This is a genomic window from Pseudoalteromonas sp. L23, assembly GCF_021728455.1.
Classification (GTDB): domain Bacteria; phylum Pseudomonadota; class Gammaproteobacteria; order Enterobacterales; family Alteromonadaceae; genus Pseudoalteromonas.
Genome location: NZ_JAKKCW010000003.1, coordinates 115,343 through 346,028, shown reverse-complemented (window position 1 = coordinate 346,028; position 230,686 = coordinate 115,343). Strand labels below are relative to the sequence as shown.

General features: G+C 42.4%; 194 protein-coding genes (2 of these 194 cut by a window edge). 94 read left to right on the top strand and 100 right to left on the bottom strand.

Annotation, left to right across the window (positions count from 1 at the left end):
- Positions 1-848, top strand: the 3' portion of a protein-coding gene (locus L3V43_RS08095; RefSeq protein ID WP_237116256.1) for a TonB-dependent receptor. Its footprint begins 1,840 nt before the window's first position; 848 of the gene's 2,688 nt are visible here — the last part of the coding sequence; its start codon lies beyond the left edge, outside the window; it ends in the stop codon at positions 846-848.
- Between the two features lie 443 nt (positions 849-1,291).
- Positions 1,292-2,407 carry an aspartate-semialdehyde dehydrogenase gene (gene asd / locus L3V43_RS08090; protein ID WP_235367208.1) on the top strand — a complete coding sequence of 372 codons (1,116 nt, stop codon included), beginning with the start codon at positions 1,292-1,294 and terminating at the stop codon, positions 2,405-2,407.
- Positions 2,408-2,440: 33 nt separating this feature from the next.
- Here the strand turns inward: asd and L3V43_RS08085 are convergent, their stop codons facing one another.
- Complete coding sequence (locus tag L3V43_RS08085; protein WP_235367210.1) at positions 2,441-2,785, bottom strand: hypothetical protein; 345 nt, start codon at positions 2,783-2,785, stop codon at positions 2,441-2,443.
- Between the two features lie 232 nt (positions 2,786-3,017).
- Here L3V43_RS08085 and L3V43_RS08080 point away from each other — a divergent pair, with 232 nt between their 5' ends.
- The gene (locus L3V43_RS08080) at positions 3,018-5,012 is read left to right on the top strand and encodes a methyl-accepting chemotaxis protein (protein WP_237116257.1); all 1,995 of its coding nucleotides are present in this window, start codon (positions 3,018-3,020) and stop codon (positions 5,010-5,012) included.
- A 6-nt stretch (positions 5,013-5,018) separates the two neighbouring features.
- Positions 5,019-5,474: a GNAT family N-acetyltransferase gene (locus tag L3V43_RS08075; protein ID WP_237116258.1), complete on the top strand. Its 456-nt coding sequence runs from the start codon at positions 5,019-5,021 to the stop codon at positions 5,472-5,474.
- A gap of 321 nt (positions 5,475-5,795) precedes the next feature.
- On the opposite strand, the gene L3V43_RS08070 is transcribed toward L3V43_RS08075, so the two are convergent.
- From L3V43_RS08070 to L3V43_RS08055, 4 genes are all read right to left on the bottom strand, one after another.
- The gene (locus L3V43_RS08070; RefSeq protein ID WP_237116259.1) at positions 5,796-7,022 is read right to left on the bottom strand and encodes an FG-GAP repeat protein; all 1,227 of its coding nucleotides are present in this window, start codon (positions 7,020-7,022) and stop codon (positions 5,796-5,798) included.
- Between the two features lie 203 nt (positions 7,023-7,225).
- Positions 7,226-7,726 carry a DUF4240 domain-containing protein gene (locus L3V43_RS08065; protein WP_010605492.1) on the bottom strand — a complete coding sequence of 167 codons (501 nt, stop codon included), beginning with the start codon at positions 7,724-7,726 and terminating at the stop codon, positions 7,226-7,228.
- A gap of 155 nt (positions 7,727-7,881) precedes the next feature.
- A complete protein-coding gene (gene ilvN / locus L3V43_RS08060; protein WP_010377111.1) occupies positions 7,882-8,379 on the bottom strand; it encodes an acetolactate synthase small subunit in 498 nt (165 codons plus the stop codon).
- Positions 8,379-10,100 (bottom strand): acetolactate synthase 3 large subunit, encoded by a 1,722-nt coding sequence (locus tag L3V43_RS08055; RefSeq protein ID WP_237116260.1) that lies wholly within the window; start codon positions 10,098-10,100, stop codon positions 8,379-8,381. The genes ilvN and L3V43_RS08055 overlap by 1 nt, the downstream gene beginning before the upstream one ends.
- A 366-nt stretch (positions 10,101-10,466) precedes the next feature.
- Between L3V43_RS08055 and L3V43_RS08050 the strand changes: the two genes are divergently transcribed.
- Positions 10,467-13,439, top strand: a complete 2,973-nt coding sequence (locus tag L3V43_RS08050; protein ID WP_237116261.1) for an immune inhibitor A domain-containing protein — start codon at positions 10,467-10,469, stop codon at positions 13,437-13,439.
- A gap of 34 nt (positions 13,440-13,473) precedes the next feature.
- Here the strand turns inward: L3V43_RS08050 and L3V43_RS08045 are convergent, their stop codons facing one another.
- The 6 genes from L3V43_RS08045 to L3V43_RS08020 all read right to left on the bottom strand — a co-directional run bounded on the left by L3V43_RS08045 (position 13,474) and on the right by L3V43_RS08020 (position 20,815).
- The gene (locus L3V43_RS08045) at positions 13,474-14,481 is read right to left on the bottom strand and encodes an isocitrate dehydrogenase (protein ID WP_010377116.1); all 1,008 of its coding nucleotides are present in this window, start codon (positions 14,479-14,481) and stop codon (positions 13,474-13,476) included.
- A 196-nt stretch (positions 14,482-14,677) separates the two neighbouring features.
- The gene (locus tag L3V43_RS08040; RefSeq protein ID WP_102058104.1) at positions 14,678-16,369 is read right to left on the bottom strand and encodes a hypothetical protein; all 1,692 of its coding nucleotides are present in this window, start codon (positions 16,367-16,369) and stop codon (positions 14,678-14,680) included.
- Positions 16,370-16,536: 167 nt separating this feature from the next.
- Positions 16,537-16,920 carry a DUF3192 domain-containing protein gene (locus L3V43_RS08035; RefSeq protein ID WP_010605488.1) on the bottom strand — a complete coding sequence of 128 codons (384 nt, stop codon included), beginning with the start codon at positions 16,918-16,920 and terminating at the stop codon, positions 16,537-16,539.
- Positions 16,921-17,059: 139 nt separating this feature from the next.
- Complete coding sequence (gene xni, locus L3V43_RS08030; RefSeq protein ID WP_211865513.1) at positions 17,060-17,830, bottom strand: flap endonuclease Xni; 771 nt, start codon at positions 17,828-17,830, stop codon at positions 17,060-17,062.
- Between the two features lie 5 nt (positions 17,831-17,835).
- Positions 17,836-19,179, bottom strand: coding sequence for a nucleotide 5'-monophosphate nucleosidase PpnN (ppnN, locus tag L3V43_RS08025; protein ID WP_010605486.1), 1,344 nt, complete (start codon positions 19,177-19,179; stop codon positions 17,836-17,838).
- Positions 19,180-19,282: 103 nt separating this feature from the next.
- Positions 19,283-20,815 (bottom strand): GGDEF domain-containing protein, encoded by a 1,533-nt coding sequence (locus L3V43_RS08020; RefSeq protein ID WP_235367241.1) that lies wholly within the window; start codon positions 20,813-20,815, stop codon positions 19,283-19,285.
- A gap of 178 nt (positions 20,816-20,993) precedes the next feature.
- On the opposite strand from L3V43_RS08020, the gene L3V43_RS08015 reads away from it, so the two are divergent.
- Entirely contained in the window at positions 20,994-22,772 is a 1,779-nt protein-coding gene (locus L3V43_RS08015) for a PDZ domain-containing protein (RefSeq protein WP_237116262.1), read from the top strand.
- A 91-nt stretch (positions 22,773-22,863) separates the two neighbouring features.
- Here the strand turns inward: L3V43_RS08015 and L3V43_RS08010 are convergent, their stop codons facing one another.
- The 12 genes from L3V43_RS08010 to hisG form a co-directional block, all read right to left on the bottom strand.
- Positions 22,864-23,412, bottom strand: coding sequence for a YkvA family protein (locus L3V43_RS08010; protein WP_237116263.1), 549 nt, complete (start codon positions 23,410-23,412; stop codon positions 22,864-22,866).
- A 195-nt stretch (positions 23,413-23,607) separates the two neighbouring features.
- On the bottom strand, positions 23,608-24,369 hold the full coding sequence (locus L3V43_RS08005; RefSeq protein ID WP_237116264.1) for a glycosyltransferase family 25 protein: 762 nt from the start codon (positions 24,367-24,369) through the stop codon (positions 23,608-23,610).
- 116 nt (positions 24,370-24,485) lie between these two features.
- On the bottom strand, positions 24,486-25,277 hold the full coding sequence (locus L3V43_RS08000; RefSeq protein ID WP_237116265.1) for a dermatopontin-like protein: 792 nt from the start codon (positions 25,275-25,277) through the stop codon (positions 24,486-24,488).
- Between the two features lie 393 nt (positions 25,278-25,670).
- Positions 25,671-26,171: a hypothetical protein gene (locus tag L3V43_RS07995; RefSeq protein WP_010605480.1), complete on the bottom strand. Its 501-nt coding sequence runs from the start codon at positions 26,169-26,171 to the stop codon at positions 25,671-25,673.
- Between the two features lie 219 nt (positions 26,172-26,390).
- On the bottom strand, positions 26,391-27,002 hold the full coding sequence (hisIE, locus tag L3V43_RS07990) for a bifunctional phosphoribosyl-AMP cyclohydrolase/phosphoribosyl-ATP diphosphatase HisIE (protein ID WP_102058098.1): 612 nt from the start codon (positions 27,000-27,002) through the stop codon (positions 26,391-26,393).
- Entirely contained in the window at positions 26,999-27,772 is a 774-nt protein-coding gene (gene hisF / locus L3V43_RS07985) for an imidazole glycerol phosphate synthase subunit HisF (protein ID WP_102058097.1), read from the bottom strand. The genes hisIE and hisF overlap by 4 nt, the downstream gene beginning before the upstream one ends.
- Positions 27,754-28,488, bottom strand: coding sequence for a 1-(5-phosphoribosyl)-5-[(5-phosphoribosylamino)methylideneamino] imidazole-4-carboxamide isomerase (locus tag L3V43_RS07980; RefSeq protein WP_237116266.1), 735 nt, complete (start codon positions 28,486-28,488; stop codon positions 27,754-27,756). The genes hisF and L3V43_RS07980 overlap by 19 nt, the downstream gene beginning before the upstream one ends.
- An 11-nt stretch (positions 28,489-28,499) precedes the next feature.
- Positions 28,500-29,090, bottom strand: coding sequence for an imidazole glycerol phosphate synthase subunit HisH (gene hisH, locus L3V43_RS07975; protein ID WP_237116267.1), 591 nt, complete (start codon positions 29,088-29,090; stop codon positions 28,500-28,502).
- Complete coding sequence (gene hisB / locus L3V43_RS07970; RefSeq protein WP_174169185.1) at positions 29,087-30,148, bottom strand: bifunctional histidinol-phosphatase/imidazoleglycerol-phosphate dehydratase HisB; 1,062 nt, start codon at positions 30,146-30,148, stop codon at positions 29,087-29,089. Before hisB ends, hisH begins: the two co-directional genes overlap by 4 nt.
- The gene (hisC, locus tag L3V43_RS07965) at positions 30,145-31,212 is read right to left on the bottom strand and encodes a histidinol-phosphate transaminase (RefSeq protein WP_237116268.1); all 1,068 of its coding nucleotides are present in this window, start codon (positions 31,210-31,212) and stop codon (positions 30,145-30,147) included. The genes hisB and hisC overlap by 4 nt, the downstream gene beginning before the upstream one ends.
- The gene (gene hisD / locus L3V43_RS07960; protein ID WP_237116269.1) at positions 31,205-32,500 is read right to left on the bottom strand and encodes a histidinol dehydrogenase; all 1,296 of its coding nucleotides are present in this window, start codon (positions 32,498-32,500) and stop codon (positions 31,205-31,207) included. Before hisD ends, hisC begins: the two co-directional genes overlap by 8 nt.
- A 4-nt stretch (positions 32,501-32,504) precedes the next feature.
- Positions 32,505-33,404 (bottom strand): ATP phosphoribosyltransferase, encoded by a 900-nt coding sequence (gene hisG / locus L3V43_RS07955; protein WP_237116270.1) that lies wholly within the window; start codon positions 33,402-33,404, stop codon positions 32,505-32,507.
- 336 nt (positions 33,405-33,740) lie between these two features.
- Between hisG and L3V43_RS07950 the strand changes: the two genes are divergently transcribed.
- The 5 genes from L3V43_RS07950 (at position 33,741) to L3V43_RS07930 (ending at position 38,328) form a co-directional block, all read left to right on the top strand.
- Positions 33,741-33,986: a hypothetical protein gene (locus L3V43_RS07950; protein WP_010605471.1), complete on the top strand. Its 246-nt coding sequence runs from the start codon at positions 33,741-33,743 to the stop codon at positions 33,984-33,986.
- 387 nt (positions 33,987-34,373) lie between these two features.
- Positions 34,374-34,925 carry an inclusion body family protein gene (locus L3V43_RS07945; RefSeq protein WP_102058090.1) on the top strand — a complete coding sequence of 184 codons (552 nt, stop codon included), beginning with the start codon at positions 34,374-34,376 and terminating at the stop codon, positions 34,923-34,925.
- Between the two features lie 547 nt (positions 34,926-35,472).
- Positions 35,473-37,311 carry an ATP-dependent DNA helicase gene (locus L3V43_RS07940; protein ID WP_237116271.1) on the top strand — a complete coding sequence of 613 codons (1,839 nt, stop codon included), beginning with the start codon at positions 35,473-35,475 and terminating at the stop codon, positions 37,309-37,311.
- Positions 37,301-37,987 carry a tRNA (adenosine(37)-N6)-threonylcarbamoyltransferase complex dimerization subunit type 1 TsaB gene (tsaB, locus tag L3V43_RS07935; protein WP_237116272.1) on the top strand — a complete coding sequence of 229 codons (687 nt, stop codon included), beginning with the start codon at positions 37,301-37,303 and terminating at the stop codon, positions 37,985-37,987. Before L3V43_RS07940 ends, tsaB begins: the two co-directional genes overlap by 11 nt.
- Before the next feature lie 44 nt (positions 37,988-38,031).
- The gene (locus L3V43_RS07930) at positions 38,032-38,328 is read left to right on the top strand and encodes a hypothetical protein (protein ID WP_237116273.1); all 297 of its coding nucleotides are present in this window, start codon (positions 38,032-38,034) and stop codon (positions 38,326-38,328) included.
- Positions 38,329-38,568: 240 nt separating this feature from the next.
- Here L3V43_RS07930 and L3V43_RS07925 read toward each other — a convergent pair whose 3' ends face one another.
- The gene (locus L3V43_RS07925; RefSeq protein ID WP_237116274.1) at positions 38,569-39,861 is read right to left on the bottom strand and encodes an alkaline phosphatase; all 1,293 of its coding nucleotides are present in this window, start codon (positions 39,859-39,861) and stop codon (positions 38,569-38,571) included.
- 187 nt (positions 39,862-40,048) lie between these two features.
- Here L3V43_RS07925 and L3V43_RS07920 point away from each other — a divergent pair, with 187 nt between their 5' ends.
- The 3 genes from L3V43_RS07920 (at position 40,049) to rnd (ending at position 43,974) form a co-directional block, all read left to right on the top strand.
- Positions 40,049-40,921 carry an alpha/beta hydrolase gene (locus L3V43_RS07920; protein ID WP_102058085.1) on the top strand — a complete coding sequence of 291 codons (873 nt, stop codon included), beginning with the start codon at positions 40,049-40,051 and terminating at the stop codon, positions 40,919-40,921.
- 192 nt (positions 40,922-41,113) lie between these two features.
- Positions 41,114-42,766: a long-chain-fatty-acid--CoA ligase FadD gene (gene fadD / locus L3V43_RS07915; RefSeq protein ID WP_010605463.1), complete on the top strand. Its 1,653-nt coding sequence runs from the start codon at positions 41,114-41,116 to the stop codon at positions 42,764-42,766.
- A gap of 77 nt (positions 42,767-42,843) precedes the next feature.
- A complete protein-coding gene (gene rnd / locus L3V43_RS07910; RefSeq protein WP_102058084.1) occupies positions 42,844-43,974 on the top strand; it encodes a ribonuclease D in 1,131 nt (376 codons plus the stop codon).
- Between the two features lie 83 nt (positions 43,975-44,057).
- Here rnd and L3V43_RS07905 read toward each other — a convergent pair whose 3' ends face one another.
- Both L3V43_RS07905 and L3V43_RS07900 read right to left on the bottom strand, forming a co-directional pair.
- Positions 44,058-47,123: an efflux RND transporter permease subunit gene (locus tag L3V43_RS07905; RefSeq protein WP_237116275.1), complete on the bottom strand. Its 3,066-nt coding sequence runs from the start codon at positions 47,121-47,123 to the stop codon at positions 44,058-44,060.
- 1 nt (position 47,124) lies between these two features.
- Positions 47,125-48,204, bottom strand: coding sequence for an efflux RND transporter periplasmic adaptor subunit (locus tag L3V43_RS07900; RefSeq protein ID WP_010605460.1), 1,080 nt, complete (start codon positions 48,202-48,204; stop codon positions 47,125-47,127).
- Between the two features lie 100 nt (positions 48,205-48,304).
- Here L3V43_RS07900 and L3V43_RS07895 point away from each other — a divergent pair, with 100 nt between their 5' ends.
- The 18 genes from L3V43_RS07895 (at position 48,305) to L3V43_RS07810 (ending at position 63,166) form a co-directional block, all read left to right on the top strand.
- The gene (locus tag L3V43_RS07895; protein ID WP_010605459.1) at positions 48,305-49,219 is read left to right on the top strand and encodes a LysR family transcriptional regulator; all 915 of its coding nucleotides are present in this window, start codon (positions 48,305-48,307) and stop codon (positions 49,217-49,219) included.
- Positions 49,185-49,505, top strand: a complete 321-nt coding sequence (locus L3V43_RS07890) for an MGMT family protein (protein WP_039495238.1) — start codon at positions 49,185-49,187, stop codon at positions 49,503-49,505. Before L3V43_RS07895 ends, L3V43_RS07890 begins: the two co-directional genes overlap by 35 nt.
- A gap of 80 nt (positions 49,506-49,585) precedes the next feature.
- Positions 49,586-50,158: an LON peptidase substrate-binding domain-containing protein gene (locus L3V43_RS07885; protein WP_069019219.1), complete on the top strand. Its 573-nt coding sequence runs from the start codon at positions 49,586-49,588 to the stop codon at positions 50,156-50,158.
- Positions 50,159-50,218: 60 nt separating this feature from the next.
- Entirely contained in the window at positions 50,219-50,839 is a 621-nt protein-coding gene (locus tag L3V43_RS07880; RefSeq protein WP_039495233.1) for a sigma-70 family RNA polymerase sigma factor, read from the top strand.
- On the top strand, positions 50,836-51,486 hold the full coding sequence (locus L3V43_RS07875; RefSeq protein ID WP_102058078.1) for a ChrR family anti-sigma-E factor: 651 nt from the start codon (positions 50,836-50,838) through the stop codon (positions 51,484-51,486). Before L3V43_RS07880 ends, L3V43_RS07875 begins: the two co-directional genes overlap by 4 nt.
- 15 nt (positions 51,487-51,501) lie before the next feature.
- Positions 51,502-52,461, top strand: coding sequence for a DUF523 and DUF1722 domain-containing protein (locus tag L3V43_RS07870; RefSeq protein ID WP_235367289.1), 960 nt, complete (start codon positions 51,502-51,504; stop codon positions 52,459-52,461).
- Between the two features lie 2 nt (positions 52,462-52,463).
- A complete protein-coding gene (gene phrB, locus L3V43_RS07865; RefSeq protein ID WP_237116276.1) occupies positions 52,464-53,843 on the top strand; it encodes a deoxyribodipyrimidine photo-lyase in 1,380 nt (459 codons plus the stop codon).
- A gap of 6 nt (positions 53,844-53,849) precedes the next feature.
- Positions 53,850-54,275, top strand: a complete 426-nt coding sequence (locus L3V43_RS07860; protein ID WP_237116277.1) for a nuclear transport factor 2 family protein — start codon at positions 53,850-53,852, stop codon at positions 54,273-54,275.
- Positions 54,272-54,988: an SDR family NAD(P)-dependent oxidoreductase gene (locus tag L3V43_RS07855; protein WP_237116278.1), complete on the top strand. Its 717-nt coding sequence runs from the start codon at positions 54,272-54,274 to the stop codon at positions 54,986-54,988. Before L3V43_RS07860 ends, L3V43_RS07855 begins: the two co-directional genes overlap by 4 nt.
- Positions 54,981-56,234 (top strand): FAD-dependent oxidoreductase, encoded by a 1,254-nt coding sequence (locus L3V43_RS07850; protein WP_237116279.1) that lies wholly within the window; start codon positions 54,981-54,983, stop codon positions 56,232-56,234. The genes L3V43_RS07855 and L3V43_RS07850 overlap by 8 nt, the downstream gene beginning before the upstream one ends.
- Before the next feature lie 14 nt (positions 56,235-56,248).
- The gene (locus tag L3V43_RS07845; RefSeq protein WP_237116280.1) at positions 56,249-56,962 is read left to right on the top strand and encodes a DUF1365 domain-containing protein; all 714 of its coding nucleotides are present in this window, start codon (positions 56,249-56,251) and stop codon (positions 56,960-56,962) included.
- 1 nt (position 56,963) lies between these two features.
- Positions 56,964-58,226: a cyclopropane-fatty-acyl-phospholipid synthase family protein gene (locus L3V43_RS07840; protein WP_235367312.1), complete on the top strand. Its 1,263-nt coding sequence runs from the start codon at positions 56,964-56,966 to the stop codon at positions 58,224-58,226.
- Positions 58,198-58,722, top strand: a complete 525-nt coding sequence (locus L3V43_RS07835) for a DUF2878 domain-containing protein (RefSeq protein WP_235367314.1) — start codon at positions 58,198-58,200, stop codon at positions 58,720-58,722. Before L3V43_RS07840 ends, L3V43_RS07835 begins: the two co-directional genes overlap by 29 nt.
- A gap of 154 nt (positions 58,723-58,876) precedes the next feature.
- Positions 58,877-59,152, top strand: coding sequence for an HU family DNA-binding protein (locus L3V43_RS07830; RefSeq protein WP_010377204.1), 276 nt, complete (start codon positions 58,877-58,879; stop codon positions 59,150-59,152).
- A gap of 144 nt (positions 59,153-59,296) precedes the next feature.
- Positions 59,297-59,773 (top strand): hypothetical protein, encoded by a 477-nt coding sequence (locus tag L3V43_RS07825; RefSeq protein WP_237116281.1) that lies wholly within the window; start codon positions 59,297-59,299, stop codon positions 59,771-59,773.
- A gap of 117 nt (positions 59,774-59,890) precedes the next feature.
- On the top strand, positions 59,891-61,723 hold the full coding sequence (gene secD, locus L3V43_RS07820; protein WP_237116282.1) for a protein translocase subunit SecD: 1,833 nt from the start codon (positions 59,891-59,893) through the stop codon (positions 61,721-61,723).
- A gap of 1 nt (position 61,724) precedes the next feature.
- Positions 61,725-62,636 carry a protein translocase subunit SecF gene (gene secF / locus L3V43_RS07815; protein ID WP_237116283.1) on the top strand — a complete coding sequence of 304 codons (912 nt, stop codon included), beginning with the start codon at positions 61,725-61,727 and terminating at the stop codon, positions 62,634-62,636.
- Positions 62,637-62,737: 101 nt separating this feature from the next.
- Positions 62,738-63,166 carry a hypothetical protein gene (locus L3V43_RS07810; protein ID WP_235367320.1) on the top strand — a complete coding sequence of 143 codons (429 nt, stop codon included), beginning with the start codon at positions 62,738-62,740 and terminating at the stop codon, positions 63,164-63,166.
- Between the two features lie 52 nt (positions 63,167-63,218).
- Here L3V43_RS07810 and L3V43_RS07805 read toward each other — a convergent pair whose 3' ends face one another.
- The 3 genes from L3V43_RS07805 to L3V43_RS07795 form a co-directional block, all read right to left on the bottom strand.
- Positions 63,219-63,587 carry an MliC family protein gene (locus L3V43_RS07805; RefSeq protein ID WP_237116284.1) on the bottom strand — a complete coding sequence of 123 codons (369 nt, stop codon included), beginning with the start codon at positions 63,585-63,587 and terminating at the stop codon, positions 63,219-63,221.
- A gap of 139 nt (positions 63,588-63,726) precedes the next feature.
- Positions 63,727-66,909, bottom strand: coding sequence for a multidrug efflux RND transporter permease subunit (locus tag L3V43_RS07800; protein ID WP_237116285.1), 3,183 nt, complete (start codon positions 66,907-66,909; stop codon positions 63,727-63,729).
- A gap of 2 nt (positions 66,910-66,911) precedes the next feature.
- A complete protein-coding gene (locus tag L3V43_RS07795; RefSeq protein WP_102058065.1) occupies positions 66,912-68,087 on the bottom strand; it encodes an efflux RND transporter periplasmic adaptor subunit in 1,176 nt (391 codons plus the stop codon).
- Positions 68,088-68,290: 203 nt separating this feature from the next.
- Here L3V43_RS07795 and L3V43_RS07790 point away from each other — a divergent pair, with 203 nt between their 5' ends.
- Together L3V43_RS07790 and L3V43_RS07785 are read left to right on the top strand one after the other, a co-directional pair.
- The gene (locus tag L3V43_RS07790; RefSeq protein ID WP_237116286.1) at positions 68,291-69,214 is read left to right on the top strand and encodes a sensor domain-containing diguanylate cyclase; all 924 of its coding nucleotides are present in this window, start codon (positions 68,291-68,293) and stop codon (positions 69,212-69,214) included.
- Positions 69,215-69,320: 106 nt separating this feature from the next.
- Positions 69,321-71,027 carry an alkaline phosphatase D family protein gene (locus tag L3V43_RS07785; RefSeq protein WP_237116287.1) on the top strand — a complete coding sequence of 569 codons (1,707 nt, stop codon included), beginning with the start codon at positions 69,321-69,323 and terminating at the stop codon, positions 71,025-71,027.
- Between the two features lie 61 nt (positions 71,028-71,088).
- Here the strand turns inward: L3V43_RS07785 and L3V43_RS07780 are convergent, their stop codons facing one another.
- The 4 genes from L3V43_RS07780 to L3V43_RS07765 form a co-directional block, all read right to left on the bottom strand.
- Positions 71,089-72,033 carry a hypothetical protein gene (locus L3V43_RS07780; protein WP_237116288.1) on the bottom strand — a complete coding sequence of 315 codons (945 nt, stop codon included), beginning with the start codon at positions 72,031-72,033 and terminating at the stop codon, positions 71,089-71,091.
- 296 nt (positions 72,034-72,329) lie between these two features.
- The gene (locus L3V43_RS07775) at positions 72,330-74,225 is read right to left on the bottom strand and encodes a S9 family peptidase (RefSeq protein WP_237116289.1); all 1,896 of its coding nucleotides are present in this window, start codon (positions 74,223-74,225) and stop codon (positions 72,330-72,332) included.
- Positions 74,226-74,446: 221 nt separating this feature from the next.
- Positions 74,447-75,556, bottom strand: a complete 1,110-nt coding sequence (locus L3V43_RS07770) for an alkene reductase (RefSeq protein ID WP_237116290.1) — start codon at positions 75,554-75,556, stop codon at positions 74,447-74,449.
- 102 nt (positions 75,557-75,658) lie between these two features.
- Positions 75,659-76,546: a LysR substrate-binding domain-containing protein gene (locus tag L3V43_RS07765; protein WP_237116291.1), complete on the bottom strand. Its 888-nt coding sequence runs from the start codon at positions 76,544-76,546 to the stop codon at positions 75,659-75,661.
- 114 nt (positions 76,547-76,660) lie between these two features.
- Between L3V43_RS07765 and L3V43_RS07760 the strand changes: the two genes are divergently transcribed.
- The gene (locus tag L3V43_RS07760; RefSeq protein WP_237116292.1) at positions 76,661-77,845 is read left to right on the top strand and encodes an MFS transporter; all 1,185 of its coding nucleotides are present in this window, start codon (positions 76,661-76,663) and stop codon (positions 77,843-77,845) included.
- Between the two features lie 487 nt (positions 77,846-78,332).
- Here L3V43_RS07760 and L3V43_RS07755 read toward each other — a convergent pair whose 3' ends face one another.
- Positions 78,333-80,681 (bottom strand): hypothetical protein, encoded by a 2,349-nt coding sequence (locus L3V43_RS07755; protein WP_235367336.1) that lies wholly within the window; start codon positions 80,679-80,681, stop codon positions 78,333-78,335.
- Between the two features lie 89 nt (positions 80,682-80,770).
- Entirely contained in the window at positions 80,771-81,994 is a 1,224-nt protein-coding gene (locus tag L3V43_RS07750) for an alpha-xenorhabdolysin family binary toxin subunit A (RefSeq protein WP_237116293.1), read from the bottom strand.
- 749 nt (positions 81,995-82,743) lie between these two features.
- Here L3V43_RS07750 and L3V43_RS07745 point away from each other — a divergent pair.
- The 7 genes from L3V43_RS07745 to L3V43_RS07715 all read left to right on the top strand — a co-directional run bounded on the left by L3V43_RS07745 (position 82,744) and on the right by L3V43_RS07715 (position 91,182).
- A complete protein-coding gene (locus tag L3V43_RS07745) occupies positions 82,744-83,631 on the top strand; it encodes a LysR family transcriptional regulator (protein ID WP_102058056.1) in 888 nt (295 codons plus the stop codon).
- Positions 83,632-83,721: 90 nt separating this feature from the next.
- Positions 83,722-84,744, top strand: a complete 1,023-nt coding sequence (locus L3V43_RS07740; RefSeq protein WP_235367339.1) for a substrate-binding domain-containing protein — start codon at positions 83,722-83,724, stop codon at positions 84,742-84,744.
- Between the two features lie 253 nt (positions 84,745-84,997).
- Positions 84,998-86,230: a DUF642 domain-containing protein gene (locus L3V43_RS07735; RefSeq protein ID WP_102058054.1), complete on the top strand. Its 1,233-nt coding sequence runs from the start codon at positions 84,998-85,000 to the stop codon at positions 86,228-86,230.
- 194 nt (positions 86,231-86,424) lie between these two features.
- Complete coding sequence (locus L3V43_RS07730) at positions 86,425-87,633, top strand: site-specific integrase (protein WP_237116294.1); 1,209 nt, start codon at positions 86,425-86,427, stop codon at positions 87,631-87,633.
- Positions 87,634-87,669: 36 nt separating this feature from the next.
- Positions 87,670-88,374 (top strand): response regulator transcription factor, encoded by a 705-nt coding sequence (locus L3V43_RS07725; protein WP_237116295.1) that lies wholly within the window; start codon positions 87,670-87,672, stop codon positions 88,372-88,374.
- Positions 88,371-89,630, top strand: coding sequence for an ATP-binding protein (locus L3V43_RS07720; protein ID WP_237116296.1), 1,260 nt, complete (start codon positions 88,371-88,373; stop codon positions 89,628-89,630). The genes L3V43_RS07725 and L3V43_RS07720 overlap by 4 nt, the downstream gene beginning before the upstream one ends.
- Positions 89,631-89,715: 85 nt before the next feature.
- Positions 89,716-91,182: a S41 family peptidase gene (locus tag L3V43_RS07715; RefSeq protein WP_237123929.1), complete on the top strand. Its 1,467-nt coding sequence runs from the start codon at positions 89,716-89,718 to the stop codon at positions 91,180-91,182.
- A 100-nt stretch (positions 91,183-91,282) separates the two neighbouring features.
- Here the strand turns inward: L3V43_RS07715 and L3V43_RS07710 are convergent, their stop codons facing one another.
- On the bottom strand, positions 91,283-92,836 hold the full coding sequence (locus L3V43_RS07710) for a PAS domain-containing methyl-accepting chemotaxis protein (RefSeq protein ID WP_174169224.1): 1,554 nt from the start codon (positions 92,834-92,836) through the stop codon (positions 91,283-91,285).
- A gap of 236 nt (positions 92,837-93,072) precedes the next feature.
- Between L3V43_RS07710 and hemH the strand changes: the two genes are divergently transcribed.
- Positions 93,073-94,092, top strand: coding sequence for a ferrochelatase (hemH, locus tag L3V43_RS07705; protein ID WP_235367340.1), 1,020 nt, complete (start codon positions 93,073-93,075; stop codon positions 94,090-94,092).
- A 55-nt stretch (positions 94,093-94,147) separates the two neighbouring features.
- Here the strand turns inward: hemH and L3V43_RS07700 are convergent, their stop codons facing one another.
- The 4 genes from L3V43_RS07700 to L3V43_RS07685 all read right to left on the bottom strand — a co-directional run bounded on the left by L3V43_RS07700 (position 94,148) and on the right by L3V43_RS07685 (position 101,615).
- On the bottom strand, positions 94,148-96,694 hold the full coding sequence (locus tag L3V43_RS07700; protein ID WP_237116298.1) for a GGDEF domain-containing phosphodiesterase: 2,547 nt from the start codon (positions 96,692-96,694) through the stop codon (positions 94,148-94,150).
- A 174-nt stretch (positions 96,695-96,868) separates the two neighbouring features.
- On the bottom strand, positions 96,869-98,272 hold the full coding sequence (locus L3V43_RS07695; RefSeq protein WP_237116299.1) for a TIGR00366 family protein: 1,404 nt from the start codon (positions 98,270-98,272) through the stop codon (positions 96,869-96,871).
- Positions 98,273-98,365: 93 nt separating this feature from the next.
- Positions 98,366-99,955: a sensor domain-containing diguanylate cyclase gene (locus L3V43_RS07690; RefSeq protein ID WP_102058046.1), complete on the bottom strand. Its 1,590-nt coding sequence runs from the start codon at positions 99,953-99,955 to the stop codon at positions 98,366-98,368.
- 475 nt (positions 99,956-100,430) lie between these two features.
- Positions 100,431-101,615, bottom strand: coding sequence for an ectonucleotide pyrophosphatase/phosphodiesterase (locus L3V43_RS07685; protein WP_010605405.1), 1,185 nt, complete (start codon positions 101,613-101,615; stop codon positions 100,431-100,433).
- A gap of 249 nt (positions 101,616-101,864) precedes the next feature.
- On the opposite strand from L3V43_RS07685, the gene L3V43_RS07680 reads away from it, so the two are divergent.
- From L3V43_RS07680 to L3V43_RS07670, 3 genes are read left to right on the top strand one after another with little or no spacing between them, the layout of a single operon-like run.
- Positions 101,865-102,410, top strand: coding sequence for a MarR family transcriptional regulator (locus tag L3V43_RS07680; protein ID WP_010605404.1), 546 nt, complete (start codon positions 101,865-101,867; stop codon positions 102,408-102,410).
- Positions 102,411-102,425: 15 nt separating this feature from the next.
- Positions 102,426-103,772: a cytochrome ubiquinol oxidase subunit I gene (locus L3V43_RS07675; protein ID WP_039495168.1), complete on the top strand. Its 1,347-nt coding sequence runs from the start codon at positions 102,426-102,428 to the stop codon at positions 103,770-103,772.
- Positions 103,765-104,763, top strand: a complete 999-nt coding sequence (locus L3V43_RS07670; protein WP_010372949.1) for a cytochrome d ubiquinol oxidase subunit II — start codon at positions 103,765-103,767, stop codon at positions 104,761-104,763. The genes L3V43_RS07675 and L3V43_RS07670 overlap by 8 nt, the downstream gene beginning before the upstream one ends.
- 195 nt (positions 104,764-104,958) lie before the next feature.
- Here the strand turns inward: L3V43_RS07670 and L3V43_RS07665 are convergent, their stop codons facing one another.
- Together L3V43_RS07665 and L3V43_RS07660 are read right to left on the bottom strand one after the other, a co-directional pair.
- Positions 104,959-105,975: a lytic murein transglycosylase gene (locus L3V43_RS07665; protein WP_237116300.1), complete on the bottom strand. Its 1,017-nt coding sequence runs from the start codon at positions 105,973-105,975 to the stop codon at positions 104,959-104,961.
- Positions 105,972-106,253 (bottom strand): YcgL domain-containing protein, encoded by a 282-nt coding sequence (locus tag L3V43_RS07660; RefSeq protein ID WP_010372955.1) that lies wholly within the window; start codon positions 106,251-106,253, stop codon positions 105,972-105,974. The genes L3V43_RS07665 and L3V43_RS07660 overlap by 4 nt, the downstream gene beginning before the upstream one ends.
- Positions 106,254-106,388: 135 nt before the next feature.
- Here L3V43_RS07660 and minC point away from each other — a divergent pair, with 135 nt between their 5' ends.
- From minC to minE, 3 genes are read left to right on the top strand one after another with little or no spacing between them, the layout of a single operon-like run.
- The gene (gene minC, locus L3V43_RS07655; RefSeq protein WP_010372958.1) at positions 106,389-107,093 is read left to right on the top strand and encodes a septum site-determining protein MinC; all 705 of its coding nucleotides are present in this window, start codon (positions 106,389-106,391) and stop codon (positions 107,091-107,093) included.
- A gap of 5 nt (positions 107,094-107,098) precedes the next feature.
- The gene (gene minD / locus L3V43_RS07650; RefSeq protein WP_237116301.1) at positions 107,099-107,908 is read left to right on the top strand and encodes a septum site-determining protein MinD; all 810 of its coding nucleotides are present in this window, start codon (positions 107,099-107,101) and stop codon (positions 107,906-107,908) included.
- A 1-nt stretch (position 107,909) separates the two neighbouring features.
- Positions 107,910-108,170, top strand: coding sequence for a cell division topological specificity factor MinE (gene minE, locus L3V43_RS07645; protein WP_010372964.1), 261 nt, complete (start codon positions 107,910-107,912; stop codon positions 108,168-108,170).
- Between the two features lie 124 nt (positions 108,171-108,294).
- Here the strand turns inward: minE and rluF are convergent, their stop codons facing one another.
- From rluF to L3V43_RS07590, 11 genes are all read right to left on the bottom strand, one after another.
- Positions 108,295-109,281: a 23S rRNA pseudouridine(2604) synthase RluF gene (gene rluF / locus L3V43_RS07640; protein WP_237116302.1), complete on the bottom strand. Its 987-nt coding sequence runs from the start codon at positions 109,279-109,281 to the stop codon at positions 108,295-108,297.
- 65 nt (positions 109,282-109,346) lie between these two features.
- Positions 109,347-110,420 carry an ABC transporter substrate-binding protein gene (locus tag L3V43_RS07635; protein ID WP_102058044.1) on the bottom strand — a complete coding sequence of 358 codons (1,074 nt, stop codon included), beginning with the start codon at positions 110,418-110,420 and terminating at the stop codon, positions 109,347-109,349.
- Positions 110,413-111,510, bottom strand: coding sequence for a DUF418 domain-containing protein (locus L3V43_RS07630; protein ID WP_235367344.1), 1,098 nt, complete (start codon positions 111,508-111,510; stop codon positions 110,413-110,415). The genes L3V43_RS07635 and L3V43_RS07630 overlap by 8 nt, the downstream gene beginning before the upstream one ends.
- Positions 111,510-112,727, bottom strand: a complete 1,218-nt coding sequence (locus L3V43_RS07625; RefSeq protein ID WP_237116303.1) for an HDOD domain-containing protein — start codon at positions 112,725-112,727, stop codon at positions 111,510-111,512. The genes L3V43_RS07630 and L3V43_RS07625 overlap by 1 nt, the downstream gene beginning before the upstream one ends.
- A 258-nt stretch (positions 112,728-112,985) precedes the next feature.
- Positions 112,986-114,521, bottom strand: a complete 1,536-nt coding sequence (locus tag L3V43_RS07620; protein WP_237116304.1) for a glycogen/starch synthase — start codon at positions 114,519-114,521, stop codon at positions 112,986-112,988.
- Between the two features lie 16 nt (positions 114,522-114,537).
- Positions 114,538-115,812: a glucose-1-phosphate adenylyltransferase gene (gene glgC, locus L3V43_RS07615; protein ID WP_010372983.1), complete on the bottom strand. Its 1,275-nt coding sequence runs from the start codon at positions 115,810-115,812 to the stop codon at positions 114,538-114,540.
- A 32-nt stretch (positions 115,813-115,844) separates the two neighbouring features.
- Complete coding sequence (locus tag L3V43_RS07610) at positions 115,845-118,328, bottom strand: glycogen/starch/alpha-glucan phosphorylase (RefSeq protein ID WP_102058041.1); 2,484 nt, start codon at positions 118,326-118,328, stop codon at positions 115,845-115,847.
- A complete protein-coding gene (gene glgX / locus L3V43_RS07605; RefSeq protein WP_235367346.1) occupies positions 118,321-120,372 on the bottom strand; it encodes a glycogen debranching protein GlgX in 2,052 nt (683 codons plus the stop codon). The genes L3V43_RS07610 and glgX overlap by 8 nt, the downstream gene beginning before the upstream one ends.
- Positions 120,366-122,606: a 1,4-alpha-glucan branching protein GlgB gene (glgB, locus tag L3V43_RS07600; RefSeq protein ID WP_237116305.1), complete on the bottom strand. Its 2,241-nt coding sequence runs from the start codon at positions 122,604-122,606 to the stop codon at positions 120,366-120,368. The genes glgX and glgB overlap by 7 nt, the downstream gene beginning before the upstream one ends.
- A complete protein-coding gene (gene malQ, locus L3V43_RS07595; protein ID WP_235367348.1) occupies positions 122,607-124,586 on the bottom strand; it encodes a 4-alpha-glucanotransferase in 1,980 nt (659 codons plus the stop codon).
- Positions 124,587-124,594: 8 nt separating this feature from the next.
- Positions 124,595-124,894, bottom strand: coding sequence for an isoamylase early set domain-containing protein (locus tag L3V43_RS07590; RefSeq protein WP_010372991.1), 300 nt, complete (start codon positions 124,892-124,894; stop codon positions 124,595-124,597).
- 580 nt (positions 124,895-125,474) lie between these two features.
- Here L3V43_RS07590 and L3V43_RS07585 point away from each other — a divergent pair.
- A complete protein-coding gene (locus tag L3V43_RS07585) occupies positions 125,475-127,376 on the top strand; it encodes an EAL domain-containing protein (RefSeq protein WP_237116306.1) in 1,902 nt (633 codons plus the stop codon).
- A gap of 136 nt (positions 127,377-127,512) precedes the next feature.
- On the opposite strand, the gene L3V43_RS07580 is transcribed toward L3V43_RS07585, so the two are convergent.
- Positions 127,513-127,941, bottom strand: a complete 429-nt coding sequence (locus L3V43_RS07580) for an Lrp/AsnC family transcriptional regulator (RefSeq protein ID WP_010372995.1) — start codon at positions 127,939-127,941, stop codon at positions 127,513-127,515.
- 184 nt (positions 127,942-128,125) lie between these two features.
- Here L3V43_RS07580 and L3V43_RS07575 point away from each other — a divergent pair, with 184 nt between their 5' ends.
- The 3 genes from L3V43_RS07575 to L3V43_RS07565 all read left to right on the top strand — a co-directional run bounded on the left by L3V43_RS07575 (position 128,126) and on the right by L3V43_RS07565 (position 131,267).
- Positions 128,126-129,331, top strand: coding sequence for an aspartate aminotransferase family protein (locus tag L3V43_RS07575; protein ID WP_102058036.1), 1,206 nt, complete (start codon positions 128,126-128,128; stop codon positions 129,329-129,331).
- Between the two features lie 30 nt (positions 129,332-129,361).
- Positions 129,362-130,387, top strand: coding sequence for an arginine N-succinyltransferase (gene astA / locus L3V43_RS07570; RefSeq protein ID WP_010605388.1), 1,026 nt, complete (start codon positions 129,362-129,364; stop codon positions 130,385-130,387).
- A 76-nt stretch (positions 130,388-130,463) separates the two neighbouring features.
- Positions 130,464-131,267, top strand: coding sequence for a DUF1338 domain-containing protein (locus tag L3V43_RS07565; RefSeq protein ID WP_237116307.1), 804 nt, complete (start codon positions 130,464-130,466; stop codon positions 131,265-131,267).
- Between the two features lie 242 nt (positions 131,268-131,509).
- Here the strand turns inward: L3V43_RS07565 and L3V43_RS07560 are convergent, their stop codons facing one another.
- On the bottom strand, positions 131,510-132,400 hold the full coding sequence (locus tag L3V43_RS07560) for a hypothetical protein (RefSeq protein ID WP_130127402.1): 891 nt from the start codon (positions 132,398-132,400) through the stop codon (positions 131,510-131,512).
- A gap of 226 nt (positions 132,401-132,626) precedes the next feature.
- Between L3V43_RS07560 and L3V43_RS07555 the strand changes: the two genes are divergently transcribed.
- Entirely contained in the window at positions 132,627-132,986 is a 360-nt protein-coding gene (locus tag L3V43_RS07555; protein WP_237116308.1) for a hypothetical protein, read from the top strand.
- A gap of 161 nt (positions 132,987-133,147) precedes the next feature.
- Here the strand turns inward: L3V43_RS07555 and L3V43_RS07550 are convergent, their stop codons facing one another.
- On the bottom strand, positions 133,148-133,690 hold the full coding sequence (locus tag L3V43_RS07550; protein ID WP_235367352.1) for a cysteine hydrolase family protein: 543 nt from the start codon (positions 133,688-133,690) through the stop codon (positions 133,148-133,150).
- A 228-nt stretch (positions 133,691-133,918) separates the two neighbouring features.
- Between L3V43_RS07550 and L3V43_RS07545 the strand changes: the two genes are divergently transcribed.
- Positions 133,919-134,806, top strand: coding sequence for an SUMF1/EgtB/PvdO family nonheme iron enzyme (locus L3V43_RS07545; RefSeq protein ID WP_237116309.1), 888 nt, complete (start codon positions 133,919-133,921; stop codon positions 134,804-134,806).
- A 145-nt stretch (positions 134,807-134,951) separates the two neighbouring features.
- On the top strand, positions 134,952-135,890 hold the full coding sequence (locus L3V43_RS07540) for an SUMF1/EgtB/PvdO family nonheme iron enzyme (RefSeq protein ID WP_237116310.1): 939 nt from the start codon (positions 134,952-134,954) through the stop codon (positions 135,888-135,890).
- 24 nt (positions 135,891-135,914) lie between these two features.
- Here the strand turns inward: L3V43_RS07540 and L3V43_RS07535 are convergent, their stop codons facing one another.
- A complete protein-coding gene (locus tag L3V43_RS07535) occupies positions 135,915-138,722 on the bottom strand; it encodes a hypothetical protein (RefSeq protein WP_237116311.1) in 2,808 nt (935 codons plus the stop codon).
- Positions 138,723-139,083: 361 nt separating this feature from the next.
- Here L3V43_RS07535 and L3V43_RS07530 point away from each other — a divergent pair, with 361 nt between their 5' ends.
- Positions 139,084-139,914: a polyphosphate kinase gene (locus tag L3V43_RS07530; RefSeq protein WP_237116312.1), complete on the top strand. Its 831-nt coding sequence runs from the start codon at positions 139,084-139,086 to the stop codon at positions 139,912-139,914.
- A 3-nt stretch (positions 139,915-139,917) separates the two neighbouring features.
- Positions 139,918-141,231, top strand: coding sequence for a DUF2252 family protein (locus tag L3V43_RS07525; RefSeq protein WP_237116313.1), 1,314 nt, complete (start codon positions 139,918-139,920; stop codon positions 141,229-141,231).
- Here the strand turns inward: L3V43_RS07525 and L3V43_RS07520 are convergent.
- Positions 141,228-142,181: a ribonuclease Z gene (locus tag L3V43_RS07520; protein WP_237116314.1), complete on the bottom strand. Its 954-nt coding sequence runs from the start codon at positions 142,179-142,181 to the stop codon at positions 141,228-141,230. The two genes, L3V43_RS07525 and L3V43_RS07520, sit on opposite strands and share 4 nt — an antisense overlap.
- A gap of 103 nt (positions 142,182-142,284) precedes the next feature.
- On the opposite strand from L3V43_RS07520, the gene L3V43_RS07515 reads away from it, so the two are divergent.
- The 6 genes from L3V43_RS07515 to L3V43_RS07490 all read left to right on the top strand — a co-directional run bounded on the left by L3V43_RS07515 (position 142,285) and on the right by L3V43_RS07490 (position 147,495).
- Complete coding sequence (locus L3V43_RS07515) at positions 142,285-142,824, top strand: isochorismatase family protein (protein WP_223193527.1); 540 nt, start codon at positions 142,285-142,287, stop codon at positions 142,822-142,824.
- Between the two features lie 44 nt (positions 142,825-142,868).
- Positions 142,869-143,132 (top strand): DUF3081 family protein, encoded by a 264-nt coding sequence (locus L3V43_RS07510; protein ID WP_010373027.1) that lies wholly within the window; start codon positions 142,869-142,871, stop codon positions 143,130-143,132.
- The gene (locus L3V43_RS07505) at positions 143,125-143,454 is read left to right on the top strand and encodes a hypothetical protein (protein ID WP_010605380.1); all 330 of its coding nucleotides are present in this window, start codon (positions 143,125-143,127) and stop codon (positions 143,452-143,454) included. The genes L3V43_RS07510 and L3V43_RS07505 overlap by 8 nt, the downstream gene beginning before the upstream one ends.
- Positions 143,447-144,925 carry a deoxyribodipyrimidine photo-lyase gene (locus tag L3V43_RS07500; protein WP_237116315.1) on the top strand — a complete coding sequence of 493 codons (1,479 nt, stop codon included), beginning with the start codon at positions 143,447-143,449 and terminating at the stop codon, positions 144,923-144,925. Before L3V43_RS07505 ends, L3V43_RS07500 begins: the two co-directional genes overlap by 8 nt.
- Before the next feature lie 125 nt (positions 144,926-145,050).
- Complete coding sequence (locus L3V43_RS07495) at positions 145,051-146,655, top strand: AbgT family transporter (protein ID WP_237116316.1); 1,605 nt, start codon at positions 145,051-145,053, stop codon at positions 146,653-146,655.
- A gap of 222 nt (positions 146,656-146,877) precedes the next feature.
- Positions 146,878-147,495 carry a glutathione S-transferase family protein gene (locus L3V43_RS07490; RefSeq protein ID WP_237116317.1) on the top strand — a complete coding sequence of 206 codons (618 nt, stop codon included), beginning with the start codon at positions 146,878-146,880 and terminating at the stop codon, positions 147,493-147,495.
- A gap of 2 nt (positions 147,496-147,497) precedes the next feature.
- Here the strand turns inward: L3V43_RS07490 and L3V43_RS07485 are convergent, their stop codons facing one another.
- The 3 genes from L3V43_RS07485 to L3V43_RS07475 form a co-directional block, all read right to left on the bottom strand.
- Complete coding sequence (locus L3V43_RS07485) at positions 147,498-147,941, bottom strand: DMT family transporter (protein WP_010605376.1); 444 nt, start codon at positions 147,939-147,941, stop codon at positions 147,498-147,500.
- 2 nt (positions 147,942-147,943) lie between these two features.
- Positions 147,944-148,579 carry a nitroreductase family protein gene (locus tag L3V43_RS07480; RefSeq protein WP_102058611.1) on the bottom strand — a complete coding sequence of 212 codons (636 nt, stop codon included), beginning with the start codon at positions 148,577-148,579 and terminating at the stop codon, positions 147,944-147,946.
- 61 nt (positions 148,580-148,640) lie between these two features.
- Positions 148,641-149,240, bottom strand: coding sequence for a Crp/Fnr family transcriptional regulator (locus L3V43_RS07475; protein WP_102058024.1), 600 nt, complete (start codon positions 149,238-149,240; stop codon positions 148,641-148,643).
- A 53-nt stretch (positions 149,241-149,293) separates the two neighbouring features.
- Here L3V43_RS07475 and zapE point away from each other — a divergent pair, with 53 nt between their 5' ends.
- From zapE to L3V43_RS07460, 3 genes are all read left to right on the top strand, one after another.
- A complete protein-coding gene (gene zapE / locus L3V43_RS07470; protein WP_235367360.1) occupies positions 149,294-150,376 on the top strand; it encodes a cell division protein ZapE in 1,083 nt (360 codons plus the stop codon).
- A gap of 107 nt (positions 150,377-150,483) precedes the next feature.
- Positions 150,484-150,978, top strand: a complete 495-nt coding sequence (locus L3V43_RS07465) for a hypothetical protein (protein ID WP_235367361.1) — start codon at positions 150,484-150,486, stop codon at positions 150,976-150,978.
- A 26-nt stretch (positions 150,979-151,004) separates the two neighbouring features.
- On the top strand, positions 151,005-151,436 hold the full coding sequence (locus L3V43_RS07460) for a nuclear transport factor 2 family protein (protein ID WP_235367362.1): 432 nt from the start codon (positions 151,005-151,007) through the stop codon (positions 151,434-151,436).
- 68 nt (positions 151,437-151,504) lie between these two features.
- On the opposite strand, the gene L3V43_RS07455 is transcribed toward L3V43_RS07460, so the two are convergent.
- The 5 genes from L3V43_RS07455 to L3V43_RS07435 form a co-directional block, all read right to left on the bottom strand.
- Positions 151,505-152,701: an alpha/beta hydrolase-fold protein gene (locus L3V43_RS07455; RefSeq protein WP_235367363.1), complete on the bottom strand. Its 1,197-nt coding sequence runs from the start codon at positions 152,699-152,701 to the stop codon at positions 151,505-151,507.
- A 238-nt stretch (positions 152,702-152,939) separates the two neighbouring features.
- Entirely contained in the window at positions 152,940-154,727 is a 1,788-nt protein-coding gene (locus L3V43_RS07450) for a CDC27 family protein (protein WP_237116318.1), read from the bottom strand.
- A gap of 131 nt (positions 154,728-154,858) precedes the next feature.
- Positions 154,859-155,755 (bottom strand): helix-turn-helix domain-containing protein, encoded by an 897-nt coding sequence (locus tag L3V43_RS07445; protein ID WP_237116319.1) that lies wholly within the window; start codon positions 155,753-155,755, stop codon positions 154,859-154,861.
- Positions 155,756-156,000: 245 nt separating this feature from the next.
- A complete protein-coding gene (locus tag L3V43_RS07440) occupies positions 156,001-157,284 on the bottom strand; it encodes a DEAD/DEAH box helicase (RefSeq protein ID WP_010605367.1) in 1,284 nt (427 codons plus the stop codon).
- 55 nt (positions 157,285-157,339) lie between these two features.
- Positions 157,340-158,254: a dihydrodipicolinate synthase family protein gene (locus L3V43_RS07435; RefSeq protein ID WP_237116320.1), complete on the bottom strand. Its 915-nt coding sequence runs from the start codon at positions 158,252-158,254 to the stop codon at positions 157,340-157,342.
- A gap of 174 nt (positions 158,255-158,428) precedes the next feature.
- Here L3V43_RS07435 and L3V43_RS07430 point away from each other — a divergent pair, with 174 nt between their 5' ends.
- The gene (locus tag L3V43_RS07430; protein ID WP_029215798.1) at positions 158,429-159,082 is read left to right on the top strand and encodes a DUF6058 family natural product biosynthesis protein; all 654 of its coding nucleotides are present in this window, start codon (positions 158,429-158,431) and stop codon (positions 159,080-159,082) included.
- A gap of 46 nt (positions 159,083-159,128) precedes the next feature.
- Here L3V43_RS07430 and L3V43_RS07425 read toward each other — a convergent pair whose 3' ends face one another.
- Positions 159,129-159,383 carry a hypothetical protein gene (locus L3V43_RS07425; RefSeq protein WP_010373062.1) on the bottom strand — a complete coding sequence of 85 codons (255 nt, stop codon included), beginning with the start codon at positions 159,381-159,383 and terminating at the stop codon, positions 159,129-159,131.
- Between the two features lie 457 nt (positions 159,384-159,840).
- Between L3V43_RS07425 and L3V43_RS07420 the strand changes: the two genes are divergently transcribed.
- Positions 159,841-160,098, top strand: a complete 258-nt coding sequence (locus L3V43_RS07420; RefSeq protein WP_010373063.1) for a type B 50S ribosomal protein L31 — start codon at positions 159,841-159,843, stop codon at positions 160,096-160,098.
- 5 nt (positions 160,099-160,103) lie between these two features.
- Positions 160,104-160,244 carry a type B 50S ribosomal protein L36 gene (ykgO, locus tag L3V43_RS07415; RefSeq protein ID WP_010373066.1) on the top strand — a complete coding sequence of 47 codons (141 nt, stop codon included), beginning with the start codon at positions 160,104-160,106 and terminating at the stop codon, positions 160,242-160,244.
- A 55-nt stretch (positions 160,245-160,299) separates the two neighbouring features.
- On the opposite strand, the gene L3V43_RS07410 is transcribed toward ykgO, so the two are convergent.
- The 4 genes from L3V43_RS07410 to L3V43_RS07395 all read right to left on the bottom strand — a co-directional run bounded on the left by L3V43_RS07410 (position 160,300) and on the right by L3V43_RS07395 (position 167,538).
- Positions 160,300-162,375: a basic secretory protein-like protein gene (locus L3V43_RS07410; protein ID WP_237116321.1), complete on the bottom strand. Its 2,076-nt coding sequence runs from the start codon at positions 162,373-162,375 to the stop codon at positions 160,300-160,302.
- 17 nt (positions 162,376-162,392) lie between these two features.
- On the bottom strand, positions 162,393-165,221 hold the full coding sequence (locus tag L3V43_RS07405) for a TonB-dependent receptor (protein ID WP_237116322.1): 2,829 nt from the start codon (positions 165,219-165,221) through the stop codon (positions 162,393-162,395).
- 194 nt (positions 165,222-165,415) lie between these two features.
- Complete coding sequence (locus L3V43_RS07400; protein WP_237116323.1) at positions 165,416-166,864, bottom strand: basic secretory protein-like protein; 1,449 nt, start codon at positions 166,862-166,864, stop codon at positions 165,416-165,418.
- 281 nt (positions 166,865-167,145) lie between these two features.
- Positions 167,146-167,538, bottom strand: coding sequence for a cytochrome b562 (locus L3V43_RS07395; RefSeq protein WP_235367371.1), 393 nt, complete (start codon positions 167,536-167,538; stop codon positions 167,146-167,148).
- A 189-nt stretch (positions 167,539-167,727) separates the two neighbouring features.
- Here L3V43_RS07395 and L3V43_RS07390 point away from each other — a divergent pair, with 189 nt between their 5' ends.
- Both L3V43_RS07390 and L3V43_RS07385 read left to right on the top strand, forming a co-directional pair.
- Complete coding sequence (locus tag L3V43_RS07390) at positions 167,728-168,789, top strand: ABC transporter substrate-binding protein (protein ID WP_102058012.1); 1,062 nt, start codon at positions 167,728-167,730, stop codon at positions 168,787-168,789.
- Between the two features lie 142 nt (positions 168,790-168,931).
- Complete coding sequence (locus L3V43_RS07385) at positions 168,932-170,575, top strand: S8 family serine peptidase (protein WP_235367373.1); 1,644 nt, start codon at positions 168,932-168,934, stop codon at positions 170,573-170,575.
- A 26-nt stretch (positions 170,576-170,601) separates the two neighbouring features.
- Here the strand turns inward: L3V43_RS07385 and L3V43_RS07380 are convergent, their stop codons facing one another.
- From L3V43_RS07380 to dnaK, 6 genes are all read right to left on the bottom strand, one after another.
- Positions 170,602-171,432 (bottom strand): EamA family transporter, encoded by an 831-nt coding sequence (locus L3V43_RS07380; protein WP_102058010.1) that lies wholly within the window; start codon positions 171,430-171,432, stop codon positions 170,602-170,604.
- Positions 171,433-171,435: 3 nt separating this feature from the next.
- Positions 171,436-172,374 carry a phosphotransferase gene (locus L3V43_RS07375; protein ID WP_174169263.1) on the bottom strand — a complete coding sequence of 313 codons (939 nt, stop codon included), beginning with the start codon at positions 172,372-172,374 and terminating at the stop codon, positions 171,436-171,438.
- Positions 172,375-172,823: 449 nt separating this feature from the next.
- Entirely contained in the window at positions 172,824-175,079 is a 2,256-nt protein-coding gene (locus tag L3V43_RS07370) for an acyl-CoA dehydrogenase (RefSeq protein ID WP_102058008.1), read from the bottom strand.
- Positions 175,080-175,356: 277 nt separating this feature from the next.
- Entirely contained in the window at positions 175,357-175,815 is a 459-nt protein-coding gene (gene ybaK / locus L3V43_RS07365; protein WP_102058007.1) for a Cys-tRNA(Pro) deacylase, read from the bottom strand.
- Positions 175,816-175,953: 138 nt separating this feature from the next.
- Positions 175,954-177,090 (bottom strand): molecular chaperone DnaJ, encoded by a 1,137-nt coding sequence (gene dnaJ / locus L3V43_RS07360; RefSeq protein WP_102058006.1) that lies wholly within the window; start codon positions 177,088-177,090, stop codon positions 175,954-175,956.
- Between the two features lie 153 nt (positions 177,091-177,243).
- Entirely contained in the window at positions 177,244-179,166 is a 1,923-nt protein-coding gene (gene dnaK / locus L3V43_RS07355; RefSeq protein WP_102058005.1) for a molecular chaperone DnaK, read from the bottom strand.
- Between the two features lie 262 nt (positions 179,167-179,428).
- Between dnaK and L3V43_RS07350 the strand changes: the two genes are divergently transcribed.
- The 4 genes from L3V43_RS07350 to L3V43_RS07335 are packed head-to-tail and all read left to right on the top strand — an operon-like array spanning position 179,429 to position 183,708.
- Positions 179,429-180,223 carry a thioesterase family protein gene (locus L3V43_RS07350; protein WP_237116324.1) on the top strand — a complete coding sequence of 265 codons (795 nt, stop codon included), beginning with the start codon at positions 179,429-179,431 and terminating at the stop codon, positions 180,221-180,223.
- A 60-nt stretch (positions 180,224-180,283) separates the two neighbouring features.
- Positions 180,284-181,477 carry a PqiA/YebS family transporter subunit gene (locus L3V43_RS07345; protein WP_237116325.1) on the top strand — a complete coding sequence of 398 codons (1,194 nt, stop codon included), beginning with the start codon at positions 180,284-180,286 and terminating at the stop codon, positions 181,475-181,477.
- Positions 181,474-183,129 carry an intermembrane transport protein PqiB gene (gene pqiB / locus L3V43_RS07340; protein WP_102058004.1) on the top strand — a complete coding sequence of 552 codons (1,656 nt, stop codon included), beginning with the start codon at positions 181,474-181,476 and terminating at the stop codon, positions 183,127-183,129. The genes L3V43_RS07345 and pqiB overlap by 4 nt, the downstream gene beginning before the upstream one ends.
- Positions 183,130-183,708 (top strand): ABC-type transport auxiliary lipoprotein family protein, encoded by a 579-nt coding sequence (locus L3V43_RS07335; protein WP_102058003.1) that lies wholly within the window; start codon positions 183,130-183,132, stop codon positions 183,706-183,708. It abuts the gene before it with no gap.
- Here the strand turns inward: L3V43_RS07335 and L3V43_RS07330 are convergent.
- Positions 183,703-184,212 carry a GNAT family N-acetyltransferase gene (locus L3V43_RS07330; protein WP_102058002.1) on the bottom strand — a complete coding sequence of 170 codons (510 nt, stop codon included), beginning with the start codon at positions 184,210-184,212 and terminating at the stop codon, positions 183,703-183,705. The two genes, L3V43_RS07335 and L3V43_RS07330, sit on opposite strands and share 6 nt — an antisense overlap.
- A 118-nt stretch (positions 184,213-184,330) precedes the next feature.
- On the bottom strand, positions 184,331-187,216 hold the full coding sequence (locus L3V43_RS07325) for an insulinase family protein (protein WP_010605347.1): 2,886 nt from the start codon (positions 187,214-187,216) through the stop codon (positions 184,331-184,333).
- A gap of 117 nt (positions 187,217-187,333) precedes the next feature.
- Between L3V43_RS07325 and L3V43_RS07320 the strand changes: the two genes are divergently transcribed.
- From L3V43_RS07320 to ushA, 3 genes are all read left to right on the top strand, one after another.
- A complete protein-coding gene (locus L3V43_RS07320; RefSeq protein ID WP_211865679.1) occupies positions 187,334-187,756 on the top strand; it encodes an MAPEG family protein in 423 nt (140 codons plus the stop codon).
- Between the two features lie 102 nt (positions 187,757-187,858).
- Complete coding sequence (locus tag L3V43_RS07315) at positions 187,859-188,050, top strand: hypothetical protein (RefSeq protein WP_010605345.1); 192 nt, start codon at positions 187,859-187,861, stop codon at positions 188,048-188,050.
- Between the two features lie 63 nt (positions 188,051-188,113).
- Positions 188,114-189,703 (top strand): bifunctional UDP-sugar hydrolase/5'-nucleotidase UshA, encoded by a 1,590-nt coding sequence (ushA, locus tag L3V43_RS07310; protein WP_227387892.1) that lies wholly within the window; start codon positions 188,114-188,116, stop codon positions 189,701-189,703.
- 50 nt (positions 189,704-189,753) lie between these two features.
- On the opposite strand, the gene L3V43_RS07305 is transcribed toward ushA, so the two are convergent.
- Both L3V43_RS07305 and L3V43_RS07300 read right to left on the bottom strand, forming a co-directional pair.
- The gene (locus tag L3V43_RS07305) at positions 189,754-190,680 is read right to left on the bottom strand and encodes a hypothetical protein (protein WP_237116326.1); all 927 of its coding nucleotides are present in this window, start codon (positions 190,678-190,680) and stop codon (positions 189,754-189,756) included.
- Positions 190,670-191,407, bottom strand: a complete 738-nt coding sequence (locus L3V43_RS07300) for a PhnD/SsuA/transferrin family substrate-binding protein (RefSeq protein WP_010605342.1) — start codon at positions 191,405-191,407, stop codon at positions 190,670-190,672. Before L3V43_RS07300 ends, L3V43_RS07305 begins: the two co-directional genes overlap by 11 nt.
- 378 nt (positions 191,408-191,785) lie before the next feature.
- On the opposite strand from L3V43_RS07300, the gene L3V43_RS07295 reads away from it, so the two are divergent.
- From L3V43_RS07295 to L3V43_RS07285, 3 genes are all read left to right on the top strand, one after another.
- Entirely contained in the window at positions 191,786-192,646 is an 861-nt protein-coding gene (locus L3V43_RS07295; protein WP_010605341.1) for a S1/P1 nuclease, read from the top strand.
- A 36-nt stretch (positions 192,647-192,682) separates the two neighbouring features.
- Positions 192,683-195,775: a TonB-dependent receptor gene (locus tag L3V43_RS07290; protein WP_010605340.1), complete on the top strand. Its 3,093-nt coding sequence runs from the start codon at positions 192,683-192,685 to the stop codon at positions 195,773-195,775.
- Positions 195,776-195,972: 197 nt separating this feature from the next.
- Positions 195,973-199,251: a TonB-dependent receptor gene (locus tag L3V43_RS07285; RefSeq protein ID WP_010605339.1), complete on the top strand. Its 3,279-nt coding sequence runs from the start codon at positions 195,973-195,975 to the stop codon at positions 199,249-199,251.
- Positions 199,252-199,308: 57 nt separating this feature from the next.
- Here the strand turns inward: L3V43_RS07285 and L3V43_RS07280 are convergent, their stop codons facing one another.
- On the bottom strand, positions 199,309-199,779 hold the full coding sequence (locus L3V43_RS07280; protein WP_235367378.1) for a MarR family transcriptional regulator: 471 nt from the start codon (positions 199,777-199,779) through the stop codon (positions 199,309-199,311).
- A 112-nt stretch (positions 199,780-199,891) separates the two neighbouring features.
- Between L3V43_RS07280 and hmgA the strand changes: the two genes are divergently transcribed.
- Complete coding sequence (gene hmgA / locus L3V43_RS07275) at positions 199,892-201,187, top strand: homogentisate 1,2-dioxygenase (protein ID WP_235367379.1); 1,296 nt, start codon at positions 199,892-199,894, stop codon at positions 201,185-201,187.
- 8 nt (positions 201,188-201,195) lie between these two features.
- Positions 201,196-201,822 carry a maleylacetoacetate isomerase gene (maiA, locus tag L3V43_RS07270; RefSeq protein ID WP_237116396.1) on the top strand — a complete coding sequence of 209 codons (627 nt, stop codon included), beginning with the start codon at positions 201,196-201,198 and terminating at the stop codon, positions 201,820-201,822.
- 74 nt (positions 201,823-201,896) lie between these two features.
- Here the strand turns inward: maiA and L3V43_RS07265 are convergent, their stop codons facing one another.
- The gene (locus tag L3V43_RS07265; RefSeq protein ID WP_010373121.1) at positions 201,897-202,127 is read right to left on the bottom strand and encodes a TIGR02647 family protein; all 231 of its coding nucleotides are present in this window, start codon (positions 202,125-202,127) and stop codon (positions 201,897-201,899) included.
- Positions 202,128-202,187: 60 nt separating this feature from the next.
- Between L3V43_RS07265 and L3V43_RS07260 the strand changes: the two genes are divergently transcribed.
- Both L3V43_RS07260 and L3V43_RS07255 read left to right on the top strand, forming a co-directional pair.
- Positions 202,188-202,469 carry a DUF1496 domain-containing protein gene (locus L3V43_RS07260; RefSeq protein ID WP_099028603.1) on the top strand — a complete coding sequence of 94 codons (282 nt, stop codon included), beginning with the start codon at positions 202,188-202,190 and terminating at the stop codon, positions 202,467-202,469.
- A gap of 32 nt (positions 202,470-202,501) precedes the next feature.
- Positions 202,502-202,744, top strand: coding sequence for a VF530 family protein (locus L3V43_RS07255; RefSeq protein ID WP_235367381.1), 243 nt, complete (start codon positions 202,502-202,504; stop codon positions 202,742-202,744).
- A gap of 16 nt (positions 202,745-202,760) precedes the next feature.
- Here L3V43_RS07255 and L3V43_RS07250 read toward each other — a convergent pair whose 3' ends face one another.
- From L3V43_RS07250 to L3V43_RS07240, 3 genes are all read right to left on the bottom strand, one after another.
- On the bottom strand, positions 202,761-203,471 hold the full coding sequence (locus L3V43_RS07250; protein ID WP_237116327.1) for a transporter substrate-binding domain-containing protein: 711 nt from the start codon (positions 203,469-203,471) through the stop codon (positions 202,761-202,763).
- Positions 203,472-203,645: 174 nt separating this feature from the next.
- Positions 203,646-204,758, bottom strand: coding sequence for an arginase family protein (locus L3V43_RS07245; RefSeq protein ID WP_010605332.1), 1,113 nt, complete (start codon positions 204,756-204,758; stop codon positions 203,646-203,648).
- A 296-nt stretch (positions 204,759-205,054) separates the two neighbouring features.
- Positions 205,055-205,834, bottom strand: a complete 780-nt coding sequence (locus L3V43_RS07240) for a DUF2189 domain-containing protein (protein ID WP_010605331.1) — start codon at positions 205,832-205,834, stop codon at positions 205,055-205,057.
- Positions 205,835-206,212: 378 nt separating this feature from the next.
- On the opposite strand from L3V43_RS07240, the gene udp reads away from it, so the two are divergent.
- Positions 206,213-206,971 (top strand): uridine phosphorylase, encoded by a 759-nt coding sequence (udp, locus tag L3V43_RS07235; RefSeq protein WP_010605330.1) that lies wholly within the window; start codon positions 206,213-206,215, stop codon positions 206,969-206,971.
- 26 nt (positions 206,972-206,997) lie between these two features.
- Here udp and cdd read toward each other — a convergent pair whose 3' ends face one another.
- The 3 genes from cdd to ppc form a co-directional block, all read right to left on the bottom strand.
- Complete coding sequence (cdd, locus tag L3V43_RS07230; protein WP_237116328.1) at positions 206,998-207,864, bottom strand: cytidine deaminase; 867 nt, start codon at positions 207,862-207,864, stop codon at positions 206,998-207,000.
- A gap of 43 nt (positions 207,865-207,907) precedes the next feature.
- Positions 207,908-208,276, bottom strand: coding sequence for a hypothetical protein (locus L3V43_RS07225; RefSeq protein ID WP_010605328.1), 369 nt, complete (start codon positions 208,274-208,276; stop codon positions 207,908-207,910).
- Between the two features lie 215 nt (positions 208,277-208,491).
- Entirely contained in the window at positions 208,492-211,125 is a 2,634-nt protein-coding gene (ppc, locus tag L3V43_RS07220) for a phosphoenolpyruvate carboxylase (protein ID WP_206471938.1), read from the bottom strand.
- A 125-nt stretch (positions 211,126-211,250) separates the two neighbouring features.
- Here ppc and L3V43_RS07215 point away from each other — a divergent pair, with 125 nt between their 5' ends.
- Genes L3V43_RS07215 through L3V43_RS07205 form a run of 3 tightly spaced genes read left to right on the top strand, consistent with a single transcriptional unit; the run spans position 211,251 to position 213,007 of the window.
- Positions 211,251-211,640: a DUF393 domain-containing protein gene (locus L3V43_RS07215; protein WP_010605326.1), complete on the top strand. Its 390-nt coding sequence runs from the start codon at positions 211,251-211,253 to the stop codon at positions 211,638-211,640.
- Positions 211,633-212,358: an SDR family NAD(P)-dependent oxidoreductase gene (locus tag L3V43_RS07210; protein ID WP_010605325.1), complete on the top strand. Its 726-nt coding sequence runs from the start codon at positions 211,633-211,635 to the stop codon at positions 212,356-212,358. Before L3V43_RS07215 ends, L3V43_RS07210 begins: the two co-directional genes overlap by 8 nt.
- A gap of 7 nt (positions 212,359-212,365) precedes the next feature.
- Positions 212,366-213,007 carry a flavin reductase gene (locus L3V43_RS07205; RefSeq protein WP_237116329.1) on the top strand — a complete coding sequence of 214 codons (642 nt, stop codon included), beginning with the start codon at positions 212,366-212,368 and terminating at the stop codon, positions 213,005-213,007.
- Positions 213,008-213,013: 6 nt separating this feature from the next.
- Here L3V43_RS07205 and L3V43_RS07200 read toward each other — a convergent pair whose 3' ends face one another.
- On the bottom strand, positions 213,014-213,799 hold the full coding sequence (locus L3V43_RS07200; RefSeq protein ID WP_237116330.1) for a DUF6279 family lipoprotein: 786 nt from the start codon (positions 213,797-213,799) through the stop codon (positions 213,014-213,016).
- Positions 213,800-213,939: 140 nt separating this feature from the next.
- Between L3V43_RS07200 and L3V43_RS07195 the strand changes: the two genes are divergently transcribed.
- Positions 213,940-214,665 carry a tetratricopeptide repeat protein gene (locus L3V43_RS07195; RefSeq protein WP_010605322.1) on the top strand — a complete coding sequence of 242 codons (726 nt, stop codon included), beginning with the start codon at positions 213,940-213,942 and terminating at the stop codon, positions 214,663-214,665.
- Positions 214,666-214,851: 186 nt separating this feature from the next.
- Positions 214,852-215,022, top strand: coding sequence for a DUF2986 domain-containing protein (locus tag L3V43_RS07190; protein WP_010605321.1), 171 nt, complete (start codon positions 214,852-214,854; stop codon positions 215,020-215,022).
- Positions 215,023-215,200: 178 nt separating this feature from the next.
- On the opposite strand, the gene L3V43_RS07185 is transcribed toward L3V43_RS07190, so the two are convergent.
- The 8 genes from L3V43_RS07185 to L3V43_RS07150 all read right to left on the bottom strand — a co-directional run bounded on the left by L3V43_RS07185 (position 215,201) and on the right by L3V43_RS07150 (position 227,423).
- Positions 215,201-215,575, bottom strand: coding sequence for a hypothetical protein (locus tag L3V43_RS07185; protein WP_237116331.1), 375 nt, complete (start codon positions 215,573-215,575; stop codon positions 215,201-215,203).
- 203 nt (positions 215,576-215,778) lie between these two features.
- Positions 215,779-217,182, bottom strand: a complete 1,404-nt coding sequence (locus tag L3V43_RS07180) for a coniferyl aldehyde dehydrogenase (protein ID WP_237116332.1) — start codon at positions 217,180-217,182, stop codon at positions 215,779-215,781.
- Between the two features lie 307 nt (positions 217,183-217,489).
- On the bottom strand, positions 217,490-218,938 hold the full coding sequence (locus tag L3V43_RS07175; RefSeq protein WP_237116333.1) for an SLC13 family permease: 1,449 nt from the start codon (positions 218,936-218,938) through the stop codon (positions 217,490-217,492).
- Positions 218,939-218,950: 12 nt separating this feature from the next.
- Positions 218,951-219,901, bottom strand: a complete 951-nt coding sequence (locus L3V43_RS07170; RefSeq protein ID WP_237116334.1) for a porin — start codon at positions 219,899-219,901, stop codon at positions 218,951-218,953.
- 161 nt (positions 219,902-220,062) lie between these two features.
- Entirely contained in the window at positions 220,063-221,418 is a 1,356-nt protein-coding gene (locus tag L3V43_RS07165; protein ID WP_237116335.1) for a sigma-54 dependent transcriptional regulator, read from the bottom strand.
- A complete protein-coding gene (locus tag L3V43_RS07160) occupies positions 221,411-223,132 on the bottom strand; it encodes an ATP-binding protein (protein ID WP_237116336.1) in 1,722 nt (573 codons plus the stop codon). Before L3V43_RS07160 ends, L3V43_RS07165 begins: the two co-directional genes overlap by 8 nt.
- Positions 223,133-223,272: 140 nt before the next feature.
- Positions 223,273-225,102 (bottom strand): M28 family metallopeptidase, encoded by a 1,830-nt coding sequence (locus L3V43_RS07155; protein ID WP_237116337.1) that lies wholly within the window; start codon positions 225,100-225,102, stop codon positions 223,273-223,275.
- Positions 225,103-225,239: 137 nt separating this feature from the next.
- Entirely contained in the window at positions 225,240-227,423 is a 2,184-nt protein-coding gene (locus tag L3V43_RS07150) for a pre-peptidase C-terminal domain-containing protein (protein WP_237116338.1), read from the bottom strand.
- A 537-nt stretch (positions 227,424-227,960) separates the two neighbouring features.
- On the opposite strand from L3V43_RS07150, the gene L3V43_RS07145 reads away from it, so the two are divergent.
- A complete protein-coding gene (locus tag L3V43_RS07145; RefSeq protein WP_102057981.1) occupies positions 227,961-228,488 on the top strand; it encodes a hypothetical protein in 528 nt (175 codons plus the stop codon).
- Positions 228,489-228,770: 282 nt separating this feature from the next.
- Positions 228,771-229,205: a hemerythrin domain-containing protein gene (locus L3V43_RS07140; protein WP_102057979.1), complete on the top strand. Its 435-nt coding sequence runs from the start codon at positions 228,771-228,773 to the stop codon at positions 229,203-229,205.
- Positions 229,206-229,267: 62 nt separating this feature from the next.
- Here the strand turns inward: L3V43_RS07140 and L3V43_RS07135 are convergent, their stop codons facing one another.
- Together L3V43_RS07135 and L3V43_RS07130 are read right to left on the bottom strand one after the other, a co-directional pair.
- Positions 229,268-230,005: a sulfite exporter TauE/SafE family protein gene (locus L3V43_RS07135; protein WP_237116339.1), complete on the bottom strand. Its 738-nt coding sequence runs from the start codon at positions 230,003-230,005 to the stop codon at positions 229,268-229,270.
- A gap of 46 nt (positions 230,006-230,051) precedes the next feature.
- On the bottom strand, positions 230,052-230,686 hold the 3' portion of the coding sequence (locus L3V43_RS07130) for a pirin family protein (protein ID WP_237116340.1). The gene runs 55 nt beyond the window's last position; 635 of the gene's 690 nt are visible here — the last part of the coding sequence; its start codon lies beyond the right edge, outside the window; the stop codon is at positions 230,052-230,054.

Genomic DNA, 230,686 nt, shown 5'->3' with positions numbered 1-230,686 from the left:
AAACGATTTACGATGAAGAGCGTATTTTAGCCGGTACAGTTAACGAAGATAACTTCTTTAACGCACTATCGCTAACGTATCTTTCAGACGGTAACTATCAAGTACGTTTTGGTTATGGTGAAACCACAGTACGCCCTGACTTACGCGAGTTAGTACCGGTTGCCTACTATGATCCACTAACCGATATCCGCACCTTCGGTGTAGCTGGCCTAAAGAGTAGCGACCTGAAAAACTATGACGCGCGCTTTGAGTACTATATGGATAATGGCGACAACTTCTCAGTTGCGGCATTCTATAAAGACATCACGGCACCAATAGAAACCATCTTACGGGTTGGTGATGAAGACTATACAGCAACCTTCGTAAATGGTGAGGAAGGCGAAGTATACGGTATCGAAGCCGAGTGGTTATATGACTTATCGAGTCTTGCGAGCGGCTTCTTTACGTCAGGTAACATCACCTTAAGTGATTCTGAAGTATCGATAGATCCTGCTCGTGCAGGTAACTTAACCAATCCAACAAAGCGTATGACGGGTCACTCAGAGTACGTAGTTAATATGCAATTAAACTATGATTCGGCTGATGGTCAACACAGTGGTTCATTAGTGTATAACGTCTTTGGAGAGCGTATTTTGGCTTCTGGGATTGGTGGTAGAGATGATGCTTATGAGCAACCATTTCATTCGCTTGACCTAGTATATACTTGGTATCCAGACTTTAACTCTAAAGTTAAATTTAAAGTCAAGAACTTGCTAAATGAAGATCAAGAAGTAACTCAATCTGACGTGGTAGTAAGACAAAAAGATGTTGGCACCTCAGTTAGCCTGAGCTACAGCTACGAGTTCTAAGGAACAACTAAGCTAAACCAAAGCCAAGGCCCGCCTTGGCTTTTTTGATCTTTATCAATCTTTCTAAATTTTTTTATTTGTTATTCGTTATTTCATAGACTAAGTTCTGTAACTTTGTGTATAGTTGGTCTATATATAAAAATATATCTAAATACTTCAGTAAGTTACTAGCTTGTTAATATACTTGTCATATTTAACTAGTAACATTATTTAAGAGCTTTAAAAACAAAACCATAGCTCGTTTCGTACCGAGTTCTTGTTGACGCAAATGCGTTAAATTAGGACAACCTTTACATGTTGTATCCAAACCCCGCCATGCGGGGTTTTTTATTTTTTAAAATCCTGATTTCTAGCTAGTCCACTGCGTATTCTTTTGCTATGGTAGCCATCTAGACATACGACTCACGCAATGATCCGTATAATCAAGAATTAAGGCACATAACATGAAAAAAGTAGGACTCGTCGGCTGGCGTGGAATGGTTGGCTCCGTGCTGATGGAGCGTATGCAGCAAGAAAATGACTTTGAGGTCATTGATGCACACTTCTTTACTACCTCGCAAGCGGGCCAACTTGGCCCCGTTGTGAAAGGCGGTGGAGAGCCAAAGCTGCTAAAAGATGCAAGCGAAATTCTATCGCTTAGCGAAATGGATATTATCATCTCTTGCCAAGGCGGAGATTACACCAAATCTGTATATCCTTCATTGCGTGAACAGGGCTGGGAAGGCTATTGGATAGATGCAGCTTCAGCACTGAGAATGGAAAAAGACAGTATTATTGTGCTTGATCCGGTCAACAAAGATGTCATCCAACAAGGTCTTGAGCAAGGTGTAAAAACCTTTGTTGGTGGTAACTGCACGGTTTCTCTTATGCTACTAGCGCTTGGTGGTTTATTCGAGCAAGACTTAATAGAGTGGGTGAGCCCAATGACCTATCAAGCGGCATCAGGTGCAGGCGCAAGAAATATGCGTGAACTCATCACTCAAATGGGTGAGATCCACAGCTCGGTTAAAGCACAACTCAACGACCCAAGTTCAGCCATCTTAGAAATCGATAAGCTAGTGGCAGAAAAAATCAAAGATGAATCTTTACCACAAGATCAATTTGGTGTGCCGTTAGCCGGCAGCTTAATTCCATGGATTGACGTTCCAATGCCGTCTGGGCAAAGTAAAGAAGAGTGGAAAGCACAAGTAGAAGCAAACAAAATCCTTGGCTCGTCAAAGCAGCCCATTCCTATTGACGGATTGTGTGTACGAATTGGCGCGATGCGCTGTCATTCACAAGCGCTCACCATCAAGTTACGTGAAAATCGAAGTGTCGAAGAAATAGAAGCGATTCTCGCTGCACATAATGAATGGGTGCGCGTCATTCCTAATGAGCGTGATATTACCGCAAAAGAGCTAACTCCGGTTAATGTTACCGGCACACTGAATATTCCGATAGGCAGGATAAGAAAGCTCACTATGGGTGAAAAGTATATCAGTGCATTTACTGTTGGTGATCAACTTTTATGGGGGGCGGCAGAGCCACTTCGTAGAATGTTAAGGATCATTACAGGTTAGTTTCTAAAGGCGCCGTCGGCGCCTTTTGTTTTTTTAATCAATGACTTTTGTAAGACCGATTAAGGCGTTTTCACTCTCACCATCGTGGCATCGAGTATCAGCACTATCTCTATTTTCAATGACTAAGCGATATACAGTGCGGTATTTTTCACCTTCGCGGATGGCATCTAAAACCGGAGCCAGAAGGTAGTGCTGTTCTGGATAAATGATAACAGGCTCAAGGTCAACTCCGGACTCACGCTTAAACCTAACTTCGTAGCTATTATTACCATTTGAATAAAGGTCGTACACGATACCTTTACACGTAAATACAACCGCATATGACTTCAAAGAGATAAGCGCAAGGCTCACTAACATTAGTTTGATAAATCCTTTCATACATTCCTCTATTTAATTTTGACGCCAATACCATTATCAGCAACAAGAAGGTAGCAACACTTCATTACCATTTGCTTTCAGAAAAATTACTTCAAGTAACATTCACCTATCCTTCCAGCCTCGAAACGTTAAATCCGTCACGATGTTCGTTACAAAATATCTCACCTTAATTTTGTTGGACTATAGTTACCTTGATTAAACAATAATCTACGCTCGCGCTACGGAGAGACGAATGGGTATTTTGAAAAGATTCTCGATTATGCAGCTCACGATGATAAGTTCTTTCTCACTGCTTGCATTTTTACTATTTTTAGTTGGCAAAAACGTTTTGAATAACTGGAGACAGTACAATGCGGCCGATCAAAATATCAACTATGTCGTTTTGCTCGACGCCATTGAGAAAGTAGCGCATCATCATGCGGTAGAGCGCGGCTTAACGGCTGGGTTCCTTGGTAATCCAAGTAGTGATAACAAACGAAAGGTCGACGCGCAACGTGAAATTGCCGACCAAACAATATCAACGCTTAAGAGTATTCACTCTTCACTGTTTCTTAAAGATAAAAATGTGCAAAAATGGTTACCTTATATTTTTGAAGTGGAAGCCAATAAGAACCGCGTAAGAGGTGAGGTCGACAGGAAAAATGGCAGTAATGCCTTTGCTTACTACAGCAAACTTAATCAAGTTTCATTAAACACAGCAGCAAAAATTCAAGCCTACGTATCAGATAGAACCTTGTCTTCTGAACTTTCTATTGCTTTCCTTATTGCCCAAAGTAAAGAGCGCCTTGGACAGATCCGTGGCAAAGTGAATGGTGTGCTTGCGAAAAAAGCAATGTCAAACACCCTCAAAGACGATATCAAGTACTATCGCCAACAGCTAGAGATGTCATTACATCAATTAGAAACCGCACTCGAAGGTACAGGCCAAAGCAACGTACAAACTATTTTATCTTCAAGCGATGCAAAAGCATTCAATCAAATTCTTGATACTCTTGAAAGCCAAGGGCAAGTTGACTTTAGTCGCTTACCTTCAAGTGCCGAGTGGTTTTCTGCGGCGACAAGTCTAATAGGTAAGTTCAAGACCAAACTCGATTCAGTGTGGGAAATGACAATTAAAGATAGCCAAAAGCACAAATCAGATATCGCATTTGAAAGTATCTTAATGTTTGTGCTTTTTGTCGTCGTCCTCAGCTTTATCGCGCTCGTCAACTTTCATCTGATTCGCTCGTTACGCTCGGAGCTTTCACAATTAACGAGTATATTAAAACGCGTAGCTGAAGAGGGCGACTTAACTTTAGATATGCGCTTAAACACGCGCGATGAGCTTGGGCAAATCTCCGAGTCAATTTACAATACGATTTATGCGTTTAAAGACCTAATGGTTGGCTTAGCTAAGTCCGTTCAGGTAGGTACGAAACTAGGCGAAAAAATGCATTTAGCAGCCTCTAACGTCAATGAGGATGCACAAAAAACCCAAGGCATGGCATCTTCCATTGCGGTTGCAATAGAAGAAATGGCCGCAACCAGCCAAGAAATTGCAAAACTCGCGCAAGATACGCTGGATGCCAGCGACCAACTTAACATCGAATCACAGCAGTTACTTGCAGACAACCAAAAAAACTTAGACACCATGAAAACCCTCTCGAAGAGTATGAACGCCGTCGACGAGATGGCCGCGAGTATGGAAAAACAGGTATCTGAAATAAACACTATCTTGGATTCAATTCGCAGTGTTGCCGAACAAACTAACCTGCTAGCACTCAATGCCGCAATTGAAGCAGCCCGTGCAGGCGAGCATGGCCGCGGCTTTGCTGTTGTAGCCGACGAAGTGCGAGGACTTGCAAACAACAGTAAACAATCTTCAGAGCAAATTTCCACGCTGTTACTTAGCCTGTCAGAGATAAGCCAAAGCGTTGTGAAATCAATCAGAGAAAACACACTGCTCACACAAAATACCATGAACGAAGTAGAAGAAACGCGTAAAGTATCGCTCAGAGTAAACGAACACAGTTCGCATGTTGAAAAACTCACGACTTCGGTTGCCACAGCAGCTTGCGAACAGTCTGAAGTGGCCGCCGATATATCACAAAATACCGCTGCTGTACTTGACGCTGCAAACCATGAATTAGATACATCGAAAGCGTTAAATGAATTGTTTAAAGATATGAAACTAAACAGCGATACGCTACAACGTACAATGGATATATTTAAAATTGATAAGAGCTAGCACCCTATGAATATTCGAGAGTTCAGCGAGAACGATTATCCAAGAGTTTTGGAGATCTATTCAAAATCTAAGCTGGATGAGCTTCGTTTTGAGCAGAAGACATTTAAGCTCTTACCTCTAGAAGATGATGAAAAGAGACTATCTGCACTAAAGGAATCAAAGATATACGTTTTTGATGATGGGAATATTCTTGGTTTTGGAGCAATATTTGGGTCAGAGATTAGGGCACTATTTGTTTGCCCTAGTGCTAGAGGAAACGGAATCGGAATCGGAAGAAAAATACTTGAATTCCTTTTGTCACAAATATGCGGTAGGGCGAACCTTTTTGTCGCCAAGACAAATGAGCCTACAAAGGAGTTATACAAGGCATACGGATTCGAAGTGTCTGATGAATTTCTCACTGAATATAATGGCGAGTCAGTGTATGCGAATGAAATGGTTCGTATAAAAGGGCAGTACTAGCAAGACGAAGTAATATGAACTTCAGATAGCTCGAACGTGTACTTTGGCGTTTTTAGCTAATACGTGTCGCAAACGAAAGTTAGCGCTGATAAGGTCAAATATATAATAAACACATGAAATAAGTTCTCTATCGGTCAAACAACGCGTAAAAAACGGGCGTCGTTTATTTAACCGATACCGAATGTCTTCTTTAAAGCCTTTCTTGTTGCTTGAACGATTCAAAATGGCACCAAGTCAACTGTTAAATAAGGGCCTATCAATCTCACTCTGACAGCCAAAGTCTGAGCTTAACGAACCAAGCTCAGACATTACCAATCGCTATTATTCCACCAAATCCAGAATATAGGCGGCACCTGAGCCTTCTCCTTTGTCATCGCGGTGAGGAGCTGCGATGATGGCAGTGTTATTAGAAGCCGCAATATTCCAACCAAACCTATCTTCTGGCGCGGCATCATTGGCAAATACCTTAGACGCATATTGCCATTGGCCTTGTTGTTTTTTGTATAGATAAAGTGCCCCCGCGTTATTACCTTTTTCATCATGGAGCATGGCGGTGATAAACGCCATGTCCTTACTTAACGCAACACCGCGTGCAAATCTATCATCCGCTTTGGCATCCGGAGCCACTAATTTTTGAGTTTGTGTCCATTTATCATTTGTTCTCTCAAACAGATAAGCAGAGCCGGCATCTTTACCTATACCGTCGATATCATCTCTTCTGGCAGAAATAAGGGCTGTATCTCCAAAAATAGCCACGCGAACACCAAAAATATCGGTGTTCCCACCATCATTTGCCATCAGTTTTGCTTGCGAATTCCACTTTTTACCATCGAATTGATAAACATAAACCGCACCAGCTTTTTCTGCTTTTTCATCATTCAAATCTGCGCCGACTAAAATGGTATCGCCATCTATTGCTACGCTAATTCCGAATAAGTCTCCATCAGCGCCATCCCTTGCCGTCAACTTTGACTGAAAATGCCAGCTATTGTTTTCTCTCACGTATACATACGCTGAACCTGAGTCTTTGTGTGGCGCATCGCTATGTGGTGCGCCGATCACTAAAAATTGCTCGGTGAGGGCAATGCTTTGTCCAAAGGCATCACCCGCTTTTGCATCGTTGGCGGTTAAAATTTGTTTTTGTAACCAGCTATTTTCTGTGCGCTCAAAAGCAAACACCGCACCGGCATTTTCTCCTTTATCGTCCCGATTTATCGCACCAAGCATGGCAATATTATTCTTGAGCGCAACTTTGCCGCCAAGCGTGTCGCCCGCTTTGGTAGGCTGTGCGATGAGCTTTGCTTGTTGCTGCCAGCCAAACGCACCTAGCGTGTATAGGTAAGCTGCACCAGTATCCTGACTCGTATTAGTATCAACTTTGTGGGCACCAACTAATGCAGTTGTGCCGTCTATCGCTACGCTATAACCAAACTGATCTTCTGCTTTACCATCATCGGCCAATAACTTTTGCTGCACAGCCATACTTTGACAAGCTATCACTAACGCCAAACTAGGGAAGTATTTTAAAATAGAGGGGGCTTTCATCATTATTCTTTTTGTTTTCGATATAGGGAATAAACATAGTATTCCACTGCTTACGACTTAACAAGAGGTCGTGTTCTTAAGTTTTTTTGTTGGCGAGAAGGATTGATAAGCGTCTGGAGCAGTGACATTTTGCGATGGTAATAATGAGTTTCAGCATCTAATTCTAGAACAACCAAAACCCACCATATAAAACAATAAACTAAACCTTATCCAAGCCAATATTGGCCAAAAAGTTGAGGTAATTCAGCCTTTAACTGTTTTGGTTTATTTTTAAACTTTTTACCTTGTGGCGGAAAGTTCACAACACTGTGATACGGGAGTTCGTCTTGATTTTTTTCTTCAAAAAGCAACCCTGCAACTAAATCTAATTCGTCAATAAACGGGTAGGGCAGGTCATCTTTATTCGGAATAGCAAACTTATTAGCTAATTCGTCTGGTTCCGCAGTGAGTACGCTTACCGCTTCAGGGCCGCGACTGATGATCCAATTACAAAAATCTAAGAAGTCATATTCGCTATTACAGCCTGCAATCACGTAGGCCACTTTCCAGTTATCCCAATGCCACAGTGCTCTTAGTTCTTTGGTGTATAATGCATCGAACTGAGCAATTTCTTCTGAACTTAGCGGTGATAAACGCGTTTTTAAATAGTCATTATCGTTTGAATGATCGGGGGCGGTGACAAGCTGCCAGAAGCGTTCGAGTTCCATGTGCATAATCTAACTTGATAAAACCGAGATTATAGCCAGTAACCTAATGAGAGTAAATCGAAGCTGCCATGCAAAATAACTGCAGCGGGTTGTACGTAATACAACGTGGACACCCGCGCAAAAAGATAACAGTGACAGCTAAAAGATAAGTAGTTTTAACCTTTCAGCGCTTTGTCACCACGGCCAATACCTACCGCGCCAGAGCGCACAAGTTCAATAATGTCGCTTTCGTGACGTAATAGATCCAAGAAAGACTCAAGACGGTCGGCTGAGCTTACCATCTGTAATATATAGCTTTGTTTGCCCATATCTATAATGCTGGCTTGGAACACCTCGGCAACACGATTGATAGCTGCTCGTGTTACTTCGTCTCTGGCATAGACTTTTACCAGTAGCAGCTCTCTTTCAATGTGCTGCATATCGGTTAGATCAATAACCTTAAGCACATCCACCAACTTATTAACTTGCTTGGTGATTTGTTCAACAATGCGGTCATCGCCTTGGGTCGTGATGGTAATACGAGATAGCGTTTTGTCTGCGGTTGTACCCACTGTTAAGCTATCAATGTTGTACGCACGTTGAGAAAATAAACCCACAATACGAGAAAGAGAGCCAGGTTCATTCTCTAATAAAATCGATAGTATTCTTCTCATTATGCTTTTACTCCTTTTTTCAACCACATCTCGTCTATCGCACCTTGCTTAATTTGCATTGGATACACATGTTCAGACTCATCGACCAAAATATCTAAAAATACAAGTCGGTCTTTAATCGACATTGCTTTTTCCAGCGCCGCATCAAGTTGCTCAGGCTTATCAACCCGAATACCGATATGACCATAACTCTCGGCAAGCGCAACAAAATCAGGCAGGGACTCCATATAAGAGCTCGCGTGACGTCCCTCATACATCATGTCTTGCCATTGGCGTACCATACCAAGCGAGCGGTTGTTTAACGAGATGATCTTGACAGCAAGGCCGTATTGTAAACAGGTTGAAAGTTCCTGAATATTCATTTGGATAGAGCCATCCCCAGTTACGCACAATACTTCACTGTGCGGAAATGCCATTTTTACGCCCATCGCAGCGGGTAAACCAAATCCCATGGTGCCAAGGCCGCCTGAATTAATCCATTGACGAGGTGATTTGAACGGATAGTACTGCGCTGCAAACATCTGGTGTTGTCCTACGTCTGAGCAAACATACGCGTCACCACTGGTCATTTGGTATAGCTTTTCGATAACCGTTTGTGGTTTGATTTTTTCTACACCCGCAGTAAACGACAAGCATTTCTGAGCACGCCATGTGGTAATTGCTTGCCACCAATCTTCTTGTGCGGCTCGGTCAATGCGCTTCTCGCTTTTTTCGATACCGCGTAGCAATTGCTCCATCACCGTATCTAAGCAGCCCACAACTGGGATATGCGCTTGAATGGTCTTAGAAATTGAAGTTGGATCCACATCAACGTGAACAATTTTGGCATCCGGACAAAATTTCTTGACGTTATTGGTTACACGGTCATCAAAACGCGCACCTAACGCTAAGATAACATCGGCATTCGCCATCGCCTTATTCGCTTCAAGACTACCGTGCATCCCTAACATGCCAATAAAATTAGGATGTGTGCCGCTGATCCCGCCAAGACCCATTAGGGTATTGGTGATAGGCGCGTTTAGTTTCTCAACCAGCTCAGTTAGTTTTTCTGAGGTATTCGAAAGAATAATGCCACCGCCAGAATAGATAACCAAACGCTTCGCTTCAATAATGGCTTCAACCGCTTTGCGGATCTGCTTGGAATGCCCCTTTACACTCGGGTTGTAAGTACGCATATCAATTTGTTCAGGCATCTGATAATCGAATTTAAGCGCAGGATTCAAAATATCTTTTGGCAGCTCAACCACAACCGGTCCCGGTCTACCAGAGTTTGCTAGATAAAATGCCTTAGCTAATACTTCTGGGATTTTTGTCGCGTCGCGGCAGTTAAAACTGTGTTTAACGATAGGGCGAGAACAACCAACAATATCCGTCTCTTGAAACGCATCATCGCCGATTAGGTTTGAAGGTACTTGCCCTGACAGTACAACCATGGGGATTGAGTCCATATAAGCAGTCGCGATCCCTGTAACGCAGTTAGTGGCGCCTGGGCCACTGGTCGCAAGGACAACACCGACGTCTCCTGTTGCTCTGGCATAACCGTCTGCCATGTGGGTTGCTGCTTGCTCATGTCTAACCAAGATATGCTCAATATCTGATTGCTGAAACAACGCATCATATAGATCAAGAACCGATCCGCCAGGATAGCCAAATATGTATTTTACTTTTAATGCGCTCAATGCTTTTACTACTAGCTCGGAGCCGTTGTATTGCTCTGCCATTACCTCATTCCTCGTTGACTGTGCGTGCCTGTTATATTTATAAAATCAAAAAAAAACCCCGCTGGTTGCGGGGTTTGAGTATTTCTTTCAAGTAATAGCTCCCCGCTGAACTCTATGAAGAGACCAGTACCACCACGAGAACGATTAGTTGAAAGAAATTTGTCATTATTTTGCCTTTAAGTTGATGTCAAAGTTAGCCTACACAGTATTAGATATAAATTCCACCTTTCCACCTTTCAATTGTTGAAATATTACATTTCAATTTAAAATTCACCACCAATTGGATTTTTTATTTAGTAGAACTTATACGGGAACAAAACGATAAAAATGCTAAACTTAAAGCTCAATTGTACTAGGGAATCTTAGATGAATATTTTTAAACTAAGCGTATTGGTATCGGCCACACTGCTATCAAATGCAGCGTCAGCGCAGGTGCTCTATAAAGATCAAGTTATCTATTGGCAGGAGAAAAAGCTCGGCCGCACGCTGAGTGAATACGAGCGGAAAATTGCGCTTGAGCAATTCACCAAAACAAAGCCTATTGCCAGCCAAATAAAAACACCTTATGCAATTAAAAATGTGCACCTTGGCAATACTAAGTTAGGTAAACAATTTGCGGTGGGCACGGCGCAAACACTTAATGAAGCTAAAATCCTTGCTATTCTGGTCGATTTTCCCGACTTACCTAACGACCAGAACCGACTAAACCCGGGTGATACAGATATGTACTACTCGAGCTATCCCGCGTCTCACTACCAATCACTACTGTACTCAGATAGCGGCTATAACGGCCCTAACAATGAATCGTTGCAATCCGCTACCCAGTTTTATCAAGCGGCCTCAGGCGGCAGCTTCAAGGTATCTGGCAATGCATTTGGTTGGGTAAGAGCCGCTCAAAATGCAGCCTACTATGGCGAACAAGAAGGCGATACCCGAGACTTAAGACCGGAAGAGTTGGTGTTCGAAGCAGTAAGCAAAGCTGTGACCCAATTTAATATCGACCTATCTGAGTACGATAAAACAGATTTGAACGACATAGATGGTGATGGCAACCGCCTTGAACCTGACGGCATTATTGACCATGTCATGTTATTTCATTCAAGTATTGGTCAAGAAGCAGGTGGCGGCGTATTAGATACTGACGCAATTTGGTCACATCGCTTCTTCGTATTTGATGAAAACAACCAACCTAAGGCAATTCCAGATACCAACTACAAGATTTATAACTACACCATTAATCCTATTGATGCTGCAATCGGTGTGGTTGTTCATGAGTTTGGTCATGACCTTGGGTTACCCGACGAATATGATTTAAATTCCAATGACATAGGCGAACCCGTTGCGCTGTGGTCAGTCATGTCTTCAGGCAGTTACTTAGGCCAATTAAGTGGCTCGCAGCCCACCCAGTTCTCCCCTAAAAGCCTTGAGTTTTTACAACAAAATTATGCAGGAAATTGGTTAAACCAAACAGAGTACACATTAGATGATTTGAGTACAGAACAAACGGTAACGCTCACGGATATTGGAATAAACAATGGTACTACGAATCAAATAAAGATCAATTTGCCTGCACAACTAGAGGAATTCATTACGCCTCTGGATGGTAATTACCACTATTACTCCGGACAAGACGACAAACTCAATAATCAAGCAAGTTTTACCTTAAGCTTACCTAACGCAAGCCAAATTTCATTATCCATGCTTGCAAATTATAGTATCGAGCTTAACTACGATATTTTCCAAGTGGCGGTAAATGGGCAGCCAATAGCAGGAAATACAACAAAATCAAACCATCCAAATTATGCCAATGTCACTCACTACATGGATGGCGAGTCATCTTCTTTTGGGGCTAACCCAATTACGCTAGATTTTGATATCTCAGCGTACCGAGGACAAACTGTCACCGTGACATTCGTTTATCAAACTGACGATTTTGAAACGCTTAAAGGTGTATTACTAGACAACATTAAGGTGACAGCGGATGGTTCGCAAATTTATACAAATACCGCAGAGCCAACTAACGACTTAGTCTACAGTGGATTTCGTAAGATTTCTGGCTATAGAGCTAAATCAGGTAACGCTTACTACGCCCATTTACGCTCATTTAGAGGGTTAGATGCTGGTTTGTCTTTGTCTGGTTATAATTCTGGTGTGCTGATGTGGTACAGCAACAATGAAGAGAGTAATAACTCGACTTCGCTACACCCCGGCTCTGGAGATATGTTAGTCATCGACCAAGATCAAAACCCTATTTTCAAAGCCGACGACACCACACCCGCAACGAGTATTATTCAGGTCAAAGATGCGACGCTTCGTTTGGATACGCAGAAAGCAGGTCTTGGCGATCAACATCTCACGCCAATCAGTACGTTTGATGATACTCAGGATTACACCTTCCCAATCCAAAAGGAGTCAGGTGTTAGTTTGCCGGGTTTTGGTGTTCAACTTAGATTGAATACCATAGAGGAAGATGCAAGTAGTGCGCAAGTCGGTATAATTTACCTCAGCGACCCTAAAATCACTCAAGTACAATCGCAAAACACCGTTAAGTTTAATGTCAAAGGCTTAGCATTAAACGAATCAGATAGCTTTTTGTGGAACTTTGGCGATGGTCAAACAAGTAACGCGCTTTCACCTGCTCATAGCTATCAAGATATTGGCAACTATACGGTAATGTTCACACGAACCAAAGCTGACGGGAGCAGTTCAGCGTTGAGTTCAAATGTCAGCGTAGGCAACGTCGAGCCAATCCCGCTTACAGTCGGTGATATCAAAGCGACCTCAGTAGGGCAAGGCTTTGTCTTCAATGCTGAAATCATTGGTGGCAAAGCGCCTTATGAACTTAACTGGAACTTTGGTGATGGAGCAACAGCATCATCTAACTCAGTTGAACATATCTATGAGCTAAGCGGCACGTACACGGTAACGCTTAATGTGAAAGATGCCGAAGGTGAGGCGGTAACTAAATCAACCTCAGTGACTGTCGTAGTACCACTAAGCATTGAAGCCACAGCGACCACATCTAACTTACAGGCAAGCTTTGTCGCAACTGCTGCTGGTGGTGATGGTAACTATCAAGCTAGTTGGGATTTCGGTGATGGTACGCAAGGTTCTGGTTTGACTACAACGCATAGTTACGCTCAAGCGGGTACATATAATGTCGTGTTAACGCTATCGGATGGTGCAGATCAAAGCGCGAAAGGCACTGTTGAGATCACAGTGACGACCCCAACAACAACGCCGACGGACTCTGGTGATAGCGGATCGTCTGGCGGCAGTATCGGATGGTTTGCGTTAATCGGTGGAATGCTAGTGGGATTAAGAAGAAGGTGGTGCTAACGCACCACCCAAGGATTAAATTGAGCGTTAAGAATTAAAGACGCTCAATTACCGCCTGTGTGAAATCGGTAGTGCCGTGGCTACCACCAAGATCGCGCGTAGTACGGTCACCGCTCTTGATAACGTCAGCTACTGCACTGCGGATTTTTTCCGCTTTATCAGCTTCGCCTAAATACTCAAGCATTTGAATTGAAGCTAAAATAACAGAAGTTGGGTTTGCAAGGTTTTTGCCTGCGATATCTGGTGCGCTACCGTGAACTGCTTCAAAGATTGCAGCATCAGTACCAATGTTTGCACCTGGTGCCATACCAAGACCACCGACAAGACCTGCACAAAGATCAGAAAGGATGTCACCGAATAGGTTTGTTGTGACGATCACATCAAACTCTTCAGGTGTCATTACTAGTTTCATACAAGTCGCATCAACGATCATTTCTGCTGATTCAATTTCAGGGTAACGCTCACCAACTTCACGAGCAACTTTAAGGAATAGACCTGAAGTTGATTTTAGGATGTTCGCTTTGTGAACCGCAGTTACTTTCTTACGACCTTCACGCTGTGCTAACTCATATGCGAAAGTTACGATCTTTTCAGCACCTTCGCGAGTGATCTTTGACATTGCTTCCGCTTCATTACCATCTTCAGAAACAACTTGACCAAGACCTGAGTACATACCTTGCGTGTTTTCACGTACGGTAATGATATCAATATCATCGTAACGTGCTTTAGTACCTTCAAATGACTTAACTGGACGAACGTTTGCGTAAAGGCCAAAATGCTTACGCAATGTCACGTTGATTGAAGTGAAACCTTCGCCAACAGGTGTAGTTAGTGGGCCCTTTAGCGTGATTTTGTTACGCTCAATTGCTTCTAGCGTTGCTGCTGGAAGTAATTCACCTGTTTTTTCTAAAGCAGCCAAACCTGCGTCTACGTACTCGTATTCATAGTCGCAACCTACGGCTTTTAAGATCTCGATTGCTGAATCGATGATGCTAGGGCCAATGCCGTCGCCACGGATAACTGTGATGGTTTGCTGTGCCATGTTTTTTCCTTTATCAAAAGTTGGAATACACCCAAGAAGAATTGCAGACTAAGTTTAGTAGAAATTAACAAAGGTGTACGTTCGCTTGTTTAAGCCGCGTTTTATAGCAATTAATTTGGTCTTATTCCAGTATGGAATGAAAAAATGACATACATATGATTTATGCTTGTTATTGATAGTATTTATAGAATAAATATCAGGCAATAGATGAGTAAAATCCGGCCTCTAGTAGCGCTACATCAAACTTTTGTGCGGTAACAAAACGACTTTCAGCTAATACGTCATCGACTAATTGTTTTTGCCATGCAGTTAACACGAAGGTGGGTGATATCACTTTAAGTGCAATAAGTTTAATAAAAATGAACAGTTTACACTGCGCATTGGTCTGAGACTTTTTTAACGTTTCGCTATCTAGCATTGCCTTATGAAGAATACTTTTTTCAAAGTACTGCAGATTAAAGTCTAGGTATTTATCTTTTGCTATCGCTCGGATCCCAAATAGGTTGGCAATTGATACTAGTTCTTCCGAATACTCACGAGAGTGGAGTGCAGTGGCATGTTGGATCTCTACCCCTTGTTTAGTCACTAAAAATACAATAACCGCTGCAAATGGCGACAATAAACGCTCAAATTGCTCACCATAACTTTCACCAACATATAAGGCGATAATTTGACTAATTACGCCATATTTGTGCACGATATCTTCTGTGAAAGGAAGCTTATGATTGGCTATGATCTGCTCAAGCAACACTCGCTGCGCCAGTAATCCAGCAGCATCAAGTCCTACCATGGCGAGAGAGTGCCTAACCGATGCGGCTTTTAGATTTTCACGGTTATACTGCTTTGCTGCGATCTGCAATGCACTTGACACTGAATCGAACTCGCAAATCAGCTTTTCAAGTGCACGAATACTTTGAAATTGACTGTGAGATAAGGCTTTTACTGTTTCTAGTAGATGTAAATGTTCAGAACCAAAAGGAAGTACTGCTGGTTCAGCAGCTCGGTCCCAAATATTGTAAAGTAACTTTGCATCTGTGGTTGCAGTCAAACCACAGTGAAACTGGAATTTACGGTTGGCCTTCGCCAGCTTTTTGGTTTGCCCATGTTCAACAACAGCAATTATTTTTTCACTGTTGCTTTGTATCACCAAAAAGCCCTCTTCGCCTTTAATCTCGCACAGCAACCCCGCAGGATGATTAACAAATGCCCCTGCAATTGCACTCAGCACTTTTAATGCAAAAGCATAACTGAGTTTGCAATAAAGAAGCTTAATCGCTCTGTCTAAAGCCACGCAATTTTGCTTGTGTGTTGGCGTTATTAAGCTTGCTACTCGGTGAGCAATTGCAACAATCAAAGAAGCATGGTCATTGAAGCGCTGAGGGGTAGGAGCCACTAGCTTGCTGTCATAGTTTGAAAGGCGAGATAAAATTCGCAAACATTGCAAGTTAGGTGTTTGCCCATCACTCAGTATTTGTACAGCCAATTGATGGCGAACTTTCCAAAGCTTATCTTGCTGTGCGTCTAACTTTTTACCTGCTGCGAGTTGATCGCTTTCTCTCGCTACGCATAAATAGTCCGCAAAGCTTGCAAGCAATAGCTCTTCGGTTACTGCACGAGAAAACTTTAAGTGATGACAAGCCATACAAACCAACACATTTTGATTCATGACCAGATTAGTGTTGTAACCCAAGTTTTGTGAATACAGCCCAAGCTGCCCATGCATGCTACTTGGCGAGGACTCATAACAGTCCATGTAAAGCTGTGCAAGTTTAACTAGGGTAGGGTAAATAGAGGACCACTTCTCTTTGTGATAATAAAGACGTAATACTTTGTGTGTACCTTGGGCTATCGCGAACAGCGTTTTACTAGTAACTATCCTTGCATCCATCTATCTTTACCAATTTTATTAAGTAAACGGTCTATTTTAAAACGGTAAAATAGCTTTCTTAGCAAGGCAAAAACATTGCTATTTAGTTGTTCTAAATGAGGCGTTGTTAACGAAGCTAATATGGTATTTTACCCTTCAAATTGGTTGGAAGATTAATCTAATTGGCATCACACTTTATCAAATGTGACCCGAGCACCTGGCCCCCAAAGCTTTAATATGCCATTTTCAAACAATAATCCGGTGCATTCATCTTCCGTAGTAATACCATCTGGTTTTACAAGCTGAGTGCGATAAAACACAATTTGTACAACCGTATTGTCTTGTTTTTTCTTTACATACGTTAGATCCGGGCTGCCCAAGGTATCCAATACTGTGTCTAACTCAGTCGGCTTTTCAAGGCTAAGATTACGAATGAAACGATTGTTAAACGCTTCTCGGTCCTGCCAAATCATCGCTTGCGGGTCATCTTTATAATAATTGATCACGAGAAACACCACAGTAACGTAAACCGCAAGGCCAAGAAATATATACTGTAATATTTTCCTAATCATCTAACTGCTCAATAAAGAATGGGTAAAACGAACCTTGTATCTGCAAAAACTGAGATACGCTTGTATGCAATATATCAAAGTCATCTACTTTCGCCTAGCGCTTAGCGACGATGTAATACATTGCCAATCAAAAGTCCCTTCAAACCACTCGTATATCCTTCAAACTAAAGCCAATTGCAATATCTCTTCTTAGAGTCACTAGCGCTAGGCTGGTAACATAGTCGCTTGCTCCAGCCTCTAATTTTGCTTTTGCAGCAGGCTTTACTGTCTCATCTTTTAGCATACTTTCAAAGTCGTCATGTTTTGCGAGTAGCTCTTGCGCCGTCTTGATACCAACCCCAACAACACCTGGAATATCGTTCGTCTTGTCGCCACTTAACGCCCAAAACATTTCGAGCTTGCTTTGGGTGACAGAAAATCGACTTTTGATATCTTCGAGCGAAATTATTGACTTTTTAAAATAGTCGTACACAGAGATTGCATCATTGATCAGGGGTAAGAAGCCTTTATCAGTCGATACTATCGTGCAGTTAACATTGGCAGCTGCGGCTTTACAGGCAAGCGTCGCTATCACATCGTCAGCTTCATCATGTTCGGGATTGAATGATTTAACACCAACACTTGCGAACGCTTGTGAAAACTTGTCGAGGTTCTGATTTAGAAATTCGGGCATAGGTTGACGGCTTATTTTATATTTTGGGTAAAAGTGATAACGCCAACTTTTATCACCATCAAAGACAGCAACTGCGTGTGTCGCCCCCGTTTTGCGTAACAAGCTACGAGTAGCTTGCTCTACACGAAGACAAGAGGCCTTTATATGGGCCTCTTGTTCTTTAATACCTTTTGGTTCATTAACAGCATAGATGCGCCTGATAAGGTTAAGCGCATCTATTAACAACAAATTATTCATTCACTCTAAGCTTTAATTTTATAACACGGTATATATTTGCTCCCAGGTAGCTTCATTCGCCCCTGAGCTACAAATGCACCCAACAGCTTATCCATATCGGCCATCAGTGATTTATCACCACTTAATTCATACGGACCATGCTGTTTAATTGCTGTAATACCTTCATCCTTCACGTTACCGGCAACAATACCAGAAAAAGCACGTCTTAAGTTAGCAGCCAGTAATTGTTTTGGTTGCTCTAGGTGTAAGTCTAAGCTCGACATATTTTCATGCGTTGGTGCAAATGGGTGCTGAAAATCATTTTCAATCTTTAATGTCCAATTAAAGTAATAGGCATCACCTTCAGACTTACGATACTCGCGCACCGTTGCCATCGACTGTTTGAGCTTTTTGGCTACCAGCTCTGGATTGTCTACGATAATTTCAAACTTAGACAGAGCTTCTTTCCCAAGTGTTTTTTCAATGAAAGCACTGAGTTCTTCAAAATATGCCGCTGACTCTTTAGGGCCAGTTAAGATCACAGGTAAGCATTGCTTTTCATTTTCTGGATGTAACAAAATACCCAGTAAATAAAGCAGCTCTTCAGCTGTTCCAGCACCACCTGGGAAAATAATGATGCCATGCGCAATACGGATAAAAGCTTCAAGACGCTTTTCAATATCAGGCAAAATCACTAATTCATTAACAATTGGGTTAGGCGGTTCAGCGGCTATAATACTGGGTTCGGTAAGGCCTAAATAACGGTTATTCGAGATCCGTTGCTTAGCATGGCCAATTGTTGCCCCCTTCATCGGGCCTTTCATTGCACCCGGTCCACAACCAGTACAAATGTTTAGGCCGCGAAGACCGAGTTGATAACCCACTTCCTTGGTGTATTTGTATTCAACTTCATTAATTGAATGGCCGCCCCAACAGACAATCATGTTAGGGTCTTTATTCACTTCAAGCGCATCAGCGTTACGCAGCATGTCAAAAACCATATGGGTAATTTCTACCGGCGATTTATTTTCACCGTGATATTTTTGACAAATAAAAAGTATGTCGCGGATCACGGAAAATATGTGCTCATGGATACCGGTAATTATTTGACCATCAACAAAAGCAGACTCGGGGGGATTGCTTAACGCAATTTTTATTCCTCGCTCGCGTGCGAGTAGCTGAATATCAAAATCTTCGTATTTATCGTAGATTTCAGAGCTGGAATCGGTATGACTACCTACATTCAATACCGCCAATGCACAATTTCTAAAAAGCCTATATCTCTCACTTGTGGTTGACTGCTGAAGTAAATCGACTTCCAATCTTGATAATAAGTTAAGAACCCCAGTTGGGTTTAGCTCTACTTGCATAGGCTTACTCCTTGTTTGTAATGCGCAGCGAATTGGTATAACTGAACAAAGCGGGGACGAGTATAATGTCTCGCAACTCAGCCTTTACCCAAGTTAACTCTATTTACTTAAAACACAATCTATCTCGCCCGCTATTCTTCGCTTCATAAAGCGCTGCATCAGCTCGGTCAAAAGCACTCAACGCAGTGTCCCCTTTGACAAACTGAGTAGCACCGAGAGAAATCGTAATTTCGACTTCTTTTTCTTTAAATTTGAATGGTATAGATTTAATGACTTGCCTTACTTTTTCAAGCGGTTTTTGCGCATGAGTCAGCGGCATACCTGGCATTAGCAAAACAAATTCCTCACCGCCGTAGCGTGCGATAAAATCGCTTTTCCTAATAGACTTTTTAAGGGCTCGTGCGATCACTTGCAATGTTTTGTCGCCCGCACTATGACCATAACGGTCGTTGATAGATTTAAAGTGATCAACGTCGATAACAACCAGCGTCACATCTGAGTCGTTTATCTCAAATAGGTGCATTTCATGGGTTAGACGCTCATCGAAAGCTGCTCTATTTGGTAACTTAGTTAAGCTATCCAATAGGCTTTTGAACTTTTGTTCGCTGAGTCGTTTTTTATAATTTGAAACTTTGGACTCTAAGGTGTTAATACGATTATTAATTGCATCAAATGAGTCAAGCAGCGCCTCTCGTTCATTTTTTTCGAGCTTTTCACGCTCTATCAAATCAGCACTCAGTAGTTTCAACTCGTTGTCGACCAAGGCTTTAAGCTCAGTTATTGAGCTGGCGTTTTGGGTTTGCTGATTTAAGTTTTGAATTTTTAGTTCTATTTTATTGTTTAACGACTGTAGTTCTTTAGATGTTGATTTTGAACGCGCCGTTGTTTCAACAATAGAGCGATGTAGCTCTTCCAGTGTTTGATTCAGTGAAACCAAAAAACCTTGTGCGGATTGGCGCTCTTTGGCAATCGTTTGCGCAATAATTTTAATGATTTCTGTCGCTGCTGAATATAGATTATCTAAACTGTTGTTTTCCGCAACGCTTGCGCGGATCTCTTTAACCTTTTCTATTACTTCATCTTCGAAAATTAATTCGTTGATCAAAGCTTGAAGTTCAGCAGCTAGTTCTGGGTGGTGGCTGGCTGATGCCTCTTCTGTAATTTCTACTTTGGATTGTAAAACCGTATGGTAGATAGAAACCAAAGACTCTAACGCGGGGATGTAAGCATTAGTAGAGTTGATATCTTCAAGTTCTACATCCAATAAATGACGCAACTTTCTGCGCGACTCATCTGGTAATCCCTTGAGCTTCTGCAGTAACTTTCCGCTTTGCTGAATTGCCGTTTGCAATGCTTTTTGATTATTTGAATTGGTCACTTCTTGTGACTTTAGCGGCTCGGAAATTCCATCGATAAAAGGCACAAGCAGCTCAAAATCGACGCCTTTATTAAGTGCAATACGAAATTTAGCTAACTGATTATCAAGTGAAACATCTTGCCCTTTGCAGGCCAGGGATAACTTTGCAGCAAACTGAGTAAGGAGTTCTACTTGTTGTTTTCTTGCATCCTCAAGCGTTTTTCTAGCCTCTATGGCTTGCTTTAATTTCTGCTCGAGCATTAAGGCATTGTCAGTCACAGATTTCCAATCATAAAATAATCTCTTAGTTACCAAGTCTACAACAAATTACGCTGTTATGCGCGGAAATTTAACGTGGTAATGTATCGGAGTTTGCTGTTTACTCATCGATATTACTTAGCGTGTAAGTCGCTGATTTGGTAAATTGATTTTATCTCGAATTACCGATACAAAAATAATGAAGAAAAGCCTTATTGCCTTGGCATGTGCAGCAACATTTAGCGTTTATGCTGACGTCGACTACCGTATTTCAATTACACAACCGCAGCATCACCTTGCAGAAGTAGAAGTTCAGTTTCCAAAATCTTCTCAATCAAGCATCGATGTGCAACTTCCAGATTGGCGTACAGGTCGCTACGAGATATTGGATTTAGCCAACGGCGTACGCTTTTTTGACGCAAAATCTCAAAGCGGGCAATCACAAAAATGGGAAAAAATTGATAAAAACACATGGCGTGTACACCTTAGCGAGCCTACCGAGCTGACGGTTAAATATCAGGTTTATGCCAATGAGTTAGGTCTTCGAGCTAGACACATAGATGACACCCACGCGTTTATCGATGCATCTGGCTTTTTGATGTTTAGTGAATCTTTCAGATCAGAGCCTGTTTCTGTTGAACTCAATGTACCTAAAGGCTGGCGCTCAGTCTCCGGTATGGAGTTTGCCGATTCAAAAAACAGTTTCAAAGCCGATAACTATGACATATTGTTAGATTCTCCTATTGAGACTGGTATTAATCAGCTGCACAAATTTGAAGTGGATGGCCGTAGATATGAACTAGTTATTTGGGGCGAGGGCAACTATGACGTTGACCAAATGCTAGCCGATCTTAAAAAACTCGTTCAAACCGGCACGCTCATTTGGCACGATTATCCTTATGACCGTTATGTCTTTATGGTGCATGCAACCAGCGGTGCACGAGGGGCAACAGAGCACTTAAACTCGACGATTATTCAAAGACATAGAGACAGTTTTAAAGAAAGAGATGACTACATTGGTTTTATCTCTACAGCCGCACATGAATTCATCCACACGTGGAATGTCAAAAACTATCGTCCAGCAGGCATGGTTCCTTATGATTACGTAGCACCAAATTACACGGATTTGTTGTGGCTAGCAGAAGGCTCAACCAGCTACTTTGAGGATTATTTGCTGCTAAGTGCAGGGATCACCACCAATGACGAATATCTTAAAATGCTGACTAAGCGTGTTAATCGTCATTTGAAAACTCCTGGTCGTCATGTTCAGTCGGTTGCTGCAACGAGCTTTGATAAATGGATCAATCAAGGTGGCGATCATGGGATAAATTACAGCACCAATATCTATTCAGAAGGTGCGTTGGTGTCCATGGCACTTGATATCGACTTACTCGAAAAATCAAACGGAAAAATTAGCTACCGTGACGTTCATAAAGCACTTTACCAACAGCATAAATTGCCAAATAGCTTCACCAGTGAAGATGTTAAAAACATCCTAAAAGTGCTTACCGGTCAAGACTACAATACTTGGTGGAATGAATATGTTGATACACCAGCGAACATAGATTTTGACACATTACTCGACAAAGTAGGACTTGTTTATGATTATCCTAAGTCAGCAAAAGTGATTGCAGGCTTAGATGGTATGGCAAGACAAAAGGGTGAATTACTGGAGCTGACCCATGTAGCTCGAGATGGAAATGCATGGCAAGCGGGGCTAACAGCAGGCGACCTTATCGTTGCATTTGATAAGCACCATGTTCGTAAAGATTTAAAAGCGAGCTTAGAAAACTTCAAGCCAGGTCAAACAATCACGGTAGATTTTATCCGTCGTGATAAGTTGATGAATACGAAAATCAAGCTTGACCGCGACCATGATAAGCCTAAAAAGATAACATTTACGCCTAACCCATCAAGCGAGCAAGCGTTACTTTATAAAGCGTGGATGGGGGTTTCTCACCCAAATGAAATAAAATAATGGCAATCAAAAAGGGCTGATGATTATCAGCCCTTTTATAGTCCACAGCCCTAAGCTAAAAAGCAATTAGCTAAACTTAGGGCAACTTAACCTACATAATACGAGAGAAGAAACGTGAACGGTTTTTAGAGCGACTTCTACGCATAGAAGAGCGGATCTGAGAGCGCGTGCCCGCGAGCCAGCTTTCACGATCTACCTTAGCGTTATCACCACGTCTTGCTTCTTCAGTTGCTCTAAAGCCACAGAATTCTCTGTATGCTTTTAAGTCTAGCGACAGTTCTTGTAACACAAGTTCAATCATAATCGCATCATCGACATAGCCTAATACTGGGATATGATCTGGAACGATATCTTCTGGTTCACTGAAATAAGCAAGAGAAGCCATGATTTCATGCTTTTCATCTTCTGGCATTTGCCATTCTTCGTCTAACACTGCGTCAATTAGCGTTTGTAACGAAATCAGACGAGTGCTAACAAATTCAGGAAGGTTGGATTTTTCCATCGTTGCCACTAAATTACGCGCTTTAGCTATAATTTCGGCATCACTCACATCGCCACTTTTCTCAATAGCAGCTTTCATCATTCCACGGAAGTGTTCAAGATCTGAATCAGAGAGTTCAAAGTTGATTTCTATAGACACGTCTGTGCTCCCTCAACGTTGTTATTATTAATGGTTTAAGCAAAAAGTTAAACTTATTGCAATAATCTTAGATACTAGCACATCTTTTTCAGAAGTCTTCCCATAAATTACACTTTTAACACGAATTTTTCTCTATTCCGTACAAGTATAAAACCCATTGTTCAAAAGGCGTACAGCGGCTTTCGCATCATATAACTAGAAGTGTTGCTGATAGCGTTTGAGAACCAGTCCGCGATAAAACTTGTTTTTTATAAACTTATTTATCTGAAGCAATTGTTTACGCCAAAAATACCGCTTTGCTCCTGTAACACTTGGAGCTCTATCTATGGTACTCGCAAACTTTTCACCATGACTAACAGGACAAGGACTCATTACAAATACACTGAGCTGTTTTTCCCAAAAATGTTGATAATCAATATCTATAGGCCTACCGAAAGGAGTTGACTTAGATAATATTTTCTTCGCCCCCTCAAAACTTATAAGCTGGGCAACGGTTCCGGCGGGTACTTTATTTTGCATAAATAACGATAACGATTTATTTAGCGGAAAGCTTGCAATCGGAGTGCGTTTGTTCTTTTGAGATTGAAATAGCTTGATCATATCCCATTCAAATGGCAATGAAGCAATCTGTTGGTCAATCTGTGCTAAGTCGTCGTGGAGCTGAAAATCATCTTCAAAAATAAAAGCATAGGGCAATTCTAACTCAACAATTTTTTCAAGTGCTTTGATATGACTTAGATAACAACCTATTTCACCCAAGGTTAAAGGGCGAAAATATTGCTTAGCGTTTTTTAACTTACAATAGCTCGTATCTATAACGTCTGCGCTCAGCTCTGCGCCTTTTACAGCGCTAATCCTTTCAAAGGGTAGAGAGAACTTATCAAACTGGAAAGTAGACTCCTTGAGTCTATCAGTGCAAGAATCTAAATTGATAAGAAAAATATTCGGTTTGGTCACGATAACTCTTAAATCCGCTAACTAATTACATTATGAGTGTGCGACTTTTGTATGACAATGAAATGACCAAGTTCTGACATGAGAGTAGGGTATCAACCCTACTCTAAAGGAAATTATTACCAATCACTCGCAGCTGAGCAGTAACTCACTGCAGTTTGACGGTCTTCCGTTCTGTTATCATGGCGACTTGACATGCCGATGATTGCACCATTACCACCTAATGTCCAAGGTTGGTCGTAGCCTGTGTATTGTGTTGTAATACATGATTCAGCGAATAGTGCAGCGCCTGCGCTAGAGGTTGCCATAGATGCGCAATTAAAGTTAAACAAGCGGTCTTCTGTACCATTATCGTGACGACTTGACATTCCGACAAAGAATTGACCATTAGGACAAACAAAGTTAAACGCTTGATCGTATGAATTTACGTAACCGCTCCACTTAGTCGTTTTACGATAAATGCGACTACCACTATCCGTTGTAAATTTTACACAGACTAAGCTAAAACGTCTGTCTTCTTGCTTATCTTGGTGGTAGCTTGAAATTGATTTAATAAACATATTACTTGGACAAGTGTAAGTAAATGCTTGGTCAAAATCATTTAAATACCCCGTATTGAGTTCACTATAAACACGTAAGTTACCACCAGCTAGCGTTGAAAAATCACTGGCAATTTCGGTGCTCTCAGTTTTCGCTAATTTAGTCTCAGTAACGTCATAACCTGAAACATCGTTATTAGTTTCTATTAGCGCAATTATCTCATCTAAATTCTTAGCTTGAGAAGCGGGGATCTCATATACACTGCCATTTACTGTATACTCGAATGGCTTAGCTTGTTCATTAGCAGAAGCAGGAGTGCTAAGCATAGCAACAGAGAAGGATAGAGCTGAAAGCTTTATTAATGTGTTCATCTTAATTCCTTTAAAAATAGTAGTTAATTTAGCGCCAACAACAAAAATAGCATCTGAATTAAACGCTACCTTTTCTTAATAAACAAGCTTTTTTATTAACACAAAAAACAAAAGAAATGCATAATCAGCATCAATTAAATACAGACTGTTGCAGATCCCAACTCCGCTCAAAATACATACAGCTTATTTTTTCTAAATTTGTATCGCGTTACACCACAATTACTATTCACTATTTTTATATAAAAGACGCTACGCGAAGCGACATTAGAATCGAGTAAAGCAACAATGAAAAATTTATTAACGCTTAAACAGACAAAGTCAAGGGGATTGCAAACGAGGAATCCTAGGGTGGGATAGGGCAGAAGAAGCACAACACTTCTCCGTATTTTGTATTTATTTTTCAGTCACATTAAACGAAACTATCCATGGCGAGACTTTATCGAGGCCTTTGCCCAGTTCAATTGCAATTTTGCTAGTAGAGCTCGGCGAAGTAATGTCCGTACGCATTAGCTGGCCACTCTTTTGGCTATCACCAGCCCAAGAGTGATCTAAACATTGCCTTGCTAGACTCTGTGCATAGTTATGGATTTTTACTGCGTTTTCGTACTCTTTGAACTGCTCAGAACAGGTATATTTTGATTTTCCACTAGCGCTTTCTATAATTTGGCATTTATTGCCAACTAAATGTGCCTTAGCCTGCCAAGAGTTAATTAACTTTGCGCCGACTTCAGCACCTTTAAGCGCTGAAAACCCTGTGGATGATGCACTTAGAAGCGTATTAAGTTTCTCGCAATTAGACATATCATCGAGCTTTTCTTGTTGCTCTGGGGTTAATGTTGAACATCCGGCAGCTGTCAATCCTGCCAGCATTAGACCAAGTAATCTTGTTTTCATAAACCGTTCCATACTGTTCGTAGTAGCACCATTAAAGTTAGACTAATATTTTGCCACTGCATAGTTGTAAGACTATGAGAAGTTTACCTTATTTATATGAACAGGAGTTGATCTAATTACAGGTTTATCCCAATTTTACTAAGCTGGCTTGTTTCGGCACGATGTCTGGAACAAGCCAACGAAGGGATAGACGAAATGATTACTTACCCAAAGCGAAAATTACTTATGCCTATCTTTTAGCGTACTGACCACCTCACTGAGTGTAAGGCCCTGCCTCTGAAGTAAGACAATGAGGTGATACAGTAAGTCTGCGGACTCATTGAGCAACTCTTCGTTGTCGTTTTTCATCGCCGCGAGCGCCACTTCAACCCCTTCTTCTCCGACCTTTTGACAACTACGACTTAAGTCTTTAGCAAATAAAGAGGCGGTATAGCTGCTTTCAGGTGATGCATTTTTCCTCTGGGCAATCACTCGCTCAAGCTTTCCTAAAAATGCAAGCTCTGGCATGGTTTCCGCAAAGCAGCTTTCGCTGCCAAGGTGGCAAGTTGGACCTTGCGGCTTTGCGTAAATCAGCAGGCTGTCTTTATCACAATCGGTATGCACTTCCACCAAGGTCAATACATTGTTTGAGGTTTCACCTTTGGTCCAAAGGCGCGATTTTGAACGCGAATAAAAAGTAACGAGTTGCTTTTCTAGCGTCGCCTCAAGAGCTTCTCTGTTCATAAAGCCTTGCATCAACACTACCCCGGTTAATACATCTTGTACGATAGCGGGAATGAGTGCTGATTTATCAAAATCTACTTCTGCTATGTTTTGTTTATTAATAATCATTGTCGTGCCGCCACATCATTATTTATTAAGAACTGCTTGAGCTTTGGAATGTCAATCACGCCTTTATGGAACACACTTGCAGCCAAGGCGCCATCGACATTAGTTTGTTTAAATACATCAACAAAGTCTTGCATACTACCCGCGCCGCCAGAAGCGATAAGTGGCACTTTACACAGCGCCCTAATCGCGCTGAGCTGCGCTATATCATAGCCATTACGCACGCCATCTTGATTCATACAATTAAGTACAATCTCTCCAGCGCCAAGGTCTTGAACTCGTTTGACCCATTCGTGCGTTTTGTATCGAGTACGACTTGCCGCATTCGGATCGCCAGTTAACTGGTATACTAAATATTCCTGAGTTTGCTTATCATAGAAGCTGTCTACGCCGACAACCACACATTGCTTACCAAATTCGTCATGTAACTCTTTAATGAGTTCAGGCCTTGCAATGGCAGGGCTGTTAATCGAGATCTTATCTGCGCCTTGCTCAAGCACTCGAGCCGCATCAGCCACTGATTTAATCCCACCAGCTACACAAAATGGTATATCGATATGTCTGGCAATTTCAGCTACCCAATTGACATCGAGTAAACGCTTTTCTACGCTAGCACTGATCTCATAAAACACCAGTTCATCAGCACCTGCCTCACTATAACGCTGGGCGAGATCAAGAATATCACCGACGACTTCATGGCCTTGGAATTTAACGCCTTTGACCACCTGACCGTCTTTTACGTCTAAACAAGGAATTATGCGTTTTGATAGCATGTTAGAGCCTCCTCAACGCTAAATACACCTTCAAGTAGCGATTTGCCAAGTATTACTCCACCTACTTGTTGCTTTGCAAGCCGTGCAATATCGTCAAGAGAGCTCACGCCCCCTGATGCTTGTACTTTAATTGCGCCGTTATGTTTAGTGATGTCTTCGTATAAGGAAAACGATGGACCTGTCATCGTGCCATCCTTACTGATATCCGTACATAAGAAATCACTCACACCTTGCTCAACATAAAAATCTAACAGCTCGAATAGATCGCTTTTCGCATCATTTAGCCAGCCGTGAGTGGCAGGAGACCAGCCGCTTTCGGTTTTGTTCACATCAAGTGCAATCACGAATTTGTCGGCGCCACATGCTTTAATCCACGCAGCAACTTCTTGCTGTTTATCTACCGCCATCGAGCCAATCACCACTTGGGCAGCTCCGGCATCTAACCATTGCTTTACGTCGTCTATACTGCGAATACCTCCGCCTACCTGAAAGGGAACAGATAAAGCCTTAGTCGCCGCTTGGATAGTGCGCCACTGCTTTTTGCTCGGGTCACGAGCCCCTTCTAAATCCACCAAATGTAGCTTGGCTGCGCCTGCATTTTGGTATTCAAGTAAACGCTCAGCTAAATTAAATGGGTAAAACTGTGCGGTTTCGTACTTGCCTTGATACAAACGAACAATATTGTTCTCTAATACATCTAAAGCGGGAATAATCATTGTTCGTCCTTTTATAGCTGCCAATTAATAAAGTTTTGTAAAAGCTGCGCACCAACCTTGCCGCTGCGCTCAGGGTGAAATTGCATGCCAGCATAATTGTCGTTTGCGACAATCGCAGAGAACGCTTGACCGTACTCACCCGAAACCAATGTCGATTGATTGATGGTATGCGCAAAACTGTGTACAAAGTACACTTGGTCTTGTTCACTGAGCCCTGAAGTGAGCGCATGGGGCTTCACCACACGGAGATTATTCCAGCCCATATGCGGTGCAGTTAACTCATTAGTCTCTAATAACTCAACCTTACCCGGAATGCGACCTAAGCACGGAATATCCCCTTCTTCAGTCGATTGACAAAGCAGCTGCATCCCTAAACAAATCCCCATCAAAGGCCGTTGATAGTCAGCTACTGCGTCTGCCCAGCCTTGCTCATTTAACCGCTTCATTGCCACATTAGCGTGGCCGACGCCGGGTAAAATGGCTCGCTCAAAGCGGGCTAGCTTCTCCGGTGCAGTGATCACTTCAGGCGTGACACCAAGGCGCTCAAATGCAAAACGCACTGAGTTAATATTGGCACAACCAGTATTAATAATTGCAATCATAAACACCCCTTAGAACTTGCCATTTGCTGTGACGCGTCTGTTGCAATTGCCATACGAATAGCACGAGAAAATGCTTTGAATAAACCCTCAACTTGGTGGTGGGCATTACCTTCGCTTACGCTCAAAATTAAACTCACTGCCGCATTATCCGCGAAGGATTTAAAGAAATGCTCAACCATTTGTACATCCAAGTCGCCCACTTTATCTCTTGTAAAGTCAGCGTTAAGTACAAAAGACGCGCGTCCAGATAAATCCAACTGACATTCTGCTTTACATTCGTCCATAGGCAGCGCAAAGCCATAACGTGCGATTTGTGATTTTGTGCCAAGCGCAGTCTTAAAAGCCTGACCAAGGGCAATACCGATGTCTTCTACGAGGTGGTGCTCGTCTATATGTAAGTCACCTTTCGCCTGAATATTCAGGCCAAGGTTAGCGTGAGTTCTGATCTGATCTAGCATGTGGTCGAAAAAACCAAGCCCTGTTGAAATCTCTCCATTTGCTTGTTGATCCAGATTTATCGCTACCGAAATCTGTGTTTCTTTGGTATTTCTGGCAATTTGTGCACTTCGATTTAAGGTGGTTAACTGCGTCACAATAGCAGGCCAGTTATCTTTGTAGAGAATACCTTCAATGCAGAGGTTTTCTGCAAGCTGAATATCGGTTTGCCTATCGCCAATAACAAATGATTTGCTAAGGTTCACTTTACCTGAACGCATCAGTTCAGTGAGTAATCCTGTTTTAGGTTTGCGACATTGGCAGTTGTCTTCGTCAAAGTGAGGACAGATCAGTACTTCTTCAAAACGGATCCCTTGGCTTGTTAAGATTTGCATCATTTTATCTTGAGGCGCATCAAAATCAGCTTTAGGGAAGCTATCTGTACCGAGACCATCTTGGTTAGATACCATCACTAGCTTATAACCAAACGACTGCAGTTGTAATAGCGCTGGGATCACATTGGGTAATAGTGCCAATTTCTCTAGGCTATCCACTTGTTTATCGGTTATTGGCTCTTCGATAATAGTGCCATCGCGGTCGATGAATAAATAGGGGGCGCTCATGATACTTCCTCAGTGACTTGGCATTGTTTCAGCCAGTTTTCTACTTGTTTTAATTCCTGCTCATTGCCGATAGAGATCCGCAGCCAGTTGTCCTCGCCAAACAGCACAAATGGCCGCATGATTAACCCCTGGCGCATCGCTTGCTCCACAAACTGTTTGTCGGTTAGCTGTAAAGTAACAAAGTTGCCTTCGCCGCATAACATTGCGCTTACGAACTCGCTGTCTTGTAGCCATTGTATAAGCTTCTTTTTTGCTAGGTTCAAAATAGAGACTTGCCGGCGCATCTGCGTTATCGCATCTGACGTTAACGCTGTTGCTGCTATTTGTGCCACGACTGTAGAAACAGGGTAGGGCGCAATCACTTTTCTCACCGGTGCCAATAGCGCTTCACTCGCTAACATAAAGCCAACGCGCAGTCCTGCCAGTGCAAACGCTTTAGATAGCGTACGCAGCACAACAACGTTTGAGAATTCTTTGATAAGCTCGACACAGGTTTGTTCTTCACAGAACTCAATATAAGCTTCATCAACGACCACGATTGCACGGCCTTTAAGCTTATCAGCAAGTGCAGCGACTTTGCTGGCAGGTTGTATTGCGCCAGTTGGGTTATTTGGATTACACACAAATACCAATTTAGCGTCACCAATTGCACTGATGAGTGAACCCACATCGTTTTTAGCAAGCTGCGCTTGGCTTAATTCATTAATAGCGATGTTGTGGGTGTCTGCCGTTACTTTGTACATACCATAGGTAGGGGTAAAGATTGCAATGCTATCTTTGGCCGGTTCACAATATGTGCGTACTAATAACTCAATGCCTTCATCGGCTCCACGCGTCATCAGTACATTTGTTTGCTCGACCTTAGCGTAGCCTGCATAGGCATCAATTACCGCTTGAGGTTGCGGATCTGGATAACGGTTTAAGTTATCAAAGCACATTTCAAGCACACGAGCGTATGGACTTTCATTGGCATTGAGCCACGTGGTGCCGGTCAACTTTGCACTCTTTGCAGAGCTGTAAGCCTTAAGCTTTTCAATGTTATTTGGTAACGCAATATTAGTCATTATTATTCTCCAACCTCACTTTAACGGCGTTCGCATGTGCATCTAGGCCCTCAGCTTGTGCCAAAGGTAAAATGGCAGAGCGCAAACCACGAAGGCCTTCTTTTGTGATGGTTTGTACTGTGTAAGCCTTATAGAAATCCATCAGATTTAAACTTGAGTAGGTTTTTGAATAACCATAGGTTGGCAATACATGGTTGGTGCCAGACGCATAGTCACCTGCTGATTCTGGCGTATAGTCACCAACAAACACTGAGCCTGCGTTTTTTACTAGCGGCAGGAAACGCTCTGCATCTCTTATCTGTAAGATTAGGTGTTCTGGCCCATACTCTGCTGAGATTTCAAATGCTTGCTCTATGCTCTCAACTAAAATCAGCGTGCTGTTTTTAAGCGCAGCTCTGGCAATATCAGCGCGACTAAGCTTGCTTAGTTGACGCTCGATTGCAGCTTCAGTTTCTTCGATAAGTTGACTGTCAGACGCCAATAATATGACTTGCGAGTCTTCCCCATGCTCCGCTTGAGAAAGTAGATCGGCGGCGATAAATTCTGGATTAGCGCCCTTATCTGCAATCACTAACACCTCCGAAGGGCCTGCCGGCATATCAATCGCAAGTCCCGGCACTGACTGAGAAAGCAGCTGTTTTGCCATTGTGACAAAGCTATTGCCTGGACCAAAAATTTTGTTCACTTTTGGTACGCTGTTAGTACCTAGCGCCATGGCAGCAATTGCACCTGCACCACCACATTCAATCACATCGGTAACGCCACACAGTTTAGCCGCATACAAAATCGCAGGATGTATTTGGCTATCGCCTTTAACCGGCGTCGCCAACACGATTGTTTTTGCACCACTTAGCTGCGCACACACGCCTTGCATCAAGACAGAAGAAGGCAGTGGCGCGCTACCACCTGGCACATATAAACCCACGGCTTCTATCGCTTGATATCTGAGCTCGCAGGTCACGCCTGGCTGAGTCTCAATTTTCTTGCTTTGTGGTAACTGCAACTGGTGAAACTTCTTAATGTTGCTATACGCTTGGTCAATAGCACTTTTAAGTTCAGGTGCTAACGCAAATTCGCTTTCAATAAGCTCTGATCCTGTTACCCGTATTCTTGGATTAATACGTGCGTCGAACTGCTCGGCATAACCAAGTAATGCGTTGTCGCCGTTGCGAGCGACGTTATCAATTATCTTTTCAACTGCTGCTTTTACTTTATCGCCCACTTTGACCGCAGGACGGCTCAAGCATTCGCTGCGTTGCTCGCTGGTGGCTTGCTGCCAATCAAACATGCTGTTACTCCATCATCTTTTCAATTGGCATGACGAGAATAGAGTTAGCACCGAGCGCCTTTAACTCTTCCATTGTCTCCCAAAATAGGGTTTCAGAGCTAACCATGTGAAGTGCAACATATTCATCACTGCCAGCAAGTGCAAGTAAAGTTGGTTGGCCTGTACCTGGAAGTAATGCACATACTTCATCTAACTTATTCTTTGGTGCATGCATCATGATGTACTTGCTTTCTTTTGCTTGTTTCACCCCTTTAAGGCGTGGCATTAACTTATCGATAAGCGCAAGCTTACTTTGGTCAGTCAATGCTGAATTTTGAATGAGGCAAGCATTAGATTCTAAGATGGTATCGCCTTGCATAAGGCCATTAGCCTCAAGCGTTGCACCGGTTGATACTAAGTCACAAATGGCGTCAGCAAGGCCTGCTCGAGGTGCTACTTCTACCGAGCCCGTTAACATGACCACGCTAGCATCGATGTTCTCACGCTTTAGATATTGCTTTAAAATCTCAGGGTAGGTGGTTGCGATGCGTTTGCCGTTAAACCACGCCTTTTCCTGTTGACCTAGCTCTTGTGGCCACGCCAGTGCTAAACGGCAAAAGCCAAAGTCCAGTCTTGAAAGTTTAGTGACTTCAGCAAACTGCTCGTTGCGAACACGCTCAGCTTGAGCTTCTTCTAACACGTTTTCGCCGACAATGCCTAAATCACAAACGCCGTCCATTACAAGGCCGGGAATATCGTCATCACGTACTCTAAGTACATCAATAGGCATGTTGGTAGAGTGGGCGATCAAACGCTGTTCACGTAGGTTTAGTTTTACACCAAGTTGTTTGAGAAGGGCTTGACAATCCTTTGAAAGACGGCCTGATTTTTGGATTGCGATTCTTAAACGGTTGCTGTTGCTCATTATTTATTTCCTAATTCTTTAAACGAAAAACCCCGAGGCGGAACCTCGGGGCGAAATAAACTTTGACTATACTTTTTGCTTCGCCGGAGGTTCCTTTAAGGAATAACCCACCAGCGAAATACCTGACAGGTTATCCCGTATGATGATGGTGATGATGAATTGCTGTCAGTGTCATTAGCATGATGTTACCTTTGTAATATATCTGCTGTTCAAAAAGTTCATTTATAGATAAACACATTATTGTTCTATTTGGCAATCATTTTTTAACGCAAATTAAAGAATAGCTTATAACAGCCGATAATAAGTAAGATCAACAATAGGTTAGTGGAGAAATATATGGATGCGTTTAAACCGTTTTTAGGCCCAATCGTACGGCTAGATGTAACTCATAAGTCTGCATTTCATGTAGCTGGTGTGCAGCACTATAAGATTGAAAAAGTTAAGAAAGATCTAAAAACCGAGATCGAACTTAAACGCCAAGCTGCTGAGCATGAAAAAATTAAAGAAAGCGAGGATGAAGAGGATGAGGAGGAAAAATCTCACGAAGAACATAAGGGTGAGAATCTAGATACATGGGCGTAATCGTAAAATGTTTTGTTGCGTCTGTTAGTTTAAACTCACTTCACCTCGGTGCCAATACATTTCCAGAACTGGTAAAGATATTTTTCGTCTTCGCAATACTTAGACCAGAAAAACTGCCGCCTTTCAAAAAGTTAGTAACCGCTACCCCCAACCATATTAAAAAATAAGATATTTTGTTTATAAAGGTGTAATGCCGTGTAATTCAAATCTAGCATTTTCACACCTATGTTTATAAACGAAATGGTGGCTAGGATAAAAATTCTAGGCCGTAAATCCATTTTAAGTTAAGTGAAAGAAAGTGATTCGATGATATGGTGAATGTGCAGGACGCCACAAGAGAGGGATCACTAATTTCTTGTAAATTTCATCCGATAGGAGAGGAATGTCATGTCAACATTAGAAGCATCTTCAGAAAGCATTAATGTGCTCATTGTCATTGATACAGAGTACGTGAAAGCGCATTACCCCCACCCAAGCCAAGACCAAAATAATCCCACACCTATAGATCATAACAGTGAGTTTATGATTGCTTCAGATCCCAGAGGCATTGTTAGTGGACAAGGTACTGCGGTACTAAACTTTAGAGCAAACGCTGGGGACAATGTTTCCTTTAGCGGCACGTCGATTTACGGCAACGCCGATGATGCAGTGATTATCTACGGGATCAAACAATTTGGTGGTACTCAGGTATTTAACACGTTTGTGACTAACAGCGTAAATCGCACTGAAGCAGCAGTTCCAAATGTTAATTCCGGCAACAATAATGGTTTACCAGCGGCGCATGTAAGCACAAACTTTATGACGCTGGATTCTAAGGTGCGAAACTCAGGCACTGAAAACTTTCAAGTTCAGTTTGCGTTATATACGCTTAGTTCAGATGGTCAAAGCCAGTCGCTTTTAGGATATTATCAATGGGATCCAACCATCACTGTTAGCTGAACAAAGTAACTGTTGACCAAAATAGACTTATTTTGTACATATTTAAGCCGTGTAGCTATACCGCACGGCTTTTCCCTCAATCTTTATGCTCAACAAATTTCACTAGGGCCAGTAGCCACCACGTCAAGCCAAAGCTAATTTAACCTGACCGTTCACCATTTTACACTGGAGAAATAACATGCCGTATAAATCAGTAAAGAACCTTATAGCTTGATTCGTTGTAGGTCTGTCTGTGCTCGCGTTAGCCCCTGTGTTTTCCTGATAGTATAGCTGTTTTAGTATTTTATTTAAGCACTGCGCTTCTCCTCATTTGCTTGTTTACCATTTCTTCAGCTAATCACCGCAACTTTTAATTGAAGGCAATCATTGTTGGTGTCGGTATGCTGGTTTTGAATGATTACTTGCGATTTGGTGCTTAGCCACATACAATTTCGCGACCTGTCTGTTTGTAAACTACATTACTTTGGCTGTATCTACGACTTTCTCTTCTACGGGGCCTTTAGCCCAGCACTTCTCAGGCTATCAACCAAGGCAGCCCCAAATTGATATGGCTATTGCAGTAGAAGAAACCATACAAAATGGTGGACAATGCATCGCCGAAGCTGGAACAGGGACGGGGAAAACGTTTGCTTATCTCATTCCTGCCTTTCAGTCTAAAGGTAAAGTCATCGTCTCAACCGGCTCTAAGGCCTTGCAAGAGCAATTATTCCATCGTGACGTGCCAACCCTAAAAAAGGTGCTTGGCAGTGGGAAAAAAGTCACTTTGCTAAAGGGTAGGGCCAATTACCTTTGCCCTTATCGTTTATCACAGCATTTGAGCCATGTGCCAACCGACGACCCAGATGTTATGCACCAACTTGCCATGGTTGCAAAGTTCGCTTCTGAAACACACAGTGGAGACTTAGCCGACTGTGTGGGTATCGAAGAAGACGCAAAGGTATTACCCTACGTTACCTCAACTGCAGACAACTGTTTAGGGAAAGAGTGCCCAGACTACGAAGACTGTTATATCCGAAAGGCAAGATTAAAGGCAGTCGATGCCGATGTTGTGGTGATCAACCATCATTTATTTTTTGCCGATATGGCCGTAAAAGATTTAGGCTTTGCGGAGCTAATGCCAACCGCGGATAGCTATATCTTCGATGAAGCACATCAATTACCAGAAATAGCCAGTGACTACTTTGGTGAGACTATCAGCACTAAAGCTTTGCAGGCGCTTATTAACGATTTAAGGGTGATCTACCGTTCTGATATTCCAGATATGTTGCAACTTGGCAAAACACTCAATAAATTGGAAACCAGTGTCGCCGATTTGCGTTTGGTATTTGGTGGCGATGGTGCCCGTGGTGATTGGCATGAGGCGCTGGCGAATAAACCAATTTGCGATGCCATGCATCGAGTGATAGCTAACTTAGACTTTCTCTATAAAGTGCTCAAACTTTGCCTGGATAGAAGTGAAAAAATAGAACACCCATTTGAAAAGGTCATGACCTTTAAAAATCAGTTTGAACGTGCCTTTGATACCAGTCAAACTGGATTTAGTTACTGGTTCGAAACCACAAGGCGCTTTTTATCTATTCATATCACGCCGCTTGATGTATCAAGTAAGTTTGCACAAATTGTCAAAACCACTGAGGCAAGCTTTGTATTTACCTCCGCCACCTTATCCGTTGATAATTCCCTAGAGCACTTTAGTCGTAGCTTAGGACTCAAACCGACCTCACAATTTATTGTTGATAGCCCATTTAACTATAAGCAGCAAGCCTTGCTTTGCCTGCCACGCTATTTGCCAGAAACCCGTGACGACTTAATGCCACATGCGCTGGTAAAGCTTGCAAAACAGGTGATTGAAGCGGCAAAAGGGCGTACATTTTTACTCTTTACCAGTTATCGCGCGATGCATTTAGTCTACGAAGGACTGAATACGGCACTGCAATATCCCATTTTTATGCAGGGTCAAGCATCGAAACGGATAATTTTAGAGCAATTTATTCGGCACGGTAACGCCGTACTACTTGGCACAGCTTCTTTTTGGGAAGGCGTGGATGTGAGAGGTAACACGTTGAGTTGTGTTGTCATTGATAAACTACCATTTGCTTCACCAGATGATCCTTTGTTGCAAGCGCGCATGCGAGACGCTGAAATGCGTGGATTAGAACCCTTTGATGCAATACAACTCCCCCAAGCTGTTATCGCGTTGAAACAGGGGGTTGGGCGATTAATTCGTGATGCTAACGATAAAGGTGTACTGATTATTTGCGATAATCGCTTAGTTACGAGAAAATACGGCCAGACGTTTTTAAGTAGTTTGCCTGATATGTCTCGCACGAGAGACTTAAACAAGGCAATTCGATTTTTAGAGAATATTGATAAAAATGAAAAATAACCTGTTGGCCATAGACGCCTCCACCGAAGCACTCAGTATTGCATTGCACTATGAAGGCAAGTTTATTCGCCACTTCGAGGTTTGCCCACAGCAGCATAGCCAAAAGATACTTCCCTTAGTTGAACGTATTTTACGCGAAGCCGACATCACGCTTAGTGAACTTGATGGCATTGTATTTGGACGTGGGCCTGGCAGCTTCACTGGGGTGAGAATAAGTACAGCGGTTGCGCAAGGCTTAGCATATTCTTCAGGTCTTAAGCTGGTTGGTGTTTCAACTTTGCAGGCGATGGCGCAACAGGCATACATGGAAGCAGGCAAGTCCAGCGTAGTGTCTGCAATAGATGCACGTATGGGTGAAATCTACTTATGCCAATACAACGGCGAAACTAGTGGTGTTATTCAACCAAGCACCGTAGAAACAGTTATTAAACCTGAAAATATCGACTTCACATCAAGTGGTGCGGCCGGTGTTGGTACAGGATGGCAAGCATTCTCAGAGCTTGCCACACAGCTTGAATGCGAAATCATTGACAATATCACGTTACCTGATGCTTATTACATGCTGTTTATAGCTGACGATAGTTTCACACAAGGCTTATCTGTGGATGCAGCTGACGCCCAGCCGCAATATGTGAGGGATACTGTGACGTGGAAAAAGTTGCCAGGTCGAGAATAAAGGCGTATTTTTATACAAGCACTTCGTATTTATTGAGCTAAACCGTGAAACTAAATTCAATCATTCAACAAGCAGGTACATATCAAGTAAAGCCACAGCCTAAAAAGGCGGTGAGCACTGCTATTGAAGAAGGAAATACGGCTAAGCTCAATACCGCTCAGATCAAAACCAGTGAAAAGGGTATTGCGTTGGTGGAGCAGTTCCAATCGCAGCAACGTTCGACTATCTACGACCGCCCTAACTTTCGTACTGGACAAGCAATTAGTGAATACAAAGCAATTGCAACGGAAGCAAGACGAGATGAGATCAAAGGTATGATTGGCGTTTCTGTTTACGCGTAATACCAATTCGCTTAATTAAGTGGTCTATTTTGAGGCGAGAAAATCTTGTCGATAACAAGACGAAAATTTTGCTATTTAGTTGTTCTAAATGAGAAATTTTTAACGCCGTTAGCGTCAGATTTGCTCCTTCAAATTGAGCAAGTATTAAAGCTAATTGGTATATTATCTCTTCCAAGACTCGATAACAAAAAAGGTCAGCAAATGCTGACCTTTTTTGTTATCGACAGTAAATGAAGATTTTTACTTTTTAATAAATCCAATCAGTTTATCAGCAATTGCGGTATTGTTTTGCGAGCCGATGAACGCTTCTTTACCTTTACCATGGGCAAACACTTGTACATCGATAGCGGTGTGACCACCCGTTGTCCAACCAGTGAAAGATGCATCACTAATTGCCTCTTTAACGACAACACTAAGCGCCTTCGGACCTTGTGAAAGTGCTTCTTTTACTTTTAGCTCAGTCGCACTATCATACTCAAGACCTGTTAGCTCTTGCCATGTTGCTTTAATGTCTTTTGTCTTTGCAAGTGCTTTTGCTATCTCGCCCGCTGAACCTTTCACTTTAGCTACCACATCACGCTCCCAGCGATACTGACCGTTCGCACCAAGCGTTAATCCACCGGTAGAGTGATCTGCTGTGATCACCAAGATAGTGTCTGGGTTGTTATCAACAAAAGCCTTTGCAAGCTTAATTGACTCTGCAAAGTCGTCCATTTCATGCATAGCACAAGCGATATCATTAGCATGTCCACACCAGTCAATCTGACTACCTTCAATCATTAAGAAGAAGCCTTTATCATTCTGGTTTTCCAATAATGATAATGCCGTTTTAGTCATTTTAGTTAGGCGCTGAGGCTCTTCATCAATTGCGAATGGCAGACCTACTTCTGCGAACAGACCCATCGCAGGAATTTTATTTAGCGTATCAAGCTTAGATAAAGCATCGACGTATTGATAACCTGCGTCTTTAAATTCATTAACTAGGTTTCTATCTTCACGAATGAAGTATTTAGTGCCACCACCAAGCATAAGATCTACAGGTAATTTTCCTGCGATTTTATTGTCTATGTAATCATTGGCAATGTCGTCATAGTTACGACGTGATTCATTATGAGACGCGAAACTTGCAGGTGTTGCGTGGTTGATTTGCGATGTTGCAACAAGCGCGGTTGTTTTACCTTTTCTTTTCGCCACTTCGAGCATCGTTTCCAAATGTTCTTTATGGGTATCTACCGCAATTGCGCCATTATAGCTTTTCGTTCCTGTACTTAAGGCGGTTGCGCCCGCAGCACTGTCTGTTACAACCGTGTCGTCGTCTGGGTAGGTATGCGCCATACCAACCAAAATAGAGTCAAAAACCGTTGGGTCAACCACTTTCGTGGAAGGGTCATCTTTAAAATAACGGTAGCCCGTTGTGTAAGCCGGCCCCATACCGTCGCCAATCATGTAAATAATGTTTTTTGGAGCAGCCAGTGTCGGAGCCGCAAATACTAATCCAACAAATGAGGCCAAAAGGCTAGTTTTGAAATTCATTGTTATTCCCGTGTACTTATCGTGATGAAGGTTTGTGATTCTCTACTATTTGATCAATTTAAACGCATTCGTAATAAAATGGATGTTCGATAAAAATATTTTCAACAAATCAAAGTAGTAAGTTCAAATATGTCACGGTAAGATGATAAATCAATGATGGTACAATGAACACTAAAAGAATTCGTCGATGTCTCTATATGCGATAAAAGAACAAAAAATCGGGCCATTCTCCTACCAACACTGGGGAGAAGGAGAGCAAACCGTTATCTACCTTCACGGTTGGCAAGATAATAGCAACAGTTTTGTGCCGTTTGCGCCATTTTGCAATACACAATACACGCATATAGCGCTTGACTTACCAGGTCATGGACATTCAGATTGGAAAAGTGCCGACGCCTTTTATTACTTTATCGACTATGTCTATGACTTAAAGTACTTTTTAGATTTAGCACAAATCAAAACGTGCCATATTGTTGGTCATTCTATGGGGGCGATGATAGCTAACTTGTTTGCAAGCTGCTATCCAACACGCTGTTTATCTTTGGTATTAATCGAGGGAATAGGAATTGTGAGTACCTCAGAGAGTGATACCAAAACCCAGCTCATTAATGCGTTTAATTCCCGAGATAAATTAAAACAATCTGAACCACGGGTTTATCCTGATATAAATACACTTACGCAACTGCGCAGTAAAATCAGTGATGTTTCCGTAGAAATAGCAGCGCTGCTTATGGCAAGAAATACCCTGCCGCACAGTGAAGGCGTGCAACTGGCATTAGACCCTAGGCTAAAGCACCACTCTGGATTTAGGTATTCCATCTCGCAGGCAAAATCCGCGCTCAATGGGATTACCATTCCAACCTTACTGGTGTTAGCAGAACAAGGCTATAACATGATTGTCAGACAATATAGTCAATTTAAAGGCTGTTTCGACTCACTCAAGCTTGAGAAAATACCTGGCGGCCACCATTGCCATATGGAAAACCCGGAAATTTGCTATAAGCTAATTGAAGCACACCAAAACTGCGACAAAACATCGTTCACAACTGAAGGAGCGTAAAGAATAAACTAATCATGGAAAGAAAAGTTCACAAAGAGCGCTAAAGCCTACGTTTCAACAGCATCTAGATTGTAAATCCTCAGATATTGTGGGAATATGGCGTTTTTAGAGTATTTGCTCAATTGTTAAAGTGCCTTACATCGTTTATGGTTTAGGGTGAATATAAAAATAACGAGAACACAGGAGCTAAGAGTGGAAAAAATCTGGCTTAAGCGCTACCCAGAAGGTATGCCTGAAACTATCGACCCAGAGCATTACAACTCATTGCTTGAATTATTTGAAAAAAGTTTTGCAGATTATGCTCAGTATCCAGCCTACACCAATATGGGTAAGACACTGACTTATCAGCAAGTTGATGAAAAGACCAAAGCAGTTGCTAGTTATATACAAAATGAATTGAAACTTGGCCGTGGCGATAAAGTTGCTGTCATGATGCCAAACTTGTTGCAAACCCCAGTTACTATTTTAGGTGTACTACGTGCTGGTTGTACCGTTGTAAACGTCAATCCGCTTTACACCGTGCGCGAATTAGAGCATCAGCTAAATGACTCCGAGTCAAAAGCTATCTTTATTCTTGCAAACTTTGCCCATACACTGGAGCAAGCCTTACCAAAAACCAGTGTGAAGCATGTAGTGCTGACAGAAATTGGTGACATGTTAGGTGGCTTCAAAAAGCATCTGGTGAACTTTGTTGTTAAGCACTTCAAAAAAATGGTGCCTGACTTTAGCCTGCCAAATACCATTCCTTTCAAACAAGTAATTGCAGCAGATCCTGCAAAATACAGTAAACCAGACGTGACGCTAAGTGACCTTGCCTTCTTGCAATACACTGGCGGTACAACTGGCGTATCTAAAGGCGCGATGCTGACTCATGGCAACATGGTAGCAAACCTAGAGCAAGTTTCAGGCTGTTTAGATACAGTATTAGTTAAAGGAAAAGAAGTCGTTATCACGGCACTACCGCTATACCATATCTTTGCATTAACAGCGAATTGTTTGACCTTTATGAAGTACGGTGGTCACAATATCTTGATCACCAACCCGCGTGACATGCCTGCGTTTGTAAAAGAGTTGGCAAAAGTTCCATTTACCGCTATCACCGGTGTAAACACGCTATTTAATGGCCTGTTAAACACACCAGGGTTTGCCGACCTAGACTTTTCAACCCTGAAAATGTCTTTAGGTGGTGGTATGGCCGTACAACGCCCTGTCGCTGAGCGCTGGCAAAAGGTAACAAAATCAAAGCTGATGGAAGGTTATGGCCTTACAGAATGTGCGCCGCTAGTTACTATTTGCCCACACGATCTTGAAGCCTACAACGGGTCTATTGGTTTACCTGCACCAAGCACTGACATTAAGATAGTTGATGACAACGGCAATGAAACACCTAAAGGTGAGCCCGGTGAGCTGTGTGTTAAAGGACCACAGGTGATGGCTGGTTACTACAACCGTCCAGACGCAACCGCCGAATGTTTAAAAGACGGCTGGTTTGCAACGGGTGATATCGCTACTTATGATGATGACGGTTTCTTCTACATCGTTGATCGTAAAAAAGACATGATCTTAGTGTCTGGCTTTAATGTTTTCCCTAATGAAATCGAAGAAGTCGTTGCCATGCACGAAGGCGTGTTGGAAGTTGCAGCGGTTGGCGTGCCTCATGAGGTTAGTGGTGAGCAAGTTAAAGTTTTTATTGTTAAAAAAGACCCATCTTTAACAGAAAAAGATATAATTGCACATTGCCGAGATAATCTAACGAACTATAAAGTACCAAAACTAGTTGAGTTTAGAGATGAACTACCAAAGACTAACGTTGGTAAAATACTGCGTAGAGCGTTAAAAGAATAACAAATAAAGCCGGCACTAGCCGGCTTTTTTATAACTAGCGTGATATCGCTAGTTATGTAAATTGCATGGGAGTAACAGTGCAGTATCAAGTTATTGAAAGCCAAACAGCACTAGATGAATTTGTCTTGTCTATTTCGAAAGCCAAAGTGCTCGCCGTCGACACCGAGTTCATGCGTCGCCGCACCCTATACCCAGAAATTGCTCTGTTACAGATCTTTGATGGTAACCACCTTGCCCTTATCGATCCACTAGCCGATATGGATTTTAGTAGGCTGTGGACGTTGTTTTCAGATACTAGTGTTTTAAAAGTACTTCATTCTCCGTCAGAAGATATCGAAGTATTTCTAAAGTTTGCAGGTTTTATCCCATCACCAATTTTCGATACCCAGTTTGCTTTACAGTTGTTAGGTGAGGGGAGTTGTATTGGTTTTGCTAATATGGTGAAGCAACTTAGAGACGTAGACATTGACAAAAGTGAATCCAGAACAGATTGGTTACGCCGCCCTTTAACTCAAAGCCAATTAGATTACGCCGCCTCCGATGTATATCATTTACTGCCATGTTTTGAGACTATTCAAGCGCGAGTAAATGAAAAGCAGCTATTTAACATAGTGCTTCAAGAGAGTGAGTTGCTTGCCCAAAAGAGGAGCTTCCGCCAACCTGATGAAGTACTTTATCTTGATGTCAAAAACGTGTGGCAACTTAAGCCTAGAGATCTTGCTACTCTAAAAGAACTTGCAGCGTGGCGCAGAGCTAAGGCAGAGAAAAAGAACTTAGCGCTAAATTTCGTGCTTAAAGAACATAACATGGTCGAAATTGCTAAACGTCGTCCAAGCTCACTGGGAAGTTTACGTAATGTTCCAGGTGTTGAGCCAATGGAAGTTAATCGCTCTGGCAAAGAAATTCTCGCCTGTATAGAAAAAGCAAAAGAAGTAAGTGAACAAGATTGTCCACAACGCGTGAGAAGACTTATCGACTTCAAAGGTTACAAAGCAGCGTGCAAGGATATCAAACAGGTTATCGCCGAAGTCGCCAAAACTAACGATATTCCTGTTGATGTGTTTGCTTCGAAAAAACAAATCAATCAGGTGATCAGCTGGTCGTGGAAAAAGTCACCGGAAGAAAAGCAATTGCTGATGAAACCCGATCTTGCGTTAGGCTGGAGGGCTGAGCTTGTTGCAGATAAGTTAGACAGTTGGTGGCTGTAGCACTCCTGTCGATTTAAAGGTGAAAGATAAACAGCGAAAGCGATAATAACATCCACCTTCCGAAGAAGGTGGATGTCGCTCAACTAGTCTTTTGGTTGTTCGATACCAAAGTACACGCAATGTAACACAGGTAATACAATCAACGTCAGTATGGTCGCAAAACCAAGACCGAACATAATGGTGACCGCCATGGACTGGAAGAACACGTCAAATAATAGCGGGATCATACCCAGTATGGTTGTGATAGCAGCCATAGACACCGGCCTTACACGACTCACACCAGAATCAAATACCGCTTGGTAAGGGGACTTACCAGAGTCTATTTCGATATTTATTTGATCCATCAGTACAATACCATTTTTAATCAACATGCCGGATAAACTTAGCAAGCCTAGCAGCGCCATAAAGCTAAATGGTGCTTGTAGTAAAACAAGGCCTGCCGTTACCCCAATAATAGCAAGCGGCACGGTTGACCAGATCACTAATGGCTTTTTCACCGAGTTAAAGAGCAATACAGTGACCATAAACATCGCTAAATAACCGATTGGTAATGAGCCAAAAATGGCTTTCTTCGCTTTGCTTGACGACTCATACTCGCCGCCCCATTGCATCTCGTACCCTTGGGGTAGCTCAATGGCTTCGATATCCGCCTTCACTCTTGCAAATAACTTAGCTGGGGTTTCATCACCTATCACGTCGTGATCAGCCATTACCGTGATGGTACGTTTACGGTCGCGGCGCATGATCAGGCTATCTTCCCAAGTGACACTAAAATCATCCACGATTTGTGAAACTGGTACGTAGACGCTAAGGACAGGGCTGAATATTTGTAAGTCACCAAGATTTTCAACATTGAGCCTCTCTTCCTCAGGAGAGCGCGCAATGATAGGCAACAGTTGTGTACCATCTCGATATAACCCTACCTTGTTACCTGACACCGAAGTCAGTAGCAACTGATCTAAGTCTGATTTACTGATCCCCAATCGACGCGCCTTCAATTCATTAAACTGTGGGCGTACCAGCTTGGTTCTTTGTCGCCAGTTGTCACGAATATTAAACGCTTTCTCGTCTTGGCTGATAATACCTTTGGCTTCTTCAGCTAGTTGGCGTAACACAACAGGGTCTGGTCCCGAGAACCTAGCCTCGATTTTTGCATCAGTTGAAGGACCAATTTCCATACGCTTTATTTTGAGACGTCCGTCTAGCTCATTTTCAAGCTCATAATCGCGAAGCTTGGCAATCATAGCCACTACTGCTTCTCGGTCTTTTACACGTACAATTAACTGGCCATAAGCGTCGTATTGTTTTTCAGGCGAATAGGTCAACATAAAACGAGGCGCGCCTTGCCCAATCGTTGCAGTTACTTCATTAACCATCGGATCGGCCAGTAAAAAGGATTCAATTTTCTCAACATTCTGCGCCGTGCTGCGTATATCTGCACCTTGATAATGCCAGTAATCCACATAGAACATCGGTGTATTTGAAGCTGGGAAGAAAGATTGCTTAACCGATTTAAAGCCAACAACTGCAGCGACTAATAGCAGTACCATAGAAATAATAGTAATAGCACGATTTTTAAGGCAGAAGGTCAGCATGGATTTATACACGGTGAAGATCACACCTTTATAAGGGTCGTCTTCTCCGCTGGTATCTGATGACTTTTCTTTAGGCCCTTTAAACATCATATTGGCAAAAAATGGCGTCAGTGTAATAGCCGTTACCCAACTTAGCAGTAGTGAAATTAACAACACCCAAAATAGCGAGCCTGCAAACTCACCACTGGCGTCGGAGCTTAAGCCAATCGGTGCGAATGCGGTGATCCCGATAACGGTTGCGCCAAGAAGTGGCCATTTTGTCTGTTCAACAATGTTCACAGCAGCTTTTACTTTAGATTGACCCCGTTTAATATTAATCAAAATGCCTTCAGTCACTACAATGGCATTATCGACTAGCATCCCCAGCGCAATGATCAAAGCACCTAATGAAATACGTTGTAAATCAATGGCGAATATCTTCATAAAGATAAAGGTACCCAGCACGGTAATAAGCAAAATACCGCCGATTAAAATACCACTTTTTACACCCATAAAAATAAGCAAAACGATAATTACAATGGCAACGGCCTCTAAAAGGCTAACGATGAAACCATCAACCGAGGTTTCTACTTCTGTTGGTTGATTGTAAACCGTGTTGATCGTAATACCGTAAGGGCGCTGATATTCCAATTGCTGTAAGTGATGTTCGATTTCTTTACCCACCTCAACAACATTTACACCAGAAGTAAAAGAAACCCCAACCAGCAGTGCACGCTTTTGATCAAAACGTGTAATATGATTCGGCACCTCCGCATATTCGCGTGTTACTTTTGCCACGTCACCCAAATAAATAAGCTCTTTGGCGCCGGGCTTTGAGATAAGTAAACCCTCTAGCTCAGCAACGTCTGTAAACTCACCAGTAGGGTGCAGGCGAATAGACTCGTCTCCAACTCGTATTTTACCCGCATTAGATACCGTATTTTGAGCTTGTAACAACGAGAAAATGTAACTAGGCGCAATGCCAAGTTGTGACAGTTTTTGTGTTGATATTTCGACGATCACTTGTGCTTGCTGCTCACCCGCAACAGTGACTTTACTCACACCTTCTACTAGCACTAATTCGCGCTTTAAAAAGTCAACGTAGTCTTTTAGCTCATCATACGAATAGCCTTCACCGGTGATCGCGTAGAGTTCACCGTAAACATCAGCAAAATCGTCGATAACGCTTGGCGTCATAACACCTGGCGGTAGCTTCGGCGAGAGATCATTTACTTTACGGCGCAGCTCATCCCAGATCTGTTGTAAGTCTTTCTTACGGTACTTACTCTTCATCTCAACAGTGATCTGCGACTTACCGGGAGAAGAAATTGAAGTAACATAATCAACATACGGCAGAGATTGAATCGCATTTTCAATCGGGAAGGTGACTTCCTCTTCCACTTGTTGTGGCGATGCACCAGGATACATGGTCACGACCATGGCTTTTTTTAGTGTGAATTCAGGATCTTCTAGTTGGCCTAAGCCCAAATAGGATACCGCCCCAGCAATAAGCAGGAGCAAGGCAAACATCCAACTGATAACCTTATTCTCAATTGACCACTTGGCTAAACTCATATTACAGACCTCTTTCTTTAGTCCAAGGTCTCACTTTTGCGCCTTCTTGCAAGTAATGCACGCCCGCAGCAACAATTTCTTCACCAGGTTCAAGACCCGACATTACCTCAATACCGGTATGATTAAGTTGGCCAACGGTGACTTCGCGTTTTGTTACCGTCTGATTATCACTTTGATATACCCATACGTAACTATTCCCCTCTGTGCCTTGCTTTTTATCTGAGAATACTGCTTGGTTAGGTACGATGATTGCTGTATTTTCACGGTTCGTAATTTTGCTTGGGTCGACGTAAACATGGCCTGTCATACCTGCGAACAAATTAAAGTCCTCAGGGATTGGAAGACTAAATACGACTTTGTAGGTCAAGGTTGCAGGGTCTGCCTGCGTATCCCATTCCTTAATCGTAAGCGGGTAAGACTTACTAGGGTAGCCATCAAAAACAACGGTCGGTTTGTAATCCGAATCTTTATCAACACGTGCAACGATGCGCTCAGGTACTTGAATAACTACATCCATCATATCGCGTGTTTCAAGGCGAAGAATATTTTGCTTTGCTACCACGTTTTCGTAATTTTTGACAAATACCTTGGCAACCGTACCACTAAACGGTGCTCTAAGTTCGCTATATTCGAGGTTTGTTTTAGCAATTTTAAATGCAGATTCCGCAACTTGCTTGTCTGCATTTGCTTTATCAAACTCAGCTTTAGTCGCTATGCCTTTTTCAAATAACGGCTCAATTCTCGATAACTGCGATTTAGCGAGTTCAAATTGGGCTTTACGTTGTTCATATTGCAGATTGAAATCTTCAGGATCAAGCTTGGCTAGCAATTGCCCCTTTTGTACGTCTTGGCCTGCGAGAACTGGAAACTCGATAAGTTCACCATTCACACGAAAGGCAAGATAGGAGCCTTGATTTGCCACCACTTCAGCAGGGAAACTACGAAGCGTGCTGCTGTTGGGGTCCGAAACCGTGTGAATTTTAACTGGTCGGTTAGGGGCTTCTGTTGGGGCTTGTTCTGCTTGCTCTTGGCAACCCACTAATAAGGTAGCCAGCACAATTCCAGAAAACACTCTTAACATTTTGTTCTCCATGACAACGTCAATTTTAATGCGTGCAGAATAATGGAATTACATATAAAATAAAAATTATAAAACATTCTATACTGCATAAGATTTATTTATGAAGATTTCGGACTTAGCAGCGTTTTGCACCGTTGTTGAAGCGCCTAGCCTTACCGAAGCGGCAAATAAGCTTCATAAGACACAGCCTGCGGTCTCTCAATCAATTAAAAGATTAGAACAATCTTTGGGATTTGCCCTTTTTGAGCGTGAGAAATATCGCAATGTGTTAACAGAGCAAGGTCGTCGGTTTTATTTTGAAGCCGAAAAATTACTTAATCATCATAGAGATTTGTCATTACTCGCGACTGAATTCGCGGCGGGTAATGAACCAAGCTTTAACATCTGTTACGAACCGATCGTATATCAAAACCAGATTGATCAAGTATTAGGCAATGCCTTCATTAAGTTTCCCGCAACTGAAATGAACATCTCAAGTGGTAAACGTTTTTTTGCGCTTGAGCAAGTCACACAAGGGATTGCAAACCTTGGCATTGGCCCTTGGTTTGACCTTTTTCATTCAACTGGCGATTTAGAATCAATGCCGATTGGACACGTAAAATTAGGCTTAGTCTCATTAACAGGCTATATGCCACCAGAGCTGAGTTTTTCGGAGCTTGCGCAATACCCATCTCTTGCAATGAAAGAAAGTAAATTCAAGTTTGATAGTGAGCGCTTGGCATACAGAAATAGTAACAATGTCATGAAACTCGATGACGCACTGGCAATAAAAAGATACTTATTACAAGGTATGGGCTATGCCTTAATCGGCCTTGACCTTTGTAGAGAAGAATTAGAGTCTGGTGTTTTGCAACAAGTGAGGGTGTTTGATAGAAAAGATGAGTTTGAAGCCGAGATCCACGCGTATCGTTTGCATATTTCCCACCATGGGCCAGTAGCAAGATATTTTTGGGATAAATTAAAAGAGTTAAATATTCAATATGAAAAGCAGCAATCCTCAGCAAGAACTCGCTGAAAAAGTCTTCACCGTAATCGGCGGTATCCCATTTGGAAAAGTTGCGTCGTATGGGCAAATAGCGAGATTAGCTGGCTCCCCAAAACATGCCAGAAAAGTAGGCCAGTTATTAAAAAACCTACCGCAAGGTTCAACGTTACCATGGTACAGAGTAGTAAATAGCCAACGGCGTATTTCATTTCCTCAAGACAGTAGTAAATTTCAAGAGCAAAAATCGCGCTTGCAAGCTGAGGGCGTCACATTCTCAAATAGTAACGTGATAGCTAAACACTGCGTTTGGGAATAGTCATAAATTTAGCGTTAACTGATCCAGATAAATAGGGCCGTCGTAATTATCGTTAGTTTTTGTATATTTGAACGGGAATTATGAAACTCGCTTTATTTCCATTGCCAATATTCTTGCTTCCAGGCGGGTTCACCCGCTTGCGGATCTTTGAGCAGCGCTATCTATATATGGTAAAAGAGGCCGCGAAAACAGAGCAAGGTTTTGTGTTATGCCCATACCTCGCGGATACGCCGAACAATGTGTCAAAAGAAGGCGTGCACGTTAAAATTGTCGACTTTTCACAAGATGATGATGGTCAGCTGCTCATTGATGTTGAGGCACTATCGCGCGTCGCGATCAGTAATGTGGAAGTAGACTCACAATCTTTACGTTATGGCGATTGTGACATTATTGATGGGCCGCCATGGCAATGTAGCGAGGAAGCATTGAGTCTAGTCGATGAAACTCTTGTTGATAAGCTTCAGAGTGTTTTTATCGCCAACCCAATCCTTGATGATTTGTACCGCGACAAGCATTTTACTCAGCCTCTTTGGGTTGCTTATCGTTGGCTAGAAATCTTACCCATCTCGATGACCCAAAAACTAAAAATAAAACAAGCACAAACATTTGAACAGGTGGCAGAGTTCTTACATACTGTATTAGATGAAAAATAGTGATCCATGCCAAGTTTTACAGCGTATTACAGCTTATAATTATAAATTGGAAGGTGAGCTATGTTAGGCCAACAGCAATCTATTGATTGCAACGTTCAGTCAGGAACTCGCAAAGCAGTGCAAGAAACTCCCTCTCAAGCGTTATCGGACGCTTTAGTTAAGGTTGCAGAAAAACGAGATCGCAAAGCTTTTGCCTTCTTGTTTGAGTACTTTGCGCCAAAAATCAGGCGCTTTGGTGTGAAACAATTTGGTAATGACGCCCAAGCGATGGAGCTCGTACAAGACACGATGACGTCAGTGTGGCGTAAAGCCCACCTCTATCATCATGATAAAGGCGCAGCCACAACGTGGATCTATACCGTGATGCGTAACGCGTCGTTCGACGCATTGCGTAAAATGAAGAGTAATAAAGAAGAACATATCAGTGAAGACATCTGGCCGATAATTCAAGACTCGCAGGCTGACGACGACGGTTTTCAAGATCACTTGCAAACGGCGCAAATTCAAAAATACATCAATAAGTTGCCGCCAGCACAACGAGACATAGTCAAAGGCGTGTACTTTCAAGAAATGTCTCAAGAACAATTGGCAGAGCATCTTAATATACCTGTCGGGACAGTTAAGTCACGTTTACGGCTTGCTTTACAAAAACTTCGCGCAGAAATGGGAGATCAAGCATGATAAAGCATCACCCTAATGATTCATTATTAAGCCAATTTGTTGAAGGTAATTTGCCTGCAAGTATCAGTGTCGCAATTGCAGCACATGTCGAAATGTGTCCATGTTGTCAGAAAAAGACTCAACAGCTTGAAGCGCAAGAAGCGAATGTTCAGCTTGGAGGAGGCAGCGACTCTTCACTAAGCAGCGATTTCGAGGCGATGATGCAAGCGATAACACTGGACGACGAAATAGACGAAGTTAAAGAATATATCCAACCCTCATTTAACTATCAGGGCAGGGATGTTCAGTTACCTCGGGCTATTGCGAATATCGATCGCACCAAGTTTTCAGGTGTAGGCAAAATCGCCCGCTCTCGGTTATTGCTAGAAGACGGCGACTTACGCTCAAGTCTTTTACAAATTGGTGCGGAAGGCGAAATTCCAGAGCACACCCACACGGGCTTTGAGATAACCTTGTTGCTTGACGGCGATTTTGCAGATGAGGCTGGTGAATACGTACCGGGCGACTTTATTTGGCAAGACGACAAACATAATCATTCTCCGCGCACAAAAGAAGGCTGCCTGTGCTTTACCGTGGTAAGCAGTGCACTACACTTTAATAAAGGCTTAAGTAAGCTGTTAAACCCAATTGGTAAGTTGATTTATTAAAGGAATAGTTGCGAAATGAAATTTTCATCACCAATAAAAATTGGCATTAGCGCGTGTTTGGCTGGAGATAAAGTGCGATTTGACTCAGGCCACAAGCGTTCAAACTTTTGTATGGATGAATTCGCCGAGCATGTTGAGTATGTGCGCTTTTGCCCGGAAGTTGCGATAGGCATGCCAATTCCAAGACCAACTATCAGACAGATCCGCGTAGGCGACATTATCAAAGTTAGTCGCCCCGACGGTAAAGAAGATGTCGCACCAAAGCTTAAGGAGTTTGGTGAAAAGGTTGCAACCTCACAAACACAAAGCCTCTCCGGCTTTGTGTTTTGCGCCAAAAGCCCAAGCTGCGGAATGGAGCGTGTTAAGGTTTATAACGAAGCAGGAACAGGTAATACATCTGAGGGTATTGGCATTTTTGCTGAGCAAATTATAAAACACAATCCGCTTTTGCCTTGCGAGGAAAATGGCAGATTGAATGACATGCATCTTAGAGAAAACTTCGTAATGCGGGTATTTGTCTATAAAAGCTGGCAGGAACTAACGCAATCGGAAAACATCGGTCTACACGAGCTGACGAATTTCCACGCCAAGCACAAATATCTGTTGATGAGCCATAATTACCAAGCCTATAAAGATTTAGGGCGTCTACTTGGTGATGGCAAAAAATTTGATAGAGAGACGCTGAAACATAAATACATCAGTGGTTTGATGTCGGCACTGAGCAAGCCTGCCAATCGCAAAAATCAAGCAAACACGTTAACGCATCTACAGGGGTATTTTAAGAATGAGCTTTCGAGCATCGAGAAGCAAGAGATGTGCAGCGCAATAGAGCAATATCGCAAAGGTATCGTACCTTTATATGTACCGCTGACACTGCTCAAGCATCACCTTACCGTACATCCTAAAACGTATTTGCAAAGCCAAGTGTACTTTGACCCATACCCCAACGAACTGCGTTTAAGATTCGGAATTTAATAATGAAAACAGCTTTTTGGTTTCGCCGTGATCTCAGGGTTTACGGCAACGAGGCTTTGATTGAAGCCGTGAATGAGGGCGCACGCGATGCGCTCTTTTTTTATTGCAAGCCACAGTGGCAGTCACACAACGTAGCCAGTATTCAGCTCGACCTACTTGAGCGCAGATTACTTGAGCTTGGCAGCCAGCTTAGTGAATTTGGCATTAGGCTACATATCATTGAAGCGAGCACATTCGCTGAGCTGCCGGCGCAGCTTCAAGTTGTTTGTGACGATAAAGGCATTGATTGCTTATATGCAAATAAAGAGTATGAAGTAAATGAAGTGGCGCGCGATGAAGCGTGTGAAACTGTGATCACGTTAAAATTATTCGATGGCGATCTCGTTGCCAAACCGGGCTCTGTGCTTACGGGCTCCAGTGAGATGTTCAAGGTGTTTACCCCCTTTAAAAAAGCATGGTTAAAACGTTTTGTGGGGCAGCAATTTCACTTCACTAGTTGGCCATTGGATAAGCAACATGGGGCAAACTTCAAAAAGCCAACTTTCTTCGAGTTGACCAATGAATCTGAAAAGTGGCCAGCCGATGATAATGCCATTGTCGCGATTGTAAATCGTTTTATTAAGGACAAACTAGCAGACTACCAAGATGACCGTGATTTCCCTGCAATCAAAGGAACTTCGGGGCTCAGCCCATATTTGGCATTAGGCATTGTGTCGCCCAAGCAGCTCATCGCAGAGATCCAACTTCATTACCCTGAAGTGCTTGAAAACCCAAGTAAACCAGAGTTTTGTTGGGTAAACGAGCTCATTTGGCGTGAGTTTTATCGCCATCTTATCGTCGCTTTCCCGCGTTTATGTAAAGGTTTTAATTTTAATGATAAATATAACGCGGTTAGGTGGCGTGACGACAGCCAAGCTTTTGAGCTCTGGTGTAATGGTCAAACTGGCTATCCGATTGTCGATGCGGCAATGCGTCAGCTCAATAAAACTGGCTGGATGCACAATCGGCTACGCATGATTGTTGCCAGCTTCTTAACCAAACACTTGCTCATCGACTGGCGTAAAGGCGAAGCCTATTTTATGTCAAAGTTAATAGATGGCGACCTTGCCAGTAATAATGGCGGCTGGCAGTGGGCTGCAAGTACGGGGTGTGACGCGCAGCCTTATTTTCGTATTTTTAATCCCATCACGCAGAGCGAAAAGTTTGATCCCGATGGTTCCTTTATTCGTACATATGTGCCTGAATTGAAAAATGTTCCAGCAAAGCATATTCATTTTCCTCATGACTATTTAACGGCATTTGGCGAAAAGGACGACTATGCAGAGCCGCTGGTTGATCATAAAGAAGCAAGGGCAAGAGCACTTGACGCATTTAAGGTTTAAATAGGTATGGATCACAGAACGCAGCGATTCGTGGCAATTTATAATGAAATAGACAAATACTGTCTCGGTAAATTGGCTTCAATTTACACTGAGGACATCAGTTTTGTAGACCCTTTACATAAAATTCAAGGGCTCGATGCGCTAACGAATTATTTTCAGGGGTTATATGAAAATGTCTCTGAAATCGAGTTTCTTGTTACGAACGCCTATCAAGTTGATGACGTCAGCTTTATCTACTGGACTATGTCCTACCAACACCCCAAGCTAAATGGCGGTAAGCTCATAGAGGTCGATGGTCATAGTCGCTTGAGTTTTATTGGCGAAAAAGTGGCGCAACATCGTGATTACTTTGACAGTGCGCAAATGCTGTATCGCCAAGTTCCACTACTCGGTGGTGTTATTCGGCTTTTAGATAAAAGGATCACGGCATGAGCAACATCTTAATTACTGGCGCAACATCAGGGATAGGTAAAGGTCTTGCGGAATTTTATGCAAAACAGTCACATCAAGTAACAGTTTGTGGCCGCAATAAAGAAGTGTTAGACGAATTAGAAAACAGCGTAGGTGCAAAGAGCAAAGCATTTGATTTAACAAACCGCGATGAGATAGAAGATAACTTCAAAGATATTGACGACTTGGATCTCGTGATCCTCAACGCAGGTGGTTGTGAGTATATCGACAATCCCAACCAATTTGACGGCCATTTGTTCGAGCGAGTAATGCATATCAACGTCATCTCAATCGGCCACTGCCTAGACGTATTATTGCCAAAAATGAAAACAGGCGGGCAACTTTGTATCGTAAGTTCCAGCAGTGCATTTTTACCTTTGCCTCGCGCCGAAGCGTACGGTGTGTCGAAAGCGGCTGTCAGCTATTTAGCGCGCACCCTGACAGCAACATTAAAAGACATTGATGTGACCTTAGTTCACCCAGGATTTGTAGAAACGCCGTTGACAGATAAAAACGACTTTCCGATGCCATTTATTGTAAGTGTCGATGAGGCCGTGAGTTACATTAGCAAAGGAATAGAAAAGCGCAGCAAGGAAATACATTTCCCAAAAAGATTTACTCTATTTTTAAAACTTCTCAGGTTACTGCCGTTTTCGTTGTGGTTACCTCTCGCAAAAAGGATAGCCCGTGGCTAAGATTGCAATAATTGGAAGCGGTATTTCAGGTATGACCGCAGCATACCTGTTAAGTCGTCAACATGACGTGAAAGTCTTTGAAAAAAATGATTATGTTGGCGGGCATACAGCAACTATTGATGTTGAATACCAAGGTGAAAAGCTCGCGGTTGATACCGGCTTTATCGTATTTAACGACAGAACCTATCCAAAGTTTGAAAAATTGCTGGCTGAAATTGGTGTTAGTCGCCAAGAAACCGAAATGAGCTTTAGTGTTCACAACAGTCAATCGAAGTTTGAGTACAATGGCCATTCACTCCGCACGCTATTCGCACAAAAACGTAACCTACTGAGGCCGACCTTCTGGCGATTGCTAAAGGATATTGTGCGTTTTAATGATCTTTGTAAATCATTATACGAAAAAGACGACTATCGAGGTGTTGAAACGCTTGGTAAACTGCTACAGCATCACCAATTTAATGAGTTTTTTAAGCTGCACTACATCTTGCCGATGGGCGCAGCTATCTGGTCAACCAGTATCAAAGAAATGCTCGACTTTGAAGCTAAATTCTTTGTCCAGTTTTTCTTCAACCATGGGCTCTTGGACATCACAAATCGCCCTCAATGGTATGTTATCCCAGGTGGTTCGAGGGAATACATTCAACCATTGGTGGCAGAATTTAAAGACAATATTGTGCTTAATGCCGACATCAAGACAGTAGTTCGTGATGACTCTGGTGTGACCATCGTCTTCAAAGATGGTAGTAATGAGTACTTCGATAAAGTCGTCTTTGCATGTCATAGCGATCAGGCTTTAGCGTTACTAAATACCCCATCGAGTGATGAACAAGCGATACTTGGTGCAATTCCTTATACTGCAAACTCAGTGGTGCTGCACACTGACACCCGTTTATTGCCAAAACGTCCGCTGGCGTGGGCCAGTTGGAACTATTTCTTAAACGAAGCGACGGACAAAGCCGCTGTTGTCACCTACCAAATGAACATACTGCAAGGGTTTGATGCCAAACATCAATACTGTGTCACGTTAAATCATGATGAAGGGATAGCTGAAGACAAAGTGATCCGTCGCTTTGTCTATCATCATCCCGTTTTCAATACCACCAGCATTGCGGCCCAAAAACGTAAAGCCGACATCGATGGTAAACACCATAGTTATTTTTGTGGTGCGTACTGGTTCAACGGCTTTCATGAAGATGGGGTGAGAAGTGCGGTAGATGTGGCCGAGCAATTGGGTATCTCATTTTGAACAGTGCAATACTGGTGGGAAAAGTTCGGCATCGGCGATTCGCTCATGCCAAGCATGCTTTTTCTTACCCCATGTATATGATGTGGCTAGATTTAAGTGAGCTCGACGCACTCAATAGTATTTCGTCAAAGTTTGGTACATCCGGCTTAAAACTGCTTAAATTCAATCAAGCTGACTATATCCTCACAGAAGGCGAAAGCTTAGTTGAGCGCGCACGTGCTAAGTCAAATTCGCTAGGCAAACCCGTTTCATCACAAACAAAAGTATATTTAATGGCGCAAATACGCTGTTTAGGCTTTTACTTCAGTCCGGTTAATTTCTACTTTTTTGAAGACGAGAAGGGGGCTGGTTTTAGCCATATGCTCGCTGAGGTCAGTAATACGCCTTGGAATGAGCGTCATTTTTATTTAGTTGAATTAAGTAAAGAAGTGAACTTTAAAAAGCAATTTCACGTATCACCTTTTATGAATTTGGATATGCACTACCACTGGAAAGTGAAGCCACCCGGTAGCAATACGCTAATCCATATTGAAAACAGAAAAGGTGACGAATTGCTATTTGATGCCACGATGACGCTCAAAAAGCAGGAGCTCAATGAAGCAAATATTAATCAATTGCTTAAGCGGTTTCCAGCAATGACATGGAGCATAGCTAAAGGCATCTACTGGCAAGCGTTGAAGTTATTTTTAAAAAAAGTGCCTTTTGTTGGGCACCCCGGAAGAGTATAAGATGGAAAATACCACGACAATATCCTCATCAATTTCGCTTTCTACATTCGATAGAGTGTACAAAAAGCTCGTCTTTGGCGCGTTGAATACCTTAGAAACCGGAAAAGTGGTACTTGTCGAAGGCGACCAAAAATACTGTTTTGGTGAGTCAGAAACAAGCCTAAGCGTTGATATTCATGTTCATTCAGCGCAAATGTATAAGCTATTTGCACTTGGCGGCAGTGTCGGCGCAGGTGAATCTTACATTCTTGGTCACTGGAGTTGTTCGGATTTAACCAAACTGATTGAGATCTTCGTCCTAAACCAAGCTCAGCTAGATGCATTTGAAAATAAGTTTGCATTTTTCTCCGGCATTGTGAATAAGATAAAGCATCTTAAAAATAAAAACTCGAAACAAGGCTCAAAGCGTAACATTGTCGCCCACTACGACCTTGGTAACGACCTTTATGAATCATTTTTAAGTGAAGAAATGCTGTACTCTAGTGCAGTGTATCCCTCAAAGGAAGCATCGCTTGAAGAAGCGCAGCAACATAAGTTAGCCGCAATCTGTGAGCGCTTGGATCTTCAGGCAGCTGACAAAGTTGTTGAGATTGGCACCGGGTGGGGCGCATTTGCGGTTTATGCTGCAAAAAACTACGGCTGCCATATAACCACAACAACTATTTCAGAAGAGCAGCATGCCTACGTAAAAGCACTGATTGAAAAAGAAGGGTTGCAGCAGCACATCACATTACTAAAACAAGATTACCGCGAATTGGACGGCCAGTACGACAAGCTAGTGTCTATCGAAATGATTGAGGCAGTTGGACATGCTTATTTATCGGGCTTTTTTGCCAAATGCAACGACTTGCTGAAACCGACTGGCGCGATGCTGATTCAGGCCATTACCATCGCCTGCCAACGTTATCAACATTACCTCAAGCAATCGGATTTCATTCAGCAGTACATTTTTCCTGGCGGTTGTCTTCCTTCCGTGAGTGAAATGAGCAAGCAAATCGTAAATTCCACCGATATGGTTGTCCACGAACTCCATGATATCGGTCTGCACTATGCCAGAACGCTATACGATTGGCGTGTTCGGTTTGAAAAAGCATGGCCTTCGCTTGATGGTAAACGTTTCGATGAACGCTTTTATCGCCTTTGGCAATTTTATTTATGCTACTGCGAAGGGGCGTTTAAACAAAGAGCAACTAGTGCCGTGCATTTAGTCGCCAGAAAACCAAGATACCAGTCAAATGTCTGTACTCAAACATTGGATTACTAACGCGCTACTCTTCCAAAGTATGTGGTTTGCTGCATTATTTTTCCAAGCAGACGCGCTTTGGTTGATGTTGCTAGGCTGTCTCGTTATGCTCGCAGGACACCAAAATAAGCGCCTCAATTTGGTGCTTGCACTCGTAGGTTCCGCCATAGGAATGAGCATTGAATTGATTGCGGTCAAAGCTCAGCTCATCAATTACCAAGGTAGTGAATTACTTCCGGTTTGGCTTTGGGTTTTGTGGATAGCATTGGTGCTGACAATAAATAATGCACTTTCCAAACTATTAACGCTCAAAGCGCCGATATTATTAGTGGTATTTTTGGTCTGCGCGCCACCTAGCTATCTCGGTGCAGCTAACTTTGATGTAGTTTCTATCTCAACACCTTGGTACATTTTTTGGCCAGTATTTGGCGCACTGTGGAGTGTGGGGTTCTACCTGATAGTGAGTTTTAATCGCATTTTATGGGGTACAAAGCTTGCGCAGTTGCCAGCAAATTGATAGCGTTTGATTACAAACCCACAGGATCCGGGGCGAAACGCAATAAAATAATAAATATTTCGTCGAATTTCGCAATTTTGGGGTTGCACATAAACGCAAAATGCATAAACATAGGTTTTGCTTAGGCAAATTATAAAGTTATAGGAATCTAATAATGAATAAAGCTCAACTAGTTGAAAAGATGGCGGCAGACGCAGAGATTTCAAAAGCAGCGGCAACCCGTGCTTTAGAAGCGTTTACTGGCGCAGTAACTAACACACTAAAAGATGGCGGTTCTGTTGCTTTAGTTGGTTTTGGCACATTCTCAGTAAAAGAGCGCGCTGCGCGTACTGGTCGTAACCCACAAACTGGCGCTGAAATCCAAATCCCAGCTGCGAACATTCCTTCGTTCAAAGCAGGTAAAGGCCTAAAAGACCAAGTAAATCCTTAATCCACTCGCTGGACAAGAAAAACCTCCCAAGTTGGAGGTTTTTTTATGCCTCTCACATTCATTATAATTGATACCACTATCTTGAATTTGCTACTATCGCCCCAATCTCGTAATTTTATCTAATAAGTTGTTTAATCAGTTTTCATGAAGCGTTTTAACCTTTTCGCCGTTATGTCATTACTCATGTTGTTATGGGTAGCTGCTGCGTGCGCGACAGGAACGCCTGATAATCACTTATCCCATACTTCTGATACGCACAGCACGAGCTTCGTAAACATCACCCAAAAGGGCCTCGCTGACTCCAATCAGTTACCCAGTAAGCCAAGCCCTACAAGTCCAATAAAGCTCAGTGGTGAAACCACGCATCACGAAAAGGGCTTATTATCGGAACGCGAGCGTACTAGCCACCCTAGTTATTTTCTACATCCTAAACAACAAGCCGAATATGCGCTTGTATTTGAGCTTGCAGCAGAAAAATATATACCGGCCTCAGTCTATGACATCAATAGACCTAAACCTGTACCTTGGTATATGTGTGATACTCGGCCAAACAATGGCTTTATCGACAACTGTAAGCCGGCAAACTTAACCTTCAAAGGCAGTCTCAACTTCGCCTCTTAATCATTATCTACTACCAATAAAGTACCCAAATAGTAGTTTTGATACCAGCACCCTAACGTCTGTATGACCAGTATTCGTTAGCAAATCGGTATCGCTCAGATAGATAGTGAGAAAAATATGAAAGATATAAATTCGCCAACGAGGCCATCAACCTCTCGTGGAGCAACCGCGCGTGCAAAACGCTTTTTTACTGCGCTTATTGTGTTCTTGTTGATCCTTTGTGCACTACCAAACTTGTATCCCAATAAGAATTTGATTCAAATTCAAGCAAGTAGTAACGAGGTAGTGTTTCTATCGCTGCCTGAGCTTAAATCTCAGCTAGAAGGAGAGGGATTCAAAGTCAAGCAAATCGAGTCTCATCAAGGTGGCTACTTAGTTGAACTTGAAAACCGCACGCTAACCGCCGAAGCGCGTGCTTATATGGCTGAGTCTCACTCCAAGCTAAGTGTTAAGGTTGTTAGTGCTTCAACGATGCCACAGTGGTTAGAAAGCACTGGACTCGAACCTATCAAGCTCGGACTAGACTTGGACGGCGGTGTGTTGTTCGTACTCAAAGTTGACACAGAGCAAGCGGCGCAAAATAAACTGCAGTCACTCGCAGACGAAGCCAATAGCCTACGGATCAAAAATCGTTATCGTAACCTATCTATTCCTCAAGTTATCAGTGGCGAGCAGGTTGAGGTCATAGCGAAAGCGCAAGGGCAAAATGAACTCGTAGCACTTACTGCGACACTGCGCGAACTCTATCCACAATTTACCAGTACAACTCATAAACAAGGCAGTTTAACGAGAGTTAATTTCCGTTTTGCCGAAGCGAAAAAAGCAGAGTTCGATAAGCAGTTAATGACCCAAGCGCTATCTACTTTACGTTCGCGTATTGAGGAACTCGGGATCACAGAAGCAGTTACGCAACGTCAAGGCACTAACTATATACGAATCGAATTACCTGGCGTGCAAGACCCAGAACAAGCCAAGCGTATTATCGGCGCCACAGCAAAGCTTTCATTTCATGCATTACAAGAAATGGGAGGTCAAAAATTAAAGGATAAATCTGGCGCTTTGATTTCAGTCGACCCAGTTGCCATTTTTGGCGGGGATGAAATAGAGTCCGCAACAGCAGGAAGAGATGAATACGGCAAGCCTTTAGTACAACTATTCTTATCTTCTCAAGGCGGTGAAAAGATAAACCGATTTTCTAGAAACAATGTTGGTAAACCAATGGCTACCGTATTCAGCGAATATTACGCGGATCCAAAAGGAGAGATTAAGCGCAAAACGGAGGTAATTTCAGTAGCCACTATTCAACAAGTATTAAATACCCGATTCAGTATTACCAATATGCAGTCTATGGAACGCGCGCAAGAGTTAGCATTATTGTTGCGGGCGGGTTCTCTTGACGCACCAATCACCATTGTGAAAGAGCAAACCATTGGTCCTTCATTGGGCGAAAAGAATATTGAAAGCGGCTTTAAAGCTTTGGCGTTAGGGCTAAGCCTAACTTTGCTGTTTATGGCAGTATGGTATCGCAAGCTAGGCGCAGTGGCCATTACCTCATTACTGGTAAACTTAGTTTGCCTGATTGGATTAATGTCGCTGCTTCCTGGTGTTGTGCTTACCTTACCCGGCATTGCGGGCCTAGTTTTGACTATCGGTATGGCCGTCGACACCAATGTTATTATTTTTGAGCGCGTTCGCGAATTAAGGCGTAAAGGCATTGGGATGGTTACTGCATTAAAGCAAGGTTATCAACAAGCCATGTCGAGTATTATCGATGCCAACTTAACCACGATGATAACTGCTCTTATCCTACTTGGTATCGGTTATGGACCAGTGAAAGGGTTCGCGATCACTTTGGCGCTGGGCATAGTAACCAGTATTTTCGCCGGTGTGGTCGTCTCCGGTATGTTATCAGAATCTCTTTATTCAAAATCACGTAAAGGCGCAAAGTAAAATGACAAGTAAAACGCAAAAGGCAAGATTCGTCGGGCTAATTTCTGGATTGTTACTTGTCCTTGCAAGTCTCATAGCCATCACTCAAAAAGGCATTGTATTAGGCCAAGACTTTACCGGCGGTTACGTTACGGTTATCGATTTACCCAAGCAAACGAGCCAAACAGAAATGCAAAACAAGCTAGCTGAGCTTGGTGTTCAAGATGCGCGAATCTCTCTACAAAACGATGGTAGCTGGCGAGTTTTCCAAACCCCTCAGTCCACCGATGAAACACACGTCAAACAGTGGATAGAAGGAATTGAAACACAATGGCAAGCAAGCGTATTAGACGCCAGTTATCTTGGTGCGCAGGTGGGTAATGAGTTAATTGAGCAAGGTGGCCTTGCTGGTATATTCGCGTTACTTAGTGTATTGATTTACTTGGCGTTTAGATTTGAGTGGCGCTTAGCGGTCTCCGCAAGTATCGCGCTTTTTCATGATGTGATTGTGACGCTAGGTTTGTTTGCAATAACGCAAGTAGAATTTGACTTAACCGTGCTTGCAGCGCTGCTGGCGATTATTGGTTACTCACTCAACGATTCGATTGTGATTGGTGACAGAGTTAGAGAGCTTTTGTTCGAAGAGCAGTGGAAAAACAGTCCCGTGGGCAATACCATAGACCAAGCGATAAAGGATTCAATGAGCCGCACGCTTATCACCTCATTAACGACGCTCACAACAGTGTTAGCGATATGGTGGTTAGGCGGCGCGGGACTTAATAGTTTTGCCATGGCGTTGTGTTGTGGCATTCTCATTGGTACTTTGTCTTCCTTGGCAATTAGCGCTACTTTACCGCAGTTTTTAGGCTTGTCATTTAATAACTACCTAAAAGAAGAATCTGAGGTAGCGAAACAGCAACTCGCTGAGCCATAAGCATAATATGCGATTTAGGTTAAAAAAGTAGCAATTACTCTTTTTTAACCTTGTCGTGCTGATGTATAATCCGCACTTCGAAAGGAGCCGGATAAGGATTAATGTCAAAATATAGTTATCAAACTCGGTGCGGGAAAGTAACCCTCTGGACCGAGCAAAATATCCTCTTTGCCTGTTTCGAAGGAAATATTAATGAGTCTATGATCCATTATTTTTCTAGGGCATTAGAGCAATGTCGAGCCGAGATCCATTCTTCGACATGGGGTTACGTGAGTTATTCCGAAAAGGCCATAGCTGCGACACCAGAAGCCTACAAGTTACTGGTAAATACAGCAAAGCGCTGTTTGCAGTTAGGCTGTGTTAGTGCTGCGTATGTGTTGAAGTCGGCAATTGCGAAAAGCCAGATTGAAAAAATGCGCAAAGAAATTGGCATGCCAGAGCCATTAGATCAAGTTTTATTTGCTAATGTAAGCGCTGCCATTGAGTTTGTAAAAAGTACTTTAGCTACACCTGAAAAGTTGTCGGTATAAGACATCCTAATTCTATATAAGTGACGTTGCCTATTGGGACGAGCATTTATAATCAGTTTGATTGCGCCTTCACTGTTAAGGCTTCATTGGGCCGCATCTCGCAACGTGCGATGATGCGGTTGTTTTTATCTTTTTCCTGTCTAAGCAACATACCTTCATCATTTTTTGTCCACCACACAAACCCATCACCTTGATATTTTGCACCGCTGGCTGAGCGCGCAATCTTCATCTTAACCACCTGTTCGTTAAAATGGACAGTTGCCTTATCACTGTCGTTGTAGTCAACTTTTATCACCGAATCATTATCACATTGATAGCGACTAAGTGTTTCACTAAGCTCAATTTTACGATTTGAGATGTCCTCGCCACATGCACTGAGAACAGCGCTAATTAAAACAGCAAAGGCAATTTGAGATTTCATAAACAGACTCCGGCGAGAAAAAGACGGTATCTGATAATTTAGCGTAAACGGATGAAGTTAAGGTGAATAGTGCGGTTACAAGGCAATAAAAAGCAGCATAAAAAAGGCCCAATGGGCCTTTAAACATGATTACAAGTTATTAATCCTTTACTGGAATGGTATTGGGGGCACTCTGCGCTTCACGTATTCTTGGCATGTATAATCGCTTCGTCATCGCCATAAAGAAAATAGGCGTAAACAATAGACCAAATAAGGTAACCCCTATCATTCCTGAGAATACTGCAATCCCCATGGTTTCGCGCATTTCAGCACCCGCACCAGTTGCAAGTACCAGAGGTACAACCCCCGCGGTAAAGGCAATCGACGTCATCAGAATAGGACGTAAACGTAGTTTACATGCCTCAACAATTGACTCCAAATTAGTCTTGCCTTGCTCATACTCTTCTTTGGCAAATTCCACCATTAGGATTGCATTTTTACACGCCAAAGCAACCAAAACGATAAGAGCAATCTGGGTAAAGATATTATTATCGCCGCCTGTTAGCCACACCCCTACTAATGCTGACAGTATGGTCATTGGCACAATGAGGATGATTGCAAATGGTAGCTTTAGGCTTTCGTATTGCGATGCCAAAACCATAAACACCAAGAGTACAACCAGTGGGAAGATATACACCATCACATTACCCGCGAGGATCTGCTGATAGGTGACTTCAGTCCACTCAAATGCCATGCCTTCGCTAAGCGTTTCGTTTAGCACCGCTTCAATTGCCATTTGCGCTTGATCCGAAGAATATCCGGGCGCAGGGCTGCCATTTAACTCGGCGGTAGGATACCCGTTATAGTGCATAACACGATCAGGCCCGGTTGTCGGCGTGACTCTGAGTACCGCGCCAAGTGGCACCATTTGACCGTAGTTGTTTCTTACTTTGTAAGACAGAATCTGTGCAGGATCTGCCCGAAAATTAGCGTCAGCCTGAGCGGTAACCTGATAAGTGCGACCAAATAAGTTAAAGTCATTGACGTACATTGAACCTAAATAGATCTGTAATGCATTAAACACTTCCTCGAGCGGTACGCCTTGTACCATTGCTTGCTCACGGTCGATATCAATGTCCATTTGTGGTACTTGGATCCTAAAGCTTGAGTACAGTCCCATTAGCTCCGGTTGCTGCTGCGCTTTTGCGATCACTGCTTGTAAGTCAGAGAATAGCTTCTCAAAGCCAAGGTTTGCTCTATCTTCAATTTGCAGTTTAAATCCACCTGTGGTGCCTAACCCTTGTATTGGTGGCGGTGGGAAAACCGCGACAAACGCTTCATCTATGATGGCAAACTTCTGATTAAGCTGCGCAGCGATTGAAGACGCATACAACTCTGGCGATGTGCGATTTTCAAATTTATCTAGGGCAACAAATACAATCCCGCTATTTGGGCTGTTTGTAAAACCATTTACTGAAAGCCCAGGGAAAGACACGGAATGTAAAACGCCTGGAGTCTGTAATGCAATTTGTTCCATCTCACGTACAACGGCTTCTGTTCTATCCAAACTCGCAGCGTCTGGCAGTTGGGCAATCGCAACAAGATACTGTTTGTCCTGTTGTGGAATAAAGCCACCAGGGATGGTGCTAAACAACTTAGTAGTAGCAAAAATTAACCCTAAATAAACCACAAACACAATGGTGGTCAGTCTAATAAGTTTTTTTACTAGTCCAACATAGCCGTGAGCTGCCTTATCAAAAAAGCGATTAAACGGTTTGAATAGCCACTGACCAAACAATTTATCTAACACCACTGTGAGTTTGTCTGGTTTAGCACCGTGCGGCTTTAATAGTAGTGCAGCTAGCGCTGGTGATAATGTTAATGAGTTAAATGCCGAGATCAGCGTCGAAATTGTGATCGTGAGGGCAAACTGTTTGTAAAACTGGCCTGACAAGCCGGTAATAAAAGCAGTTGGAATAAACACCGCACAAAGCACCAATGCAATCGCTATAATAGGGCCTGTCACCTCTGACATCGCTTGTTTAGTGGCCTCGAAGGGCGCAAGGCCGTTTTCAATATTACGCTCAACGTTTTCAACCACGACAATGGCATCATCAACCACGATACCGATTGCTAGTACCAAACCAAACAACGACAAAGTATTGATAGAAACACCAAGCCACTGCATTGCAGCAAAGGTACCAACTAACGATACAGGCACCGCTACCAGCGGAATAATCGAAGCGCGCCATGTTTGCAAGAATAAGATAACGACTAATACCACAAGTACGATGGCTTCTAATAATGTTGAAATTACCGCATCGATTGAGCCACGAACAAAAATTGTCGGATCATAAACAATATCGTACTCAACCCCTTCAGGAAAACGTGTCGATAACTCTTTCATGGTTTCACGCACCTGATCCGACAGCTCTATCGCATTAGAACCAGGACGCTGGAAAATCGGCATTGCCACCGCTTCGTTTCCATCTAGCAAAGCTCTTAACGCGTAGTTATCTTGTCCAAGCTCAACTCGGCCAATGTCTTTGAGTCTAGTGATCGCGCCATCGCTCGATACGCTAACAATAATATTGTCAAATTCACTGGTATCTACCAAACGCCCTTTAACGTTTAACAGAATTTGGAATTGATTTTCATTCGTTGTAGGTTGAGCACCCAAAGAGCCAGCTGCTACTTGGCGGTTTTGTTGTTGGATTGCTCGAACCACATCGCTTGCGGTTAAGTTTCTTTCAGCCAATTGCTCGGGGTTTAGCCATATCCGCAAGGCGTATTTACCGCCGCCGAATAGCTTCACATCACCAACTCCCGGCAAGCGCGCTATCTGATCTTTGACATAAATATCGGCATAGTTAGAGAGGTAGCTTGTATCATGCGAGCCGCTTGGCGATACCAAGTGCACCACCATAGTGAGATCTGGTGACGCCTTCTCAGCAACAACCCCTAAACGTTGTACTTCTTGCGGTAATCTTGGAATAGCGCTATTTACACGGTTTTGTACTTGAACTTGGGCGCGGTCCAAGTCAGTACCAAGTGCAAAAGTCACGGTAAGCGTTAAACGACCATCACTGGTTGCTTGAGAAAACATATACAGCATGTTCTCAACACCATTGATCTCTTGCTCAAGTGGCGTTGCAACGGTTTCAGCAATGACTTTTGGGTTTGCACCGGGGTAAGTTGCAGATACCACAACCGTCGGCGGTACCACCTCTGGATACTCACTAACGGGAAGCTGAAAAAGGGAAATGGCTCCTGCGATTAATATCACAAGCGACATCATCGCCGCAAAAATAGGCCGTTTAATGAAAAAATGGGAAAATTTCATTATTAGTTTAATCCTTGTGAAGAATCGTTTGGCGTCATCGCAACCACTTCTGCGGCGATGTTATCTGGCAAGGTAAGCGTCACTGAGTTTGGGCTTATCGGCATGCCAGGGCCTACACGCGCTGGGCCATTCACCGCGATACGCTCTCCTGCGGCTAAACCCGATTCAACTGCACGAAATTCGCCATAGCGATTACCGAGTGTGATCAGACGATATTCAAGTGTATTCGCGTCGTTGACGACAAGAACAAAGCGATTTTTAAGATCCGTACCCACTGCGCGGTCTGGAATTAATACTCGATCGTTTTGCTCACCGGATGAAAGACTCACTCGCGCAAACGAGCCAGGTCGTAATTGTCCACTATGGTTATCAAAAGAAGCGCGTACTTTTAGGGTTCCGGAGTGGTCATCGATGGCGTTGTCAATAAAGTCTAGCTCACCCATGACTGGCTGTGACTCACGGCCCAATAACTGTAATTTCACAGGAAGCGGCTCACCTTCCGTCACTGATGCAAACTGGCTATTCCAAGTTCGCTCGTCGATATCAAAATACGCATACATCTTATCGGTTGCGACTATCGTCGTAAGCAAGGTGTCGTTTGCTCTAATGGTGTTACCTTGAGTGACCTCAGCAAATGAAATTTTGCCGCTGATTGGTGCTGTGATCTTGCTAAACTCTAAGTTTAGTTGAGCTGCTTTAAATGAAGCGCGAAGCGCATCTAGTTCGGCTTCACGCTGTGCGGTAAGCGAAACACGGGCATCGACTTCTTCGGTTGAAATCGCTTTTTGCTTGCTTAATCGAAGCGCACGCGCTGACTCACTTTTTGCTTGCGAAAGGGCCGCTTCGGCACGTTTCACTTGTGCGGCAAGACTGGCAACCTCAGCCAAGAAAGTTCTATCGTCCAGCTCAAATAAAACATCGCCTTGGTGCACCGTATCTCCTTCTTTGAAGTTTACCGAGCCGATCACTCCTGTGACCCGAGCGCGAAGTGCGACTTCGTTTGGAGAAGAAAGGCGTGTTGTATAGGTGTGCCAATCAGCAATGCTAATTTGCGGTGTTGGTGCTACATCAATTGGTTGAAGAGGCGGAGTTTGACTGCTTGCCTGCTCAGCTTCGCCACATGCACTTAGCAATAGCAAAGCAGAAATAATCGTTGCGAGTTGCGTTGGTTTTAACATAGTTCCTCCTTTGTGTATGGAGGTAACTATACGTTTCATTTGTTGCATTAAACATAAGTGAAATGGAATATGATTGGTGCTAAATTAGAATCAATTGATGTAGATAACGAAATCAAAATGTCTTTTTTGTGTGATTTGCGCGAGATCTAAGATAAATCTTCCCGATTGATTTAAAATAACAAAAAGCCTAACGGAATTGAATTATGTCTAACGCTAACCATTTACAATCCCTACTGAGTGAAGTGCTCAATAAAAGTGACGATGCAGTTGCTATTGTTAGCAACAAGTCGGTTCTTGAATTTTGCAATAAAGCAATGGCGAAGCTAATTGGACAACCCTCGTCTCACATAACAGGACGCACACTGAGTAATATCTTCGACCCACAAACAGACGATACGTTTGATGATAGAATCGACGGGGATGAACTCACGGAATGGTTTTTAGGCTTAAGCAACGGCTGTGAATTAGACTATCCAGAAATTGAAATTGATACCTTAAGTGGTGAGTTCTTCAGATTACGATGTTTTTCGCTGCAGAATGATGCCTTCGTTATCTACGGAGATAACATTACCACAACAAAAGCGATGCATAGCGAACTCGATCACTTACGTAAAGAGCTCGATTTTATTACTAAAACTGACCCATTAACGGGCGTCGCCAGTCGTAGGCAGTTAAGCGATAAAGTTGACAGTCAAATTAGGTTATATGAACGTTACAGAACACCATTTAGTGTGATACTGACCGACCTCGATAATTTCCGTGCAATTAACGAGCAATTTGGCCATGAAGCGGGAGACCTAGTGCTGGTTCACGTGAGCTCGCGACTCTCTGACATGTTACGAGACACGGATTTAATAGCTCGGCTAGGTGGAGAGGAATTTGCTCTGGTACTCCCTAATACTGGCTTAGAGGGGGCAATCTTAGTCGCCGAGCGGGCACGTATTATGATAGAGCAGGCATCATTTCAAATTGCGGTCGGTGAAGAGGTCGATATTACCAGTTCATTTGGGGTTGCTGAATTTGGCGCAGGTGAGTCTGGCGTTGAAAGCATTATTCGTCGTGCAGATACGATGTTACTAGAGGCCAAAAGCAGTGGCAGAAATCGCGTTGTTCCAAATCCGCACTAATTAAGACCAATCGTTAAATTGTAATAATGCTTAACTAAGCTAGTTCCTTCAAGTAGTAGATAAGTGCGCCCAATATGGCGCATTTTGCAGTTAAGGAACAATAATAATGGCAAGTTTTACCCGTCGAGATTTTATTAAAAGTGCATTAATGGGCGTTGGCGCAGCAACAATTAGCGTTTCGTTAGTTGGCTGCGGCAGTAGTAATAGTAAAGCGGTTGCGAGTAACGATTTTGCTGTCGCATTTAGCCATGGTGTCGCAAGTGGAGATCCTTTAGCTGATAGCGTTATATTATGGACGCGAGTCACTCCTGAAGGTACACCTAACAGTGTGGATGTCACTCTACAAGTATCAGAATCAGAAGATTTTGGTGTCTTACTACAAAGCCACCAGCTTGCCGCATTAGCAAAAAACGATTACACCGTTAAAGTAGATCTTAATGGCCTTGTTGCAAATAGCCGCTACTTTTATCGCTTCGTCACTAAGGAAACGCATTCACCCATAGGTAAATGCAAAACCTTACCCGTTAACGATGTAACTCAGGTAAAACTTGCCGTCATGTCTTGTGCTAATTATCCGGCTGGTTACTTTCATGTTTATGCAGAGGCTGCAAAACGCAGCGATTTAGACGCAGTGTTACATTTAGGTGATTACATATACGAATATGGTATGGGTGGGTACGCCACTGAAAATGCCGACGCCATGGGGCGAGGGCTGGATGCAGATAATGCGAGCGAGATTATTACATTAAATGATTATCGTCGTCGCTATGCAAAATATCGTACGGACCTTGGTCTGCAAGCTCTCCACGCCAGTACGCCATTTATTGCGGTATGGGACGACCATGAAGTATGCAATGACTCATACATGGATGGCGCTGAAAACCATAACGAGGGAGAAGGGGAGTACGCTGCCCGCAAACTTGCTGCACTGCAAGCCTACTATGAATGGATGCCTGTGCGTCCGATGGTTAAGGACCAACTCGAGAGCCTCTATCGTAAATTTGAATTTGGCGACTTGTTATCACTTTATATGCTAGATACTCGTCACGAGAGCCGAGCTAAAGCACTCGACTATCAAAATTACATTGACCCCACGACAGGACAGGTGGATTTTGCCGGATTTCAGGCGGATCTAACTGCGCCTTCGCAACAGCTTTTAGGCGCAAACCAATTGACTTGGCTCACCGATAATTTGAAAAACTCAACAGCGAAATGGCAAGTTTTAGGGCAACAAGTATTGATGACTAAAATGATGATCCCAGTCGAGCTGCTCATGTCTCTTGCAAACCCTTCCACACAAATGCCGACGCAACTAACTGAGCTTGCTCAAATAAAGGGCAGGCTGCTTGCTGGTGACTCAACATTGTCTGCACAAGAAAAAGCGCGAGTCACGTATACCGTACCATATAATTTGGATGCATGGGACGGCTACCCGATTGAACGTGAAGTAATTTTACAAACAGCAAAAGCGGCCAATAAAAACTTAGTAGTCGTTGCTGGAGATACGCACAACGCCTGGTCAGGTAAGCTCTGCGATGCAAGCGGAGCCGTTTGTGGTCAAGAATATGCGACAGCGTCAGTCAGCTCTCCAGGGCTTGAGTATTACTTGCAATTAGGCGATGAGCAGGCGCTACAATTCGCTGAGGTATTGCAATTACTAGTCGATGACCTTGAATATGCCAATATTCATCAGCGTGGTTATTTAACGCTTAATTTCACAAAAGAGAAGGTGGAAAGTGAGTGGCATTTTGTCAATACAGTTAAGCAAGAGCAGTTTGAAAGCCACAATAAACAGCGCGAGCTTATACTGTAGGTACGGCAGCTATTCGCGCTACGCTTCTTGTAAAGCTGCGTAAGAAGCGTGTAAAGGGGCTTTACAGCCCCTTGCATTTAGCTATTTTATCTTGCGAAAGAAGCGGTGTTGCCTTAAACGGCTTCTTTTTACCTCCCTTAACTTTAACCTTTGCAATATCTAAATATTGAAAGTCGCCAGGGGCGTTAAGACGCCATAAATTTTTTGACTGTTCAGAAAAGCAAAACTCTCCCGTATCTCCATGTATCAACAGCAACGGATAACTGAGTTGAGCTGCATACTCTGCAAGTGTCTCTCGATATAATTGATAGCCATCGCACTGAGCTTTCGAGTGTTTATCACAACGTCCTGAATGCTTCTCTTTTTGATATAGGTCGGCTTGTAGAAATATCACCGCGGCTTTATGGTTTGGCGTCAACAAGCTGTCCAACCACTTAATATTCTCTACATCACGACGATGAGATTCTTCGTGCACTACTTTTTTATCGGATAATAAGATTTGTCTGCGACCGTTGTTGGTACCAGGCACATGCAAAGTTAAAAACTGCACATCATCCACTATCCAAGATTGATTTTCTGGTACTGTTTGCTGGCGTTTAAAGGCCGGTAGCTCAGGTGTTTGCACCGCAAAGTGTTTACGGATGAAATCCAATCTCTCTAATTCATCAAACCTAGGGTTCAGGGTTTCACGGTCACAGTCAGTCCAATCATTGTCTCCGGGCGTGAATACAAAAGGTTGACTACTTACATTTGAGATCAGGGCATAATTATCTTTAAGCAGCTGGTCTGTACAGGGCTCAGCACCGGATTTCATATCACCTACGTGCACCATAAAATCATGCTGTATATCATTTACCTTTTCGTGCAGAGCACCATTTGGCATCAACATGCCTCTGTCTATCTCCGTATAGGGCATATCACCAAAGACTAAAAATGACGTTGCCGAGGCCTGAAATACACTGAGCATAGGCATCAATGCCATGGCGAATAATTTAACGAGCTGCACAATAATTCTCCTTTATATTAGCCCCTATCATACATCAACTCTGTGACAGAAGAAGTCGCTCTCTCAATAAAAAGCGCCGCTAATTGCGGCGCTTTGCTACTTAACCTGAGCTGCGGATAATTAATGCCTTTCTAGCAGCCAGTTTTAGCGCTAACTTCGTTGAATTCACTTCCAATAGCCAGCTATTGGTGCGTAAATTCGCCTTGTTTTCCTTAAAACTTGCTGGCTAGACAAGGAAAAAACTAAGTTGTGGCTTAGCAACAATAAGTTGGAACATTCCTTATCCAAACCTCAGGTTACTTAAGATGTCTTTCGAAAAAAGCTAAAAACTCAGTAAGCGTCTTCACTCTATGTGCTTGATAACTCAGATGGTGGTTGCCATCCTCGAGCTCTATATATTTGAACTTCTTGTCATGATCTTCAAGTTCATCTGCCATGTCACGACTATGATTCACAGGCACGACTTTATCGTCATCACCATGAATAAGTAACACGGGGCGGCTAATCTGCTTAGCGTAGTTAACAGGAGATTGTGCTTTAAGTTTATCAATATCTTGTCCGAATTGGTCACGAACAAGCTCTTTGTTTGTGAAAAAGCGCGCACGACTGACTATCGATTCTAAGTCTGTAACACCGGCAAAACTTGCTGCACATTGAAACGTTTCAGGATGTTTTACCACAGCCATTAGTGCCGCATAGCCGCCGTAACTCGCACCACCTATACAAATTTTATTTTTGAGTGCATACTTTTCTGCAATCAACCAGTTTGCCGCATCTTGTAAGTCATCTTGCATCTTTCCTCCCCAACCTTGATTTGCTTCATTAAAGAAGTCAAAACCATAACCAAAAGAGCCTCTAAAGTTAGGTTGGAAAACCACAAAGCCTCTGCTTGCCAATAGTTCAGACCAGTAATCAAAGCCAGCGTAGTCGCGAGAGTATGGTCCACCGTGTGGAAAGATGATTGTTGGAGCAGCCGCATCGAATGCTTTAGGTAGGGTTAAGTAACCCTCAATTTCTAGGCCGTCACGCGCTTTAAACGATACCCTTTGTTTGCCCAAATAATTGTCACCGGTAATATCCGGATATAAACGTCCTAACCCTGCCAAAGAGCTGGTTTCTCTGTCACCAATCAGATATGTACCGGAGTCTTGGTCTGAATCGCCGTACGCTATGTATTTTTTATTATCCGTGCTCATACTTATAACAACGGTGTCGTAGTTTGGTAATGCCGCTTTAAGTGAGCGTTGAAGGCGTTTGCGGTCTTCGTCCCAGTAAATTCTCGAGTTATCAAGGTTGGAATGGCTGAAGCCTATGGCTCTGCCGTCGTGTGAATAAATGATACTGCCATCAAAATCATAGTCTGGATCGGAGAAAATAAGCTGAGGTAAAAGCGGGCGTTTAGTAATGTCTGCTTTAAACAGCGCATTTTTACCATTATGAAGTGCGGTGAGGTAAATAATATTTGGGTCTTTATCAAATCCAAGAATATGGATAGCTTCCGGGCCACGAGCCTGAAAGGTATAGAAATCGGTTAAATCCTTCGTCTCATTATCATAGAGCATATAATAGGCAGTGATCCCTTCAAACCCATAACCCATTCTTACATTGCCTTGTTGATCGGCTATCCAGCTAGATATTTTTCTTCTTGCTCGAACAACTTTCTCGCGTCTATCTTTAGCTATATCTAAGATATAAACGCTCGGCTTGTTTGCCATATCAAAGTCAGTTTGAACCAATATCTTGTTTGGTTGTTCTGGCAGTATGCTAATCACGTCATCTTGAAATTGTGCCGAAATTTCATAGCGATAAGCACGGTTGATTTGAACTAATTCATCCGTAGGATTTTTTAAATCAAATTTAAATAAACGAGATGAGGTGTATTTTACACCTCGCTGCACTTTGGTGTAATTCGCACCAAATAAGAGCATGTCATCACTGGCCCAATCGTACCAACCAAGTGCTATCGTTTTATTATCAGTTTGCAGGATATAGTTTTTTTTATGCGTTTTTAGGTCATGAACGGTAAGAACAAGGTTTCCTTCATAATTTTGTAAATACGCAACGGCCTTACCACTGGGTGAGAGTGAAACTTTACTCATATTAGGTAGTTGTGCGTAACTCTCTACGGGTAACTGGGCGTTAGCAGAGATGGTGCAGAGCAGTGCAGTGGCAAATAGAATTATATTTTTCATTTTCTGAAGTATAGTGTATTAAGTTCCTTTAATTTGCCAACATTATTATCTATTTTTAGACCAAACTCCAATCTATATACATTTACATAAACTATCATTAGCGGTAATTCAGGAGAAACAAGCACAAAAGTTAGCTACATTGTGCTCACCTTAAAATGGTCATTATTGGGGCTGCGTACGCATTAAATAATTCATACGCAGATTGAAAGCTAACGTTTAGCCTATTTTACGTTAATTGGATTTGAGGCGTGAATTTGATAATCAGTATAACCTTGTTCACCTCCACCAAATAATGTCTCAGACTGATGTTCGTTTAAGTACAAATCATTTGCCAGTCTGTAGGGCAAATCAGGATTAGAGATAAAAGGACGACCAAATCCAATCATATCAGCCCAACCTTCATTAAGAGCTTGTTGGGCGCGCGCTTTCGTATACTTTCCGGCATAGATCAACACGCCATTAAATGCCTCTCTAATTGCGTATTTAAAATTCAGAGGCATATCTGGCGCGTCTTCCCAATCCGCTTCTGCGATGTGTACATAGCACACGTTGAGCGCATTTAGCTGTTTAATTGCCGCGAGGTATGTCTGCTCAGGGTTTTCATCTACTGTACCATTTAAGGTAGTAAGCGGCGCAAGTCTAACACCCACTTTGTCACTGCCAATTTCTTCACTCACCGCCGTCACGACCTCACGCAAAAAGCGAATGCGGTTATCAACAGAGCCACCATAGCCGTCAGTCCTTTGATTTGAGTGAGAGTCTAAAAATTGATTAATCAAATAACCATTCGCTGCATGCAGTTCAATTCCATCAAATCCTGCTTGCATCGCGTTTCGTGCAGCGTGTCGATATTCGTTAATAACATTATTGATGTCTGCTTGAGTCATTGCTCTAGGTGTTTGAGCTTGAATAAAATCAGGGGAGTCATTTTCATCGATGAAAACTTTCACACCCTGAGCTTGAATTGCTGAAGCTGAAATCGGCTGAAGCCCACCGGTATTACTTTGGTGCGATACTCGCCCAACATGCCAAAGCTGCGCAAACATAACACCGCCTGCATCATGCACTTGTTTTGTGACTTGTTTCCAGCCAGCAGCTTGGGCACCTGAATAGATCCCCGGTGTCCAAGCATACCCCTTACCGAGTTGCGATATTTGTGTCCCTTCACTAATAATTAAACCAGCCGTAGCACGCTGTGCGTAATAAGTTGCCATCAAATTGTTAGGAATATCCCCGGGTTGACTCGCCCGCGAGCGGGTCATAGGCGGCATCACTATGCGATTGCTCAATGTTTTACCTGCTAAGTTAATCGACTCAAATAAATCAGCCATTTGGCCTCCTCAATATTTATTTTCACTATGAGAAGCTTAACGATTTAAAATATTTTCATTAACAGCAATAAATACAAAATATATTTGTAAAAAATGAAAAAACTATAGCGTGAGCCTAGGCGCAATGTAGTCTAGAAATGCCGAAATCCGAGAGGATACACCACTATTTTGATAATACACGGCTTGTACTGCTTCTCTGCGATTTGGCGAAATAATTTGCTCGGTAAAAACTTCAACAAGTCTTCCGGCTTTTATATCTTGCCTCACCATAAAGTTAGATAGCAGTGCAATGCCATGGCCAGCAATACATAATTGCCTCACGGTCTCGCCACTGGATGCGCTAATAGAAAACTTGAGCTGTTGCGGATTTTGTAAAGGCCAGACGTTGAGATGTGGGGCATCGGTAAAACCTATCAAGTTATGATGTGGAAGATCAATCAGTGATTCATTCCCTACAAATTTACTTAAGTAGTCAGGGCTTGCTACAAGATGAAGTTTACTGCGGCCTAGCAAACGCGCATGAAGATTAGAGTCAGCTAAGTCACCAATTCGTATTGCGATATCGGTTTTATGCTCTAGCAAATCGATGATGCTGTCATGACTTGTTATTTCCAAAGTAATATCGGGAAAGGCCTCATTAAAACCTTTTAATATAGGCGTAAGCTGGTGAAAAACGAAAGGACTTGCAGCATCAACTCTTAATTTACCAGCTGGCGAAAATCGTAACAGCTTTAACGCCTCTTCACCTTGCTCAATGGTATTGAGTGCCTGCCGCGCATAGCGTAAAAATAGCTCTCCTTCTTCGGTTAACTCTATCCGTCGAGTCGTTCGATTGAATAGGGTTACACACAGGGACTTTTCCAGTCGAGTTACTGCTCTTGAAACCTTTGCAACTTGTTCGTCCATCAGATTTGCTGCAGCGGAAAAACTGCCAGTATCGACAACACAGATAAAAGCTTCTAGATCTTCGGCTTTTGAGCTAACGGTCATGTGTATTCCTTTTCATTTTCTACAAAAGTATTTTGTCATTTTCGCTATTTTTTGCAAATAAAAAAGCTTTCACACTACACCAACTTATTGCTTATCACGTTAAAAGGGTTATTTATGCCGCTTGCATTACTGGCGCTGACATTAAGCGCATTTGCCATTGGTACCACCGAATTTGTCATTGTTGGTTTAGTACCGACCATTGCTTCCGATTTATCAGTTTCGCTGCCAAGTGCAGGTTTACTGGTGAGTTTATATGCCATTGGCGTTGCTGTTGGTGCGCCCGTTTTAACCGCACTGACAGGGCGATGGAATAGGAAATCTGTATTACTTAGTTTGATGGCACTATTTGTCTTTGGCAATCTGCTTGCGTGGCAAGCGCCAAGTTATGAAAGCCTCATTTTAGCGAGGATCATGACAGGGCTCGCTCATGGTGTGTTCTTCTCGATTGGCTCTACGATTGCAACTAGCTTGGTCTCAAAAGACAAAGAGGCAAGTGCCATCGCCATTATGTTCACGGGACTGACCGTTGCGCTCGTAACAGGTGTCCCCTTGGGTACTTGGATTGGCCAACAGTTTGGCTGGCGAGCCACTTTTCTAGTAGTTTCTGCTTTAGGTGTTATCGCTCTCTTGGGAAGTGCATTATTAATTCCAAAGAACCTAAAGCAAAGCGCATCTGCCAGTCTATCTGAGCAGGCAAAAGTATTATTGCAACCCAGATTACTGCTCGTCTATCTTATGACCATACTCGGCTACGGTGGAACCTTTACAGCATTCACCTATCTTGCGCCAATTTTACAACAGGAAGCTGGTTTTAACGCCGCTACAGTCAGTATTATTATGCTGGTTTATGGTGTATCTGTTGCAGTTGGCAATATCTATGGCGGCAAATTAGCAGATAAAAAAGGGCCGATAAGCGCTCTGACCATCATCTTCGCGTTACTCTCGGTCATTTTGGCTGTGTTGACATTTACCATGCAGTCGAAAATCGGCGTGGTGATCACAGTACTAGTGTGGGGAGCATTTGCTTTTGGAAATGTACCTGGTCTTCAGGTCTATGTTGTACAGCTAGCCGAAAAGTTTAGTCCAAAAACGGTGGATGTTGCATCGGGGTTGAATATCGCTGCCTTCAACGTTGGAATTGCGCTCGGTTCTGTCTTAGGTGGCCAAATTGTTGAAAATATGTCGCTGCAGGACACCGCTTGGATAGGGGCACTTATCAGCGCTGCAGCCTTATTAGCAACCCGTTTTAGTGGCTATCTAGATAACAGATCTTTATTGAAGGCTCAAGTTGTAGAGTAGGTGGCGGCTCATCCGGAGGAATTTTGCTAAAAGATCGCCACGTGAAGTGGCTCCTACGAAAAAAGCAATCTGGTTTAGCGAATATTCAAGCCACACTAAAATAGGAGCAGGTTAATCCTGCGAGCTTTTGTTAAAGATCGCCACCTGAAGTGGCTCCTACGAAAGGCAATCTTATTTAGCAAATATTCAAGCCACACTAAAATAGGAGCAGGTTAATCCTGCGAGCTTTTATTAAAGATCGCCACCTGAAGTGGCTCCTACGAAAGGCAATCTTATTTAGCAAATATTCAAGCCTCACCAGAGTAGGAGCAGGTTAATCCTGCGAGCTTTTGTTAAAAGATCGCCACGTGAAGTGGCTCCTACGAAAGGCAATCTTGTTTAGCAAATATTCAAGCCACACTAAAATAGGAGCAGGTTAATCCTGCGAGCTTTTATTAAAGATCGCCACCTGAAGTGGCTCCTACTAAGCTAAAGTGCAAGTGCTACACTATTGTTTGGGGATCGCATTTCCTTTAAACGACACTTTGATATTCGTCACTTTACTTAAGTCATAAAGCTGTGGATTTTTCAGCTTAATTGACCAAGTGGTAAACGGAGTTGGTTTAAAGTAATTAATCGCATAATCGTTTGCGATTGCACCACTGGTGATTGGATCTATGCGCGTCGTTTCACTATCTAACAGCTCGTAACTTACCAATCGGTATAACGACCCTGCACTAAATTGATAGGATTGCCCTTTAAACCTATCTTGATATGAACCACTAGATCTTACTTCGATATCATAGCGCTGGTTCTCATTTAACCCCGAACCTTCTAGTACAACATTGACCTCGTCTAATCTAACTCGATCAAACTGGGAAAAATCAATATCTTCCAACGACAGCGTAAAACTCATTTCACCGTCTTGCGCAAAATCCAGCAATTGCTGCGGCGCATCTAACTCTTCTATGGTGAGCATAAAATCTTGAGGTCGAGGGTTAAAACGCAATAATGACGCGGCCTCTTGTTCACGTAGTAAAGCTAAGTCGTGACGGTATTCTTGATAACTTTGATTAAGGCTTGGTGTCACTATGGTGTCATCAAGAGACCAGTAGCTAAATGCCGCCTGATAGTTTGTTAGTGCAACAAATATCGGCCGTTTTAGATTATTCAAAGTCCGGAATAGCTGTTCCTCCATGTCCTGAATTTCATCTAGACTGTTTTGATTATTTTGTAAAAATGCATCTATACGATTGATCTGTTTAAGTTTTGCATCAGCGGTGATGCGCAAATCTATCTGTCTAGATTGCTCCTGGGCAATATCAATCTCTACAGCAACTATTGCCTTACCATGATTAATCAACTTTTCGATAGCAACAAGGTAGTCACTTGCACCATCAATGTCTTCATCTATGGCCTTTTTCATTTGTGCCTTAGCAGTTATTAAAAATTCGTCCCAAATTCGATTTGCCTCTTCTTTGGTCGGAATGAGTGAATTAAGGCGATTGAACTCTTGTGCAAGCTCACTACTAGAAAACGGATCAGCGGTTTTTTGTGATAACACGTTTAACTGGCCGCTAACCGTTTGTACTTTATCCATTAATGACGCGATATCATCAATTTTGGTTTTTAACTCATTGATCTCTTGGATTGTGGCGGGCAAGCTCGCAACTAAGTCTTTCAAGCCACTGGTATCTCCCCCCGCAGCACCGGCAAATGCAGTGCCCGCACTAATTACGGTTTCAAGTACTTTAAGCCCAATTTCAGTGATTTTATCTAGTTTGTAGTCCAAAATTCCTTGTTGAAACTCGACCCCTGAATAGAAGACATTATTTTCTTGTCCGCTGAATGATGCTTTTTGTTGATCAAGCGTTTTTACCAAGCTCGTCAGTTGCTCTACAGAGCGAGAGATAATTCGTTGCTCAGCAGATGCAACGTCGAATAGGTTATCCTGCATCAAAGTGAGATCTTGGCGCTTGTTTTCTAAACTTCGGCCTTGTTGCTGAAAATTATCGTAGCTATCCTGATATGCTTCCATCGCGTCAATATATGCTTTAATCGTTAACTCATAAAAGTCGCGGGATAGGCTAGGCACATAGTTTTTGTTAAGTGTTGCGTACGACAAAAACTGTTTAAAGTTAGCAAGCTGCAAGTAAAAATTCTTTGCTTGAACGGAAGATTCTCTAACATCATGAGCTGCGTTTAAAATAGCTTCAGGCCAGCTCAACATCTCAATACTTAACGCTGGATTTTGATCATAGATAGAAGCAGCCATATCGAATGACTTTTCAAATGCATCTAAAAAGTACTCTTTATGCACAGAGATGAGCGACGTTAACGCTGGCGAAATAGGCGTTGCGAACTTATTGCCTTGTATAACTTGATATAGCGTACCAAATGAGTCTGGAGCAATACTAAAGCGTTCAATTTCACCATCGCTTGGCGAATGAGCTGTGATTATATTGATATTAGCCTCAACTTTATCAGCCATAAATACCAATGTTGATGCTTGAGCATTTTGGGTATCTAAATTGATACTCACCGTACCATTACCCATTATTTTACGTGCGACGATAAAAATTCGTTTGTTTGGCGCATCGAAAATCATGTTTCGGTCGATTTCTACCGTGTCAGCAGCAATGACGATAGTATTATGATCTCTTGCACTAGTAAGCACGTCATTCAAATTGACATGTAAGGCCGAGACCAAATAATTTTGTGTGTCTATCTGTTGTTGATTTGAAGTCGTAACGCTCGGTAGGTTTTGACTTAGCTCAAGATTATATAGCTCATTCCAAGTCGCAGCTTGGCTCGAAAAAGTGCAGCCAATCAACAGGCTGAGTAAAGTTGGTTTCATAGTAACTCCTTATGTACCTGAGCATATTTAGCTCAGGTACGGTGATATATTCCTTATAGCAATAAGGAAGGAATGCATGTTGTATTTGATTACTGCTCAGAGATAGGTAGATAAGCATTTTGCAAAAATGCTCTCGCTTTGTCTGAAATGTCTTTCCACGAGTTTGTTGCGCTGCTAGCAAGCGGAGATGAAACAATACCAGCTACCACAACATTAGCATTTCGAAGTGCATTTTCACTGTCTAGTTGCTCTAAGACTTCTTTAAGTGACCGCATATCTCCTAGTAGAGACTGCCAATGCACTTGCACTAAGCGCACATTATCGATTGCTTTGAGGATCTTATCATTCATGCCATCTACTTGACCTTTTGCAATCTCGTAAGATGCGGCCAGGCTCACTGAATGTGCTAGGTCTTTGTTTGAACTATCAATTTCTGCTTGAACCTTATCTATTTCGTCTTTGAGCTCTTCGACTTGGCTGCCAAGTACTGAACCGCCGATTAACAACACTAAAGGTCCTCCAGCAGAGAGGCCTGCAACTATCTTCAACTTAGTGTCTTTTTCGTTGTTAAGACTGTTTAGGCGATTTTGCAAGGTACTAATTTTTTCGCGAATATTCGCAGGCTGATCTTTATTCAAGATATCAGCAAATGTACTCTCAAGCGTTTCCAATTCCCCTGTATGCGTAGTCAATCCCCCCTGAAAACTAATAAGTTCATTCACCACTTCTTCTGTTTTATTCAGGTTTGAGTCAATAAAACTCATAAAAGTATTGAGAAATGAAATTGCGGCTTGGCGACTCTGCTCAGCAGCTTGCATATCCCCCGTAAGTGAAGCGTTATGTAAGTTGGTTAATTGGCTGATAAACGGGTTAATTAACAGTGCATGAGTGTCTGAGTAGTTAGCAAGTTTTGTCGCTAAATCAATAACGCTAGGGTAGATATTGTGATTCCAGTTTTGACCAGATGCGTTGATTTCTCCAAACGTTTCCATTAACGCTTTATAGTGTTTATTCAAAGGCGTGTTGTCAGGGTAGCGCGTTGAACTTCTAAATGCAGACTCGTTGTTTGGTAACCCAACAGCAGCTTGAGCGAACACTTGAATTGTGTGCCATTGCTCCTGTGTTAATAGAAAATCATCTGAACCAACATCTACAAACAAAGGTGCACCTTCAATATCACCTTGAAGTGTATCGTACATAATTGGTGAGATTTCTGGGACGTCGGTATTCGCAGTTGCGAGCTGACTAAGCCCAAATAATTGGAGTGACGTTACGATAGCAATTGCGCTTTTCTTTAACTTAATTGATTTCATCTTTCATATTCCTTAATCAATCGGTGTTCTAACTGTTAAGTTGCACTAGACCTATTCTGGTTTAAAAGGTGCAACTGAAGATAAAAGTGCATGTAGTTAAAATGTTAACCAAATGTACTTTTAATATTATTTATATAGGGACAATGAGAATGGAAGAACTTCTACACTTTCTAACAAATTGAGGAAATTAGTTGCATTTTCAATAACACCAAACATCACGATATACAATCTACAAAACAACAAATTAAGTAAATGAAAGTTAACAAAAACTCCCTACATCCATAGCTATAGATGTAGGGAGTTTTGTTACAAACAGATAGTTAACAGCTTATTTTTATAGCCACTTTCGCTCAAAATTCAACCTTAATTAAACTGTTTCATAAAATCGAACTCAATGTTTCTGCCGCTATAAATGAGACGCGTGTTCTTTGTTGAAGAAATAAATTCAATCTATTGACAGCTATCTGATCTTGGCCAGAAAAATCAAAGTAACTACCCGTTAGTACAGCCACTTTAAGTTATATAAATGACTTAAAAATTCAAACAAGGTTAAACCTAAAACGATTAAGGAAATTATCAATAACCACTTTTAGCTAGGCAGGGGAAATAACACTGAATTTGGTATAGACCAAAACACATATTTCATTTATAACTGTTAAAAATAAATGTTTAATTTATGTAATATTTATGTAATTTTATTTGAGTGCGGCGGTCTTTATCTTATAAAGTAATGTGAAAAGAGAAGTTAAATGAACAAACTAAGAAGAATGATGATATTTAAGGGGGTGGTAGAGTCAGGATCACTGACCAAAGCCGCGGAGAAGTTATCTTTGTCTAAATCAGTGATCAGCCAACATCTCAAGAAACTAGAAGAAGAGATAGGAACACCACTACTATATAGAAACACACGAAGCCAATCATTGACCAACGTTGGTAAAGACTTCTATGCGTACTGCCTTGAAATCAGCCATTTATCAGAGTTAGCTTGGGAGAAAGCAAGATCTAAGCAATCAGTACTGGCAGGGCAGTTAACAGTGACAACATCCTATGCTTTGATGCAAACCATCGTTGCACCTGCACTATGTAAGCTGATTAAAACGCACCCTAAAATCCGCCTGAATTTAATTAATGAAGATCGCCATCTCAATCTAGTGGAGCGGGGGATAGATCTTGCTGTTAGAGTGGGTAAAAGCACAGATGTGGAGCAATCACAACAATATATTGGTTCATTTAGAGACGTGCTATATAAAGCAAAGGACAGTGAATTTAACGACACAACCGCTCCTTACATTGCAAACTCTTGGGAAAGCAAAGTCACAAATTATGAATTTATACATACAACACAAAATATCGTTAAACAGCTTTCATTCAAAGCACATCACAAAACCAATTCCGTTAGCGATACAATAGGGCTCATTGAAAGCGGTTTGGGTATTGGATTAGTGCCAGAAATCATCGCATTTAATAATCATAACCTGGAGCGAGTAGATCCCGAATTCGAGCTGGAAAAAGTGGAGGTATTTTGCATTCATAAAGGTAGTACTGATGTACCCGCGACGATACGAATTGCGCAAAGTGCTATTAAAAGCTATATGGATGCTCATCAATTTGTATTGAAAAATGCTGCGATGCACTAGTGAGCGCCAGATGGAATGCTGTCCTCATTTGCGTTACTAAAAATCTACGTTATGCTTGCAGTAGTTTAAGAAAATTATTTCATTCTAAACATGAAGTTAAAGGAAAATCTATTCTCCCGTTGTACCTTGGTATTTGGGCTAATATTGTTTGCGATACTGAGCCAAAGTACTCAAGCGGAAATAACCATCGCGGTTGTAGGCAAAACTAAAAATGACACCTTTTATGAACAATCGTATAAAGGGTGTGTAGACTTTGCGAAACAACATCCAAATGTAGAGTGTATCTACGATGGTGCAGACGACTATCAAGATTTTAGAACGCAAAGCCTAATCATTAATGAACTATTGAGTAAAAAGGTAGACGGGTTATTAATATCAACTACCGATTCAAACTATCTCGTGTCACGTTCACTCAAAAAGGCAAAGCAATTGAAGATACCAGTGATCACTTTTGACTCTGACCTTTTAACAGAGCATAAAGATTACCGTCTCGCCTATGTAGGAACCGATAACTTTGCATTTGGTGTTGCACTTGGAGAAGCCGCTAAACCTTATAAAAAGGCCGCGCTTCAATCGTTTTGTATTCAAACAGGTCATCACTCAACACCTAATTTGGATAAAAGGATCAATGGCGTTAGATATGCACTCTCTACACATACAATAGACAACCTTACAAAAACAGAGAATGATCTCAAGCAAGGGTGGCAAGAGTACGAACGATGCACACTTTACACAATGGGTAAACGCGAAGATGCGATAAGCCAACTATTGACCTTGCTAAGTTATGAAAATCCCCCGATTTTTATTGCTGTCGCTGGCTTCGCTCAATTTCACTCTAATTATATTGAACGCGTATTACCATACAAAGAGAAGATCAAAAATAACAATGCTGTGATCATTTCCGCAGATACAGAAGAGATGCAACTTAAAGCTTTGGAAAAGGGACTTTCAACAATCAATATTGGCCAAAACCCCTTCGAAATGGGCCGAAAAGGAGCGGAATTACTTTACAATACGATAGCGCTTGGCCAGTCACCTTCCAAGGACAACTACTACTTAGACTTTCATTACTGCAACCAAACAAACGCTCTTAGATGTACCGTTAACCATTAGCTTTAATGACCTCGCTATACGAAACCCTAGTCTCGGTCAAAATGACGGATAGGTTTCGACATCTATTTTCCACGCCAAGAAAACAATACTAAAGTACCAATTAAAAAGTCTATTTAAAGACGTAAAACACCATAAAATCTGGTTTTTCGGTTATTCATTGACCGCTGACTCAAAAAATACGACAATGGTAGTATATTAAGTAATGTTATTGTAAACAAAAAATTTACATTAACTCTATTTTATTGGAGTGGCTATGAAACTTAACTTTACAACCTTAGCGTTAATATCAGTTGTTGGTACAGCAAGTGCTGCCGACAATTTAGTCGTTAACGGCTCGTTTGAAACATCAGGCAATATTTCTGGTGATTGGGCGTTATTTGACAACCTCCAAGGTTGGAATAGAGAGGGTGCCAGATTCGAAATTCAAAAGCAAAGCCTTGGTATTATCGTGCCTCAAAACGGCAATCAATACCTAGAGCTTGACTCAACTGCAAATTATACAATCTACCAGAATATCCCAACAACTGCTGGAAAAAAGTATAAAGTGAGTTTTTATTACTCGCCTCGAGTGGTAAACAATAACTCAACTAATCGTGCACGTGCATGGTTTGGTGACAACACACTAGTGACGATGAATGCAACGACCCGAGGCTGGACAAAGTACGAGTATACGGTTGAAGCAACTGGTAGTTCGACACAATTACGCTTTCAGGGGTTAGGCACTTCTGACTCATATGGTGCGTTACTAGACAACGTAGTCGTAACAGAAGAGGAAGACGTTACACCTCCAGAGCCTCCAGTAACTTGTAAAGTAGGCGTGTATGGCATCAATAACTTTGGTGAAGACAGCAATAGCTATGTTTATAAATTCGACATGGTTAATGGTACCTATGCATACGTTGATGGCGTCGCTAATACAGCTTCAAACATTGCTGCGCACAATGGTGCACTTTACTTTATGGAACAAAACGACAGTGCATCTAAAGCTTCATCACTTTGGAAGGTTTCACTAGATAGTGCAGAGCAGACTTTAGCTGCTAGTGCAGTTTCATGGCCATTATACCGTTCAGCAGTAACGCCAGACGGTACTAAATTACTTGCAAGCAGCAAAACTTATCTTTATGAGTTTGACATGCAAACAGGCGCAAAAACAGTGCTTGGAAAGCTAAGCTATGCAGGTGACGACTTCTCACACGGTGATATCGCTTATTCAGCAGATACTAACGTGATTTACGTACTAACAGGTAAAGCACTTTACACACTAGATAAAGGCGACATGTCTTTAGATCTCGTTGGCGAGCATGGTGTAAATTGGGCATCGGGTTTAGCAGTAAGCTCAGACGGCACGTTATACGTATCTGGCCGTAACTCAGGTGAAGACGCGAAGATCTACACACTAGATCCAAACACTGCAGAAGCAACCTTTGTAATGGATGGCCCTGAGCACATCAACGACTTAACGTACGTAGCCAACTACTGCGAATAAATTAAGAAACAAGTAGACTGTAGACAAGGCGAGGGGAAACCCTCGCTTTTTTCGTTTTGGCGCCCTTATTGCAAATAAATGACGCGACCCTTTTATTTAACATAATATAAATTATAGGCTTATCTACACAGTATTGCATAATATGTGTAGATGTCACTATAATATGTCCAATACTAACCAATATCGGACTTATCATGATTTTACCATTGGTCGACACCTTAAAGCAGCTTAGGTATCAAATCGCCCATCTTGAAGATGATACGCTTGGGCATGAATATCCAGAGCTGGAAAAATTCTTGGCTCGTCAAGGTAAATCAATACCGGTACATAGCGAGCTACAGTTCCTATTTCAGTTTTTGTATGTTTACGGTCGTAAGTCTGAAGCTACTTTTAACCGCTTTCGTAATGAGCTTGAGCGCTTTTATTTATGGTCGTGGCTGGTTGCTGAGAAGTCAGTGTTTGAGCTAAAACGCGAAGACATCGAGGCATATGTGGATTTTGTGGTAGAGCCAGATAACGCATGGACACAAACTTCTGTGCAGTGGCGTTATAAGCAAAACCAAGGTATCCGTCAGGTTAACGAAAATTGGCGACCATTTGTTCTCAAAGAAAACGGCGCTAGCCAGCAAACGTTGACAGCAATGTTTACCGCGCTCAATGTGTTTTACAAGTTTGCCATTTTAGAAGAAAAATCATTTGCTAACTTTGTTCCAGTGGTTAAGAAAAATAGCCCGTATTTAGTTGTTCAATCGCAAATCAACCTTCCTGATACGCTGAGTGATTTGCAATGGGAATATGTTTTTGGTGTAACACGTGATTTAAGTGAACAGCAGCCGGACCTAGAACGAAATCTTTTCGTATTAGCTTGCTTAAAAGGCTTGTATTTACGCATTTCAGAGCTATCTGACCGCCCTCATTGGTCACCAGTAATGAGCCACTTTTGGCAAGATCAAGATGACTTTTGGTACCTAAGAATTATGGGTAAAGGCAATAAGCTAAGGGATGTAACGCTTAGCGAAGACTTTATCAGTTATTTAAAGCGTTACCGGCAGTACCGGGGGTTAAGCGCCCTACCTCGCGTTGATGAGCCCTACCCAATTGTTCATAAACTAAGGGGCCAAGGCGGTATGAACGTTCGTCAATTACGCCGTATTGTTCAGCAAAGTTTTGACTTAGCAGTGGCTAAACTAAAGGAAGATGGCTTTACAGAAGAGTCAGAGCAACTCGAAGCCGCAACTTCACACTGGCTAAGACATACAGGTGCAACGCATGATGCGCAACACCGCCCGCTAAAACATCTATCTGAAGATTTAGGTCACGCTAAAATCGCAACAACAGATCAAATTTATATTCAAACCAATATTAAAGAACGCGCCAAATCGGGTTTGAAACGGAAGATTTAGGCTCAGAGCGTTCGGTCTGGATTTTAAGGAGTATATATGAGCTCAAGATCATTGGTAATAATTGAAGATGACTTAGGCCTTGCGGAACTGCTTAGGCGCTTCTTTGAAAAACATGGTTTTATCGTGAGTATCCAAAATGATGGAGTGAGCGGATTGGCGCATGTCCTGCAACTTCAGCCGGATTTTGTATTGCTTGATTTGATGTTGCCAAATAAAGATGGTTTCGAGATCTGCAGGTCACTACAAAACAGGTACAATGGTAAATTGATTGTGTTAACCGCGAGTCACGATGATATAGACGAAATTACGCTATTAGAAATGGGGGCTGATGACTTTATTCATAAGCCAGTCAACCCACGAATTATCCTAGCGAGATTTCGAAAACTAGTTCGCCTAGCAGAAGAAAGTGAGAATAAACAGCAAAACGGGCACGTGATCCGTGTTGGCCCCTTCTCATTTAACTCATCGACAAGGCAAGCAAGCCAAGATGGTATACCGCTTGGTCTCTCAGACAGTGAATACACATTATTCCATTTTTTGGCGTCTAATGTTGACTCTATTCTAAGTCGCGACCAGATTTCAACTCAGCTGTACGGCCGCTCATTTGATGGTTTCGATCGTACAGTTGACAATAAAATCATGAAGATAAGAAAGATTATCGGTGATGAAATGCCCTATCAATACCTCATCACTGTAAGAGGGAAAGGATATATTTTTATAAATAGCAAGGAAACTGTATGACAAGCATACGTTTTGCATTTGCAAGCTTACTCTTTGCCAGTTTGTTTTTAGTGATAAACCCCCTTTTGACTACTCTAGCTACAAGTTATTTCTCAAAAGAGCTGAAAAAGGATGTAGAGCTTGATTATCTAGCCTATGTTTATGCTTTAGATGCAGCTCGTCCTGGCTTGGATGATGCTCAGTGGCAAGCTTTACTTGCCCAGATCTCAGAAAAAAGTAATCTAAAAGTACAGACACTAGATAGACCTGCATTTGAGCAAACGACTAAGTTAGTCATCGAAAACGTTTATGATGAGGAATTACAAACCGTAATCGCAAAAATACAAGGTAAAGAGTTAATAGCGTTTTCTGCGCTTGGAGTGCAAGGCTCTGCAGGGGCGATCCTCAATTTTATTCAGTATGGTTTACCCTTAGGACTAATCCTAGTCCTATTTTTGCTGCACTCACTTTGGTTGCAATTTCGACTTTCTAGGTTAGAACATGCTAGTAAATTAATTGCACAAGGATTGTTATCTAAACGTGCTGATACCGGACTTTTAGCAGTCGGACGTGTCAATTACGCCTTTAATCAAATGGCTGAAAAATTAGAGTGTGCCTTTGCACAGCAAAGGAATATGATCAGAGCCGTATCTCACGAGCTCAAAACGCCATTATTCCGACTTCAGCTCAAGCTTGAGTTGCTTGATGTTCCACCAAAGAACAAAAATCTGGTTCGAGAGTTATTTGAGGAATGTGAAGAGCTTGAAATGCTGGTGCATGAGATTTTGGAGTTCAGTAAAGTAGAACAGTTTTCCGCAAAGACTAGCGTTTCCAATTTTGATTTGAGTACACTAATTAATGAATACATCGTCACTTTAGAAAAGTATTGTAATCACCCTATAATTATAAATTGTCCAAACTCAGTATGGATAAGAGCCTGCCAAACAGATGTTAAACGCGTGCTTCATAACTTACTTGTTAATGCTGATAAATTTGCAGTCGAGCAGATCCGTGTTTCACTAAGTTTATGTAACGCTCAACTTCTCTTAACTGTGGAAGATGATGGCATTGGCATTGCAGAAGATAAACATGAGTTAGTCTTCCAAGCCTTTTTTACGGTAGATGAAAGTCGCTCAGGAAGAAGACGGGGTGCAGGCCTTGGCTTGACCATCGTAAAAGAAATTTTATTGAACTATGACGCTGAGGTCTCGGTAAGCAGAAGTGAACTCGGTGGCGCATGTCTAATTATCAATTTGTCCCCAATGTTGATCTATTAACTATGACAAACCCCTGACAAATCCGCGACAATCAAATCACCACTTACACTTTAAAATAACTTCATATTTTAATCGATAGGAAGTTATGATGAAAAAATTCAACTTAAGACCGATCACTTTAATCTTGTGTATCGGCCTTGCTGGTTGCCACTTTGACGAAAATAACAGCAGCGTAGAGGTTGTTCAACAAACGCAAAGAAATGAGCTTTGGTATTCGGAACATTATGGTGAAATAAAACAAATAGTTGATGAGCGTCTAGTGACCTGGCAAGTAACAGGCTCCTCTTGCTATCCAATTCTGACATTAGACCCTCTTCCGTTATTTGACGCGTTTAGCGCCAAAAGTGCAGGCTTGCTTACCTATAAACGACCCTACGATTCTGGCCCTGTAAAATACACTGAAATATCCAGTCTCGATGAAGTCTGTAAAGACGGATTTATATCTACCTCAGATAAAAGTGACTATACCTTTGACGCAAAGGCAATCTTTGAACTTTTTTGGCTGGATATGAAAAATCACTATGCATTTTTCTCTGAGCGTAATGTAGATTGGGACGCTGTTTATAACCAGTATGCTGGGCAGCTAAGTGATGCCAATGAGACAAAACTACTAGGCGTATTTCGTGAAATACTTGAACTACTAAATGATGGTCACACCAGGCTTTATTTTAGCCTTGAAGAAGAACCGATAAATTTTGAAGCTAAACCTACCCTATTCAAAAGGTTAGAACGAGAAGCAGTTGATCTAAACTTGACTGGTGAGCTTGCTGAAAAATATATTGAAACGCAAACGAATCAACTACAAATGACGATTGCACAATATCTGGATCAAGAGACAAAGCAAGACTTTATAATACGTAAACAGCAAAGTCCGAATGGCCCTAATTGGGGAGTGATTAACACTGGTGGTCAACATATTGGTTATTTGAAACTCTATCATTTTGAAAACTTCATTGATGTAGCAGGTATTGAGCGTCAAGATATTAGTTATGCCAATGCGGCTTTCAACGATTTACTGGATGAAATTTTCACAGACTTATCCCGTACTAATCAGCTGATTATTGATATTCGCGATAATGAAGGTGGCCATGACATACAAGCACTAGAATTAATCAAGCGCTTTATCTCACAAAATACGCTTGTTTGGGATATTAGTACATTTTATGATGGGGCGTTGCATCAGCTGACATCGGTTTATGCAGAGCCTGATAATGACAGGCCATATTATCTTAAAGATATTTATCTTCTAACCTCAAACGGTACTTTCAGTGCTGGCGAAACCTTTGCGTTGGCGATGTCTGCGCTCCCTCAAGTAACACTGGTAGGACGCGCTACAGCTGGTGCTACCTCTGATACTTTTCCACGGATGCTGCCTAATGGTTGGATTTATGAGCTTAGTAATGAGTACTATGAAAATAGTTTGGATTTGAATGTGGAAGTGCTAGGTGTTCCTGTTGACGTTGAAGTCGATCCCTTCGACATCACATTTAGAAAAGAGAACAAAGATGCGGCGATTGAAAAAGTATTGTCACTACTAAGCTATGAGCCTTAACTATGAAAAAAGGACATCCACTGATGTCCTTTTTATCATTTAAGTGTTTTAGCAAAAAAGCGATGGATTGAACTACTACATTTAACTCAACTAAATAGCATCACTTACGCTTAAAACGAACAATCAACTCGTGCATTTCTTTAGCAGTCGATTCTAGGTCTTTACTCTCTTGATGCACTTTGTCCGCGCTATCTAGGCTGTTGTTTGCAAGCTGTGCAATGTTTACGACTTGCTGATTAATGTCATCAGACACGGCTGCTTGTTGCTCAACCGAAGTTGCAATTTGCATCGACATATCACTAATTTGGATAACCGCTTGGGTGATTTGTTGTAGCATATCGGTGCTTTGATTCAGCTGTTCAATACCGTGAAGCGATTCTTCTTGGCCTTGCTGAGCAATGTCTACTGACGCTTGTGTGCTGCTGGTTAGTTCTTCAATAATTGCATGGATCTCTTTCGTCGACTCTTGTGTGCGCTGTGCTAGATGTCTAACTTCATCAGCAACTACTGCAAAGCCCCTACCTTGCTCACCAGCTCGCGCAGCTTCTATTGCTGCATTTAGTGCTAGCAAATTAGTTTGCTCAGCGATTTGTTCGATAATTTGTGCGGCTGCTGCAATTTTATCAGTTTGTTTAGAGACACCTTCAACAGAATTGCGGATGTCAGCAATGGTATTACTTAAATCACCAAAAGCAATTTTGGTTTTATTAGCGATCTGTTCTGTTTGAGAAGTCAAATCAAGGGAGTTCTGAGCATCTTTAGCACTCAGTTGCACGCTGTTAGAGACATCGTTGATGGTTGTTGTCATTTCATTCATTGCTGTGGCAACAAGCTCAGTCTCAGTTTGCTGCTTTTGTAAATCAGCATAGGTGGCTCGCGCTTCTTTACTCGCCGTATGCGCTCCTTTAGATACGTTTTGCGCCGCATGTTCAACACGCGTAAGAATTGTATCTAGGTGTGCCCTTTCGCTCTTTAAGCGGACTTGGATTGATGCCATAGTACCATCCCAAGTCGAATAAACTTGCTCAGATATCTCATCGCAAAAACTGTGCGCCAACTCAGATTCTAGTCTTCTCAGCTGTTCTTTATCGCGCCAAGTTGCATAGGCTGAATATGCCAGCATATTTGCCATCAACCAAAAAAATCCTGCAGACTCAGAAGCAAAATACCAAAGTGCCAGTGATGAGATGATGTTAAAGACTGGCCAAACCACGCGTAATTTGGGAAGACCGAAACTGCTTCCTTTATTAGTATTTACGTTTGTATAAAGTTGACTTGCCCGTTCAACCGTAGCCCTATCTGGGCAGCTTCTAACCGACTCATAGCCAATGATTTTGCCATTTTCTGTTATTGGCGTTACATAGGCATCTACCCAGTAGTGATCACCATTTTTACAGCGGTTTTTTACGATCCCCATCCATGGCTTGCCTGTTTTAAGCTGCGTCCACATTGTTTGAAACGCCACAGGTGGCATATCTGGATGTCGTACTATATTATGAGGTTGACCAACTAACTCATCACGAGAAAATCCACTAACATCAACAAACGCTTGATTGCAGTCAATAATATTTCCTTTCAGATCAGTGACGGAGATGAGTTTTACATCGCGAGGAAAGGTTTTTTCTCTTTGGGTTACTGGGTGGTTGGTTCTCATTAGACAAGTCCAAAACTAACAAAAAATTGATTTTCCCTTAAATATTTGCAGAAAAATACGCCCTCAATCCATGAATAGCAATAGAGAAGGGATTAATTAACGATAATTACAACTATAGTGTGAGTTAATTTTAGGCGCAAATTGATTTATGCCAGTTTAGATCGAAATTAGGCTTACTCCCGTATAGCCTTTCTTGTAAAATAATCCTAATAAAATGATAATCTAAGGAGCGTTAAGTGTCTCGCTTTTCAGCCATTACAGATAATCCCCATGAAGGCCGATTTAATTCCAAAACGGGCGTTCTTATTACGAATTTAGGTAGCCCGGATGCACCGACGGCTAAGGCACTTAGAGTTTATCTTGCGGAGTTTCTCTCCGATCCCCGTATAGTCGAAATTCCAAGGCTAATTTGGTTAATGATTTTACATGGCATAATTTTACGTGTTCGCCCTAAAAAGTCAGCACATGCCTATCAATCAATTTGGACCGATGAGGGCTCCCCGTTGATAACCATTAGTCGAGCGCAAACTGATAAAATAAAGAAGCAGTTACGCAGTGAAGGTTTTGAAAACATCGAAGTTGAACTCGCCATGCGCTATGGCAACCCGTCAATTGAATCAGGGCTTGAGAAATTAAGAGAAAAAGGCATCACAAGAATTATCATCGTGCCACTATATCCTCAATATTCCAGTGCAACGACAGGCTCAACCTTTGATCAGATCTCAAAGGTGCTAAGAGGTTGGCGCTGGGTACCAGAGCTACATTTTATTAATGGCTATCACAAACATCCGCTCTATATCGAATCTTTAGCTAATTCCATTAGCGAAGATCTTGAGGCGAATGGGGAGCCGGATAAATTGGTATTTTCATATCATGGTACACCAAAGCTATTTTTAGATAGAGGCGACCCGTATCACTGTTTTTGTCAGCAAACGACTCGCTTAGTCGTTGAAAAACTTAATCTTGATAAAGAAAAAGTAATAACTACCTTTCAAAGTCGTTTTGGTAAAGCAGAATGGTTACAACCTTATACGGACAAAACACTTGAGAGTTTTCCCAGTCAAGGTATTAAAAACGTCGCTATTTTAAGTCCGGCTTTTAGTGCAGACTGCTTAGAAACACTCGAAGAGTTAGAAGTTGAAAACCGAGAGGTATTTGAGTCTGCTGGCGGCGAAAAGTATCGCTATATTCCCGCACTAAACGACCGTGATGATCACATTAAAGCGATCACAGCGCTGATAAAACCACTGCTGTAATAAAGACGCAGAAGCAATCTGCTATTTTTAGGTGTGATATCAAAATATCACACCTTTATTTTTCTAACGCACTTTGTGTTTGTTCAGCAAAAGCGTCTGTTGTGAGTAGCTCAAGACAGGCATCTATTGGTTTTGCGGGACTGTAAAAGAATCCTTGAATGTGATGACAACCGAGCTCTCGTAATTTTTCGAGTTGAGTAAACTGCTCTACCCCTTCGGCTATCACACCAATTCCCAACTTATCACTGAGCTTAATGAGGCAGTCAATCATTACTTGTTTGTTGTAATCAGACATCAGGCTGTCGACAAAGCTTTTGTCTATTTTTAGGTAATCCACCTGATTTTCTATCAAGTTACTTAATGATGAATAGCCAGTACAAAAATCATCAAGCGAAACCTTGATCCCATGTTCCCTCAGTTGATTAAGCGTTTTCCAAGTATAGCGATTTGTAGCAAGCGATTCGGTAACTTCAATGGTAATTGCTTCATACGGGATCTTTGCTTTTTCGATGGCGCTGGTAATTAACTTCACTTGATTAATACTGGCTTTAAACTCACTAACAGAACGGTTAATAGAGATCCCAACCTCTGTAAAACCAGCTTGGTGGATCTTTGCTAAGTCTTGGCAACTACGCTCAAGTACAAACTGTCCAACTAAATGAATAAGACCAAATTCTTCAGCAATAGGAATGAAAGTACCTGGTGATACCATTCCGTATTCATCATCAAACCAACGTACTAGGGCTTCAAACTTTGTGATGTGGTTGGTATCAGCATTAACGATCGGTTGATAATAAACAGTAAGCGCTCCTTCTTTCAGTGCCTGCTTTAACTTGTCTTTAAGCTTTATTTTATTTAAATAGGCATTTTGAATTGCCGCATTGTGTAAGGCTACCTGTCCGCGCTCGGTCTTTTTCACGCTATTGAGTGCATGCGCTGCGTTTCTGAGTAAGTTAGCCGCGGTGATCCGAGAGCCTGCTTCGAGCTGTGCAATACCTGTAGAACAAGTGACTTCTATAGTAATTTCATTAAATACATAGGGCTGAGAAAGTTTCAGTGCAAGCTTTTGAGCAATTTTAAGCGCGCTTTCTACATCGCTATGAGTGAGCAATAGCGCAAATTCATCACCACCATATCTTGCGATAATGTCATTTTGGCGAACTGCATTTTTTAATCGTTTAGCTACAGAAATAAGTACCTTATCGCCAATCTCCGGACCAAAAACATCGTTCACTTCTTTAAACCTGTCTAAGCCAATGAAAAGCAGTGAACAACTGGTATTGTTACTTCTAGAGCCCGATATTTGTTCTTCCAATCGCTGCATAAAACTGCGGCGATTTAATAATGCTGTTAATGGTTCATGGTTGGCGTAGAAGGTAAGTTGAGACTCGTTCCGCTTCCATTCGGTAATATCTCTAAAAATGCCGACGTAGTTAGCAACTCGACCTTGCTCATCCTTCACCACACTCAGTGTTAATTCCTCAGGATAAATCTGACCGTTCTTGCGACGGTTGTGGATCTCTCCTTTCCAATGGCCAACCGTGCTCAATGATGCCCACATGGCTTCATAGAATGATTTATCTTGCTTACCAGATGATAACACCGCGGGGTCTTGGCCCAATAATTCGTAGCCGGTATAACCCGTTAGCCGCTCAAAAGCACGATTCACCATAATGATTTTATTTTCATTATTGGTGATCATAATGGCTTCTGTAGCATGCTCAAACACAACATTAGTGAGTTCGAGCTGTTTATTTAGCGATGAAATATAGCTAATATCTTGAATAGTCGCAGTGAATACAAACTCATCGCTATGCTGCTCATCAGACTCTACTTGCCCAATAATTCTTAATAACCCATGATTTTCCGTGCGAGCGGCCAATGAAACTTGCAAATCAGTATTGCGAACGGCACCTAACCTCACTTTTTCTAATGCAATCCGCAGCCTTTCACTATCTTCTATCGTGAGTTTATCGAGCAATAATGACAGCGACGGAGAATGAGCTTTTGTCTTAAGTAGATGATTTAGGTGGGGGGAAAAGTAGTGCTTATTTTGTTTAAGTTGCCATGTCCATGTGCATAGGTCCGCTATTTGCTCACCTTTTGCAAGTTGCTTTAGTAAAATACCTTGTTTAGTCAATTCTAAATTGTGGTTAAGCTCCGTTGAGATCAGGTGTCCTAACTCTTGAAACCACAATTTTTCTTCAAAGCTGACTTGTTTTTCTTTATTAAACAAACAGACCATTATTCCTATTGGTTTGTGATCTAAGGCCCTTAGCGTTACCCCTAAATACCCCTCTATACTAAGAACACGAAGAATTTCATCTTCTTCATAAAGTTGTTGCAAGCCACTGGTAACACTGCACACTTCGTTACTTGCTTTAGCATCAAAACACGGCGTCCCTTCTAGGTCATAAATAATATTATCGACTTCTTTACCATCCGCCAAGTACATAACGGTCTTTACGCGCTTATCGTTATCGATAAACTTACCCACAAAACAATGATCCGCATCAAACCGTTCAAACAGCTGTTTCAATGCAAATTGATATCGCTGATTAGTGGATGTTAAATTGTAAAAATGGCTAAACGTTAAATTCATAGAAGTCTGTATGGCTAATTCTCGACCAAGATTTTTGTTTAATAAATAATAATAGCTTATTAAACTACATAGAATATAAATACAGATCAATAAATTTGCTTTTTGAAAAGAAATTGAGTCTAGTAAAAGCAAGATAGCGCCGATTGGCGCTATCTAAGAAGAAAATTTGTTTATCTACAGTTGTGGTTGCACGTCCAAGCCATAACCAAACATCACAGCGAGTACCAACACAGTTGCCGCTGCTACCATGAGTTTAGCCATTAACGGCATACAGAATCTAAACCAATGGGTATATGGGACGCCAGCCATGCCGAGTATCCCCATTAATACTGCATTGGTCGGTACTATCATGTTTGAGAAACCATCACCAAACTGATACGCAAGTACTGCAACTTGCCTTGGTACACCAACTAGGTCACCTACTGGAACCATCAATGGCATGGTAACAAAAGCCTGACCAGAGCCCGAAGGTATGAACATATTTAAAAGCGTTTGGATAAGTAACATACCAACAGCTGAAACTTCCGCAGCGACATAAGAAAGTGGTGTTGAAAGACCATGTACAATCGTATGAAGAATTTGACCATCCTCTAGAATTAGTGCAATACCACGAGCTACACCAATAAGCACTGCAGTAGTAACAAGATCTGAGACTCCTTCGATAAATCGGTTTGCGGCTTCATCAGCTGAAAGTTTACCAAGAATTGAAATAACGATACCCCAGGCGATAAATAAGCCACCTAGTTCGTAGAGATACCATCCTTGAGTCGCAATACCCCAAACCGCACAGACAAGCGTAACAATGAAGGTAAGTAGAATAGTTCTATGACGACCATTAAGCTGCGGATAGCTTGGCGCAGCCTGACCTGCCAGTGGGCAAGGCACGTCTTTCATCATAGAGTGCTCAGGGTTTTGCTGTACCTTTTTTGTATAGCTCCATACATGATGAAAGCCAATCAGTACAAATGGAACAAAAATAGCAAATCTCAACCATATGCCCGAATAGACAGGTACTTCAGCAATTTGCTGAGCAATTAATACCGTAAATGGGTTGAATGCCGAGACACCGTAACCAATACCATAGCCGGCAATGATCATACCAACAGCGGTCATGGCATCTAGCTTCATTGCTTTACAGAGTGCAACTAAAATCAGCACAAACGGGATGTATTCGCCTGCTGTACCAATAGCGCTTGACGCGATTGCAAAACAGAACACTACCATAAAAATGAGTTTTTGTGGTTTATCGCCATTTTTCTCAAGTAAACGACCGATCAACGCATCAACGGTGCCTGTTGCACGTGCGATTGCGAGTACACCACCAACAATCATAACGAAAAAGATTACGTCTTGCGCAGCAGCAAACGCACGAGGAATAGCTTTTAGCAGATCCCAAGGTGTAAGATGAACAGACTCTTCTGCAATATGGTAGGTACCAGCAAGCACAACCTGCCTGCCAGAGTCAGTAGTTGCAGTATCAAAAAAGCCTTGTGGAATAATCCAAGTCGACAGTAATGCAATTAGCATCATACCTAGTAGCAGGACTAGTGTATGAGGAACTTTCAATGTTTTTGCCATGGAAAGTACAGCTCCAAATTTGGTAACGGTAAAATTGCAACGCATCTTACCGATATTCGGAGCAAATTTCACTTTTTAATATCAAATTTCCAATTATGCTACATTGTGATTGGCTAAAACGGCATGTTCAACACGGTTCCTGCCGTTTGCTTTCGCCTGATATAGACTTCTGTCTGCAAGTTTAAGTGCATGATGCAAATCCTCAGAGCACAGCGGCCAGTGAGAGATACCAAGTGAAATCGTAATATGCCCAGCTTCACCAAACTCAGTTTCAGCGGTACATGCACGCAAGCGTTCTGCAATTATGTCTGCTTTATCAATGTCTACATATGGCAAAAACATTAAAAACTCTTCTCCACCGCTACGACATAAGTGATCTTGTTCACGTGCATTAGTGCGCATCAGCTCGGCGAGTTTTCTGATTACTACATCACCAACATCGTGGCCGTAAGTATCATTCACATGTTTGAAGTGATCGATATCGAGCGCAATAATGCTAAACGGAGTTTGCTGCTCATAGGCAGTCTCCAGCCACTTTTCCATTCCTCGTCTATTGAATAAATGAGTAAGCTGATCTTGCTTTCTTTCATCGTCAAAGCGTTGGATCTGTGCTCCTAAGTTCTTAACACTGCTGTGCATTGCCTGATAAAGCCATGCGGCTTCATAATACCATGTAGATACATGTGGAAAATCTATGTTTCTACCATCTTGCACTTGCTCTGATAACTTAGCTAATCGCCATAGGGGCTTTGCTATTAAGGTTCCGAGTCCAAGTACACAAATTAACAAAAGTACAGTAAATGGAATGGTAGTTTTGAGTACGTGCCGCATAGTATTAGAAAGGTGCGACATGGTAACTTCTAACGGACGTTGTGCTACTACGCCCCAACCACTTGTGGGAACCAGAGCATAGCCCGCAAGCATCGCAACGCCTTGGGTATTTATCACTTGTGCTGACCCTGAAACTTTATTAAGCAGAGACCCAACAACTTCATTTTCAGTGACATCTTGTCCTATTCGATGATCGTCATGATGATAAATAAGTTTACCATTTGGCCCAGTAACAAAAATATAGGTTTTGTCCTTATGATGGTGGTTAGCAAGAAGCCGCCCTAAGATATTATCTCCTTTTAGATAAATCCCAGCTGCGATAAAGCCGACAAATTTACCTTCTCTATCAAACATTGGGTGTGTTGGGCTCACCATCAAATTTCCGGCGGGAGAGATAAATGGCCCTACGATGAAAGGTGCCTGTTTACGAAGTGGCGATGTTTCGGCTTCATTTATAAGCGTAGTCCCAACAACACCGAGTGAACTGGGTTGAGCACCGATAATTTCTCCATCGGCGTTGACTAGCACGATTGAATCAAAACTATGAGTTCGAGTAAGCATTTGCTTAAGTTCGTTATCGACCAACTCTGGGTTATCTAGCTCCGAGGCGATAGTTTCGCTCGACGCTTTTAATTGCATCAAAACTGATTGTAAAAAGAGATCAGTAACATCCGCGAGCTTAGTTGCATAAGCGCGATTTGCCTCCAAGGTATCTTTTACCATCACTTGCTTTTGAACTTGGTAGCTTGAGAACAGAGCGTTTAGCAACGAAGTAAATACGCATAATGTGGCAAGAATGAGTATGAGCTTTTTGAGGTCTAACCAATGTTTTGCTTTATTTATTTGTACCACTAAGAATTCTCTTTAATGTACTTCCATGACATTTTAGCTATTCGTTTGAATGAAACAGTTAATCTATATCAAACTTCTGGTCAGACCAATAACGAATAAGAACGTGCACATTCTGTGTGCCGGTATTATAACCACATAGCCAAAAATATTTAGTTTTTTGAACGGATTATTGGTATTGTCTCAGCTATCAGGTGTAAAATAATCTGAACATAAATACAGCGAAGTTCTAATGAAGAAAAAGACTACCAATCCACTAGTTGGCCACTTTACACTTGCTTGCCTTGCGCTCGCGGCGATATGGATGTTCGTATCTGATAAAGATGCATTGCTTGTCCTTAATTCCTTGGTTCTTGTCTATATTGTCTTTGCTTTAGCAAAACGATTAATGAAGGCTTCCAATAAAAAGTAGCGCGCTTTACTGCTTTTGTTCAGAGCCTCGTTATTTATCGGCTCTGAACACAATAAATGGCCTGTTTTACTGCCTAACCAGCTTTAATAGGTTTTCCCCCCTACTATCAAGCTCATTAAGTGGCTTAAGCCCCATAATGTGTGTAAGTGTTGGGTAAACTTCTAAATTGCTAGCTTGTTCTATCGTTACACCCGATTTAAAGGCAGGGCCACTTGCGACAAAAAATGCGGCCATATCAGGTGTCACCTCATACCCATGCGTACCATAATAGCCTTGCTTGCCTTTTTGCATAAAGACAATAGGCGCTTTTGCTTGCAGGATAATGTCACCGATACGAGAAGACTCACCGCCATTTAATTGCAGTTTTCGCTCACGATTTAATACTTTATAACGACCATTCGCTTTTTTACGTAACTGCTGTATAAGCGTCTCTGTTTCAAGGACTTTATCACCTAACGCATAAAGTGACACCCTCGTTCCGCTATTTTTTATCGTCCAATCTTCAGGTATATCTAGCTCTTCGAGGATCACGGCTTTGCTTGGCTCTACGCTTGCCATACCGTGGTCAGAAACGAGTACTAAGTTCACTTTAATTTTGTCCCTTTTCAAAACAGCGACAAAATCTCCAATTAAGCCATCAACAAATTGTACCGCTTCTCTCGTTTTTTCATGATCTGGTCCGTATTCATGACCCATGGTATCCACTAGAGAAAAGTAGCTGGCGACAAACAATGGTTTTTCGCTTTTTGGTAATTTTAGCCAGTTGTGTATTTCATTTAGACGGTTCTTGTAATCAGCTTGTTTTGAATAGTGATAGTAATAGTCAGGCGTCATACCATTGATTCTAGCGTCTGATTCAGGCCAGAAATACGCGGCAGACTTATACCCGTGCATTTTTACAAGATTCCATAACGGAATACCACTTATCCACGAGCTATCCACTTTACCCATTCCCATCTTATAACACTCTTCACGCTTCTTATCACAAAAGTAATTATCGACAATGCCATGATTGATTGGTTTTAAACCCGTAACAATAGATAAGTGATTCGGAAATGTCTTAGTCGGATATTGAGGCCATAGCTTAGTCGCGCGGACGCCCTGCTTCGCAAGATTTGCAATATTCTTTGCATCGTGTTTTTCAATGTAATCCCATCTAAACCCATCAATGGAGATCAATATGGTTGTCGCGCGCTCAGCAAAAGCAGTGCAACTAAAGATAGATAAGGTGAAAAGGAGGATTCTTAACATGTATAAATTCCCGTGTCATGTGAGTACCGCTGCAAAAGTAGGAGGCTGTGCAGCATAATCCGTGTGATTGTGGCCGCATTAAATCACAATGATTTGAAATTTATATTGATTTGCGGTCAGTGGATGGCAATTATAGATATTCGGGGAAGGTTAACTTTCACTATGTTGTAGTTGAGCTTAATTAATGCTTGATCTAAGTCAAAGTGACCTTTATATTAAAGTTTCAATAATTACTGAAAGTTTAGAACAATGAACTTATCACCAAAAATAGAAAATTTTGTACTTCATTGCGGCGAAATGGGAAGCCGTTGGGGTTTCAACAGAACTATAGGACAAATGGTTGGTTTGTTGGTTATTAATGAAAAACCATTAACAGCGAACGAAATCGCCGATGCGTTAAAAATTTCACGCGGTAACGTGAGTATGGGAATAAAAGAATTGCAATCTTGGCAACTAGTTAAGGTGCATCATATTCCCGGCGACCGTAAAGAATACTACTCTCCAAACGGCTCTATTTGGGATCTCGCTAACCGCGTATTTGAAGAGAGAAGAAAAAGGGAAATCGACCCAACACTAACTCTACTTCGTGACCAAATCCTAGATAGCGCCAACTCACCTGAAGAAGTGTATGCACAGCAGCAAATGCAATCCATTCATGACCTACTTGAAACCGTCACTAAGTGGTCAGCGGAACTTCAACGCCTATCACCAGAGCAATTGCAATCGTTGATGAAGCTCGGTTCTTCTGTGAGTAAAGTAATAGATTTAAAGGATAAATTATTACGTAAGTCTTAAAGTGCGAGGTGCGTCATGCTTGATACGTTGTTGTTGTCGCGAATACAATTCGCAGCAAATATTAGTTTTCATATTCTCTTTCCCACGATAACCATCGCGTTAGCTTGGTTTCTGGCGTTTTTTAAACTCAAGTATGACCTAACCGAACACCCGGTTTGGTTAAGAGCTTATCGCTTTTGGGTCAAAATTTTTGCATTAACCTTTGCACTCGGTGTCGTAAGCGGCATTACCATGTCGTTCCAGTTTGGTACAAACTGGCCCGGCTTTATGGAGAAAGTCGGCAATATTGCAGGTCCCTTGCTCGGTTATGAAGTATTGACCGCATTTTTTATGGAAGCAACATTTTTAGGGATCATGTTGTTTGGCATGAAGCGCGTACCACCTAAAATACATACTTTAGCCACTTTTATCGTCGCCATAGGTACAACGCTTTCCGCATTTTGGATCCTGTCTTTGAATAGTTGGATGCAAACCCCGACAGGCTTTGAACTTAGAGACGGTATCGTATATCCCACGGACTGGTTCGAAGTTATTTTCAATCCTTCATTCGGTTATCGCTTCTTCCATATGTTATTAGCTAGTGCGCTGACGGCTTCATTTTTGATAGCTGGTGTCAGTGCGTATCGGATGCTGAAAAACGATGAAAAACATGCCCCCAAGAAAGCGCTAACCGTTGCGTTAACAGTTGCGGCGCTGCTTACTCCATTGCAGGCTTTCGTTGGCGATTTGCATGGCCTAAATACGCTAAAACATCAACCACAAAAAATTGCAGCAATGGAAGGGGTTTGGGAAACAGAGAAAGGTGCACCACTACTATTATTCGCAATTCCGAATGAGGAAGAAAGACGCAACGACTTTGCGCTCGGTATTCCTAACATGGCAAGTTTTATTCTTACCCACGACGTTAACGGTGAAATTAAAGGGCTTAATGAATTTAAAGGTGAACACCCACCTGTTAAGCCCGTCTTTTTCGGTTTTAGAATCATGGTTGGGATGGGCATGCTGATGATCTTAGTTGCGTTTGTCACTCGTTTTACATTATGGAAAAAGGGCGAGTTACCGAAGTGGCAACTGAAAACGCTTGTTGCGATGACTTTCTCAGGCTGGGTGGCTACCCTCGCAGGCTGGTATGTCACAGAAATTGGCCGCCAACCTTATATCGTCAGTGGTATCTTAAGAGTTGAAGATGCAGTCACAACAATTGCCTCAGAAAACGTCTTATTTACACTCATTGGCTATCTGACGATATATGCAATCTTACTGTACGCTTATATTCGCACTTTGTTCCACACTGCTAGCAAGTCTGTAGAAGTGGAAGAGTACGACATGAAGGAATTTGCTGAGGAGGTGACTCGTGTTTAATCCGGAATATCTATCTCTCATCTATGCCGGTTTGATGGCACTCGCTGTGCTTGTTTATGCAATATTAGATGGTTACGACCTTGGCGTTGGCATGATGATCCCGCTGGACGATAAAGAAACCGCAGACACTATGATAGCCTCTATCGGTCCATTTTGGGATGCTAATGAAACGTGGTTAGTTTTAGCTGTAGGCCTCGCATTTATCGCATTTCCTCAAGCCCATAGTATGATCTTGCAGGCGCTCTACATTCCTGTTGTGTTTTTACTCTTTGGCTTAATTATGCGTGGTGTCGCTTTTGATTTCAGAGCAAAAGCGAGAGTTAAACGCCAAAGGCGGTGGGACAAAGTATTTAAATTTGGGTCGCTACTCACCTCGTTTGCGCAAGGGTATATGCTGGGGCTTTATGTCATAGGCTTTGAAAATACCCCTCTTGCCCATGCATTTGCGGTCTTTAGTGGAATTGGCGTTGTCTGCGCGTATGGCTTGATTGGTTCAGCATGGCTAATTATGAAGTGTGAAGGGCAATTGCAGCAAGATGCGATTAGCTGGTGCAAAAAATTTGCGAGAGTAGCCTTTGTTGGGGTGTTGCTCGTTTCTATCATCAACCCAGCGATTAATGAGTGGATCTATGAGCGTTGGTTTGACCTCCCGATGGCCTTAGTCGTATTACCAGCCCCGATTATTTGCTTGTCGCTCTTTGTAATTTTAGAACTTGTGTTACAGAAACTACCAAAGTCGCCGGATAATGGTGCTTGGTTACCGTTCCTGATTTCAGCATTTATCTTTGTGCTTTGCTTCTTCGGCTTAGTTTATAGCTTTTACCCATTCGTAGTGCCAGGCAAGCTAACCATCTTCGAAGCGGTCGCTGACGCATCGGCTCTTACTTTCTTATTATATGGCGTAGTCATTGTGGTGCCGACCTTAATTGCATATACGCTATTTTCGTACCGAGTCTTTTGGGGCAAGGTTCAACCTTTGTCCTACTATTGACACTTGCATACATTAGCCCAACCAAAAGGCAGCGAGTTGGACGCTGCCTTTTTTATTGCTTTATGAATACTACTCGTCTTTGCTATATGTCTTTTTTGTTTACTGCAAATCTAATGCCTGCGAAGCAAGCTTTATCATCCAATAAATAGGCATAAAAAAGCCCGCTATTCGAGCGGGCTAAGTCTGACTTTGTGGCTAAATCTTTGGGTAACCTATTCTGTCAGATAAATATCCAACGCTTGAGGCAAAGTAATAAGATCTATTCCAATTCATTAAAGCCTTGTAATTGTCATAAGCCAAGTACATCCGGCCATTGGCGTCATCTGGCATCACTAAAGCGGCTGTGATATTCACTTTTGGCAAGTCAGTGCCATCCATCCTACGAAGACCAAGCGCTTGCCACTCCTGCAATGAACGCTCTGATTTACTCCACTCTTTTAACCATTCGCTGTGCGTTTTAGTACCACGCTTTAAAATGTAGCTATTGTCAAAACCTTCAGGTAGCTTAACTTGGCGACCCCAAGTGAGATCGTCGTTCCAGCCCACACTTTTCAGGTAATTGGCTATTGACGCAAAAGCATCTTCTTGTGTCGTCCAAATGTCCTTACGACCATCTTTATTATAATCGACAGCATAAGACGTAAATGAAGTTGGCATAAACTGAGTTTGACCCATTGCTCCTGCCCACGATCCTTTGAAATCATCCAGACCGATGTGACCATCTCTTAAAATATCTAGCGCAGCCCACAACTGTCTTTTATACAAAGCTTCTCGACGACCATCAAAAGCAAGCGTCACTAACGCACTAATGACTGGATAGCCGCCTTGAATACGACCAAAGTTGCTTTCAAGGCCCCACAGGGCAACAATAAACCGTGCCTGTACGCCATATTCTTTTGCTATTTTTTCTAAAGATTCTTGGTGTTCTTTGTAGAGTTTGCGAGCCTGTTGGATTTTCCATTCAGGGACGCGCTTGGGTAAATAAGTTTCTAGTGTTTCGACAATTTCTGGCTGGGACTTATCAGCCTTAATCACCTTTTCCTTAAATACTGCTGTTGCAAAAGCCTCATCAACTAGTTGTTGTGTATAGCCCTTGTCAACCGCTTCTTGTTTTAAGTTTTTGAGGTATTCATCAAACTTCGCTTGAGTGTTAGCAAAGACTGATGTGGACAAGCAAACTGAGGCTACTAGTAGGGAAATTTTTTTTATCACGAATCTGTTACTCCGTTTTGCTTTCTAAATTCATCAAGCAAGCTTTCTGTATGCGGTGGAAGTTGCAAGTAAAACCCATCGTCAGTTAATTTTTGCTTAACCGTTTCAAGATCAGCAATTCCCAATTTTGTTCTTCTCGCAAGGTCAATGATCATGACATAGATAGGAGTGCCGAAAGTTTCCATTAACGGTGCAGGGACATTGGAAAAATCATCTCTTTTAGTTACAAAAAGATAGGTATCCGCTTTTTTTGGACTTTTGTATATGGCAGTGAGCATTATAAGCCTATAAATTCTTGCTAATCATGGGCGGTCACTATACCATGCTATTAGTAAGTTGTGGAAAGTTTTACTACGCGCTAAAGTCAGCTAGATAAGGCTTTAGCGGCGGTTGTAACAGAAATTTGAGTACATATGGCAAATCAAACATTCGAACTAAAAGGAAATCTATTTACACTCTCTGTGCTGCAGTTGTTTTCTTTAGATCTGACCAAGTTAAGGCAAGATCTTGATAGCAAAATTTCGCAAGCGCCTAAATTTTTTCAAGGTGCACCAATTGTGGTTAATTTAGCTGATGTTCAGGAGCAAACTGTAGAATTCAAAGAGTTAAAGCAAACACTGGTCGATTTACAGCTCAATCCAGTGGGTGTGTGTAGCGGTACTCAAAGTCAGCACGACTTAGCCAAAGAAGCCGGGTTTTCTGTACTAAACTATTCAAGGGATGTGCAACCGAGTACCCCATCACAATCTCAAGCAGCAGAAGTAGTAGAAAAACAAGTTTATCTTCCTGCTCAAATTGTGAACGGAACGGTACGTAGTGGTCAGCAAATTTATGCTAAAGACCGTGATCTGATCGTGCTAGGTGCTGTAAGTCATGGTGCAGAAGTTATCGCCGATGGTAACGTGCACATTTACGGTACTTTACGTGGTCGTGCAATCGCAGGTGCGCAAGGCCAAGAAGACACGAGTATATTCTGTCAGCGCTTAGAAGCTGAGCTGGTGTCTATAAACGGGAGTTATTGGATCAGTGATTCGCTGCAAGGTGAACACTGGGGTCAAGCTGCTCAAATAACACAACAAGACGAATCATTAAAAATTACAGCTTTGGTCAAAGGATAAATCAGATGGCAAAAATTATTGTCGTAACTTCAGGTAAAGGCGGTGTTGGTAAGACAACGTCAAGTGCAGCAATTGGTACTGGCTTAGCGCTAAAGGGTTATAAAACAGCCATTGTCGATTTTGATATTGGTCTTAGAAACCTCGACTTAATCATGGGATGCGAGCGTCGCGTTGTTTATGATTTTGTCAACGTTATCAACGGTGAAGCAAACCTAAATCAAGCATTGATTAAAGATAAGCGCGTTGAAAAACTTTATATTCTTCCAGCTTCTCAGACTCGTGATAAAGACGCCCTCACTCGAGAAGGGGTTGAACATGTGCTAAATGAGATGAAAGAAGAATTTGATTTCATCATTTGTGATTCCCCTGCAGGTATTGAGGCTGGCGCAATGATGGCATTGTACTTCGCTGATGAAGCCGTGGTAGCAACTAACCCTGAAGTTTCATCCGTTCGTGACTCAGACCGTATTTTAGGTATTCTACAAAGCAAGTCGAAGCGCGCTGAAATGGGCCTAGAGCCGGTTAAGGAACACCTATTGCTTACACGTTATAACCCAGAGCGGGTAGATAGCGGTGAAATGTTGTCGGTAGACGATGTAAAAGAAATTCTAGCGATTGACTTACTAGGTGTAATACCTGAATCAAAAGCAGTACTTAATGCGTCGAACTCAGGTCAACCGGTTATCTTAGACCAAGAGTCTGATGCAGGCCAAGCATACAGCGATGCAATTAACCGCTTATTAGGTGAAGTCGTTGATTTCCGCTTCTTACAAGTTGAGAAGAAAGGTATCTTCAAACGGATCTTTGGAGGGTAAGGTGTCATTACTAGATTATTTTCGTTCTGAGAAAAAAAATAGCGCATCATTAGCGAAAGAGCGACTGCAAATCATCGTTGCGCACGAACGCTCAAAGCGTGGTACACCTGACTACTTACCACAACTTAAGCAAGATATCCTCGATGTTATTCGTAAATATGTGAAAGTAGATTCGGATGCTGTCAACGTCCAGTTTGAACAAAACGAGGATGACTTAGCAGTATTAGAATTGAACGTTACTCTACCTGATGATGAAAAGTAACAGTTTGAGTAAATGTAATAAGGGCTATTTCTATAGCCCTTATTTATTTCGTTTTGCCCATTCTAATTAAGCTGTCAAGGGGCTTTACATTGCCCTACTCTTTGCTTAATTTCCGAACTTCAGGTCACTTATTCTTATTTAAGGACAAAGTACCTTTGACCCTTTTTGCAGGCTTAGCATTGGGCTTTGGGCTTGACTTACGTTTGTTGTGACTGTGATTTTGTTCACCATTTCGCGTTTTTGGCTTAGGCTTAACGCTATTTTGGTTGTCGAGTTCAGTTGTTCGATCTTTGCTGTTATGCGCTCGCCTATCTTGCTTTGGACGACCAACCTCACTAACTTCACTTCTAGGCTTATCATGCTGTTTTCCCGCACCAGCACCCGCTGATGCTTCTTGCGTTTTACTCGATGACTCTGTTGCGTGATTAATCGCTCGCATTTCGTTTTCGTTAAGGTGACGCCACTTACCAGAGCTAAGGCCAGTTAGATCGATATTCATTATCCGAATACGTTTAAGGTGTGTTACTTCAAATCCTAGATATTCACACATTCTGCGAATTTGACGATTTAAGCCTTGGGTCAATACAATGGTAAATGACTTAGCCCCGGTTTTACGAACTTTACAAGGCTTTGTGACGGTGCCAAGGATTGGAACACCAGAGGACATACGTTTTACAAAGCGCTCATCAATAGGCCTATCGACCACAACCTCATACTCTTTTTCATGGTTATTGCCGGCGCGAAGGATTTTATTGACCATATCGCCTTGGTTGGTCAAGAAAATTAATCCTTCGGATGGACGGTCTAAGCGACCAATAGGGAAAATACGCTCAGGATAGTTGATTGCACTGACAATATTGCTTCTGATTTTACGCTCGGTGGTACAAGTTACACCAACAGGTTTATTATAAGCAATAAATACAGCCTTTGGCTTTGCTTTCAGAGGCTTACCATCAATGATGATAGTGTCAGCATCAGACACTTTGGTGCCCATTTCTGGTAGAATTCCATTTACTTTGACACGACCTGAGGCGATTAAGTCATCAGCTTCTCGACGACTGCAGAATCCTGTTTCACTGATGTATTTATTGAGGCGCTTTTGCTCTGTCACGATACAACCACTTTGAGTAAAAACCCGTATTGTAATCGCTTCAACCGCTTTACACTACTGCATTTCTACTTTTGCAAACTTTTTCTTAATAGCTCAGGAGAAAAATGATACTGCTCTTTAGGCTTTCCTCTAAGACTCATTGCCTTGTAATCAATAGATTGCCAGTTTTTCGCTGACTTTATCCAGTAATAGTCAGCTAGATTTTCCTTGGTGATCACAGTTAAATCAAACGCAAGTTCAGTGTTATCCTTCCAAAAAGGGTGCCCATAATAATGATCGTACACCGAAATCAACGCCCAAGCCCCCATCATAAAGTGCCCGCCAACGGATGCTTGCATCTCATTATGTTCAATAAGCTCAAAAGTATCCGACAACCAATCAAACCCACCAAACACTATTTGTGAAGCGCTTGATGCAGCTGCGGTGATAGCTCCCATCGCCATCAAATCTGACGCACACCAAATAAGGTTTGTTTTTGGATAGCGGTGCAACAATTTCTTAGTCTTATCAAGCGCTTGTTCTTTTGACCACCCGGCGTAGACAGTTTGCTGAACCACCACGCCAACTTCATCAAAAAAGCGCTTTGCACCGTTGCTTCTAATATCTGACTCTGTGCCATAGTGACCATTGATAGCAATAGGGTAAATTGTCTCATGACCGTTAGTTTTAGCCTGTTGGTATAGTTTCTTTGCCAGATCGTAACCGGCTTGGTCATTATCATGATGTACTTCCCCAAGCCAATACTTATAGTGTTCTTTTGGATTACCTATCGCCTGCCTTTCAGGGCCCGAAATCGTTTCTTCTAAAGTAATATGATTGATCCCATATTTTTCTAAAAGCTTTAGGCTTTCTTCGGCACCACCAGGATAATTAATGAGGATGACATAGTCGGGAGTAGCACGATAACTCAAATATTTTTTAAGCTCAGCGAGCTGTATAATTCGGTTTCCTTCTCCATAGATCACATCTAATCTAATATCGAATTGATCCGCTGCCGCTTCTGTAATGCCTTGGACGCGCTGCCAAAATGGTTCACCAGGCACAGAAGGATTAACAAACAAGACATTTAAAGACTGTTTAGCATCAACACTAAAACACACCATCCATAGCACTACCCCAATTAGTACTTTTTTAATCATAGCGGGCTCTTCGTATTACTAGCAACTTCAATAACTTCTCAAATGGGCCTTGCTTAAACAACTTAAAATAAATAGACGCAAGGGCTAATTGAATTATAGACGCAATTACAAATGCCGAGAAATAATCCACCCGCTCCCAAGTGCTGATAGCGTTCGGGTTTATAAAGTAAAAATAGCTTACAAACACAATTGACTGGAGAAGATAAAACGACAGCGCTAGGCGCCCAACACATTGTAAACTCCAAAGTTGACGTTTTGCACCTCGCATTGCCGCCTTAATTACAACGACATAAAACAACGCAACGGGTATCGCAAGGATCCAATCTATTCCTTCAAAAAACTCGACGCCTAGCTTACGCTCAAGAACAAAGCCTACAAATGACAAAATAATGGCTACAACGGCAAACAAATTAATTTTATGAACAGGTTCAGTACGCTCTAAATCAAACATTCCACTTCGATATAAACGCATACCAAGTAGCATTAACCCGGCGGTATACCACAAAGTAATAACCGGGATAAGCAAACTAATAATGATAAAGTACAGGCCATTAAGGGTGAGTAGTTCTAAGTAGTTTGCTGGAATTTGCTGCAAAAACTCGAGGTAGACTTCTGAAGTTCTATTTATTTGTGGTTCTGGATCAATTAATAGCAATAAGCTGATAGCAATAGAAGGGACTAAAATGAATCCTATCGCATAGCGGTTTAGCTTTTTGTCGCTCGCATCTATAAATCGTAGTGCTACAAATCCACTCAACGCATAATTAAATAAAATATCTCCAGGCCAAACCAACACGCCGTGTAACACACCGAAAACCATTAACCATGTTAGTCGATGTCTTGCAAGCCTCTGATCATCCGTCTTTGCTACCTGAATGCACAATGCCGCCCCAAATAACATGGCAAATAAGGTTCTGAATCGACCATCAAAGAAAATATTGTTAACCATTGCGAAGAACGGATCAAGATAGTGGGCAGTTTGAGCTGGTACATAACCCAACTCAAAATTGGCCATATGTACCATATTCATGGAAAGCAAGCCAAGCAGCGCGAACCCGCGGATCGCATCCATCGCAATAATTCTATTCATCAATACACACGGTTTTTATACATATCAGCCCAGTTTATCGCAGCGGCATGAAAATCAGGAAGGTTTTCGTCTTTATAGTTTAAATAACTGCACGCATCCTGCAGAGTCCACCAGCTTCCAGACTCATAGGCTCTAACGATATTTAAAATATAATATAGTGTGTTGGGTTTGCCTATCAAAGCATCATGGAGTTGCTCAGGAAAAGGTAGCTTGTTTACAACCTGCTCCATTGGCCTGTCAAGAATGGCATCAAGCAGAGAAAATAACCCTGTCATAAAGCTCATATTGGCAAGCCCTGGCGATATTTGCTGTGCGATAAGTTCACAAAACCGTGAACGAACGATAGAAAGGCGTGTTAATTCTGTCGGTTTTCCCTCGGCTACGTGGGCTGTCATAATTAAGTTTACAAACTTTTTTACACGCTCGTTTCCTAAATATATCAGGGCTTGCTTTAAAGATTCGATACGACTTTTGATTGGAAATACGCCGGAATTAATAAGCCTTAGCAGTTTATACGCAAGCGCAGTGTCCTGAGCAAACAACTCGGCTAATCGCGTAATACTCATATTCGGTTTGAGTGCTTCTTCATAAATGAGCATGACTATCACATAATTGATAGTAATGTCTTTTTGCTCAATCATTTTTGGTTTTGCAAAGAAGTAGCCTTGAAAGAACTGAAATCCCATCTTTTTAGCTTGCTCGAATTCTTCTTCGGTTTCGACTTTTTCCGCAAGTAGTTTAATGTTCTTTCGCTCTTTAATCATGTCAATCACTGGCACTATAGTGTCCAGCGGGTTTTCCATGACGTCGAACTTAATCAACCTTACGAGCTTTAAGAAAGGTTCCCATTCTTTTGAGTATTCAAAATCGTCTAACGCGAGTCTAAAGTTGCTGTGAAATAAGCCTCTTATCCGCTCATAATTTTGTTTTGTTGGCGGAATAGTCTCCAATAGTTCTAAGATCACATCATTTGCTGGGAGAAACTCACACAGCTCCTGACGTAACGAGTCTGGACCAATATTAATTAGCGCTTTCTTTCCCGAAGTGAGATATCGCATGCCGAGGTTAAGTTGATTATTCATTATCAGCTTGGCTGTCGCTGCATCATCTGCAATATTTGGAAAGCTATTTTTTACACCATCGCGAAACAACAATTCGTATGCAACAACTTGTTTTTTACGATTAAATATGGCTTGGCGGGCCACAAAAACCTTCAAACAAAAACTCCTTCGTACCTAAAGTGAACAATCGCACTTTTGGTTTAGCAATTTTTAGATTTTAACCCTTTATGATGATAAAGAAAATCAACCTAAGCTATTAAGAATCAAAATAATAGCTTAAAAGATAATGCAAAATGACAAAAAAGAAAGGCCAAAGCTATCTTTTGATACCTTTGACCTAGTTTTTTGTTTAGCAACTGAGCCAATTGCTAAATACTTAACACAGAAGCGAAAATTTTTTTAACTACGTTTTTTCTATCTATATAATTGTTCGCAGTATTTTTGTGCAACATCAGACCAGTCAAAGCGCTGCATACGAGCTTGCAGCCTGAGTTGTTGATATTTTTCGCAATCCCCTACCAGATCAGCGAGTGCTAGTTCAAAAATCGCAATAAACTGACTACCTTGCTCAGCAAGCGTTTCTCCTTCAAAGCAATAGCCGGTTTCGTTGTGTTTTACCGTATCAGATAATCCCCCCACTTTATGTACGATACAAGGTTGTCCAGCGCGCATCGCAAGCATTTGGCTGATACCACAAGGCTCAAAGGAGCTTGGCATTAAAAACAAATCACCTAATGGGTACAGTTGCTCGCCGAGTGCTTTACCATAACCATTTAAAAACAAGACATTGTTATGGCGTGCCATTACTTCGGTAAATAGCTGCTCAAGACTTGGGTCACCAGAGCCTACAATCACAATACGTGCTCCTTGGTGCTTGGCTATTTTTGCAATGTCATCGAGCACAATGCCTGATTGGGTAGGCTGTCTTAAAATAAGTGCTTTTTGATCGGTGAGACGACCAACACTTGTAATTAGCTTGCCGCTAAAGGCTTCGTCACGCCAAGCGAGTATGCGCTGATGAGCAATGTAAAACCGAGATAATACTTGGCTAGATTTTGCCATCCATTGAAACACATGCTGCTCAGCAAGCGCCAAATAGTCAGCAAAAATTAGATTCTCTTCGTCACCTGACTCATCATACACACAACCGTTTAAAATACCTGCTAACCGTCCTTCATGAGACGCATGCTGCATGTCGCTTTCTAACCCTTCGCCACCAAAAAAACCAAGCTCAGGATGACTCGGGATCATCACTTCTTTGGCATAATTAGGAGAAACAACATGCACTTTGTCTGAAAGATTAATAGCCGCTCGCATAGGATTAAAACAGTGAGGATATTTAGGATCGCAAATACTGAGTCCATCATAGGTGAGTGTCGGAAACCAAGACTCAAGGCTGGAAAAGTCATGATTAAAAGGCCGGATCCCTTGAAGCGCAAGGTTATGCACCGTATAGACTGTCCTTAGCGCCTTTAAGCGTTTGAATCTTGGACTAAACTGACGAAGTACAGCAACGACAGCAGCGTGCCAGTCATGCAGGTGTACAACATCTATCTCAGCTATCAACTCATGTTCAATAAGTTCAGCAACTGCCGCACTAAAAAACGCAAATCGATTTGCATCTGTCGCAAAGGGCTGGTGAGGATCATTACAGTAAATAGCGCCGTGATGCTCACTAAACAATGAGTGTGAAATGACATACTGAGCGACATTGTCACTTTCTTCAACAGACCAAAGAGTCGCCGTTTCTAGGTGTTGACGAAAAGGGACCGCAATATCAGCGACTAAGTTTCGATTTAAAGCAGCTTGGCCATAATCGGGTGTGACCACCGATACTTTAATGCCAAGCTGCGCCAATGCATAAGGTACGTCGCGTATTACATCTGCGACGCCCCCCACCTTACAATTTGGCAACCGATCGTTTTCGGCTGCCACTAAAATTACATGCATAGTACCTCTACATGGATCATTTATTATTTTTTTCCGCAAGCTCTGCGAGCATATCTCGGGTCACCAATACGATCCCCTTATTCGACACTCTAAAGCCATTCTCTTTGTCTAGGTCAGTATCGTAACCAATTGTCATCCCCTCTGGTATTTGACAACTGCGGTCAATGATTGCGTTTTTGATTTTGCAGTTACGCCCGATTTTGGCACCAGGCAACACAACGGCTCCTTCAATTTCACAATACGAGTGAACATGCACATTGGAAAACAGCAATGAACGCTTAACTTTAGAACCAGAAATAATACAGCCACCAGAAACCGTCGAGTCTACGGCCATACCGCGTCTATCATCATCATCAAATATAAATTTAGCTGGTGGTAGCTGTTCCTGATAAGTCCAAATTGGCCAATGAGGATCATAGAGATCAAGTTGTGGTTCAGGAGAAACCAGCTCCATATTTGCTTCCCAGAATGAATCAAGCGTCCCTACATCTCGCCAATATGGCTGCCCTTCATGTGATGGGTCGCAAAATGGATACGCATATACATTATGCTCTTCTATGATGGATGGGATAATATCATGACCAAAGTCACGACCAGACCCTTCTCGTTCCGCATCCTTTTTTAACTGCTCGAATAAAAACTCAGTGTTAAACACATAGTTCCCCATAGACGCCAAACATACACCTGGCTTTCCAGGGATTGACGTCGGATCTACCGGCTTTTCATCAAAGCGACGCACACGGTTGCTTTCATCCACAGTCATTACACCAAACGTTTTCGCTGCTTCTTCACAAGGCACTTCAATACAACATACGGTCATATCTGCACCTGTCTCAACGTGCTTTGCAAGTAAGCCACCGTAATCCATTCTGTAAACATGATCACCCGATAAGATCATAACGTACTTGGGAAGCTCATGACGAATAATATCCATATTCTGGAAAACTGCATCGGCTGTGCCGCAGTACCACTCATCACCATATCGCTGTGATGCTGGCAATATTTCTACAGATTCTCCCAGCTCCTTTTTAAAGTGTCCCCATGCGCGATTAACATGGCGAATAAGCGAGTGCGACTTATACTGCGTAGCAATGCCAACCCGACGGATCCCTGAGTTAATGCAGTTAGACAGTGGAAAATCGATAATTCGATGTTTACCGCCAAAATAAACAGCGGGTTTCGCTCGCCAATTGGTGAGTTCGTGAAGGCGCGAACCTCTTCCACCCGCAAGTATCAAAGCATATGTTTCTCGAGTGAGGGTACTAATATAACGATTCGCATAATTAGGCATTATTTCTTCTCTCCATAACTTTTTTGCGGTGACTACTGCATTGGGCTCAAGCGCCAAATATCATCGCTGTAATCTTGAATTGTTCTATCGCTAGAAAATTTTCCACTTGCTGCGGTATTGAGAATACTCATGCGCAGCCAATGTTCCTTGTCTTTATATGCTTGAGCCGCATGCTCCTGGCTCTCAACATAGGAAGGAAAATCTTGTGCCACTAACCAAGGATCGGTACTACTCTTAATTGAGTTGATTACGTCATCAAAGATATTAGGCTCAAATAGGTTAAAGTGCCCACTTTCGAGCAAAGCCATAACACGTTTAAGGTCATTGTTGCTTTCTATTATCTTAAGGGGCTGATAATTTTGACGCACTTGCTGTGCTTGTTCAGCAGTTACACCAAATAAGTAAAAATTGTCTGCACCAACGCATTCTCGTATTTCAATATTTGCACCATCTAAGGTACCTATGGTGATCGCGCCGTTCATCATAAACTTCATATTGCCTGTGCCAGAGGCTTCTTTTCCAGCAGTTGATATCTGCTCTGATAAGTCTGTTGCAGGACAAATCACTTCCATTTTTGAGACATTGTAATTGGGCATGAAAGCCACTCGAAGATAGGGCCTCGCCGTGGGGTCATTGTTGATAACATTGGCAACATTATTGATTAATTTAATGATCTTCTTCGCCATGTAATAACCGGGTGCAGCCTTACCTCCAAACAGTACACAACGAGGAACAAGCTCTGCCACATCGCCACGACAGATCCGATCGTAAAGATGGATAACGTGCAATACGTTAAGTAACTGACGTTTGTATTCATGAATTCGCTTGACTTGAACATCAAACATCATAGTTGGGTCAAACTCTACCTGACATTCATGAGCAATTAGCTCAGCAAGACGTTGTTTGTTGTTTTGTTTGACTGTTAGCCACTGCTTTTGGAAGGCGTGATTATCATAAAAACGACGTAGTTCACTAATTTTAGAAAAATCAGCTTGCCATCCGTCGCCAATTTTTCCGCTAATCAGTTGCGCCAGTTCTGGATTACAATGCGATAACCAACGCCTTGGCGTCACACCGTTGGTTTTATTATTAAACTTCTCTGGGCACAGTTGATAGAAATCGTTAAACAAGCCAGCTTTTAATAACTCGGTATGAAGTGCAGCAACACCATTGACAGAATAACTACCTACAATCGCAAGGTACGCCATGCGAATTTGAGGATGACTGGACTCCTCAATGAGTGACAGCGCGCGCTGCTTTTCGATATCGCCGGGCCATTTAAGTGCAACTTCCGACAAAAAGCGGGCATTGATCTCATAGATAATTTCTAGCAACCTTGGTAACAAGCGCTCAAATAAACTCACAGACCAGCGCTCTAATGCTTCAGGCAATAAAGTATGATTGGTATATGCCATGGTTGATGTCGTTATCTTCCATGCGGCATCCCATTCCAGCTCGTAATCATCTAATAGAATGCGCATTAACTCTGCTACGGCAATACTGGGATGGGTATCATTGAGTTGGAATACGTGATAATCCGCAAAATCACTGAAATCATCGCCATATTGCTCAACCCAAGTTGCAATCACGTCTTGCAAGCTCGCGCTGGATAAAAAGTACTGCTGCCTTAATCTCAGTTCTTTGCCATTTTCACTGGCATCATTGGGGTATAGCACCATCGTTATCTGCTCAGCGAGATTCTTTTTCGCCACCGCTTCTGAATAACTACCGGCGTTAAATTCGTTGAGGTCAAACTCATCGGTCGCCTCTGATTTCCATAGTCTTAATGTGTTTACCACCTCATTACGATATCCAGGCACAGGAACGTCGTAAGGCACCGCGAGAATATCTTGCGTATCAAGCCATTCATGATGCTGCCTACCATTTTTGTCGGTATGTACTTCAACATGACCAAAAAACTTAACTCTGCGGGCTTGTTCTGGTGCGGCAAGCTCCCATGGATGGCCTTCACGGAGCCAGTTATCAGGCTGCTCTACTTGGTGACCCTGTTCACAGGTTTGGTTAAACATCCCAAATTCGTAACGTAAACCGTAACCAACAACAGGAAGGGCTAATGAAGCACAGCTATCCAAAAAACAAGCTGCAAGGCGGCCTAAACCACCATTACCAAGACCTGCATCATGTTCAGCCTGCGCGACCTCTTCAAGCTCAGTACAGTATTCTTGTAATGCCGCTTGAACTTGTTCTTCTAAGTCTAGATTTAACACCGCATTAGACAGTGCTCTACCCATTAAAAATTCCAGCGAGAGATAAGCTGCTTTACGCGTCTTTTTACTCTTTATGTGCTCTTTGGTTGCTCGGCAACGGGCGACTAATCGGTCACGAATGGTCAAGGCTAATGCATGGTACAAATACAGTCGCGACTCTCCTACTTTGTCTCGACCTAAGGTGTAGTAAAAGTGACGAGTCAAATCATCACTCAAGGTGTTTTCATCTATCTTTGGTGCATCCTGCCAATGTTTTACCACGCATACTGGCGCACTTTTATTAGCCATGCTTTTCATCCCCTTTGATTGATGTAAATATCCATGCTGACTTAGCTGGAACCTGTAAATAAGAATCTAACTCTGGTCTTTGCGGCTCAACCGCGGTGGTGATTGCTTGCTGCCAATGAGATGAAAATGCACTAAATGGCAGCTTTATTTGCAATGCACTTTCACTGGCGTTCAATATTATCAATAAGCTTTGCCCTAACTGCTGATCAGTAATGGTGTAACTCAACCATTTGCGGCTCGGCTCTCGCCATTGTTCAGGCGATAACGGCTTTGCTTGTTCATTAAACCAATTCACCGCAAAACGACTGTCACTGTCATGGACATAAAATGAGTGAGAAAACGCGGCAAATTGCCTTCGAAGGGCAAGTAAATCTTGGATAAAAAAAGTTAAAGTATGGTGTTGCTGGTGGTTTTTCCATGCCAGCCAGCTAGTGCAGTTGTCTTGGCAGTAAGCATTATTGTTGCCACTTTGCGTATGTGCCATTTCGGTTCCCGCACAAATCATCGGGATCCCTTTGGATAAAAACAAAGTGAGTAATGCATTTTTCTGCATACTGAGACGCAATTCATTGATTTGAGGATCGGCACTGAATCCTTCTACCCCACAATTAAATGAAAAGTTTTCACTGTGGCCGTCTCTATTTGCCTCGCCGTTTGCTTCATTGTGTTTATGCTCGTAAGCCGTCCAATCAAACAATGAGAAGCCGTCATGACTGGTAAGAAAGTTTATGGAGTTCAAAGGGCCCCGTAAGTTATGTTCAAACAGATCACTGGAGCCATGAATACGCATCGCAAGCTCTGGCAATACTCCCTCATCGCCACGCCAAAAGCGCCTAACGGTATCTCGATATTTATCATTCCACTCACGCCAAGGAGAAGGAAATTGCCCAAGTTGATACCCACCAGGACCAATATCCCAAGGCTCGGCAATCAGTTTTACTTTGCTAAGTACTGGGTCTTGATGGATCGCTTGCAAAAATGCATGTTGATTTGAAAATCCCGAGGCTTGACGAGCAAGGATGGTCGCCAAATCAAAGCGAAAACCATCCACCCCCATGTATTCCACCCAATAGCGCAAGCTGTCCAAGACAAGTCTTAATACCACTGGATTCGAGATATTCATTGTGTTTCCACAACCAGTGTCATTAATGTAGACATTGGGCTTACTCGGCAAGGTGCTGTAATAAGTCAGGTTATCAAACCCTTTAAAGCTAATTGTCGGGCCATCCAAACCACCTTCCGCAGTATGGTTAAACACCACATCCAAAATAACCTCAATGCCGGCTTGATGGAGTCGCTCTACCATTACCTTAAATTCGTTGATGTCGTCGTTAACGAGATAACTTTTGTGTGGCGTAAAAAAGTTGAGGCTGTTATATCCCCAGTAATTTTTTAGTCCTTTGGTCGTAAGAAATTGCTCGTTGATAAACGCATGCACAGGTAGCAGCTCAATCGCAGTAACACCAATATGCTTGAGGTGATCGATAAAGGTTTGTTCAGCAATCCCTAAATATTTTCCTTGGTGTTTAGTTGGAATATCTGGGTGCCTAACAGTTGCCCCTTTAACATGACATTCATAGATCACCGTTTTACTCCACGGAGTCTTCGGTCGCTTCCCTTGATACTTCTCAATCGCCGTCACTTTACTCTTTGGCATATCACAGGCGTTATCAGATGGGTTTAAATGGCCCACTGGCAAATGGCAAAAATGCCGTTCACTCCAAGTAAACTCACCAAAAAAGTCGCGGCAATATGGGTCTAAGAGTAACTTATTGGCATTGAAAAGCAGGCCTTTTTCCGCGCAATACTCTCCGTCTACACGATAGCCATATAAGTCTCCGACTTGTGCTCCCTCGATAAACAGTGACCAATTTCCGCCTTCATGCCTGAACATCCCTATCCGATTCACTTCGCTATGGCCGCTTTTGTCAAACAGACACAGGGTTACGCGTTTTGCTTTCGGTGCATAAACACAAAAGTTAACGCCTTTATTACTGGCTGTTGCACCCAATAATTGATGATCGCCGCGATAACTGGTTAGCATGTGCCACCAGAGATCAGCTGCAAATACACGGTTGCCAGAGGCGGAACGGTTATATCGATACTTTGCTCAAGGCCATGGCTTGCTATGTTTTTCGACTCAATGAGTTGTTGTTTATGTGCAACGACTCCAACGCCGCTCCCCCAAAACGCTTTGTCATCCGTGTTTAAGATAACTTGATACACACCCGCTGACGGCACGCCTAAGCGGAATTGAAAATGAGTTTGTGGCGTAAAGTTTGCGATCACCACCAGCGGTGTAACACCATCTTGTCCGTAGCGTACAAAACTAAATATGCTTTGCTCAGCGTTCCCCCCATCAATCCAATTAAATCCTGTTGATTTGCTATCACACTCAAATAATTGCGGCGTTGATTTATAGGTCGTATTGAGCGCTTTGACACACTTGTAGACGCCTTGATGTGCTTCACTTTCAAGCAACTTCCAGTTGAGTTGTTGGTTATGATCCCACTCCTCTCGGGGGGCAAGTTCAGCGCCCATGAACAGCAACTTTTTACCTGGGTGGGCAAACATAAAGCCATAGTAGGCACGTAAATTAGCGAATTGCTGCCAATCGTCTCCTGGCATTTTGCTCAGTAGCGCACCTTTGCCATGTACCACTTCATCGTGACTTAATGGCAAGATGTAATTTTCAGAATAGGCATACACCATCGAAAAGGTCATTTCATGGTGATGGTACTTGCGATGAATTGGGTCTTTGGACATATAGTTTAGCGTGTCATTCATCCACCCCATATTCCACTTATAACCAAAACCCAAACCATCGTGTTCAACACTGCGAGTAACACCGGGCCAAGCTGTGGATTCTTCAGCGACCATCATAATACCTTCATCAACGCCATAGCATTTGGTATTGACTGATTTGAGGCACTCAATTGCACCTAGGTTTTCACGGCCGCCGTATTGATTTGGCACCCATTCCCCATGTTTTCGGCTGTAATCCAGGTAAAGCATCGATGCCACGGCATCAACTCGTAAACCATCGATGGCGTATTCTTTTATCCAATACATCGCATTCGACAGCAAAAAGCTTTTTACTTCAGCGCGGTCGTAGTTAAAAATATAGGTATTCCAATCTGGGTGAAATCCTTGCCGCTTATCAGCATGTTCAAATAAATGCGTACCATCAAATTTATGTAAACCATGGGGATCTGATGGGAAATGTCCCGGTACCCAGTCGATAAGTAATCCGAGCTCTTCACGATGACAGCACTCAACGAAGTAAGCAAAATCCTCCACGCCACCAAAGCGACTGGTTGGCGAGAATAACCCCACTGGTTGATAACCCCAGGAGCCATCAAAAGGATATTCACTGATAGGCATCAGTTGCAAATGGGTAAATCCTAGTGCCTTTACATAAGGGATAAGGTCATCCGCTAATTCTCGATACGTAAGATAGCGATTACCGTCTTTCTCTCGGCGCTTCCAAGAGCCCAAATGCACTTCATAAATACTAATGGGTGCATTGATTTTATTACGCAGCGCCTTTTTATCATGATCAGCTTGGCTCAATGTGAAAGCCGCAGGTCGAGCCTGAGTTATACTCGCCGTACCCGGTGCTTGTTCCATTTTAAATGCAAAAGGGTCAGCCTTTTCTATGCGCTCCCCCTCAAATGTGGTGATTGCAAATTTATAGCAGCAGTCAACCTCCAGTGCCGGAATAAAAAGCTCCCATACACCACTGGCTGGATGTAATCGCATTGGATGCTGCACGGCCTGCCAATGATTAAACTCACCTATCACAGAAACAGACAACGCATTTGGCGCCCAAACACCAAATCGAAACCCAATTACACCCTCTATTTCTAATTGATGTGATCCTAAATGCAAATAAGCTTGGGCTTGTGTTCCTTCATTGAATAAGTACAAAGCATCATCAGCCAAGCAACTTTCAAAACTATATACATCCCTCCCAGTGACAGTTTGCTCTGGGTAGTGCACTTCAAGCAGGTAATCTTTGCTGATGTCATCCGCTTTAAAATCTAATGTGAATAGCGCACTTTTGCGAAACCGTTCAAGCGCATAACTGCTATTGTTGGTAAGCACCTTAACTTCTGTCGCACCAGGAATAAAACAGCGCACGACTGAGCGCTTCGCATCTAGCTGGTGTAGCCCTAAAAAGGCAAATGGGTCGCGACACTTACCGGCTTCCAAAGCGGCTAATTGACTGATGTAGTCATCTACTTGGGCGTCTTCTATTTTTGCTCTTGTATTCATCTATTCTTTCCTGCTGGTTACCGCATCTCGGATCAGCGGCCGAGAGCTTGCAATAATTTCCGCTGATGTCTGATTAAGTCGCCTTCTCCAGTTTGGATACTCTTGGTCAGTACCAGGAATGTTCACTGGTAACTTCTGTTCGTCGAGGTCATCAAACTGAATTGTCAGCATTTTTGCAGGCGACTTGGCGAGCACATTGATAAGCGACTGATACACATCACGGGCTTCGCTCGCAAGGCTGACACTTACCTCACCATAGCGACTAAGCCAATGACAAAGCTTCTCTCGCTCGGATGTTCGCTCTTCATCCGCTTTTGTTAGTTGGGGTTCGCTCAATAACTGATATTCGCGTTTCAACCTAAGGTCATCATGGCTCCACCAGCCAAAAAATGGCGGGACGTCATGGTTAGCAACCATGAGTAACGCATTGTGCTTATAGTGCGTAGGTGCTAAAAACTGACCGTGATAATCCTTCTCGAAGTAAAAAAGAATATTGCTGTATATATGAGACTCAGACATTGCTTCTTTGATTTCGATTGGAACAACCCCTAAATCTTCACCAATGATCATCACTTGATGTTTGACAGACTCAATTTTGAGGATCGCTAAAAGGTACTCAAATGGATAATATACATAGCAACCTGTTTGCTGCTGATCTTGATAAAAGCACCACCACAACCTTCTTAGGCCCATCACATGGTCAATTCTTAATGCCCCAACACCGGTGATGTTCGCTTGGATCAGCTGTTTAAAAAATGCAAAGCGCTGCGCTTTTAACTTAACGGGGTTTAACGCTGGTAACCCCCAGTTTTGACCGAGCTCTGCCCAAGGGTCTGGAGGCGCGCCCACGCGAGCATGTTCGGCATACAAATTTTTATTGCTGTTGTATTCACTTGAGCCGTCAGCACAACCAACGGCTAAATCATTGATTAAACCTACAGCCATACCAGCATTCAGTGCCGAAGACTGGCATTGCGTTAATTGTTCAAACGCAAGCCATTGTAAAAATTTAGCGAAGTCATCGTCCTCAAATGCCTTAAGCTCTTGCTGCTTAGCCTGGCAAAATCGATTAAAGTCTGCACACCACGTTCCAGTTTGTTCACACAATAACTGCCACGCAAAACGTAACGCGTTAAGCTTAGTTTCCATACAGTGAGTCATATCAAGATATGTCGCGTTCAAGTTACTCTTTGAGACGTTTAAATAGCTGGCGAATACACTCACATCTAAGCCAAATTGTTCACACAAAAGCTCTATAGAAATGTAAAAAGGGTGCAGTAGGCGGCGGTCATTTGGGCTGTACGGGCTCGCTTTTTCTGGTTCATCAACAAACAGCAAATGCAGTGGGTTTAACAAAATGTAGTCAACCCCTTCAGCTGCGCTAGCCTCAACTAATTGCTTTAGCTCATAAAAATCCGCACTTAGCTTGTTGCCAGCAGGCTTTAACGAATATAGCTGAATAGACAATCCAAGGAGCTTCTTATGTTGTTCAATCGGGTCATAACACTGTCTAGGCGTCACCCAAAGTTCTGTCTCGAACCGCGCACCATTTAACATTACCTCAGCGCTATGATAACCGACTTCAATCGCGTTTATTGGCACTTCAAGTTGAACATAGCGTGTATCTTGATAGCGGTAATCCCCAATCACTACTTGCTTGTTTGGATCGCAAACACAGCAATAACCCAATGCGGGGATCGACACAGTTAATTCGTTAATTTGCAGGCCGGCATCCACTCTTATCGTAATAGTTGGCATCTCTTTGCAAACCAAAGAAATGGCTTCAACTGGCGTTAACCACTTAGCAATATCCAGCTCAAAATTGAGTGTATTTATTTCATCTAGATTGCTGACATCAACACCGCACTCCTGCAATGCCTGTAGACGAGTTTGGTGATCAAATACCACATGATCACCCGTGTATTTATGGTACTCATAACCAATACCATAGAGATAAAGAAGCTGAGCAATGTTGTCCATTTATAATGTTACGCTCTCGCTGTGGACACAACACTGTTGTCTTCTCCAAAGCCGTTGGGCACATAATCATCTGCTTGATGATCATTGTCCCAGACTTCACCATCAATCAAATATCTGAAGTGGTAATCTTTGTCGGTTGGTAAACGGTGTTTGAGCTTGAACGCACTGTCTTTTTTGATGAATTTCATCGGCTCGGGTTGCCAATCATTAAAATCACCAGCAAGTTCCACCGTTTTCGCTTCTGGGTGTGAAAATGAAAATGTAATTTCTGCTTCGTCTTTTGTTTTGAAAAACCGTTTAGTGAGCATATAACCCCCATTTACCTTTTGTGAGTCCTTATTTCACAGTGACGTACGCTAATACTGCAAACGACTGGTAACTGTGTACGATTTATGTCGAGCATATTGAGATTTAAGTGAAATTGAATTGCAAAATTAAATTTTAATTAGCTGGCAACTCACCGTTCGCTTTAAAAATCAGCAGCCCTAAGTACAGCAAACAAATATTGAGTTTGTATGACAGTACAAATTTGGTGCAATTTTGCACCGCTTTGGCGCAATCTAAATCAGATAAGCAGTGATTTCAGTTTGCTATGAGTTCCTTGCAATCACTGAACCAATCACATTAAGAGTCAACAAGAAAGCTAGTTAAGAATGGTTATCATGTAAAGTGAATTTAACTAATAATTGATCCCGCTCATATAAAGCAGTCTGCAAAGTGAAATTTTTAGTACTTTTGCACGATGAAGTTTGCAACTGAATGCTAAAGTGTGTAAAAAACTAGGTTAGCAACTATAATTTCAGATTACATTTTTTGCGATGAAGATCGCATCTGCGTACTATTACTCCGTAATATGCAAGAGACTGAATTACTAAGGAAAGCCTATTCATGCCAAACGCGATAAGACTAACAAGTACCCTACTTCTGGGCACATTATTTGTTGTCATATTGCTGCATCTGTCTTTTAAGGCCCACGTGCTTGAGCTGATCGCTACAACCCCGTTAAATGAGCAACTTACAGTATCAATGGTATCACCTTGGTATTCCCCACTACTGCACGGTTTGAACTTTGCAGCAAACGGAAACCACACTTATGTTGCGGTAGAGTCAACACTCGGAATACCCAAATATCTGGATGTAAATACAGTCTGGTATGCCGTATTTACTTCTCCAATCACTCTCATTTCAATTGCAACTTTACTCGCGATTGTTGCGTATCTTTTTAAATCAGAGCGCCGCTACCGTAATCAAGATGAAGATATAAGCGAGGTGAATAAGGACGTTGGAGGAATATTGATGCGTTTAGAGGTTGATAGTGCGCCACTGCACCATAAGTCCTCTCTTGCCAAGCTCAGCCATGCGATCCACGACTTGTCTAGCCATCTTGCACGCGTAAAACGCCATTCAGAGTCTCAAATTTTTCAAGACAAGCTCACAAAGCTTATAGATAGACATGCATATATTGACCATATTGAGGCAAAGTTAAAGCAAGCTGAGTTGGCGCAACAAAAATGTGGCCTGCTATTTATTGATTTGGACGGCTTTAAGCAGGTCAACGATTCCTTTGGCCACAGTTTTGGCGACGAAATTCTGATCCAAGTTGCTGCTCGGCTCTCAAAAGTGGTTCGCCAATATGGTTTAGAAGATTGCCACCCTATTCATGGCCTTGAACAAAACCTTTCAAGACTCGGCGGCGATGAATTTTCGCTATTTATTCCCAAATTAAACAATCCAAGTTTGTGCACAGAAATCGCGCAGTCCATTCTTAGTGATATAGAGCGTGATTTCTTGCTTGGCAATAAGCTTGTCAAAATTGGAGCAAGTATCGGCATCGCGGTATACCCAGATAGTGCAGCAACACCAAACTCATTACTGCAGATGGCTGATGTTGCCATGTATAGAGCAAAAACGGATGGTCGTGGAATTTTTAAAGTTTATTCCCCCGAAATGGGGTCGAAAATGCGACGTTATCACTACCTCTTAGAAGAGTTACGACTCGCTATCTCTGCGCAAAGCTTTTATCTGTCATTCCAACCGATAGTGCATGTTGAAGATTGTGCTATCGACTATTTTGAGGCGCTTATTCGTTGGAACCACCCGATAGAAGGGCAGATTCCACCGGCCGAATTTATTCCAATTGCAGAAGAGTCAAATTTAATTTTAGAGCTTGGTGATTGGATCCTACTTGAGTCGTGTAGGCAAATGTGTGCATGGCATAATGCAGGGATGAAAAAGGTAAAAATCTCGGTCAATGTTTCTGGAATACAATTAAAGCACAGAAAAGTCTTTGAATGGGTAAATGCTGCCCTAGAAAAAACCGGTTTACCAGCTACTGCTTTGATGTTGGAAATCACAGAGTCCACTCTTATCAAGGCCAGCAATGAAACGATTTCACAATTGCAACAATGCCGAGATGCAGGAATAAGTGTCGCGATTGACGACTTTGGAACAGGTTTTAGCTCACTAAGCACCCTCGCCGATTTACCCATTGATGTGATAAAAATCGATAAACTGTTTATCACTCAAGCCAATAGCAACCCCAAGTACCGTAAGATCCTCAATTCCATCAGCGAACTTGGACAGCAGTTAGAATTAAAGATTGTTGCCGAGGGGGTTGAACAAACCGAACAATTTGAGCTAGTTAAAAACTTAGGAATTAGCTGTGTACAGGGGTATTTAGTTAGCCGGCCTGAAAGCTCAAATAATGTGGGTAGCAAAGTGTTAAATGGCAATGTGAATCACATCGCAGCCACCGGCACCAGCATTTGGTTACCAGAGCAAGTTGGGTAGCTGCTGTTAATAGTTAAGCGAAAAAAGAGAGCTATATACTGCACCTTCCACGCTAGGCAACCTATTATGCTAAAAGTGGGTGCTTGGCGGTTCGTGATGAACGCCCACAGTATTTATCCAGACTAGGTAAGGTTATTTATCGCTTAAATTTGGTTTCTAGGATAACCGACGAGTTGGTACGCTCAATCCCCTCTAAATTACCGATTTCATCTAGCAGATGGCTCAACTGCTCCAAACTCTGTGCTTCAACAATGGCAATCAAGTCATATTCCCCACTAATGGCATAAAGCGCAGAAACATTTGGCAACTGCTGCAATGCTAAATTCGCCTTTGTAGTGAGTTTTTGTTTTACCTTAATAGAAACGTGTGCAGATACTAAATCGTCCATATACTGCTCCGCGAACTCTACGCGATAGCCTTTAATTACGCCATTTTGCTCTAATTTTGCGATACGATTTTGTACTGTGGTTCTGGAAAGGTCTAACTTACGTGCCAACTCAGAGATGCTCTCTCGTGCGTTATTACGCAACAGTGCAATGAGCTTTTCGTCTTGTGAACTAATCATTTTGCAATTTAATCATGTTAATTTGACATAAATGATAGCAAATATGTGAATTATTGCACTGCAAATTATTACAAAAGCGCGTAATAATGAAGAAATAGCAAGTTGGCAGTGAGCAGAACAACAAGTAATCAGCTTCTGCTCGACAGTAATACCGCACAATGATAACAATTTAGGAGAAAGCGTCATGCAAGCAAATCGCGAATTATTCGATGAAGTCATGGTTCCAAACTACAACCCGTCAGCCGTTATTCCAGTTAAAGGCCAAGGCTCTCGCGTATGGGATCAGACAGGTAAAGAGTTCATCGATTTTGCAGGCGGTATCGCCGTAAACTGTCTAGGCCATTGTCATCCTGCGCTCGTCTCTGCACTTAAAGAACAAGGCGAAAAAATTTGGCACTTATCAAATGTGATGACCAACGAGCCGGCGCTTCGCCTTGCCAAAAAGTTAACTGATGCAACATTCGCAGAAAAAGTCTATTTCGCAAACTCAGGCGCTGAAGCAAACGAAGCGGCACTTAAACTTGCGCGTCGTTGGGCACTGGATAAATTTGGTGCAGAAAAAACGCAAATTATCGCATTCAACAAAGGCTTTCATGGTCGTACTTTCTTCACGGTAACGGTTGGTGGACAAGCAGCCTATTCAGATGGCTTTGGTCCAAAACCTGCTGATATCACTCATATCGACTATAACGATTTAGCTACATTTGAAAAAACAATCTCAGACAACACTTGCGCAGTCATGATGGAACCGCTTCAAGGTGAAGGCGGGATCATTTCTCCAAATGCTGAGTTTGTCCAAGCTGTGCGCGAACTATGTGATAAACACAACGCGTTACTTATTTTTGATGAAGTACAAACGGGTGTTGGCCGAACTGGTGATCTATATGCTTATCAAGGGCTAGGTGTAACACCTGATATCCTTACTAGCGCAAAAGCACTAGGTGGCGGTTTCCCAATTGGCGCGATGCTTACCACCACTGAAATTGCAGCTCACCTTAAAGTCGGCACCCATGGCTCAACTTATGGTGGTAATCCACTAGCCTGCGCGGTAGCGGAAGCTGCATTTGACACAGTAAATACAAAATCGGTGTTAGCTGGCGTAAAAGCCAAAGAACAACTATTCAGAGATGGTCTAAATGCCATTAACGACAAATACAATGTATTTTCTGAAGTGCGCGGTAAAGGTCTTCTTCTTGGTGCAGTGCTCAATGATAAATTTGAAGGCCGTGCACGCGACTTCCTAGTAGCAAGTGCAGAGCACGGTTTAATGTCATTAGTTGCTGGTACTAACGTAGTTCGTTTTACGCCTTCCCTTGTGATCACTGATGAAGAGATCCAAGAAGGTCTAGCACGCTTTGAACAAGCGGTTGCTGCAGTAGTAAACGGCTAAGGAGCTGGGGACCTCGGTCTCCTCTTTCTCATGTTAGTATTAAGACCAATACAAAAAACTGACTTCGACGCGCTAAAAACCATTGCGGTTGAATCTGGCCATGGGTTTACCTCACTACCAGTAGATGACGAATTGTTGTCTAATAAAATTAACCGCTCGGTTGAAAGCTTTGCAAAGTCAGTATCAAAACCATACGACGAAGGCTATTTATTCGTTCTTGAAGACACACAAACGGGCGAAATTATAGGTACCACTGCGATTGAAGCCGCGGTCGGTATGTCAGTGCCTTTATATCACTATCATCTTGGTAAAACAGTACATCACTCAAGAACTTTGGGTGTCTATAATACCGTCGATATTCTGTCGATGTGTAACGACTACACTGGAAGCTCTGAGATCTGCACGCTATTTTTACGTGAAGGTCATCGTCAAGGCTTCGCTGGTCGCTTTCTTTCAAGAAGTCGTTTCTTATTTATGGCAGAACATGCAGAACGCTTTAGCGACACCGTTATTGCGGAAATGCGTGGTGTAAGTGACGAACATGGCCATTCGCCATTTTGGCAGTGGCTGCAAGAACACTTTTTTAGCATTGAATTTCCGCAAGCAGATCACTTGGTCGGTCTCGGGGACAAAGTTTTTATTTGTGAACTTATGCCCAAGTATCCCATCTATGCAAACCTACTAAGTCCAGAAGCACAAGCTGTGATAGGTAAAGTGCACGAGAAAACCAAGCCTGCTTTGCGTTTATTACAAAAAGAAGGGTTTGAACACCGTGGCTATGTTGACTTGTTCGACGCAGGTCCAACGGTAGAAGCCAAACTAGACAACATTAGAACGGTTAGAGAGTCGTTTAAAGGTGAGGTTGAAATAGTCGCTTCACTACCTGACAAGCTCCCTAATCTTGCTATTTCAAATGGTCGATTAGACGCGTTTAAAGCCACGTTTACCGATCAGGCTTATCTGTGCGAAGCAGAAGAAAAAATTCAGCTGACCGTAGAGGTAGCCAATGCGCTTGATGTCACTCAAGGTGAACTAATAAACGCATTTAAACTATAGATTTCAATGTCGTGCTGATACCAATTGGTATAAAGTTTAACAAGCTGTCACCAAGACAAAAAATTAGGAAACCATTATGCACAACAACGTAGATACACTATTTGAACACCTGTGGGACAACTACCTAGAAGTAACACCTTCTGCAGTTAAAGTTCATGAACTACTCGGCTCAACGCAAAAAGACGACGTGATCAATGACCACATCGCATTGCGTACCTTTAATATTGAAAAAGTAGGTCTAGAAAAGCTCGCTGCACATTTTAAAGCAGTAGGTTACACAGAGTGTGGCGAATACCACTTTGAAGCGAAAAAGCTATATGCCAAGCACTATGAACACCAAGATCCAACTAAACCAAAGGTGTTTATCTCTGAGCTGCTCGTTGAAAAATGTTCAGAAGAACTACAAGCTATCGTTAAAGACATGGTTGAGCAAATCGACGAATCAGCAGTAACAGCTGAAAACTTCCTGTATTCTGGCACCCACTGGCGCGTTTCTCACGAGACATACAAACAGCTACTGGCTGAGAGCGAGTATGCCGCATGGATGTCTGCATGGGGTTACCGCGCTAACCACTTTACGGTAAGCATCAATTACCTGAAGAACTTCACTACAATTGAAGCTGTAAACCAAGCACTCAAAGACAATGGTTTTGAACTAAACACATCAGGTGGCGAGATCAAAGGCTCTCCAGAAGTGTTACTAGAACAATCTTCAACGCTTGCTGATCACCAAAACGTGCAGTTTAATGACGGTGAATTTAGCATTCCAAGCTGCTTCTATGAGTTTGCTCTGCGTTATGCCAAGCCTGACGGCGAGATCTATACTGGTTTTGTTGCAGCTTCTGCTGACAAAATCTTTGAAAGTACTAACGCAAGATAATCGCGTTTAAAATCAGTGCTTGCCTAAGCACTCTGCCCAAATTGTAAAGCAGCCTTTATGGCTGCTTTTTTATACCAATTTGCTTAATTAAGTGAGCTATTTTGAGGCGAGAAAATCTTGTCGATAACTAGGCAAAACTTTTGCTATTTAGTTGTTCTAAATAAGAAATTTTTAACGTCGTTAGCGTCAGATTTACTCCTTCAAATTGAGCAAGTATTAAGATAAATTGGTATTAGTTCATATTAGCCACAACTCCAATCAAACTCGCGGTTTACCAAATCAAGCATACCTATCCCTCCGCCAAAGTTATGCCCACCTAAGATCTCTTCGAATTCGATGTAGTAAGGTGTAAGAAAATCAGGAATCCCTTGACCGTTTAAACTCGTCCCGCCTAAATGGTTTGGCGAAACACTCTCTAACCACTCAGGGTCGCCTTCATACGGGTCAATATAACCTGTATCTTCATATTCGCTGGGCGTCTTACCCGCATTAGGATCACTAGGGTTGGCAACAAGCGCAATTGCACGGTTAAAACTCACTGCTTCTGGGGGAATTCCACCAAGCTCGCGATATATTTGGTACTCTTCAGCTGGCAAACTGAGGTACTGGGAATAGTTCATTTTCCAAAAGCAACTCGCCCCACCCTCGACTAGCCATTCAGGGACGCAAACATCATCTTCAAAATGTCGTTCAATAATAGTTGGCGGTGAACAGAGCTCGCCGTAAAACTCAGCTTCACTAAGCAGGAGCGTTGCGTAATAACAATCTAGCGTATCCGCTGCAAACTTACAGCTAGGATGAACCGTTTGCATCGCCTGCCAAAAGGGTTTGAATAGCGGTTCATCTGGCGACTGCTCAGCAAATAACGCCTCTTCTAACCCTTCAATATATTCGGGCCCGCCATCATTGTGATCAACCGCGATTGCAAAAAAGCTAACCGCAAATGCATTCTCATCAGTGCGATAGCCCTCTGGCAATCTTAGTGTAAAGCTGTGTTTTAGCGGGTAGCCGGTATGTGGGTCAAGCGGCCATTGATTGGCTTTAATTCCGGGGGGCAAACCAAATACCCAACCATCAAAGCGCGCTTTATCATCAATGGATTGTTTCAATATCTCGATATTATAAGCATTCATTACTATCTCCTTATTAAATAACGTTGCTTTCTCGTAAGTTAGGGCCTGTTTATCTTCCAAGTTTGTTTTTGCAGCAGCAAAGAACAACAGACCCTAGTATAAAAGTATTAACCCCACAATTGAAATAGGTACTTAGACTTTTACAGTGTTTGAGACACTTAAAACTATCGTTTATATTCATTACCTGTATGTGAAAAATCAGTAGGATTAGACAAGGATAATAGTTATGAATTATTTTGGAACGTTTGGTTCAACGGAAGAAAAGGCGCTTAACCTTCTCATGCCTGTTGTCGACAGCGCTTTGAAAGCGCATGAGAGAGGAAACTATCAAGCATATTTATCTGTAATAACCGCCGACTTAGCCAAAAAGGTTTCTGAGGAGGGATTTTTAAGGGCATACCATGAAATCGCGCCGCAGCTTGGCCGCTTAAAATCCAAAACCTTGTTAGCGTCTCTTCGAAGAGGTCAGGATCCAATGCTGATATTTGCAGCGAAATACGAGAACACACAAGACGATATCGTAATTAATATCACATTTAAAAACGCGACTACCCCGCCTTTAATTGCATGGATGTGGATTGAATAGTCCTTTGGTTCAAAGGCTTAGATTAAAACTTATAGGAGGACCGTTTCCGGTTTGCTTCACACTTGTGTAATAACATGTATAACCCTTAACAGCCGGTTATTAGGACGAGTAAGTGAAAACAGTGACAGGAAATGGTAATCCCTCAACAAAATTAGACTGTATCAGTCACCTAAAGCAATAATTTTGGCAGTAGACACCGCGGATATTTTCACTCCAAAACTGGAGATACTTGGCAATGTGGCATTATGATGTATTCTTATTTGTTCACCTGACATGTGCTTTTTGCAATGTGTGGTATGGGCATCCGCCACTATTGTAACTGCATAACCCAAACCCGCGGCTCGCCGACTCGTTGTATCAACACAAAACTCTGTAGCATAACCACAAACATAAATATGTTGAGCTCCATGTTCTTCAAGTATGTTAGACAGGTTTGTGTTTAAAAATGAGTCTGGGGTGGTTTTACGCACGAACTGATCATTGGCGTCAACTTGAAGTACTGATTGTAATTGCCAACCTTCACTACCATACTCAATCGCAGTACCGTTTTGCTCATGTTGAATATAGATAACTGGCATGCCTTGCTTTCGAGCCCAATCTGTCACTAAGTTAATTTGGCTTAACACCTCTTCACTTGCATACGGTTTGGGCTCTGGGTCGAATAAAAGACTCTGTACATCAATTACCAATACTGCAGATTTCATAGCATACTCTTTTTGGGCATAATCTTGCTTATAAATTCAAAAGCCGCCAACATCTTGAACAGCATTCATTCTTTCAAGGGTTGTAGTGCCCAAGCAATATAAATCACAAGCGTTATATTGTCATTTTAATATTTATACATTGGTCTTACTGCCACATTGGCTATGTTTCAATACAGCTAAACAAGTTATGATAAATGTGTATGCAAAGACCTTGTGGATAGCACACTTATGGACAAGATTGATCACCAGATATTAACTCCTTTAGCGACATTACTATGCTTGGTCATAAGCGGGTGTGACGACCTTGGCCAACAAATAGGCGCGCTTACTGGCGAGCAAGACAAACAAGTGCAAGCACTTATTGAGCGCACTAAAGCCCAAATGGTGTTTGTTGAAGGCGGCAGCTTTATGATGGGTGATGGTGGAGGTCCTAATAACTTGCCTTGGACCATAGCCCGCGATAATAAACCCGCTCATAAGGTGACCCTTACCAGCTATTCAATGGGCGCTTATGAGGTAAGCTATGGCGATTTTGATTTATATACCGCGGTAAACGACCTACCAAGAACCATGTGGACAAAATGGGATAAAGACGAAATTTGGCGCGCACCTGAATTCCCTGCGGGGGTGAGTTGGTATGGCGCAAAAAACTATTGTTTCTGGCTCGCTGAGTTAACCCAGCTCCCCTTTGATTTACCCACTGAGGCACAGTGGGAATTTGCAGCACGAAACCGTGGCGAAAATATTTTGTTTGCAACAGATAACGGGTGGATAGAAGAAGGTCGTAATTATGAACTAAACACTGATTATGCGGAACCTTCTGGCACATATCCCCCTAATCCCTTGGGGTTTTATGATTTAAGTGGCAATATGATTGAATGGGTTAATGACTGGTGGGCTGAGGATTACTATCAACACTCCCCAGAATTGGATCCCAAAGGGCCTAGCTCGGGAACTAAAAAAGTAAGGCGTGGCGGGATGTTCTTGGAATCTCCTCGCGGTAGTAATGTATATATCCGCCAAGAATCTGAAAAATTGGAAAAAGCGTATAGAGTTACTGGTTTTCGTTGTGCTCTAAATCAAGCGAAGCCACTTTCTGTTCAATCAGTTAACTAGTGCATTGTCATCACATTTATCACCGTAAAAATCAGCGTTTATTCAAACTGCTTACTTTATGCTGTGGCAATTTTGATTTCGCCTGTACGCTTGGTATGCTTGAGCTGCACTAAGGATAAATAAGTAACATACGGAAAGTCACCATATGGAAAATAAACGGATACATTCACTCTCCCACTTTGCCAACATTAACCGCCGCAATATTATCACCAATAAATACACAACCGTTCCCAGCCTCGCAGTACTGTGTGTGGTAATGACCGGGTGTGACGGCCTTGGCCGACAAATAGACGCGCTTACTGGCGAGCAAGACAAACAAGTGCAAGTACTGATTGAGCGCACTAAAGCCCAAATGGTGTTTGTTGAAGGCGGCAGCTTTATGATGGGCGATGGCGGTGGTCCAAATAACTTGCCTTGGACCATAGCCCGCGACAATAAACCCGCTCATAAGGTGACTCTTACCAGCTATTCGATGGGCGCTTATGAGGTAAGCTATGGCGATTTTGATTTATATACCGCAGTAAATGGCCTGCCAAAAACCGTGTGGGAAGAATGGGATAGAGATGAGATTTGGCGCGCCCCTGAATTCCCTGCTGGAGTAAGTTGGTATGGCGCAAAAAACTATTGTTTATGGCTCGCTGAGTTAACCCAGCTACCCTTTGATTTACCCACAGAGGCGCAATGGGAATTTGCAGCACGAAACCGTGGCGAGAATATTCTTTTTGCCACAGATAACGGGCGGATAGAAGAAGGTCGGAATTATGAACTAAATACTGATTATGCGGAACCTTCTGGCACATACCCCGCTAACCCATTGGAATTTTATGACTTAAGTGGCAATATGATTGAATGGGTTAATGACTGGTGGGCTGAGGATTACTATCAACACTCCCCAGAGCAGGATCCCAAAGGACCAAAAGAAGGCACAAAAAAGGTTATGCGAGGCGGAACTTTCATGGAGTCGCCACGTGGCAGCAATGTTTATACTCGGCAAGAGTCTAATGAACTGAACACTAGCTATAGGGACATCGGGTTTAGATGCGTACTAAATCAATCTACACCGCTAGATATGCAACCAAAGTAGCTAACTTTGGTTGCTATTACTCTGTTATGCAAGTGCTACAAATGGGCTAATATTAAGCATCGCGACGGCAACCGAACCGGAGCGTGCTCGACTTGGTAGTTTGCGTCGCCATGCATCAAATTCATGCTGCTGAGCGCCTTCTAAAATACTATTAAGCTGAGATAATCCCTCTTCTCGGCTGCATTTTTCACCGCCCTCTCCCATATGCTGCAATACTTCGTCTAATTCCTCTGTGCAAAGAATATGCTTGAGTATGATAATAATCGCATTTTCACGTCGCTCATTTAAGCCGGACCAGCTGTAGGCATCAGAGTCAATTAAATTCGCTAAATTTGGATTAGCAAGTAAATTTAGCATTGCTCCCTTAGCTTCAGGCACCGTAAATTTTAACATTTCGGGCTTTTGTAGAATATTATCCATCATATCTTTCGCGCGCTCATGGATTAAAACAGTTCCTCGCCACCATGTATCGACTTGACGAACACTAGAACCTACGAAATTTATAATCTCATCACCTGTTGCTATGTGCATAGATACTGCTTTGTATAATACTTTAAAAGCATCTTCTTGGATAAATGCTAGGTAATCATAATCATTATTTTTAAGCTGGTGATAAACAAATTGGGCAAGCGTGACTATTTCATCTACACCTATCTCACAGACCAACTCTCCGCCAGCACCTACGCCCCAGATAAGTCCCAATTTCGCACGAAGCATAAACCTTCCGTCTTCATAACCAATATAACATCCGGCATGTGCACCAGCGCCAAATGCGCCTTCTGCCTTTCCACCTAATTTAGCTAAATCACAAAAGCTAGATTTACCAGATTTTTCTGGATTATCCCACTGCAAAGCACCAGTTAACTCACAGCCTGCGGATACCCCAGCAAATGCGCTGAGCTCGCCTTTTACAGGTTCAAACTTGCGATCGGCGCGGCTAAGTGCTTTTACTTGTTCAGGGGTTAATCCCTCAAGCATCATTTTACCTTGCTTTACTGTACAGCCTACATTTGCCGCCGCTTGTAATTTCGCTCCTGCATAGCCAAAAAGGGCAATGGTCGCATTTAATCGGATCGCGCCTAAGTTTATCTCACGCTCTTTGGTCGTATTTTTAAGCGGCATCATAAACTTAAATTCATACCCATTTTTATTAGGGTAGTAACCACTCATTGCAGCTTTTGCTTCACCGACTGCAAAATCGACTTTGGCATCAGCTTGAAATGAAAAGACACCATCCTTTGGGCTAAAGTTTGCAGCAATGCCTGCACCATGGGTATAGCGCATTAATCGCGCCTCTGCACTGGCGTCAAAATAGTCGCTTTTTTCAAACCTTTTTATCTTTAGATCTTTATTAAGCTCCCTAGCCCATTCGCCCCATATGGTTGTATACGTGTCTACGAGCTTCTTATCATATTTAAAATTGACCTTTAGCTTGCTCAAATCATTTTTAAGCGCTTTGTTCAGTTTGTTACGGTCTAAGTTGCCATTCGCATCGCTAAAACGACGACCGTTTCGAATGTCCGTATCAATTTTATAGCGTCTAAAGTGGTTGGCCATTTTATCACTACGCACATAGGTATACTTTCGGCCTTTAAAGCCAATGACTTCGGTAATTTTATTAGCGGTAGGGCCTGAAACAAGTGGTTTTAGGGTCTCGTTTAACGCCTTTTTTGCGTCAATTACTTTATCATCTTGTTTCGAGAGGTCTTGTTGTCCAGCCAGCGCTTGCTTTAATTGCTCCATGGGAGGGTTAAGTACTTCCATTTCTTGCGCTAAAATATCGGCAAGTGACTGGGTGACCGCTATAAAGCTGTTATCTTCTGGAATGTATATAAAATCAATAATTTCCAGTTGGTCCTCGGATTCTTCAACTGAAAAACTCACGGAGTGCGTTGCACCTTCGGCTTCAGCGGTTAATGTGTATTCACCCGCCACAAGCGGTAGCGCCAACTCCCAATCATAACCTCTGTCTGGTAGATATTTGCCATTCACTTGCTCCAATATGGCTGACTTTGAACCCGACGTTGGCCCTTTCCAGATTAAGTTAACGCTGTTGCTGTTATAAAATTGTCCTTTAACTAGTACGTCAAAGCCGGTATTCACCCTGACTTTATCACCTGCTTTGGGAGGATTTTTTATAGTAAACTGAGGATGGTTGAAGCCATATATACGGCTTTCATTTGGTGTGCCAGTATACTGTTCGACAACACTCGCGGCAGTTTCTCCCGGCCCTAATACATGATTTGCAAAACGTCTTTTAGTGGCTTGGTTTTGCTCTAGTTTTACGATTTGCTTTGGATTAGGTTGACCAATAATGACAGATGGCGCAATAGTATCTATGGGTTGTGCTGTACTTTCTAGCTTAGTGGGTGTTTTTCTATTAGCAGTGTTATTGTTACCTTGACTACTCCCATTATGGTTAATTGAACCGACATCTCCACCTGAGAAAGCTTTACTGCCACCAGAACCGAACTGACTTCCCTCTTTAGCCTCAAACGCTGACTTTTTAATAAACGCAAAGATCTCCTTTATATTGCCTTGAGAAACCGTTTTGAGACGTTGTACTTGGTTATTTGAAATAACAAGTAGTTGTCTATCGTCATGGTGATGAAGTCCACCATGCCAGTAACGAGCTTCTTTTGGGTCAATACGAATATAGTCAGTGTGATGGGGGTTAAGTGCTTTAAGAATGATGTTGGGCACTTTAACCATCGGCAATCTGGTTGGTTGTGCCGAATTTTTTACATCTGAATCTGACTGAAAAAGTGAATCATCGAATGTACCTTGCTGTGCGTCTTGCATGAGCGCAGGCCTGTTTTCAAAAGGCTTCATGCCAATCCTTCCTTGTTTATTCCGGTTGTTCCTCATCAATGCAATTTGCTACTCATCAATGAGCGCGAGATATTATTCGGGGTAGATTTTATACTGATGGAGTTAGTTATTCAATCAAGGAAGAATTTTGCTATTTACCTGTTCTAAATGATGAGAAATTTTTAACGCCGTTAGCGCCTGATTAGCTCCCTCAAATTGAGCAATTATTAAGACAAAGTAGTATGACATATCATTGTCAAAAAGACCCTGTAGAGTTTACTCTAGGTTACTCTAACACGCTCAAAAGTTAGTTGGTGCGGTAATATTTTCGCGTTGAAAAGCAACAGGGCCAACTTAACCAAAGGCGATTAAAGGAGTTAGCATGACCAGTTATGTATCAAAAATAAAAGCGCTAAATCGCGGGCTAAGTGTTAAGCCTCCCATGACACATCCCGCTATTGATTCAAAAAAACACTACAAAAGCGAGTTAAAATACTGGCAAACCCAACTATTACATGTGCAACAAGCCTATTTTCACCAAGGGAAGCGCGCTATTTTAGTGTTTGAAGGCTGGGATGCGGCTGGTAAAGGAGGCGCGATTCGCCGCATGACAGAAAAGCTCGATCCGCGCGGCGTTAAGGTCTACCCAATCGCAAAACCAACGCCTGAGGAACAAGGCCGGCATTACCTGTATCGGTTTCAAACAAAGTTACCTCCTCGGGGTACTATGACTATTTTTGACCGTTCATATTACGGCCGAGTGTTGGTAGAACGGATTGAAGCGTTTGCTAGTGAGCACGAGTGGCGTCGTGCCTATCAAGAAATCAACGAATTTGAGCGTCTGCTAACAGATGATAACGTCCGCATTGTTAAGCTATTTTTACACATTAGCGAAGATGAACAGCTCAAGCGCTTTACAGAGCGTTTAAATAATCCGTATAAGCGCTGGAAACTAACGGAAGAAGATATTCGCAACCGCCAAAAGCGACAAGATTATGAGCAAGCAATTGATGATATGTTTGCTAAAACCGATACAAATTTAGCGGATTGGCATTTGATCCTCGCGGAACATAAATGGTATGCCCGCGTACAAGTGATGAAAACCATTGTCGAAGCGTTAAGCAAGGGGGTTGATATTAGTCCCCCACCTATCGATAAAGCCGTTGTAAAACTGGCAAAATCTCAATTGGGTATTGTTCAAAGGGAGGACTAATCCATGAATCGTCACGACTATCTTGCATCTTACTTTAATGAGCGTGAAGGCATTCACGTAAGCAATGAGTGCAGTAAATTCGACAAAATGAGACTCAGTCCATTTCGGTTCTTCCGTGGTAGTGCCGCGCTTATGTATAAGGACTTACTGGAGCAACAACTGCAGTTACCTGAAGCGGCCACCAGCCTGCCACTCACCTACGTAATGGGCGATTGTCATACGGGCAATTTTGGCTTTCATAGTGAAGAAGGCAGCCACGGCGACACCTTAATTTTTGAACCTAATGACTTCGATGATGCCTGCGTCGGACACGCTGTATGGGACCTGTTTCGCTTTTTAGTGAGTTTACCGCTTACCCAACTAGAAGGTGGGCGTATTCAAGAGCAAGCACAGGATATTAAAGACCGAAGTAAACCTTTGGTCAGTAAAGAGCTGGTTGCCCAAGCACAATTGGACTTTTTACACAGCTACCTAAAAGCCTGTCAGTTGTCGCTGGAGCATAAGGTCGATAGCAACACAGGCTTAACCGAGTTTGATAATAATCATATACTGCATAAACGATGGCAAAAAGGGTTGCAAAGAATGGCGGGTGGCGCCGCATTTACGATAAAAAGCACGCTCGCAAAGGAAATCGACCTCAGCATTAAACCGCTACGTTTTCGCGAAGACAAACTGAAGTTTAAGCAACTTGATCCCGATTTAAAAGAAAATCTTATTCATCACTTCGCGCCCTATGTTGATGACGAAATTTTAGATTGTGTTGAGCGTATCGACCAAGGCACAGGCTCATTGCATCTTAGCAGATATTATTTGTTGGTTGGCCCAAACGTACAAAAGCCCACTAAAGATATTTTGCCGCTATGTCACATTGTGGAGGTAAAACAACAGCAACTCGCTTCGCCTCTTGCTTACTTTGCAAATTTAAGCCCAGAAAATCGCTTAGATCCCGCACACTTAACCGTCAACAGTCAAAGAAAAATGCAGCGCCGTACCGATCTCATTTTAGATAATGCACTGTGGCAAGGCAGCCATTGGCTGGTGCGTTCGCGCCATCATGCTCGCGTTGGTATAGACCCAGAAGACATCACCATTGGTAAGCGTGCAGCGACTAAGTCGGGCTTTAGCCAATATGCAGAAGCATGCGGTGAAGCCCTTGCCCTTTCACATATGCGAGCAGATAGACGATCCTTACAATTTCAAGAGGATGCCGTAGCCATTTTGCCTAGTCTCATCGATGAATTGGTCAAATCGGCCAGTCATTACGGCGAGCAAGTCGTAGCCGATTGGCGTTGGTTTTGCGAGCAATCCCAGAGCTAAGCGGTTGCGCACTCAACTTGCTTTTGCTTTGGAATGTCTACAATCAGACCATCCTCTGCGATGATGAGTGCATTGCTAAAGTGCAACTTGGCCTCTTCAATAAGAGGCTGCAGCATGCCCTCGCCATGATAGCGCACGCTAAAATGAGTGAGCGCGAGCATGGGCACTTGATGTAATTGTGCAAATTGAGCGATGCGCTTAGCATCGCTATGCCCTGTATGAAAGCCCACTTTATGAAGATCTGCAGCGGTAAAGGTAGCTTCATGAACAAGCAAATCGACCCCTTTTATCATCTGCGATAGCAAGCCGGGCTTTTCGTTATCACCACAAATTATTGCAACTCGAGGTTGCCAACTATAAAAACTGTAGTCATCCGAGGTTAAAAGTCGGCCTTGGTATTCCACATCTTGGCCCTTTTGCAACAAGTTGTAGTGTCCACCAGACGCAATGCCATCTTGCTGAAGTTTATCTATTTTTAACTTGCGAGGAATACATTTTTCCGTGAGCTTATAGCCAACACTGGGCACTCTGTGTTGTAGCGCTATGGTTTCGATATCGCAACATTCAAGCTGTAGCTTATCGTTTATTTCTTCAAGGGCGATGGTGATTAAGTCAAAACTTAGCCTCACCTCTGTCAGTGTAAAACAGCTTTGCACAAACTGAATAACGGCCCTCGGCGCAATTAATTTTAGCGGCGCTTTGCGAGAGTTTAACGCCATGGATGAAATGAGTCCGGGTAATCCATAGCAATGATCCCCATGAAGGTGGGTAATACAAATCGCTTCGAGATGATATAGGGTTAACTCACTGTGCAGCAGCGCATGCTGGATCGCTTCAGCGCAGTCAATTAGTACCCAGGCTTTGGTATTTTCAAAGCTTACTGCCGCTGCCGACATATTACGTTGCTTAGATGGGCTACCTGAAGAAGTGCCAAGAAAATGTACTTTCACGCCAAAACCGTTTACTTTTTAAGTGGGTATACCATTGTAACGAATAAATAACGTAATAGCGAAGCACGCGAGCTTCCCTTGCAACGTAATCTCTAAGGAGAAGATGATGAATTTGATACCTTCGGACAGCATGATCTTGGTGATCGATATTCAAGAAAAATTTCGTCCTCATATTGAGGTATTTGGCGATATCGAGCGCCAAGTAACCACCCTGCTACAAGCTGCAGAACATTTGTCTGTTCCTGCACTGATTTTTGAGCAATATCCCAAAGGGCTTGGCCATACAGCACCGAGTTTACTTGAATTTAATCTCCCGGTTATCGAAAAAACCGCGTTTAGTGCCTACCACGTTGAATCTTGCAAGCAAGCTATTCAAGAATATAAACGCGACACCATCGTCGTGGTTGGCCTCGAAAGTCATATCTGTGTACAACAAACCGTCAATGACCTACTTGCGGACAATTTCAACGTTGTGATAGTTGCCGATGGTATTTGCTCACGTAATCCAAAACACACAGATTGGGCGCTAATGCAGATGCAGGCAGATGGCGCACGCTTTTTGGCTTTAGAGTCTATTTTATTTCAGTGGCTAAAATCGGCCAAGAATGAGCAATTTAAGGCAATTTCAGCGTTAGTTAAGTGATCGGCTATCACAGTGAAAGCGTATTCCAAGTATCGAGGTGAACAATGAAAAATGAATTAGATAGCAAGTTCTTATTAACGGTGTTCGAGCATATTCAAAAGCACGGTGAAGTAACCGAAGAAGGTAAACGCTATGAGGGCATAGTGGCCTATTCAGATCCAGATGGTTACACCATATACCTGCAAGGCAGTGGCGTGTTACTGCGCTCTGGGTTTCATAATACTTATCACTTGGATTATGAACAAGATAAGCACAAAGACGATTTTATTAAGAAGCTAGATTACATTTTTAAAGAGGCGAATGAGTAGCTTATATCCAAATACCAACCGAGGACGTCGCGTTAGACGTCCCCACCCTGAAAGCAAACAAACCCGCGCATATGTAAATAAGGTAGTCGAAGCGCTCAGGGAAAATCCAAATAAACTCGATAGAATCAAACAGAACTGCGATGAATTTCGCCAGCAACGCTTTTTAAAACGTGGCTTTTTGCTCGCCATTGAGCGCTTTGATTGGGTGTTTGCGGTGGACGATGATGTAGAGCGAATTTGCCAGCAGATCCTCGCCGACGACTACATCGGCAAACGCCTACGCCGCTACCCTTTATTGTTTAAGGGTGTGTTAGATGATTAACCTCGTTTGGCTCAAACGTGACTTAAGAGTGTCCGACCATAGACCACTTTACGAAGCGTGTAATAATGGCAGACCAACCCTGATATTGTATGTTATCGAACCTGAATACTGGCAGCTCCCCGATACCAGCGAAAGACAATTTCAATTTGTAAAAGAGTCGCTGCTAAGCCTTGCAGAGCAGCTACAGCTTTTAGGTGGCACGCTGACAATTCGCCAGGGCGATATCATTGAAATACTTGAAAAGATCCATCAACACATCGCGATCGCAACCCTTTATTGCCATCAAGAAACGGGGAATACATGGACATTTGAGCGCGATTTGCGTGTTATTGCCTGGTGCAAAGAACGACACGTATCGTATGAAGAATATCGCCAACAAGCCGTATTTAGGGGAAAAATTAATCGTGATAAGTGGCAACAGCAAGCCGAAGACTGGCTGCAAAGCGACTGCCTACCAACGCCTTCAAAAATCAATCCACTGCTGCAACAGCATAGTGGTATTGCACTTTTAAATGACTACCCTGGGAATGACAGCAACTCAGCCCCAAAGCCACAATTAGGTGGACTCAAAGCCGCGCAGCAAACCTTGAATAGCTTTTTTAATCATAGGATAGACAACTATTTATTTGGTATCTCAAGCCCGGTAAAAGCCGTAACCAGTAGCTCCAGACTCAGTCCGTATTTGGCCTATGGCGTGCTAAGCCTCAGGGATGTGTTACAACAAACTCTTGAATTAAATGTTGACTCAAAACGCAATAAGAGCGGTTTTTTATCACGGCTTTACTGGCATAGCCACTTTGTGCAAAAGCTCGAATCAGAACCGCTTTATGCTGAGCGCGCTGTGCATGCATCCTTAATTGATATGCGTGCGAGTGAATTTAATACGCAACGTTATGAACTTTGGGCTCACGGCAACACGGGCGTCCCCTTTATTGATGCCTGTATGCGAATGCTGATCGCCACAGGCTGGATAAACTTTCGCATGCGCGCAATGTTGATGGCGTTTTCAAGCTATCATCTATGGCTTGATTGGAAACAACCAGCAGCAAGACTTGCCACTCTATTTATAGATTATGAACCTGGGATCCACTATCCTCAGGTACAAATGCAGTCAGGCACTACTGGGATAAATCCGTTTCGCATCTATAACCCCATAACGCAGGGGCTAAAATATGATCCAGAAGGCCAATTTATTCGCCGCTACATTCCTGAGCTTAATCACATTCCAACGCATTACTTACATACACCTTGGTTTTATACCGGCTTAAAAGAAGACCAATATCAACGCCCAGCCATATTACCCGATGACGCAGCAAAAATTGCCCGTGAAAAAATCTCCGCATTTTATAAGCAACATCTAGATAAAGATGAAACAGGCAGAGTGCTTCACACTCACGTTTCAAGGCGTCGCTCAAGTCGTGAACGCAAAAAACAAGCAAGTCCTGATAAAGATCAGCTTAAGCTATTCTAACTGATCCGTTTTTGCACAATGTTCCGCCTTTCAACCCAGAAAGAGGACAAATAGCCGCTTAAGCATGACCTCATGTAAAAAAAATGCTAAGGTTGCGCCATTTTTTTGGAACTGAGAATTTAGCTATGTCAAATGCTGTAGAGACGCAAGCTGATAGTCAGGACCAACAGGGGCAAAAAGGGGGATTATTCAATCGCTTCTTGGCAACTGTTGAGTTCTTAGGGAATATGCTTCCCCACCCTATTACTTTGTTTGCAATGTTTTGTATCGCCATCGTGTTATTTAGTGGTATTGCCGATTGGATGGGGCTATCTGCCATCGATCCTCGCCCAGAAGGCTCCGCAGGTCGCGACCCCGACGGTGTCATTGAAGTCGTAAGCTTAATGAGTGCAGAGGGTTTGCAACGCATTGTGACTGGTCTTGTGACTAACTTTACTGGCTTTGCACCACTTGGCACCGTACTTGTTGCATTACTAGGGGTTAGTGTTGCAGAACACTCAGGCATGCTATCAGCTGCAATGCGCGGCATGGTGATGGGCGCTTCAAAACGCCTTGTTACGTTCATGGTTGTATTTGCTGCTATCTTGTCTAACACCGCATCAGAACTTGGCTACGTTGTACTTATTCCGCTTGCCGCAATGATTTTCCATAGCCTTGGTAGACATCCGCTTGCCGGTTTAGCCGCTGCATTTGCTGGCGTATCTGGTGGCTACAGCGCAAACCTATTGCTTGGCACAATCGATCCGCTATTAGCTGGTATTACCACTCCCGCAGCACAGATGATAGACCCAACTTACCAAGTAGGACCTGAAGCGAACTGGTACTTCATGATGATTTCAGTATTCCTAATTGCCATCGTGGGAACCTTAGTCACTGAGAAAATCGTAGAGCCACGTTTAGGGAAATACGACCCTAAAGAAGCCAGCGTTGATTTAAGTGAAAACAATATCGAGAAGCTTTCTGCAAAAGAAAAGTCTGGCCTTAGATGGGCTGGTTTATCGCTACTCGTAGTGAGCATTCTGCTTGCATTAACCATAGTACCTGAAGATGGTATTTTACGTCATCCTGAAACAGGCGAAGTGGCGGGTTCACCATTTTTAAAAGGGATCGTGGTATTTATCTTCGTAACCTTTGCTATCCCGGGTTTTGTGTACGGCCGTGTGGTTGGCACCATGAAAAATGACCGCGATATTATTGATGCAATGAGTAAAAGCATGAGCTCTATGGGCATGTATATCGTGTTGGTATTCTTTGCCGCTCAGTTTGTTGCATTCTTTAAGTGGACAAACCTAGGTACAATCCTTGCAATAAATGGCGCAGCACTATTGCAGGCGCTAAACCTAACTGGCCCAGAAGTATTCGTACTGTTTATTTTCATGTGTGCACTAGTTAACCTAAGCCTTGGTTCATCATCAGCTCAATGGGCTGTCACGGCACCGATATTCGTTCCAATGCTTATGCTTATCGGCTATGCGCCGGAAACCATTCAAGCAGCGTACCGTATTGGAGATTCAGTTACTAACCTTATCACTCCCATGATGAGCTACTTTGGTTTGATATTAGCGGTTGCGACGAAATACAAAAAAGACATGGGTATAGGTACATTAGTAGCAACTATGTTGCCGTACAGCATGTTCTTCTTTATAGGTTGGGTAGCACTATTCTACGTGTGGGTATTTGGCTTTGGTCTACCAGTTGGACCTAACTCTCCTATCTACTACAATCCGTAGCTAATACTTTAAAATTATCTAAATGCCAGCATTTGCTGGCATTTTTATTTGTGAAAACCTCAACCCTCACCTAAGGTTGAATAGGAGACAGCGAAGAAGGAGCCGATTTTGGATACCAATAACATTGCAATTATTACATTGGTATTAAACTAACTTCACGTGATCACTGTTATTTTATGCCCTGTTCCTGAGTGATACACGTGACCTAACATTAGGTGAATTATGTATACACTCTTTTACTATCCACAAAGTGCGAGCCTTGCGCCTCATATTTTATTAGAACTCATTGGTGAGCCTTATCAACTTGAACTGGTGGATATCAAAAAAAACGCCAACCGTAGTGCACAATACTTAAAACTAAGCCCTGCCGGACAAGTACCAGCCCTCGTTGACGACGACTTTACCTTATTTGAAAGCGCTGCAATTTCTCAGTACCTTGCTGAAAAGCACATCGACAAGCAGCTTATCCCAACTGAGCTAAAACTAAAATTACAGTGCCTGCAATGGATGCATTTTATGAGCGCTTCTATTCACAGCGACTTATTGATGTACACCTACCCCGAGCGACACACCCAAAGTGCTTTGATGTATGACGACCTTATTCGCTCGCAGCAAGGTCGACTAGAAGAAGGATTTGGAATTATTGATACCTTACTTGCAGACAATCATTACCTGTTTGCAAATCAATTTACGCTGTGCGACAGCTATTTATTTATGCTTTGTGAGCGTGCGAAGACATTTTTAGAAAAAACGCCTTCGCTTAAGAATTTACGCCGTTATTATCGCCAAATTGCGGCAACACCAGCTATTAGCAAAGCCTTAGAAATGGCTGAGCTTTAGCCTCAACGATTAACGTTAATAAGTACAATACCGGTCAGCACAGCAATCACGCCCACGACTTTTTGCAGGTTAATAGGCGTATAAGGTACGCCAAAGAGACCAAGCTGACCGATCACCATAGCTACCACCATTTGACCACACAAGTAATAAGCCATTAGATTACCTATACCCATTTTAGGAATTAAGAAATAACATAATCCCACCCCAGTTGCACTTAGCACCCCACCTAAACACCACAAGTACCAAGGCACGGCTTTTAGCTCTGAGGTTGCTGGCAGCACGTTATCAGATACCCGAAAGGCAATAAAGGCATAGAATGCGCTAACGGTAAACGCTACTCCAGCAGCCAATATCGGACTTTTTAATAAACCGCCAAGTTGTGCATTCATGCTTGCCTGCACCGCAATTGCACCACCTGCAAAAACGGCTAATATGGCAAAAATCATCGTCACACCTCAATATGCAGCAAGTCTCTCGATTTCCTTACTTTGCTTGTATTCGCGTTCACATCCGTGCTGTCACGAATGCCAATTGGCGCAATTAATACCGTGCGTAAATTTAAGGATGACAGACCCAAGATGTCATCGTAGGCAACCTTATCGATACCGGTCATTGGGCAAACATCAATTTCCATACTGGCGGCTACCAGTAGTAATGTACCGAGGGCCAAGTGAGCCTGCTCAGAACACCAGCTATATTGAGACTCAAAGTCCATGGTGTGTAGCGCGTCTTTCATACCCAATTCCATCTGCGCATAGACAAGCTCATCAAGGTTTCGATTCGCCTTAAAGTCTTGAATGTAGCGCTCTACTTGGCTATCTAAAGGTGACATATCCGCAGCAAAAACTAATAGATGGCTATTATCAAGCACTTTTTGTTGCCCATACGAATGCGGTAGCAATGCTTTTTTCATCGATAGCTTGGATATTTGAATAATCTTATAAGGCTGTAAGCCAAATGCTGAAGCACTCAACCCCGTCAGTTCGATTAACTTATCTACTTTGTCCTGAGCAATGGTTTGCTCAGAAAATTTGCGGACGGCGTAACGCCAATTCAATAACGATTCTAGTTGCGTAGTGTGCATAAGTTGCTCTCCATTATGTGTTGAGACAACTTTAACAAGGTGAAGAGCTTGGCTCATTTACCTATGTAAACGAACCTGAATTTTTTAGCGATTTTCTTATTCGGCTTAACTGTGTAGGAGTGATCCCAAGATGGGACGCTAAATGGTATTGTGGTACACGCTCAGCTAGTTCTGGCTGCTCTTTTAAAAATGCGAGATAGCGCTCCGTGGCATCTAACTGCACCATATAAAGCTCTCGCTTATCCTTTTCTAACAACCAGTTCTTTTCAAGATACAGTATTTGAAATCGCATTAATTCCGGATTATCCATTAATAGTGCTCTAAACTGCTTGAAATTGATTAGGACTACCTGTGATGTTTCAAGCGCTTGGATCCCTTGATTGGCGGGCTCTTGGCGATGTAGAGCATGCATCACACCAGGGAACTCCCCCGCCACAAAAAAACGCTTATTGTATTCCTGCCCAGCAGCATTGGTGTTTACTAATCTAACTAACCCTTGATGTAAAAATGCAAAAGTAGTCAGATACTCTCCTTCTTTGTAAAGCCACTCATCTTTCGCAAGTAGTTTGATGCTGGTGATCGCAGCAATAGCGGACCAGGTGTCTTGAGAAAGCGGGTAATAGGCGTCTACTGCTTGTTTTAATCTTGTTAGTGCATCCATGAGTTATAGCTTTATGATATTATTCGGATTAACTATTCCTATTTGCGGTGTCTATGTCAATCTCTAGCCATTACCAAGCACAAATTGAATGTGGAAATCTTACTCCTGATGCAGCGCAGCAAGCTGCAATTTCAGCTTTAGATGCCCTTTCTCGTTCACTCGCTAGTGGTCACTCGAATAAAGGCATCTATTTCTATGGCCCTGTCGGGCGTGGCAAGACAATGCTGATGGATTGGTTTTATGAATTCACTGACGTCACAGACAAAACTCGCCTACACTTTCATCACTTTATGCAACAGGTGCATAAAGAGCTCAATCAAATTCAAGGTGTGAGAGATCCTTTAAAGCGCATCGCCCAAAATTGGGCAGAGCAAACATCGTTATTGTGTTTTGATGAATTTTTTGTCACCGATATTGGCGATGCCATTATTATGGCGAGATTGTTTGAAGCCCTTTTTGAAGATGGCGTGACCTTAGTTGCAACCTCCAATTGCCACCCAACCGAGTTATACAAAGATGGACTACATAGAGACCGTTTTGAGCCAACAATTGCGCTGCTTATAAGTCACTGCGATGTCATATCTGTATGTGGTGAGACGGACCATCGATTTAGCAAAGGTACAACGGCAAACCACTACTTCGTCAACGATAAACAAGCGTTTTGGAACGCCTTTACTAATGTAGGTGGCATATTCAAACCGGGCATCCTTGAAATTAATCATCGTCTAATTAACGTGCTTGGCGCAAATGAAAGTGTAGCATGTTTTGATTTTATGGAGATCTGCTCAAGCCCTCGCGCAATCAATGACTATATTGAGCTTGCAGAGCAATTTAGCTGTATTTTCATCTCAGAGTTACCGCTACTGGGTGTCACCCCTGAAAACAAAGATGTAGCACAAGGGACAGAGGAAGGCTATATCCGCCCAAGTGATACAACACAAACTAGAATTGGTGATGATGAGGCCAGACGCCTGATTGCGCTTATCGATGAATGTTACGAAGCCAAAGTACTGGTTATTTTTTTGGCAGATGCGCCGATTGAGCAAATCTACCAAGGTGAGCAACTGGCATTTGCTTTCGCTCGCTGTATTAGTCGAGTGACAGAAATGCAAAGCTGGGCTCTTAGCGCCTGCTGAGCTTACAATTTTTGTCATTGTATAAATTACAACCGAGTGCTAACCTATTGCAAACAATAATAAAATGTATGTTTCTATGAAAAAGTTTCCCTTGTCAGAGAGTACTGGTGACAGTGACCAATCAACAAAAACAAGCTCAGCCCTTTATTCCTGACTCTTTTATGCCACCAACAAGGGTTAGCACATCGCATTTTTCTTTTACCGTGCTCAATGAGCAAATTGCGATAGTAGATTATGAGCTGGTGATGGCTAATCAAGCACGTTTGCAAGGCATATTTGGTCCGAATTCAGACTGGCCGAAAGCTTCTATGACTGTTGAGGAAAACATTGCGAGTTTAGCCACCCACAAGGAAGAATTTATGTCGCGAACGGCATTTGCTTATGCGGTTTACACCAGACACAGTGAAAAGTATATTGGTTGTGTCTATATCGATCCGCCGCAATCTTCAGATTTTGATTGTGATGTCTATCTTTGGATAGGAGCAGAAGATATCACATTGGATAACCTACTCTATCAAACAATTACTCATTGGTTAAAAACGGTATGGCCATTTTCTAAACTTGCATTTCCCGGTAGAAACGTTGCATTTAATACAGAGTAAAAAACAATAAATTAAGGAAAATCATAATGAAAGTTCGATATGCACTGCTGCCACTCATGCTGGTTTCAAGTCTTTGCTCCGCAGAAGCACTGAGCAACAAGGTTAGCGCTTACTTCGAGGCACAAAAAGCCGTTGAACACCAATATTCAAAAGAGTCTGATGTTACCCACCTACTTACGCTTTTGACGCCAGACGCCTCATTCGAGCACCCTCGCTTTAATGCCGTATTATCAAAAGAAGAATACAAAAAAGGCTTACTCAGCTATCTAGGCCAATACGGAAAATGCGATATCGAAGTCACAAACATCATTGAAGGACTTAATGCGGTGACCGTTGAGTATTTGCATCCTTGCGTTGATCAGCAAGGTAACACGGATGAAAAAGAAAATAAGCAAAAGCTTATGACACTGTTTGAGTTTAGCGGCGAAAAAATAAAGCGTATTCGCCACTATTTTTAAGTGGTAATAAATACTCAAAAAATAGACCACATGGATTACCTAAGTGGCCTATTTACGCATTTTGATTATCACTCACCAAGTAATTTAGTTAGCCGCTCTTTACGAGCAACAAAGACATCGTAGCCACCATCACCCTTTGATGACAATGCCAGCGCTTTGTTTACTTGCTCTAAAGATGCTTGGTATTGTTTGTCGGTTTCATAGCCATATGCTAAGCCGTTGTAGGCATCTGCATTATTTGGATAGCGTGAAACGCCAAACTTAAACAACTTAATTGCTTCTTTCACATTACCCATGCTTACGTGGTAATAGCCAAGCTCTCTGATCACGGCTTCCTGTGGCTCAAAAGCCTCGCCATATTGAGCAGACAGTTGTTGATAATACTTAGTAATAGAGCTCAATTCACCAGTATAAGCACGCGCAGGCATTCGGGTTGGCAAAAACAGCTTTTGATACGCGCTAAAAATACCAGCTGCAGACACAAGTCCATGAGGAACATTGTTGTAGGCCTCACTGAAAAAGCGCAAATCATGTGGTTGATTTGCTGCTAGAAAGCTCGCCATATCGTCGTATCTTTCGCGCATCACGCCGCCTTCCTCACCAATTGTGATATATAGAAAGTTATCTAACTGCTTCGTTTTGGAAATAAACGCTTTAGTACTCTTTGCTGTCGCGCCAAAGTTCCACCATACCGCTGGACTATAAGCAATGTGCGCTTGGAATAGCTCGGGCTTTGCCTGCAAAGCATAAAGAGCAAAAGTACCCGCTGCAGAAGCACCTGCAATAACTTTAAAATCATGAGTGCGATAGGTCTGGTTGACATAAGGAATAAGTTCAGTCTCGATAAACTCTAAAAACTTAGGTGCCCCGCCGCCAATATCCATAGGTCCTGCAGGCTCTTTATTCTTAGTTGGATAAAGATCTCTTAACCTGTCTGTATTTTCGATTGCAACAATAATAACTTCAGGTGCGGCAGAAACGTTTGCTCCTTGCAAACGCTCAAGTACAGCGGTCATCAACGGAAGGTTGCCTTTACCATCAAGGCGATAAATCACAGGGTATTTTTTATTGGAGTTGGTGTGATAATTTTTGGGTAGTTGAATTGTAAAAGTTCTCTTTTCATCAAGTACTTTTGACATCAAGGTTTTTGTTTGTTGCTCATATTCTTGCTTTGTCTTTTCTTCGGACTCTGCCATCGCAGCTACCGAAAAGAAAGCCGCTAAAGTCACAGCAAACAAGCACTGAACTGCCTTACCAATTCTCATTATTATTATTCCATTTAGTTGATTTCACTAACAAAGCTAGCATAATGGTTCAGGAATTGATAGCACCCCATGTCCCTCTTGTTGCTAGCTTACTTTTTAGATAGTCAGCGCATACACTTAAACGGAGAAATACAGCAAGGCGGCAATCACGAAGAAAACAACAATAACGCTGCTGCAGTTACCATTTCTGCCACTTCCTTTTATTATTTGGCCTAAAAAGCGTTCACTTACGCGATGGTTACTTAACTAAACCATCGACGTTTTTATCCAATACACTATAAATGGCTTTCATGGCGGGATCTACACCATTGAAGTAGCTCGTAGAGTCTGGCAATACCGGCATATGTGGTGCAATCCAAATACGGTGGTCTTCTGCGCGAGAAGTTTGATGAAACTGCGACGAAACGAGCCCAAACACCCCACTGAACGGTAAACGGAACCTTCCAGCTTCACCAATATGATTTGGCCGAGAGCCACTTGGTTCTCCAACCAAGATTGCATTGGTAAAACTATCGATATTGGTTAAGAGGTTTTGCGCTGCTGAAAAGGTATTACGTCCCATCACTACAAATAACTTGCCTGCTGGCTTTGCCGCTTCAAAATAAATAAGTGCCTTTAGTAATGGTGGTAAGATGGAGCCATTGCCACCACTATTGTGTCGTAAATCCAGCACCAAGTGGCTTACTTCACCGTGTTTTATTTTCTCTATTAACTCCGCACTAAATTGCGCTAACGACTGCGTTTTCATCTGTGCAACGGCATTAAACTGTACGTACAAAATCCCATTGCTTTTATCCACTTCGTACCAATAAGGTTTAGTGACGTTTTGCAGATATTGTGGGCTTTTTTGATGATTATCCGGCAAAGTCGGAAAGCCGCGAAATTCAAATGTTCGACCTCTAAGGCGAATGGTCTTTTGCGCGCTCTGTGCATTTTCTACCGTGATAGGCACCTCATTTGACGCATCGCTTAACTCTAGTCCTGCGAGTACTTCGGGCATGGCGAGATAATAAGGCGCAAGCCAAAGCTGCTGCATTTCATTATCTCGCGGATTAATTTCGGCAACTTTCGCCATTGCTTCTGCGGTTGGTGTTTGTCCAAAGGCTGTGACTTTATGGCCGATTAAATCGCTAAACTCAGCTTCAGCATCAACAATGTAAAGGCCATCGGTAAAGGCATAAAACTGCACTGGCAAACGAGTGAAATTCCCTTTTTCTCCGAAGGTTGGTACGATAAAGTTATGCCCGTTACCAAGCCTGCCTATCATTTGCATCATACCGAAGACAATTTGCTGATCAGTTAACTTGGGTATATCTGAGCGCAAATTATTTGCTAACGTAATTAAATCCGAGTTGTTACTTGCCTGCTCGTTAACATGCAACCGCTTAATTTCTGAGAGTAAGAAATCTAAATCCGCATTCCACTGCTGTTCCCGAGTGAGCGAAGTGTCTTTATGGTTACCTGTAAGACGCTGAAATTGCATATTATTTTTAATGGAGTCGAAAAAACTTTTATTTGCTAAGCTACTGCGTTCGTCGTACCGCGCTGACAAAGACTTACTCAGCCACTCATTAGCTTCATCTACTTTCCCCTGTGCGGCATACGCGCCTGCAATTTTTATCATAATGTCATTCGAGGGGCGCGAACCGGTAGGAATATTGGTTAGGTTTACACCCAGTGACAACGCCTTTTTCAGCGCAATGATAGCTTGCTCATAATGCCCTAATTGTATTTGCGTTAATCCCAATAGATACCAAGTGTCTCCGTCATCTTGATACGACTTAGTGAGCTTTTGCAGTTGTGGTAACGCCTGCTGCCAATTTTTGCTACGTACCAGCGCTAGTGCGTTGATCCGTGTATTTAGGTAATCCACCGGGGATTTAACATTTAGCTGCTGTGCAACATGCGCTTGTTCGCTCGTTGAGGTCAGCGCCCGAATAGGTTCAGCCTTTGCAGGCTGCGCGATAAGCAAACTACTAAAAGTCAGGCAAGTGGCCACATGAGTGAGAAAACTTGAATACATCATCTTTATCCTTGTTATCGATTTAACTCCAGATTACCTATAACAACTTTCTATGGCGTGCAATATCAGGATTTTGTACTTCTACGACTTTTAAAAAACACTCGAAATTAAATCTAAGTAATTGTTTAATATATTTATATTAATTTTGAAAATTGACTTGGAGTGTAACCCGTTTGCTTTTTAAAAACACTGTTAAACGAGGATTTTGAGTTAAACCCAGCATTCATTGCGAGCGCTAACAAGTTGGGCGTTGTTTGCTTTTCGCACTGTAGTTGCTGTTTTACCTCATCGACCCGCAGGCTATTGATATACTCATTAAAGTTGTAACCACCACAAGTATTGATGGCCCAAGAGATATCCTTTACCCCAAGTCCAATAACCTCAGCAACGTCGTGAATAGTCAGGCGTGGCTGTCGATATAAATAGTGCTGCATAATCGTGTTATGAATTGCATTGAATATCTCGGTTGGATCTTCTGACTGTTTGTCCACCTCATTGAACGTTATTTCTTGGGCTTGCGTTATAGAATCTTCGAGGTGTGGTTGATTGTGTACTTTGACAACTAGGTAAAGATTAATTGCAAGTAACCAAACTAAGTCAATAAAATACCAGAGTGCTTTAGTGCTGGTGTCGTTGTATGTTTGCATATTGAGTCTAACCAAATCCACCAGAGCAAAGATCACAAACAAGACAACCGTTGTTCTTATCCATTGTAAATCGCACGTGTTGACGTCCGCTCTGATCTCCGCGGATGCTTGCTGGTAAAAGCCAACAAGTTGCACCGTAAAAGCAAAATAAATCAACTGACTGGCAGTGCCAAACGCAATCACAAGCTGGGTGTATTCAGTAAATGGAAGCACCAGCAAAACAGGTAAGAAATGTACTAATCTTCGCTCTTGCTTATCCCGATTAGCATGCAGTAGATTTTTAAACAGAAAATAGACTAAAGGCCCAGTAGCTAGGGTAAATACAGGCGTGATAAGTAAATAGCTTCTAGCCCCTAACGCTTCTTCAGCAAAATTGGTTGTCATCAGCACACATTGACATAACAAATAGATGACGAGCATTCTTGCGCGTGGTTGATTGGCAAAAATTAACATTGCGAGGAGATAAGCCCCAAGAGAGACGAGTTGGATTACATTAACTGGAACAATGTGAAATGACTGAAGCACAAGCCGTATTTTTATAATTATTTTTCGCTATTGTACGCCACATTGGCTAAAAACAACAACGCCAGCGTGCTAGCTGGCGTTGTAAATAAAGCAAAAAAACAATTTTACTTCTTCTTTTGCTGCTTACGTACATTTGCAATACGAGAGCGGTTTTTTAATCTCGCTTCTGCACTTGCTTGATTCGAAGGCTTATTCACCCGCGCCTTACGACGTTGATGCGCGGGTTTCTTCTGGATAGTCTCAACCAGTCTTTCACGGTTTGCTACTTCGTAGCCCGGCAGATAATAGCGTGAAATTTGCTGCTCGATTAACTGCTCAATATGAATAAGATCAGATTCTTCTTCGCGGCTTACAAAGGTGATCGCATAACCAAACTGACCTGCACGACCAGTTCTTCCGATGCGGTGAACATAATCTTCGGCAAGATAAGGCACATCGTAGTTAACCACGCGTGGCAGGCCAACGATATCCAATCCGCGAGCTGCGACTTCGGTTGCAACCATAACGCGTACTTTGCCTTCGGTGAACTCTCTTAAAGCGCGACGACGAGCGCCTTGAGTTTTGTCGCCATGACATACATTTGCATCTATGCCATCAAGCTTTAACTCTTCAACTAGCTTGTCCGCGGTTTCTTTCATATTGACGAACACCAGCACTTGTTGCCAGTTTTTGGTCCCGATCAGCTCAGATAGTAACTCGCGCTTACGTTCTTCTTTAACTGGATAAACAACGTGGCGAACCGTGTCGGCTGTACTATTTTCTGGCGTCGCTTGGATTAACTTAGGGTGTTCCAACACTTGTTTCGCGAACTGCTTCATTGCCGACGGGAAAGTTGCAGAAAACAACAATAGCTGCTTTTGCTTATCCACCAGCTCAATGATTTTTTGCATGTCGGTGATAAAGCCCATATCTAACATGCGGTCAGCTTCATCTAACACTAAGTGTTTAACGTTACTTAACGTGACATTACCTAGGCGGATATGATCTAACAAGCGTCCAGGGGTTGCCACTAAAATATCCACGCCCTGCTTTAAGCGCTCAGCCTGGCCATTGGCGTTAACTCCGCCAAACAGTGCCTGCACTTTTAAGTCTGTGTACTTAGCAAATGTCGCACAGTTGTTGGCAATTTGCTCGGCAAGCTCACGCGTTGGCGCCAAAATCAACGCTCTTGGCGTCGACTGTGCTTCAGCCTCAAGCAATTTTTGGATGATAGGTAATGCAAAAGCTGCGGTTTTCCCTGTTCCAGTTTGCGCTGTTGCGAGCACATCACTACCTTGACGGACAGCTGGGATAGCCGCCTGTTGAATTGGCGTTAATGTATGAAAATTGATGTCTTGCAGCGCATCTAAAAGAGGCTGTGCGAAACTAAATGAAGAAAACGTTGCCATAATAACCTACGACCGAGTCAAAAACGGTCGCAGATTATAAATGACAAACCGACTTTTAACAAAACTTAAGCAAGGTTTCGTCAATTAATTTTGGTGTCGAGCCAACAAAGTCACTTTCTTTTAACTGAGAAAGGAGTTCAATCCCCTCTTTTTGCTGTGCTGGCGACAGTGGCACATAAGGCAATCTAAATACCGGTTTGACTGCGCCAGTCATAATCAAAGCTGAATTGATAGCAATTGGATTTGGTTCGCAAAAGAGCCAGTTCATTAACGGTTGCAAAGACTGGTTAAGCGCTTGGTTATGCGTGTCCATCAATTGCCTGAATAAGCCCGGAATGATGTTTGAAGCAACAGAAATAACGCCATGAGATTGGCTGTTATGACGGCTATCGTGGGCTTGATCATCGTTACCTGACCAACACGCAATGCCTTTCGCTTCATAGTGTGCGATACGCTCATCACCCGCACATTCTTTCATACCAACAAAATGCTTGTGGCTGGCCAGCGGCTCAATGATATCAGGCGTAATGTCTTGTCCCGTTCTGCCAGGCACGTTGTAAATAAAGCCAGGACCGATTTCCAAGACTTCTTTCAGGTGAGCCTTCACACCCGTAATTGAGGTTTTGCCATAATACGGATTTATTTGTAGTGCACAGTGCATACCTGATGCAAACCCATATTCAGTCGCTTTTTTTGCTTCTCTGGTGTTATTGCTGCCAGTGTTACCAACAATCAGCAGTTTATCGCCAAACTTATTCGCAGAATGGGCAATGAGCATTAAGTGCTCTTCCCAATTCATCAGTTGGCCTTCACCTGTGGTGCCACCGACAACAATACCATCGACACCGCCGGCGATTTGCGCTTCGACTAGCTTGTCGTAAGTATCTAAGTCAATTTCACCCGCCATTGTGTAAGGGGTTTTAATAGCGGTAATTAAGCTTGCTTTTTTTATTGATTGGATCTGATGCATGGTCTTTCTATTACTCTTCCAGTTGACAGCCATTTTTACCATAAATCTGACTGAGATCCGACCCATAAACCTGAGTAAATCGGTTAAATCTAACGAAATTTAACTTTAGTGCTTGTTATTTGCGTAAAGATCCAGCAAAATCAAAATCACTGTATATTTATCCAGTTTAATTTTATGGGACTGACACATTTTCTAAATACGCACTTTTATACCACTTTGGAGCTGAGCAGCAGCTTAAAGATACCTGAAGAACAGCTCTTAGAATGGCAACAAATGAGCCTATTCCCAAATCCGAGTTATAGTATTCAAAATCAAATTAAGTGTAGTTCGTACTTTGGCCTGTACGAATGTGAAGAATATACTGATTTTTATGCCCGAGGCCTACTCAATTGGGGGCAACTTTTACTTAAACATAAAGTAGATCAATCAAGTAGTGCATTTGAGTTATTTCAACAGCGTTACTGTGAAGCACTTACGAAATGTATTGAAAAAGGCTTTTACACCGAAGATCCAAGCTTTAGTGATGACCTTACAGAGCATGTACAGCAAGTTTGGCAACAGTTTTTATGTGGCAAGTATGGGGTGATCAGCCAAAATGGTCTCGTAGAGGAAGCACTTTATATTGACCTAGGCCGCGCGATTATCGACGACATTACAGAAGCAAGAACCGCCAGCAGCATTGCCCCAGAGCAACGTATTCAAGTACACAGCGCCATGAAGCTACTAAACAAAGCATTGGCAGCCAATACTCAAGCTGAGCAAACAGAATCGCTACGCACTCGATACATTGACCAATTGATTAGTAAGTACGACTTATCAATCAAATAATCTGCAGTCTGGCGCACAACCGTTTCGCCAGACAATCTATGCGTATTTATATTTGCTGTTCTATGTGCGCACGAATTATCTCAAATGCTTTTAAGACCTTTAACTGATCTTTACATAAGCTGTCGTACCAAGCATCGAACAGTTCATCATCTTGCTCACTGAGCGTTTGATACTGTGCCAGTAGTGTCACTATGTCACTATGTGTGCAAGAGAGTGTGTCTAATTCTTGCTGTAACGCGCTGTCATCGCTGCTGTGAAGCTTAGCCAAAATTGAGTTATCTAACTCAGCATGTTTATCCATAATAAATGCTCTATATCTGTATTGCGTTAGCGAACAAAGTACTTTCGCGAACGTACTAGGTTTTAATTATTTGCTAGACCTCTCTCATTTAGTGAAGGTTATTAACCGTTAAGCCAGCCTCAATTGGATCTCACTCTTTTATCTCATATCTATCAAACCAACAGGCTTACATCGATAGCTATATTCCAAAAAAGTCTATTCGCTACTATTCCGGTTAGGTGTCAACACCAATATGACTACTTGAGAAACTATCTAGAACTAGTTATATCAGGCAATTTTAAGGAAAGTAAGCCCCTTTTAATCAACTGCTCAAGATGCATTCAGTTTAGTTCCGCATGCGTCGACAAATTAGGCGTATCGCACTAAATAGCGGCAATGACAAATTAGTTGTTGAGAATAGTTTTTATTTGATTTATATTGATACAATATAACAACACATTATTTAGGAGTCGTTGTCGTGAAACCCAATATCCACCCTGATTATCAACTTGTTGCCTTCCATGATACATCGGTTGATAAGTACTTTATTGTTGGTTCAACCATTAAATCAGACAGAACCGTTGAACTAGATGGTAAGACTTACCCTTACTTCCCAATTGACGTCTCTAGTGCATCTCACCCTTTCTACACTGGTAAACAGAAGTTGGTGGCAAGTGATGGTCGAGTTGCACAATTTAACCGTCGCTTTAAGAACCTTGCGACTAAAAAAGGATAAACCAGATGAAAGTACTGAGCTCACTCAAAAGCGCTAAAAATAGACCGGGGTGCCAAGTCGTAAAAAGACGCGGTCGGGTTTACGTAATTTGTAAATCTAATCCGCGATTTAAAGCGGTTCAAGGTAAAAAGAAGAAGAAACGTTAAAGGTCAAAATAAGTACGTTTTAAAGGTGGGCATTGCCCACCTTTAAACTAAAAGGCTAGTCTTTTGCTTCCCACAATGAGAATTCGCCTAGTTGAATTAGCCTTCCGCTAGCGCCGCCAATTCCACCGCCTTCACGGGTATGCTCAAGTTCCAAACGATACTGGGTATACGCATTTGGACTCTCGATAGCAAAGCTATGGTATTCCATCGTATTAGGTAGTTCGTTGAACTGTTGAGTATCTAGCGTAATCCAATTCGTACCGTCATTTGAGCCCTGTAGCTGCCACGCATTAGGAAAGCGATGAGGGTTGTCTCCCGCTGTCGCTAATGAGTAGTATTTTGCTGTTTTAGCGCTGTCAAACACATAGTTAACCTGGGCCTTATCAACCTGTTTTATCGGCAACAAGTCAGGCGCATATTGTGCAAGCCAAGCGGGGGCTTCCAACACCACATTAAATTTAGAGATAATATTTCTATCATTAAGCTTATCTGCTCCCTCATTAAAAGGCACAAGTGCAGTACCGTTTGTTGTTACCTGAGTGCTAGTGGGTGCAAAGTTCTGATAGCCAAGTGGTACTGGTGGTAACTTACCGACGCTTGCAAGGTAGACTTGATACTCTTCAAATACCGTATCAATCCCACGTTGTTCACCAAATATAGATTTAAAAGCGGTGTCTAAACTCCACGCATCAAGCGTTTTTGCTGCCGCATTAAACTTACGAATAAAATCCGTGTTACGGTGACTTTTTTCTACCCACTCAAAGAAGAATGCTGTTTGATCGTAAGCATCAACATTGTAGTGTTCCATCCAGCGAACTCCACCGCGTCTATGCTCTAAGTAACCAGCATCTATTCGAATAAAGTTAGCTAGCGCTTCAAGATAGGTGTGATAATCCGTGCCTGGACGATATTCTCCTTCAGCCGGAACGTTGTTGTAACCATGGGTCAGCTCATGCCACAGCACGCCAATAACTTCGTTACGGATAGCCTCATCTCCAAGACCCTCTAGGTTGGCGATGTGCTTAACATCAAACCTAAGCTCCATAAATTTGCCTTCACCGGCCTTTGAAGCCGGCGCATCAAAGTCTCCGGTAATAAAAGTAACGTGCTCAAAAACGTTGATTTCGGTTACATTATTAAATAAGCGCTTGGCAATCTTCAAAGAAATCTCATGAATAAGGGCATTTAGGTCTGGTACCGCACGTTCAAGCGCCAGCTGTCCTGGGTGCTCTGGTAGTTCCTTTTTCACTTCGATTACAGGCTCTGGAAACCCAGCCCATGGCGAGGCTGGATCCCACACACGGATAAAGTCTTGCTGAACTAATGTCGCTTCCCCTTTGTCGTTACTCGCAACCAGTGTAATGGTTTTTGGCCCTAAAGCTTCAAACTTAACCAATGGGCTTTGCTCTGTACTTGTCGCAGGAATACCACCTTCAAACGTCCACTGCCAGCTAGTCGGGTTAACTAACGACTCATCTCTAAAAACAATATACTCAGAGACTTCTGGAGTCGTGTTTGTCGCATTAAATGCGACGATAGGAATATCCGATACCGTTTTGATTTCGAGTTCCGCTAGTTGCGTAATATCAGCACCATAGCTATCTGTACCACCATGTACTAAATCAAATTTGAAGTAGCGATACTTTTCGCCGCTTTCGGCCAATTCAAAATTGCGAGTCAGTCCTCGAGCAGAGAATATTTCTCCCGCTCTTGAGTCCAGCTCAATCCAATCTGATTTATCATTTGAGCCATATACTACCCACTGTTTTGGATCTCGGTTCGCTTCATCGTTTGCTGACGTAAAGCTATATTCTCTAAGTTCAATCTCTGTAGCGGCTTTAAACACTACAGTGACGTTTGACGCAAAAGCCAGGAATTTTGTACTCGTGTTAGCGTCGATAAGTTTGTCGACACTTTCACCTGCGGGCGAGGCTTGTACACCATCCGCTAAAATAGCCTCAATCTCAACCCCAGTATCTGAGGTGATATTACGCAGTGCGCCAGAGTCTGGCTGCCCGGATGATTGAGTTTGCTCTGGCTTATCACGTTCAACAAATTCAGACCCATCATTACAGCCTATTAGTGTCGCAGCGACGGCCATTGCCACCGCTGATAGCATTAATTTTCTCATTTCGTTACCCTTTATTATTAAAATTGGTAGTTAACTTTTAGTAAGAACTCACGCCCGTTCGTGTCGTAATTACCCGCTTTATAAAATGGGTAACTTCTAAACGAGTCGTCCTGAGGCGGCATCGCATTTAATAAGTTTTGTACCGTAAACATCACTCGCGTATTGTCATTGATATAATGACCAATGGTTAGGTTATGCTTTATCCATGCAGGTAACTTTTCTCTTTGACCAAAATCAGCACCGTTCCAATTTTTTCCTTTATAATTTACCTGCCATGAAATTGCGGTCTTTTCCAACTGCCAAGTCAGGTTAAACGATGCCATATCTTTGAAGTTATAGTTATCTTGACTGTCTAACACATCTTCAAGCGGATCTTCGGGACGGAGCTTTTCTTTTTTCTTTAAAACATGGCTGTAATCCAGCTTATAAATAAACTCGCCAAGCTCTGACTCAAACGTGCCTTTCACACCAAAATTGACGCCGCCATGCTGCCTTTCTGCGGCATTTATATAACCTTCTCTGATAATGGCTGCGGTGTACGGTAATCCTTTTTTCGTGTTCCCTAACCAGTCGGTTGCCAGACCATCTTGGTCAAAACGCTGTACTCTGTCTTGCATATTGGCGCATTTAGCAGAAGACGAATCAATTAGGCCGTTTTCACACTTCCAGACATTATCGAGAATTTCGCCAGACCCAAGTCTAGTAATTTTGTCCTTTAGGACAATGTCATAAACATCAACATTGAATGACAGCTCAGGGGAGTACTCATACACAAGACCGAACGTTAATGAATGACCTGACTCTTCTTTTAAAGTTGGATCGCCTGCCGAGATTGTCTCAAAATCAGCATCTAGCTTTGGCTCATTGCTATTTGTTGTGTCTAAGTCTGCACAGCTGATAGTTAATGCATCAGCATTATATTGAGCGGGATCCCCTGTGGTTTGAAAACGTAGGCAAGCATCTGCAATCACTCTGTCCGAGCCTCGTCCAAAGTTACCAGCAAACCCTTGATATACCGAGCTCATGCTGGGACCACGGAACGTTGTTCCATATGCACTTCTTAGCATCAACGCGTCAGTGGGTGAGTATTTAAAACCAACTTGATAAGTGAATGCTCCACCAACATCAGAAATATCATCATAGTGGTCATAACGCAGCGCAATTTCACTAGAGATCTGTTCAGTAATAGGGATCATAAATTCTGTCGCCGCAGCATAACGGTTACGCTCACCATCGGTGATAACGCCAGTCAGACCAACAAACTCTTTATTTAGTATTCTGCTATCGGGCGTCGCTCTCGTCCCTTCTTTCATCAGCTCAATATATGCGGCAAAAGACACAAATCCTGCTGGCAATTCAAATAAATCCCCGGACAGATCTGCGGTTAGGGTTTCATTGAACGATAAGCCATCGTAGGTTGCCCAATCAGCCATGTTATACATATTGTCTTGGGTCAGAGGTGCAAAAAAAGCTTGGTAATTTGGGCGGTAGATTGGCATGCCATCAACCTCTCCCAACTTAGGGCCTTTTAGCCAGTTATTTCCTTCAACCGTGTGATGCAAGTACCTATCAGAGAAGTCGTATTGTGAACGGCTGAAGCCAACGGAGTAATAGTAATCCGCTATCTCCCCTTCAAGACCAAAACTAAATGAATAAGATTTATCATCGTATACCCGACCTAAGCCATCATTTGTATATTCTGAATCATTCACTATCCGCCACATATACTTAACTGGAGCGCCGTACCCACCAGCTTTATTTTTTATATCAGGATCCCAAAACATAGATCCGTGAATTGACTCTGCATGAGCAAAGAAGAATGGGTTTCGTGCCCCTTTCTTTTCTTGATCGATATAAAATCCGTTAACAAAAAAACTGTGTTCGTCGTTGATACTGTACACCGAGTTGATATACAAACTCATGGTTTCAACTTGGTTACGTAATAAATTGTTGCCAGTTTCATCCCACCCACAGCTTAGGCCGTAATCATTGCGGCTAATAAAGTGCTGAACCGCAGTCGGGTGTGGATTATCATCTGTATTACAGTACTGCGCTGAATATTGATTTTTGAACTCGGTATTCTCAGCCCATACGGTAATTGAACGATTGAGCTCTCGCTTGTTTGTTGGATCTGGATTATCCCAAACGCTGTCATGAAAAGGTCTGTCGGCACCAGTTAGCGCCTCTTCCGTTTTATATTCTAGCGAGTAGTCAAACGTAAAGTCGTCTTGCTCAAAACCACCAACAAACGACAAGCCTTTTTTATCACCCGTACCATAAGTATCCTGGCCATAGAATGCTTCAACGACATGCTCGTCCATACCTTTCTTGGTGATAATATTGACTACCCCAGCCATCGCATCTGAACCGTAGATTGCAGAGCCTCCGCCGGATTGAATATCGATGCGCTCAACCATCGCCGTTGGCAACATATCGAGATTAACAAAATTGGTTTGGCCACCGTACGGCATTGGGTAATAAGCCAAGCGCTTACCATTAACGAGAATTAGTGTGTATTCAGGTCCAACGCCTAATAGGTTTAACTCTTTGGCGCCAGGTGTATAGGAGCCAGTTTCCACTTCACCGAGGACGGCACCACTGGCGGCTGAAATACTACTCAGTGCATCATACACTGTGTTAAAGCCACTTCTGACCATATCAGCGGAAGAGAGACTTTGGACATTGGTAACACCTTCAATGGCGATACGCTTGATACGAGATCCTGTCACCTCAACGCGTTCTATTTCTTCTGCTTGTTCTTCTGTTGCGGCTGTTACTGAGTTAGTTGCTACCGCTGCTAGGACAGCAGCAGCGATCAGGCTATGTTTATATATTATTGTTGTCATAAGACCCCCACAATTTAAAGGAACGTTCCAATTTTTATTAAAATTTCATTTCTCCCTTAGCAAAACCAACAAAGCTTCAGGCAGAAATCAAAAAGGGAACGTTCCAATTATGAGCAATAAAACAAACCTGTCAACAAATTATGTACATTTACAGCATAGTGATGACAAGTTGTAATCATCTAGTTTTTGCTAGTTCACTGCAATTTCTTGGCAGTTAGCTCACTTTGATAGCGAGACCAGAGCTTATCAAGAGGCTCTCCAGTAACTGATTTTATTGCATCTTCAAATGACCAATCTTCTATTTCTACCGCAGTTTGATTAAAACGATAGGTAAAATCTGGATAAGACTCAGCGAGCCACGCAAGAAAAAACCCTGTATTTGTGTATCCACCAATCCAAGAATCCGACGGCTTAGGTGAACGGGTTTTATGGTATCCCGCTTGAATTCGAATGAGATCCGCCATTCCTTCAATAAATGCATGTACATCGGGCTCAGAATAACTTCTCTCTTTTGGAAATAGCTGATATCCATGTGTAAGTTCGTGCCAGAGCACACCAAGGAGTTCGTATTCCACTTGCTCATCTGGCTGCGCAGCGAGTTTTTCGGTGATGTACTTTGAACTAAACACGATTTCCATATTTGTTTCGTCTCCAGAACGATACGCTATTGTGTCCATCCACTTTAGCCTAAATGTAACTTGCTCAAACTCTGGCAGCTCTGCAAAGTGTTTGTACAACCTAGGGGCCAATTGGCGAGTTACGTCATCCACCGTAGTGGCTATATCAGGAAATAGCGCTTGCAGGCGTTTCGACCCCGCCGACTCAGTATCTTCAATAACTACTTTGACCTTTGGCGGCTCAAAGCCTTTCCATGGTTGAATTGGATCGTATATTTTTAAATAGTTCGCACGGGTTTTTAGGTCCGAACCATGCGCATTTTTAGTGGCTAGAGTAACATCGTAGTTACCAGGCTTGTCATAAACTACTTCAACACTTTTTGTGGTTGGCAGCATCGCTTTACCCTCAACCTTCCAATTTAGTGCTGTTGGTGAGTTTTCAGATATCGACTGCAGAGAAATTGGCTCATTAAGCTTGGCAACCTTTTTATCTGCAGCAAAGTTTGCCAGTGGTAAGTTTGTTTGCGCATAGAGCGCCAGATCAGCGATTTGCAAAAAGCGGTCGCCCCATTGCGTTTTACCTTCTTGTGCTACAGTAAAGCGCACGTACCTCGCATCCGTTGTTTTAGAGAGGTCGAAAGCGAGCGTTTCACCCCGTCTTGAAAATACGATATCGTTGCGTTTATCAGCCTCTTGCCACACCTTACCATCTTTAGATACGGCTACAGTCCAATGCTTTGGATCTCGCGCCGGGGCATCTTGGGCTGAAGTGAGACGATACTGTCTAAGCGCTTTTACGTCTTTCAAATCAAATACAATCTCAGCGCTAGATTGCTTAGATAAGAATTTGCTTTTTAGCGATCTATCAACTAGTTGCTCTATCCCCTCACCTTGGATTTGCTCCTTTACGTCGCTCGTTACAGAGAATACATCGCGTTCGGTGATATCGTAGAGCACATTGGCATTCGCTAATGAGGAGCCACAAAATGAAAGTAAAATTAGACTAGCTATTGAGGAGGTTTTCATCAAAATTTCCCAGATTAAAAACAAATATACTGGATCGTTCCAATTTATAATGCAACTTCTTTTGAGCAGGTTTTTATGTAATTTCTAATAAGTGCAGAAAAGAATATCGCTATTTCACCGCTTTTAGATCTTATAAAGAACTAGCAAGCTTGAAAGGTCAAGCCACGACTCGCTAGTCTTTTTGCCATATTCAACTAAAGCCAAGACCGATAAGCAGAGCCGCTGTGATAGAACAAGGAATAACCACAGCGATAGGATAAGTTAACTATTCGAATCTCAGGTTAACTACCAAATAGTAACTCCCAAAAGCCCGGTGGCTCGTGTAGTTTGTGGTATTGCTTTCTCAGCTCATCAATTTTTAATAGCATTTCACGGGCTTTCTCGACTCTTCCCGAGTCAATTTCATGGCTCGCCTTAGTAATGGTTTCGAGTACTTTATTCAAGCCCTCAACTGACTCGGCAGACACCTCTTGCTTAAACTGAAATTGCTTACTTTCATTAACGAGTGTAGTCAGCTCGGTTAAGTGCGCCTGCATTTCTTGAGCAGATTGCGCTTTCATAGCCTGCTTATAGATATGACCCATTTCCTTCATAGTTTTATTCAATTCGCTTGACTCATGCGCAACCCCAGACATCGAAAACAACAACACGAATATAAATACGATTTTTCTCATCAAAGTCCCCTTACTCTTTGCGCGCTAGTATAAAGCAATTAACGCATGAGCTAAATTCAATGCTATGAAAAATATGCAGGTTCCGAATAGCATTCAAAAAACAGGCAGATAGCGCAACGATTCTAGCGTAAACTATACTTGTAGCGTATTTAGCAGCACACTTTTTGAATATCAAAAATGTAGAGACTTATGATCCGAAAATTGTTGTTCATCTTTTTATTTTTATCGCCGATGGCCGTGCTATCTGCACAACGATTCAACGTTCAATTTGTAAACCCCGGTTTTGCAACAAAAAACCCTACTGGAGACTTTTGGTATAACGTCAGCAACGTGATGACTGCGGCAGCTAATAACATGAATATTTCCCTCAAAATCAGTTATGCGCAGCGCAACCATATTTTGATGAAATCGCTCGTAGAGCAAGCCTTGAAAAGTGATGCTGATTACCTTGTGCTGGTTAACGAAAAGTCGAGTGTCGTTCCCTATTTGTTAAACACCAAAGCCACCAAAATCAAGATTATTTTCTTGCTCAACGGACCGACTAAAACAGAGGAAGTAGCTCTGTTAAAGTCAGGACACCAAATTATTGGCACCATTGAGCCAGACAATTTCCAAGCCGGTTTTAAATTAATGCATCAACTTGCGCGAAAAGCACTTAGGTCCTCCAATCCATCGCAACATGTATTAGCTTTGCTAGGAGACGTGGCGACGACTGCGGCATTAGACAGACAAAAAGGCATGCGCGCTTATCTTGAGCACCATACAAAGCTAGAATTAATCGCAGAGGCAAATTGTCAATGGTCTCAGAATGAAGCTTATCGTCTCACTAAAGCGTGGTTACAGCGAGATCCCGCAATTACAACCGTTTGGGCTGCTAATGATCCTATTGCTTATGGCGCGTTACTCGCTGCTAAAGAGTTAAGCCGTAAGATCGTCATAGGTGGGATTAATTGGGATGAAGGTATTGCGCCAAAGTTAGATGTTTCGATCGGAGGGCATGTGTTGCTTGGGGCCTATACTTTAGCTCGACTAGCACAATATCATAGAGACTTTACACCAATAGACAGCGTGACCTTGTCTATTTTCGAATCGCTGGATGACGCTCACTTACCTTTGTATCATGCCATACATGGAAACTTTCCTGAACACCTGGACTTTTTACGTTACATTAACGATCCAGCGCAATTTACCATTACAGAACTAACTCACTCACTTAATAAAAATAACCACAATAATAATGTGAAGAATTGAGAATTTAAGAACGATTAATTAATGCAATAAACAAAACCCAGAAAGATAATGCAATTTACACCTGTCTAATCTTTACGCATTGACAGCGATGTCAACACCTGTTTTAGTAACAAACGTAAACAACATGTAAAACAGGTGAAATATGAAAAACAGTAATACAGTAGTAAAACTTCTTAAGCTTTCGACCCTTAGCGCTTGCGTTTGTGCAAGCCTTTCAGTTGCTCACGCAGATACACAGCGCGTTATTGTCACGTTAAAAGACAGCGCAACACCAAATGTTCTGCCAGTGCGCTTAAATCAAGCGGAAACGGCGCAGTTTAAAGCGCAGGCTTTGTCTGAAGCTGCCTACTCCACCTTGGGTACTGCTGCAGTCAACACATTGCCAAGCATTAATGCATATGTCGCCGAAGTTTCTTCTACGCAAATGCAACAACTACAAGCAAGCGGTAATATTGCACACGTAGAAGTTGACCCTAAACGCTATTTGCCAAGTGTAAAAACTTCGGCAATTGATTTACTCGCTGAAACCACACCTTATGGCATTAATATGGTGCAGGCTAACCAAGTATCTGACGGCTACAGCGGCAACCGTAAAGTCTGTATTATGGATACAGGTTATACGCTAGGTCACCAAGATTTACCTAGCACAGGCATTACAGGTAATGATGGCTACGGTAACTACGATACAGGTGTGTGGAGTAACGATGGTAACGGCCACGGAACACACGTTGCCGGCACAATCGCCGCTTTAGGTGGTAATGGCACAGGTGTGGTCGGGGTGAATCCATCAGGGCAACTAGGTCTTCATATTGTTAAAGTGTTTAATGACCAAGGCCGCTGGGCATACGGTTCCGATCTCATTAAAGCAATTGAGCAGTGTGAGCAGGCTGGCGCCAATGTAACCAGCATGAGTTTAGGTGGCAGCGGCAGCTCTACGGCAGAACGAAGCGCATTTGAGCAGAGTTATCAGCGTGGCATGCTACATATCGCAGCCGCAGGCAACGCGGGTAATAGCTCGTTGAGCTACCCAGCATCGTATAATGCAGTTGTATCCGTGGCAGCAGTAGACAGTTCTGAGTCAAAAGCCTCTTTCTCTCAATACAACAGCCAAGTAGAAATTGCAGGCCCGGGTGTTGGTGTAAACTCAACCTGGAATAATGGCGCGTATCGCAGTATTAGTGGGACTTCAATGGCAACACCGCATGTCTCTGGTGTCGCAGCACTAGTGTGGAGCCACTTCCCGCAATGTACAGCTCAGCAAATTCGCCAAGTGTTGAATACAACAGCAAAAGACAAAGGCCAAGCAGGTCGTGATACTTCTTACGGCTATGGTATTGTGCAAGCAAAAGCGGCGGTTGATTATCTAACAAATAATGGTTGTGATACTTCAGGTGCAGTCAATGCAAACTTTAACTTCAGCGTGTCCGGCCTCACTGCGACATTTAACAACCAATCAACAGCAGGTAGTTATCAGTGGGAATTTGGTGACGGTGCAACAAGCTCACAAACTAACCCATCACACACCTACGCAAGTGCTGGTACATACCAAGTGACACTCACTGTGACAGCTTCAAATAACAGAACTGCTTCTAAGACTCTAGCAGTTACCGTTAGTGATGCACCAGCTGGCTGCAATGGTATCCAAGAATGGAATGCAACTAAGTTCTACAATACGGGCGACCGGGTTTCATTCAAAGGCTTTGAATACCGTGCTACGTACTGGTCACAAGGCGCAAGCCCAGAGATCTATTCAAACGTTTGGACTAAAGTCGCGCAATGTAAGTAATACCAATTAGTCATTTTAAGTGGCGCTTAAGCGCCACTGTTTAATGCTAACATTGCACTACAACACAGAATAACAGAGATCATAAGCCATTCTTTTGTTGAAATTGTCTCTTTAAAAAACCACATCCCAAGCATACTCGCGCTGATTATGCCAATGGCTCTTTTCAATCCTTCAACAAGCCCCGGCTGAATTTCGGTTAACGCCTGCATTTGGAAGATAACAGCGACAGCGAATACCACTGCAGAAATAGTCCAGAGCAACCAATGTGCGCGGAAATTTTGATTTTTAAACTGTGGTCGTAACAAGATTAGATTAACAAAAAATACCATAAAGGTTAGAAACCCAGCATGAAAAGAGAGCGAGCTGTATTGCAAAGCCTGTTTATCGAACACGATGCAAAGCCCCCAGCAAAAAGAGGTGATTGCAACTTGTTTTGCACCTGGCTCTTGAAAAGAGAATCTGCCTCCTTGCAATAAAAATGAAGCGAGAACAATCGCAGCGATTAGCATTGACTGCAGCGTGGTTAAAGGTTCTCCAAGTAGCAACCAAGCAAACACACCTGCAAGTGCTGGAGTGATAGATAACAGAGGCAGGATAACCGCCATTCGCCCAAGCGCAAGCGCCTGAATAAAGTTTACGCTACCAATTGCAGCCAACATTCCGCTAGCTATCGCAGGCGCTAGATAAGCAGAACTTGGGAGCTGTTTGTCAAAAACCAACCAATAGCCTACGTATGCAGGTAAGACTAGCAGACTAAATATCACCGACATTTGTGCGGCTGAATAATGACTTGCTAGCCTTTTTCGTAAAAAATCAAATACAGCCCAATTTAACGCACTGAATAAGGCTATGGCCATTTATTATCCCTGTTGTAATGCTATTTCCGTTTGAAATTTCATGTAATCATTGATTTTTACATGGTCCGGTTTCCAACCCAACAGAAAGCGATAAAAGTCAGCCCACACCACAGGCCACAACGACTCCCACTCAGAAAGGATCTGAGCGATATCAATAGAGGCTGCTTTGCCTAATAATTCTATTCTCAACATATCTAAATACAATTTGAGATACTCATCGGCATGCAGGAGCTGTTCTTTTTCGTCTAATACCGACGTAATAAACAGCATTAAGTCTGATACACCAATACCCTTTCCAACATACTGAAAATCGAATCCCAGTGCTTGATCGCCATTAAAGGCAAAGTTAGCAAGCTTAGCGTCGCCATGGATCCAAGTATGCCAATGGCTATTTTTGATACGATCTCGTAATCGAGGTGCCGCTTGTTTAATGCTACTGTGTTGCATTCGCTCAAGCTCATCCGGTCGTGTATCTAGGTGCCAATAATTTCCTTGCTCCCACACATGCTCTGCAGGACTTTGTAAAAAGTGAGCATGGAATTTAGCTAACCACCCTATCACTGCTAATATTTGTGACTCGGATGGATTAGCGGTTTGCGAAAAACCTTGAGTTGAGAAGTCTCTAAAGACGATGTAGTCCATCCCTTCACTTACCCCTTCACCTAAATAACTCGGCGTATTACAGGGTGAGAGTAACTCGCATGCATGATGCTTGTAAAAGTGACGTTCTACTTGATAAGACTTAGCTTTACGCGCAAGCGCTACTGAAGATTGTTCAATTCGCCGATGTGCAATGTCACTAGGCACTTTAGTGCGCTTAATTGCAAGCTTCCCAGCATCATGATTGATAAATAACATATCACCACAACCGCTCCATAATTGTTGCTCTTGCTGTGTTGACATAGGCGCAGAAATTACATCGTTCGGAATACTTATTTTCACTGTGTTACACCTTTTTGTTATTTAACCTGAGAGCCGTTCAATAAATAGCCAAACTTCTTTATTGTATAACTCAGGTTACTTAAACACAGTACAACCCCTTACTTACTATTACGAATACCAATTTGCTTAATTAAGTGATCTATTTTGAGACGAGATAATCTTGTCGATAACTCCGCTACCGCATCCTGTTACCGCCAAGGTATCTACATCCATATAGACAAGGCAAAAATTTTGCTATTTAGTTGTTCTAAATAAAAAATTTTAACGCTGTTAACGTCAGATATGCTCCTTCAAATTGAGCAAGTATTAACAAAAAATTGGTATAATAAGCAAACCGTTTTACAGTGCTTGATAATTATAGCTGGTGTTATTATCTTTACCCAACATGAAAAAGCCCTTAACCAATTGGTTAAGGGCTTTTACTTTTACAAAAAAGTTATTTGTTTAACTTACTCATTCACGGCTTGCTTGACTGTTTCTTTCGCACTTTGTTCATCTAACAAGTTTAAATCGAAGTCAAACTCATCCACTCGGATTGCTTTTTCACGCTTGCGATTGTAATCAACCAGTTTTGCATACTCTTCTTCGTTGATAAGGTTACCAACGAGCGCATTATCTAATGTTTGCTCGAAACGAACACCTGGTTGGATCTCGCGCTTGCGAACTGCCTTTTTAACTTTGGCAAGCAGGTCAAGGCAACCCATCTTAGCTTTATATGCTTGCTCATTGATATCATGACCATCACCTGCGGTAGGCTTCACAAGATGAGTAAGCTGCGCTTTGATTGGCGTATCCATTTGCGCCGCGGCGGCCAATTCTCTGATCATATCATCATTAATTTTGGGCATTTGTTTACCACTAAACTGCATCGTGATCACACGCATAAATTTACGAGTACCACTTGCCGGGAAGTTATCTAAGAATTTATGTAGCGCTTCTTCTGCACTGATAAGTGCATGCCTTGTCGCATAATGGAAATAAGGTGCTGCTTGCTCACGCTCTGCTACCGCTACTTTTTGCTCATAGTATTTGATTGAAGCCATTGCTGCATACAAGTGACTCATTACATCACCAAGGCGTGCTGACAGCATTTCTGCTTGTTTCAGCTTTCCACCTAGTACGAGCAATGAAAAGTCTGCGTATACCGCAAGCTTAGCTGCTAATCTATGCGCGGCTTTTTCATACGCACGCACTTCAGGTAATGGTGATTTTGCATCAGCCGTGAATGGCATAAGACCATATTTGAAAGCACGTAAGCTGTTGGCAACACTATAGCTGACTGTTTTTGTCAAAATACCACGGAATTTACTGTCGGCGTCTTTCTCTTCGCTGTGAATAGATTCAACCATCGACTGCAAATATGGGTGACAGCGCATTACACCTTGACCAAAGATCATCAAGTTACGCGTTAGGATGTTTGCACCTTCTACGGTAATCGCTATTGGCTGGGCAACATAACCGCTTGCAAGGGTATTCTGAGGACCATTTTGAATAGCCTTACCTGCAAGAATATCCATTGCAGAGTCCAATACGTCACGACCAGTTTCAGTCATGTGGTATTTTGCAATTGCTGTTACTACAGATGGCTTAAGACCCATACCTAAACCTTCTGTTGTTAATACCCGCATCGCCTCTTGCATGTATGCTTTGCCTGCAATATCTGCAAGCTTTTCTTGAATACCTTCAAATTGACCGATCGAGAGACCAAATTGCTCACGTACCGCCGCATATTCAGATGCCGATTTCAGTGCGACTTGGCTAGTTGAAACACCTAGCGCCGGTAAAGAAATACCACGCCCTGCACCTAAGCAACTTACCAACATCTGCCAACCGCGACCGATATTCTTCTGGCCACCGATGATAAAGTCCATTGGGATAAAGACTTTTTCACCACGTGTCGTACCGTTATAGAAGCGTATTCCCATCGGGTCATGACGGTTACCAAGTTGTACACCTGGATGGTCATGTGGAATTAACGCACAGGTGATCCCTAGTTCTTTTTTACCGCCTAGTAATCCCTCAGGATCCAATACTTTAAAGGCTAAACCGAGTACCGTCGCAATCGGCGCAAGTGTGATATAGCGTTTGTCCCATGTTACTTCAAGACCAAGTACTTCTTCACCGTTATACATGCCGTTTTTAACAATACCTTGGTCCGGAATGCCACCGGCATCGGAACCAGCTTCAGGGCTTGTTAGCGCGAAACATGGAATATCACGACCGTTTGCTAAGCGAGGAAGGTAGTGCGCTTGCTGCTCTTTAGTGCCGTAATGAAGCAATAACTCACCCGGACCTAGTGAATTAGGAACCATCACCGTTACCGCTACCGCAGAGGATTTAGTCGCAATTGTACCCACTATCGTTGAGTTTGCGTAAGGGCTAAACTCTAGACCGCCGTATTCTTTTGGAATGATCAAAGAGAAGAATCTCTCTTTTTTCAAAAATTCAAGCACATGCTCTGGCAAGTGTTTGCCATTTTGAATTTCCGAGTCATCGATCATACCCATTAATTCTTTAACTGGACCTTCTAAAAAAGCTTGCTCTTCTGCACTTAGCTTAGCTTCAGGTACAGCACGAAGCGCCGAAAAGTCAGGCTTACCTTGATAAATTGACCCTTCTAACCAAACATCACCTGCATCTAATGCTTCTTGTTCTGTAATTGAAATGCTTGGGAGGATCTTTCTTAAATTCGTTCTTAGGCTCATAATTAACTCATCCGACCAGATAGATATATCTACATTACGGCATAAAAATTCGTTTAGATCAATTACTCTACTTAATTTTTTAACGGCTTTTTTACTGAGTTATCGAGTGATTAATATAAATGACTGCTAAATTAATGGCTTACAGCTGTAAGTCGAAAAAAGTAAATTACTGTTCTTAGGGGGGAAATAGGAGTAAAAGAGGGACTTTGACACCCTTAGCAGTTCTAGACTGACATTTTATCTATAATAAAGATGGTTTTTAAAACCAGCACTGCCATTAAAACAGTGCGATTTTTGCTTTGCATAGCTGCTCTACCGTAGCAGGTGAAACAACGACTTCAACTCCCCGCTTGCCCGCACTAACATAAATTTGCTCAAATGCTAAAGCACTCTCGTGAAGTAACGTGGGCAGCTGCTTTTTCTGCGCAAACGGGCTTATACCGCCAATTAAATAACCAGTTACCTTTTGCGCGTTTTGTTGATCTGCAAGCTGTGCTTTTTTCCCCATACACGCTTTAGCAAAGGCTTTTAAATCCACTTGTTGCGTGGCGGGAGAAACGGCTACATACAATTTACCATCAACGTCAATCAGCAGGGTTTTAAATACTTTTTCTCGGTCTAGGTTGAGCTTTTTCGCTGCTTCATTAGCAAAGTCGTGATCGTTAGGGTCGTGCTCAAATTGCAGCACTTGGAACGCCACTTTCGCCTTTTTAAGTAGGTTAATTGCCGGTGTCATTACAAACTCCTTTTAAGCAGATGTTGATTTCTGTTATACCAAGAAACAAACGCTTATGCTATCGCCTTACGATGAGACCCATCATCCGTCAAAACAAAAATGCCCGCTATCGCAGCGGGCATTTTCAATAAGCTTAAGTTACTTAGTTAAGTCATCAAAGAACTTCTTAACGCCGTCAAAAAAGCCTTGTGCCTTAGGACGGTTCTTACCGTTGTTTTCACCCATAGACTCTTCAAACTCTTGCAGAAGCTCTTTTTGGCGCTCGTTTAAGTTTACTGGCGTCTCAAGGACAACTTTACAAATTAAGTCGCCTACTGCACCGCTACGCACAGATTTCACGCCTTTACCACGCATACGGAACATTTTGCCAGTTTGACTTTCCGATGGAATCTTCAGTTTTGCGCGGCCATCTAGGGTCGGCACTTCAATCTCACCACCGAGTGCTGCCGTTGTGAAGCTAATTGGCACTTCACAGTACAAATTGTTGCCGTCACGTACGAAGATTGGATGCTCTTTTACACTCACTTGTACGTACAGGTCGCCAGCTGGAGCACCATGCGCACCCGCTTCACCTTCGCCAGACAAACGTACTCTATCACCCGTATCAACCCCTGCTGGGATCTTAACGTTAAGTGTCTTCGTTTTCTCTACACGGCCTTGTCCGTGACAGCTGTTACATGGGTCTGAAATGATCTGACCTGTGCCCTGGCAAGTTGGACAAGTTTGCTGTACTGCAAAGAAGCCTTGGCGCATTTGTACTTGACCTGCACCATGACAGGTTGTACAAGTTTTAGGCTTAGAACCTGCTTTTGCACCACTGCCGTCACATGGTTTACAACTCACCCAAGTTGGTACTTGGATATCCACTTCCTTCCCACGTACTGCCTCTTCAAGACTTAACTCTAAGTTATATCTTAAATCTGCACCACGCTGTTGTCTTGATTGACGACGACCACCGCCACCACCAAAAATATCACCAAATACGTCCCCAAAAATATCGCCGAAGTCGCCAGCGCCGCCAAATCCACCATGACCAGCACCACCACCTTGTTCGAAAGCTGCATGGCCGTATTGATCATACATCTGGCGTTTTTGACTATCAGTCAATACCTCGTAAGCTTCTTTTACTTCTTTGAATTTCGCTTCGAGTTCAGCGTTACCAGCAGTACGATCAGGGTGATATTTCATTGCAAGGCGTTTATACGCCTTTTTAATGTCACGTTCACTGGCGTCTCTCGCAACACCTAATACTTCATAATAGTCAGGTTTAGACATTTTTATCACACTACTCTTTCTTGGCAACTTACATCGTTGCAAACTCTGCCGAGCTCTGTCGCTTGCAAATTAATGCCAGACAACAGTCTAATTTATAAACACGTAGGGCGCGACAAGCCATACAGCCAGCGCGCCCTCCTTCAAGAACTACAATTACTTGTCGTCTTTAACTTCTTCAAATTCAGCGTCAACTACGTCGTCGTCTTTTTTCGCTGAACCTTGTTGGGCACCTGCGTCACCGCCAGCTTGTTGAGCTTGCGCTTTTGCTTGAGCGATTTCCATAAGCTTTTGCGATTTCTCTGCTAGTGCTTGTGTCTTAGCATCAATTTCGTCTTTGCTATCACTCTTGATTGCTGCTTCTAGCTCGCCAAGTGCAGCTTCAATTGCTGTCTTGTCATCAGCTGGAAGGTCGTCACCCGCTTCTTCAACTTGCTTGCGTGTAGCATGAACAAGTGCATCAGCTTGGTTACGAGCGCCAACTAGTTCTTCAAACTTTTTATCTTCTTCTGCGTTTGCTTCTGCATCACGTACCATTTTTTCAACTTCATCGTCGCTTAGACCTGAAGAAGCTTGGATTGTGATCTTCTGCTCTTTACCTGTGTCCTTGTCTTTCGCAGACACATGTAAGATACCATCAGCATCCACATCAAAAGTAACTTCGATTTGTGGCACACCGCGCTGCGCTGGGCGAATACCTTCTAGGTTGAATTGACCTAGAGACTTGTTATCGCTTGAACGCTTACGCTCACCCTGTAGTACGTGAATTGTTACTGCAGACTGATTGTCTTCTGCTGTCGAGAAAGTTTGCGACTTTTTGGTTGGAATAGTCGTGTTTTTCTCAATTAACGCAGTCATTACCTGACCCATAGTCTCAATACCTAGAGACAGAGGACAAACGTCAAGTAGTAGTACGTCTTTCACGTCACCCGCAAGTACACCACCTTGAACCGCCGCACCAACTGCTACCGCTTCATCAGGGTTAACGTCTTTACGTGGCTCTTTGCCAAAGAATTCAGCTACTGTTTTCTGTACCAGTGGCATACGTGTTTGACCACCAACTAGGATGATGTCATTTACGTCGTTTACAGAAAGGTCTGCATCAGCAAGTGCACGTTTTAGTGGCTCGATTGATTGCGCAACTAAGTCTTCAACTAGTGACTCAAGTTTTGCACGAGTTAGCTTAACGTTCATGTGCTTAGGACCTGTTGCATCAGCAGTAACGTAAGGTAGATTTACCTCAGTTTGCTGTGCTGAAGACAACTCGATCTTCGCTTTCTCAGCCGCTTCCTTAACACGCTGCATCGCTAGCGGGTCGGTTTTTAGGTCGATGCCTTGGTCTTTCTTAAATTCTGCAACTAGGTAGTTGATAACGCGGTTATCAAAGTCTTCACCACCTAGGTGAGTGTCACCGTTAGTTGCTAGTACTTCAAAGGTGTGCTCGCCTTCAACTTCATCAATCTCGATGATTGAGATATCGAATGTACCACCACCTAAGTCGTATACTGCAACAACGTTGTCGCCTTGCTTCTTATCCATGCCGTAGGCAAGTGCTGCTGCTGTCGGCTCATTGATAATGCGCTTAACTTCAAGACCTGCGATACGACCAGCATCTTTTGTTGCTTGACGCTGTGAATCGTTGAAATATGCAGGAACTGTAATAACTGCTTCAGTTACTGGCTCACCAAGGAAGTCTTCAGCTGTTTTCTTCATTTTCTTAAGAACTTCAGCTGAGATCTGAGGTGCAGCTCTTTTCTCCCCACGTACTTCAACCCAAGCGTCGCCGTTGTCCGCTTTTACGATGTTGAAAGGCATGATGCTAAGGTCACGCTGTACTTCTTCATCTTCAAAACGACGACCAATTAGACGCTTGATAGCATAAAGTGTGTTTTTAGGGTTAGTCACGGCCTGGCGTTTTGCTGGCTGACCTACTAGTGTTTCACCATCATCTGTAAATGCAATAACAGAAGGAGTTGTGCGGTCGCCCTCAGCATTTTCAATAACGCGCGGCTTGTCACCATCAAGTACCGCTACGCAAGAGTTAGTAGTACCTAAATCGATTCCAATAATTTTACCCATGAATCATCTCCGACTTCAAAATTCGTTGTTCAGTTAGTTGATTTGATAAATAAGGTCACCGATTTGTAATTCAAGCGTCACAACTAAAAAAAAATGAAAAAATTTGAAATTTTTTTGCTTTTCGAACGTTTCGGTCAAAAAATCACCCTTAATTGCTTATTTTGAAACAAGTGAAGAATAAAATACGATGTATTTGACGCTTGATTACCTGGTTAGACCAGTTATGCTAAATGCAACATAATAAATAATGAGAAATGACAACATGACATTTGATGAAATTATTCAGTCGGAGCATTTACAGCAAGCGCAAACACAAATGACGTTTCCTGCAAGTTGGTGTCAAGGCCGCACTGCGTTTGGCGGATTGTCTGCGGCAATCGCGGTGCAAAGCATGAAGCATCAACTGACAGAGCCTCGTCGACTGCTCTCTGTGAGCGTAAATTTTGTCGGACCACTGCTAGAAGGCGCACCATTTACCGTTGCAACAACCATTTTGCGTAGCGGCAAAAATGCAACCCAAATGCAAACTCAACTGATCCAGTCAGGCGAAGTTTGTCTTATTGCTATCGGGTGCTTTGGCAAGGATAGAGAATCTGCTATCCAAGTTGCAAATGCGGATAGCCCTACTCTTTCAGATGTCAATCCAAAGGCTGTTCTTCCATATCAAGAAGGTGTGATGCCTGCATTTTTCCAACATGTCGCGCTCAATGCTCAGCAAGGTGCTTTGCCATTTTCCGGCGCACCATCTTCAAATCTGGGTGGTTGGATGCGATTTAAAGCACAAACTACATCGGTAAACGAACTACATACACTGGCACTTGCTGACTCATGGCCGCCAACGTTACTCCAGATGTGTAAAGTACCAAGCCCCGCTAGCAGTATGTCTTGGTACATAGAATTTTTGTGTGATATTTCACTCGACTCAGAGTCTTGGCTTGGCTTTGAAGCCGTGACTCACCATAGCCAAAATGGTTATGGTATTGAAGATGCAAAAATTTGGTCACAAAATGGCAAGCTGCTCGCCCTAAGTCGCCAAACCGTCGCGGTATTTGATTAACATTGATAAATTTGGGCGCATCAAGCAAACTAGCATAAAAGGAAATCAACGGATTTTTATGTGATTACAGCTTGCCCTGAATGCGATACGCTTGTTGAAATAGACGCTATCGAGTCCCAAAAGCGTGCGGTGTGCCCAAACTGTCGGTGCGTGTTGTGTCATGTACAAGGACACCAAAACCAATTAGTACAAGCCTTCAGCTTTTCTGCGTTACTATTTTTATTCGCAAGCTTATTTCCAGACTTTATCTCCTACACACAACACGGTATCACTCAAGTTGTAAGCCTCTGGCAAGCACTCATATTGTTAGCTGAGCATTACAGCTATTTTCTCGCTGGATTATTTGCCTTCACTATTTTAGTCATGCCTGTTGCCGTATGCTCATTGCTACTGCTTGCACACACCGAGTATTGGCAAATCATCAATGCGCACAATGCTCGGCATTTAGCAAAATTACTCTCAGCACTAAAACCACTTAATCTCACCGATATATTTTTAGTAGCCGTGCTCGTAAGCGCTTTTAAATTAATGTCTTTCGCTGAATTGGAAATGGGCCTTGGATTTTGGGCCTATATTTTGTTCGTTTTGTGTTTTATTGAAGCCCTCTCACTTTTTGATCACGAGTATATGTGGCGTAATCAGACTCAATGTAATCGTCACTTGGCCGAACCAAAGAATTTATCTACCACGCTAAAACGTTGCAAGGTTTGTGGCTTTTTAGGTGAAGGCGAAAAGTGCCAGCGTTGCTACGCCAAACTAAAATACCGCAAATCTCAATCAACGCAAAAAAGCTTAGCTTGGATGCTCACCAGCGTCGTGCTACTTGTACCTGCTAATTTTCTGCCCATCATGGATACCATCAGTCTTGGGCTTCATACTCCTGCAACGATTTTTTCCGGCGTTCAAGTGCTTTGGGAAGCCGGCTCTTATCCCGTAGCAACACTTATTTTTCTCGCAAGTATATGTATTCCTATCGCAAAAGCGTTACTATTGAGTTACTTACTAATACGAGTTAAGAAGCCCAAAGACCCAATCACAGCAACAAAAGTGTACCGCTTGCTCGAATTTATTGGTCGCTGGTCGATGATAGATGTGTTTGTGGTGATAATCTTAGTGTCTTTGGTACAACTTGGTGCGGTGCTAAATGTCGAGCCGGAAATTGGTATCGTGTTTTTTACTTTGATGGTGCTTTGCCAAATTGCAGCCGTTAATAGTTTTGATCCGAGATTATTGTGGGATAAAAATAGTCAATGACTACTCAAGCCGATATAGAAGACAAACCAAAATTTTCAGTGATTTGGATTATTCCAATTATCGCGTTGCTCATCACAGGCTGGATGTTATATCAACATCAGGCAAATAAAGGCCACACTATTTTTATAAAAATGACTGACGCAGATGGCATAATTGCAGGCAAAACTGAGGTGAGAGTAAAAAGCGTTAAGGTCGGGTTAGTCGAGTCATTAAAGCTTGAATTAGCGCAAAATGCAGTGGTTGCGAAAGTTAGGATTTTACAGCCCTATCGTGATTTATTAGCTGAAGATTCATCGTTTTGGGTAGTTAAACCTCGAATTGACGAATCCGGAATATCAGGCATGAATACACTACTCTCTGGAGTGTATATAGAGCTATCCCCCGGTGAAGCGAAAGCACGTTCGAGCATATTCACCTTAATGGATGAACCTGCATTAATCGGCTCAGAAGTGCAAGGAAAACGCTATCAACTCGTGGCTTCAGATGCTGAAGTGTTAGACGTTGGCTCCAGTATATTTTTCCGCAACTATAAAGTGGGTCAAGTTGAGTCTGCACATTTTAGCGTCGAAAGCTTAAAAATGGAGTACGGTATTTTTATCTATTCTCCATACGATACGCTTATCACAGACAACGCTATTTTTTGGATTAGTTCCGGCATTGATTTTAAGCTGTCAACGGAAGGTGTTGAAGTGTCGACAGGATCTCTTGCCAAAATGGTTAAAGGCGGAATTTCTGTAGACTATCCACCAACCATGCCAAGTGGCAAAGAAGCACTCGAAAATAAAACCTTCGCCTTGCACAAAAATTTCGCAATGGCCTTAGAGCAACGCTTTGATCACTTCGATTATTATCTTATTGAGTTTGAGCAATCAATTCGAGGACTTCGAGCTGGTGCACCAATCGAATACCGCGGGATGCGGATTGGCACAATAGAGCAGGTACCAGCGACTGGTGTTAGCGATGATAGACCTTTATACTTTCAACAAAATAACACCTCTGTGCCTGTATTGGTTAAAATTGAGTACGGACGCATTTACGAAGATGCGCAACTTGCTCAAACATATTGGTCAGAAAACATAGACAAATGGATTAGTAACGGCCTTAGGGCGTCACTAAAAAGTGGCAATTTATTAACAGGTGCGGTATATATAGAGTTAGACTTTTATCCAAGTGCAGAAGTCGTTAGTTCAAACAAAACGACTATTTACCCGGTATTACCCAGCGTTCCGAGCGGTATTACAGCACTTTCTGAACAGGTCACAAGCTTACTGAACAAGTTAAATGGGTTACCTCTTGAAACAACTGTTAAGGAACTAGAAGGCGCCCTTCAGCAACACAGGTTACTAGCAATGGAAATGAATCAACTCGTAGAGTCTATCAATAACAACAAGATAACAGACAAGGTTGGCGGCAATTTAACGAACTTAAAAGATACATTAAGCCAGCTCACATCAAGCTTAAAGCAATTTGAACAAACTATGACGCAGTACCAAAAAGGCTCAGGTGTCATGGATCAACTTAGTAATACCCTTGAGGAGCTTGAAAGCCTGTCCAATCGCTTAAAGCCTATTTCTAAAGGGCTGAATGAGCAGCCGAATATGCTTATTTTTAATAAAGAAAGTGGCGCGGATCCGCTCCCAAGGAAAAAATAAATGAAGACTGGCTCTGTGATATTTTTGCTTCTATTTTGTTTAACAGGATGTATAACTAATCCATCCCAACCGGTTAGTTATTATCAGTTAGAAGCAAATAATGTCGCAGGCGAAAAGCAAGTTGAGCTCAATCGTGTACTACTGATTGATAAAGTGCAGTTAATCGAACTGTTTGATCAACAAGCCTTGGTGCAATTTCAGCGAGACAATAGAGTAAACATCGCTAATTTCCATTTTTGGGCCCAACCCCCCGCCGATATGTTGACATGGAACTTAGTAAACGCACTAAATGGAACCAACAAAGCTACTGCAATTAAAAGCGATAAATTTTATCGCAATGCGCAAGAGCACCAACGCCTCGTTGTAGAAATTAATGAGTTTGCAGGGCACTTTGAAAAAGGTGCTGTGATGAGCGGGACTTGGTATCTTTATCAATACACAAAAGGGAGCTATCAACTAACTCAAGTGCAACCATTCCAATTTGAAACAGCTCTTGATCAGGATGGCTTTAGCGCTCTGGTTGCGGCACATCAGAGAAACTTTATTCAACTAACGACACAAATAAGTCAACAATTATAATTGACAATCAAACACCACCACAGGTGTTAAATCGTTATCAATTATTATTTTACCAATACGACTAAATCCCACTTTGTTAAGCAGGCTTATGCTAGCTGCATTACTTTCTAGCGTGATAGCGCTCAGCTTAGGGTGGTTCCCTTCTGATTTAACATATTGCATTAGCAATTTGGCAGCCTCGGAAGCATAACCCTTCCCTGTAAAATCATCTAAAAACGCGTAACCTAAGTCTGGAATATTAAAAAAAGGTCTTTGATATAAGCCACATACTCCGATGCTCGTATTGCTACTAAGTTCAACAACAACGTAAGGCGCTGGCGTACCGATTTGATAAGGAATTAGGTAAGCTTGCTCGATATGCTCCTCAGCTTGCTTTTGTGTTTTTATGCCTCTATCCCGAATGTTATCGATAAAACTTTTTTGATTCAAAAGCCTGAGTAAAAACCCCGCATCATTTAAATTTGCCTTTCTTAAAAAGATCTTTTCTCCCGTCACAATCACCATCTAGTCTCCGAAAATACTGTAATTAATTTCCGTTTATACTTTAGCATTTGCAAAAGCTAATAAAAAAGCTGGGAAACGAATTTTCCCAGCTTTTAATCATCACTGAAATACCGACTGATTATTGTTGGAATTTCACGTTTTTATACATCTGTTCAACTGAATCCAGCTTAGTTTGCTTCGGTAGATCTGCAAACGGTTCAGCTTGGAACTTGGCGCCACGTAATTGAATATTTAATCTAGCAGCATCGGTGTTCATTACAGTTTGCTGATAGTACGCTTTAATATCTTCTAATGTGACTGCTTCAACTGCAGCAATTAGCTTAGCTTCGGAGTCAAACGCCATATTTTCTTTGAACCAATCGCCCAATAACGGTTGTAGTTCTTCAGAAAGATTTTTTGGCTCTTCGGTTAATGAGACTAACACTGCATTTTTTAACTGCTCGAACGTTGCCTGATCTAACGCTGCTAAGTCTTTAGCATATTCATCTTTATACGCGTCAAAGCGAGCTTGCATACTCTTAGCATCTTTTACCGGTGTTTGAATATAGAAGCCTAGCGCTGAATATTCGTCAATAGCAACGCTGGTTGCACCAACCGCATACGCTAACTGCTCTTCGGTTCTCAGACGTTCAAATGCCGCTGTTCTTAAGTGCCCTTGAAGCACCATCGCCGCCGCCTTTTGTGCATAACCTTTGACTGGGTGCACTGCAAAATCGATTACGGCAACATCAGCAACGTCAATGTCTTGCTGCCATACGATTGTCTGCTTTTGCTCTGGCTGCCAATATTTAGCTCGCGCGTACTTGGTCACTTTTTGGCGTTTAGGCAACGCATTATCAAGCGTCTCTTTTACTGTTTGCAAGTCCGTTTTATCGTAGTTGCCATAAGCAAAAACGCGAACTTGGTTATTCGTTAAAATTTGATTTTGCACTTTATCTAGATCGGCCAAAGTCAAAGACTTAGCTGCTGATATCAATGCAGAATCATCATAGCTTCCTGAACGGATAAGTTTTTGATATACACCAAAAGCTTGTCTGAATGGGAATTCTTTTTCTTGGTTTTTAATGCCACGCACGTAACGATCAACAGCCTGATCAAATGCGCGTTTATTCGTTTCTACACGAACACCTGAGAGCGCATCTTTTAGTAATAATGCTTGTTTATCAGTAAAACCTGAAATATCTAGCATTACCCCATTTGCTGGGGTCAAGCCAAGGTGCATACCAGCGATACTCGCTTCCGTCATCAGTTTTGCTTTATCCAGCCGGTATAGATCGGCCCAAATCGACAGTGCAACCTCAGTTTTGATGTCTTTTAATGCACTTGGGTTATTCAAGTAGATTTTCAGACTGCCTTTAGGCTGCTGGTAGAAGCGCTCACTCGCGGCATGCCAAACCGTTACCCCATCAGCATCAATAACCTTCTGAACGCCCTTTTTCGCATCATCCGCAGATGTTTTCAGTGCGAAGTTTTCAGGTAGCAAGGTATTTACACTAGGAAGTGCTAAATCGAAATTTGCCTCTTCTTTCCATTTATCAAAATCGCTACGCTTTAAGTCTACGATCTGATATTCACCATCATAGAAGTGCAGTTTTGCGTCGGTAGGCTCACCTTTACTGATATACCATACCCGCATTTGCTCTGGTGTAAGTTGCTTCAAGACAGCCTTAACTGCATCAGCATCAAACTGCGCGTAGTAGTAGCTTGCATTGATAGCATGGTTCATTGGGTAATGCTGCATGCTATCTGCAAGGTTACTAACGTAACCAAACTCATCGCCTTTTTCTAAAAACCTAAATTGATTATTTAGCGACGTTTGGATTTCCTTGAAGTAACGGCTATCGACTCCTTTATCACGGATCATATCGATATAATCCAGTACTGTACCTGTGATTAACTCACGTTGCTTTAGGCCTTCATCGGTTAGCTGAATATCAATCTGCAACGTCCCGTAGTTGCCATAACTATTTGGAGTCGCGAATGCACTTAACGATGAGATTAAACCTTTATCTTTTAGAACTTGAGCGGGGCTACCCGCCATTTCATTACTTAGCAGATAAGTAATGAAATAGTTCGGCTTAACCGCAAACGCATTGGCGTTGTTCTTGATAGTAAAATCAAGCTGTAGAGTCTTTACGTCTTCATTCGGTTTATAATGGACCAACTTTTGTCCAACATTATCGAAGTTAAGCGATTGCTTGACCTGTGGCTTCTCGATGTTCTTATTCTTAATTGTCGTAAAGTGCTTTTTCGCTTTTACCACCATCTGCTCAATCGGCTCATTAGAAATCATGGCTAACTTCATGATATTCGCAGAGTAGTACTTATCATAGAAAGCAACAGTCTCTTGATGTAGCTTGCTTCCTTCTTTATCCCCTAACGTTTCTAGATTACCTATAAGGAAACGGTTAGCAGGATGTTCTCCCATCATGTTTCGTGCAAGTTTAAATTGACCAAAAAAGTCCATTTCACGACGCATAGACCACTCAGCATTCACTGCATTTTTTTCTTTTTCCGTGTACTCAGGGTAGAGCTTTGGAGATTTAAAGAAATCGGAGAACCTGTCTAACGCCTCGTCATAGGCATCGTTGTTCACTTTGAACATATAATTGGTAATATCCAACCAAGTGTAAGCATTGTGTGCCCCACCGTTTTTGGTCATGAACTCAGAATAACCTTTGCTGTCTGGATACTTTTCTGTGCCAAGGAACAACATATGTTCAAGATAATGCGCCATGCCCTGCTGTGACATCGGATCGTGTAGTAGACCAACGCCAACACTCAGCGCGGCCGCTGATTTCGATACAGATGGATCTGATACCAAAATAACTTCAATGCCATTTTCTAAGGTTAACGTTTGATATTGCCTATCATCATTAGGACTTACAACCAGTTGCTCTGAAAGAAGATTCTCAGTCGTGCCTGAATGATTAAGTGAAGAAGTTGTACCACATCCAGTCAAAACTGCTAAGGTAAGTGTGCTAATTGCGAATAGCTTTTTCATAAAACAATCCATTATTGTGATAATTACTTTTTGGAACCAGACTATCATCGTCATTCAACTAAGCTTTTGCAATATAGAAATTTTTTGTTTTGTAACACTTCGTAAACTGAGGAGCCTATGCCAACATCCACTTATTTACTGCTCGCCGCACTATTTTTACAAACTCTGCTGACCTTAGTCATCATGGTCATTATGGGTAAACGTCGATTTAAAGCGGCACGTGAAAAACAGATCCAGTTTGATCAGTTCAAAACCATGGCGCTCGACAATGCGCCTGAAAAAGTCATTCTGGCTTCCCGAAACTTTACCAATCAGTTCGAAATTCCCATGTTGTTTTTTGTTGTTTCTCTCGCCGCACTCGCAATGAAACTTGTCACCTTGTGGTTCAGCATTTTCGCCTTACTGTTTGTAATTAGCCGTATTGCACATGCCTATGTTCATATCGGCAGTAATCATATTAGAACGCGTTTTCGCCTCTACCTTGCTGGATGTGCGTTCATTGTGTTGCAGTGGATCATATTACTTTTAACACTTATATAACTAAAAACGATAAAAATGCCATCCGTTTTAACTAATTGTTCTTTAATCTCTGAGTCAATTTGTTAGCATGGCGATGGCAAAAAGAACAACAGGGGCACATAGATGAAACAGGATAATGATATCTGCGATTTTGGACTTCATGCTGGAGAACCGTACTCCACGCTGCCAGCTAGCTTTTTAAACTGGATGATAGAAACAGACCATGCAAAATGTGAGTTAGCAAAGTTTGAACTGGACAGAAGAGTATCTGCGGTGGCACAAAACGCCAGAAAATATAGCAATTTTGAGTGTTAGCACTATTAAAATAATTATAATGATCTAGAATACGCGCATAATTTATCAAATAGCTTCTAAATTATGCGCAACTTACTTATTCTTTCAACCGCTTTGCTATTATCAGCATGCCATTTTTCCTCTCCTAAGCAGTCGCAACAAGCAGAATACCTAACCGTATTACACACCAACGATAATCATGGTCGTTTTTGGCAAAATGAAAAAGGTGAATATGGTATGGCTGCCAGAAAAACCTTAATTGACCAATTAAAGAGCGATGCCGAAAAAGCAGGACATGCCGTTATATTGCTTTCTGGAGGCGATATAAACACCGGTGTACCAGAATCTGATTTACAGTTTGCCGAACCTGATTTTAGGGGAATGAGTAAACTCGGTTACGATGCCATGGCAATTGGTAACCATGAATTTGATAACACTCGAGATGTACTAGCCAAACAAATTGAGTGGGCAAGCTTCCCAGTACTGTCAGCAAATATTCTTGATAATACAAATCAAATGCCAGCATACGAGCCTTACACAATTATTGAACGTGCAGGATTGACCATTGCTGTCCTTGGGCTTACGACAATTGATACTGTTAAAATTGCCAATCCAAAACATGTTCATGGCCTTACTTTTATTGAGCCTTTAACAGCCACAGAAAACTGGGTTCCTAAGATCAAAGCCAAATATCACCCAGATGTTATGATTGCTGTCACACATATGGGCCATTATCACGGTGCTAATCATGGTATCAATGCGCCCGGTGATGTAACACTTGCGCGCCGACTTCCTAAAGGTATGCTTGATTTGATAGTCGGTGGACATTCTCAAGAACCTGTCTGTGTCGACGACAATGGTAACGAGGATACGTCATTCGCTCCTGGCAAAACATGTAAACCAGATAATCAAAATGGTGTTTGGATTATGCAAGCACATGAGTGGGGTAAGTATGTGGGTAAAGCCGTATTTAGGATTGATGGTGATACAAAAACCTTGATTAGCTATAACTTAATCCCTGTAAACTTAAAAGATAAAGCTGGCTCTGTGATTGGTGAAACGATTCAAGAAGATCCGCAAATGCTTGCTTTTTTGAAGCCTTTTCAAGAAAAAGGACAAGCGCAAATTGCTGGTGCAGTAGGATACGTTGATAGTTTTTTAGATGGTCGTCGCAGTACAGTGAGATTTAAGCAAAGCAACCTCGCAGATCTTATCATTAATGCACAAATGGCAGCTGTCGAAGCTGACTTTGGCATTATCAGCGGCGGCGGGATCCGAGATAGCATAGAACAAGGTGATGTCAGCTACAAAGATGTACTGAAAGTTCACCCTTTTAAAAATCGTATTACTTACATAGACTGGAAGGCCAGAGATCTTATTAATTACTTAAACATTGTTGCTAAATTCCCGCCTGACTCTGGTGCTTACTTACAGTTCCACCATATTAAGTTTGATATCAAGAATGATAAGGTAACCAATATTAGCATTGCGGGCGAGCCATTAACTAACGATAAGACCTATCGTATGAGTGTGAATAGCTATAATGCATCTGGTGGTGATGGCTATCCAAAGATTAATCATCTTCCTGAATATACTGCTACAGATCTAACTGATGCACAGGTTCTAAAAGATTACTTCCAAAAGAATAGTCCAATAAAAGCTATCGATTTATAGAAAGACAATCCAGTAAAGCGGTGTGACTCACCGCTTTACTGACACCTGCTCTATTTACCAATAATATCAACATCAGACTTTTTCACTCCGCTCAGTCCATAACTATGTAATTTGGAACGAGACCCTTCTCCGTGTGCTTTTGGCGGATAAAACAACACCTTTTTTTCTGGGAATGCGTCTAATACTTCGTCTAGTGCAGCTCTAATTTCACTTAGTGTTTTTTCTAAACTATTGGTGAAGTTTGGCCGTTTTCTTATAGTATGACCAAGCTCAACTAAACGATAAAAGTATTTATCCGCGAGATCCAATAACTCTTTTGGCATCTCTTTGTTTTGGTTGAGAATAGTGTCAGGGTTTCCCTCGCAAAACTCAACAAGTGCCAAATAAAAGCATAATGGTTTATTGGCTAATTGAACACTGACTAATTTGTTTCTATTCGTTGTTACTGTTTTTGAGTACAAATCAATAACAAGCTTAAATTCCGGCAACTTCTCTAGTGTTTGATTTGAACTTACTTTTGCATCAATACCTTTTCTTCTCACCCAGTTGAACACCGCAACGCCGATAAGCGCCATAATCAGAGGGAAAATATAGGTAAATTTCGGTTTGGAGTCGTCTAATGACACCGCTACATAGAAATTTCTGTGTGGCGCAGACAATGTTAGCACTTCACTTTTTTCACCTTCACCTGCCCCAGACGTATTAATGTCAAGAACAGTTAAACGGGCATCTTGAGCGCCTAACGCAGCATTGAGTGAGTTTATATATTCTCTTAACTCAGTTTCATTACCTGCATAATGTAGAAAAGGATCTGCGACAGGTAAACGATTCATATCAATAGCAACGCGAAGCGCAACCGCTTCTTTTTGTTGCTTCAAAACCCGCTTAGTTTCAATACTTTGAGAAATGTAGAAAATGCCGCTAAACAATAACGCCAAAGCAATAAAAACGGATATATTGCGCTGGCTAACGTCCATCTGCTTCTCCGATAAAGCCATAAGGTGAGGCTTCACATTGCCAGTATCGATCTACCTTATCAAAGTAACTCGATGTTCTTAATTGAGCGACTTGGTTAATAATTCCCTGCATTGCACAAGCTAGATCAGTGTTATTGTTGTTCATCTTTAAATACCATTTACTGCCGCTAACATTATTTGCAATTGGCGTAATGTAATTCTTCGAAAACCGCAACTCGTCTTCTTCGGACCAATAGGAGGCAATAATATCAACTTCACCAGCAGCTAGACGATCGCGGAGCGCTTGATGCGAGCTTAAATAGGTAATATCGAGCGCATTAATATCGATATCTAACTCTTTAAACGCACTTTTTGGTAATATGTGACCAGAGCGACTTGTTGGATAGTCTAGTAAGCCTATTTTTTTATCTAAGAAATAAGATTTAGATAATTTGGGTTTTTCTGTGTTTGAGATAAAAAAGGCGGAATAAGCCGGGTACCCTATAACAGGCTTATAACTATGCGTTGATTCAGCCATCAAAGCCGACATGATATTGTCTTTTGTTAAAATAAGATCGGCAATTCCCTTAGCTAAAAACTCTATTTGCTCAGCGAGGCTTCCTCCCCAATACACTTTCACCTGCCCATATTGTCTAGTGACCACTTCATCTTCACACGCTCTAACTAAAACGTCTAACGCGAGACTTTTAATCGGAACATGTATTTTTAAAGTGTTGATATTGGACACTGAACGCGTTTTGCAAGTATTTGAGTACTGGACAACGGGATCAAGAATAAGAGGCTTTGCCGATATTAATCGAGCCCCTAAAATCCAGCACAATAATGCGCTTATAAACAACAAAGATACAATTGTTGATTTACTAGTCAAAATGTTACTATGTATCACTAATTGGAATAACCTATCCTTTCTTGACCGCTATTAGATCAATTTTCTTTACTCATTGCAATAGGTAATTTTACTAATAAATCATAACACCATGAATTTATTAGTTTATTGACAGGAAATTATGAATCTTATTGAGTCCTTTTATTTTGTTGAAAAATACGGACAATTGGCCTCACTTTTCGGTTGGGAAGATTGTTCCCTTTTCTACAAGAGATACAAATGTTACGTAAAAGCTTGTCATTACTTTTCGCTGTAGGGATGACTATAACGACGTCAAGTGCACATGCCTGGGGTCAAAATGGTCATAGGATCATTGGCGAATTGGCGGAGGCGCATTTAACCGATCAGACTCGCGTTGCGATTCAACCGTTATTAGAAGGTGATTCTCTGGCTGAGATTTCAACTTGGGCAGATGAGATGCGTTCGGATCCAAGCACATTTTGGCGTAAACAATCTTCAAAGTGGCATTACATCAATATCGACAACCCAAAGGCAATGCACGAGCATGTTCATGCCGATTTGAATGACAAAGAAAAAGTAAAACACATCCTAGACGGTATCTACTACTCCATCAATACACTGAAGTCAGAATCTAAGTCAATCGATGAAAAGCGTTTTGCATTTCGTTTCCTAGTTCACCTTGTAGGTGACAGCCACCAACCATTTCACGCAGGTCGCGGTAAAGACCGTGGTGGTAACATGATTAAAGTAAAGTTTTTTGGCAGTGATTCAAACTTACACAGCACTTGGGACACCAAATTAATCGAAAATGAAAATCTTTCATTTACAGAATTCACACGTTTTATTCAAACCACAAATAATGAAATAATTGCTGAATACTTAGATAGCTCGCCAGCAGATTGGTTGCTTGAGTCAAATAATATTGCTGAAAAAGTTTATAACAGCAATGAAACTGAAATAAGTTACGGTTACATTTATAAATATATGCCAACAGTTAAATTTAGGCTGCAACAAGGTGGCATTAGATTAGCCGGCCTATTAAACCAAATTTTCGATAAGGACTCGCAGCCATTAAAAGAAGCATTAAAAAAGACTTCTAATACTGCGAATATAAAATAACTTTAGTAAGTTCTGAAATATACGGGAAACAACAAAATGAATACTCTTTTACGCAAAACTTCGCTGTCTCTTGCTATTGCAGCAAGTTTAGCTGCAAGCGGCTTTGCACACGCAAACGACACAGCTTCTAGCTTAAAAGGTCAAGTAGTAGGTCCTATGGGTAATCCTGCTGCTGGTACAAAAATAACAATTATTCATACCCCTTCAGGCTCCGTAAAAACAGCCACAGTGAATGAAAGCGGTGTATTCTCTGCAAAAGGCCTTCGCGTTGGTGGCCCATACCAAATTATAATTGACTCTGATAAATTTGAAGATACTAGAGTTGATGATGTTTATTTATCTTTAGGTAAAACATACCCAGTTTCAGTTCAACTGCAATCACTACAAGACATTGAGCAAATAGTGGTAACTGGCCGTCCTTTAACTGCACAGTCTGGTGGAACAGGCCCCGCATCTCACTTTTCTCTGGCTGAATTACAAAATAAGCCTGCAATTAACCGCGATTTGAAAGATATTGTACGTACTGACCCTCGAATCTACGTAGACGAAAGCAGTTCAGGCGCTATTTTATGTGCGGGAGGTAACCCTCGGTTCAACAGCTTAACTGTTGATGGTATGCGAATGAACGATAACTTTGGCTTAAATAGCAATGGTTACCCAACTGAGCGGATGCCTTTTTCTTTTGATTCTATTGATCAAGTTGCTGTAGAACTTGCCCCATTCGATGTTCAATACGGTGGCTTTACTTCGTGTAACATCAATGCCGTAACAAAATCAGGTACAAACACATTAACGGGCGGTCTATTTTTTGACTATACCAGTGATTCGCTATCTGGTGATAAAATTGATGGTCAAAAGCAAAATATCGGCGATTATGACGAGAAACGCTACGGTTTTAACGTTGGCCTACCGCTGATTAAAGACTCTCTGTTCCTATTTACCAGCTATGAAAAGTTGGAAGGATCAGAGATCTTCGAATACACACCATTTGCAAATGGAAAAATCAGTCAGGCGAGCATTGACCGTATTACTGCAATAACGCAAGAAAAATATGGTTATGATGCAGGCGGTATGATCCCAAGTATGCCTGTAGAAGATGAAAAACTATTAGTAAAACTAGACTGGAACATCAACGACGATCATCGTGCAAGCTTCGTGTATAACTATAACGATGGCTTTTCTTTGTCTCAATCTGATTCTGGTTCTGACAGGCTATCTTTATCGAACCACTTCTATGAACGTGGCGCAGAGCTCAACTCTTTTGTTACTTCAATCTATTCGGATTGGAGCGATGTGTTTTCGACCGAAGTCCGTATTGGTTATTCAGAGCTTGATAACAGTCAATTATCACTAGATCAAGCATCTGGTTTTGGCGAGTTTCAAGTAAATGTTGATGATGTCACTGTTTACTTAGGTCCGGACGACTCTCGTCAAGCAAACAAATTAAAGTACGATAACCTTTCTCTGAAACTTGCAGGTACCTATTACCTTGATGAGCATGAGCTATATTTTGGATATGAACGTGAAGAACTCGACGTATTCAATATGTTCGTGCAACACAACGAAGGTGAATATCGCTTTAGCAGCATTGAAGATCTCAGTAATGGCATTGCGCGCGTTTACTATGGCAATGCTTCATCACATAACCCTGAAGATGCAGCTGGTGAATTTAAGTACGCACTAAATACGTTGTACTTCCAAGATAAGTTCGACTTTATCGATTACGATATGACCATCACGGCAGGCGTTCGTTATGACTGGTATACCAGTGATGACGTACCAGCATATAATCCAAACTTTGAACAGCGCTTTGGCTTTTCAAACCAACAAAATCTGGATGGCGTTGACCTATTACAACCGCGTTTAGGTGTTAACTGGACTTACAATGACCAGCTAGAATTGCGTGGTGGTATAGGCCTTTACTCTGGTGGTAACCCAAATGTATGGATCTCAAACAGCTATTCAAACGATGGTATTCGTAACATCCAAACAGACAAGAAAAACCTTCAGTTGCTAGGCCCAAATGCAATTGCGTTCGTTGGCGACGGTAAAGCTGGTTTCGATATTCCTAAAGAATTATACGATACTATCTCTGCGGGTGGAGCTGATGATAGTACTAACGTAACTGACCCTGATTTTGAAATTCCTTCAGAGTGGAAGCTTTCACTAGGTGCAACTTATGTTACTGAATCTGATTATGTATTCAGTGTTGACTACTTATACACAGATAAACAAGATTCAGCAGTTATCAAGAATATCACATTGGCATCTGATGAAACTGCACCCGATGGCCGTCCAATTTACAACGATAATCTTCATTCTCGCGAATCAGACTTAATGCTAACCAATGTGTCCGGTGATGATGGTTATAGCCATGTTCTATCTTTTGGCATGAACAAGTCATTTGATAATGGTATAGATTTAGCGCTTTCTTATGCATACACCGTTGCAAAAGATGTGCATCCAATGGGTAGCTCTGTCGCGTTTTCGAACTATCACAGAATAGCAACTGCGGATCCGCAAAACCCAGAAGTCGCGACTTCAGATTACGAAGTACCACATCGCGCAACAATGTCTCTATCGTATAAAACTGAACTATTTGATGGCTTAGAAACTCGCTTTAGCCTATTCGGACAGGCAAGTATGACAAACCCTTATTCATACACGTTTGATAACACGGGTATGTTTGGTTACGCTGACGAAAAACGCGACTTGTTGTACGTCCCAAGTGAAGGTGATCAACGAGTGGTCTTCGGTGAAGATTTCGATAAATCTGCGTTTGACTCTTGGGTTAATCGTGAGGGCCTTTCACGCGGTCAAATTCAAGACCGTAACTCGCAAGACGGCGAGTGGTTTGTTACTTTCGATTTAAAAGTTGAACAAGAGTTTGGCGGTTTTGCTGATGGACATAAAGGTTCTGCATTCTTCGTAATAAAGAATGTTGGCAATCTACTTAACGATGACTGGGGCACTTTAGAGCGTGGTACCTCAATGCAAAACGCAGTGACAGCATCTATCAATGACAACGGTCAATATGTGTTTGAGAAGTTCAACAACCCTTCAGGCACTGACTTTGAAATTAAACCATCGTTATATGAAATCCGTTTTGGCGTTAAATATAACTTCTAGATGATAAGTCTTGGTTGAATTTATCACTTTTACGACACGGCTACCTTCTATAGAAGCTAGCCGTGCTACGTCGTAAACCAGCAGGTGATTGTGCTTTATAAATTAATCAACATAGTTAGAGAACAGGAGTACTAGATGCTGTTTAAACACATCTAAAAATCTGACTCTCATAATCTACTTACACGGGAAATGAAACAATGAAAAACGTTCGCTTAACTAGAGTGGCCGGCGCACTTGCATTAGCTCTTGGGGTATCAGTCAGCGCATACGCTGCAGATACATCGTCTGCAATGCGCGGTAAGATCACCACCCCAACCGGTGAAGCAGCTGCAAATGTTAAAGTTACAGTTATTCACGAACCAACTGGTACTATAAGCACATTCACTACTAATGAATCTGGTGCTTTTATCGCAAAAGGTCTTCGCGTTGGCGGACCTTACAGAGTAGTACTTGACTCTGACAAATATTCAGATGCCCAACTTGACAATATCTATCTTGAGTTAGGCGACACTCACCGTATCAATAATCAACTTCAACCATTACAGCAAATCGAAAAAATTGAAGTTACGGGCTATAAGCTGGTACAACAAGCTGGTGGTTCAAGCAGCGTATTTGGTGCTGATACCATTGAAAATGCACCTAGTTTCAATAATGACATCAAAGACATTGCGCGCTTAAATCCGCTTGCCAGCATCAATGGAAATGGTGAACTCACGATTGCGGGTAATAACCCGAGAACGAATGGCTTAACCGTTGACGGTATCGGCCAAAATGATGACTTTGGCCTCAACTTTGGCGGTTACCCAACAGCACAACCACCTGTGGCACTTGATGCAATTGAGCAGATCTCAGTTGATACATCACCTTTTTCTGCTAAAAAAGGTAACTTTGGTGGTGGTACAATCAATGCGGTTACTAAGTCCGGCTCTAATGAATATACTTTCACAGGCTTCTATGAGACAAGTACACCAAGCCTTGCAGGTAAGTTAGATAATATTTCCGACGCCAAATATAAAGAAGATGTTAAAGACGCTGATGGTAATGTAATCCACCGTGCTGGCTCAAATATTCTTGATGAAGATGGTCACAAGACTTTCGAAGTGGCAAGCACAGATCCTATCATTACCGAAAAGCGTTTAGGCTTTAGTACCGGTGGCGCGATTATCAAAGACAAGTTATTCTACTTTGTTAACTATAACTCTTGGAAACAAGAGATGGACTTGGACTACGGTTTTGATGGTTCTGGCACCGCAAATGAGTTTGACGTTAGTGAATCTGACTATAACCGCTTTATTTCTGTACTAAATAATGTATATGGTATCGAAGATGAATTCGGTGGTGACCCTGAAGATACTAGTGATAGTGTCCTAATTAAGCTTAGCTGGAACATTTCCGATCTACATCGTGCTGACTTTACTTACCAATGGCAGGATGAAGAGGATGAGAAAGAATTCGCTACAGGTGGTGAAACTATATCTATGGCTTCAAGTCGTTATACTTATACGACTAAGTTCGATAACTTTGCCGCCAAGTTATACTCAGACTGGTCAGATGAATTCTCTACAGAGATAGGCCTTGCGTATAAAAATGTAACCAATGACAGTGTAACCAACTCAGATTTAGGTACTATTGAAGTTTACTTAAACGATGGTCGTGGTGCTGGTTTCCAATTTGGCCGTAACATCTATCGTCATGCCAATGAATCAGAAACCGAAACATTTGCGTTTACACTTGATGCAACTTATCTAATGGGCGACCATGAGATTAACTTTGGTGGTCAATATGAGAGCAAACGTCTTTACAACCTATTTGGCGAAGGTTCGATGGGTAGTTGGACGTTTGGTAGCATTGAAGACTTTGAAAATAAGAAATTATTTTTAAATAGATACGATGACTACCAATTTTCTTACGCCAATGCTTATACTAATGATGTCAATGACTTAGCTTATGATGCAACGCGTGAGCAACTTGCGCTTTACGTTGAAGATAAGTTTTATCTAACAGATGACCTTGAAGTGACGGCGGGCCTTCGTTATGAGCGTTTATCTTCAAGTGACAAGCCTACATTAAATACTGCTTTCCAAGAAACTTATGGTTATACGAACCAGGAAAACTTGGATGGTGCTGATATCGTTCTACCTCGTATTGGCTTTAAATACTATGCTACTGAGTCATTAACAATTAATGGTGGTGTTGGTCGCTTCCACGGTGGTATTCCAAATGTTTGGTTTAACAACCCATTCCAAAAAGACGGCTTAACGCAAGTTGATGCGACACAAGACGCTATCAATAATTACTTTGCAGGCGTAGATCAAGTTGATTTCACTCGCGTGCCTCAGCAAATTCAAGATTCTTTACAGCAAGGTGCTGGCAGCACAGCTTATACGGATCCTAACTTCAAGCTACCATCAAGCATTCGTGCACAGGTTGGGTTTGAATACGAATTTGATTCTGAACTGCTAGGTGACGGCTTCAAGTGGACTGCTGAACTTGCTTACCACAACAAGCAAGACGAAGCGGTATGGCATAACACTTCTATTACGCCAAAGCTTGATGAAAACGGTAACATCGTGCGCTCTGCAACTGGTCGAATCATCTATGATAACAAGTACTCTGGTGAGCTTAGAGATAACTATGACATCATGATGACCAATGCTGATGAAGACGCACGTTCTATTATTTTAAGCACCGCAATTGCTAAAGAGTGGGATAACGGTCTTTACGTTTCTGCAAGTTACACGAATCAAGATGTTGAAGATGTATCACCTGGTAGTGCTTCTCAAGCAGATGGTAACTACAAACACGCAACTACGCACAGCCGTAATGTTGACCTAGTAGGTCGTGGTCACTACGAAGTAGAACATAGCTTCAAGATTAACTTGCGCTACACTACTGAATTCTTTGACGGTTATGCGTCGAAGTTTAACGTGTTCTTTGAACGTAGATCTGGCCGTCCATTTAGCTACACAATGGGTTCATACAATGATTATGACTTGGGAGATACCCGTGACTTTGCAGGTACATCTGCATACCTAGCGTACATCCCATCAGGTCCTGATGATGCGAATGTAAACTGGGAACAGTCAGATTTATCTTGGAATCAGCTAGAAGCCTTGCTTAACCGTGCAGGCATAACTGAGCGTGGACAACTATTAGACCGCAATACGGGAACTCAGCCTTGGGTTACCACTATGGATGTTAGCTTTAAACAAGAAATCCCAGGTTTCTATAAAGAGCATAAAGGCGAACTTTACTTTATGATCGAAAACTTCGCTAACCTACTTAATAGTGACTGGGGTGTAGAGAAGAAGCTAAGTTACTCTGACCAAGCCGTTTATGACTTCGGCGGTTTAGATGACGATGGCAAGCTAATCATCGAGCCACGCTACAACGGTGCTGATGTTCGCAATTACTCGACTATCGATAAAGGCGCGTCAGCATGGCAAGCTAAAATTGGTATTCGTTACACATTCTAATATCTAACACGTAATTAGATAATCTCCCAAAGGCCAACGATCGTTGGTCTTTTTTCATTAATCAGCATTGCTGGTATCACAGTTTGCTAGTCTATTTTGAAGCGTCATTAACAGCCCAATAAAATTTTCTTTCTGCTCATCGCTAAAACAACTAAGTAACTCAGCTTCCCATGCCAATGCAAGCGGCGTTAATGCTTGATAAAGCACTCTTCCTTGCTCTGTCACCGCAATAGTTTTTGCACGTTTATCACTTGGACTCACTAACATCTCGATCAACTCTCTGTCTTGTAACTGCTTAATTGCTCTTGAGACGGTTGATTTATCCATGCTTGCCAATTCGCATATGTGCTTTGCAGTAAGCCCCTCCGTCTGTATTGCGTGAGATAATACTCGCCATTGTGGCTGCGTTAATTCCCCCTTTTGTTCGTAGACGTGCGCAAAGTCATTGCTCACTTTTGTTGACAGTGAAACGAGCTGATACGGCAAAAAATCGTTTATATTCAGCAGCTTTCCATTATTTTTAGACATTATTTCACACTCCCAACTGTCACTATTACTTTACAGAGCGACTAGATGACAAACATTGAAAATACTCTCACATGAGAGTATCTTACTATAAAACACAAAGGAGTCGAGACACATGAGCCAAGAACTTCAATATTTAACTGGATTTGGTAATCAATTTGAAAGTGAAGCACTGCCGGGCGCTTTGCCTATTGGTCAGTTTTCACCGCAAAAAGTAAAATACGACCTTTATGCGGAGCAATATAACACCACCGCTTTTACAGCGCCTCGTGCTGATAATCGTAGAAATTGGTTCTACCGTATTCGCCCTTCTGTTTTACAAGGTGAATATGAAGCGATGGATAATGGCCTATTACGCACGGCACCAATAACTGAAGCCGTTACCCCCCCTTCCATGTTGCGCTGGAACCCTATCGATATACCACACGAAAAAACAGACTTTATCGATGGCTTAGTAACGATGGCAGCTAACGGCAGTGCCAATGGCCAAAGCGGGATTGGTATTCATGTATATGTTGCTAACGCATCAATGGAAGGTCGCTACTTCTATAATGCGGATGGCGAGCTGTTATTCGTCCCACAGCAAGGCGAACTCATTTTACACACAGAGTGCGGAAAACTCGCAATTAAACCAGGTGAGATTGCCGTTATCCCTCGAGGTATCAAATTCAGTGTAGAGCTTTTAAGCGATACGGTGCGTGGTTATATTTGTGAAAACTACGGACACCCTTATATATTGCCTGAGCGAGGCCCTGTTGGGGCGAATGGCTATACCAACGAACGTGACTTTCAATACCCGGTTGCCGCCTTTGAGGACAAAGAAGGTGATTTTGAACTCGTTGCAAAGTTTAATGGTAATTTGTTCCGCTGTGAGATTGGCCACTCACCACTTGATGTGGTTGCATGGACAGGTAATAGCGCCCCATACAAATATGATTTAGCACGATTTAACGTAATGAACACCGTAAGCTTTGATCACCCAGATCCGTCAATCTTTACTGTACTGACTTCTCCATCAGGCACACCTGGTGTTGCAAACGTAGACTTTGTGATCTTCCCACCGCGCTGGATGGTGGCAGAAAATACATTCCGTCCGCCTTATTATCACCGTAATATCATGAGTGAGTTTATGGGCTTAATTGAAGGGGTATACGACGCCAAAGAACATGGTTTTGTGCCAGGTGGCATGAGTCTACACAACTGTATGTCTCCTCATGGGCCAGAAGCTGATGTATTTGAAAAGGCGAGCAACGCAGAGCTTGCACCACAGCGCTATGAAAACACACTCGCGTTTATGTTTGAGTCACGTTACATTATCTCTCCAACTAAGTATGCTTTAGAAGGCAAAGCACGTCAGCCTAACTATGCTGATTGCTGGAAAGGCATTAAAAAGTACTTTAAAGGAGCATAAAGATTATGTTGAAACTCTATACTTATTTTCGCTCATCTGCAGCCTATCGTGTGCGTATTGCTTTAAATCTTAAAGGATTAGACCACGAGTTAGTCCCAGTAAACTTGCTTAAATCGGAGCAAAACGGCGAGGCATATTTAAGTAAAAATGGTCAAGGATTGCTACCGGCTCTTGAAACTGAGCATGGCGTTCTTGCACAATCTTTAGCGATATTAGAGTGGCTAGAAGAAACCCAAACAGGCCAAGCATTGCTACCACAAGATCCTTGGCAAAAAGCGCAGGTAAGAAACTTTTGCTACGCCATCGCCTGTGATATCCACCCTATCGATAACTTGCGTGTACTTAAATATCTCTCAAGTGAGCTAGGTGCATCTAATGAGCAAAAAAATGAGTGGTATCGCCATTGGGTTATCGAAGGCTTTAAAAAGCTCGAGCCTATGATAGGCGACGGTCAATTTTGCTTTGGCACGGAGCCCACACTTGCGGATGTTTGTTTAGTACCACAAGTGTTTAATGCCCTGCGTTTTAAAGTTGATATGACTGCATTTCCTAAGATCAGTCGAGTGTACGAATATTGTAATACGCTTGATGCGTTTTCTGATGCGGCGCCTGAAAATCAATTAGACGCACAATAAGGCTAGTAAACGATAAGCCAACTAAAAAGAGTGACATGCTAAGCATATCACTCTTTCAATCAAACGAACGTTTGTTATTTCAACGCGCTATAGACATGATCAAAATGGCCAATAAGGTCGTGACCAAGATCAGTCAAATAACCCCCATCGGGGCTGTCAATGACCCCTTTTTCAAATAGCCGCATCGCGGCACCTTGTATACCTTCAGGCGCGCTGCTATGAATTTTTATCCCCTGATGCAAACTATGTCTTGGAAATCTAGCTAGTAAGGTCAACTCATCCAACAATTTTTGGTCTAATGCCATTGTCATTTTTCCTTATTCTTCTATAGTCATTTAACACTCTAGTTCAAAAACCCAAATTTGATGAAGTTTTTAATTTGTTTAATCGCTGTTAATTTGATCTCACTGCCTGTTTTGGCTACAACGCCCGCTGATTTAAGGTTATATGGAGAAATACCAAAGCAAGTCTGTTGGTATGAAGGAAAGTCATATAGCGAAGGCGCACTATTGCTACAGTTTGACATGCTGTTTGTCTGTGCAACGAAAAAGTACAACGAAGACAATGGCAAACTTGTGTGGGTAAAGGCTGACGCGTCTGGGGCACCAATTAGACCTGAAATTTCGGATAAAATTAGGGTAAACTAGGCGTAATATCTAAAGTTATATAGAAGTAGAAGATGACAACCCAAGCAAATAACCCCCTTCACGGTATCAAGTTAGAAGAAATTATTGTAAAACTTGAACAGCAGCTAGGCTGGAAAGAAATGGCAGCCGCCGTAGATATCAACTGCTTCAAAGATAATCCAAGCGTTAAATCTAGTCTCAAGTTTTTGCGTCGCACACCTTGGGCAAGAAGCAAAGTGGAGCAACTGTATCTAGATACCTTCCACGGCTTTCAGTGGCCTGATATAAAAAAATAACCCGTTTTCTCTAAGTTTATTTGGCTACATAAAGCACGTTGTAAGTCTCCTCAAGCTTATCAAGAATATGCTTGGGAACATTTTTATTACAGGCTAGATAAAGAGACGTATTAAACTGATCTAATGTATATACCGGCTCAAGTAATTGAGCCGTTTGCTCTTTTGCACTTCGAAACCTAAACTGAGCATCGCTTAATATCACCAAATCAACAAAGTCTTTGCGCGTCTTGAGTAGCTCAAAAACCTTATCAAAAGAATTAATCAGGATTAGCTGCTTTCCTTCTTGAAAACCATGTTCCATTAAAAATTGGTGGCTAAAATTGTCTCGGATCACCGCTGTTCGATAGGCTTGCGCATCTTCTAATTTATTCAGCTTGATTTTGCTTTCACGTAGCGCATAAAAAGAGGTGGTAAACGTATCAATGGGAAATACCCAAGTAAACTCATTTTCGCGAATGGTATTTCTGGCTGTTGAAAACACACAGGTATCTTCTTTTCTTAATGCGGCATTATAGGCTGCAGGCCATGAAAGTACGTTGATGGTGTAATCAACGCCAGAGTCATCAAGCACTGCCCTAACTTTATCCGCTGAACGCCCAATTAGCTCCCCTTTTTCATTAAGGTATTGGAAGTCAGGAAAGTTCTCAGTGACAATATTTAGCGTATAGGCAAGCGCACTGAAACTCATCAGTAAAATACAAAGACCAAAAGAGTATGCACCCTTCATGAAACTCTCCCCATAGCTACTTGAATAATATAGTCTTAACTTAAAGGTTGAGCAATTTTTAAAGAGATAGAATAGCTGCTTGTGAATGCGGGTTATGGGTAACTTATTGAAGTGAATGAGTGATAGACAAAGATGCCTCCGCCTATCACAGTGCTGTTTGGTTATTTAGTTGCTTTAGCTATTGTTGATAGCATCAATTAAAAACGCACTCAGCTTAGCGCCTTCTTTAAGCGTGGTTTCTGAGCTCGTTTGTCCAACAAGAGAGCTGTCGGTAAATGGGGCTATTTCCATCATGTCTGCACCTGTGATTTTAAACTCACCACGCAGAGCTTGTAGAATTAACATCGCTTCGTCTGGAGTCATACCGCCTGCCTCTGGAGTGCCCGTTGCAGAAGCAAACTCTTCATCAAGTGCGTCAATATCGAAGCTGACATAAAGCTCTTCAACATCATCAGCCTTTAACTGCGCAATAACCTCATCAACTATCACTTGTGCACCACGTTCTCTGATCTCATGAGCCCAATGCTGCTTAACGCCGAATGTAGACTCCCAATGAGATTTGGGTTTGCCACTAGAGCGGATCCCAAATTGCACTAAGTGATGGGGTGCAGGTAAAAACTCTAGGATATGCGTACACCAAGAGCCGAAGCATAAATCGATACCTAAGCGCTCAACAAGTAAATCCGTGTGAGCATCAAAATGGATAATCGCTGTTTTTACACCACGAGCACGCTTTGCTTTAAGATACGCTTTTGTTAACGGGTAGCTGATTGAGTGGTCACCACCAATACCGAACACACCTTTATTTGGGTAATTTTCGTAAAAGCCATCGCACACATCTTCTGTAATAGATAATGGTGACACGTAATATTCGCTCTCAGGGTCAGCATAAAGTGCCTTTTGACAGTTACTGATCGTGCTCTCGTTTAAATATTTGTCGTGTAGTAAATGTGGAATAACACGCACATCGCCAAGGTCAAACGCGCTCGTTTGCGGCTGTTGCTCTATTAATGTCGAACGCAAAAATAACGGGCCCCAGTTGGCGCCGCGTAAAATACCACCGCCACAATCTGAACTGATCCCAAGAATTGCCGCTTTATGTTCACTTTCGCCCAATTTCTCCAGTGACGCTTTCCATAAAGTATCGACTCCTTCTGTTTGTCCATATAGCTTTTGTCTTAGCGCGTCTTTTCTTTCTTTCGCTGTGTTTACTGTAAACACACCATCTCCCGGTGGGCATAAACAGTGCTCAAGTTTTTTATGGAATTGTTTTTTGCTCTCAGACATCGCTATCCCCTCTTATATGCATAATCATGCGACCCAGAAAAATCTTCCCTATTGCGCTTTATATATTGCGAAACACTCAAAATACGATTGGCTTAAAATGAGTAAAAACGACAAATTAAAAATAAAAATCCTTATAAATCAAAAGACTTGCTTGATCTCTAACTTCGTTTTCGAAAGACATTGACTGTTCATTAGGTCGTTGTTGCAGCACATATAACAGGTTCAAATAAGAAGTCAACCGCAGTACCAACAATGCTCATTGATGCTACGGTTGTTTATTCATAGAGGGTGTTTAGTTATTCGTAGTGGCGTGGCACTTTTGTTTTAATTACAGCGATATAGCCATGCCAACTTGCGTACGCTAGCAGCGGCATAATAACGATAAACCCAGCCGTTCCAGTTGCAAACCCAAGCATCACCAAGAACACTAAGATCCCACACCATACCACCATAGCGCCGACATTTTCTTTCACAGCATGCATTGAGCTTATTACCGCAGTCATAATATCCACTCGGCGCTCCATCATTATTTGTGGCGTAAACGCTGAGATTGCAAATACACACACCAATAAAATGCCTCCCACTATCGAGCCGAGTGCTAAAAATGCCGAAAGCTGTTCAAACGTAGGATTCGGAACATTTGGATATAATGCATGGATAAGCGCCGCTAAGCGCATCCAAACAATCATAATGACCATCAGTAACACCGCAAAACCCCACTCGCCAGCGGGATTACGAAACATTGATTTAAGACTATGCGTTAACGTTGGTTTATGGCCCTTTTCCAACTCCCACGCAACATCATACAAGCCAGCTGCGAAAGCAGGTCCAATAAGTGCAAAGGCGACAGCGGCAGGCAGAATTACCAAGTGGGTACCTGATTGGTACACTAACCACATGATAAAAGCAGGTATTAGGGTAAAAATAAGTCCATACACTAGGCTAAGTAATGGTGCATTCGCAATATCTTTAAATGCTAATGCAAGCCAGTGAAACGGTGCCAAGGTTGGAACTTTGTTGCATTCAAAGCAACGCGCAAATTCGTTATCTTTATTTATAGAATGTGTAGCAGGCATAACCATTCCTCATTGTTGCTCTCATGTTAAGGTTTAGTGGAACATCGACAATCCCGCAAGCTATCCTGAGCTATAATACCAACTGCGTTAATTCTCTAACCAATTTAACGGGTAAAATATCATACAAGCTTCGTTAAAAATTTCTTATTTAGAACAACTAAATAGCAAAATTTTTGCCTTGCCTATATGGATTTAGTTGCCAAAGTGGTAGCAGGACGCGAGAGCGGTGCTACTAATATTATTTCCCGCTTCAAAATAGCTCATTTACTTAATACGATTGGTATAATTTAAACACGCCACACTTAAATAGGACATCTGTCCTGTACTTGATAGGCGTTAACTATAAACATTACGCTTTAATTATAACTAAGGTTTACTATGGAAAAGGTATTTCACTTAGGTCTTACGAAAGCCGACCTACAAGGCGCTTCACTAGCAATTGTTCCGGGTGATCCCGAGCGCTCAAAACGCATTTCTGAATATCTCGACTCTCCAGTCTGCTTAGCACAAACTCGCGAATTTCATATTTACCTTGGCTTTTTAAATGAAAGTCCTGTGGTAATTTGCTCAACTGGCATAGGCGGCCCATCTACGTCAATCGCCGTTGAAGAATTAGCACAGCTTGGTATCACTACCTTTTTACGCATAGGTACGACTGGTGCCATTCAACCACATATCGATGAAGGTGATATTTTGGTGAGCACGGCATCAGTGCGTTTAGATGGCGCTAGCCAGCATTTTGCGCCTATCGAGTTTCCTGCTGTGTCTGATTTTCATACCACTTCAGCAATGGTACAAGCCTGTGAATCGTTGGGCATTACTCACCATGTTGGGATCACTGCGTCTAGCGATACTTTCTACCCAGGGCAAGAACGTTACGACACATACTCAGGCTACGTCAGAAAAGCGTATCAAGGTTCGTGTGCAGAATGGCAAAAGCTTAATGTGATGAACTATGAGATGGAATCTGCGACGTTATTTACCATGTGTGCAGCACTTGGATTGAAGGCAGCTTGTCTTGCAGGCGTATTGGTAAACAGAACACGCCAAGAAATTCCTAATGTCGACCATCAAGCTGTTGAAAAGAAAGCTGTCACTGCAGTTTTAAAAGCAGCTGAACTGTTACTTTCGAAGTAGTAGCAGTAATCGTAGAGATTGAGTGGTTACTCAATCTCTATATGTGTAAGCAAATGCTCGGCATTGTATGCCTTTAAAACCGCTAAGCTTACTTGCAACTGATTAGCACTGCCCTGCTTTTCTAGCAAAGTGATCTCTACGACATTTACCTCAGATAATACTTTACCCGACATAGCTAATTGACTTAGTGCACTTTGTAATGGCGATAAGCTTGGGTTATAAGCCGCATTTTCAGCATAACGCCCATAAAAGCACTCACCAGTGTCTAGTTTAATTTCCACCGCACTTTGGTTGTGTGTGTAGGGGCAATAAGCGTGCAGATAATGCTGATAAAGCGCCGCACTGATTGATGCAGGCGATGTTTCATTCGCAGCAAGATGTTGCACTTGAGAAAAGAGTTTTTCACTGTTGCCCAGATCGTCCGGACCAAACGAAGTCGGCAGCAAATCACACAACGAGGTTCTGCCTGTCGGCAATAAAATTTCAAGCTCCTTAGCGGTGCTTAGCTCATTCATAAATTGACGACAAAATCCGCAAGGCGCGGCATTGATCGTCATTTTAGAGATTTCCGTGGCACCATTTAACCACGCATTGTTAATTGCCGCTTGCTCGGCATGAACAACCAAAGAAAGCGCTTGATGCGAAAATTCTAAATTCGCGCCTAAAAACGCTTGTTGAGATTTATCATCCCAAGCAATGGCACCAACATAAAATTGTGAAATCGGAGGCGTTGCAAACTCAGCCGCAACTTCAAGTAAAGCAGCCTCAAGCTCAGATCGAGATAAGTGAAAGCGGTTTTGATATTGTAATAGCTGGGAATAACTAAATATTCCACGATGGGCGATGGCGTATTGCGTTAACGCACTTTTTATTGATGGTTCTATCTTTGCCATATTGTTGTCATGTTTATCTATGGCAGGATAGTTTACGCAAGAGTTACAGCCGACTCAACCATTCTCTTGCAGATTTAAAACACTCAAAGTTTTCAGCGCTGATATTAAAACGCTTAATTTTCTGTAGAAAAAGATCATGCATATAACCTTCAAAACCAACGACGCGTGCAATATGTAAATTGCCAATATTGTGCGCAACTTTTGGCATTATGTTCACAATATCAATTGCGGCGAAGCGGTGTTCAAGTTCACTCACATCTACTAATACTTTGCTACTATTATGCTTTTTTGCGTATAGATTGGCTTTCTCGTATGCCGAGACCACATCGTTTGCATTCGCAATTCCTCTGATCTTCATCATAATCAGATCATTACACTCATCAAATGTGACGCTAGTAGATATTTTGTGCATGTATCGTAGACCTATCAACCGACAATTCTTGAATAAAACAAATAAAACGACTGGTAAAACCAGCCGCGCATTTTAAATCAATGAGAATTACTGTCAATAAATATACTAATAAAAAACCAATCAAAATAAAAAAACCAATCCATTGGGATTGGTTTTGTAGCTATTATGCTTATAAATGTAAAATTTTACAAAAATAGATTATTCAAATTGTTGCACTAACCCGTGTTGCGCATCCCCGCCGCAATCCCTGTCATCGTGATCATAAGTGCCAGTTCCAAATCGTGATTGGTTTCTTCACGCACACGCTTTAACAGTTCTATTTGTAACAAGTTTAGAGGATCGGTATACGGGTTTCTCAGCCCGATTGATTCTTTGATCCAAGGTTGCTGTGACAACAGCGACGACTCTGGCGCAAGGCCGCGAATAAGCTCGATGGCCTGTTGTAAGTTGTCTCTTAACTCATCCCCTAGGCCTATATACTCGTCACTAACTAAACTTGCATCATACATCTCGCTGAGCCAAAGGTCGGCTTTACAGAATACCATTTCGAGCATTTCTAAACGGGTTCTAAAAAATGGCCACTTTGCGCTCATTTCTTGCAGCATATCTTTACCAAACGTTTCTACGGCAGCTTCAAGACCTTCTTTCGCCCCTAGCCAAGCAGGCAACATCAAGCGGTTTTGACTCCATGCGAAAATCCATGGAATAGCCCTCAAACTCTCTACTCCGCCGTTTGGATTTCGTTTAGAAGGCCTCGAGCCTAGCGGTAATTTAGACAGCTCTTGTTCTGGCGTTGCCATTCTAAAGTAAGGCACAAACTCAGGGTTCTCTCGAACAATACTGCGATACTTTTTGCAGGAAGCTTCACTAATCGTCTCCATAACCTCTACCCATTTAGGTTCGGGTCGAGGGGGCGGCAACAAATTACTTTGTAAAATCGCACTGGTATAAATAGATAGACTTTGCATCGCGACTTTAGGTAAACCAAATTTAAAGCGGATCATTTCGCCTTGCTCGGTCACTCGCAAGCCACTTTTTAGCGAACCAGGAGGCTGAGATCTCAGCGCTTGTGCAGCAGGCGCCCCCCCTCGACCAATCGTACCTCCACGGCCATGGAAAAGGACCAGCTCAACGCCCTTCGCATCAGCAAGGTTAACCAGCTTTTCCATTGCATCATACTGCGCCCATCCTGCCGCCATCATCCCTGCGTCTTTTGCAGAGTCGGAATAGCCGATCATGACATATTGCTTGGCACCAATCGTGCCTTTATACCAAGTGTTCTCAAATAACCCGCTGATCACTGATTGCGCATTGTTTAAATCATCCAGTGTTTCAAATAGCGGGGCTACCGGTAAGTTGAATTTACACCCGCTTTCTTGGAGTAATAAATGCACAGCAAGAATATCAGAGGCACTTTGCGCCATCGAGATAATGTAAATGCCGAGTGCGTTTTGGTCTTGATCCGCAATCGTTGCAAATGTCTCTAGCACCTCTTGGACATTGGAAGAGGGTTGCCAATGACGTGGCAGTAACGGTCGTCTCGAGCTTAGCTCGGTTAATAAGAAAGCTTGCTTGTCTGCTTCTTGCCACTGAGCATAATCACCAAGACCCAAATAGCGTGTTAATTCAGAAAACACTTCGGTATGTCTGGCGGAATCTTGGCGAATATCTAACTTACATAAAGACACGCCAAAACAGTCAATTCGCCTTAATACATCTAACAACAAACCGTCGGCAATATTAGCCATGCGACAATCAACCAGCGAGCGATAACACGCCTCTAGTGGCTCTCTTATCTGTGATACCTGTTTAATCTTGTCCTGATAATGAGAGGGCGTGCCTTTGATTTTATATTCCAATGCTGCAATGGTTTCTTCTACCTCAGCGCGTACTTGCTTTAGTACATAACGATAAGGTTCATTACTGCCGTCCGCTCGCGCTATAAAGCTTTCGGATGCATTACTCATAGAGAGTTCTGCGCCCAAAATTTCTAGATCTCGACGATATAAATCAAGCGCCATCCAGCGGCCGTGATCAAGCACAGATTGCGTCACATGAGAAGTAACAAACGGGTTGCCGTCTCTATCGCCCCCCATCCAAGAAGTGAGTTGAATCGGACTAAAATTGGCTGGTAGTTGTAAGTTTAATCGCGTTTTCACTTGGGCGTTGAAATACCGAACAAACTTAGGCACGGCTTCCCAAAGACTATTTTCAATAACCGCGAATCCCCACTTTGCTTCATCCAGCGGCGTAGGTCGCTTTTCTCTAATATCGCTTGTGTGCCACGCTTGTGAGATCAACTGCTCAATGCGGTCAATGACCTCATCGTAGACAGGGTCCTCACCTGAGGTCACCTCAAGCACTTTTAAACATTCGCTCAGCTCAACGTGTTTATTGATGATGGTTCTGCGTGTTACTTCCGTCGGGTGAGCGGTTAGCACCAAATCGATTTTTAGTTTGCTTATTACATCTGCAACTTCGTTTAGTGTCAGCGCACCAGCATCAACTTTACTTTGCAATTCATCAAGCGCCTTATCGACTTCGATCATCACGCCGTCTGGAGAGCCTGATTTTGAAATGGTGTGGAATTGTTCTGCGACATTCGCCAGGTTTAAGAAATGATTAAATGAGCGAGCAACGGGAAGTAGCGCTTCATCGCTTAGGCTACGTAAGGTGTCAATCAGCGCTTGCCTATCTGAATCATTACCGCTTCTAGAGGATTTTGCTAGGTGTCTAATTTCTTCAACTTTGTCTAATGTTTCTTGACCCTGCGCTTGTTGAATAATTTGCCCTAACATCTGCCCCAAAAGGCTCACATTACTACGTAGGCTTGCGTATTGCTCAGTCATACAATCTCCTTGATGAAAAGATACTCGAACTCCACTATACCGAGAATAAATTGATTTGCGAACGATCTATTTTCAAGACGTTAACGTAATAACATGACAAAGATAAGTATTATTCGAGTGAGCGAATGATTGTATTTTACGATGGTAACTGTCCGCTATGTGTGAGAGAAATGAATGAACTTAAGCATTTCGATCAACACAATAAAATTGATTTTGTGAATATTCATGATGATCGCTTCTCGAGCGAGTTTCCTGAGATAGAGCATGAAGCGGCTATGGCAAAGCTCCATGGTTATGATAACCAAGGTAAGCTTATTTTAGGACTAGATGTTACCGCAGCGGCTTGGAGTCAAGTTGGCAAACATCGCTGGATCAAATTATTAAGATTACCCATCATCCGAACAATTGCAGACGGCGTTTACCTGTTTTTTGCAAGGCACAGAATGAAAATTTCTAAACTTCTGGTCCCAAATCAATGCAGTATACAAAATAGTGGAGATTGCAATCGTGACTAACTTCGCCATCATAGTGATTGGTGCAAGTTCAGCGATCGCTGATGCCTTTATACAAGCGCAAACCGAACAAAATCCCGACGTAAAAATGATCACGGTGTCTAGGCAAGCTAAAGCGGCTTCACATGCCAATAACCTGCATTTTCAGTGTGATTATTCCAAAGCACAAATTCAACAAGTTGCGAGCCGTATTCTCGAGCAAGAGTTAACGATTAAAAGCGTCACCATTTTTAATGGCTTACTCCATGACGAGTTTGATACATTCCCAGAGAAAAAGCTTGAGGACATTGATCTTGAATACAGCATGGCGCTGTTTAATATCAATACCATGATCCCCATGCTTTGGTTACAAGCTTTATTGCCAGTCTTAAAAGGTAAGCAGTCATGCGTAGTTACAGCACTCTCTGCCCGTATTGGAAGCATCAGTGACAACCAGATGGGCGGCTGGTACAGCTACCGCAGCTCAAAGGCTGCGCTTAATATGATGTTTAAAACCGCAGCAGTCGAGCTTGCGCGTCGAGCAAAAAACATTAAGCTCATTTTGTTCCATCCAGGTACTACCGACACGCCACTTTCAAAACCTTTTCAAGCCAATGTCCCGGACGAAAAACTCTTTACGCCGGAATTTGTAGCACATCAACTTAGTGGCATCATCGCAAACAGTCATCCTGATGGTACGGTGAGCTATGTTGACTGGCAAAATAAATTAATTGAATGGTGAACACAGCATGAAACACTTCTCAAGTAACGATATTAAAACCTTAGACGAGCGTTATCGCGCATTGATGATAAATTCACTATCAGGCTTCAAAAGCGCTAACTTAATTGGAACGGTTGATGAGACAGGTCAAGAAAACTTGTCTATCGTCAGCTCCGTTTTCCACCTCGGTGCCAGCCCGGCGCTCGTGGGTGTGATTTTTAGGCCTCATAGCGTACCTAGGCACACATTGGAAAATATCTTAGCGACTGAAAAATACACCATTAATCAAGTTAATGTTCAAATTTATATGACAGCCCATCAAACCTCAGCCAGATATGAAAAGAATCAATCTGAATTTGAGGAAACAGGTTTAACCTCCGAGTATTTAAATGCTTTTCCAGCTCCGTTCGTCAAGGAAAGCAGACTAAAATACGGGCTTAGCCTCAAAGAGCACCAAATCATCAAGCTCAACGATACCGAGCTGGTAATAGGCGAAATTGAGTCTCTTCACATTGAAGAAAACGCTCTACTCGAGGACGGCTATATCGATATAGAGGCGCTCGACTGTGTCGCGATTTCCAGTTTAGACGGCTATCACAGTACCAAGCGTATTAATCGCTTGGAGTATGCTAAACCAAACAAGCCAACCAGAATTAAATTACTTGGCTAGGTATCTCTACAATGATTCCAAGAGCTCAAGTAATTCTTCGAGCTCTTCCTTAAAGTGCTTCTTTTGTTTGTCGCTCATGGTGTCTTTGAGTTTAACAGCAAGATTTGCATACTCTTTTATTCGCCTTGCTTGAATATCTAGGATGCGCTCAGGCAGCGCTGTGGGTGTAGTAACTATCGCTTGCTGCAACAGCTCAGGTGAAACCTGCTCGACTCCGCTCAGTATCATGGCTTGTTTAAACTGGCTAAATCGTCTTTGTTCATGTGCACGCCAAACCTGACGCGCAAACTCGCCTTGCTCGTAATATTCGTTAATAAGCTCCTTTTGTTTATCACTCAAATCACCAAGCCAACGCTCGTAGCGGTTAAATTGGTCTCCTTCCTCCCAGTCATCGTCCAACATTTCTTTTTCTATGTTGGCTATCAGCATTTCTCGCTGTTCACGGTTAAGCGAATTTAGGTGTGTTTCTAACTTGGGATATACGGCTTCAACGACGGAATACCAATAGTTCCTTGTGGTATACACCATATGCACCATGTCACTCTCTGTCATGGTTTGCCAGTGCTTCAACAGTGATTGGATATGAGATTTGTATTTTGGTAGCTCTGACTGTCGATGCCACGCAACCAAAGATTCTACATCAGCCTCCAGCTTTTCCTCTTGCTCATCCGTCAGCTCAACATAATCGGAAATATAATAACTCGCTAACCATCCTAAGTTGTTATAGGCCAATCTTTGACTACATCCAGCCAAACACAGTAAACATAGCGCCAGTGCTATTAATTTCTTCATCCCATAGCCTCAATTTTTGTTTTTATTACCTTATATTAACGCAGTATCTGCCATTTTAGATTTGTATTTTGTAAATCTGTGTTTCTGGCATTAGAATAACTAACAACATAGTTAGCATAGCTACCTTAAGGAGGTCTATGATGTTAGGCAGGATTTCAAAAGCATGTATCGCCATTGCACTTTTAAGCCAAGCACCTTTGGCAACAGCTGGATTGGAAGAAGGCATAGATGCACTCAATGCTGGCAGGTTCGAAGAAGCACTACAAGAATTCAATTATTTAGCTGAAATGAACTACGCCCCAGGCATTTATCAACTCGGTGTAATGTATGAAGGCGGCTATGGTGTCGTTAAAAATCAACGCAAAGCTGCAGAGTTATTTCAACAGGCCGTAAAACTTGGTGAAGCCGACGCAATGTTTGCGCTAGCAGTCATGTATGACGAAGGTCGCGGCGTTAAAAAGGACCGCTCAAAATACGTTGAGCTAATGACCAGAGCGGCAAACAAGAACATGCCAGCCGCGCAATTTAACGTAGCGCTAATGTATGCAAACGGTGACGGTGTACCACAAAGTTACCGCCACGCACTTAACTGGTATGAAAAAGCCGCCGCAAACAACTACACCTTAGCCATGTTTAATTTAGCACTCATGTATTTTCAGGGCTTAGGAGTCGAGAAAAATATTGAACGCTCGTACGTATGGAACACGTTAGCCGAATTTAATGGTTATGCTGAAGCCACAAAGAGCCGAGTACTCGACGAAAAACAGCTTTCCCCTTCACAAATCGAGCAAGCGAAAGAGCTCGCAAATAGTATTTACGAGCGAATTCAAGCCGGTAAATACGTAGCTGAAACACGTACAAAGTAAGTAAAGTGGTAAATAATAAAGGTCTCATGTGAGGCCCTTATTATTTTTCCTTACTAAGAGATTGAGCTAGTACCATCACACCTAGGTAAAAGTCATGCTCATTATTAACCACGTCAATCTTTTTATCATTGTTGAACCCGCTAACACTAAGGTAAACTAGCACTTCATTCATAATGAGCTGTGAAAATGAATCGCAAAAAGAAAATTTACGAAACCTTAAAGAAAAAAGACAAGCGTGCTAATGCTAAACTCCACAAAAGCAACAAACCTCGTTATATTTCAAAAGCTGAGCGTGAGAAAATCGCAGCCCAACAGCAAGAAAGTGAGGAATTAGATAGCGAAAACAACGAGCATTAATAGCCCCAGTTTTGTGTCAGCTCGTCATTAACTATTTTAATTTCAAGCACTTTTTAACTATGATTCTGCATTGTTGCCTACCTCAATCAATCCTCCAACGTTAGATGAGGATCTCTGCTCTCAAATTAAAATTGATTTGCTGGTTTGAACAGTGAAAATTCACACGTGTTAGGTGTTACTACTTCCATGACTCTGAGTCTTTGCAAACAAGGTGGATAATCGATGCAGGGCTGGACACCCAGAATGCCTGAAATCCTTCAGGTAACGGCTCGATTTCATCGCAGCGTACGACGCCAGCAGCTTTGAGGAGCTCTGACGCTGCTGCAATATCATTGGTAACAATCTCGAGCCATGTTTCGGCTTGGCTGATACCAGGTACGCTGTCGAGCCAGAGATTATTGGAGCCAAACTCAAAACCAACCGATGGAGCATGCTCTGTTATTTCTTTGAGGCCAATGACATCGCGGTAGAACTGAAGCGTTGCCTCGTACTGATGAGGCGGCAGCTTCATGGCGATATTACGACCAGCTGTAAACTTAACCTTAGTATTCATGTGAACTCCTTCCTGACTGAAACTGTCATCCTGTATCGTGTTAGCCTGAATATTGGGCTGAGCCAGCACTCTCTCTAGCATCAGCTTTTTATCTGTCGATATTGTGAAGTCTCATAAAAATAACCAGTGATATTTCAGGCTAAGTCTTATTTCAAGTACATTGGATCTCAATATGTAATGGCGCTTCGCTCAACACATTAACGCTACTTTCTCCTCAAAAATAGCCACTCTAAAGGCTTTGTAAGCAGCTTCGAATGGCTAAGCAACATCTTGTTGCGCCATTTAGTATTATTGGATTGGAGAATGGGCTTTTTGTGGCTAAAGGTATAAAAGCCTTCTTCGCCATGATATTGACCCATACCAGAGTGACCTAGGCCACCAAAGGGTAAAGACTCAACAACCACGTGCACTATGGTTTCGTTGATCGCTAGAGTCCCCGTTGCGAGCTCCTTTGACACTTTATTCATGGCAACCTGAGATTGCGTAAACAAATAACTCGCAAGCGGTGTGGTGTCTTCTCTAATGTAGCTAATCGCATCATTTAAGTCGGATATTTTTAGTATCGGCAAAATCGTTCCAAATAACTCCTCTTGCATCACCCTCATGCTTTTGTTGACCTGGGTAATGATATGCAGAGGGAGCTGACGATTGTCGCATGCCGGCTCAGCTTGCCATACATTTGCGCCTTTACTTTTGGCATCAATAATAATGTCGTTTAAGCGCTGAAGTTGCCTGTCGTTAATAATTGAAGTTTGGTTTTTTACACCTACTTTTGTTTTATATGTTTTTTCGTAGTGCTGTTCCAGCTCAGCAATAAATGCGTCGTATTTTTCTTCGTGCACTAACACATAATCTGGTGCAACACAGATTTGACCTGAATTAGAGAGCTTACCCATTAACACGCTCATCGCAGCGGCGCTGATATCAGCGTCATCAAGCACAATAACAGGTGATTTCCCCCCTAACTCTAGGGTGACCGGCGTGAGATTTTTAGCCGCCGCCGCCATCACCTTTTTGCCAACTGCTGTTGAACCTGTAAATAGCAAGTGATCAAATGGCTGCTCAGTAAAAGTCGTGGCAATATCAGGTCCACCTTCAATGACGCACACTTCATTATCCAATCCTTTAAAAATGGCTCTTATCACCGCATTCACATTGGGAGTGAACTCGCTCAACTTGAGCATGACTTTGTTTCCAGCGGCGAGGGCGGTAATCACGGGGACAATCGCCAACTGAATTGGATAATTCCACGGGGCTATCACGCCCACGACTCCTTTTGGCACAATCTCAATTTTCGCCTTAGATGGTAGCCACTGCGCACCGGGTGAACGATGCTGCACTTTGCTCCATTTGCGCAGGTGCTTAGCGATATAATCAATCGAATTAATGCAAGGCATGATGTCTGCAATCACAGTATCGAATCGACTCCGAGTACCAAAGTCCTGATCCGCCGCCTCGACTAATTGATCTTGCCGTTGCAATATACGTGCTTTTATTTCCGTTAGTAAACGTAAGCGCTTTTCAAGCGCTGGGTAAGGATCTTGGTTAAAGCGACTTTTTAACTGAGTAAATGTGGCTATTAGAGTGCTGGTATTATCTTCAATCATTATCAGGTCCTGCTAATGTCTAATTCGAATATAGCAAGGAAAAAACAACGGGTCTATCTTCAAAAAGCTAGGTATTATACCAATTGTATTAAGTAAATGAACTATTTTGAAGCGGAAAAATAGCTTTAGTAGCTAGGCAAAAATTTTGCTATTTAGTTGTTCTAAATGAGAAATTTTTAACGACGCTAATATGGTATTTTGCCCTTCAAATAGGTTGGAGAGTTAACACAATTGGTATTACTATAGAGGCAGGCTGCGTATGACCGAGTTGCCTTTCGATGGACACAGCCTGTGGAGAATGGCAACTTTAAAACCCTAGTATGCTCCTTGCCAAAGTCAAGGTAACGATTGTAATTAACCCAATTGCGACTAAGTTCAAAACAAACCCTGCTCGGATCATGTCTTTAATTTTAATCTCACCCGAGCCAAATACGATGGCATTTGGTGGTGTTGCGACAGGCATCATAAAGGCGCAACTGGCCGCGATTGCTGCAGGGATAACCCAAGCTAAAGGAGAGCCCGTGATTGATTCAGCGACAGGTCCAAGTAAAGGTAAAAAGCCTGCAGCCGTTGCGGTATTGCTGGTAATTTCCGTTAAGAACGTAATAAGCGCTGCAACAACTAGCACGCCAAGCACTAAGCCCATGGCATCCGCGCCCGCAAGTAAGTTAGCGATGTAATCGGCAAGTCCTGAAGATTTGATCTGTGCCGCGAGCGATAAACCACCGCCAAATAATAGCAAAATCCCCCAAGGCACCTTAGCAGCGCTTTCCCAATCTAAAATACGTTCGTCACTTCCCGACTTAGCAGGAAGAACAAATAGTAACAGTGCAGCGGCAATTGCAATGCCAGTATCTGACAATTTAAGACCCGTAACATCACCAATTAGCGGTCTAAAGATCCAACATACTGCCGCTAAAATAAATACCGCAAAAACCCCTTTCTCCGCACGAGACATTTCACCGAGTGCTTTTAATTGGGAAGTAAATAACGACTTAGTATCAACATTGATTTCTTCTTTATCAACCTTGTAAGTCACTTTGGTCAACCAGAACCAAGCAAATGCCAGCATCACCAAAGACAAAGGCACACCAATCATCATCCAAGTGGCAAAACCAATCTCAATTTGATAACTGTCGGATAAGTAAGCAGCCATTAACGCATTTGGTGGCGTACCAATTAAAGTTGCAATACCTCCAATACTGGCACCATAAGCGATAGAAAGTAATAGCGCTTTAGCAAAGCTTTGGCTATCTCCACCCTGCTCTTTTACCAAGTGAATAACCGAAAGTGCAATCGGTAACATCATGACAGCCGTTGCCGTGTTTGACATCCACATAGATAAAAATGCTGTCACGCCCATCATCGCTAAGATCTGTATGCTCGGTTTAGTGCCAGCGAACAACATGGTATTCAGCGCGATGCGTTTATGCAGCCCCCACCTTTCCATGGCGATTGAGAGCAAAAACCCACCCAGAAATAGATAAATCAAAGGATGCGCAAACGGTGCAGCAATAGCTTTAATAGATGCAATCCCGACCAAAGGCGAAATAACCAAGGGTAATAACGAAGCTGCCGGAATAGGCACAGCTTCGGTTATCCACCAAGAGGCTAGCCAAAACGCTAAGCCTGCGGTTCTCCATGCCTCAACCGACATGCCAGATGGTGGTTCAACCAAACAGATCAGTAACATTACCAAGGGACCAAGCCACAGAAACAGCTGCGTTTTTATCGTTTTTTTATTCTCTTCTGTCATTATCTTGAACCTTTAAAACTTATATTTTAAACCAACAGCGATGCTAGTATCGTCTTGTGTTTCAAGGTCGAGCTGCGTTGCCATTACATACAAGTTAGTTTGTTTATCAAAAATATAGTCTGTACCTAGCGTCCACTGAGTCGCATCTTCATTGTGGCGTAATCCGCTTGAGTCTTTGGCAAACTGTAGCTTCGGACGCCAATTATCGTCGAGTTGGTAACTTGCGCTTAGCACATAGCCATTACCTGATTTGTCTTTCGCTAGATTTTCGCTGTCTTGGATGATGGCACCAAGTTGTAGCTTTTGCCATTTGTAAGCCAACGCGATACGCGTAGCTACCAAATTACCAATACTGTCGGTATGACTCAGAGCAACATAGTAATCTTTATTTTTTAATGCTCGGTCACCATAAATTGCGGTAGCTGCAAACCCGGTTTCGTCGTTGCTCGCGTCGTCTTTAGGTGTGTAGGTCAGAGAAAAAGAAAAGTCGTTCCATTTAGGTGAAGAATAGGTAATTGAATCACCAACTCTGTCTTGGCCTGCTAGCACTTGGGCAATATCACTTTGGGTTTCGTTAAATTGATCGATTTTCCCTTCACTAAACTTAAAACGCGTGTCGTTTCTGCCCACTAAAACCGTACCAAATTTACCTTCAAGGCCAACATAGGTGTTTCTTGCTGAAAATGGCTCGGTGGTATCGTCGTGTTCAAAACCTTTAACTTGTACTTCATATTTGTAGACGAGTTTTAGATCACTTGATAAGCCGTGAGTGCCTTTTACACCAATTCTTGAAAATGGTGCGTCAATTTGTGTGCCCTCTTTGGTATAGCGCATCACACCTTTGTCTGTGTTGGCAATTTGAACTTCTGCTTTACCATAAATGCTGTAGTCTGCGGCTAACGCAGAGGCTGATAGCGTTGCACTGGCAACTGCCAACGCCACTAAAGATTTACTTGCTGTCATAACTTGTCTCATTTTTTGATTATTGTCGCTTAAGACAACGCAATTCTGAGACCAGAGTTTATTTTTTAATATAAATCATATGGATAAATATAAATCTAAGATTAACACCAGCTAAAATGTGCGGATTTCCACACACTTAAATCTATAATGTGTCACTAAATTCACCCATCATCATTGGTGAACATAGTGCGATTTAAACCATACTTGTTCATCTTGTCGTACAAGGTTTTTCTCGGCACTTTTAGCAAATTCATCGCATCTTTTATGCTGCCTTGGCTTTGTGCCAGCGCTTCTTCAATTAGCGATTGCTCGTAGTAGCTCACCTTCTCAGCCAAACTCAACGTTTCGTCAGACAAATTGCTTTGCATGTTACTCGTAGTCATCGCACCACCGAGTAAAATATGGCGCTCGGCGTGGTTTCTCAGCTCTCGCACGTTCCCAGGCCAGTCTTGTGCCAGTAGCTGCGCCTCTAATTCAGGGCTAATTGGTTGCATAGGTTTATGAAAGCGAGTAGCGGCAATGGAGCTAAAGTGTTTATATAGCAGCGGAATATCAGCTTTTCTGGAACGAAGTGACGGGATCATCACTTTGACGAGGTTAAGTCGATAAAATAAATCCGAGCGAAATTTACCCTGTGCGACTAAGGTTTGTAAATCCACTTTCGTCGCCGCAACCACTCTAATGTCCAGTGCTATCGCAGTGTTGCTACCAACTGGCGTCACACTTCTCTCTTCTAAAACGCGCAGCAGCTTCACTTGTAAAGCCGCAGACATGGCTTCGATTTCATCCAAAAAAACCGTGCCACCTTGGGCAAAAGAAAATTTTCCCTCGCGAGACTCTTTAGCACCCGTAAATGCTCCGCTTTTGGCACCAAATAATTCACTTTCAATCAGCTCTTCTGGAATCGCACCGCAATTGATGGCGACGAAGTTATGGTTTGAGCGCTCGCTATGGTCGTGTAAGTATCGCGCTACCAATTCCTTTCCTGTACCGGTTTCACCTTCAATTAGTACGTCAGCAGGAGTATCAATCACGGCATCAAGCAAATGTAGCATTTGCTGCATTTGTTTTGTCTCACCTAAGATCCGCACCCCCGGCGCAGACTTTTTCTTGACTTGCGCTTTTAGCTCTCGGTTTTCCATCACCAGCCGGCGTTTATCAAGCGCCCTTTCTATGCAGTCAAGTAGCGGCTCTGACACAGGCTTTTCAAAAAAGTCGTAAGCCCCTTTTTGGATAGCTTTTACCGCCACTTCAACATCCGCAAAGCCGGTTAGAAATACCACAGGTAACTCAGAATCAAACTGCATTACCAGCTCTAAAAATTGAATACCATTGATCTCAGGCATATTGATGTCACAAAGCACAACACCGCTAAACTGACGAGAAAGCTTTTTTAATGCAGGCGTTGCACTGGAAAAACACTGCACTGAGTACCCTTCTATTTCAAACAGTTGCTTTAGTGCATCTCGTATACTTTGTTCATCATCGATGATTAACAGGGTTTTCTCTTCAGTCATGTTGCGGATTCTTTGTGTGTAAACTAATTAAAAACTCGGCACCACCTTGCGGATGATTATGGGCACTGAGTTTGCCATGAAACGATTCAATGATCTGTTTTGAAATGGATAACCCCAAGCCCAAGCCATTACCTGATTTAGTGGTGTAAAACGGTTCAAATATGTTGGATAAAGCATGCTGCTTTATCCCTTCGCCCGAGTCAATAATAGACAGCTGGATCTTGCCTTCGTGCTCCACGGCGCGAATATAAATGCATTTATTATCTTGCTCAACAATGGCTTGGCACGCATTGCTAATAATATTCACCAGTACTTGCTCAAACTTAAATGGATCGACCCAGATATTGCACGCAAGCCCCTCACTTTGAATTGCTACACCGTAGCGTTTGAGTTCAGGCCCAACTATAACTAAGGCGTTATCTACAGAGTGTTTAAGGTTGGCCACCAGCATCTTATTATCATGATGCTGACTAAATGATTTTAGCTGCGCCACGATTTTATGCACTCGAGTGATCAAAGATTGGATCAGGACCATATTTTCGACTACTTTGCTTACGTCTCCCTTTTGAGCCAACCGTTTGGCGCTGGCAACATACGCACTCATGGCACTAAGCGGTTGATTGATTTCATGGTTAATGCTGGCGCTGAGCTGCCCTATGGTTGCCAACTTGGCAGCGCGAATCAGTGCATCTTGCGCCTGCTCGAGCGCTTGCTTGCGGCTGGCAACCTCAGCCTCTAAACTCCGCTGACTGAAAAGCAGTTGTCTGTATCCTGTCAGTTTACTCAACGTGTACTCGACAACGACAAAGAGTAAAATCAATACCAGTGCAGTTACCCCAAGCCGCGGCCACTGTGCCGCTTTGATAGGCGCAACTTCATGTAGCAAATAAAGAGTGTATTGCTTGTTAAGCGGCCTCTTTTGCATCAGCGCGTCACTACCATGAGATGACGTTTTCACTCTGGTTGGTGAAAGCACACGCCAATCGATAGGGAATAGGGATTCGTTTTCAAACTGTCTTGAGGATTCAATTTCTATTCGCTTTGTTGGGGATAATTCCCCTAACGAGGCTAACCGCCACTGCTCAACATCAGATGCCAGTACAATATGATTGTCATCCACAATTAAGAAATGGCTATCAGTTCCCGTATCAAGCTGGGCTTTATCTGATTCAAATTTACTGGCGTTAACCTTCATCACCACCACGCCCACAAGCGAGCCGTCTTTATAGACAGACTTAGCAAAATAGAAACCACGGGTTTTGGAACGTAAACCGAGCGCAAAAGAGACATGCTCATTGCCCTTGATTGTTTCGTAAAAATAGGGGCGAAAGGCAAAATTGCTGCCTTTATAGCTATGCGGTAAATACCAGTTGCTGCTCGCAATCACAGTTCCACTGAGGTCTAGCAGGTAAACGTCTGACGCACCACTGGATATTTGAATGTCCTGAAGGTATCTGTCCAGTTCATTGGAGTTAATAGCGGTTGCTTGCTGTAAGCCTGATTGCACCAAATTGCTTAGGCTCAATTGCGTTTGGATAGCTTGATAACGAGTAAATTCAGTCTGGATATAACTATTGAACTTTTCTAGGTTGGTTTTAGTCTGACCAAGGACATTTTCCTCATCCTGTGCCACATTGAACAAATAACTTGCCCACAGCCCACAAAATAATAATAAAAGATAAATTAATATCTTAACTGAGAACTTATGTGACACACGCAACTCCTAATTGAACTCATTGAGTCTATCAGAAGCAGAATATCAATTAAATCAAATCTCTCTAAATCAATGTATCACTAAGCACCAAGACCGGAGATAAGCAAGGTTATATCCCCGGTCTTAATTTTAAACACGTATTAATTCGCGCTAATACTTAGCGTTACATTACTCGCTGCTTGGTAGCCTTGCAGGCCGATATGCCAAGTGCCAGCCTGAGGATTGGAGATGGTACATACCTCATTATTGCCATTTTTGTATGGCCGACATTGGTAGGTGCTGGTATTTGGTTGCGTGCCAAAATTAACATAAAGATCCGCATCTCCCGTGCCTCCCGACGTCGTAATTGTCAGGGTTTGGTATCCCGCGGTTAGTGCTTGACTAAAATACTGCCACTGTCCGCTGGCGACAGAAATATTATTGATAGTTTCGTCAATAGGCATATTGCCACTTGAGGTATCGTACTGTCCTACCAAACTGACCCCCGAAATCGCGTTCCATGCCTCTACCATCACGTAATACGTACCAGTTTGCACAGCGGAAATATTGCATTGCTCGTTACTAGACGAGTTAGTGCTCTTGCAGTCATGAGTATCCAAAGTAGGTTTGGAGCCATAGCGAACGTAGAGATCGGCGTCACCAGTACCACCTGAGGTGGTAAAACTTAAATTAGTTGCACCTTGTGGTACTTCCATGGTGAAAAACTGCTGGCTTTTAGAAGCGCCAGAAATCCCCGTTTTAGCCACGCCGTTTTCAAGCTTATTGTTTGGTTGTGGCGGAGGTGTATCACCCGCATTTTTACCAAGCTCAGCAACAAACGCCAGCGCGAGTTTTGCAAATTTTTGTGCATGTGTTGAATCAAATTCAGTATCGTTGGTGGTATGAATTTTTCTGTTGATCTCAGACATTCTTGATTCAAATGGCATAGAAGCTGGGAACCCTTGCTGATACCAAGATGCATGGTCGGAGCAGCCATAGCCACATTGGTCATAGGCATAGCTAAGGTTTGGCAAATAAGTTTCAATTAATTGGCCTAAGAACTGATTCTGTGCGCTGTTTGTATAGTCTGTCATCATCACAATATCCGCACTACTGCCATTGCGGCCAGTCATATCAAATTGTGTCATACCGACTACGTTTTTTCCCTGAGAGCTGTAAGACTGCGCGATAGCTTTAGAACCTCGAAGCCCAACTTCCTCTGCCGCAAAGCCCATGATTTGGATTGTCCGCTGAGGCTGATAACCATCTTCAACAATAGCGCTTAGCGCTTCAGTAAGCACAGCGATCCCTGAGGCATTATCATCCGCACCCGGCGCAAGCCCACTCGAGTTAGATTGGTTAATTGAATCAAGGTGCCCGCCGATAATAACGATTTCATCGCTCAGTTCGCTACCTGGAATGGTGACAATCACTGAAGACTGAGCCCAAGAGTGGCTAAAATATTCAACACTAATATCTGAGCGACTTGCTGCAATATCGCTCCATGTTTGCTTGACCCATGCAGCGGCATCAACACCCGTTTGCGAGGTATAATAGCGGTTATAAAAACTGGTTAGCGAATTGACACTGCTGTCTAAGTTCACCGTACTGACTTTTGAGATTAAGCTGTTAACCCGCGCGGGGTTATCAATGCTGTAGTTAACCAGCGTCGCACTTGGGTTTACGCTTTCTAACTGTGCAAGATAGCTTTGCGCCTGCTCTAAGGAGTCATGGGCGACAAAGCCACCACAGCGGTGATATTCGTCGTGCATAAATGCACTCAGGTGTGAATGTAAGTTTGCAGGTACTTTTAACGCTTTGACTTCACTGTTCGGTAAAGAAAGCTGCTCAAAGTGAGTACCGCGAATAGAATTATGGACTTGGAAATGCTGACTAGACTTCGCATCCATCGTCACCCAAACCTCTTCTGACGCTTCAGAAAAGCCACTCAAACAGGCAATGCTCAGTAGCATAGGTGTAGTTAATTTCATTGTTGTATCCTCAACTCATTTGAATAACAACATGATTTAAGCGCTGAGCAAAATAAAAGGATTATTCAAATGAGGTAAATTTATGATTTTTTTGGGGCCTAATAAAAAGGGAGCTTGCGCTCCCTTTAAACTTTTACTTAGTTCGCTTTGATATTCAGTGTTACACCGCTTGCTGCGCTATAGCCACGTAAATCAATATACCAAGTACCTTGTTGTGGGTTTGTAATCGTACAGGTCTCGTTGTTACCGTTTTTATAAGGGCGACACTGATAGCTCGACGTTGTTGATTGAGAACCAAAGTTTACGTATAGATCCGCGTCACCTGAACCACCAGAAATACTCACTTCAAGATTGCTGTAGCTAGCATTTAGATCTTGTGTGAAACGTGCCCAACTGCCAGATGCAACACTGATATTAGACTCAGTGCGATCAATTGGTTGAGTTCCACCCGTTGAGCTGTATGTACCAGTCAAAGTCACGCCCGAAATCTGATTCCATGCTTCAACCATCACGTAGTACTTACCTGCTTGAATGTTATTAATGTCGCAGCTTTCGTTACTTGTAGACGTTGTGCTATTACAATCATAAGTGTTTAACGTCGGACGAGAACCATACTTGACATAAAGGTCCGCATCACCGCTACCACCAGAAGTGGTGAAGTTTAGGCTAGTCGCATCAGCTGGCACATCAAGGGTAAAAAACATTTGCTCTTTTGCCGCGCCACTTATCCCAGTACGAGGCTGACCGTTCGTTAACTCTTCATCGCCACCAGGAGGTGGTGGTGGGTTAGTATCACAGCTACTACCTGAGCTTAAGTTTGAGTTGACGCCAACCGCTGCTAACGCTGCTTGTACATCACCTGGTTCATAACCTAGGTCACATGCCGCATCCATTACACCGTTACCTGCAGTATCCCAATCGGTGTTCGCAGTCCAATACATTTGGTTAGCTTTTGCCATTACGATAAAGGCTTTTTTCGTATCCCAACCCGCTGTAGTTGCCAGATTGTAGAAGGCTTTGTTGAACACCCCTGAAGTGTGGTGAACGTCCATGCTAGACGTATAGTTAGACTGGTGATCGATTGAGCGGCCGTCTTGCGTTGGGTCATTCATATAACGCAATGCGCCACTGCCTTTGAAGATGTCTTGGCCAACTAACCAGTCATTGCTGCCTTTCATATAAAATTCAGCAGCCTCACCTGCCATATCAGAAAACGCTTCGTTCAAGCCACCTGATTTATAACGGTATACTAGACCTGAGTTTTGCTCAGTGAAGCCATGACTCACTTCGTGAGCAGATACATCAAGGCTTACCAACGGATAGAATGTATTCGCACCATCGCCAAAAGTCATCGCGCTGCCATCCCAGAACGCGTTTTCATAATTACTGCTATAGTGAACGCGCATTTTAAGCTGGAACGACAATGGCGCTGTGCCGAGCCAATCGTTGTACATATTAAATACTACATTGCCAAAATAATGGGCGTCGTTCAGCGGTGAGTATGCACCGTTAATTTCTTTAACTGTATTTTCTGGGCACGTAAAGCTATGTGCAGTCGAGCCGCTACTACCGTGATTTAAGTTAATTGTCTTAACGTTCGCATTAGTCATGGTACAAGTATTGCCTGACTGTGCAACGTCTAGATGACCATAATCAGTACCATATTGGTAACGACCAGTCTTTTGGTTACCACCAGGGCCTATCGCATCTGCATGCTGCAAGTTATTGAAGCTTTCTAACACTTCGCCTGTGTTTGCATCAATGATCAAATATGGGCGTTTAGGCTCATCACCATAAGTAACAAAAGTGACTTCATAGACTAAACGTGCCGTTGAATTGCCATCCAGCCAGATCGCAAGGCGAGATTTCTCGTTATGTTTTTTAAGCTTTTTGCCTGCACTAAGCGATTGCTTTTCAAACTGATTCAATGCCATTTTGGCATTTAGCTTGGGTTTTACCGAACCGATGTCAGCCGCGATGTTATAAACCGCTGCACCGTGAGCCTTTTTAAGCGCACCGGCATCATCAAACGTTAAAATGACCGAATCACCAATCACTGGTAATCCTTGGTACATTTGTTGAAAACGCTTAGTTACTTCACCTTTTTTACTATTGAAGCTTTTAAGCTCCTTTAGTTGGCTCGCGCTTTCCAAACCAATCAGCACTTCTGGTTGTGTACTCAACACTGTTTGAGAAGCTGACTTAAGCATAGTATTAATGTCAGCTTGCTGGTTTAAGTATTGTTTTGTCGCAGCTTGAGCACTGAGCGAAGTAAACGCAATCGCACACGCCGTAGCCATAGTTACTGTAGATAATTTCACGAATTACACTCCTAGTATTGTTGTTTTATTGTCCTTTTCATCACTGCTTAACAAAAAACATTAGATGAAATGTGACTGTTTTCTCCTTCAACTGCAGAAGACATGGCAAGCCCATTAGCACTCGCCACGCCTTATTAGACTAGGCAGCAATTCAAATAAATAAACCCCAAAGTTAACATTTTAATAATATTTAATTTACTTTAAATATTTATGCAATGCTTTCATGCATTTGTTTAAAAAATAGACCCACACTTAATATCTTGAATTAAGTAACAAAACATACCTTTGTAAATTTTTTGATACAATATGAGTAAATATGCCAATTTCTTCCCTAAACTAACTTTATAATCATTATGTTGTATCAAAACATGTAGTAACTACTCAGTAATTCTTTCTGCCTTGTGCTTCATTTGTTCAACCCCACAACATCTGAAATCTAAAATTATTAATAAAATTCAATATCTTAGAAATCTTACTCTCCCGGTATAACACTTGCAGTTTGAATAATTACAAGCTGCAACGAAATTAGGAGGAGTAATGGATACTTTTGAAATATTATCCTATACAGATCATAGAGTTGGGGCCGTTCTAACAGGGAAAGCAGCCGCAGAAAAATTGCAAAATGAATTGTTAAACAGCCACCTTGTTCAACATGAGCATCTAGAACTGGTTAATCCGTATGACAAAGATGCCGACAAAAAACTTGAGCCTAAAAGCGAAAGTCGCCTTGCCAAAAACATGCTTAATTGGCATTTGTACCTTGGCAGCATGGGGGTGATATTAGGCTTTCTAATCGCGGGACTATTGGTAAGTTATGGACCGGCTTTCACACAAGCTAATCCTTACTTAACGTTTATCGCTTTATTAAGCCCCGGCTTATTTTTAGGGCTATTTGCTTCAGGCCTTATTTCTTTGCGTCCAGACAAAGATGCATTTAATCAGGCGGTGATGAATAAAATCGCAGAGGGCAAGTGGCTGCTTATCATTAAAACGAATAATGAGGCGCATCGAAGCAAACTCATGTCGTTTTTTAAAAACAGCACCAAAGCAGACGTTTTAAACTAGGGCCTGTTGACCTTTGCTGTTTGATTTTTGTTCTCCTGAGTGTGTTTTGATCGCGACGCTCGACTTGCCGCCTAGTAATCTAGGCAAAAGTTGAGCAACAATGAACAAAGCGCACTCAGGCGAACCCAAACGGCAGCGCTTGATTGGAATTTCTACTGTGTTATCGCCTAACTTACATAGAATAACTATGCTACGCAGGCTCTGCCTTGTATAAATACCAATCAAACTGCTGCAAAAACAAACTTGAAAGGTCAACAGGCCCTAGAATAAGAGGTAATCTACATGGAAATTTTTAATGCAATAAAGCAAGATCATGATCATCAACGCGCCCTATTGAACATGTTGGCAGAAACGTCTGGTGATTCAAAGGTTCGCGAGAAGTACTATAAAGAGTTGAAGGACGCGCTAGAGGCGCATGCCATCGCAGAAGAAAGGTACTTTTACGCCCCATTAATGGAAAGCGATATGACGATCGAAGACTCTCGCCACGGTATCGCCGAGCATCATGAGATTGATGAGTTAATTGAGGCACTGGATAATACGGAGTTTTCCGACCCTAGTTGGCTAACTAAATTGAAAAACCTCAAAGACAAAGTTGAGCATCACTTGGCTGACGAAGAGCAAGCGTTTTTCCAGCGAGCGGGTAAGGTGCTTGATAAAAGTGAAAAGTCGCAACTTGCAGATGAGTATCAAAAAGAGATGGAAGAACAGCTATAGTTTTCTATGCCCACAACATGTTGTGGGCATTTACTTTGCTGCATGTTGGTAAGCCTACACAGTCACAACAACTTACCAATTAATACCAGTCCAAGCATGAGCAGTAGTCCATTCATCACCAGCAAAAATTGCTTTTTAGGTAAGCGTTTCGATAGGTGCACACCGAGTCTATTACCGAGCAACGCTAAAGGTGTAAAACAGATAGCAAGCAGCACATGTTGCCACAGTAACAACCCAGTTGCGGAGAAGGTCGCCAACTTAATCACATTCATCAGTGCAAATAGTACCGCAACCGTCGCGATATAAGCCGTTGGCTCCAATTTTCGAGCGTTAAAATACACCATGAGTGGTGGGCCGCCAGCATGAATTAAGGTCGTGGAGATACCAGCTGCGGTAGAGGTGCTCGCGGCCAATAACCTTAAGTGCTCAACACTTTCAGGTGTATTTTTAATCAGTAAGCTTTTAAGCGCAAATACTATGCTCATCGCTGCAATCACAACCGTCAGCCAAAATTCACTGACGCCTTGAAGAAAAAGCGTTGCTAAGGCTATCCCGACTAGTGTGCCTGGCAATAACCGCTTTAATTCTGGCACATTCCATAAGCGCCAATAGCTCTTCAGGCTAAAAACATCCGCGACGATAAGTAGCGGAAGCATCAACGCAATGGCGTCCCTTGGATTCAACACCATCATCAAAATTGGAACAGAAAACGCCCCTAACGCGCCTGCAAAGCCAGACTTTGAAATACCACTTAGCAGAACGACAAGGGCAATTACTGCAAGTTGAATTGGTTCTGTCATTCTTCAATTCCTTTAATTTTAGGCGCTGAATTTAATACCAATTTGCTTAGTTAAGTAATAAAAACCACAGCGCTTCAACATCCGTTACTGCGGTAACCTGCATGTTGTCACCAGCAATCAGACCGATGCCATCGCCTTGCTGAAATGCCTCACCATCGAGCGTCGCTTCGCCGCCAACAATGTGCAAATAGGCTTTTTGCGCGTGCGCATTCAGCTCAATCTGTTGACCTTGATGTAGTTGCAATCGGTGTATTTCAGCGTCAGCATTGATACTCAGAGTACCCTGTGCGCCTGTAGGCGTAACAATCGGCGTAAGTGCACTACTTTGTTTGATTTGAATTTGTTCATAACTCGGGGTTATGCCTTTAAGCTTTGGCTCTATCCAAATTTGTAAAAAATGGGCAGGCGCTGTCTTTGAAGCATTATATTCTGAATGAAGAATGCCACTACCGGCGCTCATTCTCTGAACTTCACCTGCCGCCACAGTAAACTGATTACCCATACTATCTTGATGTGCTAATTCACCGTCAATGACATAGGAAATAATTTCCATATCTCGGTGACCATGAGTATCAAAGCCATGACCACCAAGTACTGTGTCATCATTGATCACCCTAAGATTACCAAATCCCATGTGGGCGGGATCATAATATCGACCAAATGAGAAACTATGTTGGCTTT

Bases quoted from the DNA above. Each gene is read 5' to 3' on its own strand.
- asd (WP_235367208.1), top strand. From the start codon at position 1,292: ATGAAAAAAGTAGGACTCGTCGGCTGGCGTGGAATGGTTGGCTCCGTG.
- L3V43_RS08085 (WP_235367210.1), bottom strand. From the start codon at position 2,785: ATGAAAGGATTTATCAAACTAATGTTAGTGAGCCTTGCGCTTATCTCT.
- L3V43_RS08080 (WP_237116257.1), top strand. From the start codon at position 3,018: ATGGGTATTTTGAAAAGATTCTCGATTATGCAGCTCACGATGATAAGT.
- L3V43_RS08075 (WP_237116258.1), top strand. From the start codon at position 5,019: ATGAATATTCGAGAGTTCAGCGAGAACGATTATCCAAGAGTTTTGGAG.
- L3V43_RS08070 (WP_237116259.1), bottom strand. From the start codon at position 7,022: ATGATGAAAGCCCCCTCTATTTTAAAATACTTCCCTAGTTTGGCGTTA.
- L3V43_RS08065 (WP_010605492.1), bottom strand. From the start codon at position 7,726: ATGGAACTCGAACGCTTCTGGCAGCTTGTCACCGCCCCCGATCATTCA.
- ilvN (WP_010377111.1), bottom strand. From the start codon at position 8,379: ATGAGAAGAATACTATCGATTTTATTAGAGAATGAACCTGGCTCTCTT.
- L3V43_RS08055 (WP_237116260.1), bottom strand. From the start codon at position 10,100: ATGGCAGAGCAATACAACGGCTCCGAGCTAGTAGTAAAAGCATTGAGC.
- L3V43_RS08050 (WP_237116261.1), top strand. From the start codon at position 10,467: ATGAATATTTTTAAACTAAGCGTATTGGTATCGGCCACACTGCTATCA.
- L3V43_RS08045 (WP_010377116.1), bottom strand. From the start codon at position 14,481: ATGGCACAGCAAACCATCACAGTTATCCGTGGCGACGGCATTGGCCCT.
- L3V43_RS08040 (WP_102058104.1), bottom strand. From the start codon at position 16,369: ATGGATGCAAGGATAGTTACTAGTAAAACGCTGTTCGCGATAGCCCAA.
- L3V43_RS08035 (WP_010605488.1), bottom strand. From the start codon at position 16,920: ATGATTAGGAAAATATTACAGTATATATTTCTTGGCCTTGCGGTTTAC.
- xni (WP_211865513.1), bottom strand. From the start codon at position 17,830: ATGAATAATTTGTTGTTAATAGATGCGCTTAACCTTATCAGGCGCATC.
- ppnN (WP_010605486.1), bottom strand. From the start codon at position 19,179: ATGCAAGTAGAGCTAAACCCAACTGGGGTTCTTAACTTATTATCAAGA.
- L3V43_RS08015 (WP_237116262.1), top strand. From the start codon at position 20,994: ATGAAGAAAAGCCTTATTGCCTTGGCATGTGCAGCAACATTTAGCGTT.
- L3V43_RS08000 (WP_237116265.1), bottom strand. From the start codon at position 25,277: ATGAACACATTAATAAAGCTTTCAGCTCTATCCTTCTCTGTTGCTATG.
- L3V43_RS07995 (WP_010605480.1), bottom strand. From the start codon at position 26,171: ATGAAAACAAGATTACTTGGTCTAATGCTGGCAGGATTGACAGCTGCC.
- hisIE (WP_102058098.1), bottom strand. From the start codon at position 27,002: ATGATTATTAATAAACAAAACATAGCAGAAGTAGATTTTGATAAATCA.
- hisF (WP_102058097.1), bottom strand. From the start codon at position 27,772: ATGCTATCAAAACGCATAATTCCTTGTTTAGACGTAAAAGACGGTCAG.
- L3V43_RS07980 (WP_237116266.1), bottom strand. From the start codon at position 28,488: ATGATTATTCCCGCTTTAGATGTATTAGAGAACAATATTGTTCGTTTG.
- hisH (WP_237116267.1), bottom strand. From the start codon at position 29,090: ATGATTGCAATTATTAATACTGGTTGTGCCAATATTAACTCAGTGCGT.
- hisB (WP_174169185.1), bottom strand. From the start codon at position 30,148: ATGAGCGCCCCCTATTTATTCATCGACCGCGATGGCACTATTATCGAA.
- hisC (WP_237116268.1), bottom strand. From the start codon at position 31,212: ATGACTAATATTGCGTTACCAAATAACATTGAAAAGCTTAAGGCTTAC.
- hisD (WP_237116269.1), bottom strand. From the start codon at position 32,500: ATGTTTGATTGGCAGCAAGCCACCAGCGAGCAACGCAGCGAATGCTTG.
- hisG (WP_237116270.1), bottom strand. From the start codon at position 33,404: ATGAGCAACAGCAACCGTTTAAGAATCGCAATCCAAAAATCAGGCCGT.
- L3V43_RS07950 (WP_010605471.1), top strand. From the start codon at position 33,741: ATGGATGCGTTTAAACCGTTTTTAGGCCCAATCGTACGGCTAGATGTA.
- L3V43_RS07945 (WP_102058090.1), top strand. From the start codon at position 34,374: ATGTCAACATTAGAAGCATCTTCAGAAAGCATTAATGTGCTCATTGTC.
- L3V43_RS07940 (WP_237116271.1), top strand. From the start codon at position 35,473: ATGGCTATTGCAGTAGAAGAAACCATACAAAATGGTGGACAATGCATC.
- tsaB (WP_237116272.1), top strand. From the start codon at position 37,301: ATGAAAAATAACCTGTTGGCCATAGACGCCTCCACCGAAGCACTCAGT.
- L3V43_RS07925 (WP_237116274.1), bottom strand. From the start codon at position 39,861: ATGAATTTCAAAACTAGCCTTTTGGCCTCATTTGTTGGATTAGTATTT.
- L3V43_RS07920 (WP_102058085.1), top strand. From the start codon at position 40,049: ATGTCTCTATATGCGATAAAAGAACAAAAAATCGGGCCATTCTCCTAC.
- L3V43_RS07905 (WP_237116275.1), bottom strand. From the start codon at position 47,123: ATGAGTTTAGCCAAGTGGTCAATTGAGAATAAGGTTATCAGTTGGATG.
- L3V43_RS07900 (WP_010605460.1), bottom strand. From the start codon at position 48,204: ATGTTAAGAGTGTTTTCTGGAATTGTGCTGGCTACCTTATTAGTGGGT.
- L3V43_RS07895 (WP_010605459.1), top strand. From the start codon at position 48,305: ATGAAGATTTCGGACTTAGCAGCGTTTTGCACCGTTGTTGAAGCGCCT.
- L3V43_RS07890 (WP_039495238.1), top strand. From the start codon at position 49,185: ATGAAAAGCAGCAATCCTCAGCAAGAACTCGCTGAAAAAGTCTTCACC.
- L3V43_RS07885 (WP_069019219.1), top strand. From the start codon at position 49,586: ATGAAACTCGCTTTATTTCCATTGCCAATATTCTTGCTTCCAGGCGGG.
- L3V43_RS07880 (WP_039495233.1), top strand. From the start codon at position 50,219: ATGTTAGGCCAACAGCAATCTATTGATTGCAACGTTCAGTCAGGAACT.
- L3V43_RS07875 (WP_102058078.1), top strand. From the start codon at position 50,836: ATGATAAAGCATCACCCTAATGATTCATTATTAAGCCAATTTGTTGAA.
- L3V43_RS07870 (WP_235367289.1), top strand. From the start codon at position 51,502: ATGAAATTTTCATCACCAATAAAAATTGGCATTAGCGCGTGTTTGGCT.
- phrB (WP_237116276.1), top strand. From the start codon at position 52,464: ATGAAAACAGCTTTTTGGTTTCGCCGTGATCTCAGGGTTTACGGCAAC.
- L3V43_RS07860 (WP_237116277.1), top strand. From the start codon at position 53,850: ATGGATCACAGAACGCAGCGATTCGTGGCAATTTATAATGAAATAGAC.
- L3V43_RS07855 (WP_237116278.1), top strand. From the start codon at position 54,272: ATGAGCAACATCTTAATTACTGGCGCAACATCAGGGATAGGTAAAGGT.
- L3V43_RS07840 (WP_235367312.1), top strand. From the start codon at position 56,964: ATGGAAAATACCACGACAATATCCTCATCAATTTCGCTTTCTACATTC.
- L3V43_RS07835 (WP_235367314.1), top strand. From the start codon at position 58,198: ATGTCTGTACTCAAACATTGGATTACTAACGCGCTACTCTTCCAAAGT.
- L3V43_RS07830 (WP_010377204.1), top strand. From the start codon at position 58,877: ATGAATAAAGCTCAACTAGTTGAAAAGATGGCGGCAGACGCAGAGATT.
- L3V43_RS07825 (WP_237116281.1), top strand. From the start codon at position 59,297: ATGAAGCGTTTTAACCTTTTCGCCGTTATGTCATTACTCATGTTGTTA.
- secD (WP_237116282.1), top strand. From the start codon at position 59,891: ATGAAAGATATAAATTCGCCAACGAGGCCATCAACCTCTCGTGGAGCA.
- secF (WP_237116283.1), top strand. From the start codon at position 61,725: ATGACAAGTAAAACGCAAAAGGCAAGATTCGTCGGGCTAATTTCTGGA.
- L3V43_RS07810 (WP_235367320.1), top strand. From the start codon at position 62,738: ATGTCAAAATATAGTTATCAAACTCGGTGCGGGAAAGTAACCCTCTGG.
- L3V43_RS07805 (WP_237116284.1), bottom strand. From the start codon at position 63,587: ATGAAATCTCAAATTGCCTTTGCTGTTTTAATTAGCGCTGTTCTCAGT.
- L3V43_RS07800 (WP_237116285.1), bottom strand. From the start codon at position 66,909: ATGAAATTTTCCCATTTTTTCATTAAACGGCCTATTTTTGCGGCGATG.
- L3V43_RS07795 (WP_102058065.1), bottom strand. From the start codon at position 68,087: ATGTTAAAACCAACGCAACTCGCAACGATTATTTCTGCTTTGCTATTG.
- L3V43_RS07790 (WP_237116286.1), top strand. From the start codon at position 68,291: ATGTCTAACGCTAACCATTTACAATCCCTACTGAGTGAAGTGCTCAAT.
- L3V43_RS07785 (WP_237116287.1), top strand. From the start codon at position 69,321: ATGGCAAGTTTTACCCGTCGAGATTTTATTAAAAGTGCATTAATGGGC.
- L3V43_RS07775 (WP_237116289.1), bottom strand. From the start codon at position 74,225: ATGAAAAATATAATTCTATTTGCCACTGCACTGCTCTGCACCATCTCT.
- L3V43_RS07770 (WP_237116290.1), bottom strand. From the start codon at position 75,556: ATGGCTGATTTATTTGAGTCGATTAACTTAGCAGGTAAAACATTGAGC.
- L3V43_RS07765 (WP_237116291.1), bottom strand. From the start codon at position 76,546: ATGACCGTTAGCTCAAAAGCCGAAGATCTAGAAGCTTTTATCTGTGTT.
- L3V43_RS07760 (WP_237116292.1), top strand. From the start codon at position 76,661: ATGCCGCTTGCATTACTGGCGCTGACATTAAGCGCATTTGCCATTGGT.
- L3V43_RS07755 (WP_235367336.1), bottom strand. From the start codon at position 80,681: ATGAAACCAACTTTACTCAGCCTGTTGATTGGCTGCACTTTTTCGAGC.
- L3V43_RS07750 (WP_237116293.1), bottom strand. From the start codon at position 81,994: ATGAAATCAATTAAGTTAAAGAAAAGCGCAATTGCTATCGTAACGTCA.
- L3V43_RS07745 (WP_102058056.1), top strand. From the start codon at position 82,744: ATGAACAAACTAAGAAGAATGATGATATTTAAGGGGGTGGTAGAGTCA.
- L3V43_RS07740 (WP_235367339.1), top strand. From the start codon at position 83,722: ATGAAGTTAAAGGAAAATCTATTCTCCCGTTGTACCTTGGTATTTGGG.
- L3V43_RS07735 (WP_102058054.1), top strand. From the start codon at position 84,998: ATGAAACTTAACTTTACAACCTTAGCGTTAATATCAGTTGTTGGTACA.
- L3V43_RS07730 (WP_237116294.1), top strand. From the start codon at position 86,425: ATGATTTTACCATTGGTCGACACCTTAAAGCAGCTTAGGTATCAAATC.
- L3V43_RS07725 (WP_237116295.1), top strand. From the start codon at position 87,670: ATGAGCTCAAGATCATTGGTAATAATTGAAGATGACTTAGGCCTTGCG.
- L3V43_RS07720 (WP_237116296.1), top strand. From the start codon at position 88,371: ATGACAAGCATACGTTTTGCATTTGCAAGCTTACTCTTTGCCAGTTTG.
- L3V43_RS07715 (WP_237123929.1), top strand. From the start codon at position 89,716: ATGATGAAAAAATTCAACTTAAGACCGATCACTTTAATCTTGTGTATC.
- L3V43_RS07710 (WP_174169224.1), bottom strand. From the start codon at position 92,836: ATGAGAACCAACCACCCAGTAACCCAAAGAGAAAAAACCTTTCCTCGC.
- L3V43_RS07700 (WP_237116298.1), bottom strand. From the start codon at position 96,694: ATGAATTTAACGTTTAGCCATTTTTACAATTTAACATCCACTAATCAG.
- L3V43_RS07695 (WP_237116299.1), bottom strand. From the start codon at position 98,272: ATGGCAAAAACATTGAAAGTTCCTCATACACTAGTCCTGCTACTAGGT.
- L3V43_RS07685 (WP_010605405.1), bottom strand. From the start codon at position 101,615: ATGTTAAGAATCCTCCTTTTCACCTTATCTATCTTTAGTTGCACTGCT.
- L3V43_RS07680 (WP_010605404.1), top strand. From the start codon at position 101,865: ATGAACTTATCACCAAAAATAGAAAATTTTGTACTTCATTGCGGCGAA.
- L3V43_RS07675 (WP_039495168.1), top strand. From the start codon at position 102,426: ATGCTTGATACGTTGTTGTTGTCGCGAATACAATTCGCAGCAAATATT.
- L3V43_RS07660 (WP_010372955.1), bottom strand. From the start codon at position 106,253: ATGCTCACTGCCATATACAAAAGTCCAAAAAAAGCGGATACCTATCTT.
- minC (WP_010372958.1), top strand. From the start codon at position 106,389: ATGGCAAATCAAACATTCGAACTAAAAGGAAATCTATTTACACTCTCT.
- minD (WP_237116301.1), top strand. From the start codon at position 107,099: ATGGCAAAAATTATTGTCGTAACTTCAGGTAAAGGCGGTGTTGGTAAG.
- L3V43_RS07635 (WP_102058044.1), bottom strand. From the start codon at position 110,420: ATGATTAAAAAAGTACTAATTGGGGTAGTGCTATGGATGGTGTGTTTT.
- L3V43_RS07630 (WP_235367344.1), bottom strand. From the start codon at position 111,510: ATGAATAGAATTATTGCGATGGATGCGATCCGCGGGTTCGCGCTGCTT.
- L3V43_RS07620 (WP_237116304.1), bottom strand. From the start codon at position 114,521: ATGCATGTAATTTTAGTGGCAGCCGAAAACGATCGGTTGCCAAATTGT.
- glgC (WP_010372983.1), bottom strand. From the start codon at position 115,812: ATGCCTAATTATGCGAATCGTTATATTAGTACCCTCACTCGAGAAACA.
- L3V43_RS07610 (WP_102058041.1), bottom strand. From the start codon at position 118,328: ATGGCTAATAAAAGTGCGCCAGTATGCGTGGTAAAACATTGGCAGGAT.
- glgX (WP_235367346.1), bottom strand. From the start codon at position 120,372: ATGCTAACCAGTTATCGCGGCGATCATCAATTATTGGGTGCAACAGCC.
- glgB (WP_237116305.1), bottom strand. From the start codon at position 122,606: ATGAATACAAGAGCAAAAATAGAAGACGCCCAAGTAGATGACTACATC.
- malQ (WP_235367348.1), bottom strand. From the start codon at position 124,586: ATGGACAACATTGCTCAGCTTCTTTATCTCTATGGTATTGGTTATGAG.
- L3V43_RS07590 (WP_010372991.1), bottom strand. From the start codon at position 124,894: ATGCTCACTAAACGGTTTTTCAAAACAAAAGACGAAGCAGAAATTACA.
- L3V43_RS07585 (WP_237116306.1), top strand. From the start codon at position 125,475: ATGCCAAACGCGATAAGACTAACAAGTACCCTACTTCTGGGCACATTA.
- L3V43_RS07580 (WP_010372995.1), bottom strand. From the start codon at position 127,941: ATGATTAGTTCACAAGACGAAAAGCTCATTGCACTGTTGCGTAATAAC.
- L3V43_RS07575 (WP_102058036.1), top strand. From the start codon at position 128,126: ATGCAAGCAAATCGCGAATTATTCGATGAAGTCATGGTTCCAAACTAC.
- astA (WP_010605388.1), top strand. From the start codon at position 129,362: ATGTTAGTATTAAGACCAATACAAAAAACTGACTTCGACGCGCTAAAA.
- L3V43_RS07565 (WP_237116307.1), top strand. From the start codon at position 130,464: ATGCACAACAACGTAGATACACTATTTGAACACCTGTGGGACAACTAC.
- L3V43_RS07560 (WP_130127402.1), bottom strand. From the start codon at position 132,400: ATGAATGCTTATAATATCGAGATATTGAAACAATCCATTGATGATAAA.
- L3V43_RS07555 (WP_237116308.1), top strand. From the start codon at position 132,627: ATGAATTATTTTGGAACGTTTGGTTCAACGGAAGAAAAGGCGCTTAAC.
- L3V43_RS07550 (WP_235367352.1), bottom strand. From the start codon at position 133,690: ATGAAATCTGCAGTATTGGTAATTGATGTACAGAGTCTTTTATTCGAC.
- L3V43_RS07545 (WP_237116309.1), top strand. From the start codon at position 133,919: ATGGACAAGATTGATCACCAGATATTAACTCCTTTAGCGACATTACTA.
- L3V43_RS07540 (WP_237116310.1), top strand. From the start codon at position 134,952: ATGGAAAATAAACGGATACATTCACTCTCCCACTTTGCCAACATTAAC.
- L3V43_RS07535 (WP_237116311.1), bottom strand. From the start codon at position 138,722: ATGAAGCCTTTTGAAAACAGGCCTGCGCTCATGCAAGACGCACAGCAA.
- L3V43_RS07530 (WP_237116312.1), top strand. From the start codon at position 139,084: ATGACCAGTTATGTATCAAAAATAAAAGCGCTAAATCGCGGGCTAAGT.
- L3V43_RS07525 (WP_237116313.1), top strand. From the start codon at position 139,918: ATGAATCGTCACGACTATCTTGCATCTTACTTTAATGAGCGTGAAGGC.
- L3V43_RS07515 (WP_223193527.1), top strand. From the start codon at position 142,285: ATGATGAATTTGATACCTTCGGACAGCATGATCTTGGTGATCGATATT.
- L3V43_RS07510 (WP_010373027.1), top strand. From the start codon at position 142,869: ATGAAAAATGAATTAGATAGCAAGTTCTTATTAACGGTGTTCGAGCAT.
- L3V43_RS07505 (WP_010605380.1), top strand. From the start codon at position 143,125: ATGAGTAGCTTATATCCAAATACCAACCGAGGACGTCGCGTTAGACGT.
- L3V43_RS07500 (WP_237116315.1), top strand. From the start codon at position 143,447: ATGATTAACCTCGTTTGGCTCAAACGTGACTTAAGAGTGTCCGACCAT.
- L3V43_RS07495 (WP_237116316.1), top strand. From the start codon at position 145,051: ATGTCAAATGCTGTAGAGACGCAAGCTGATAGTCAGGACCAACAGGGG.
- L3V43_RS07490 (WP_237116317.1), top strand. From the start codon at position 146,878: ATGTATACACTCTTTTACTATCCACAAAGTGCGAGCCTTGCGCCTCAT.
- L3V43_RS07485 (WP_010605376.1), bottom strand. From the start codon at position 147,941: ATGATTTTTGCCATATTAGCCGTTTTTGCAGGTGGTGCAATTGCGGTG.
- L3V43_RS07480 (WP_102058611.1), bottom strand. From the start codon at position 148,579: ATGCACACTACGCAACTAGAATCGTTATTGAATTGGCGTTACGCCGTC.
- L3V43_RS07475 (WP_102058024.1), bottom strand. From the start codon at position 149,240: ATGGATGCACTAACAAGATTAAAACAAGCAGTAGACGCCTATTACCCG.
- zapE (WP_235367360.1), top strand. From the start codon at position 149,294: ATGTCAATCTCTAGCCATTACCAAGCACAAATTGAATGTGGAAATCTT.
- L3V43_RS07460 (WP_235367362.1), top strand. From the start codon at position 151,005: ATGAAAGTTCGATATGCACTGCTGCCACTCATGCTGGTTTCAAGTCTT.
- L3V43_RS07455 (WP_235367363.1), bottom strand. From the start codon at position 152,701: ATGAGAATTGGTAAGGCAGTTCAGTGCTTGTTTGCTGTGACTTTAGCG.
- L3V43_RS07450 (WP_237116318.1), bottom strand. From the start codon at position 154,727: ATGATGTATTCAAGTTTTCTCACTCATGTGGCCACTTGCCTGACTTTT.
- L3V43_RS07445 (WP_237116319.1), bottom strand. From the start codon at position 155,755: ATGACAACCAATTTTGCTGAAGAAGCGTTAGGGGCTAGAAGCTATTTA.
- L3V43_RS07440 (WP_010605367.1), bottom strand. From the start codon at position 157,284: ATGGCAACGTTTTCTTCATTTAGTTTCGCACAGCCTCTTTTAGATGCG.
- L3V43_RS07435 (WP_237116320.1), bottom strand. From the start codon at position 158,254: ATGCATCAGATCCAATCAATAAAAAAAGCAAGCTTAATTACCGCTATT.
- L3V43_RS07430 (WP_029215798.1), top strand. From the start codon at position 158,429: ATGGGACTGACACATTTTCTAAATACGCACTTTTATACCACTTTGGAG.
- L3V43_RS07425 (WP_010373062.1), bottom strand. From the start codon at position 159,383: ATGGATAAACATGCTGAGTTAGATAACTCAATTTTGGCTAAGCTTCAC.
- ykgO (WP_010373066.1), top strand. From the start codon at position 160,104: ATGAAAGTACTGAGCTCACTCAAAAGCGCTAAAAATAGACCGGGGTGC.
- L3V43_RS07410 (WP_237116321.1), bottom strand. From the start codon at position 162,375: ATGAGAAAATTAATGCTATCAGCGGTGGCAATGGCCGTCGCTGCGACA.
- L3V43_RS07405 (WP_237116322.1), bottom strand. From the start codon at position 165,221: ATGACAACAATAATATATAAACATAGCCTGATCGCTGCTGCTGTCCTA.
- L3V43_RS07400 (WP_237116323.1), bottom strand. From the start codon at position 166,864: ATGAAAACCTCCTCAATAGCTAGTCTAATTTTACTTTCATTTTGTGGC.
- L3V43_RS07395 (WP_235367371.1), bottom strand. From the start codon at position 167,538: ATGAGAAAAATCGTATTTATATTCGTGTTGTTGTTTTCGATGTCTGGG.
- L3V43_RS07390 (WP_102058012.1), top strand. From the start codon at position 167,728: ATGATCCGAAAATTGTTGTTCATCTTTTTATTTTTATCGCCGATGGCC.
- L3V43_RS07385 (WP_235367373.1), top strand. From the start codon at position 168,932: ATGAAAAACAGTAATACAGTAGTAAAACTTCTTAAGCTTTCGACCCTT.
- L3V43_RS07380 (WP_102058010.1), bottom strand. From the start codon at position 171,432: ATGGCCATAGCCTTATTCAGTGCGTTAAATTGGGCTGTATTTGATTTT.
- L3V43_RS07370 (WP_102058008.1), bottom strand. From the start codon at position 175,079: ATGAGCCTAAGAACGAATTTAAGAAAGATCCTCCCAAGCATTTCAATT.
- ybaK (WP_102058007.1), bottom strand. From the start codon at position 175,815: ATGACACCGGCAATTAACCTACTTAAAAAGGCGAAAGTGGCGTTCCAA.
- dnaJ (WP_102058006.1), bottom strand. From the start codon at position 177,090: ATGTCTAAACCTGACTATTATGAAGTATTAGGTGTTGCGAGAGACGCC.
- dnaK (WP_102058005.1), bottom strand. From the start codon at position 179,166: ATGGGTAAAATTATTGGAATCGATTTAGGTACTACTAACTCTTGCGTA.
- L3V43_RS07350 (WP_237116324.1), top strand. From the start codon at position 179,429: ATGACATTTGATGAAATTATTCAGTCGGAGCATTTACAGCAAGCGCAA.
- pqiB (WP_102058004.1), top strand. From the start codon at position 181,474: ATGACTACTCAAGCCGATATAGAAGACAAACCAAAATTTTCAGTGATT.
- L3V43_RS07335 (WP_102058003.1), top strand. From the start codon at position 183,130: ATGAAGACTGGCTCTGTGATATTTTTGCTTCTATTTTGTTTAACAGGA.
- L3V43_RS07330 (WP_102058002.1), bottom strand. From the start codon at position 184,212: ATGGTGATTGTGACGGGAGAAAAGATCTTTTTAAGAAAGGCAAATTTA.
- L3V43_RS07325 (WP_010605347.1), bottom strand. From the start codon at position 187,216: ATGAAAAAGCTATTCGCAATTAGCACACTTACCTTAGCAGTTTTGACT.
- L3V43_RS07320 (WP_211865679.1), top strand. From the start codon at position 187,334: ATGCCAACATCCACTTATTTACTGCTCGCCGCACTATTTTTACAAACT.
- L3V43_RS07315 (WP_010605345.1), top strand. From the start codon at position 187,859: ATGAAACAGGATAATGATATCTGCGATTTTGGACTTCATGCTGGAGAA.
- ushA (WP_227387892.1), top strand. From the start codon at position 188,114: ATGCGCAACTTACTTATTCTTTCAACCGCTTTGCTATTATCAGCATGC.
- L3V43_RS07305 (WP_237116326.1), bottom strand. From the start codon at position 190,680: ATGGACGTTAGCCAGCGCAATATATCCGTTTTTATTGCTTTGGCGTTA.
- L3V43_RS07295 (WP_010605341.1), top strand. From the start codon at position 191,786: ATGTTACGTAAAAGCTTGTCATTACTTTTCGCTGTAGGGATGACTATA.
- L3V43_RS07290 (WP_010605340.1), top strand. From the start codon at position 192,683: ATGAATACTCTTTTACGCAAAACTTCGCTGTCTCTTGCTATTGCAGCA.
- L3V43_RS07285 (WP_010605339.1), top strand. From the start codon at position 195,973: ATGAAAAACGTTCGCTTAACTAGAGTGGCCGGCGCACTTGCATTAGCT.
- L3V43_RS07280 (WP_235367378.1), bottom strand. From the start codon at position 199,779: ATGTCTAAAAATAATGGAAAGCTGCTGAATATAAACGATTTTTTGCCG.
- hmgA (WP_235367379.1), top strand. From the start codon at position 199,892: ATGAGCCAAGAACTTCAATATTTAACTGGATTTGGTAATCAATTTGAA.
- L3V43_RS07265 (WP_010373121.1), bottom strand. From the start codon at position 202,127: ATGGCATTAGACCAAAAATTGTTGGATGAGTTGACCTTACTAGCTAGA.
- L3V43_RS07260 (WP_099028603.1), top strand. From the start codon at position 202,188: ATGAAGTTTTTAATTTGTTTAATCGCTGTTAATTTGATCTCACTGCCT.
- L3V43_RS07255 (WP_235367381.1), top strand. From the start codon at position 202,502: ATGACAACCCAAGCAAATAACCCCCTTCACGGTATCAAGTTAGAAGAA.
- L3V43_RS07250 (WP_237116327.1), bottom strand. From the start codon at position 203,471: ATGAAGGGTGCATACTCTTTTGGTCTTTGTATTTTACTGATGAGTTTC.
- L3V43_RS07245 (WP_010605332.1), bottom strand. From the start codon at position 204,758: ATGTCTGAGAGCAAAAAACAATTCCATAAAAAACTTGAGCACTGTTTA.
- L3V43_RS07240 (WP_010605331.1), bottom strand. From the start codon at position 205,834: ATGCCTGCTACACATTCTATAAATAAAGATAACGAATTTGCGCGTTGC.
- udp (WP_010605330.1), top strand. From the start codon at position 206,213: ATGGAAAAGGTATTTCACTTAGGTCTTACGAAAGCCGACCTACAAGGC.
- cdd (WP_237116328.1), bottom strand. From the start codon at position 207,864: ATGGCAAAGATAGAACCATCAATAAAAAGTGCGTTAACGCAATACGCC.
- L3V43_RS07225 (WP_010605328.1), bottom strand. From the start codon at position 208,276: ATGCACAAAATATCTACTAGCGTCACATTTGATGAGTGTAATGATCTG.
- ppc (WP_206471938.1), bottom strand. From the start codon at position 211,125: ATGACTGAGCAATACGCAAGCCTACGTAGTAATGTGAGCCTTTTGGGG.
- L3V43_RS07215 (WP_010605326.1), top strand. From the start codon at position 211,251: ATGATTGTATTTTACGATGGTAACTGTCCGCTATGTGTGAGAGAAATG.
- L3V43_RS07205 (WP_237116329.1), top strand. From the start codon at position 212,366: ATGAAACACTTCTCAAGTAACGATATTAAAACCTTAGACGAGCGTTAT.
- L3V43_RS07200 (WP_237116330.1), bottom strand. From the start codon at position 213,799: ATGAAGAAATTAATAGCACTGGCGCTATGTTTACTGTGTTTGGCTGGA.
- L3V43_RS07195 (WP_010605322.1), top strand. From the start codon at position 213,940: ATGTTAGGCAGGATTTCAAAAGCATGTATCGCCATTGCACTTTTAAGC.
- L3V43_RS07190 (WP_010605321.1), top strand. From the start codon at position 214,852: ATGAATCGCAAAAAGAAAATTTACGAAACCTTAAAGAAAAAAGACAAG.
- L3V43_RS07185 (WP_237116331.1), bottom strand. From the start codon at position 215,575: ATGAATACTAAGGTTAAGTTTACAGCTGGTCGTAATATCGCCATGAAG.
- L3V43_RS07180 (WP_237116332.1), bottom strand. From the start codon at position 217,182: ATGATTGAAGATAATACCAGCACTCTAATAGCCACATTTACTCAGTTA.
- L3V43_RS07175 (WP_237116333.1), bottom strand. From the start codon at position 218,938: ATGACAGAAGAGAATAAAAAAACGATAAAAACGCAGCTGTTTCTGTGG.
- L3V43_RS07170 (WP_237116334.1), bottom strand. From the start codon at position 219,901: ATGACAGCAAGTAAATCTTTAGTGGCGTTGGCAGTTGCCAGTGCAACG.
- L3V43_RS07165 (WP_237116335.1), bottom strand. From the start codon at position 221,418: ATGACTGAAGAGAAAACCCTGTTAATCATCGATGATGAACAAAGTATA.
- L3V43_RS07155 (WP_237116337.1), bottom strand. From the start codon at position 225,102: ATGAAATTAACTACACCTATGCTACTGAGCATTGCCTGTTTGAGTGGC.
- L3V43_RS07145 (WP_102057981.1), top strand. From the start codon at position 227,961: ATGGATACTTTTGAAATATTATCCTATACAGATCATAGAGTTGGGGCC.
- L3V43_RS07140 (WP_102057979.1), top strand. From the start codon at position 228,771: ATGGAAATTTTTAATGCAATAAAGCAAGATCATGATCATCAACGCGCC.
- L3V43_RS07135 (WP_237116339.1), bottom strand. From the start codon at position 230,005: ATGACAGAACCAATTCAACTTGCAGTAATTGCCCTTGTCGTTCTGCTA.